This window comes from Paenibacillus lacisediminis (assembly GCF_046567315.2).
Map to the genome: position 1 here is coordinate 57,672 of NZ_JBKIAX020000010.1, position 230,686 is coordinate 288,357.

Sequence of the window (230,686 nt, forward strand, 5' to 3'; positions counted from 1 at the left end):
GCCTTGCGGTAAGGCGTGCAAGGAAATAAAGCACCAAAACCGCTGGCCTATCCAAAATCGTACGAAAGAGCGGAGGATGAACATTTCATGCAACTTGTTATCATAAATGCCAATATCCTAAATGCCGACGGTGAGCTGCAATTGTCCCGAATCACCGTCCGGAACGGAAGGATCGAAAGTATTGCCGTCAACGAGACCGGAGAGGCCACAGCGGCCGATCCGGAAACGCGGATAATTGACGCCGGCGGCAAGCTGGTAACCCCGGGCTTTATCGACATGCACGTGCATTTGCGCGAACCGGGCTTCGAGCATAAAGAAACGATCGAAACGGGCTCCCGCTCGGCGGCCAAGGGCGGCTTCACCACGATCGCCTGCATGCCGAACACGAAACCGGTGACCGACAATCCCGAGACGGTGAAATTCGTGAAGCAAAAAGCGGCCGCGGCGGGACTGGTCAACGTGCTGCCATATGCGGCGATCACCAAAAGCGAGCTTGGCCGCGAACTGACCGACTTTGCCGCGCTGAAGGAAGCCGGCGCGATCGGATTCACCGACGACGGCGTCGGCGTGCAAAGCGCGCAGATGATGAAGGACGCGATGAAGCTGGCGGTTTCGCTCGATATGCCGGTCATCGCCCACTGCGAGGACAACTCGCTGGTGGAAGGAGCGCCGGTCGCCGAAGGGGAATTCGCCAGACGGCACGGCCTGAAAGGCATCCCGAACGAATCGGAGGCGATCCATGTCGGACGCGATATTTTGCTGGCGGAGGCGACTGGGGTTCACTACCACGTCTGCCACGTCAGTACGGAGCAGTCGATCCGCCTGATCCGGCAGGCCAAAGAGATAGGCATCAACGTGACCGCCGAGGTATGCCCGCACCATCTGATCCTGGCGGACGAAGATATCCCCGGACTGGATGCCAACTGGAAAATGAATCCGCCACTGCGCTCCCGCCGGGACGTGGAGGCTTGCATCGCTGCGCTGGAGGACGGAACGATCGACATTATCGTCACCGACCATGCGCCGCACAGCGAGGAAGAGAAGGCGAAGGGCATGCAGCTTGCTCCGTTTGGCATCGTCGGTTTTGAAACGGCGTTCCCGCTGCTGTACACCAAATTTGTGGCCGAGGGCCGCTGGACTTTGGGGATGCTGGTGCAGCGCATGACCTCTGACCCGGCGAAGGTGTTCGGGCTGGAGTCCGGCCGCCTCGCTCCCGGCGCTCCCGCCGATCTGACGATCGTCGATTTGGAGGAGGAGCGGGCCGTCGACCCGTCCGCGTTCGCCTCGAAAGGGCGCAACACTCCGTTTGCCGGGTGGAAGCTGAAGGGCTGGCCGGTGGCGACGATCGTGGGTGGAAACTTGGTTTGGTCTGAGGCATAAGTCTGAGACACAAGCCCAATCACGGACGGCGTGTTGAATTCTAGTATTTAAGCTGGCTGTTAATAATAAATCAGCATGATGAACTTCTAAAAGCGGTGTTCAAAAAGTCAGGTTTCAGCACTTTTTGAACTACCTCTAAAAGTTGAGCGTAAAGGAGTGCTGCAGGATGCAGGCAAGATTGTTGTTGGAAGACGGCACGCTGTTTACCGGAACCTCATTCGGAGCGGAAGGCGAAAAAACGGGCGAGGTCGTTTTTAATACGGGAATTACGGGGTATCAAGAGGTTTTGTCTGATCCGTCCTACTGCGGACAAATCGTCACCATGACCTATCCGCTGATCGGGAACTACGGCATCTCGCGGGATGATTTCGAATCGATCGTCCCGTCGATCCACGGGTTCGTGGTGCGCCGGTACGAGCCGACGCCAAGCAACTGGCGGGCGCAGTACAACCTGGGCGATTTGCTTAAGGAATACGGGATTCCCGGCATTGCCGACATCGATACCCGCATGCTGACACGCATTATCCGTCATCAGGGGACGATGAGGGGGATTTTGACCACCTCCTCGAAATCGGTGGAAGAGCTGAAGGAAATGATGCTGGCGACCAGCATCGAGGAACTGCGCAATCAGGTGGCACAAACCTCGACGAAGCATGTCTACAGCAGCCCGGGCGCGAAGGAACGCATCGTGCTCGTGGACTTCGGTGCCAAGAGCGGCATTTTGCGCGAGCTCAACAAACGGGATTGCGATGTGGTCATCGTGCCGCACGACACGACTGCGGAGGAAATCCGCCGCCTGCATCCCGACGGCATTCAGCTGTCCAACGGTCCCGGGGACCCGAAAGACGTGCCTTACGCGGCGAAAATGATCTCCGAGCTGCTCGGCGAATACCCGATTTTCGGCATCTGCCTGGGCCATCAGCTGTTCGCCCTGGCGTGCGGAGCCGATACGGAAAAGCTGAAATTCGGCCATCGCGGCGGCAACCATCCGGTTAAAGAGCTGGAATCGGGCCGCTGTTACATCACCTCCCAGAACCACGGGTACACGGTAACAGAATCGTCCCTGAACGGAACGGACTTGGAAGTAACGCACATCAACAATAACGACAAAACGGTCGAAGGCTTGAAGCATAAAAAATATCCGGCTTTTTCGGTGCAATATCATCCGGAGGCCGCTCCCGGACCTTACGATAACGGCTACCTGTTCGACCGCTTCATCGAAATGATCCGCGAGCATAAGCGCCTGCATCCGCAAAAGCCCCGTCAGGCCGAACTCATGGCTGCCACGAAAGGAGAACTGTAATCCTATGCCGATCAATAAAGACCTCAAGAAGATACTCGTCATCGGTTCCGGCCCGATCGTTATCGGCCAGGCTGCGGAGTTTGACTATGCCGGGACACAGGCCTGCCAGGCGCTGAAGGAAGAAGGCGTCGAGGTGGTGCTGATCAACAGCAACCCGGCGACCATCATGACGGATACCAACATGGCCGACAAAGTATATATCGAACCGATCACACTTGAGTTCGTGACGCAAATCATCCGCCAGGAGCGCCCGGACGGCCTGCTGCCGACACTGGGCGGGCAAACCGGGCTAAACATGGCCGTCGAATTGGCCCGGGCCGGCGTGCTGGAGCGCGAGAATGTCAAGCTGCTCGGCACGCAGCTGACTTCGATCGAAAAAGCGGAGGACCGCGACCTGTTCCGCGAGCTGATGCGCGAGCTGGAGCAGCCGGTGCCGGAAAGCACGATCATTACCTCGGTCGATGAGGCGCTGAAATTTGCCGCGGAGATCGGTTATCCGGTCATCGTTCGTCCGGCCTACACGCTGGGCGGCACCGGCGGCGGGATTTGCGCCACGGAAGAGGAGCTTAAGGAAACGGTCGCTTCGGGGATTCGCTACAGCCCGATCGGCCAATGTTTAATCGAAAAATCGATCGCCGGCATGAAGGAAATCGAATACGAAGTGATGCGGGATGCGAACGACAACTGCATCGTTGTCTGCAACATGGAGAACTTTGACCCGGTGGGCGTACATACCGGGGACAGCATCGTCGTAGCCCCGAGCCAGACGCTCTCCGACCGCGAGTATCAGATGCTGCGTTCGGCTTCGCTTAAGATCATCCGCGCGCTGAACATCGAAGGCGGGTGCAACGTCCAGTTCGCGCTTGATCCGCAAAGCTTTCAGTACTATGTCATCGAAGTGAACCCGCGGGTCAGCCGCTCCTCGGCGCTCGCCTCCAAAGCAACGGGCTATCCGATCGCCAAAATGGCGGCAAAAATCGCCCTCGGCTATACGCTCGACGAAATCATCAATCCGGTAACGGGGCAGACTTATGCCTGCTTCGAGCCGACGCTCGACTACATCGTCAGCAAAATCCCGCGCTGGCCGTTCGATAAATTCGTCAGCGCCAACCGCAAGCTGGGCACGCAGATGAAAGCGACCGGCGAAGTGATGGCGATCGGGCGGACGTTCGAAGAGTCGATTCACAAAGCGGTCCGCTCGCTGGAAATCGGCACACACCGCTTGTACCTGAAAGGGACGGAAAAGATCGACAACGAGACGTTGAACACCCGGTTGATCAAAGCCGACGACGAGCGCTTGTTTCTGGTCGCCGCAGCGTTCCGCCGCGGCTATAAGCTCCAACAAATCCACGACCTGACGGGAATTGACTGGTGGTTCCTGGACAAAATCGAGCGTTTGGTCGAGTTTGAGAAGCAGATCGCCAGCGAAGAGATTTTATCCTATGAAACCTTGTACGAGGCCAAGCGGCTTGGCTTTACCGACCGGGCGATCGCCGAACTGCGTGCGGCAGGGCAGCCGACGGGCACGCATTTGACCGAAGCCGAGGTCAGCAGCTTCCGCAAAGAGCAGGGCCTCCGGCCGGTATACAAAATGGTGGATACCTGCGCGGCGGAGTTTGAAGCTTCCACGCCATACTACTATTCGACTTATGAAACGGAAAACGAAGTCATCCAATCCGGCAAGGAGAAAATCGTCGTGCTTGGCTCCGGCCCGATCCGGATCGGCCAGGGCATCGAATTCGACTACTCCACGGTGCATGCCGTTTGGGCGATCCAAAAAGCCGGCTATGAAGCGGTTATCATCAACAACAACCCGGAGACGGTGTCCACCGATTTTAACACCTCGGACCGGCTTTATTTCGAGCCGCTGTTTTTTGAAGACGTCATGAACGTCATTGAGCAGGAAAACCCGGTTGGCGTCATCGTCCAGTTCGGCGGCCAAACGGCGATCAACCTGGCGGCGCCGCTGGAGGCGGCCGGTGTGCGTATTCTCGGAACCTCTCTGGCATCGATCGACGAGGCGGAGGACCGCAAAAAGTTCGAAGCGCTGCTCTCCAAGCTGCATATTGCCCAACCTAAGGGCAGCACGGTTACCTCGGTCGAGGAGGCGGTGGGAACCGCGCAAGCGCTCGGTTATCCGGTGCTGGTGCGTCCGTCGTACGTCCTGGGCGGCCGGGCGATGGAAATCGTCTACTCTGACCGTGAGCTGCTTAGATACATGGAGGAAGCGGTCAACATCAACCCGCAGCATCCGGTGCTGATCGACCGCTACATGCTGGGCAAAGAGGTCGAAGTCGACGCGATCTGCGATGGGGAAACAGTGCTGATTCCGGGAATCATGGAGCATATCGAACGCGCCGGCGTGCACTCCGGCGACTCGATCGCGGTGTATCCGCCGCAGCATCTGTCCGCTGAGATGAAAGAGAAAATCGTCGAAATCACGATCAAAATCGCCAGAGAGCTGAAAACGATCGGTCTCGTCAACATTCAGTTCGTTATCTACAAGGACGAAGTGTATGTGATCGAGGTGAACCCGCGGTCTTCGCGGACGGTGCCGTTCCTGAGCAAAGTGACGAACATTCCGATGGCGGGCGTGGCGACGCAGTGCATTCTCGGCACGAAGCTGAGCGATCTCGGCTACAAGGACGGCCTGTGGCCGGAAAGCGATCAGGTGGCCGTGAAGGTGCCGGTGTTCTCCTTCGCCAAGCTGCGCCGGGTCGAGCCGACCCTTGGTCCGGAAATGAAATCGACCGGGGAAGTGATGGGCCGCGATCCGCAGTATGCCAAAGCGCTGTATAAAGGCCTCATCGGAGCCGGGATGAAAATCCCTTCGACCGGTGCGATTATCGCAACCGTAGCGGATAAAGATAAGCAGGAAGCGGTTGAGCTGCTGCGCGGCTTCTATCGCCTGGGCTACAAAATCATCGCCACGGACGGAACGGCTTCCGCGCTGATCGAGGCGGGCATCCATGTGACAACGGTCTACAAGCTGTCGGAGGGCGTGCCGAACATTCTGGACCTGATTCGTAACGGGGAAGCGCACTTCGTCATCAATACGCTGACAAAAGGCAAAGAACCCGAACGCGACGGGTTCCGTATCCGCCGGGAAGCGGTGGAGAACGGCGTTGTCTGCATGACCTCGCTTGATACGGTGCGCGCACTGCTCGAGATGCTGGAGACGATTAACTTCTCCTCCCAAGCGATGCCTTCTTTATAAGAGGTAAGTTCAAAAAGTCCGCTTTTGATCACGAAGTGAATCAAGAAGTAACCAAGGCATCGAATCTTTTGAACACTAACTATTAAGAGGGGTCATTTGGACGGATAATTCGATTACAAAAAATGCTGCGGCTCGGAGGCAACTTGCTTCGGAGCCGCAGGCATGACAGGAGGGTAAGCGGTAATGCGTTCATTTGAACAGGCGGCGGGGCGGCTGATCGTTGCCCTCGATTTTCCTGATGCCGAGCAGGCGAGAAAGCTGCTGAAAGCGTTGGAAGGCATTCCTTGCTATATGAAGGTGGGGCTGCAGCTTTTTTATGCGGCCGGTCCGGATTTTATCCGGGAATTGAAGCAAGCGGGCTACTCGGTTTTTTTGGATGTAAAAATGCACGACATTCCGAACACCGTGAAGGGCGGCGCGAACAGCGTCACCAAGCTGGGTGCGGATATGTTTAACGTCCATGCCGCAGGCGGGGTGAACATGATGAAAGCGGCCAGGGAAGGAGCTCTTGCCGCCCTGGAGAGTGACGCGTCCTTGGCCATGCCGCGGATCATTGCGGTGACGCAGCTGACGAGCACAAACCAGGATATGCTCAACCGCGAAATCGGTATTTCGGGAACGGTGGAAGCGTCCGTGGTGCATTATGCGGCGCTGGCCCGGGAAGCCGGCTTGGACGGCGTTGTCGCTTCTCCGTTGGAAGTGCCAGCGGTGAAGGAACGGTGCGGGCAAGCGTTTCTGACCGTAACGCCGGGCATCCGGCCGGCCGGCAGCAAGGCGGATGATCAATCCCGCACCCTCACGCCGGGCGAAGCGATGTCCCAGGGTACGGATTACATCGTCGTCGGGCGTCCGATCACTGCAGCGCCTAATCCCCGCGAAGCGGCGGAGAAAATTATCGAGGAGATGATGTAATCATGGCAAACTCAAATGAGGTGGCGGCTCAGATCGCCGAGAATTTGCTGGAGATCGGAGCGGTGGCGCTTCGGCCGCATCAGCCGTTTACATGGACCTCGGGCATCAAATCGCCGATATACTGTGACAACCGGCTGACGATGTCCTATCCGGCGATCCGCGACCTGATCGCGGAGTCGTTCGCGGCCCTGATTCGCGAAGTTTATCCCGAGGCCGAGGTTATCGCCGGGACGGCGACGGCGGGCATTCCGCACGCCGCGTTTACGGCGCAGAAGCTCGGCCTGCCGATGGCCTATATCCGAGACAAAGCCAAAGGCCACGGCAAAGAGAATCAAATCGAAGGCTTGATTAAACCCGGTCAAAAGGTCGTCGTTATCGAGGATTTGATTTCCACCGGGGGCAGTTCGCTTAAGGCGGCCCTGGCTGTCCGCGAGTCAGGCGCCGAGCCGCTCGCCGTGCTGGCGATCTTCAGCTACCAGTTGGACAAGGCGGTAAACGCATTTGCCGAAGCGGGCATCCCGCTTAAGACATTGTCCAACTATTCGGCGCTGATCGACGTAGCCGTCCGGCGCGGCGACATTAAAGCCGAAGACTTGGAGCTGTTGCAATCATGGCGTAAGGATCCGGCTTCCTTCGGAGCTTAGAAGGGACACAAAAAGCGAAACTTTTGCCAAAATGCAAAAGTTTCGCTTTTTTAAGGTCTCAAACCGGCTTGTTGAGGGGCCGAATGGCTTATTCAAACGTATACCCTTCGTACTTCTCCGTATTTTTCAAGCCCGTCCACACCTCCGGCGATTCGCCGCCGATGTGCCAATAGGCGAAGCCGGCGACTCCGGATCTCATGCCCATTCGGAATTTTTCCGCTAGCGAGCGTGAATCCTCGAGCCAGATCCGGTGCAGCATGCCGGATTTCCGGTATTCGGCCGTATATTGGGCGGCCGTATCGTTCCATTTGAGCTTCGCCCCGTATTGACGAATCCGGCTGGTTTGCTCCGGTATCGTCAAATCCTCCGAGGATACGGTTGTTCCGCTGCCGTTGATGCTCCAGTCCCGGGTATAAAGCGGCATGCCCAAAATCAATTGGTCAGCCGGCACTTTGGCCAGCAGTTCGCCGAGCCGCTTTTGCACCCAGTTCAAGGAAGCGACCGAACCGGCCGTTGAGCCGCTCCAATGCTCATCATAGGCCATCAGGACGATGTAATCCGCACTTTTGGCCAGCTGCGCATAATTGTAGGCGTCCGACCAATCGTTGCCCAAATCGGGTGGCAGATCGACGGACAAGACGGCGGAAACGCTGTCCAGCTCCTTGGCCAGCTTGGCGACAAAATTGGTAAATAAGTCCCGGTCGGAAGCTTGCACATTTTCAAAATCGAGATTGATGCCTTGCAGCCCGTATTTGCTTACATACGATTTCAAATCTTGAATCACCGCCGCGGATAAGGATGAAGAGGAAAGCAGTTTATGCGTCGTTTCCTGGTCAAAACGGTTGCCCGCCATGGCCCAAACCTGTTTTCCGTTGTTTTTGGCCCATGTGACCAGGGAAGGATCTGTGGAATCGGAGATTTTCCCGGTGCTCTCCAAAAAGTACCATCTTGGCGACAGCACGTTGACGCTGGATTTCTGCACGGACTTCCGATAGTCTTCGGTTGTTTGGCCGAACTGCCAGCCGATTTGAATCACCTGCTTTCCGGATGCGGCTATCGCGTCCGGGAACATTTTGCCCTGCAGCAACCGATCCAGAATGACGGCGGTTTCCTGCCGGGTTATCGCCCGATTCGGATAAAATTTCCCGTCGCTGCCTTCCATCAGACCTAGCGCCGAAACGGCGCTTATGTAAGGGCGGGCCCACAGTGCGGCGCTGGCGTCATCCTTATACCGGGAAGCTGCCGTCACACCCGTCTTTTGCTTTAGGGCTCTGACGAGCCAAGCCGCGGCTTCCTGCCGGGTAATCGGTTGATTCGGCTTGAAGATGCCTCCCCCCAGCCCTTCCGTTAGCCCCAGTTCGGTTGCAGCCTGAATCGTGCCATAGTACCATGCCGAACGATCAACGTCGGTATAAGCCGGGAGGGCCGAGGACACGGGTACCAGATGCAGGATGCGGGTCAGGGTGGTCATAAATTCCGCGCGGGTAATCGCACGTGCAGGAGAAAATTCGCTTGGGGATGTTCCTTTCATGGTATTGCTTTCATTTAAACGCACGATCGCCTCTTTGGCGTAGCTGCCGTTTATGTCGTTATAGGGCAGCAACTCGGCGGACACCGGCAACTGATCAACGCCGGGGGCGGTCAAAATCAGAGATGCCAGCAGGAGCGCAGATAATATTTTTTTCATGAAGTAGGACTCCTTGCCTAAATTAGTAGAAATCCCCTTTATTTTAACAGACTTATAGATTACGATCAGTGTAAAAAATATGGAAATCCGCGGCTAAAAAATATCAAATCCGTAAAAAATGTTGTAACTTTTTGGCATAACATTTCGTTTATAATGCTAGACGTAGAGCATTCATAGACAAGGTTATTTCGTGAGCCAGAGGGGGAGCAGCAAATTGAAAAAATGGGAGAACGATACAAGATGAAGCTTTGGCTCCGCAAGCGAGAGAAAATGGTAGATAAGCCGGAAGCAGAGGTGCGGATTCCGGCGGATGGCGGGGATTTGCCGGAGCTTTCCGAGGGGACGTCCGAACTGGAGAAGCTTGAGGCCGCGGCCGTTATAGAGAAAAGCGATGCACCTAAGCAAGAAATGGAGAAGGGCCCCCTGCTGACGGTAAAGGATGTTCGCAGGTCTTTTCCGGTTGGCGGGGGAGAAATTCAGGTGTTGAAAGGGATCAACATGGAAGTCCTTCCCGGCCAGCTTGTCATGCTCAAAGGGAGATCCGGTTCGGGGAAAACGACGCTGCTCAACATGCTGGGCGGGCTCGATCAACCGACGTCGGGGGAGATTTTTTTCCGCGACCAGCCCTTGCACCGGTTAAGCGACGACAAGCGAACGGTGCTGCGGCGGGATCAAATCGGCTTCATATTTCAGGCCTACGCGCTGCTGCCGCTGCTTTCTGCGTGGGAGAATGTGGAGCTGTCTTTGCGCATGGCCGGGGTGCCGACGCAGGAATGGAAACCGCGCGTAACCCATTGCCTGGAGATGGTCGGGCTTGGCAAACGGATGTTTCACCGGCCGTTCGAAATGTCGGGCGGGGAGCAGCAGCGGGTGGCCATCGCCAAAGCGATCGCCCATCGGCCCAAACTACTGCTGGCGGACGAACCGACGGCGAATCTGGATTCGCAAATGGGCGCGCAAATCATGGCCGTTTTTAAAAACATCATACATACGGAGCGTGTGACGATTTGCATGACGACACACGATCCTACAATCTTGGAGGTCGCAGACCATGTTTACGAAATGGTGGATGGAAAATTTATTAGTTAAAGGAGGGAAGTTTTCCCGGTCACTGGGCTTGCTTGTGATTTGCTTGGCGTTTCTCGCCGCATCCGGCTGTGCCTTGCTTCCGAACGAAGACGAGGAAGAAGATATTCCCGTCATTACGCCGCCGACGATTTCGAAGAAACCGGAGTACGAAGTGAAGAAGGGACCGATCGTGATTGACGTGAGCGCGGTCGGGAAGATCATGAGCCAGCGAGAAGAACCGCTGTTCTTTACGAAAGGCGATTTGCATATCAAAAATGTGCTGGTCAAAGCCGGGGATAAGGTGAAGCAGGGAGATCCGCTTATCGAGCTGGACGTGGAGGAACTGCAGAAGGATCTGCGCAAGAAGAAGCTGGAATTCCGCAAGCAGGAAATTCAAATGAAGGAGCTTCTCCGCACGAAGGACGAGAAGGAACCGATTGAATTCGAAGAGGCTTCGATTGTTTTTGAAGAAGCGCGGCAGGACCTTGCGGATTTGGAGAAGACGATCGCGGACGGGACGCTCCGAGCGCCGTTTTCTGGCACGATCGTGTCCGTCTCGGCCGAAAAAGGCAAGACCATTGAAGCTTACAAAACATTGGCGGTGATTTCGGATACTTCATCACTGGTTGTGGCCGCTTCTTTTGCCAAGGAGGATCTGGAAAAAATCGCGGTCGGTATGGACGCCAAAGTCGATATTAACGCCGCCGGTGTATACAACGGCAAGGTCAAGGTGATGCCGGTCAACACCAATTCTTCGGATAACGATAACAATAATGGCAACCAGCCGGAAAAGGACTCGATCGACAAATACGTGATCGTGCAGTTGGACAAATGGCCTAAAGGCATCGAGCGGGGCAGACCGCTCAGCGTTTCCATTGTCACCGAACGCAAGGAAAACGCCGTGCTCATTCCGATTTCCGCCCTGCGCACGATCGGTTCTCGTACCTATGTACAGGTCGTCGAAGAGGACGGCAGCAAACGCGAAGCCGACGTTGAAGTTGGCCTGCAGACTTCGACCGACATAGAAATCGTTAAAGGGCTTACGCCGGGGCAGAAAGTAGTGGGTCGTTAATGGGTGTACCTTTATTGCGCTTACTGTTCCGCAAAATGTGGAACACGAAATGGCTGACGTTCAGTACGCTGCTTGGCCTTATCGTCGCTGTCTCGTTTACCGTCAGCATTCCGATGTATTCGGACGGTTCGCTGAAGCGGGTCGTTTCGAGTACATTAAAAAGCGAAAGCGAAGGACTTCCCGCAGGTTCCCTGATCATGAGCTACCAGGCGCCGGGGGGAACGAAAACGGATATCGGCGGTTTAAAGGCCGTGGACGAATATATTGTAAACGAGGTGCCGAAGGAAATCGGCTTTCCTCATGAAACCTATGTCAATACGCGTTCGATCCGGAGCACGGAGGTGTACCCGGTCGACCCGACCAAGGTCGATGCGAGCCGTACGCGAACGATGACGGTCTCCTCGATGAGCGGGCTCCAGGATCATATCGAGCTGTCCGGGGGGAAGCTGTTTTCGGAAAAGGCCAGCGGAGATACGATCGAGGCGCTGATGCTGGAAGAGGCGATGTACCGCCAGGACCTGCACGTCGGCGACATTATAGAGTATCCTGTAAGCGGCGGTTCGGGTAAAACGCTTAAAGTGAAAATCGTCGGCGTGTTTAAGCCGAAAAACGAAAACGATCCCTATTGGTACCAGGGCTTTGAGGGGATGATGAACAGTTTCTATATCCCTGAGAAAGCATTGAACGAAGATCTGCTGCAGCGCTTGTCGATTCCGCTTCACAGTTCGAGCTGGTATTATGCGTTCGATCTCCGGGAGGTTAAAACGAGCCAACTGTCGCCGCTCGCAGGTACGCTGGAGCGTTTGAACATTGTACTCTACCAGAAACTGAAGGATACGAAGGTCGACGTCTCGTTCGGCAGCCTGTTGAACGATTTCCGGAAGCAAAGCCTGCAAATGCAGACGCTGCTGTTCACGCTGGCGGCGCCGATGATCGCCATGGTGTTCTATTATATCGTGATGAACGCCCGCCAGGCTCTCGACAAGCAGCAAAGCGACATCGCTGTTCTGCGCAGCCGGGGAGCGTCGACAAAGCAAATCGTCTTCATTTATTTGCTGGAGAGCTTGATTCTAGGTGTCGTAGCGCTGATCCTGGGACCGCTGTTGGGCTGGTTTATGTCCAAATCGATCGGGGCAGCCGACGGATTTTTGACATTCGTCAACCGCAAATCGATTCCGGTCGGCTTTAATTTCGATGCGCTTGTGTTGGGAGCTTTGGCGGTCGCCATCGCGATCCTGGCGACGCTTCTGCCGGCCATATCTTATGCGCGCTCCTCGATCGTCAAGGCGAAGCAAAAGCAGGCGCGCTCCGACCGGGCGCCTTTCTGGCAGCGCTGGTTCCTGGACATCGTGCTGATGGGGATTTCCGCTTACGGTTATTATTTGTTCCAGGAACGCCAAATGATTACGTTCCAAACCGGGATGACCACGGATGAGCTTCAAGTTCAGCCGTTCCTGTTTTTCGTCCCGGCGCTGGCCATCTTTTCGATCGGTTTGTTTTTCCTGCGCGTATTTCCTTGGTTGCTCAAGCTGATCGGCTGGCTCGGAAAAAAATGGCTGCCCGTACCTTATTATCTAAGTTTGACCCAACTGTCCCGTTCATCGTTGTCGTATTATCCGCTGATGATTTTGCTGGTGTTGACGCTCGGGCTGGGCGTATACAATGCTTCCGCCGCGCGGACGATCGATCTGAACTCAACGGAGCGGACGCTCTACAAGTACGGAGCGGATGTAATTATGAAGACGGTATGGGAAGGATCGGCGGAAATTAAACGGCCATCGCAAGGCGGCTCAGGCCAGGGGCAAGGCCAAGGGCAGGGCGGAGGTTCCGGCCAGCCGGGGAATCCGGGGGCGCCGGGCGGAGGCGGTGCGGGCGGCGGACAAAACCAGAGACCAACCAAGCTGATCTATGCATCGGAACCGCCGTTTGAAATTTTCCGGCAGTTGGATGGCGTCGAACATGCGGCACGCGTCCTGCAAACGAAAGGAAACATCATCATTTCCGGGCGGTCGGCAGGGCAAGGCAACGTCATGGGCATCGACAATGTCGATTTTGCCAAGGTTGCCTGGTTCCGGGACGATCTGTTCCCGGCGCATCCGTACAATTATTTGAATTTTCTGGGCATGAACGAAAGTGCGGCTTTGGTGCCGTCCAATCTGGCCGAGAAATACAAGCTGAAGCTGGGGGATGTATTCACCGTTTCGCTTAACGATCAGACGGTGGAATTCGCTGTGTACGGCATCATCCCGTATTGGCCCAGCCAATATCCGGATCAGACGCCGTTCATCATCGCCAACCTCGATTATATTTACGACCAGGTTCCGCTCATTCCTTACGAGGTTTGGCTGAAGATGAAGCCAGGCGCCAAGGTGGCGCCACTCGTTCCGAAGCTGGCCGAAAAGGGCATCGACTTGTATTCGGTAGCCGATGTACGCAGCGAATTGGCGGCACAGAGCAAGCATCCGACCCGTGGCGGCGTGTTCGGCATTTTGAGCCTGGGCTTCCTCGTTTCGGTCATTGTCTCGCTGATCGGATACGTGCTGTATTGGTTCTTTAATTTATCCGGCCGGGTCGTGCAGTTCGGGATATTGCGGGCGATGGGCTTGTCGCGCAAGCAACTGACGTTTATGCTGCTGACCGAGCAAATTTTGACAGCGGGTTTGTCGATTGTGCTCGGCATCGTCATCGGGAAATTCGCCGGCAGACTGTACTTGCCGTTCCTGCAAACCGCCGATAACGTAACCACCCAGGTTCCACCGTTCCGGATCGTGTTTGACTCGCAGGATACGCTGCAGCTATACGTAGTCGTGCTGGTGATGCTGCTGCTTGGAGCCGGCCTGCTGCTGTGGCAAATCCGGCGGCTGCGCGTGCATCAAGCCGTGAAAATGGGAGAGGAGCGGTAGCCGATGATACACTGCGAGGGATTGGTCAAAATTTTTAAATCCGAGGACATCGAAGTCGTGGCGCTTCAGGGTCTTAACTTGACCGTGGAGCAGGGCGAAATGATGGCCATTATCGGGAACAGCGGCAGCGGCAAATCGACTCTGCTGAACATGCTGGGCGGCCTTGACCGGCCTTCGGCCGGCCAGGTGTCGGTCGGAGGCTGGGATCTGCTGAAGATCCGCGACGACCAGCTGGTGGAGTATAAGCGCAGTACGGTAGGTTTTGTATGGCAAAACAATGCGCGCAATCTGCTGCCTTATTTAACGGCGCTGGAAAACGTCGAGATGCCGATGCTGCTGACCGGCAAGCTGGATCGCAATTATGCCAAGGAACTGCTGGAGCGGGTCGGACTTAAGCACCGGATGCACAACAAGCTCCACCAGCTTTCCGGCGGGGAGCAGCAGCGGGTGGCGATCGCCATCTCGCTTTCGAACCGTCCGAAGCTGCTGCTTGCCGATGAACCGACCGGATCGGTGGATACGGCCACGTCCGATCAAATCATGCAAATTTTTCGTCAGGTAAACCGGGAGCTCGGGATCACGGTCGTTATCGTTACGCATGATTTGACGCTAGCGGGTAAAGTGGACCGCGTCGTGGCGATCCGCGACGGTTTAACGAGCACTGAGTTTTTGAAACGAAATCCGAACCTCGATTTGGCCGCTGCGGAAGGCTTGGGCGGCGGACTGCAGGAGGTGCACGAAGCGTTTGTGGTGGTCGACCGTGTCGGGCGTCTTCAGGTGCCAAAGGAATATCTGGAGGCCGTCGGTATCGGCGGGCGAGCCAGCATGGAATTTGACGGAGAAAAAATCATCATCACAGCACCAAAATCATTAGAGGGGGATCAATAAAATGGGCATGAAGAGAGGGAATTTTCGCAAAATTACGACGGTGCTGCTGACCGCAACGCTTACGCTTGGATTGCTCGCCGGCTGCAATGGAAGCAAAGGCGCCGACAAGGAGCAGGAGAAGGTGCTGCGGATCGGCGTACTGTCCGGGGGATACGACGATTCGTATTTCCGCCAGCAGTATACCGACGTCTATGAATTTACGCATCAGAATATCCGGATCGAGATCGTTCCGGCCATTGATCAGAGCCAATACCGCTATTCCGACGGCTCGGAAGGGGATCAGCAGCCGGACAACCTGGAAAGTATGAAAAAGATTATGACCGGTGGCAATCCGGTCGACATCGTCGTTACGGATACGAGCGTGCTGAATCAGTTGATCCAGGAAAATATGCTCAAGCAGCTGGATCCGATGATGCAGGAAGATAAATTCGACACGTCGGATTTCGTTCCGGCGGTCATCGACGGCATCAAGGATTTGGGGGACGGAAAATTGTACGGGTTAACCCCATCCTTCTCTTCTTCAGCCCTTTTTTACAATAAAAAAATATTCAGCGATGCCGGCGTCGAACCTCCGACGGATAAAATGACATGGGACGATATTTTCAACCTGGCCCGCCGGGTGTCCAAAGGGGAAGGTAAAGACCGGATCTATGGCTTCTCCTTCAACCGGTACCAGGGTAACGATCCGTTTTACGCTATGCAGTATAACTACGTGAACGCTTTGCAGCTCAAAACATATGACAATAAGGCAGAAACGATGACGGTTAACTCGCCGCAGTGGATCGAGGTTTGGAAAACGATGGCAAATCTGGTCAAGGATAAAATCATTCCGGACTCCTCGGCGGGGATGTCGGATGACGCCATGGACCAATGGACGCCGATTAGCGGCGATTTGTTCCTGTCCGGCAAAGTTGCCATGACGATTGACGAAAGCTATTATATTAACGAAATTGCTGATGCGAATAACAATGCCGCCAAGATCAAAAATTACAAACCGGTGGACTGGGATGTCGTTACCGTGCCGGTGCATCCCGAAAAACCGGATGTCGGCGGCAATATTTGGCTGACCAATACCTTCGCCATTAACAATGCGGCGCCGAATCCGGAAACCGCCTGGGATTTCATTAAATTTATCAATAGCGAGGATTGGGCGAAACTGAAATCCCGCGGCAATTCCTACGAGATGGTGGCACGGAAATCGTATATTGAGCCGGTACAAGGATTGGATTACAATATTCAGGCGTTTTATTTGCTTAAGCCTACGCCGCCAACGGATCCGAAAGACGAGAAATTGCTCATCGAAAAACCGGGTCTTTACAACGTAACCAGTGTCGGACGCAATTACTACCAGGAAGTGCTGGAGAACAAAAAAACGCCGGAAGAAGCGCTTAAGGAATGGGAAGAGAAGGGGAACAAGATGCTGCTGGAGATCAAAAACAACCCGAAAACCCAATTCCAGGAGGACGGTACGCCGTATGTACCGGACGAAAGCGGAACTTCCGGAGTCAAATATTAAGCTTAAGCAAAATTTACTAAACCCTAAAAAAGCCGCCGGAATCATTCCGGTGGCTTTTTTAGGTTGTTCCTGGGCATTCTATAGGCAGGGGAAGGATGTACGAAAAAACGAAAGGATGGACCGACAAGCCATGCGTTGGGTATATTTCAATAAGTTGTACAGAACGAAGTTCCAAGCTGGCTGCCTGGCTCGCAGGCTCGAGCAGGACGGCTGGATTTACGGCTTCGACGACATGCGCGAAATAGAAATTTTCCGCTCTCGAAAAGGAAAATACGGCGTCCGTTTTATCCCGTGATTAAACCTGTCACAAAAAGGCCGTGGGAACTCGTTATAGTGAATAGGAGCGGATTTTTGCAAGGCGAAGATGGAAGTTGATGATAAGGGAGAGGAGTTTGCAATTGAATAGCGGTTTTTGGGGAAAAAGGTTGTGGGCTGTTATAGCCATGTCAATTCTGATCGCATCTCTTTTCGTGGGCTGTACTTCAGCTAGGCCCGCCTATGATGAACAGAGGGTATTACGGATCGGGATGATCTACGGAAGTGGGGATGAGTCCAATTTCCGGCAGCAATATGTGGATGCCTTTGAGGTGACTCATCCTGGCCTTACCACAGAAGTGGTTCCGGCCATTTATGGAGGTACATATGGGAGAAATGTGGCTCGGGAAGAAAGCCAGGATATTGTAGAAAGCCTGAAAAAAATCATGACCGGCGACAGCCCGGTGGATGTGGTCATCGTCAGCGACGAGGCCCTTACGAGATTGGTGCGGGAAAACCTGGTTAAACCGTTGGATCCGCTCATTCAAAAGGATAAATTCGATACCTCCGGCACCGTTCCCGCCGTGTTGGAAGGAGCCAAGGCTATTGGAGACCAGCACATTTACGGATTAAGTCCGACGTTTTCGGCTTCGGCGCTGTTTTATAATAAGAAAATTTTTCAGGAAGCCGGGGTGGAACCGCCGACCGACAATATGACCTGGGATGAGGTGTTTAATCTCGCCCGCCGCGTGGCTAGAGGAGAGGGGCAGAAGCGGATTTACGGCATTTCCTTTACGCAATGGCGCGACGGCCAAGGGCCGTTTAGTTACATGGTCTCGGATTACGCCGCTCCACTTCAACTCAAGCTCGTTGATGAGCAGACGGGGAAGATGGCCGTTAATTCACCGCAATGGGAAAAGGTCTTGACCACCATCAGTCAGTTGGTGACCGATAAGGTGTTATTCGGGGGCTATGAAGGTCAGTATATTGAACAGGCGCCTACATATGATACAGACCTCTTTATCTCGGGCGATACGGCCATGCTGGTGGCCGATTACAGCTATGTGGGCCAATTGAGAGACGCGGCTGAATTCGAGAAGAATAATAACAGTTCTTCTAAAATAGACTGGGACGTAGCGGCCCTTCCAGTGCATCCGGAGGCGCCGGAAACCGGCGGCATGGAATTGAGCAGCCTTACAGCGATTAACAGCGCCGCCCAAAATCCAGAGGACGCCTGGGAATTTGTCAAATTTCTAAACGGCGATGACTACGCCAAGATCAGATCGCATAGCGGCTCCGATCTCGTCGCCCGGGAGAAATATATTCGTCCCCAAGGCGGGCTGGACTATCATATCGAGGCCTTTTACGCGCGGAAACCGATTCCGCCGGCCGTTTCGGAGGAGCTCCTGATGCATAGTAAAGAGTTTACGTTGCTGCTCTTCGATGTGGAGATGTTGGGCGAGACTTTTTTCGGGAAAGTCGTGCAAGACCAAGCGACGCCTAAAGAAGCACTGGAGGAATGGGAACAGGCAGGAAATGAAATGCTGGCCAAATTAAAAAAGGAACCTTAGAGTGGAGAAGGAATGTAGAAACATGGGGATGATGGGCGGTTTTTTCCTCCCATTCCCCCTTGACATCCACCTGACTTATATTGTATATTAATTAAGTCGCTATTTTAATGACGCGGGGTGGAGCAGCCCGGTAGCTCGTCGGGCTCATAACCCGAAGGCCGCAGGTTCAAATCCTGCCCCCGCAATTGTTGTGGTCGGGCCCTTAGCTCAGTTGGTTAGAGCGGTCGGCTCATAACCGATTGGTCACAGGTTCGAGTCCTGTAGGGCCCATATGAAGCACCCCTCTTGCGCTGCAAGGGGGGTGCTTGTCTTTCCAGCGTACCTTATTTTTTCAGAACGTTCAGGGCGGATCTTAATTTTTTGGCGAAAACGATAGGATTTTCGATGGTTTCAAGGTGAAGATAGATCAATCTTGGCTTTTCAAATTAATCTATCGTGGATATGATGGGAGAGGCGAGATTTGTGGAAATTAAGTTGGACGATTTAAATGGGCCGGAAATTAAGGCGTTGATCGGGGAGCACTTGGCGAACATGGCGGAAACCTCACCTCCGGAAAGCATTCATGCTCTTGATCTGGAAGGCCTGAAAAAGCCGGACATTACGTTTTGGAGCGCGTGGGAGCAAGGGGTATTGGCGGGTTGCGGCGCATTGAAGGAGCTTGACCCGGAGCATGGGGAAGTAAAGTCGATGCGAACGGCATCGTCCCACCGGAGAAAAGGCGTCGCCAGGGCTGTGCTGGCCCATATCGTGGAAGAGGCCAGACGGCGAGGCTACCGGCGGTTAAGCCTGGAGACAGGCTCGATGGACGCTTTTAAACCGGCCAGAACCATGTATGAAAGCTTCGGATTTGCATACTGCAGTCCATTTGCGGATTACAAAGAGGATCCGAACAGCGTTTTTATGACCAAAGAATTGTAACGTACATGGTTTAATGCGATTAACGCCGCTTCGGCCGCTTGCCGATCTTAGCGGTGTTTTTTGCGTTTTTTATGAAAAAAAGAAAAATAAAGGGAGCCGCCAAAGCGACTCCCCCCTGAATCATTTGCTTTGCTGTTCTAAGATTAAACGATGATACTCGTTCAACAGCTCATCCAGTCGTTGGCTTACGATGATAAGCTCCCGGTCGGCCAGACGTTTGCACGCCGCTAGTTTGTTTAATTCCAACCGGAGTTCTTCAATTTTTAGAATCAGCTCCAAAGCGAACAACTCCTAGATTTTAAATATCTATGTAATACGTCCGCTGTGCACTGGCGACCGTCAGGCGGAATCCCACTTTATATCTGTTCCGCACCAGGCTAAAGTGGTAGTAATACATTCTATGTCTGAATTTGTAAATCCTCCCTCGGAGGCCAGAAACATTTGCAAAAAAATGTCGAAGGCCTATAAAATAATAGTTATCGATATAACGGTACCGATTGTCTTGACGAAACGATAGCCTGCTTGGTGGCGGAAGGGCGGGCGATGACCGTTTAACCGGAACAGTAATTTATGGATAAAATGATGCATCAATAAAACCGAAGAAGGCCGCTGCCTCCGGCAGTCTTATAACGGCGATTATTTTTCAAACGGAATAATCCGGGTAACGTGTGAAATTTCGTCCAGCTTGACCCACACAGCCCCTTCCATAGTGCGGAGTTGAACTCTGTCGGGGGCCGACCCCCATTTTGGCAAGCCGGTCATCATATGTCCGTTTTCCAGTTTCACAACGACCTGGTGCCCCAGCGTGACGGCGATTTTCAGTTCATGCATGCTTACACCTTCCTCTTGTAATGGCAGCTGGAAATCCATCAAATTTAATTTACAATAAATCTCCTTATAATTGTTTATCGGTTGAAAGGCGCAACATGTTGAATTTATACGAAGATCTGTTTATAATTTGAAATGCGGGATTTTCAGGTCGACGTGATCTGACACGTCCTGATATTTTTGCCGGGGTGGCGGAATAGGCAGACGCACAGGACTTAAAATCCTGGGGGTGGTGACACCCGTACGGGTTCGATTCCCGTCCTCGGCATGGTTTATAAAGGAACGCAGGACTTTCGCAGGCAGTGCGGATACCATGCGTTTTTTTGTTGGCTTGGTACCAAATCGAAGGGCTGCATCCATGTAGATAAATATAGCGTTTATAATATAGTTAACAGCGGAATTGGCTTGGATCGAAAGCAGGTTTGGTTGAGTGACCGGATCAACGATAACTATACGGATTCCGGTGAATTCTCAACCCAATCGGGTAGATTTGGTAGCAACAGTGGGGGTTCGTGGGATTACCGGGATTGCGCAAATTCTTTTTAGAATTTTCCGCGATGGCAAAGAGATCTTCAACACGCAACAAGGCATCGAATCTGCCGCTTCTGAACAAAATTACGCGGTTACATTCCAGGCGGAAGACAGAAATGTAAGAGCGGGTGCTCATGTTTACACGGTCACAGCGGAAAATCTCACTGCAAATACAAAAGCCGCTGTTGTTGGACCTGTCTCGTTTAGCGGCTTAGCCGTTAAAACGAGAAACTGATCGTAAAAAACAGCTCATTTCTCGTGGAAAATGGGCTGTTTTTTCAATGTGAGGATGCCGTTCTTTCTCCTGTGATCGTCGAATTTTGTCGCAACGGAAAAAATGCTCATTTTTTTAATAGGACAAAGGGCTTATTTTCGCTGAAAAACGTTACGAAATATCTACCAAATGTCGATATAAATACATAGGCCTGGAAAAAGGTTCCTCTATCTGAAGAATAAGATTAAAGGAGAGAAATGCATGGTTGTTAAAAGGAAGATGACGAAGTGGTTCCTCGTTTTGGCGCTGCTCCTGACTGCGGTATTTCCGACCGGCGTTTTTGCAGCCACCGGCGATGTCAACGCGATCTCCATTGACGGGGAGAATACGACGGTTGAGCTGAAAGTCGGAAGTTCCAAGCAGTTGAAGGTATGGGCTACGATCGAAGGTTCGACGACCAAAAAAGATGTAACCGGAGTTGTTACCTGGACATCTTCGGAAAATATCCTGAGCTTGAACAACGGGTTGGTAACTCCGTTCAAGAGCGGGACGACGCTCGTTCAAGCCAGCTATCATGGCTCCGTTTCGATGATTACGATTAAAGCGGTAGATACATATTCGAAATTATCGCTGGAATATAAACAGGATGGAAAATACAGCCTGGACAGCGACGGGGACGTTCTGAAGGTCAAAGCGCTAGCGCTTAACGACAACAGCGCCGTCGATCCTAGGGATGTGACCGAAGATGCGGATTGGAGCTCTTCCAATACGAGCGTACTAACCATCGAGAAAGGCGTTATTAAGATCGTCGGCGAAGGGAAAGCGACGATCAAGGCGCAGTATTCCGGCATGACCGCTTCCTTCGAAGCGACGGTAAGTTCCCCTTATGCTGGCTTGAAGCTATATCGGGCTGCGGGTGGAACCGAAATCGGGGAAAACGAAGATCTGGAACTGATTGTTGCCGACAACAAAATCGAGCTGTTGGCGAAAACGGTGCTGGCCAGCGACAAGTCTGCGTCCGATGTATCGAAGAAAGCGACCTGGTCCTCCTCGGACACCAGCGTGGCCACCGTGGACGATGGAACCGTCGAAATCATTTCCATGGGCAAAACGACAATTACGGCTAGCTATATGGGACAAACGGCCTCTGTGGACATTTATGTCCGGGCGCCGCATGAAGCGATCTTGTTCACTCCTTCTTCCGATCCGCTCCTGTTTGTCGGCGAAACGCTGCAGATAACTGCTGGAATAAGGGTAGCGGCCAACGAAACGACGGATGTCAGCAACTCGGCTGAGTGGAGTTCCTCCAATAAATTGATCGCCACCGTGGACAGTAACGGTCAGGTTACGGCCAAGTCGGCCGGTTCGACCACGATCAAAGCGAAATATCAAGGCGTTAGCAAAAGCTTGACGGTAACGGTTCATCCAACCATTACTAAGCTGGAAGCCGAGAAGACCGAAATGGAGCTGCTGCGGGGCGAATCCGCGAGTTTGCCGGACGTGAAGGCGACAAAGGTCGATGGCGACAAAGTGAATTTCAACAATAAAATCGTCTGGTCTTCCGATAATGAAGAGGTCGTAACCATTGAAAACGGCAAGATCGTCGCCAAAGACAGCAATGATTTGAAGCTATCCGCAACGGTCACGATTACGGGCAAACTCGAGGATATCGGATCGGGCTTAACTCCGAACGCGGCATTCCCAATCCGGGGAACGCAGGATGGCGTAGTCACCGTCAAGGTTACAGTGAAGGAAAAAGTGCTCACGCTGATTTCGGAAGAAGAGAAGATGAGCATTGTGATGGGCGATGAAACAAGCCTTCCGAAGATAACGGCCGTTTTTGAGAACGGGGAAGAAGTGGTCGATCCGTCCGAAATTGACTGGAGCGTGACGGGGACAAACGCGGTGCTCAAAACGTCGGGCAGCGGAAAGAAAATCAAAGGCTTGACGAAAGGATCGGCTACGTTAAAAGGAACTTATTCCAACAAAACGATCAGCATTCCGGTAACGATCGAGAAGAAGATTTCCAAAATCGTGGTTGAGCCGCAATCGGTCGAATTGAACCTGAAAAAATCAAAATCGATTAAAGTAACGGGCTATTACACGGACGGCACGAAGATCAACCTGTCGAGCAAAATGGACTGGAAATCTTCGGACGAAAAAGTTGCCACGATCCCCAGCAGTTCGGTAAAAGCGGTCGCTGTCGGTACGGCAACGTTGACCAGCTCTTACCAGGGTAATGATGTCAGCGTTAAAGTTAGCGTCGTACCGAAGCTGAAGAAGCTTTACGTGGACGAGAAGCGGCTGGCATTGTCCCCGGGAGCGGTGAAATCGGTTGTTGTCACCGCAGAATACGATACGGGTGAAACGGTTGTGGTCACCTCAAGCGCAACCTGGACCAGCTCCAAGCCTTCCGTAGCCAAAGTGACGGCCGGGAAAATCGAAGCCGTGGCCAAAGGCAGCTCTTCGATCAAAGCGAAGTACGGCGGCAAAACGGTGACGGTTTCCGTGTCCGTTAAAGTCGAGAAAGCCAAGAAATAATTTGGATTTGTGCAATTGCGAGAGACTGCCTTGCATGGCTGATGCAGGGCGGTCTCTTTTTTAATTAAAATCTTTCATTATTAGATTGATTTCGGGTTGCTCGTTAACGTATAATTGGAACAAATGTTCTGATGAACTTTACATACTGCTTCTAGGTTGAAGAGAAAAGGACGACATCGATGATCAGACTTAAAAAGTTACGAACGCAACGTAAGAAAGGCTTCTTTGATGGCGGAGTGGTTAGGGCGTTCATCGGTTTGATGTGCCTCGGTGTGATTTGCACTTTGCTTTCCGGCTGTGCGTTAAACGAATTTGAGCCGGTCGAAACGGCGGGTCAGCAGAATGAGGAGCCGCTTTATTCTTTCGCAGACGGCGAATCCGCCCATTCACTGCGGGTTATTTTTCTGGATGTGGGGCAAGGGGCTTCGCAACTGCTGATTAGCCCGTCCGGCAAAACGATGCTGATCGATGCCGGAAACAACAGCGAGGAGCAGAACATGCTCGATTATTTGCGGGAATACGGGGTCACCCGGCTGGATATCGTCATCGGCTCCCATCCGGACGCGGATCATATCGGCGGTTTGGACCGCGTCATTGAGAACGTTGATGTCGGACAGATCTATATGCCCAAGGTTTCGTCCAACACCAAAACCTTCGAATCTTTGCTGCGGGCGATCCGCGCAAAAGGACTTAAGGTCAAAACCGCCAAAGTCGGGCTGGCACTGGATTGGGATGAACAAGTTCGCGTGGACATGATCGCCCCTGTCACGATGACGGACGACAACAATAATATGAGCGCGGTCGTGAAGGTGAGCTACGGCGATACTTCTTTTTTGCTGACGGCGGATGCGGAGCGGGAAAGCGAGCAGGCGATGATCGACTCCGGGGCCGATCTTCGTGCCGATGTTTTGCTGGTGGGGCACCATGGCTCCAAATCGTCCACCTCGCAGCGTTTTCTGGATCGGGTTCGGCCGGAGTACGCGGTGATTCAGGTGGGGGACAACTCCTACGGGCACCCGACCAAAACCGTGCTTGACCGGTTGGCCAAACAGCGGATTCGCGTGTATCGCAACGATCTTCAGGGGACCGTGGAGATCGATTCCGACGGGCGGGAGCTGCAAATCCTCACGGAAAGGTGAGCAAACATGCTGCATATTGTGGACCGTTTTGAAGGAGAATTTTGTATTATTGAAAGTGACGGGGTGACTCGGGACGTTCCGCGCAAGCTGGTTGATCCCGGCGTCAAACCGGGGGATGTCGTGGAATGGACCGGCGGGAAATGGGTGGCGAACCGGGAGAAAACCGCCTCCCGCAGCAAAGAAATCAAGTCGCTGATGGATGAGCTGTGGGAAGATTAAATGAAACGAAAAAGCGAGGAGGAATCATGATGTTAACGAGACCGCAAGCGGGGGAATACGCGGAGCATTTTGCCGTATATATCGATAAGGTGCCGGAAGGGGGACTGCTGGAGCTGCTTAAGACGCAGCCCGCGCTCGCTAAGGAAGAATGGGGTTCGCTAACCGAAGAGCAGGGGGATTACCGTTACGCGGAAGGCAAATGGAGCCTGAAGGAAGTGTTGGGCCATATCAGCGATACGGAACGGGTGATGAGCTATCGGCTGCTTAGGATATCGCGCGGTGATGCGACGCCGCTTCCGGGATTTGACGAGGAGTTGTTCGTTAACAGTTCGACTTTTGGCCAGCAGACCGTCTCTGCGTTGCTGCATGATTTTTCCGTCGTACGCGAAGCCACGCTATCGCTGATCCGCCAACTGGATGACGAGGCTTGGCTGCGCCAAGGTACCGCCAGCGGGGTAACGGTATCGGCGAGGGCACTGGCGTATGTGATTGCCGGCCACGCTCATCATCATCTAAGCATGATCCGGGAACGTTATTTGCAGGGGGAATAACGGATCTAGCCTAGCAGAAATCAAAATAAGGGACGGAGCCTTCCTAAACAGGAAGAAGCTCTGTCCCTTTTATGTATGCTGCGGATTATTCGTGCGACATGATGATCTGCAGCTCTCCGCTTAAACGGAAGGGGCCAAATCCGGCCGGAAGGATAAAATGCGCTCCTTTCGCCAAGGCATAGCTTTGATCGCCTGCAGTGAGCGAACCGCTGCCTTCAAGCACGCTGAAGATCGTATATTTCTCGTTCCCCGCGAGCGCAACGTCGCCGGCCACCTCCCATTTCTGCACCGTGAAAAACGGGTTGGAAACAAAAGACGTTACCGTAAGCCCTTCCTGCATAGAGGTATCGTGCGTGATCGGCTGATAGGCTTGCGGCACGCTCGTCACGTCGATGGCTTTTTCCAGGTGGAGCTCCCGGGTATTGCCGTTTTTGTCCTTGCGGTCGTAATCATATACGCGGTACGTCGTGTCCGAGCTTTGCTGCGTCTCCAGCACGACGATGCCTTTGCCCAGGGCGTGGATCGTACCGCTGGGAACGTAAAAGAAGTCGCCCGCTTTAACCGGCACTTTGGTCAACAGTCCGTCCCAATCGCCGTTTTCGATCATCTGCACAAGCTGTTCCTTCGTTTTGGCTTCATGGCCGTAAATAATCGCTGCTCCCGGCTCGGCGTCTACAATGTACCAGCATTCCGTTTTGCCGAGCTCACCGTTTTCATGCTTGCCGGCATATTCGTCATCCGGATGGACCTGCACCGACAAATCGTCGGAGGCGTCGAGAATTTTCGTCAGCAGCGGGAAAACGGCCGATTTCGACTTGAACAGTTCGGGATGCGCCGACCATAGATCCCCCAGCTTCATTCCCTGATAAGGGCCGTTTTTGACCACGCTTTGACCGTTCGGATGCGCCGAAACCGCCCAACATTCACCGGTGTGAGCGTTCGGGATCTCATAGCCGAACAAATCCCGAAGCTTCGTTCCGCCCCAAATGCGTTCTTGAAAAATCGGTTGCAAAAAAATCGGTTCACTCATCTTATCTTTCTCCTTTTTACGCGTAATTCACCTATAACTTGACAAAATTGGCAAAATCGTTTTTTGTAAAGTAATATGCGAGTTAAGTGTATCATGTTTCGAAAGGAATGAAAAACATTCCGACGCTGGTCATTCGCGATTCGGTGAAAGAAAGAAGGAGTGTCCCGAAAGCCAACGGCTGCTCGGGAACACCCCTTCTAATTTGCCGCAGAGCTTATTAAGCCCTGCAAAAGCGTTTATTTGCTGACAGCAGCTTCGTAACGTTTCTCAACGGCAGACCAGTTGATTACGTTAAAGAAAGCGGCGATGTAGTCAGGACGTTTGTTTTGATATTTCAGGTAGTAAGCATGCTCCCATACGTCAAGGCCGAGGATCGGCGTTTTGCCTTCCATCAGCGGGGAATCTTGGTTCGGCAGGCTGTATACGGACAATTTGCCGCTGCCGTCTACCGCGAGGAATGCCCAGCCGCTGCCGAAACGGGTCGTAGCCGCTTTGCTGAAATCCTCTTTGAATTTGTCGAAGCCGCCAAGCTCGTTGTTGATGGCATCAGCCAGTTTGCCGGACGGTTGACCGCCGCCGTTCGGGCCGATCGTTTCCCAGAACAACGAGTGATTGGCATGACCGCCGCCGTTGTTGCGAACTGCGGTACGGATGCTTTCAGGAACGCTGTCCAGATTGGAAATCAGCTCTTCCACGGATTTGGATTGCAGCTCCGAAGCGGACTCCAGAGCGGCGTTCAGGTTCGTTACGTACGTATTATGGTGACGATCGTGGTGAATCATCATCGTTGTTTCATCGATATGAGGTTCCAGTGCGTTGTTGGGGTAAGGCAAAGCAGGTAATTGATGTGCCATGCTAAATCCTTCCTTTCTCCTTATAATATGTAGTTCACTTCCGACAAACCTTATTATAAATCTCTGTTCTGACTTAGTCAACATAAATGTATATTAAGTATGTTAAATCTTTTGCAGGCATTGACAAACCTGACGGCTTTGGTCATAATGAGTGATCGAGCCATATTTTGCAAAGTTTGGGGTGATCCTGCGTGGGACTCGGCATCGTCATCGTCGAAGTATGCGACAGCAACCTAATGAGCGCGCTCGATCTGGAAAATCTGGAGCAGGAGTATCCCGAGATTGCCGTCATGCGGGCGGAATGTCTCAGTTTATGCGGATTATGCCGGCTTAGACCTTATGCCCTGGTCAACGGGAAAAGGGTAGTCGGCAAAACGACGGAAGAGTGCGTTCAATCGGTCAAGCAAGCGATCGAGGATGAATTAAAAGCTTATGATATATAGCAAAGGCAGCCGTCAGGCTGCCTTTAAATTCATGGGGGATCAAAATATGATAGAACAACAATTTGAACAAGTTTACGCCATCATGACGGCTTCTTTTCCGGAGAGTGAACGAAGAACTTATGCCGGGCAAAAGGAGCTGCTGAGCAATCCGTACTACCGCCTCATCACGGAGCCGGATGCCAGCAAACGTCTGGTCGCTTTCCTCGCGGTATGGGAATTTCCTCTGTTTCGGTTTGTGGAGCACCTGGCTGTCGACCCTTCCGTAAGAGGAGGAGGCTTGGGAAAAAAGTTAATGGCTGCTTATCTCGAAAAGACTCAGCCACCCGTTATACTGGAAGTTGAGCCCCCTGTCGCGGACTTGGCGAAGCGGAGGGTCGATTTTTACAAGCGCTTGGGGTTTCACCTTCAACCCTTCGATTATGTGCAGCCTCCGCTTCAGCGAAGCCAGCCTGATTTGCCGCTGAAAATCATGAGTTATCCGGGGCCGCTTACAGAAGCGGAGTTTGCCCGTTATAAAGAAATCCTCTATACGGAGGTATATAAGGTTAATCCCCGGATGTAGCCGATTTGCGCTGGCGGATGACGTAAACGCATTTTTTGCCGTTTTGGGCCAGGCATTCCGTACGCTCGACTTCGGCGTCCAGCAGCGATTCGAACAAATTCAATTCGCAATCGCAGGCATGGTTGTATCGGGAGGCGATTTGCGAGATCGGGCAATTATGCTCCATCAACACGAATTCGCCGTTTTCGTTGCGTTCAAGCTCCGTCATATAGCCGTTGTCGTTTTGAATATCCGATAGCTGTTGCACTTTTTCCGGAAGCGTTTTTCCGTCCATCGCGGCCAGGTATTTGCGGTTTAATTTGTCCCGCCGGCGTTCAAACAGCCGGTCTACCATGTGCCCGCCGCTCTCGTCCTCAAGTTCTTCCAGCAAGTCGAGCGTGAGCGTATGATATTTTTTCGGGAAAAGCCCCTCGGCGATTTCGGTCAGGCCGTATACCGCCGTCGGACGGCCCAGTGTTTGCCGGATCATTTTGGATTCGATCAATCCGTCCCGCTCCATCGTCCCGAGATGGCGGCGTACCGCCATTTCGGTTATTTGCAGCTCGGTTGTGATTTCTTTGGCGCTGAGCGGTCCGGACGTTTTCATCATATGAAGAATCCGCTCGCGAGTGGTAAGTTCTTTGATCTGGTTCACAAAGACACTCCCTTTCGGGTAAATGATCAGCCGCGCTTCACGGCCATGGCCGATTCTTGGCAAGCGTCGGAACAGTAGCCATGGTGCTCCGCCTCGCATTCCTCACAGCAAATGTGCTGCAAGTTGCAGACCGGGCAATTGATGTAACGGTCATGCGAAGTTCCGCAGTGGTAGCAATGGCCAATGACGCGATCTTCCGCAGTCTGGTTGATCGGCACGGAGATCCGTTCGTCGAACACGTAACATTTGCCGTCGAACAGGCGGCCCTGCACTTCAGGGTCTTTTCCGTAGGTGACGATGCCGCCTTCCAACTGGGACACGTCGCCGAAGCCTTCGCTTAGCAGGAAGCCGGTCAGCTTCTCGCAGCGGATGCCACCGGTGCAATACGTTAATATCTTTTTGTCCTTGTAGTTGCTCAGGTTGTTGCGAATCCATTCCGGAAACTCGCGGAAAGACTCGACCTCCGGACGGATCGCTCCACGGAAATGGCCGATATCGTATTCATAGTCGTTGCGTCCATCGAGGACGATAACATCCTCGTTTTGCAGCTGCTCGTAAAATTCGGCGGGTGAGAGCCGTTTGCCGCTGATCCGGTTCGGATCAAGCTCCTGCTCGTAACGGAATGTGACCAGTTCCTTTTTGTGACGGACGAACATTTTTTTGAAGGCATGGCCGTCCACTTCATCGATTTTGAACACGATATCCGAAAATAACGGATTGGCCCGCAAATCCTGCATATAGCGTTCGGTTTGTTGGACTGTCCCGGACAACGTGCCATTAATGCCCTCCGCAGCGATCAGAATGCGCCCCTTGACTCCGAGGTCCTTGCAATACTGCAAGTGCTCGGCGGTAAATTGCTCGGGATCTTCAATGCGAACGAATTTATAAAACAATAAAACACGGTAAACGTGTTGTTCCATGAGTAATCACCTATCTATGTTGGATTCTACTGCATTGTAGTTGAATTTTATAAGCTTAGTCAATATTAAAGTATAGTAAGTATATTAAAGCAGGTCCAGTGGATATTGTATCCTTTCCGGTTAATTCGTGTTTTCAGGTCTTTGGGAGCTGCGTCACGGCGGGTTAAAAACGCAAGAAACGGAGGTCTCTCCCCGAAGAGAAGCCTCCGTTTTTTTGCGTAACCTTTTGCCGGATGTTCATGCGATGACTAGTGGATGACCTTTATGTGGTGATCGGGAGTCACTTTATGGGTAAGCAGCTCGGATACCGTCACAAAGGAATAACCCCTGCTTTTGAGCTCGGGTAAAATGATCTTGAGCGCTTGGGCCGTTTGCGTACTGTTGTGGACATAATCATGCATCAGAATGATATCACCATTGCGAGCATTGTTAACGACTTTGCGTACGATTTTGTTAACGCCCGGCGAGGTCCAGTCCAACGTATCTTGACGCCATGACCAGAGGATCATTTGCAGCCCATTTTTTTTCGAAGCTTCTACGATCTTTTCATCATAGTGCCCTCCTGGGGGGCGGAACAGCACCGGCCTTTGTCCGGTTGCTTCAAAAACCGCTTGCTGGGTCTGACTTAGTTCGGACATGATGGAGCTTGTCGTTATGTTATGAAAGGACGGATGGTGAAAAGAATGGTTCCCGATTTCATGTCCTTTCGCCAGCTCCAACTGCGCGATTTCAGGAAAACGCCTTACCTTGTCGCCTATCACGAAAAAAGTCGCCTTTGCCTGATATTGCTCCAAAATCTGCAGAATTTCCGGAGTCGACCGGCCATCCGGTCCGTCGTCAAAAGTAAAAGCGATAAATTTTTCGTGTGTCGGAACCTCCCAAACGATGTCCCCCCGCTCCTCATAATAGCTTCTTCCTTTGGCTGGAGCATGGGGGGCAGCCTCCGTATAGGGGCTCAAGAGAGAGGTCGTTAAGGCTAAAGCCAAGACAATGCCCAGTTTGTTTTTTAGCATCAGCACTTTGTTCCTCCATTGTTGTCACTTGATATGCAGGCCGAGTTACGCTGCATTTGTACATTATTCGCTTAGTTTGGCTTAAAACAGCAGTTTTATCCTTTAACGGAACGGGCTTTTTGAATAGGCAGGGGGGATACCATCAAATTTTGCAAAAAAAAGAAGATGTCACAAGCCGTATAGAAAAAGAAAATCCGATGCGCCGGCACCGGATCGGTTTACTTGATTCTTTTCAGTTCAGCTTCCTGCTGTATGGAGCGCGTAGATAGCAGCTCGATGATTCTGTGCTGGTTCTCCAGAACTTTTTCCATTCTAATTACCCGCTCATTAGTATCTAACACAGATCTTTTAATTAAGTGTTGATCTTCTTCAATACGGCTAAGACGTTGATCCATTGATTTAAGATGCTGATTTACTTCCTGAAACTGTTTGTCATTCCGATCCAAACGTTCATTAACCGCCTTTAATTCTTCACGGACAACTGATTGCAATAATTGCTTTAACTCATTATCCATAAATACCGCCTTCAAACTTTATGTTGTTATTTTATCAAAAATTAATACTTAGCGCTATGGAGATCTTGAGCATATCCAGGGGAATTTATTGAGGAGGTGGAATTGTTGTAATGGAGGTATAAAGAAGTGATCGAAATCAAAGACATCCTGAAGAAAGTCCGGTTCCACGATCTCCGGCATACTCATGTGGTGATTCTGCTGAAGATGCGGGAAAACAGTAAGCGGATCGCGGAGAGAATGGGATGGTCCAGTATATAGATGCTCGACTGGTATTTTCAGCAATGAAGAACTCAACTTGCTTTATATGAGGCCGATATTGCCAAATATAGCGAAGAATTGCGACTGGTTGTCAGTAAACTTTTGGATTATTTTTATGTCATGTATAATTGAGGTATACGATACGATATGCTAAGATAAGATTAGAAATAAGGACGGTTGGCAGACCGTCCCCAGTACAACATCTTGAGTGGGATACCCCTCCAAGAACATACTTGTTACATGAAGAAGTGACCCTCACTGGCGCCAACCTAATGAGTGGGTCACTTCTTTTTTCTTTCGATATAGGTCAAAAGTGCAACGATGAATGCTGCAAACATGATTACATCGGAAAAAGAGAAGCGCATACGGCTCACCTCCTTTCCGGAGGGAGCCTTACCACTCAAGGTGTGCTGTACAAGCCAAATTATACCATAAGGGAATGCGAAATTCGCAGTAGCAATAAAATAAAGTTATTCTTTAAGTAAGAAAAGCCCTCACTTCAAGTGGTTGGCGGGTTTTGTTGATCCAAAAAAAAGAAAATTACAAAGTATTTAGTTATTTTTTATAGATCAGCAAGTTATTGTTTAGACAATTATTTTTTTATGATTAGAATAAAGATTGTTTAATTTTGATCTAGGAGGACTATTTGTGAAGAAAAAAAATTTCAAGAAAACCAGTTTTATTTTTGCACTGTTCTTAGCTGTATTTTTAGTTTTCACAGGTACAAATACATACGCTGCAACAGTTGGTGAACAACTAACTGCTCCTGAAGAGGGTTGGCAAAGAATTGATGACATTGAACTTGATAAATATGCGAAATATACTGGAGACTGGATTAATCACATAGGGGATAACACTTCGGGTTACTATAAAAATAGGATCAAGGCTACTAAACAAATCGGAACTTCTGTAGAGTTCAAATTCTCAGGTACTAAATTAAGAATAATTGATGTTATGGTGGATGCGCGTTCAAATGATTCTCGTATAGTTATTGACGGGGTAGAAGAATCATTCAGCACAAAAAGTATAGCTCGATTGCCTCAAGCAGTTACATATGAAAAATTAAATTTAAATTCAGGGATTCATTCCGTCAAAATATACACTCCAGATACTAATGTTTATACCGATAAACATTTGGTTGCGATAGATGCAATTGATATTGATGCGGACGGGACTTTGGTAGATATCAATACACCAATTCCACCTATTGATCCAACAAAACCTGACGAACCTTCAAATCCAGAGCCAGAACCAGAGGAGCCAACTACACCAGAACAGCCATCCGGCAACCGAGCTATCTTAGTGGTCACTATGACAACTGGCTTAGAAAAGGAATTCGACCTTAGTATGAAGGAAGTCAATGACTTTATCGACTGGTATGAAGCTAAACAGGCAGGATCAGGAAAAGCTTCATATGCGATTGATAAGCATGATAACAATAAAGGACCGTTCACAAGCCGTAAAGACTATATTCTATTTGACCGTGTGCTGACGTTTGAAGTGAGTGAGTATATTAAATAACCATGTATTGAAGACCACTAAGGCATAAGCTAAAGTGGTCTTTTTTGCCGCTTGAATACCTAAACTTATTTAGGTTTATTTTACCAGTTATTCTTGCATATTGAATACGGAACGAATACTCCCCTATAAATGCTCATGTAGATAAATAAGGAGCCGCATAAAGCGACTCCAGATAACTTGCTTACTATTTTGTCTCGGATGGAGCAGTATTGTATTCGTTCACTTCAAACGTCAGGATATTGTTGAAAATCACGTAATCAGTTCGCTTACTGAACGGTCCTTTGTTGTTACTATGTTTATCAATTGCATACTTTGCAGGGCCGATTCCTGCGTCTTTAGCATCATACCAATCAAGAAAGCCGTTCACTTCATCCAAAGATAAATCATATTCCTTTTCGAGTCCGTTTAACATGGTAACTACCAATATTGCTCGGTTCCCTGAAGGAGTCGTTGGTTCTTCGGGCTCAGTGGCCTTACCCTGCGGAGTAGATTGTACTTCATTTGAATAACCGGATTCTACACCATCGATAACTGAAGTGACCACAAAATAATAAGTCTTACCGTTCGTCAATGCTGGAATTATTCCGTAAGTGTCTTCAGTGACAGTAACAGTTTTTGTGTAGTTACCTGATTCCGTACCGTAGTGGAGTATATAACGCTCTGCCGAATCAACTTGATTCCAACTGAGAGTTACTTGGCTATCTCCTGCAGTAGCATTAAGATTGAGCGGCGCATTAGGATTAACTAAATATCCGGTATTATCAATATCTATAGCATCTAATCTTGGCCCATAGCTATTTGTAGATACTATTTCTACAGTATGATAACCAAAATCTAAATTTGTTTTTTCGTACTCAAGATGCTGATAAATAGCACTGCTTGTTCTTTGACTAAACGATTCACGTACCCCATCTATTGTAATTAATAATTGAGTTGAATGAGTAGGATACCCTACTCCTATGTATCTAATTTTGGATCCAACAAACCCAAATTTTACTTTAGTCCCATTAATAGTTTGCGTATAATGCATTGACCCTTGATAATATGAAGAATTTCTTTGGGTAGTCCAACCACTCCCAATATACTCAATTGCTTTATCAGAACCGTCATATCTTTTCCAACCTTCTTCTGGACTTGTTAAGGACTGTCCAATGGTCGCTGCAAAAGTATTACTTGAAAAGCTAAAAATCAAGAGTAGTGACAACAAAACAGAGATAGATATCTTTTTCATAAGAAACTCTCCTTCAATTGGTTTTTTAAAAACAGAATACAAATGAAAACAAGGGATGTCTAAACAATAATGTCTATATCTGTAATATCGTGTCGGATCAAATAATAAAAATTTCTCCTTGAATGAGGACCATAAATTCGCATATAATTCAAACATATGTTCGTATATCGAGGTGATGACATGCTTGATGATATTGAGCGGAAATTGTTACGCATCTTATTTAATTTCAGTTCCACACGCCGGCGAATGCCCACAATGCCGGAACTCCAGACAAAGACGGGAAGGAAGAGGGAGGATATTTATGCAGGCCTAAGAGGGCTTGTTGAAAAAGAATTTATCCTGTGGCCAGACAACCCCAAGCTGGAGACGATTGTGATCCTGAAACCTTGGGAGACTGAGCAAGAATCGAAAATAACCAAACCTAGTTCAAGGGATAACATCGATTATTACTTATATTATTGAGGGGCATCTTATGAGTAGCAGCAGATTAGGTGATGGTCTTTGGTCAACAAAATTTATTTTGCCGGAGCATAATGAAGCTCTTAAGCGGGAGAGGAAAGAAGGAACCCGCAAGCAGCAGCCGGTACTTGAATCAGGAAGTAGAGCAGATCGAGCGAGTGATTGCCGAAGCATTCCGTGATCCCCGGCGTGTTACAGTTCGTGTTTTCGGAGAATAAGAAGATGTTGAATTGAGTGGATTTATAACAACCGTTCAAACGTATTTGCGCGAAATCAAGTTGGTGTTTGCGAAGGACCAATGGAAGTGGATTAAAATTGGGGATATATTGAGCGCAAGTAATTCATCGGGATCTCCTAGCCCAGAGCACTGATCATAGCTTCGGGACAATCTGCTATTATATACACATACATTGCTTTTTTTTTATTTTTCTCAACTCATGGCACGCGCCGAAATGAGTATTCTGATTTATTACTTTTCACCGACGTCATTAATTCGACGGTGAGTGGGGCAATAAATACGCATGAACTGCGAGCATTACGAAGACGGTAGTATCTTCCGATGAATGGATTATGCCCGTTGCAGTTCAAGGATTAAGCAAGATCACCATAAAAAAATCTATCATGATTTATTTATTAATCATGATAGGAAATTTTCAATTGTGACTTGCAACGGCCTTTTTGCGTTCATGGGCCTTGAAAGGAGTTGGTGCGTCCGATTAGTGGCCGTTTGTTGTCCGATCATCACTAAGTGAAATTTATTATATTCTACATTAAGAGGAGATGGACTAAGGGGAATATCATAAAATAGACTTACCTTGGGAGGTAAGTCCCAGGTTAGCTGAAATGTTAGTAATTTCTGTTCTAATAAGTGAAGGAATAGAAAGACCAGTTAAGGTGAGTGTTATTACACCCGCACGGTCCGATATCTTTTACATAGGGGAAGAATCATCTCCGTGGTCTTACACTATTTTTAGGAATAAATAAACGCACGATTCGCTACTGTCAGTAGCAAAAACAAATTTCAGAATACAGTCAAAAACAGTCCATAAGCGGCCTAATATTGTTGTTAAAAAAAGATTTTGGCCCCCATTTAGACCCCAGAAGCAGTTTTTATACAATTTCAATCCTTAGTCAAAAAGAAAAGAAGCCTTGTATATCAAGGCTTCTCGGCGATGATCTGCAGTGGGCTCGAACCACTGACCCCCACCCTGTCAAGATGGTGCTCTCCCAGCTGAGCTAGCAGATCAAAATATTTTGAAGACAAAATTTATAATAACAGGCTGAGCTGACTCTGTCAAATGTTTTTTTGCGTATATTCAGAGTGGCATGAGACAACAATGGAATATGCCAGCTTTGGCAAGATTGTTACCAGGAAAGGATGTTTCATATGCGGCGATACTTCAATAAGTCCCTGGTGGGACAGAACCGGAAAAAAAGCGCCGGCTGGGCCGTCATTTTGGCTGCGGCCATCCTGCTCACGCTGGTCAGCGCCTGCAGCTTGGCGCCGGATCGGGCGACGATGGACAAGCAGGCGAACGGATGGCCGTGGCCGTTTGGTGCATCCGTTTCGGATGAAGTGTACTCTCCGACGATCGCGGAAGATGTGTACTCTACAGACTAAGCTTCATAGGCCCGGACTATTCCTCGACCTACTTACGGGAGTAACTATACATGAAAACTATTTTTTTGTATAATAATGCAGTTTAAAACAATAGATGAACGAGAGAAACCGTGGGAGGGGAAGCCTGGTGTCAGCCGCTACAATTATACAAGCAAAAACAGAGGAACAATTAGAGAAATGCCTGGACATCCGCAAGGAAGTGTTTGTGGAGGAGCAGATGGTGCCGATCGATTTGGAAATTGACGAATATGACAAAATCGGCCCCGATGTTCATCATGTGCTGATCGAGTTGGACGGGGAATACGCCGCCACCGGACGGCTTACTTACTATCAGGATAATTCGGCGAAAATGCAGCGGATTGCCGTACGCAAACCTTTTCGCTCGCAAGGCGTCGGAAAAATCCTGCTGATTGCCCTGGAAGAACTGGCGCGTGAGCTGGGACTGGAGAAATCGGTGCTTGATGCGCAGTGCCAAGCCGAGGGCTTCTACGCGAAGCTGGGCTACGAGACGATATCGGCCGAGCCGTTTGATGACGCCGGCATCCCCCATGTGCGCATGGTCAAATCGTTGAAGTCATAGTTTTTGGATTATGGGGCAATCTATAATCATACTTCTTGATAAGGAGATGTGATCATAAGATGCCCCTGAATACCAGAGAAACGTTTATCGCAGTCCGTAAAAACGGCGACGGTGACCTGGAGTCATTTAAAACGTCAAGCGGGCGGGTGCTTGATTACGAACAGGCGCTTCAGGAAGTTAAAGCTGGTGCCATCGCCGGCGTCAACGTCTTTAAAGGCCGGGACGGCGAAATGTATATCCGCGGCGACGCCGATGGAGATCCGTCAAATAATCTGGACAACCTGCCAAGCTTCGAATAGGACAACCTCCGGCCGAAAGGCCGGAGGTTGTTTTTTTGACCCTCTATAGCGTATAAATTTCGTGCTGGCGCAGAAAATCCATCTCCCCGGTTTTACCGATAAATGACTCCATTTCGTCTCCATAATGCATCAGCGAAATTTTGCTTTGAATCTCCGGAGGCAAGGAGAGCAGCTCCTGAAGCGTCGTATGTACTTCGCCCGGACCGGTAAGCTGAACCTCGTGCAAAATTTTCCGGCAGTTTCTTTCTCTTACAAACCGGGTCAGCAGCTCCGGCTGGAAGGTTTTATCCGCACTATAAAAAATCTCGCCGTTAAAATACAGCGAATAGCTTGGTTTGCCGGGAATATGCGGTGTCTGGATAATCTCCACGGAAAGCCCCGGTGACAATTGCTCGGTTTTTCCTTCTATGAGGAGCCTGACATCAAAAACGTCGTCAAGCGAACCGATCACCCCATCCTGACTCATTCCGCCTTTTAACGTGTTTTCCCATAACGGGGTGACCAACTTGTCGGCGATGTAGAGAACCGGTTTCTTCCCGGAACCGTATTTCATGCGGAAGGCGAATTCTTCGAGGCCTCCAACATGGTCGCCATGGATATGCGTGATGAGTATGCCGTCGATTCCATCGAGCGAATTGCCAAGCGTATGCAGCGCGAGCGGTGCGGTAATGCCGCAATCGATCAGCAGCGTAAAGTCCTCCGCATAGAGGAGACCGTTATTGTTAAAGTACCTTTTGGCGAATGCCCCGCCCGTGCCAAGCATTTGCAAACGAAGTGTCATAAATATCCCCCTTGTGAAAGTCACATCCTTCCCTTTAATGTACTCCAATTCCCTTCCAAACGAAAGCCCCGAAACGGGCACCGTAGCAAAGCAGGCGGACAGGACGGAAAAAATATCCGGCTTTTACCGGTAATACCGCAACTTGCCCGTACAGGCGGAGTATAAATTTATATCAACATGAATCAAATGGAGGGTTCATACAATGAAATTGAAATGGAGAAGAGTTGCTGTCCTTGCCATTGCCTTCTCTCTAATGGGAGGTTCCATGCTGTTTGCCGACGCGGCCAGTCAAAAAGTGAAACTGCTGCTGAACGGACGCGAGCTGGAAGACGGCGGATATATTATCGATGGAAAAACCTACGTCCCTTTACGGAATCTCGAGGGTTTGGCCGATTATAACGAAGAAACGAAAACGGTCAATTACTATAAACCGAACGTTCATATGTCCTTGTCTAATGAGGAAGGAGTGTTTGGGGATATCAAAAAGACGGGCAAGCTTAAATTTTACGTGTTTTCACAAATCGATAATTTGAAGACGAATATTTCGGCGGTCCGCGTCTCGATTACGGCGCCAGACGGTACCGTCAAGGAGATCCAAACCGATGAAATCAAGGAGCAGCGGGATAATTTCTGGTTCCGCACCAAAGACTACACGTATGACTTCAAAGCGACCGGGCAGTACACTGTCGGATTTTATATGAAACCGGCCGGAGGAACGGATTTTGTCCTGGTATCGGAGAAAGGTATCAAAGTCCTGGAATAGGTGTATAATAATCTACACTGCGTAGCTGGGAAAATTGACCTGTCCATCCGAAAATGTTACGATACGGGGGATAAGGCAACACCATTAAAACCATTAAAGCGAGGTAATTCAATGAGCGACCACAATCACGAACACGGCGAAGCGTGCGGATGTGGACATGACCATGACCACGATCATGAGCACGAAGAGTTTGTGTTGACGTTGACGGACGAACAAGGCAACGACGTAGAAATGGTTCTCGTCGAAACGTTTGACGTAGGCGAAAAAGTGTACGCACTTCTGTTGGAGCGGAACAATCCGGGAGCGGATGGCATCATTCTCCGCATGGAAGAAGAAAACGAAGAAATGGTGCTTTACAATATCGAAGACGAAGAAGAATGGAAGCAAGTGGAGGAAGCATATAACGAACTTGTCTCCCAGCTTGATGAAGCTTAATAACGGATTGCTAAAAATCAAAGCTCCCCGAAATCCGGGGAGCTTTTGTTGTGGCAAAAAATTCGCTTCAGAAGATCGGATCTGCCTCGACGATCACTTTTACGTTTTCGATCTTCCGGTCTTCCGGTCCTTTCACCGGCAACCCAACTTCCACATGATCAACGATATAGTCGATATTATCCTGGGAGATGACTTCACCCGGGAGCAGAATCGGAATGCCTGGCGGATATACATAAATAAACTCGGCAATGATCCGGCCGGCCGATTCCTTGAACGGTATCACTTCGGTATCGGCGTAAAAGGCGTCCCGCGGAATCAGGGACAACTGCGGAATTTCCGGCACTTTAACGATAAGTTCATTTGCATTGCCTTCCTTGTAGTAAATGCCGGACAGCTCGCGCAGCGCAGTCAGCAAAATATCGGCGGTCTCCCGCGTGTCCCCCGGCGTAATCAGACAGAGGATATTATACATATCGCTGAGCTCAACCTCGATATTATAATGCTCGCGCAGCCAATTTTCCGCCTCGTAGCCGGTGATGCCCAAATGCCGGACATGGATCGTAATTTTAGTCGGGTCATGGTCGTAGGCCGCTTCACTGCCTAAAATTTCCCTCCCGAAGCAGTATAGCCCCTCAATTTTGTTAACTTCCTCACGGACATATTGCGCCAGCTCCATCGATTGCTCAGCCAGTTCGCGGCCATAGAGCGCCAGATTTCTCCGGGCCGTATCCAGGGAGGCCAGCAGCAAATAGGAAGTCGACGTCGTCGTCAACATACTGATGATCGTTTGAACGCGCTGCGGATTTACATAACCGTTTTTCGTGTTAACGTTTAGAATCGAACTCTGCGTCATGGAACCGCCAAGCTTGTGAACGCTCGTTGCCGCCATATCCGCGCCGGCCTGCATGGCCGACATCGGCAGCTGCTCGTGAAAATGGATGTGCACACCGTGGGCCTCGTCCACAAGCACGGGCACATGAAAGCTGTGGGCAAGGTCGACGATTTCTTTCAGGTTGGCGCATACGCCGAAATACGTCGGATTAATGACCACAACGGCTTTGGCGTCGGGATGACGCTGCAATGCGCGGCGAACCGAGGACGACGTAATACCGTGATCGATGCCGAGATTGAAATCCTGAGCCGGCGACACGAAAACCGGCTTGGCCCCGGCGAAAATAATCGCGGACATAACGGATTTGTGAATGTTTCTTGGAACGATAATTTTATCGCCCGGCGAACAAACGGATAATATCATGGTCATAATGGCACCGCTCGTCCCTTGAACGGAAAAAAACGTATGATCCGCGTCAAACGCGTCGGCGGCGAGCTTCTGCGCCTCCTCAATCACGCCGGTCGGCTGATGAAGATCGTCCAGCGGCGCGATGTTGATCAGATCGATCGACAGGGCGTTATCGCCAATAAATTCGCGAAATTCTTTATCGGTGCCGAGCCCCTTTTTATGCCCGGGAATGTGAAATTGAACGGGATTGCCGGCCGCGTGTTTTTTGAGTGCGGTAAAGAGCGGCGTGCTTTGATGATCCATATGGGCCATCCCTGCCTTTCATCGTTAAAATGTAAACAAGCTTGAGTATAACAAAAACGGTTCGGAATGCAAGTGAACATGTTAGAACTCTCCTCAAAAGGGACAAACTAAAGCGAAGAAATCATATCTGGAAAAATAGCGGAGGGATTTTGCCATGGAATTAACTTCAGGAATCGCGCGCAAAAAACTGCTGAATCCTACGTTTGCCTGCCTTTGGATCATTATGTTTTTGGTAGAGTTCGTGAAGGGTGCGCTGATCGTTGCGGTACTGCCCGTGTATATGGGGGACGTGCTGAGGCTGAGCGCCTTTGCGATCGGGTTGTCTTTTTCGCTCCAATATATCGGAGATAATGTGTTTCGCAGCCCAGCGGGCTGGCTGATCGAACGGATCGGCTTTCGCCTGACGATGACGCTGGGTCTTTGCCTTATGCTCGGGGCGGTGGCGATGATCGCCTTTCTGCAGACGATGGGATTTCTTGTGCTCGGCTGCACGCTGCTGGGGATCGGGACGGCGCCCCTGTGGCCGTGCGTCATGATGGGCATTACGGCGGTGACTGAAGAAAACAAAAACTTTGCCACGGCGATGGGGGTTATGCAAATTTCCAGCCTCAGCGGAACTGGATTGGGGCCGGTGCTGATCAATTTTTTCGTGGACGGCTCCTACCGTCCCGTGTTTTGGTTACTTTTGGCCTGCGTCGGGCTGGTGGTGATCGTATCGCTGTTTCTTCCCGGAAAAACCGGCAAAGTACCCGGGGGCAAACCGGCGGAAGCCGCCCCCGGGACCCTTGACAAAGCGCTGTGGCGGGGAGGGATATGGCGCCATATTCGTGCGACGCTTCGTGAGGTCAGGAACAATTTGCATGTCAGCCCGCTGCTTTATCCGGCGCTGTTTCTGCAGTCTTTTGCCGTGGGGCTGCTGACGCCCGTCATTACGTTATATGTTAGGTCCGAGCTTGGTTTGTCGCCGGAAACGTTCAGCGCCATGCTGGTGATCGGCGGGGGCATCACGGTGGCGGGGCTGATCCCGATCGGGAAGCTGGTGGACCGCTTTGGGACACGTTGGTTTTTGCATGTCGGATTCGCTCTTGCGGCCGTTTCGGTTGGCATTTTTGCGGTAACGAGCTCCGTATCCCTTGTTTGGCTGCTCGTCATGTTGATCGGGGTGAGCTACGCTTTTATTCTTCCGACCTGGGATACGATGCTCTCGCATTTGCTGCCGGAAGGAGAGAGAGGTACGGTATGGGGGCTGTTTCTCACGATAAAGGGTTTCGGAATGGTTGTGGGACCCATCATATCGGGCAAAATGTGGGATGTTTTGGGACCCTCCGCTCCGTTTCTGGCCAGCTCGGCGGTGATGGCCTTACTGTTTTTTCTCCATATCGGAATCGCCAGAAACGCAAAAAAACCTCCGGGGGTGACCCCGAAGGCTGGGCGATGACGCTGCCGGACCAAGATCAAAATGCGTTTTTGTAGAGCGGAAGCAGCGTTTGGAACGTTTCTTCGATCGTTTGGACCAGCTTGCTCCCGTCCCCAAGCAGAGGATTGTCCTGTTCCAGACGTTGTCCGCACATGATCTCGGCTTTTTTCACCTTTTTCAGCTGTCCGGCCCATTGCTTCAGCAGTTTGCTGTCCGCCTCCTGATGCGGCGTGCCGCCGGGGTCCATATGATCGAGCGACCAATAGAAGCCGCCTGGAATCGTTTTTTTCACCTGTGCCGCATGCTTGTCCAGGTAATTGGCGAACACCAGCTTGTTTGGGCTTTCGTAGATAACGGCAAAAATGATGAACATGTGAGTGGGGAACATGCCTACTTGAAAATGAGGCAGCGCTTTATAACCTCGTTTGCTCGCGGCCCAGGCCACCCATGTATCGTTTGGCGGATTGACCGTGCGCCGGGCGTGCTTCGCGACATGCGGGTACATCTCTTCTCCGCAAAGCGCCGACAAGTATGGCGCCAGTTCCGCACCGAGCGTTTCCAGCTTCGGTCTAATCCGGTTAATAATCGCTTCCATCCGGGGCTCTAGTCCCGGAACGGTCAACGCTTGAAAATCCTGCTGCGCAAAACCGGGAAATGTCATGTGCTTGATACCTCCAGCTTATCAAATCGGAAATGCTTTATGGTGTTTTTTGCCTGCCATCAGTATAACATACCACCCCCAAGGATGCGTCAACCGGGGCCCGAAACGGGTAAAAATAATCAATAAACCAAGTTCCGTTACATAAGATGGAGTATAAGATAAGGTAAGCCGCAGCAAGTTTTTGTTCGAAGTACAGCTAAGATGCAACGCTCACAAAAACTTAGTGTATGCTTTCGAGGGGAGTTTTTGTACGAAGCGCAACCAAGATGTATCGCTCACAAAAACTTTGAGGAGGGAGTGCCGTGAATAAAAGCTATGAGGTTGAGTATTGTAATCTGGAACTCCGATTTGACCGCCGGCACATTCAACAATTGATCCGCGATTTGATCCAAGACGGGTATTCTTTATATTGGAGCGAAAACGAATCCGTGTTCATCATTTCCGTCCGCACCGGGCGCAAGCTGACGAAGCTGAAGTTTCAACGTCTCGGCAAAGGATACAAGCTGGCCGGCGATTACGTGATCCGTGACGCCAAGCTGGCCGAATGGCTGGAGAAACTGATCGGAGAACTGCGCGGCCACGCCGTGGTCAAACGGTTCAAGGACAGGCAAATTGTGATCGAAAATATTTTGTTCGGCGAAGTCATTCGATTGGTGGAAATTTCCGGGATGGAGCATCGGGTCATTTTTCAAAAAGGCCCGACACTGAACACGGAGCAACTCGCCGAAATGTTCGCTTCCGACAAAGCGGAGCGGCAGCTTGCCGATTTACAGCAGGAACTGGACGCCGAACTCGACAGGCTGTATGAAGCGCTGCAAAACGGCGACGAGGCCGCCTCGGAAGCCTGCAAGGAAAAACTCCGCAAGCTTCGCCTGGAGCTGATCCGCCTTGAATGGTAGCGGTTCGTTTGGCCCAGAATAGAATAATATATTAATGCGGTTCCCCCCAATTCATGTCGGGGGATGTTTTTTGAAGGCGAACCAGGGTTCACTTCTGTACACAAAACTGTTAAAATGATATTATTGAACAAAAATATAGTGAGCAAAGGATGGAGACCATGTCAAAACAACAAATTGGCGTTATCGGCCTTGCCGTCATGGGCAAAAACTTGGCCCTGAATATTGAGAGCAGGGGCTTCACCGTTTCGGTGTTCAACCGTTCTCCCGAAAAAACGCATGACCTTCTGGCAAACGAAGGCAAAGGGAAAAACCTTGTCGGCACGTTCTCCGTGGAAGAGTTCGTCAATTCACTCGAAGCTCCGCGCAAAATTTTAATTATGGTACAAGCCGGTCCGGCTACGGACGCGACGATTGAACAGCTGCTTCCTTACCTGGATCAAGGCGATATCATCATCGATGGAGGCAACGCCCACTTCCCGGATACGCAGCGCCGCAGCAAAGAGCTTGAGGCCAAAGGTTTCCGCTTTATCGGCACCGGGGTATCCGGCGGTGAAGAAGGCGCGCTGAAAGGTCCTTCCATCATGCCGGGCGGACAAGAAGACGCCTACAAACTGGTTGAACCGATTTTGACGGCCATTTCCGCCAAAGTAAATGGTGATCCTTGCTGTACATATATCGGGCCGGACGGCGCTGGACACTATGTAAAAATGGTGCACAACGGCATTGAGTACGGCGACATGCAGCTGATCGGCGAAGCTTATCATTTGCTGAAGGATGTGCTCGGCGTTGACGCCAAGGAATTGCACGAAATTTTCTCCGAGTGGAACAAAGGGGAGCTTGACAGCTACCTGATCGAAATTACCGCCGACATCTTCTCCCAATACGATCAAGAAACCGGCAAACCGATGGTGGATGTGATTCTCGACGCCGCTGGGCAAAAAGGAACCGGCAAATGGACAAGCCAAAGTGCGCTGGATCTCGGCGTGCCGTTGTCGATGATTACGGAATCCGTGTTCTCCCGCTTCCTGTCGGCGATGAAGGAAGAACGCGTGGCGGCCAGCAAAATATTGAACGGCCCGGCCCAAAAGCCGTTTGCCGGCGACAAACAGGAATTCATCGAAAATGTACGCAAAGCGCTGTTCGCCAGCAAAATTGTCTCTTACGCTCAAGGTTTTGCCCAAATGCGCGCCGCTTCCGACGAATACGGCTGGAATTTGAAATATGGCAACATCGCGATGATTTTCCGCGGCGGCTGCATCATCCGTTCCCAGTTCCTGCACAACATCAAGGAAGCTTACGACCGCGATCCTGCGCTCAAAAACCTGCTGCTTGACCCGTACTTCAAAAACGTGGTTGAAAGCTATCAGGACGCATGGCGCAAAGTTATTGCCGCTGCCGTGGAGAACGGAATTCCGGTTCCGGGCTTCGCCAGCGCCTTGTCCTACTACGACAGCTACCGCACGGAGCGTTTACCGGCGAACCTGCTGCAGGCGCAGCGCGACTACTTCGGCGCACATACGTTCAAGCGGGTGGATAAGGAAGGCGTCTTCCACCATCAATGGTTCTAAAGAAGGAACAGCCGCCGAAGAGATGTCATATCTCTTCGGCGGCTTTTTTGCACCCGGATGACATGATGCGAAGCAAGTTCGTATTGAAAATATGCCGGCCTGTGTTATGATATGGGAAAGTTGCAAGTAGGTGAAGAAAACATGCATACTGCGAAAAATAATATCGTGCTGATCGGCATGATGGGCACGGGCAAATCGACCGTCGGGGCGTTGCTTGCGGCCGAAGCCGGCCTTCGCCTTGTCGATCTCGATCAGATGATCGTCACGGAAACAGGGCTGTCGATCCCGGAAATTTTTGCGCAAAAGGGCGAAACGTTCTTTAGAGACACGGAATCGCGGCTGCTTGGTCAAGTGCTTGCGGACGAAGGTTTCGTGCTGGCGACCGGCGGCGGCGTCGTGTTGCGCGAGCAAAATTGCCGTACGATGCTGAAGAACGGGATTGTTGTCGCTTTGAAAGCTTCGGCGGATGACATCATCGCCCGCGTCGGCGAGGACGAAAACCGCCCCTTGCTGGCCGGCGGCGCCAAAGAACGGGTAACCACGCTGCTGGAGGAACGGAAAAAAGCCTATGATTTCGCGCATCATACCGTGGATACGACGGGGAAAAACGCAGAACAGGTGAAGCTTGAGATTTTAACGCGTTGCCGCGGTTAACGATCAACAACGAAAAGGGGAATGAAACATGGACGTAATCGTAAGGCCTACGCCTGAGTTGACTGGAGAAATTGGAGCCCTGTCTTCCAAAAACTATACAACCCGGTATTTGCTCGTCGCCGCTTTGGCAGAGGGCACAAGTACGGTATATTATCCCGCACACAGCGAAGACAGCGATGCGATGCGCCGCTGCATCGCCGATTTGGGCGCGGTGCTGAACGAGGACGAGGAGAAAATCGTCATCACCGGCTTCGGACGCCGGCCGAAGGACATCAAGGAGCTGAACGTCGGCAACGCGGGGGCGGTGCTCCGTTTCCTGATGGCGATCGCTTCGCTTTGTCCGGATGTGACGTTCGTCAATACGTACCCCGATTCGCTGGGCAAACGCCCGCATGACGACTTGATCAAAGCGCTTGGCCAGCTTGGGGTAGAGGTCGAACACAACGAAGGCCGCCTGCCGATCCGCATCCGCGGCGGAGCCCCTAAAGGCGGAAAGATTCGCGTATCCGGCGCGGTCAGCTCGCAATATTTGAGCGCTCTGCTGTTTTTGACCCCGCTGCTGGACGAGGACAGCGAAATCGAAGTGCTGGACGATCTCAAATCGAAGGTGGTCGTGGGGCAAACGCTGGAAGTGCTGGAGCAGGCGGGCATCGTCATCCATGCAAGCGACGATTATAGGCATTTTCGCGTCCCGGGACGGCAAAGCTACCAGGCGAAAACTTACACGGTGCAGGGCGATTACCCCGGGTCGGCGGCGATTTTGGCGGCGGCCGCGATCACGAAATCGGACGTTAAGGTTCACCGGCTGGCCGAGCGCAGCAAGCAGGGGGAACGCGCCATCGTCGATGTGCTGCAGATGATGGACGTGCCGCTTACCCATAGTGACGGCACCGTGCACGTGCGCGGCAACGGCCGGCTGCGTCCGGTCGAATTCGACGGTGACGCCGCTACCGACGCGGTGCTCGCCATGGTCGCTGCCGCGGTATTCGCCGACGGCACCTCGCGTTTTTACAATGTGGAAAATCTGCGGTACAAAGAGTGTGACCGCATTACGGACTTTTTGCAAGAGCTGAAAAAAGCAGGGGCCAACGTGGAGGAACGCCAGGCGGAAATCATCGTACACGGCCGTCCGGCAGGACTGGAAGGCGACGTGGAGATCAACGCGCATTACGATCACCGGGTGATCATGGCGCTCACCGTCGTAGGTCTGCGCTGCCGGCAGCCGCTGGTCATTAAGGATGCACATCACGTAGCCAAATCGTATCCGCAGTTTTTTGATCATATTAGCTCGCTAGGTGCATCCGTGGAACGGGTAGAATAAACTTATAGAGTCAGCTTTTGATCACGAAGCAGGTCAAGAAGCGGATTCGACGTCGAAGCTTGAATTCAGCCGGGCCTTCCGTTGCTCACGTACCCAAAACGTACGCTCCGCTACTCAGTCCCTAGCTTCATCCAACCTTCTCGGTGCTGAAAACCTGACTTTTTGATCACGAACAAATTAGAAAGGGAGGAAGCTTAGAATGCCATTTGAAAATCCAAGCCGTGATGAGATCAAGCAAATTTTGCTGAACGCGGGCAACATCGCCGTCGTCGGCCTGTCGGATAAAACCGACCGGACCTCCTACATGGTCGCGCAGGCGTTGCAAAGCAACGGCTACCGCATCATCCCGGTAAATCCTACCGTAAGCGGGGAAATCCTCGGCGAAAAGGTGTATGCTTCCCTGTCGGAGATCCCTGAACCGGTCGATATCGTCAACGTATTCCGCCGCAGCGAGCTGACCCCTCCGGTCGCTGAGGAAGCGGTGAAGATCGGGGCGCGCGTGCTGTGGCTGCAGCTCGGAATTTTCAATGAGGAAGCGTATGAAATCGCCGCTAAAGGCGGACTTACGGTCATTATGGACCGGTGCATCAAGGTGGAGGACAGCATTTTGATCGGAAAACGAAGCTGATAAGCTTTTTTGCCGGAGGCCCGTCTGCAAAGAGGGGCCTTTTGGACTGTGGCTTTTTCCTTTGACAAATTTGTCGGGCTGGGCTTACCATAATGGAATAGAGAGAGGGTATCCTATAAAGGAACCGCGGTTTCGAAAACCGGAACTTCAAAGCAGGACATAGGGGGTCACTACATGATACAGGGGATCGGAGCAGCAGCGGGGGTTGCTATCGGCAAAGCTTTTGTGCTGCCCGCCTGGGAATGGGATGTGCCGGATCGACGGATGGAAAAGGTGGATCTCGCCAAGGAATTCGAGCGTTTGTACGAAGGCATACGGACGTCCAAAACCGAGATCGAGGGTCTCAAGAACGAAATTAAGGAAACGGTCGGCGCGGAGGAATCGGGCATTTTCGATGCCCATTTGGCCATTCTGGAGGATCCCGTTTTTATGAGTGAAATCCGGGGGATCATCGAACGGCAATACAAGGCGGCGGAGGTGGCCGTCAAGGAAGCGATCGATCATTTTGTCACGATGTTTGATCTGCTGGACGATGAGTATATGAAGGAACGGGCGCTCGACATTAAGGACGTCGGGAACCGGCTGCTTAAGCATTTGCTCGGAACGCCGGACATTACGCTGCCCGCGGATACGCAGCCATATATCCTGGTTGCCAAGGAATTGTCTCCTTCCCAGCTTGTACACCTTAACCCGGACAATGTCCTGGGGATGGTCACGATGGCTGGCGGTAAAACTTCCCATTCCGCCATTATGGCCCGGGCTCTGGGCATACCGCTTGTATCCGGACTTGAGCATAAACTGACGGAACCGGTGCAGACGGGGGATCTGTTGGTCATCGACGGCGACGAGGGGCAGGTATATCTCAATCCTGGTCCGGAAATCGTCAAGCGTTACACCGAAGTCGCCGAGAAGCAGCGGCGCCGGAAGGAACAGCTGCAGCTGCTGGCGGCGGTGGAAGCGGTAACGAAGGACGGCGTCCGCCTGCGTTTGGCCGGGAATATCAGCTCGGTCAAAGATTTGGAGCTGGCGGTGAAATACGGGGCCGAAGGTGTAGGGCTGTTCCGCACGGAGTTTTTGTATATGGACCGGGCCTCGTTCCCGGGCGAAGACGAGCAATTTGAAGTATACCGGCAGGTGGCGGAAAAAGCCGGCGCGCATTCCGTTGTGATCCGGACGCTGGATATCGGCGGCGATAAACAGCTCGAATATTTCGAACTGCCGGAAGAAGACAATCCGGTGCTCGGGTATCGGGCGATCCGCATCAGCCTTGACAGCAAGGAGCTTTTTCAAACCCAACTGACGGCGATTTTGCGTGCCAGCGCATACGGCAACGTGAAAATCCTGTATCCGATGATCTCCTCCCTGGAGGAAATTCGGGCCGCAAACCGGATTTTGGAGGATGCCAAACTGGATTTGCATGCCCGCGGCCTTAGATTTGATCCCGGCGTTCAAGTCGGTGTTATGATTGAGGTTCCGGCGGCGGCGGCCATTGCCGATCTGCTGGCCCAGGAAGCGGACTTTTTCAGCATCGGCACCAATGATCTGGTTCAGTACGTTCTGGCCGTTGACCGGATGAACGAGAAAATCGCGCATATGTATCACCCGTATCACCCTGCCGTTCTCCGCATGTTGAAGCAAACCGTCCAGGCTGCGAAAGAGGCGGGAATTCCGGTAAGCGTCTGCGGCGAAATGGCCGGGGACGAGAGGGCGGTTCCGCTGTGGCTCCATTTGGGGGTCAGCGATTTGAGCATGTCGCCGCAGTCGCTGCTCCGGGTAAAACACCGGATTTTAAATAGTTATGCAGGGGAAAGCCGGGAGGCCGGCGCCGCATGCTACCGCTTGCCGACCAGCAACCAAATCGAAGCCGAGCTCGATCGTTTCGGTTACGAGATGGAGCAGGAACGGCTTGGCAAGTAAGCTCTAATAAGCCCAAAAAGTCCAGTAAAGCGCTCTGCGCTTTACCGGACTTTTTTTAAGATTATAGAAAGTATAATCTTGGCATCGTCATTGGATATATCCAATAGAATTGGAATAAAATTGGTAAATACACCACTTGATTGGATGTTTTCCAATAGACGGTGCTCAGTGGGAGGCAAAACAGGCGGTTTGAGCAAAATCTATTGGATATTTTCCAATGAGAGTTCAAAATGACGTGCGATTTCCGTCAATCTATTGGATTCTTTCCAATTGAACTGCCATTCTCACATTTTATCGCGCGGCCAGCGCATCAACGAAAGCTTTCCCGTACTCCGGCAAATCCGGCGGACGGCGGGCGGAAACGATATGTCCGTCGACGACGACCGGTTCATCTTTCCAGATGGCTCCGGCGTTCTCCATATCATCGCGGATCCCTGGCGTGGACGTCACGGTCACGCCCTTTAAAATCCCGGCGGAGATAAGCACCCAGCCGGCGTGGCAGATTTGGCCGATCGGTTTTTTCGCTTCATGCATCTCGCGGACGATTTGCAGTACTTTCCCGTACCGGCGCAGCTTGTCCGGAGCCCATCCTCCGGGAACAAGGATGCCGTCATAATCAGTGGAATCTATTTCCTCATAGGAAAGCTCGGCTTCGGCCGGCACCCCGTACTTCCCTATGTATTTTTTGCCTTTCTCCGCACCGGCGAGATGGACTTCCGCGCCTTCCTCGCGAACGCGATAGACCGGGTACCAGAGCTCCAAATCCTCAAATTCTTCGTCTACCAAAGCGATAATCTTTTTACCAGTAAGTCTCAAAATCATCTCCTCCTATCATTTGGCGCCCTTGACGAAATTCCCATTCAATATTTTAATTGTATCAAAAATGATGAGTATTTTCATGCCCTGAGGCTCCAAAACGCTTTCCATGGATGGTAAATATAAGTATGTTCTGCTAATGGAAGGAGATACCTCGGGAAGGTCGAATATATATAGTATTCATCGCAGCAACTAAAAATGCAGTAGATTAAGATGAGGTGGGTACCGTGCGAAAGCACTGTCATTGCGGGCAAATGATGAATCTAGGTTTCAGGCTGGTTATTTTTGAAGGAATCTATGAGATCGACCGGGTTCCGATTTATGAATGCGAGGATTGCAGTTATTATGAAGTGCTGCCGGAAGTGAAAACGGATTTAACCGACATGCTGGCCAAGCTTAAGCGGGAGCAGACGGAAGAGCGGATTTATTTTACCGAGCGGAATGAACTGGCCGATTTGATTTTCGGAATTTACCGCCAGTGGAACCGGATGGAGACGTCTTCCTTCGAAGTGCTGCTTGAGCAGCAATGCGAGGAAAAAATCAACCTTTTGCTCGATTTATTCGGCTGCGCGAAGAACCTCGGCGATACGGAGTGGATGGATGATATCTCCAAACGTTTGGCTCAATTGTCCAAATTTATCAAGAATCGTCAGCTTTCTTAAGTAAATTCATTGACATTTTCACGTTTTTTTCATTTCAGGTTGTATTTTTATTTCCCTTTTTGATAATATATCAAAAGAACCTGTGGTAAGTGTTATTGAAAAGGGGATGGAACAATCATGTCCAAGTGGATCAGAATAACTTCGACTGAGCAGCTCCATGAGGCGCTTGAAGCTTCAGCAAGCAAGCCGCTTCTGCTCTTCAAACATAGTACACGCTGTCCGATCAGCGCAGGGGCGCACCGGGAAGCGGAAGCCTTTTTGCACGGCCATCCGCGTGAAGACGTTACATACGGGCTGATATATGTCATTGAAGATCGAGCTGTGTCGAACGAGGCCGCGGAGCGTCTGGGCGTCAAACACGAATCCCCACAGGCTATATTGGTCAAGGACGGACAAGCCGTCTGGCACACCTCCCATTCAAGCATTACACAGGCAGCGCTGCAAGGAATTCTGAAGCTTTGAAGCGTTATCATTGCATAAAGTAGTATTTTGTCGTATCATAAATTTAATTGAAGCTCCGGGACTTTCCCGGATGAACGAGTGAAAATCTATGGCAATGGAGAGAAGAATGTGACGGTTACCATTTACGATGTGGCACGTGAAGCAGGCGTCTCGATGGCCACGGTTTCCCGGGTTGTCAACAACAACCCCAATGTGAAACCGCAGACCCGGAAAAAGGTATACGAAGCGATCGAACGGTTGGGCTACCGTCCAAACGCGGTCGCTCGGGGTCTCGCCAGCAAGAAGACCACCACGGTAGGCGTGGTGATCCCCGATATCTCGAATTCGATTTTTGCGGAAATCGCCCGGGGTATTGAAGATATTGCGAACATGTATCACTATAACATTATTTTATGTAACGCCGACAAGCGGAAGGAGAAGGAAATCCGCGTCATCAATACGCTGCTTGAGAAGCAAGTGGACGGGCTCCTGTTTATGGGCGGCACCGTGACGGACGAGCATATTCAAGCGTTCCAGACGTCATCGGTCCCGATCGTGCTTTGCGCGACGAGCGATGAGAAAGGACAGTATCCGTCGGTGGATATCGACCACGAAGCGGCTGCGTTTGATGCGGTCAGCACGCTGATTCGCCATGGCCACCGGGACATCGCGATGATCAGCGGAACGCTGCAGGATCCGGCCAACGGTTATGCCCGTTTCCAGGGCTACAAGCGTGCGTTGGAAACGGCGGGGATTCAGTACCAGGAAGATTTGGTGCGGATCGGCAACTACCGTTACGAATCCGGCGTGGAAGCGATGAAGTATTTCCTGGGGCTTAAGAAACGTCCTACGGCCATCTTTGCGGCCACGGACGAAATGGCTATCGGCGCGATTCACAGCATTCAGGATGAGGGACTGAAGGTTCCTGACGATTTTTCGATTATCAGCGTTGACAACATCCGCATGGCTTCGATGGTGCGTCCGCAGCTCACGACCGTTGCCCAGCCGATGTATGATTTGGGTGCGGTGGCGATGCGTTTGCTGACCAAACTGATGAAGAAAGAGAACGTGGAGAATCCTCGCGTGATTTTGCCGCATGAGACGATTTTGCGATTGTCGGTCAGCCACGTGTAGTGCGTTTTCTTTGTAGAAAGAGATATAAAACACAGAAAAATATATATGAAAAAGGTTATACGACGGAAAAAGCTCCTTTTTTAAGGAGCTTTTTTGAGTATTTGGGAAATCAAAGGAGTGATAAGCATGGCTAAAACGATTGGTTTGATGGGCGCCATGGACGAAGAAATCGCCCTGCTGCTGGAGCGGGTGGAAAACCAGGAAACGGCCGTTATGGCAGGCATCCGCTTTGTGAAAGGACGGTTGCACGGGAAGGACGTCGTCATCTGCAAATCCGGGGTTGGGAAGGTGAACGCGGCGTTAGCGGTGCAAGTGCTGATCGACCGCTTTGAGGCCGGCGCCATATGGTTTACGGGCGTGGCCGGCGCGGTTCATCCGGATCTGGAAGTTGGCGACATCGTCATCTCGTCTTCCTGCCAGCAGCATGATATGGATGTAAGACCGCTCGGATACCCGCGTGGAACGGTGCCTTATCAGGAAGTGTCCGACTACCCTGCGGACCCGGCGTTCATCCGTTTGGCCGAACAGGCCTGCGCCCGGCTGTGCCGGGATCACAAATACATCGCCGGCCGGGTACTGTCCGGCGATCAATTTATCGCCGACCGCGAGTTCGTCAGCTCGGTGCTGTACGGGGAGATGGAGGGAGCCTGCGTGGAAATGGAAGGCGCCGCGCTTGCGCAGGTCTGCTATATGAACAAAGTGCCGTTTGTCGTCCTGCGTTCCATCTCCGATAAAGCGGACGGATCGGCGGATATGAGCTTCGCCGAATTCACGAAGTTGGCCGCGCGGCGCTCGTTTGAAATTCTGAACGATATGTTGCGGCAGCTATAGATAATCCTGCAATGCAACCGCGAGCGTCTCGCGGTTTTTGGCCGTGATTTCCGCCCGGCGGGGAATGCCGTCCCAACGCGACAGATCGTCCAGCCAGGTGTCCGGGAGCGCAAAGGACGTTTGGTTTTGCCACCGTTTTATCCAGGCTTCCGGGAGTTTGGCATCCGGCTGCAGCGTTAAGGTCTCCTTTAGCGGGTGGCCGCTTATCTCAAGCCAGAGCAGACTCCAGGCGCGCGGAACGACCCGCCAGAAATCGTAGCCGCCTCCGCCGACCGCGGCCCAGCGCCCTTCGCAGTACGTATGGGCAAGCTCGTGCAGGATCTCGGGCATTTGCCGGTAAATCTCCATGCTGCAATGGATATGGGACAACGGGTCTAGGGCATGGGCGTCACAGCCGTGCAGACTGACGATCAGATCAGGACGAAAATGTTCCGCCAGGCGCCGAACGGACTGCTCAAAGCACTCTATCCATGAATCGTCCTCAGTGTACGGCTGCAGGGGAAGATTCATGCAGGCGCCGTAGCCTTGATGCTCCCCGCGCTCCGGCAAAAATCCGGTCCCCGGAAACAGATATTTGCCTGTTTCGTGAATCGAATAGGTGCATACATCCGGGTCCGAATAAAAGCTCCATTGCACCCCATCCCCGTGGTGGACGTCCGTGTCCACGTAAAGCACGCGCGCGCCGTAACGGCGGCGGGCGTAGTCAATTGCCACGGCGGCGTCGTTGTAAACGCAGAAGCCCGCGGCTTTGGAGGGCAGGGCGTGATGCAGCCCGCCGCCCAAATGGAGGGCGTGCGTGCTCGCGCCCGACAGCACCGCTTCGACCGCCGCTACGGTGCCGCCTACGATGCAGGAGGCCGCCTCGTGCATCCCGGCAAAGTACGGCGTGTCTTCATCCAGCAAGCCGTATTGCTCGGCGTGGCTGACCCAGGCTGGATCCGGCGAAGTCCGGCTTAAGTTTTTTACGGCTTCCACATAAGCGGGCTGATGAATCCACAGCAGTTCTTCCTCCGTCGCCGGACGCTGCCGGAGCAAATGACCTGGCTTCAAGGCGCCAAGCTCCTTTAACAAATCCATCGTTAAATCCAACCGGATCGGATGGAACGGGTGCCGGTCATGGAACCTGTATTTCAGCTCTTCTTCGTGATGAATAAATAAAGCGCTTCCAGGCATGGAATCACACGCCTTCCTTATGGATGCTTGCTTAATACATGAAACGCTGCTGAAAACGGATGCGGTCGAATTGTTCCTCGGAGGATAACGGGACCTCCTTGCCGATCCGGACCATCAAGCAATTCGCTGGATGGGAGCATATTTCCGGATCATCGGTCGCGTACCAGACCATATCGACCGTCTTCATGAGCCGTTCCATCATGTTGCGGTAATCCCAAACGCTGAGGCCGCTGTTCTTCAAATCCCAATGCCAGTAATATTCGGTCGTAAACACGATATACCGTTCCATTTGCCCATCCTCGAAAGCGGTCCGGATCATTTTCGAGCCGAGTCCGGCGCTGCGGTATTCATCGGCCACTTCGACGGCTCCCAGCTCGATCAGGTCGGGCATGCACCCCTGAGACCAGCGCTCCAGTTCGTCAGGATAATGAAAAGTGACGTACCCGATAATCGTCGCTTCGCTCCGGGCCAAGATGATCCGTCCTTCCGGGAGAGAGGCGATTTCAACCAAAGCGGCGTGCTGTTCCTTGGGCTTCCGAAAGGCGTCAAGATCCGGATGCATTTGCAACGTTTGGAGATGGGACGGAGTAACAGGACCTTCCACGATAATTTCGTGTTCATGGTAGGGCAGGGTGTGGCGGATATAGGTTTTTTGGTGTTCCATTTTGCCGCCTCCTTTGCACGTTCCCCTAACTTATAACAGAAAAATGAAAAAATGAAAAGTGTAGCCTGTGCCGAAAAACCTGTGATATAATGTTCTCCGACATAAAAATTTCACAATTTGAAACTGCTAACATGGTGGATGATCTTGACAAACGGTCCGGAAGTCTTATTTCTCGTTTCTTACGATCAGAACGGATGCCTACCCGCTAACGAATGCTGAAGTCAAAGATTTACCTCACACTCCTATGTATCCGTTTTCATGAACTTTGATCTACTGTTTTCGTATTTACAAAGATTAAGGAGGATGAAACGATGAGTCAACTGCAAGGGGAAATCATTGCGGCGGGCGTACCGTCGTCCAACATGAACAGCTACGAAGATGCCTATCAAAATTTTGACTGGAGCGATGTGGAGAAGCAGTTCTCCTGGTATGTCACAGGCCGGGTAAACATGGCTTACGAGGCGATCGACCGCCACGTCGATGCCGGCAAGGGAGATAAACCCGCGCTTCTGTTCAGCGATCCGGCCCGGGAGGAGTCCTACACGTATGAGCAGATGCAGGAGCAGACAAACCGGTGCGCCAATGTGCTGCGAAAATACGGGATCGCCAAAGGGGACCGGGTATTCGTATTTATGCCGCGGTCGCCTGAGCTTTATATCAGCGTGCTTGGGATTATCAAGGTGGGGGCCGTAGTGGGCCCATTATTCGAAGCTTTTATGGAGACGGCGGTCAAAGACCGGCTGGAGGACAGCGGAGCGGTAGCGCTCGTCACGACGCCTGAGCTGCTGCCCCGCGTCAAACGGGAGGAGCTGCCGTTGCTTAAAACGATCTTCGTCGTCGGCGACAACGTGGCCGCGGAACCCGGCATCGCCGATTGGAAATCCGAGCTTGCAGCGGCTTCCCCCGAGGCTGAAATCGAATGGGTGAACCGCGAAGACGGACTCATCTTGCATTATACTTCCGGCTCCACCGGCAAGCCTAAAGGCGTTTACCATGTACACAATGCGATGATCCAGCACTATCATACCGGCCATGTGGTGCTCGATCTGAAAGAAGGGGACGTGTACTGGTGCACGGCCGACCCCGGATGGGTTACCGGTACGTCCTACGGTATTTTTGCTCCTTGGCTGCACGGGGTGACCAATGTCGTCCGCGGCGGGCGTTTTAGCCCGGCCGACTGGTATAAAGCGATTGAGAAATATCAAGTGACCGTCTGGTATAGTGCGCCGACCGCTTTTCGGATGCTGATGGGAGCCGGACAGGACATCATCCTGCAATACGACCTGTCTTCGCTGCGCCATGTGTTGTCGGTCGGTGAGCCGCTCAACCCCGAGGTTGTCCGCTGGGGGATGAAGGTATATAACCGCCGGATCCACGATACGTGGTGGATGACCGAGACGGGCGGCCAACTGATCTGCAATTATGCGTCGATGCCAATCAAACCGGGTTCGATGGGAAAACCGGTTCCCGGCATTCAGGCCGCGATCATCGATGATAACGGCAAGGAGCTGCCGCCGTACCGGATGGGCAATTTGGCGATCCGCACCCCATGGCCGTCGATGATGCGGCTGATCTGGAACAACGCGCCGAAATACGAGGAGTACTTCCGGATTCCCGGCTGGTACATTTCCGGGGATACGGCGTATATGGACGAGGACGGGTATTTCTGGTTTCAGGGCCGGATTGACGACGTTATCAACTCGTCCGGCGAACGCGTCGGGCCGTTTGAGGTCGAGAGCAAGCTGGTCGAGCACCCGGCTGTGGCCGAAGCTGGCGTGATTGGCAAGCCTGATCCCGTCCGGGGAGAGATCATCAAGGCGTTTATATCCTTGCGCGAAGGCTTCACGCCTTCCGAGGAGCTGAAGGCGGAAATCGCCAAATTCGTCAAAGAAGGGCTGTCCGCCCACGCAGCGCCGAGGGAAATCGAATTCAAGGACAAACTGCCGAAAACGCGCTCCGGCAAAATTATGCGCCGCGTGCTGAAGGCTTGGGAGCTTAACCTCCCGGCCGGGGATCTATCGACGATTGAGGACTGAATAGGATATGAAAACGCAAGCTGCAAAAAGCCCCTCCGAACAACGCTCGGAGGGGCTTTTCCTTGTTTATCTAGTTTTGGCGCCGCCTATTTGCTGTACTGCACCGGGGACGACGCCGGAGATTCGCCCAGCACGTTCACGGCCGTAACCTTGACCCATAAGGTGCCGGAGTCGGTTTTGAACGAATACTGCGTGTCGGCGGTGGAGCCCACTTTGGAATATGTGCCGTCCGCGGCCTCGGATACGTACACGTTATAGCTTGTGACGAGGTCCAGAGCCGGGTTGGCTTCCCAGCTTACCGTAACCCCTTTCTCGTCCTTTTTTATGCCCACCTGGGCGGGAGAAGCGGGGAGCGAGCCGTCAGTGCCGTTCTCTCCCGCCGTTTCTCCATCTCCAGGCGTTTCGCTGCTGCCGTCCGGAGAAGCATTGCCGCTTGGGTTCATGCCTCCCAACAATCCGATGACCGCGCTAGGCGTGGATTCCTTGCCGGCTACGTCCACGGCCGTGACGTAATAAGAAGTGGCCGGGCCGGGGGAGCTGGAATCGGTGATCGACAAATCGTCGCCGATGAGCGCCGCTTTTCCGGTATATTGGAACTTGGTTCCGTCATCCGAGCGGTACAGACGGTAGCCGACGACGTCTTTTTCGCCGTTTGCGTTAAACGTTACTGTCGCGCCTCCACCGGAAGCCAGGGAGACGCCTTCCGGAGCGGCTGGCGCTTTGCCGTCGTCAGCTCGCGGGTCCGGCTTATACGGCGCGTCCTCGCCGGCATCCCTCGGCATGTAGTAACTCAGCGCTCTGTGGCTGCCCCTCATGACGGAAAACGCGTTCTGCAGCTCCTTCACCAGCTCGGCGATCGGTTTATCGCGGCGAACGACCACTTTTTCGCGCTGCATATCGGACGGCGTCGTTTCCAGGGGCACGTAATTCACCCCATTATAGGTGACGTATTTCGCCCGCACCAGAACGTCTTCCGATTTCGTCGGGACGTATTTGGCGTTGAAAATATCCGTAACCAGCTTGCCGGCCTGCTGCGTCAACTGGGTCGGCAGCTTGCCGCTGTAGCCGGAGACCGTTTTGGTGACGATTCCGTCGGGTTTTGCGAATTCTTTCGTAACAAACAGGTCCGGTTCGTTTTCGGTGACCTCGTTCATGACGAGCGACCATATTTTGCGAGCCCGCGATTTACCGGCATCGGACAGTGTGTTCACCGAATCTCTGTAGCCGATCCATACGCCAAGCGTCACGTCCGGCGAGTAGCCCATAAACCAAACGTCCGCGTAATTTTGCGTGGTTCCGGTCTTGCCGACGACGGGAATTTTTCCGTAGTTTTTAAAATCCCTTTTGATCGAACTGCCCGTCCCGTCCCGAATAACGGTGCGCAGCATATCGGTCATCAAATAAGCGGTTTGCTTGGAAAATACTTGCTGCGGTTCGGTTTCATGTTTGTAAACGACTTTGCCTTTCCCATCAACGATTTTTTCGATCATGTAGGCGTCGACGAATTTTCCGCCATTCGGGATCGCGCTGTAGGCGTTCGTCAGCTCCTCTACGGTAACACCGTATTTTAGACCGCCGAGCACGCCGGTTTGCGCATTATAGTCCTCGTCTTCCAGCGTGGTGATCCCGAGTTTTTTGGCGAAATCCCAGGCTTTGTCGATGCCGACGATGTCGTTGAACACCTTAAGCGCCGGGATGTTGCGGGATTCGTTAAGCGCCGTTCGCGCCGTAACCAGGCCTTTGTAGCCGCCGCTGGAGTTCACGGGAATGTGATACCCTTTTTGGTAATCCCGCAAAATGATCGGCGAATCGTCAATGATGCTGGCCGGTTGAACCAAACCGGCATCAAGCGCTGGCAAATAAGCGGCGATCGGCTTCATCGTGGAGCCCGGCTGCCGTTTCATTTGCGTCGCGTAGTTCATTTGCTCGGTATAGAAATCTCGCCCCTCGATCATACCCAGAATCGCACCGGTATCGTTATCGAGCATCATCGCCGCAACCTGCTCCAGCCCTTTCTTTTCGCTGTATGACGAGAAATTATCCGCATTTTCGGACACTTTGTGCATCGAGTTGTATACCTGTTTATCGATCGTGGTATACACTTTGTATCCACCGGTCAGCAGCTCCTGCCGGGCATCCTCGAGAATTTGCGGGTTGCTTGCCGCCTGTTCCTTGGTCATCTCGGGATTGCGCAGCGTTGCAATTACGATAGCTCCTTGCCGCTCCGTCTCCAGCATCAGATAAGGATAAGTGTCGTAAGCTTTTTTGGTTTGCCGCGCGAGCGAACCTTTCAGATCAAAAGCCAGCGCCTCCTGATACTGGGCGTTGGTGATTTTGTTCTCTTCCAGCATGCGCTGCAGCACGAGCTGCTGGCGCTTCGTCGCTCTCTCAAAAGCGTCTTCGTTAAATTCCCCTTTGCCGTTAAAGGCCGAATAAGAGGAGGGAAGCTGCGGAAGACCGGCCAAATAAGCGGTCTGGGCGATGTTCAGGTCCTCCAGATTGGAGATGTTGAAGATCCCTTTGGCCGCCGCTTTGATCCCGTAAACCTGATATCCGTTTGACCCATTGCCGAAAGGAACTTTGTTCAAATAAGCCGTAATGATTTCTTCTTTGGATAAAAAACGCTCCAGCCGGAGCGCCAGCAGTATTTCCTTGACCTTCCGGTCTTCCGTGCGTTCCAAATTCAGGAAGACACGCCGCGCGAGCTGCTGGGTCAGCGTACTCCCGCCGGTTTGTACGCTCTCATGGAGCAGCCTTTGCTTTACGGCTCGGAGCGTTCCTTTAAAGTCGACCCCGATATGCTCGTTGAAATGATTGTCCTCAATCGCGATCACCGCATCGATGACCGATTGGGGGATTTGCTGGTAAGAAACCGGACGGCGGTCTTCCTCTGAGCGAAGCTGGCCGATCGCCTGCCCGTCGCGGAAATACGCAAAACCCGTCATCTCGTTATAATTGATCTTTCCTTCAATGTCGGAACGCGACCGCACGGGATCGTCCTTGACGATCGAGGAGACGTAACCGAACACGGCGCCCCCCGCAAACAGACCTCCCGCAAATCCAAGGAGAACGAGCCAGCCTAGCGCCGCCCAGATCCAGCGGCCTTTTCTGCGCTGCCGAACCGGTTTGCCGCTCCGTGTCCTGCGCTTTTTTTGCTGGCCGGAGTTGTTTTTGTTATCATGAGCCATCAATGATCCTCCTTTATAACAGCAACATTATAGCATAAAAAAGGTCTATTGGTTGTTTTTTCATCCTATTTGGTATAGAGGTTTGACTTCGTAAACGGGATTATGTTATATAATAATTTAAATGCATATCGTCAAAGGCGTGGAAAGACTTAGTAGAAAGCGGAATCCCGCCGCTCAGAGAATCGGTGGAAGCTGCGAACCGAATGGGTGGATCCCTTTTGAATTACCGTCTGGAGCCGTCCGGGGGAACGCGGCCTTAGCCGCAAGTAGTCCGGTTCCGGGATGACCGTTATAGGAATGAAGTGAAAACCGCTACGTTCGTTTGGTTGCGGCCTGCGGCAGGTAAACAGCGGTTTTAATTAGGGTGGTAACGCGAGCGCTCCTTCTCGTCCCTTGGGACTGGAAGGAGCTTTTTTGCGTTTGGCGGTTGTTTTAAATTTTAGTCTGGAGGAGTGTTTGTCATGAAGTGGGAAGAGTTGACGCCTGAGCAGCAGGCGGAGGTGGAGCGCCAGTTAAAGGTGATTTCCCGGGGGGTAGTCGAGATTGTCCCGGAGGATGAGCTGAGGCAAAAGGTGATGAAATCGGTGGCGACCGGAACGCCGCTGAAGGTTAAGTTGGGTCTTGATCCGTCGGCGCCCGATATTCACGTCGGGCACACGGTCGTGATGCAGAAGCTGCGCCAATTTCAGGAGCTGGGCCATCAGGTCCACCTCATCATCGGGGATTTTACGGGGCGGATCGGCGATCCGACCGGCAAATCGGAAACCCGCAAGCAACTGACCGAGGAAGATGTGCTGCGGAATGCGGAAACGTACCGGAAGCAGATTTTTAAAATTTTGGATGCGGAAAAAACGAAGGTTCATTTCAACTCCGAATGGCTCGCTCCGATGACGTTTGCCGACGTCGTCAAGCTGGCGGCTAAAGTGACGGTAGCCCGGATGCTGGAGCGGGACGACTTCACCAAGCGCTACCAAAGCGGTCAACCGATCAGCATTCACGAATTTTTCTATCCGCTGATGCAGGGGATGGACTCCGTGGCGCTGGAGAGCGATATCGAGCTGGGCGGAACCGATCAGAAGTTCAACCTGTTGATGGGCCGCACGCTGCAGAAGGAATACGGCAAAGATACCCAGATTGCCATCATGACGCCGATTATCGAAGGCCTCGACGGCGTGCAGAAGATGAGCAAAAGCCTCGGCAACTACATCGGCATCGACGAGGAACCGAACGAAATTTACGGCAAAGCGATGTCCGTGCCGGATGAGCTGATGTTGAAATACTACGAGCTTGTGACGGATTTGCCGGACGATGAGCTGGAAGCTCTCGCGGCAGGCCTCAAAGCGGGCAGCGTCCATCCGCGCGATGCGAAGATGAAGCTGGCGTACACGCTGGTCCGGATGTACCATGGCGCAGATGCGGCGAATGCCGCGCAGGAGCATTTCGTAACGGTGTTCCAGCAGCGGGCTTTGCCGGAGGATATCGAAGAGAAGGAAATCCCCGCAGGAGAGCTGGAAGACGGGAAAATTCGCCTGATCAAGCTGCTGACGTTGATCGGCTTCGCTTCCTCGAATGGGGAGGCAAAACGCAGCATTCAGCAAGGGGCGGTTAAACTGAGCGAAGAGAAGTTGACCGACCCGAATGCGGAGATCGCATTGTCCGGCGGAGAAGTGATTCAAGTGGGAAAACGGAAATTCGCGAAGCTGATGGTGAAATAAAGAAAATCCAGCCCATTCGTTTGGAGCACCTGAAGTAAAGATTTACACGTTATAGAAGCGCCGGAGCGAATTTCTCCGGCGTTTTTTTAACCTGCGTATAAAATTTCGGGCATGATAGAGGGCGTTGCGCAGGTAGAGAGGGGAGGAGAAGAGGGACGTGGGGGGCTAAGGGACACCAGAGCCGTTATTTTCGGAAAAACGGAGGATTGCAAAATGCAACGGACACAGAAGACCTTATTTATCTCAAATCGGCCTGGATGAACGGGTTTAGAGCGAAATAGGGCCGCCTGTGTCCGTTAGGCTGGGAAATACCCGGGAAATGGGCGGATAAGGTCGCTGGTGTCCGTTAGAGCAGAGTCCAAAGTTTAGGAAGAGCTTTATAAAAAAAGGCCCCTGGATTTACGAGTCTGGAAGTTAATTATTTAGAAGATGGTTCTACGGATATCATGGCTTTTTGCAATAACGAGCGTATTACTCTTGTGGACGAAAAGTGGAAAGCGGCGGCGGATCGTTGAAATCGCTGCCGGCGGCAATCCAGTCGGGCTCGGCAGCCATGTGCAATACGACCGAAAAAGCGGCAACCCAGGCGCTTTCCCGCGTCGGAGCGAAGGCGAAGGGCAGTCCGAGAATCTACTTTAGTCTCAAGCCGGACACGAAGAAGGTGTATGAATTAGAGTACTCCACCAATAAAGGCAATACTGAGCTTGAAATTGAAGAAACGACCAACCTCTACTGAGCATCGACTTGGGCTATTTGTCCTTATTCAAGGAGTTTGGTAATGGAAGCAAAGAAAACTCGGACGAGGAAGCAAAGGCGAATTTCATTCCTTTGTCATTGAACATTAATGGCAGCGAAGCATGGGGTATTATATTGCCCGCCGCCTCATAAACGAGCCATCCTTACACACGGCCAAACGGCCCAAGTCGGTTTCGACTTGGGCCGTTTGCGTTGCAAATCTTAACGGTTGTAGAACTCGACGATTTGCTTCTCGTCGATGTCTTGCGACAGCTCCGCACGTTCCGGCAAACGGATCAGTTTGCCTTCCATAGCGGTGTCATTGTACTCCAGGTAAGCCGGAAGATGCGAGCGGTTCTCCAAAGCTTCCTTCACGGAAGAAAGGCCGCGGCTTCTTTCACGCAGGCTGATCAAGTCGCCAATGCTAACGCGGTAAGAAGCGATGTCCACCTTCTTGCCGTTGACGGTTACGTGGCCGTGGGCTACCAACTGGCGCGCACCTGCGCGGGAATTGGCGAAGCCCAGACGGTAAACGAGGTTGTCCAAACGGCTTTCGAGCAGGAACATGAAGTTTTCGCCGGCGATACCGGGCAGTTTTTGCGCTTTCTCGAACAGGGTGCGGAATTGCTTCTCGCCCAAGCCGTACATATGGCGCAATTTTTGTTTCTCGAGCAGCTGTGCGCCGTAGTTGCTTATTTTTCTGCGTTGGTTAGCGCCATGTTGTCCCGGAGGGAATGGGCGTTTCAAATCTTTGCCTGTACCGCTCAAGGAAATGCCAAGGCGGCGGCTGAGTTTAAACTTAGGACCAGTGTAACGTGCCATTGTATAGGTAGACTCCTTTTTGTTTGAAATTTCGTGTAGGGTTCTACTTATGCGGGTTTTGTTTGTTGAACGTAGGATAGATAATAATTACGCTCACTGACAAGAAAGTTCAGCCGCTGTCTTGTCAGCAACAAAAACCGAGAGGGTGCTCGCATGCGTTACGCCCTAATCAAGACTCTATCCAGTCTTTATCAACAATATATATTATATGAATCGGATGCCTAAAGTCAAGAAGAGGATTTTGTTTTAAAAGCTGTTTTTTTGTCGATAGGGCTTTTGGCCTAAAAATTTGGTGCAAAACGACGTGGAAGATAGTAAAATACAGTTAGCAAACAAGAACGGTTAAAGCAGAGGGAGGCAGCCGACAACCTCTATAAAGGAGTTTTCCTATGGCAGACCAATCCCGAGGATATCCTACGTTGAACATGAACATCTCTTCAATGCTGCCGCGCCCGGAACAGGAAGACAATTACGCAGATTGGCTGCAGCAGCTGGATATTACCGCTTACGATTACCCCTATATTGAACCGGTCATTTTACAAGCGTACAGGGATTTATGCAAAAATGTTTCCGAAATCGCCGAGTGGGGCCAGGCCCGCTTTTTTGTGGCGCACCATGACGGAGAGGTGATGATTTCCGGAACGGAGGAGGACGAGCCTTCCGAGGAGGGGAGAGACATCTCTTATGTTGCCGGAATCATTTCCCGCTGCATTGAGGCTGCAGGTCCTGCGGTTATTCCGCACGGAAGATTTGTCTATGCGGCGGCCCCCGTCGTGACGCGGAGCGAAGGCGAAAGGTTCGCCGTGTTCGGCTGCCGGCTGCCGAATACCCCCGATTATGAAGGGTCAGGCGCCAAGCTGTTTATCCGTGCGGCTGCGTTGCAATTCCGGACATGCTTTTACAAAGTTTTTGAAGCCTTGTTCATCGCGGACATGCTGCTCGTTCAGCAGCGCGCCAAACGCGAGGAGCATCGCCGCTCGAAGCTGTTTCAGGTCGTGCAGAAGCTTCACGACAAAATCGATGTCGATTCCGTCCTGTCGGAAGTGTTTGAAAGAGTATCGGGCATGTACCCGGAGGCCAAGCTTGAACTCTTGATGTCCCAGGACGACTTAAGCCGCGATCCGCGAGTAAAGCTGCTGCAACTGCAGGGACCTGAAGAGCAGTTTTGTGTCAAAGCGTTTATGGAAGGGCAAATGCTTAGCCGGAAGCTGCATGGCTCCAGTGGGGAGCAATTGCTCGAAATCGCCGCCCCGCTCGGCGGAAAGCAAGGGGTATACGGCGTGTTTCGCCTGTTGATTCGGCGCGATCTGATCGATGAGTTCGATCTGCAGCTCATCGGCATGCTGGCGGATACCGCCGGCGTCGCCTTTGAAAACGCCAAGCTGTACCAGCAGTCCAATTTGCTGATCAATGAACTGCGGCTGATCAACGAACTAACCAAGCGGCTGAATCAAAGCTTGAGGTTGAAAGAGGTTTTCCAGTTTGCCAGCGACGAGCTGCTTTCCATTTTCCAGGCGGAGTACTGCTGCATTTCCCAGCTTCATAAAGAAACAGGTACGTTCGAAGTGATGTCCACGAATGTGCCCAGTCTGTCGAAACTTACTTTTCCGGATACTTACGGTTTTTGCGGTTTGGTGTGTTCCACGCAGGAACCGATTATTTTGTCGGATTATCAAGTATACGGCAAAGTATCCTCCAAGATGATGGAAGAGACAAAAGCGCGCTCGCTGATTGCCGCTCCTTTGATCGTCCGGGGAGAAGTGAACGGGGCGATTATGCTGGCTCACCGGGAGGAGCGGTATTTTTCCTACGACAATTACAAATTGCTGCAGGTTCTTTCTTCGCATATCGGTTTGGCTATCGCCAACGCCCTGCTGCATGCCGAGGTGCGCAGAATGGCCAACAGAGACATGCTGACCGGACTTTACGCGCGCCACTACGTGGATGACGCCATCCAGCAATTTCAGAAAAAAGACAGCAACGGTTCGTTGATCATCGTCGACATCGATCAGTTTAAACAGGTCAACGACACGTATGGGCATCAGACCGGGGATAAAATCCTTCAGCAGGTATGCACGATCGTCAAAAGCTCGATCCGTAAAACGGATATCGCCGCCCGTTGGGGAGGCGAAGAACTGGCCATATATTTGCCGGGGGCCGACGCAGAAAACGCCTATCGAGTGGCGGAAACGATTCGGCTCCGCGCCGCGATGGATACCGATCCCGCCGTCACGGTGTCGTGCGGCATTGCCGAATGGGCTCAGGGAGACGGGAAGGTCAGCGTAGAATCGCTTTTTTATGAGGCCGACATGGCCCTCTACAAAGCCAAAAATAACGGGAGAAATCAGACGCAGCTTGGGTAAAAGGTGTTCCGCAAAGGCGGCAAGTCCGCGAACGGAACACCTTTTTCTTTGCGCATAGATTTCCCGCGCCGGAGGCACGATATTGCCGAATGCAAATTTTGAATCCGCCGCAGACTAGCAGCGGTGAATTTCAAAGACGAGAGGCGCGGAAAGCATATGCTGGAACAAGCTAGGGGTTATCGGAGACTGATCTGGATATTTTTGCTTGCGGCCGTTTTGTCCGCCTGCGGCGAGCCGAAAACCGGCGCTCAATGGTTTGACTTTACCTGGTCCGGGCTGGCGGGCTGGGACGCCCTGACCTTCCGCGGGCTTGCTTCGCTTCAGCGGGGAGAACACAGCATGCCGGAGGAGAGCATCAGCTACACGGGGCAGCTTAATAATCATCGCGAACTTAGCATGAGGGCGAAATCATCGGCCCAGGGCGCCAAGAATCGTTTTCGAGCGGCCGGACTGACCGCCGCTTCAGGATACGAGGCGAAGCTCCGCCTGGAGAACGGAAGCTGGGTGCTGCAGGCGGATCAAAGCAACGCCCTCCTGCATGGAATGAACCGCCTGAACCCGCTCGATCAATTGGAGGATATCCGCTTTGCCGTCAAGAAGAAAATTACGCTGGAAAGCGGAGCCGCGCGCGGAACCAAAGTGCTGAGGATCGAAATGGACCCTGATGAAGCCGGAATTCGTTTGAAAGATGAGCTTTTGGCGGAGATGAGCCTGCTGGGGGCGAACCTGGACAGCAAGCTGGCAGCCGTTTCTCCAAGCCGGAGAAATGAAGTGCGAACACGGCTTTCGTCCATCTTGTCGTCGGGCCACGAGCAATTGCTCGGGAGGCTTGAGAGCATGAAGGCGAACGTGGTTTACCATCTGACGATCAACCGCAAAACCGGGCTGCCTTCCCGCTTGACCTCGGAGACCAGGCTGAAATATTTAACGCCGCAGGGACAACCCCGGCAGGAAGTGCTGCGTACGGACAACAGGTTCGAGAATTATAAGTAGACTTGGGGCGGGCTGACTTCCTGCGGCAGCCGTGCTACAATAGTAGAAGAATTAACCATTGGTTAACACGCGGGTTCCTTGAGCGTGCGTTCGTGCGAAGGGAAGTCCGCTCCATTTTTGAGGAGGGAAAGCCATATGCGAGATCCTAGAATACAAAAGCTGGCGGAAAACCTGGTCGGTTACTCCATAAATGTCCAGCCTGGAGAAAATGTGCTGGTTGAAATGATCGGCGAAGAGCGCGACTTGTTAAAGGCGGTTATTGAAGAGGTCGGAAAAAGGGGCGGAAACGCGTTTGTCGAAATTACCGACCGCACCGTTCAGCGGATGCAGTTGAAATACGCCACCGAGGAAAGCATGAAGACGTGGGCGGAATACGACTTGAAGCGGATGGAGATGATGGACTGCTATATCGGGATTCGGGCGGGTTCCAATGTCAACGATATGTCCGATGTGCCTGAAGACAAAATGAAGCTATACAATGCGCTTTATTCCCATCCCGTACATAGCGAGCAGCGGGTCAAGAAGACCAAGTGGGTCGTGCTTCGTTATCCGAACGCCAGCATGGCTCAATTGGCCAATACAAGCACGGAAGCTTTTGAAGATTTTTATTTCAACGTCTGCAACCTTGATTACGCCAAAATGGACCGGGCCCAGGACGCGCTGGCCGATCTGATGAAGCGCACGGATAAGGTACGTATTGCCGGCCCGGGAACGGATCTTGCTTTTTCAATCAAAAACATCGGCGCCGAGAAATGCTCCGGCCAGAAAAACATTCCGGACGGCGAAGTGTACACCGCCCCGGTGCGCGATTCCGTGAACGGGACGATTAGCTACAACGCGGCGACGCTGTACAACGGAGTTACGTTCGAAAACATCAAATTCCGTTTTGAAAACGGCAAAATCGTTGAAGCGACCAGCAACGATACGAAACGCTTAAACGAAATTCTCGATTCCGACGAAGGGGCAAGATATATCGGGGAATTTGCGATCGGCTTCAACCCGTACATCCTGCATCCGATGAAGGATATTCTGTTTGACGAAAAAATCGCCGGCAGCCTGCATTTTACTCCGGGCCAGGCCTATGATGAAACGGATAACGGCAACCGTTCGGCGATCCATTGGGATCTGGTGCTGATTCAACGTCCGGATTACGGCGGCGGGGAAATTTATTTCGACGACGTGCTGATCCGTAAAGACGGTATTTTCGTGCTTCCGGAGCTTGCGGCGCTAAATCCGGAAAACTTGAAATAACGAGGAAAATCCTTGCTTGGAAAGCGGATTCAATGTATGATTAAAGTATGTTATTTTCAATGTTAATCACGGAGGGATCTCAATGGCCACGAACAATGAAGCGGTAGTTGAAATTGCCCAAGCGGCGGGCAAGTTTACTTCTTCCATCGTGCTCCAAGCTGACAACAAGTACATCGACGTTAAAAGTATCCTCGGCCTTTTCACCACACTCGTGAATACGAAGAGCTATGAGCTTCACGTTCATGGACCGGACGCCGATGAAGCTAAGAAAGCGATGAGCGAAGTTTTCGCCAAGCACGGCTTAAGCGTAAAATTGGTAGAAGATTAATCGAAAAGCGGAAGACACTCCAGTCGTTTTGGCCGGGGTGTCTTTTTACGAGGATAGAGTTTGTTTCCCGCAGGTTCTTGTATTGGCCCTCGATTTCGTCTAATATTAGGAATAGAGTAGCTGTGAAAGGAACATTGGACATAGGGGGGAAGAAGCATGACTTCATCTGAGTTGCAGGAGCAACTGAACCTGAAGGCACTTAATCTTCTGCAGGAAGATGCAGATAAAATAGAGAAGCTGATCGAAGTACAGATGGAGAACTTGGCCACACGTTACTGCCCTCTCTATGAGGAAGTGCTGGACACCCAGATGTATGGGTTTTCGAGGCAGGTGGATTACGCGATACGTGTCGGACTGATTGAGGAAATGGTAGGCAAACAAATTTTAAGCAGACTGGAACGGAATCTTGCCTCGCTTTATGAAGCCATGAACGGGAAAAAGTGACCTGCAGGTCAGGCATGTATATAGCTCATAAGACAAAATGCAAGCGTATGACTCGGAAATTTTCGGCCATACGCTTGTTTTGTTTTTTATACGAGGTAAAAAGAGACGCCGAGAATCGCGTATACGGCCAGCAGCAGCATTCCTTCGTACCAGTTGGTTTGGCCGTCCTGCGTAATCGATTTGGCGATAAATACGGATACGCCGATCGCCGCCAGTTCGATGACCGTAAACACGATATCCATCGGCCGTCCGAACAGATGGCTGACGAAGATCAGCACCGGGGCGACAAACAGGGCGATCTGCAAGCTGCTGCCGACGGCAATCTCCACGGCCGCTCCGATTTTGTTTTTCATGGCGAGCATGATGGCGGCGCTGTGTTCGGCCGCGTTGCCTATGATCGCAACGACGAAGGCGCCGACGAAAAGTTCGCTAAGCCCGAACTTGGCCGAGAAGGTGTCCAGCGTGTGCACCAGCCATTCGCTGACGAACGCGACCATAACGGTCGCTAGAATCAGATACAGGATCGATTGACCCCTGGACCAGGCCGGATCATGTTCGTGCTCGCCCGGCAGCTCATCGCCCTTTTCGGTAATATCGGCCAAATAGCTTTTGTGGGTAATCATGGAGAAAATGAGCCAGAGCAAATAGGCGACGATGAGGATGCCGGCGACGACCAGGCTTAACGTGGTACGGTCCTCTTCATGAAGTACATGGGTTTGCAGAAATACCGCCGGGATAAACAAAGCGATGATCGCCACGATCATGAGTGACCCGCTCATGCCCGCCAAGGCCAGGTTGTATTTTTGCACCTTGTACTTCAGACCGCCCGCAAGCAGGCTTGCTCCCAACACGAGCAGCAGATTGCCGATGATCGATCCGGTAATGCTGGCCTTCACCATATCGAACAGGCCCTCCCTGACGAGGAAAATGGCGATAATCAGCTCGGCGGCATTGCCGAAGGTGGCGTTCAGAAAACCGCCGAGGCGTTGCCCAGCGTAATGGGCGACGTTTTCCGTCGCTTTTCCCAGAAATCCGGCCACAAAAATAACGGCGATCGCGGAAATGATGAACTCCAGCGTTGCCGGCCAATGCGCAAAATGCCCGATGGCACTTAGTGCAAAGAAAAGTATGAGCAAGAATGGTGTTAAGTACTTTCGCATAGTACACCTCAAATTGTAGTAAATTGTCAGATCTGAATGATCAATTCTTCCTAAATATAACCAATAACGTGAAAATTATAAATCAAAAATAATTAGCCGGTCTACATTTGCTTTAAAGCGACTTACCATTTACAATGAAATTAATGAGGTTGAAGGAGGTATGACCATGACCGAACAACTGCAGTTAGATAATGGGCTAATTCGGATTGCGGATGACGTCGTTGCGAAAATTGCCGGAATGGCCGCCCTGGAAACACCGGGAATTGCAGCGATGTCCGGCGGGCTGTCCGAGGGCTGGGCGAAACGGTTAAGCGGCAAAAATGTGCAAAAAGGCGTCACGGTGGAAGTCGGTCAATTGGAGGCGGCGATTGATCTAAGGATTATCGTCCTTTACGAAACGCCGATTCACGAGGTATGCCGGATGCTTCAGCAAAATGTCCGTGAAGCGGTAGAGACGATGACGGGGCTTAAAATTGTGGAAGTGAATGTGAAAGTCGAAGGCGTAGCGTTTAAAGATGACGAAATGTAATCGATCTTTGACCTTCTGCAGTAATATAAGTGCGTGAGCTCTGCAACATCAGCTGGCATAGCAAAAGGGGTTGTCCCGAAGCAGTTTCGCTGCTTGGGCAACCCCTTTTTTTAGATATCAGAAAGTGTAAGTTTCGGAGCCTCGGCTTCCTGATATCGCAAGAAAAACTACCGCTGAACGCGGTCTGTCTTCTTTGAGAGTACGTCGATAAACGTTTTTCTTATGTGTGAGACAGATTTAAATCTGACGCCGGTTTCGAAAATCGTATACGGCCGATTCCCTGACGACGACCGATTTGGTCCGCTCCTGCTTTGCCGGAAGCGTTGATTCGCGCGAGATGCTCAGCACGATGCCCATGGCCATCATCATCGACAGCAGGGACGAGCCCCCGGAGCTGATGAACGGCAGCGTTACCCCGGTCATGGGGATGGTATTTGTGACCCCGCCGATATTGATGAAAGCCTGAATGGCGATCAGCCCCATAATGCCGACGCCGGTCAACGTGCCGAACGTGCTTTGGCAGCGCAGCGAAATGAGCAGGCCTCGCCAAATAAAATAAATGTAAAACAGGAGGAACAGCAATGTGCCGATAAAACCGAACTCTTCGCCAATCACGGAAAAAATAAAATCGTTATATGCGTTGGGCAGATAATGCAGTTTTTGGATGCCTTGCCCGAAGCCGGTTCCCGCAGGTCCCCCGTGCCCGATGGCTGTGAGCGATTGGAGCAGATTATAGCCGTTTCCCAGGGGATCCTTCGTCGGATCCAGATAAGCCTGAATCCGGCCCACCTTGTAGTTAACCTGGTCTGTCGCGGATTCGCTGGGGTGAATTTTGTCCCATAGCGCTCCGGCGGCCAGCACAATGCTGGCTCCAAGCACGAGCAGTCCGATCGAACCGAGGATGTGCTTCAGGTTCGCGCCCCCGGCGAAAATAATCAGACCGGAAGTGGCGACGAGAATCATGCAGGAGCCAAAGTCGGGCTGCAGCATGATCAAACCGGCGACAAAGCCGACGATGACCATGACCGGGATGTACCCGGTCCTTAAATCCCGGAAACGTTCGCCTTTTTTCGATATCAGGGCAGCCAGGTATAAAATCGTCGTGATTTTGGCCAGCTCCGTCGGTTGAATGCCCAGCGTACCGATGGCGAACCAACTGGTCGCCCCGTTTCTTTTGTCGCCGACAATGGGTACGAGAACAAGCATCAAAATAGCCAAAATAAACACGGGCACAAACAGTTTTTTGTATTTGTCATAACGGATGTTCATCGTCACGAACATGAAAACCAGGCCGAGACAGGCAAAGATGATCTGCCGTTTCGTAAAATACATGGGATCGTTTCCAAATTTTGCGTCGATCAGCGTAATGCTGGAACTGGAGCTGAAGACCATGATGATCCCGAACCCCACCAGCAGCAGGGTGAGAATAAGCAATTGAAAATCCGGGGCCCCGCGTCTGGGTTTATCCGCTACGTCTCTCATAGGCATGCCGCCTTAAGCCTCAAGAAGTTCCTTTAATTCGGTCAATTTATAGCTAGCGGTTTTCATCACCGTCGCGGGAATTTCCGATTCGTATTCCAGCCCGTGCGGGAAAGTGGCCCGCCCCATGTAGACCGCTTCAATAGCCAGGACCGTATCCGGACGCTCCAATTTGCCCTCTACCGCGCGCGTGTTGATGCGCAGGTAATATTCGTCGTTGTTGTGTTCGATTTTATAGTCGTATGTAGCCCGGTAATATTCCCATTGCCACCGCACAAATCCGGCCTTTTCAGCGGATTCGTCCAAAAAAGCCAGGTCGCTTTTTAATCCGTTCAAACCGCTATTTTCCACGATCATACAAGAAATGCCCCCTTAATTATGACTTTTCAACCCTTCGATTGATTCTCTACCTCATGATATTATGTTTCCACCGCTTGTGCAAGCGCAGGAAAACGCTGCCTTAAGGACGGTTTCGTCATTCTGGAGTGATTCCGTCTTCCTTTTTCTGCTACAATAGAGCTAGATTCCATTCAGGCCGGCATTGCAAGCTAAAGGAAACGGTACTTGGATGAAGAGGAGTGGAAGACCATGGAACAGGACGTTGTACGCGCGTTGTTTCCGGCCATGGTGGCGCGGCGCAGACATTTGCACCGCCATCCCGAGCTGTCATATCAGGAGAAGGAAACCTCGGGATTCGTGGCAGAGAAGCTGAGGGAACTTGGCGTCGAAACCACCGTGAATGTAGGCGGTTTTGGTGTGGTCGGCAAAATCCGCGGCGGGCTGCCGGGGAAAATCGTTGCGCTGCGGGCCGATATGGACGCTCTGCCGATTCAGGACGAAAAAAGCTGCGAATATGCCTCCGAGGTTCCCGGCGTCATGCACGCCTGCGGCCACGACGGGCATACGGCGGCGCTGCTTGCGGTCGCGGAACATTTCAGCCGGATCCGGCCTAAGCTGCGCGGCGAAATCCGCCTGCTGTTTCAACCGGCCGAGGAGACTTGCCCCGGAGGAGCTAAAGCGATGATCGAGGACGGGGCGCTGGACGGCGTGGACGTCATTTACGGCGTGCACTTATGGACGCCGATCCCCGTGGGGACGGCGGCAAGCGCGCCGGGGCCGCTGATGGCTTCAACCGATGAGTTTCTCATCGAGATGCAGGGGCGGGGCGGACATGGCGGGATGCCGCATAAAACGGTCGACAGCGTCGTTGCCGCTTCCGCGCTGGTGCTGCAGCTGCAAAGCGTGGTCAGCCGCTCCGTGAACCCGCTCGACCCGGCCGTCGTGACGATCGGATCGATCCAGGGCGGGACGGCGCAAAACGTCATTGCCGACCGCTGCAAGCTGGCGGGGACGGTCCGCTGCTTCAGCGAGGAGTCGCGGGTGCTGATCCGCGAGCGGATTCACGCTCTAGCCGAAGGGACGGCTCAAGCCTACGGGGCGAAGGCCGAGGTCAGTTATATGATGGGTTATCCCAGTCTCGTCAACGACGAGAAGGAAACAAGCCGTTTTTTTGCCGAGGCACCGGGGGTGTTTGGACTTCGGGTGGAGACGTCGCCTCCAATTATGCCCGCCGAAGATTTCGCCTATTATCTGCAAAAGGTTCCGGGCTGCTTTATGTTCGTCGGGGCGGGGAACCCTGATAAGGAAGCCGTTTACCCGCATCATCACCCGAAGTTCGATATCGACGAGGACGCAATGCTCCATGCTGCCGGTCTGCTGATCGCCATGGCGGAATCGTATCAGCAGGAGCATGCATAATTATTTTCCCGCTTTGGAACTCTATATCCGAAGGAGGGATTTTGCAGTGAGAAAAGTAGCTGATATTATGACGGACGAAGTCGTTACCGTAACCGTCCGGGATAACATCTATGAGGTTGCCGTTAAAATGAAAGAGAACGATACCGGTTTTATTCCTGTCGTCGAAGGCGACAAGCTGCTTGGCGTCATCACCGACCGGGATTTGGTCATTCGCTGTATGGCGGAGAAGCGCCCGAACTCCACGGCGGTCGATGAGATCATGACCCGCGGGATCAAAACGGCATCGCGCGACATGTCCGTGGACGAAGCCGCGGAGCTGATGGCCGAGCAGCAGATCCGTCGTTTGCCGGTGACCGAGGGCGACCGGCTCATCGGGATCGTATCGATCGGCGATTTGGCCGTGCGCAATATTTTCGCGGACAATGCCGGAGATGCGTTGTCGGAAATATCGGAGCGGGTGCATTAATCGGCCGGACCTGAAGCGGCGGCCGGACACATCCGGGAGAAGTTCGCGGGCCTTAAGAAGCGGACTTCTCTTTTTTTGCCATACCTAAGCGGTTACGGCACGAAGGGAGGAAAACCTTGTGAATAAAGCGGGAGCCTGCATCGTTCAGCGCGATTTTACCGTGCTGCTGGAGAAGGATCACCCCGGTTTTGCAGCCGCGCGGGAGATTTTGTCCGAGTTTGCCGAACTGGTGAAAAGCCCTGCTATTTACCATACATACCGGATCACTCCGCTCACTTTATGGAATGCGGCGGCCACCGGGCTGGACGCGGAGGAGATCATCGGGCGGTTGCGCTCAGTGGCGCGCTGGGATTTGCCCGAAGGCGTCGCTCTCGACATCCGCAAATGGATGTCCAGATACGGCGCTTTAAAGCTGCATCCCGTAAAGGAGAATCCCGAGCTGATCGAACTGGAAAACCTGAGCCGGGAAGACGGCTTGCTGGATGAGCTCATCGGCCAGGTTGCGCTCCCGGGAGAAAAGCCGGCGGCGGCCGGCGTTCGAAACGTAAAGCTGCCGGCGAAGTACCGTGGGCTGCTTAAGCGGGAACTGGCCCGGCTCGGTTACCCCGTATTGGACGAAGCCGGATACCACAGCGGGAGGGCGATGAGCTTTACGCTGAGTTCATCCCTGCCGGACGGCAGGCCATTTCAGCTGAGACCTTATCAGCTTGGGGCGGTTGAGACTTTTGCGGGACAAAAAAGAGACGGGGGAAGCGGCGTTATTGTCCTGCCCTGCGGAGCGGGAAAAACCGTGGTTGGCCTGGCGGCGATGGCGCGGTTTCAGTGCGAAACCCTGATTTTGACCTCCAACGTCACATCGGTGCGCCAGTGGATTTCCGAAATTTTAAGCAAAACGACCTTATCTCCCGAAGTGGTCGGGGAATATTCGGGAGAGAAAAAGCAGGTGAAGCCCGTCACCGTCTCGACCTACCAAATACTGACTCATCGGAACCGGAAGGAGGAGGGCTTCAAACATATGTCGCTTTTCAACGAACGGGATTGGGGTTTGATCATTTACGATGAAGTTCATCTTCTTCCGGCGCCGATTTTTCGGGCGACCGCCGAGATCCAGGCGACCCGCAGGCTTGGACTTACCGCTACACTGGTCCGCGAGGACGGCTGCGAACGCGACGTGTTTTCATTGATCGGGCCCAAACAGTACGACGTGCCGTGGAGAGATCTGGAGGAGATCGGGTTTATCGCCCGCGTCGATTGCCAGGAGATTCGCGTGCCGATGCGCGGCGATGAGCAAGAAAAATACACCCTGGCCGAAGGGAAGGAAAAATTCCGCATTGCCGCGGAAAACCCGGAGAAATTGGCCGTAGTCAGGCAACTGCTTGAGCGCCATCGGGAGCGGCAAATTTTGATCATTGGACAATACCTGGAACAATTGAAACGCATAGCCGCCGATCTCGGCGTTCCGCTGATCACCGGCAGCATGCCGCAAACGGAACGAGGCAAGCTGTTTCAGGCATTTCGTCAAGGGGAGCTTGCCGTTTTGGCCGTCTCTAAGGTGGCCAATTTCGCCGTTGATTTGCCGGATGCTTCCGTGGCCATTCAAATTTCCGGAAGCTTCGGTTCGCGCCAGGAGGAGGCGCAGCGGCTCGGGCGGATTTTGCGGCCGAAAAGTAATGGCAGCCGCGCCTATTTTTACACGCTTGTATCGGAGAATACGCGGGAGCAGGATTTCGCTCTGCGGCGCCAGTTGTTTCTGCTGGAGCAGGGCTATGAATACGCTGTGCGGCGGGAGCGGGAGGTGTTTGAGGCATGACGAACCCGCAAGCGAATCCATTTATGGACTGGAACGGCGATGCCAAGCAGCCGCCCCCACAGCCGCTGCCTTCGTCCGCGGAGCGGGCGCTCCGCCGGTTGTTTCGCCGCTTTGCCGGGCAGCCGTTTAAGCTGGAGCAGGTCAACTCGGCGGCCGCAGGCGACGTATCGGGCGCGGAGCTGCGCGCGGCGATGCCGGCGTTGCTGCGCCGGGGAGACATCAGGGCCGTTCGCAAAGCCTGGGGCGAAAAGCTGTATTATTTGCCGCTGGACAGGCTTTTGCAGCTGCAGCACGTATGGCGGTATTCCGGCTTGAAACCGCTGGCCGGAGGACCGGCCAGCCTGCGGCGGGAAGCCAAGGCCGGACTGGCTTTCGATTTGTTCCGGGCGCTTAGCTATATCGCCGCAAACGGCTTGAAATTGACGGCCAAAGGAACGATCCACCAGAAGGAGCTCGGCAAGCTGACGGGCCGGTTGCAGCTGGACGAACGGGATGTGGCCGGCCTGGGACTAAAGTATCCGCATGCCGACGTATATTCTCCGCAGCTGGCCATCGTGCTCGACCTGCTGCAGGCGCTGGGGCTGATCGCCAAAGAACGGGCGGCGTGGCGCCTGAACGACGGGGCGCTGGCGGCCTGGCTCGCTTTGGATGTTCCGGCGATGAATCGGGTGCTGCTCCGCCACGCCTTGCAGCGCTACGTGCCGACGGAGCCGGGGCTGGCGCATGTTGTTTTGCGCCTGGCCGCGCCGGATCTGCAGGCGGGCGAGTGGTATTCGTTTGAGGAGCTGCTGGGCACGCTGCTGGATCAGGGGATGTTGGCCGCAACGTTCTCCAAGGAACGCCAGGACTGGATCGGCAGCTGGCTTGCGGCTTGCGCCGGATTTGGCTGGATGGATCTTGGGGAAAATCCGGAGGATGGGCTAATGTTTCGCTGGCGGATCGGGCGGGATGAGCTTGCTTCTTTTCACGAAGGCGGATCGGGCGAAGCTGCGGGAAAAGTCATCGTCCAGCCGGATTTTGAAATTCTCGTGCCGCCGGACGTTCCTTTTTCGGTGCGTTTCGAGCTTGAAGCCTGCTGCGAGCACGTCGCGACGGATGTGATGAGCGTGTACCGGTTGACCCGGGCGAGCGTTGCCGGAGCCTCCCGGTATGGCCGCACGCCGGAGGAGGTGTCCGCCTTCTTGGCCGGGCATGCCGCCTTCGTCCCGGAGACGGTGCTGAACGCGCTCGAACAGTGGGGCAGGGAGATCGGCCGGACGTCGCTTGCCGAAGTGCTGCTGCTGCGCTGCGCCGACGCCGAAGCGGCCGACAGGATCGCTTCGCTTTCCATGCTGCACGGTGCCGTGGAACGGATCGGGCCGCTGGATTTTATCGTCCCCGCAGGAAGGGAAGCGGAGGTGCGAAAAGCGCTTGAGGGCGAACGGCTCGCGCCGCCGGTCCGCAGCTCTGGTGAAACGAAGCTCGATTATCCGCGGCTGACGGGGCAAGGTTCTGCACCTGCGGACGCTTCCGGCTTCGGCTGGCTGGAGGGAATGGGCGGACAAGGCTGGATCTACCAGGGAACGGACCTGCATTTTTACGAGCCTGATGATGAGCTTCCCGAGGGCGAACAGCTTTTTCCCGGGCTCCGGGAGCTGCCGCCGATGTGGTGGAAGGAATTGAGGGCCTACCACCATTCAACGGCACGGCAAATCTTCGCCCAGGCCGAGGCGTGGCAAACGAGGGTCGCCTTGCAAATCGGCGGGGAAACACTTCTTTGCTTGCCCCTGGAGCTTCGCGGCGATGAGGAGTGGAGCGTCAAGGTTCGCGCGCTTCCTTCCCCTTCGGGAAGAGGGCAGGACGAGGGGCGGGAGATGTGGCTGTCTCCCGGGGACTGGCGGGCCATGCGGCTGATCGTACCCGAAATTGCCCGGTAGGCAGAGGATAAGGAAGGATGAACCTCTTCTTCTTATAGCCGGATTGTGATATGATTATGTCGTCTACCTCCGGTGGATAATAAGGAGCAGAATCGAGTTGAAAATTCATGAGCGTAATCGAGAAGAACACGGTCGATATGGCCGCCGTGCTGACCTACGCCTATGAATTGGGCGATATGATAAATAACTCGCACGCCGTGTCCGATTATTTATTCTGGAAACGCCGCGTAGAGGAAGATGCCGGGATTCAGGCATTGGTCAAGAAGCTGGAATCGCAGAAAGAGCTCTTTCGGGAAACGGAACGCTTCGGTCATTTCCATCCCAACTACCATGAAGCCAAAGACAAAGTGGCTGCGGTCGAGAAGGAGCTGGAGCAGTTTGAAGCCGTCCGCAAATTCAAAGCGGCCGAAAGCGAGCTCGACGACATCCTGCACGAGATGTCGGAAACGATCGCTTATGCCGTTTCGGACAGCATCAAGGTGCCGAGTAACGATCCGAACCCGAAAGGCGGCGGATGCGGAAGCGGCGGCAAGTGCAGCTGCGGTTGACGCGGCAAATGCCGCCGAAACTTATAACGTACCCGGGAGGGGGGAAATCATGTTTCCGGAGCGTACAGGCTATATTATTTGGGTCAGCGATTTAAAGGCGGCAAGAAATTTGGAGAAGTACGGAAGCGTGCACTACTTGTCCCGACGCATGCATTATGTGGTCATGTATGTGGACGCGGTGCGCGCCGAAGACATTATGCGCAACATCCGCAAGCTCTCCTATGTCCGCAAAATCGAACGATCTTACCGCGGGGAAATCAAGACGGAATACAGCAAGGATGTTCCGGACAAAACCCGGTATTACGGACTGTAAAATAACAAGCGTCCGAAAGCGTCTGGCAGCTATGGAAGTAGCGGCCGGGCGCTTTTTTTACGCCAGAATTATTTGTGAAATTCCGCCGCGGCAGAGGACGATGCGCAGGTAGAGAGGTAAGATGAGGGCTCTAAACGCTAAGGGACACCAGAGCCGTTATTTGCGGAAAAACGGAGGATTGCAAAATGTAACGGAAACAGAAGACCTTATTTACCTCAAATCGGCCTCGGTGAACGGGTTTAGAGCGAAATAGGGCCGCCTGTGTCCGTTAGGCTGGGAAATACCCGGGAAATGGGCGGATAAGGTCGCCGGTGTCCGTTAGAGCAGCGTCCAAAGTTGAGAAAGAGCTTCCAATCGCTCCAAAGTAGAAGTCAGAGCACTAAAGAATGCCGTTAGGCGTTTTTCTTAGCATCGCGATTGCATATATCCAATAGAATGGAAATATAATAGTATAGTAAATACAGCTGCTTGATAGGATATTTCCCATGAGCGCGTGAACGCGACTCAAATGTGCCTGGCTACGCACTGCGGTTCTGCGCTTTGTTGAAGGCGGACGTCTAATGCAAAGGCGGCTATAATTATGGATACGCCATGTTATCGATGCCAAAAATAGGTCTAAAGTTCTTGGCTCATACTATTTTTTGCGATTTGCGAGCGCTTGCCTTGTAGTAGGGTAGGGAATCATGTAATATAATAGGTAAAAGTGCTTAGTTACAAAGACCTATATGGTTGCATAAGTCCGGTTAATTCTAAAGAAACCTGCTGGTAAAGAGGCTTATGAATAATGAAATTGTCTGTTAGTTTGTTGAACAAGCCTATTAAATGAGAGGTGCGGCATGAGAGATAGGGCGACGGAGCGTTGGGGAACCTATGAAGCTTTCCATATTATTTTAGGGGATAAAAGAGTAGCGGACATCGTGGTGACAAACCACGCGAAAAGCAGATATCATGATCGGGTCAACCGGGAAAACATCGGATACGAGCAAATTGCCGGATGGGCTTGGGAATGCTTGAAGCAAGGGCGGATCACCCCGTACTACCGGAAGGAAGAGGACGTCTATTTGATTGACGACGACTTGGTTATGGTTGCCGAATTTACGGAAATTCCGGGCGAATTCGATTTGGCCGGCCGGCCGCTGCACCGGATGATTATCGTCACGTTCCTGGGCCGGATGTCGGAAACGATTGAGTTGCGCGATTTGAAATCCTATTATTCCTGGCTGCGCCACTCCCGGCGGATGACGTTGATCAAAAACAGCCGCAAACGCAGATGACGCGGCGTTAAACGGATAGAGACTGGACGTAAAGCAACAAGGTTCGCATGCTCAAACGGCATGCTTTTTTTGTTGGCCTGAACATGCTATTGTAGGGTTACAGAAAGGGGAGTAGCGGACGATGGCGTTGAACTACCACCAGCTCCATATTTTTTATACGGTCGCGGAGCGGGGAAGCTTTTCGGCGGCCGCTCAGGCGCTCCACATGACTCAGCCGGCGGTAACAATGCAGATCCAATCGCTGGAGGATTATTTCGGCTGCAAGCTGCTGGTCAGATCGACGAAAAAAATCGAGCTGACGGAGGCGGGACAGACGCTGATTCCGTATGCCCGGAAAAGCGTTGAGCTTATCCGGGAAACCGAGCAGGCGATGGCGCGGTATACTTCGATGCTGGAAGGCAGGCTTCAGCTCGGGGCGAGCCTGACGATCGGGGAATACGTGCTGCCGCGGCTGCTCGGACCGTTCGGGCAGCGCTACCCGCACATTTCCATCGTGATGAAAGTGATGAATACAACGCAAATTATCGAGGAGATCGTGGGTCATCAACTCAATTTCGGGCTCGTCGAAGCGCCCGTTCAGCACCCGGATATGGTATCGGAACCGGTGATGGAGGATGAACTGAAGCTGATCGTTCCGTCGGGGCATCCGCTGTCCGGCAACAAGACGGTGACGTTGGAGGAGGTTGTTTCTTATCCGTTTGTGCTCCGGGAAAAAGGCTCCGGGACGCGCCAGGTGATGGAAGCCGAATTTAAACGCCGTGGGATCGAAATGAGCCGGATTCAAACCGTTATGGAGCTTGGCAGTACGGGAGCGGTCAAATCGGCGGTAGAAGCGGGGATCGGGATTACGATCATCTCTCCGTCTTCCGTCAAGCATGAACAGGCGCTTGGTCTCATGGAGGCGCTCGACATTGAAGGCGTCTCTTTTAAGCGGAAGTTTTATTCGATCCACCTGAAGTCGACGCTGCTGCCGGTCAGCGCGGTGACATTCCTGACGTTTTTACGGGAATACGGGGGATAAAAATAGCCAGCAAAGGATGGGGATAGATGACACAGGCACAGCAAGCAGAGGAAGGTAAATTTGATTTACATACGCACACGCAGGCTTCGGACGGCATGAACGCCCCGGCGGAAAACGTCAGGCTGGCCAAGGAAAAAGGCCTGGCGGGACTGGCGATCACCGACCATGACACGGTGGCCGGCATTGCGGAAGCCCGGGAAGCGGGAGCGCGGCTTTCGCTTGTTGTCGTACCGGGAGTAGAGATCAGCACGCGGGCCGGGGGCAAGGACATCCATGTGCTCGGTTATTTTTTGAATGACCGGGACAAGCTTTTGCTGGAGCGGCTTGAGCGGTTGCGGGCGGTACGTGAAGAGCGGAACGAAAAAATTATCGCCAACCTGCAAAAGCTCGGCATTTCGATCACGCTGCAGGAGGTGAAGGACGGGCTGTCGCGGCCGCTTCGCCCCGATGAAAGCGTGGGGCGGCCGCATATCGCCGACGCGCTCGTCCGCAAAGGGGTTGCGAACGACATGCGGGACGCGTTTGACCGCTACTTGGCGGAAGGGAAACCCGGGTACGCCTCCCTGCCGAGGATCGGCCCCGAGGAGGCCATGCAGTGGATCCGCGAGGCCGGCGGAGCGCCGGTGCTGGCCCATCCAGGCTTGTACGGCGACGACGATCTGGTGCGGAAAATTCTCGAAAACGGGAAACCCGCAGGCATCGAAGTGTACCATTCCGACCACGGTCCGGACAAGGAGCAGCGATACATGGCGCTGGCCGAACAATTCGGGTTAATCGCCACGGGCGGGTCGGACTACCATGGCGTGCGTCAGGGCGTCGTGTTCCACGGCGATCTCGGCAGCCGCACCGCCCCGCCTGGGACGGTGGAGCGGCTCAAGGAAGTGGCGCTGGCCGGCCGGGCGGAATGACGCCGCAACATAAAGCAGCCCCGAGGTCCAAAACGGACTTCGGGGCTGCTTTTTGTTGCGCTAACCGTTTTTGACGGAGCTCGGCAAAGCCTTGATCAACTGCTCATCGGGCGTCACGAACAACGTCCGCTGATGATCGTAAATGACGAAGCCGGGCTTCGCCCCGCTCGGCTTGCGCACGTGGCGGATCAGGGTGCAGTCGACCGGCACGCTGCTGGACTGTTTGGCCTGGCTGAAGTAGGCGGCCAACTGGGCCGCTTCATTCAAAGTAGCCTCCCCATAGCTGTCGCTGCGGATCAGCACATGCGAGCCCGGAATGTCCTTCGTATGCAGCCAGGTGTCGTTGGGTTTGCCCAGCCGGTTCGTGACGTACTCGTTTTGCAGATTGTTTTTGCCGACGTAAATTTCGATGCCTTCCGAGGAAGTGTAAAGGTGCAGCGTCGGACGGTCGCCTTTTTTCTTCTTTTTGCCGCCCCTTTTCCCCCGGTCCCGTAAATACCCTTGCTGGGTCAACTCCTCGCGGATTTCGTCGATATCGCTTAACGTGGCGTCGTCCAGTTGCTGCAGCAGCCCTTCCAGATAAGCGATTTCCTCCCCGGCCAGCTTCATCTGTTCGTGAATGACGGTGAGGCTGTTTTTAAATTTATTGTATTTCTTAAAATAGCGCTGCGCGTTTTCCGAAGGGCTGAGCAGCGGGTCGAGCGGGATTGTTTCGGTCTTTTGCTCCTCGTCGTAATAGTTGACCAGTTCCACGGAGCGGTCGCCTTTACGGATCGCATGCAGGGAAGGGAGCAGCAGTTCGCCCCAGATCCGGTAGCGTTCAGCGTCTTCCGCCTCGTTTAAATCTTTTTCCAGGTTGGTCAGCTTTTTGATGTTTTTGTTCCGTTCGTTTTGCAAAAACCGCAGCAGGTCGCCCGTTTTCTGTTTAACGGTGTCGCGCAGCGCTTTGTCTCCGTAGTAGTCCTCCAGGCATTCGCTGATCGACTTGTATGTCCGCAGCCCGTCCTGGATTTGCGTCAGCCGGATCGCGGAAAACACGCTTTTACCTTTGGCGGTTTCGCCCGTCACCGGAGTATAAGCGTGTCCGCGTACATCTTCCATCAGCGCGGAAAAAGCCTGCCACAGCCGCTCCGCAGGATCAAGGCCAGCTTGTTCCTTTTCCGGTCCGGTCAGGCCGGCCCGGGCGTAAATTTCCCCGGCGATCAGCGGGCTTAAGCCGTTATAGGCTTCGACCAGCCAGACGCTGCCTTTTCCGGCCTGCTCGGCGTCCCGGCAAGCCGCCAAAAACCCGGTGCGCTCCGCGCCCAGCGGGTCGAGCTTGTGCTGCTCGGGAGGGCTGGTGTAGGCGAATCCGGGCATAACGACGCGGTAGCCGCTGATGGCCGGCGTCACATGGTGGATTCCGTCAAGCTGAGTTCCTGTCGCCGGATCAACGAGAATGATGTTGCTGTGCCGGCCCATCAGTTCGATGATGATTCGCTTCAACGACAGATCGCCGAGTTCGTCGCGCGTGCGGACATCGATATGAATGATCCGCTCCATGCCGACCTGGCTGACCGCTTCGATGGTTCCTCCTTCAAAATGCTTGCGCAGCAGCATGCAGAACATCGGGGCTTCCAGCGGATTCGGAAACGAGCTTTCCGTAAAATGAACGCGCGGATACGTTGGATTCGCCGACAGCAGCAGACGCCGGTTGCCACCTTGCGTACGCAGGGCAAACACGATGTCGCTGGCCGCGGGCTGATGTATTTTATTGATGCGCCCTCCAATGCAGGCTTGCAGTTCATGAACGAGCGCACGGGTTACAATGCCGTCGAGTGCCATAATTGTATGATCTCCTGTCTAAAGGTAGTTCAAAAAGTCCGCTTTTGATCACGAAGTGAATCAAGAAGTAACTCGGCGTCGAATCTTGAATTCAGCCGGGCCTTCCGTTGCTCACGTACCCAAAACGTACGCTCCGCTACTCAGTCCCTAGCTTCATCCAACCTTCTCGGTGCTGAAAACCTGACTTTTTTGAACTTGTATTTTAATAAGACGCCTCTTCTATGATGCCATACTTTGGGCAAAAACTTAAGGGCTCCGCTGTGATAATTTGGGACTGGCCGGAATACATTTACCCTAGGTGGAAAAGCCTTCACGCTGAAACTGCACAAAAAACGGAAGGGGAATAGGGGATGGAACAAAAAAACTGGCACCAGTGGAGTGCTGAAGCGCTTTTGGAACGGCTTGGCGTCACGCGTGATCAGGGGTTGTCCGACGAGGAAGCGCTGCGAAGACGCGAGGAGAGCGGCTGGAACGAGCTCGAAGAAGGCAAACGGATCTCCCCGATCCTGCTGTTTCTGAATCAGTTTAAGGACTTCATGATGCTTGTGCTGATGGGCGCCACGCTGATCTCGGGATTTCTCGGTGAATATTTGGACGCCGTGACGATTATAGCCATCATTATTTTGAACGGGGTGCTGGGGTTCATCCAGGAATTCCGGGCGGAGCGTTCCCTGCGCGCGCTGAAGCAGCTGTCCGCGCCGCACGCCAACGTGCTAAGGGAAGGAACCGTGAAGCATTTGCCGGCCCGGGAGCTCGTTCCCGGAGACATCGTCGTGCTGGAGAGCGGCGACCGGATTCCGGCGGATATCCGCTGGTTGTCCACGAACAGCCTGGACGTCGAGGAATCCGCGCTTACGGGCGAATCGCATCCGGTCGGCAAGCATGCCGGTGTCCTGAGCGAAAGCGAAGTGCCGCTTGGCGACCAGAAAAATATCGGTTTCATGGGCACGATGATTACCCGCGGCACCGGGCGCGGCATCGTTATCCGGACGGGCATGGACACCGAAATGGGGAAAATCGCCGACCTGATCCAAAATACCGAAGCTCAGGATACACCGCTGCAGCGGCGGCTTGAGCAGCTCGGGAAAATTTTAATCTACATGTCGCTTGGCTTGACCGTGCTTGTAGTGCTGCTGGGCATTATGCAGGGGCAGCCGGCGAGCGGGATGTTTTTTGCCGGGGTCAGTCTGGCGGTGGCCGCCATCCCGGAAGGTCTGCCGGCTATCGTCACGATCGCTCTGGCGCTCGGCGTGCAGCGGATGATCAAACGCAAGGCGATTGTCCGCAAGCTGCCTTCGGTGGAAACGCTGGGCTGCGCATCGGTCATTTGCTCGGATAAAACCGGCACGCTGACGCAAAACAAAATGACCGTCACCCGCCTTTGGCTGGAGGGGCGTTCTCTGGCGGTCACCGGCGAAGGCTACGAGCCGGTCGGCAACATTCTCGAGGGGGACAGCCCGGTCGATTTGCGCAAGGATCAAAGCCTGCGCCGGCTGCTGCAAATCAGCGCGCTGTGCAGTAATGCCGACATCTATGAGGATGACCCGGAACAACGCGGCCGGCGCAAGACGAAGGATGAAGCGGCGGTGGGCCCGGTTTGGAAATTAAAAGGCGACCCGACCGAGGGGGCTTTGGTTACGCTGGCTTCAAAAATGGGCTTGTCCCCGGCTTCCCTAAGCGGCATGTATGCGCGCGAGCGGGAGTTTCCGTTTGATTCGAAACGGAAGCGGATGTCCGTCATCGTCACCCACCAGGGAGGTAAAATGGCGCTGGTGAAAGGCGCGCCGGATATGCTGCTGGAGCGCTGCTCGTATATTTTGTGGGAAGGGAAAGTGGTGCCTTTTACCGGGACGTTCCGCCAGCGTGTGCAGACCGCCAACGAAAAGATGGCCCGCGGCGCGCTGCGCGTGCTCGGCATGGCGTACCGGGAACTAAGATCTCATGAAGGGGCCGATGACGAGGATGGCGTGGAATCGCAGCTGATTTTCGTCGGCCTGACAGGCATGATCGATCCGCCGCGGCGCGAAGCGCGGGACGCGATCAACGTCTGCCGCAAGGCGGGCATCAAAACGGTGATGATCACCGGGGACCATGGGCTGACCGCCGAAGCGATCGCCTCCGATCTCGGCATTTTGCCGCGCGGCAGCTCCGCGATGTCCGGCCAGCAGCTGGAAGGGCTCAGCGACGAAGAACTCGAACGCCAGGTGGAGAACATCTACGTGTACTCCCGGGTTTCTCCGGAACATAAGCTGCGGATCGTCAAAGCTCTGCAGCGCAGAGGCCATGTCGTGGCGATGACCGGCGATGGCGTCAACGACGCGCCGGCGATCAAAGCGGCCGACATCGGCATCGCGATGGGCCTGACCGGAACCGACGTCTCCAAGGAGGCCTCTTCCTTGATCCTCAGCGACGACAACTTTACGTCGATCGTGGCCGCGATCGAGGAGGGCCGGAACATCTACGAGAACATCCGCAAGTTCATCCGTTATTTGCTGGCGTCCAACGTTGGGGAAATTTTGACGATGTTTTTTGCCATGCTCGCCGGGCTGCCGCTGCCGCTGCTGCCGATTCAGATTTTGTGGGTGAACCTCGTCACCGACGGCCTGCCGGCGATGGCGCTTGGCGTTGACCAGCCGGAGAAAGATTTGATGGAGCACAAGCCGCGCGGGGCGAACGAAAATATTTTTGCCCGGCGCCTGGGCTGGAAAATCATCAGCCGCGGCGTGTTGATCGGCGTGTGCACGCTGGGCGCCTTCTGGCTGACGCTGCAGCACGCGCCGGGCGACCCGGGCCAGCTGGCCAAAGCGCAGTCGGTCGCTTTCGCCACTTTGGTCATGGCGCAGCTGATCCACGTCTTCGACTGCCGCAGCTCGCGTTCGATTTTTCACCGCAACATTTTACAAAACAAATTATTGGTGCTTGCGGTCTTGTCTTCCATCATTTTGATGCTTGGCGTCATGTACATCGAACCGCTGCAGCCGATCTTTAAAACGATTCCGCTCGGCGCGAGAGAATGGGCGATTACGCTGGTGGCCGCCGGCATTCCGACGTTCCTGCTGGGCGCCGGCAGCGTCTGGTCCGGGAACCGCAAACGCCGCGGCTTCAGCGGTCCGCGTCCGCTGGGAACCGCGAAAAGTACAAATATTCGTGCATAAAATCAATACCTTTTCCCGCCGGCAAACTTTAGACTAACCCCATAGGCAAGCTTTGTTGCAAGGGACGGCGTTTCCCTTGATATATATTGACGATGCAGGAGTGGGGTTAAGATGGAATTTACGAAAATGCATGGACTGGGCAACGATTTCCTTGTTTTTTACGGGCATACGGAGCTGCCTGAAAATGTATCCGAGCTGGCGGTAAAATGGTGTGACAGATATTTTGGCGTCGGCGGGGATGGTCTCGTGTTTATCCTTCCGTCGGAGAAGGCCGATTTCAAAATGCGGATCATCAACTCGGACGGTACGGAAGCTGAGCAGTGCGGCAATGCGATCCGCTGTGTGTCCAAGTACGTATACGACAACGGCTTGGCCAATAAAGAAAACGTGACGATCGAAACGCTCGGCGCGGGCGTGCAGCAGGTCAGCCTGCAGGTGGAGAACGGAGTCGTCAAAACAGTGCGCGTCGATATGGGCGAACCGATATTGGACGGCCTGGCCGTTCCGACCACGCTGAAGGAAAGCCCGGTGCTGAACCGGCCGATCGAGGCGGGAGGGCGCGAATTTTCCTTCACGGCCGTGTCGATGGGCAATCCGCATTGCGTCATTTACGTGGACGACGCCCCGAGCTTCGAGTTGACGACATGGGGTCCGCAGCTTGAGGTCCATCCTTATTTCCCGCGCAAAATCAACGTCGAATTCGCGACCGTGACGAGCCGGGACCGGGTGGAAATGCGCGTCTGGGAACGCGGAGCCGGACCTACGCTCGCCTGCGGAACGGGCGCCTGCGCCACCTTGGTATCCTCCGTGCTGAACGGGCTGACGGATCGGGCGGCCTGGATCGGGCTGAAGGGCGGGGACCTGTTCATCGAATGGGATGAACGGGACAACCACGTATATATGACCGGCCCGGCGGAAGCGGTGTACAAGGGCAGCGTAGAAATCTAAATGCCGTTTGACCAGCGTTGCAGCAGGCGGCAAACGAAGCCGGGACACCCGTGGTTTTGGGGCCCGGCTTTTTTTAAGATCTTTGACCTGCATTTGCGGAGGCAGCGGTAATAGCGGTAAAAAAGGGCGTTATTCTTGCCAAATAGGGACCAGGTGCGAAATAGAGGAACTTTTTTCCTCTATTTCTCGCCGGGTGGGGGCAAAACGCGGTTTTTCAAGCCTAATAAGAAAATAAGGACCAAAAGTTCCTCTATTTTATTCGCGAGGGAAAATTCGCAAAAATAGCGCCACAAAATACCTCTATGTCAGGACGGTCGTTTCCTCCTAAGGCTTAAACTATGGGCGTATACAGCAAAACGAAAGTTTTCTTCCAAACGCATTATATTCTATCTTACCATTCTTATTAATTTATGTTAGATTAATATGATAATAGTTTACGTCAGACGGTCAGGAGGAGCGAGCATGAAGCCGGATTTACGCGAGGCGCTGAAAAACGAAGTCATTGTCGGCGACGGGGCCATGGGCACATATTTGTACCATCTGGGTTTTCCGGTCGGCATTTCCTATGAAGAATTCAATTTGCTGCGCCCGGATGTCATCGGCGACGTGCATCGGCGATACATCGAGGCCGGAGCCCGGTTGATCGAGACCAATACGTTTTCGGCAAATTACTATAAATTGTTCCGGTTCGGCCTGGAGTCGAAGGTGGAGGAAATTAACCGCGCCGCCGTGCGCATCGCAAGGCAAGCCGCGGGGGGCGATGCTTACGTGGCGGGCGCGGTCGGTTCGATCCGCGGCGGAAAGCGGGCCAACGTCACGGCGCAGGAACTGGGCGCGTATTATGAACAGCAAATCGCGGTGCTCCTGTCCGAAGGGGTTGACGCCTTGCTGTTCGAAACGTTTTACGATTTGCGGGAAATGCGGATCGCGCTGGGGAAAGCGCGGCATCTGACCGATCTTCCGGTCATCTGCCAGTTTGCCGTCGACCAGGTCGGCCGCACGCTGGACGGCTATGCGATCCCGGAAGCGTTCGGCACACTGCTTCAGGAGGGCGCCGATGTGCTCGGCTTCAACTGCCATTCCGGTCCGAAAGGAATCATGAGCGTGATGGCCGAATTGAACGGTCCTCTGGACGTTCCGATGTCCGTATTTCCGAACGCAGGTTTGGCGGATTACGTGGATGGAGAATATGTATATGGAGCAACCCCCGAATACTTCGGTGAAAACGCGGCATCGTTCGCCGATTTGGGCGCGCGGCTGATCGGCGGCTGCTGCGGGACGACGCCGGAGCATACTGCGGCAACCGCGAAGGCGCTGTTTGGCTACGCCGCGCCGCCGCTGGAGAAGGGACGCCAGCTTCCGGAGGCGCGTTCGTCCGTCATCCTGAACGAGCCCGAGGCTCCGGAGACGGAAACCGGATTTTCCCCCGGCGGAGGTCAGGTGCGGCGGGACCGGCCGAGTCTCGTCGAGCTGGCGCAGGAACGGCACACCGTCATCGTTGAGCTCGATCCGCCGCGCGATCTGGACATCGGCAAGTTTATGGAGGGAGCGGCCGCGCTTAAGGCGGCGGGCGTCGACGCCCTGACGCTGGCGGACAATTCGCTGGCCGTGACGCGCATGAGCAACATGGCGCTGGGTCATCTCGTCCAGTCCGAGCTGGGCCTCCGCCCGCTCATACACATCGCCTGCCGGGACCGCAATTTGATCGGCACGCAGTCGCATATGATGGGCTTTGACGCCCTGGGCATCGACCACGTGCTGGCCGTGACGGGCGATCCGGCGCGGTTCGGCGATTTGCCGGGCGCAAGCTCCGTCTACGATTTGACGTCGTTTGAGATTATCCGCATGATCAAGCAGCTCAACGAAGGGACCTCTTTTTCCGGGAAGCCGCTGAAGCAGAAAGCCAAATTCGTCGTTGGCGCCGCTTTTAATCCGAACGTGAAGCACCTGAACAAAGCGGTTGAGCGGCTGGAGAAAAAAATCGCCTCCGGCGCCGATTACATCATGACCCAGCCAGTCTATGACCCGGAACTGATCGCGGCGGTCAAAGCAGCGACGGCGCATCTGGATATTCCGATATTTATCGGAATCATGCCGCTGGCCAGCGGCAAAAATGCCGCATACCTGCATAATGAAGTGCCCGGCATCCAGCTACCGGAGGAGATTCTAAAGCGGATGGAAGGACTGCAGGGTCCCGAAGGGCGCAAAGCGGGCGTGGAAATCGCCAAGGAACTGCTCGACACGGCGATGGAGCATTTTAACGGTATTTATCTAATGACCCCGTTTATGTTCTATGAAATGAATGTCGCTTTAGTGAATTATGTTAAGGAGAAATCGAAACAAGGGGCGTCCCACTTGTCTCGCTCCACATAATCAATTACAATAGGATAACGGATGTGATGCCATTGTCGCACAGTATGACAGGATACGGTGGGGCCGTCAGATCTTACGGCGGTTACATCGTTCAATTCGAGATAAAATCCGTCAATCACAGATACGCGGAAATCGTTCTGCGTATGCCGCGGGAATGGTCGTGTTACGAGGACGGACTGCGACGCTTGGTTCAACGCCGCGTAAAACGGGGACGCATCGATGTCTTCATCGGCAAAGAGCGTGACGATACCAGCGCTTTGCCTTTGGTGCTGAACACTCCGGTCGCGGAATCTTATCTGCAGGCCGCCGAAGAGCTCGGCCGCCGTTACGGGGTGGACGCTAAATTGAGCGCCAAAGACCTGCTCTCTCTGCCTGACGTGTTGACCGCTCCCGAGCTAGCGCCGGCGGGCGAAAGCGAACCGGAGTGGGAACGGGTGCTGCAGGACGGCCTCGAGGAAGCGCTGATTGGGCTTCTGGGCATGCGCGAGCGCGAGGGTCGGAACCTTGTTACCGACTTAAGCGGGCGGTTGGCCCGCCTGGAGGCGATTCACGGCGAACTGGTGCGCCTCGCGCCGGAGGTTGTGAATGATTACAGAAGCCGGCTTAAGGGGCGGCTTTCCGAACTGCTAGAGGGAAGTTTTGACGAGCAGAGATTTGCGATGGAAGTGGCCGTATTTGCCGACCGCTCCAATATCGACGAAGAGCTGATCCGCTTGAAGAGCCATTTCGAGCAATGCCGCAGTTTGCTGCAGGCTTTTGAACCGATAGGGCGCAAGCTGGATTTTCTCATACAGGAAATGAACCGGGAAACCAATACGATTGGATCTAAAGCTAATCATTTGGCTCTAGTCAACCTTGTCGTCGAAATGAAGGCGGAATTGGAGAAAATCCGTGAGCAAGCCGCGAATCTCGAATAACGTATTTTGACGCAGGGCAGGAGTCAAGTATATAGGGGGAACTACCTAAACATGGCAATTAAACTTATTAACATCGGCTTCGGAAATATCGTATCGGCCAACCGCATCATTTCAATCGTCAGCCCGGAGTCGGCGCCGATCAAGCGGATCATTCAGGAAGCGAGAGATCGCCATATGCTGATTGACGCTACATACGGGCGCCGGACACGCGCGGTTATTATCACGGATAGCGACCATGTTATTTTGTCGGCGGTGCAACCGGAGACAGTCGCCCACCGGCTGTCGACCAAAGATGAAGACAACGACGAATAAAATGGAGAGAATTATGTCTAAAGGGTTACTTATTGTGTTATCTGGACCGTCGGGCGTCGGGAAAGGAACGGTTTGCAGCGAACTGCGCAAGCGCATGCCGGATTTGATTTATTCGGTTTCCGCGACGACGCGGCAGCCCCGCCTTGGCGAAGAAAACGGCGTGAACTATTTTTTCAAAAGCCGCGAGCAGTTTTTGGAGATGATCGAAAACGATCAACTGCTGGAGTATGCCGAATACGTTGGCAACTTTTACGGTACCCCGCGGGATTTCGTGGAGGAGACGATCGCAAGCGGCAAAGATATTATTTTGGAGATTGAAGTTCAAGGTGCGCTCAAGGTGAAGGAGAAATTCCCGGAGGGCGTGTTCGTGTTTCTGCTCCCGCCTTCGCTTGACGAGCTGAAGGGCCGCATTCAAGGCCGGGGAACGGAAAACCAGGCAACGATCGACCATCGCATGTCGGTGGCCGCTCATGAGATCGGACTGATGGAAAATTATGATTATGCCGTCGTCAACGACGAAATCGATCATGCCTGCCAAAGAATACAATCCATCGTTATCGCCGAACATTGCAGAATCCGCAAACAAGGAAATTGCTAAATCCGGCGATCAGCCAATAAGAAGAGGTGTTACGTTATGCTGTATCCATCCATTGACAAGATGCTCGGCAAAGTGGGGAGCAAATACTCCCTGGTCGTGGCCGCATCCCGCCGCGCCAGACAGCTGCGCGAAGGGGACAAAAGCGAGCTGAAGCAGCCGAAATCGCATAAGCAGGTCGGCATTGCGCTCGAAGAGATTTACGGCGACTACGTCAAGATCAAAAACGGCGAGGAACTGCCTGCAGAAAACGAATAAATTCCGGCCTCCGGGCTGCTTTACGACAACCGCGAGGTTGTTATTTTTTTGGTTTGGGAGAAAGGCAGGGGATACCGATGTTAACCGGCAAAAAAATTTTGCTAGGCATCACCGGCGGAATCGCCGCGTTCAAAGCGGCGTCGCTAACCAGCAAGCTGGTGAAAGAAGGAGCGGAAGTCCGCGTCATCATGACCCGCTCGGCGACGAAGTTCATCACAGAGCTGACGCTACAGGCCCTATCGAAAAATTTCGTATACACCGACACGTTTGACGAAAAGCATCCTGAATCGATCTCGCACATCAATTTGGCCGATTGGGCCGATCTTGTGCTGGTCGCTCCGGCGACGGCCAACATCATCGCCAAAATGGCGGCAGGAATCGCCGACGACATGCTGTCGACGACGCTGCTCGCCACGCAGGCGCCGATCATGGTTGCACCGGCGATGAACGTGCATATGTACGAGCACCCGGCAGTCATCCGCAATATGGCTGAGCTTGTGGAGCGCGGAGTCATGATGATCGAACCCGGCGAGGGGCTGTTGGCCTGCGGTTACACGGGCAAAGGGCGGATGGAAGAGCCGGAATCGATCGCGGCCGTGGTGAGCGGCTATTTTGCGCGCCAGGCCAAGCGGGCGGAAAAGCCGCTCGCCGGCAAAAAAGTCGTCGTAACCGCCGGCGGCACGGTCGAGCGGATCGATCCGGTCCGTTATATCACCAACGACTCTTCGGGCAAAATGGGCTTTTCCATTGCCAAAGCGGCCCGGGAATTGGGGGCGGACGTGACGATTATCGCCGGAACGACGCAAGCGCAACCGCCTGTGGGGATCTCCCTGACACGGGTTTCCTCGGCGCAGGAGATGTACGAAGCCGTCCTCCGGGAATGGAACGATACGGATATCCTGGTGAAGGCTGCTGCTGTGGCGGATTACCGGCCAAAGGAGACCGCCCCGAACAAAATCAAAAAAACCGGCGATTCCCTGGTGCTGGAACTGGTGAAGAACATCGATATTTTGGAAACGCTCGGGAAACAGAAAACGACCCAACTGCTGATCGGCTTTGCGGCGGAGACGGAAAATCTCGAGCAGCATGCCATGGACAAGCTGAAGCGCAAAAATTGCGATCTGCTCGTCGCCAACGACGTCACCGCGGAGGGGGCGGGATTCGGCGCCGAAACCAACATCGTCAACATCTATGATGCGAACGGGTTGGTGGATTCGCTGCCCCGGCTCGCCAAAGACGAAGTGGGCATGCGGATTATGGAGCTTGCGGCCGGCCGATTGAAAGGATTGGGCCGATGACCTACCGAATGGCCAAAGTGATCGTGGATGTGCCGAGCCGGGAAACCGACCGGCCTTTTGATTATTTGATCCCCCAGCCGCTGGCGGGGTGGATCGAAGTCGGCAGCCGCGTCGGCGTTCCGTTCGGACGCCGCACGGTGCAGGGCTTTGTCGTATCGCTGCATGAACAGCCGGAAATAGATCCGGCGCGGATGAAGCCGATCCAGGAGCTGCTGGACCTGCTGCCGCCGCTGCCGCCCGATCTCGTGGAGCTGGCGGAGTGGATGAGCCGAAAATACGCCTGCAGCATGATTTCGGCGCTGCAGGCGATGATTCCGTCGGCGTTGAAAGGCAAGGCGGAAAGGTATATCCGCGTGGCTGAGCCGGAGGAAACGCCGGAAAGCGGGGCCGCTGCGGAGTTGATCGCGGCGGGAAGCGCAGCTGAGCCGTTTTGGAGCGGGCAGGAGGAGCTGCGCCAGGATGCCGGCAGCCTGCCTTCTTTGTCGGCTTTGCTGACCCGGGAAGAGGAAGAAATTGTCACCCACATCAAGGCCTCCGGCACCGTGACGATGACCCAGCTTGGCGGGCGTTTTCCGGATCAGGCGGCGATCATCAAGGATTTGCTGAACCGGGGCGTGCTGACGGAAAGCCAGGCGATCAAGGACAAGGTTGGCAAAAAAACGATGAAAAGCGTGGCCGCGGCAGTCAGCGGCAAGGCGGCGGAAGACGCGCTCGCTTCCTTCGGGCCGCAGGCCAAACGCCAAAAAGAAGTGCTGCAGTTTTTGCTGGAGGTCGGCATGCCGTTGTCCCTCCAAGAGGTGCTGTCCACCCTGCGGGTGACGGCGGGCACGGTGAAGAAGCTGGCGGAAAAAGGCTACGCCGTCATCGAAGACGTCGAAGTGTTCCGCGACCCTTACCAAGGCCGGCGATTTAAGAGCAGCGCGCCGCTGGAACGAACATCGGAGCAGGAGATTGTATATAATCGGCTGACCGCGGCGCTTGACGCCCAGAAGCCCGAAGTGTTCCTGCTGCACGGGGTGACCGGGAGCGGCAAAACGGAGGTGTACCTGCAGACGATTGAGCGCTGTCTTTCCCTGGGGCGCCAGGCGATCGTGCTCGTTCCGGAAATTTCGCTCACCCCGCAGATGGTTGAGCGGTTCAAAGGGCGATTCGGCGCCAAGGTTGCCGTGATGCACAGCCGGTTGTCCACCGGGGAGCGATACGACGAATGGCGGAAAATCCGCGAAGGCCGCGTGGAGGTGGCGATCGGGGCGCGTTCGGCGGTGTTTGCGCCGTTTGCCAAGCTCGGGCTGATCGTCATGGACGAGGAGCATGAAACCTCCTACAAGCAGGAAGAAACGCCGAAATACCATGCTCGCGATGTCGCCGTCCGGCGCGCCCGGCAGCACGGGGCCGCGGTGATCTTGGGCTCGGCGACCCCGTCGCTGGAGAGCTATCATGCGGCCCGCTCCGCAGGCGGGGACCATGGCGGCTTTGCTCCGGTGCTGTTGGAAATGAAGCAGCGCCCGTCCGGCAGCCGGCTGCCGGAGGTTCAAATCGTCGACATGCGGGAAGAACTGAAGGAAGGCAACCGTTCGATGTTCAGCCGCGCGCTGCACCGGGGGATTTCAGCCCGCCTTGAGCGCGGCGAACAGACCGTGCTGTTCCTGAACCGGCGCGGATATTCCACTTTTGTGATGTGCCGGACCTGCGGATACGTCGCCGGTTGTCCCGAATGCGACATTTCGCTCACCTACCATCAAAAATCGAACAACCTGCGCTGCCATTATTGCGGTTACGCCGAAGCGGCCCCGTCCGTATGTCCGGAATGCGGGAGCGAGCATATCCGCTACTTCGGCACGGGCACCCAGCGGGTCGAAGCCGAACTGGCCAAGCTGTTTCCGGGCATCCGCGTCATCCGCATGGATGTAGACACAACCAGCGAAAAAGGCGCACACGAGAAGCTGCTGCAGGCTTTCCGCGAAAAAAAAGGCGATGTGCTGTTGGGAACGCAAATGGTCGCCAAGGGGCTGGATTTTCCCGACGTGACGCTGGTTGGCGTGATCGCGGCGGATACGGCGCTGAATTTCCCCGATTTTCGCGCGGCGGAAAAAACGTTCCAATTGCTGACGCAGGTAGCGGGACGCGCCGGACGCCATCAGCTGCCGGGGGAAGTGTTTATCCAGTCCTACATGCCAGAGCATTATTCGATCGTCCACGCCAGCGGGCACGATTATTTGTCTTTTGTACGCGAGGAGCTGAAGCATCGCAAGGCGCTGCATTATCCGCCGTACAGCCGGCTGATACTGGTCACGCTTTCGCATGAGAAGCTGCCGCTGCTGCTGCGGATGGCGGAAAATTTCGCCGGCGATCTGCGGGCCAAGGCGCAGCGCCTCGGCTGGTTCGGCAGCCTGGACCGGTTTACACCGGCGGCGCTGGACATTCTCGGTCCGGTCGCTTCGCCGATTCCGCGCATTAAGAACCGCTACCGGTTCCAGTGCATGGTGAAGCACCGCGGCGATTTGGACGCGGTTGGTCTCGTGCGGGAGACGGCGGCCGCGACGCTGGCGGGCCTGCGCGACGCCAGTCTGCAAATCAGCATCGACGTCGATCCGCAAATGCTGATGTAGCCGGCTGCATGAACTTAATGATCAAACTGCGGGTTTACGGCATATATATTTTTTGAAGAATGCATCAGGCCTTTTTAATGTAAGTGCATGTTCAAAAAGGTCGGTTTTCAGCACCGAGAAGGTTGGATGAAGCCAGGACCGAGGAGCGGAGCGTACGTTTTGGGTACGTGAGCACCGGAGGGCCCGGCTGAATTCAAGATTCGATGCTGAGTTACTACTTGAATTTACTTCGTGATAAGAAAAACGTCTTTCGATGTAAATTCAAGGAAGACAGACCGCGATTAGCGGTAGTTTTTCTTGCGATATAAGGAAGCCGATACTTAGTAGTCAACTCTTTCTTATATCTTCAAAAGCGGATTTTTTGAACAACCTCTATAAATATAATACACAAGAAGCGACGGAAGGAAGTGCCATATGGCGATACGCATTATCGTAAAAGAACCGGATGAAGTGCTGCATAAGGTAGCCAAAGAAGTGACGAAAATTACGCCGAACGTGCAGAAAATTTTGACCGATATGGCGGATACGATGTACGACGCGGAAGGCGTGGGGCTGGCCGCCCCGCAGATCGGCATTTTAAAACGGATGATCGTGGTGGACGTGGGCGATGAACAGGGGCTTATTGAACTGATCAATCCGGAGATCGTGTCCAAGGAAGGGGAGCAGTTCGGGCCTGAGGGGTGCCTGAGCATCCCGGGATACCGCGGCGATGTGCGCCGGGCGATGACGGTAACGGTCAAAGGGCTTGACCGCAACGGGAAGGAAGTCACGTATACCGGATCCGAGCTGCTGGCCAGAGCTTTTCAGCATGAGATCGATCATTTGAACGGGGTTCTTTATACCGATGTGGCCGAAAAAGTGTACGAAATTACGCCGGAAGGTGAAGAGAAGGAGTGACGTCGCAGGTGAAGATCGTCTTTATGGGAACCCCGGAGTTTGCCGTTCCTTCCCTGGAGGCTTTGCTGCGCGAAGGGTACGATGTGGCCGCCGTCGTGACCCAGCCGGATCGTCCGCAGGGACGCAAAAAGGTGCTGACGCCGACGCCGGTCAAAGAGGCGGCGCTGCGGCACGGGTTGCCCGTGCTGCAGCCGGCGCGGATGCGCGCGCCTGAAGCGGTGGCGGAGGTGGCGGCCTATCAGCCCGACCTGATCGTCACGGCGGCGTACGGACAAATTTTGCCCAAAGCGGTGCTCGATTTGCCCCGTTACGGCTGCCTTAACGTTCACGGCTCGCTGCTGCCGAAATACCGGGGCGGCGCGCCGATTCAACGTGCGGTCATAAACGGCGAGAAGGAGACCGGAATTACGCTGATGTATATGGCGGAGGGGCTGGACACCGGCGACATGATCGCGAAGTCCATCGTCCCGATCGAGGACGAGGATACGTCCGGCACGTTGTTCGAGAAGCTGAGCCAGGCGGGCGCCGGACTGCTGCTGGAGCAACTGCCGCTGATCGTGGCGGGCAAGGCCGGGCGGATTCCGCAAAACGATGAGGAATCGACGTATGCGCCGAATTTGAGCCGCGAGGATGAGCGTATCGACTGGACGGCTTCCTCGCGGGACATCTACAACCGGGTACGGGGGCTTGTCCCTTTTGCCGGCGGTTTTACGTTATGGAACGGCGAAGTGTTTAAAATATGGGCGGCCGCCAAGCCCGCGGAAGGCGGAGTTTCTGGATCGGCGGACGGGTCCGCGCCCGGACAAGCTCCCGGGACGGTGCTCGATTTGTCGGCGCGCGGCATTGAGGTGCAAACCGGGGACGGCTCCGTGCTGCTCACCCGCGTGCAGCCGGCCGGCAAAAAAGCGATGGAAGCCGCGGAGTTCGTGCGCGGCGGCGTAATGAAGAAAGGAACGGTATTGGGATGAGCCTAAGCGGTGGCGTTGGCGGAGGAAAAAACGGCAGGGAGCGCGGCAGCGCCCGAAAGGGGAGCGCCGAGGGTGGTTCCGTTTCAAATGCAGGGGGCAGCTCTACTGGCAGCGGGCGCGGCTCCGCTTCAGGGGCAGGCGCCGTTGGCGGTAGCGTTCCAAAGGGAGGCGGCGGGCGCGGTTTTGCTCCAAAAGCGGGCACAGCACGCGGCTCCGTTCAAAAGGCGAGTACCGGGCATGGCGCGGGCCCCTCGGGGGGAGCGGCCCGCAGACAGGCGAAACCGTCCGCCCGCGGCGTTGCGCTGGAGGTGCTTACCGCAGTCGAGCAGGAAGGCGCCTATAGCAACCTGCTGCTGAACGGGGCGCTGCAAAAATCCGGTCTGTCCGGTCCGGACGCAGGGCTTGCAACCGAACTCGTTTACGGTACAATTCAACGGTTGAATACGATCGACTTTTTTCTGGCGCCTTTCGTAACGAAAGGGCTTGGCAAGCTTGCTCCGTGGGTCCGCAATTTGCTGCGGCTCAGCTTCTACCAGCTTCATTACCTGGACCGGATCCCTCCGCATGCCGCTGTCAACGAGGCAGTCAACATCGCCAAAAAGAAGGGGCATCAAGGCATTTCCGGGATGGTCAATGGCGTACTGCGCAGCGTGCTGCGCCGGAAGGAGGAGTTGACCCTGCCGGAGGACCTGCCGCCGGTCAGCCGGATTGCCCTGGCTCACTCGCACCCGGAATGGCTGGTTGCCCGCTGGATCGAACAGTACGGAGAAGCCACGGCCGAAGCCATCTGCCGGGCCAACAACGAACCGCCTGCGGTCAGCGTCAGGGTCAACCGGACCCGGACGAGCCGGAAGGAGATGCTGCGGCTGATGGAAGGGCAGGGTCTCACGGCTTCCGCTTCCCCGATATCGCCGGACGGCATCATCGTACATAGCGGCGGGAACATGGCGCTGACGTCCTGGTACCGGGAAGGGTTGATCTCCGTGCAGGACGAGAGCTCCATGCTGGTCGCCGAAGCGGTGGATCCGCAGCCGGGGATGTCGGTGCTGGACTGCTGCGCGGCGCCCGGCGGGAAAACGTGCCATATGGCGGAAATCCTTGAGGGCGGCGGCGAGGTTGTGGCCAACGATATCCATCCGCACAAGGCCAAGCTGATCGAAGACCACGCGGGGAGGCTGGGCCTCGGGAACGTGCGGGCATTGTCGGGAGATGCGATGAAGCTAAGCGATCGTTTCGGGCCGGAAGCCTTCGACCGCATCCTGCTCGACGCCCCCTGCTCGGGACTCGGCGTAATCCGCCGCAAGCCCGATTTGAAGTGGGCGAAAACGCCGGGCGACATTGGCGAGATCGCCGGGGTGCAGCAAGGGCTGCTGGATGCGGTCAGCGGGCTGCTGAAGCCGGGGGGCATCCTCGTTTACAGCACCTGTACGATCGAACCCCGGGAAAACGCGGAGATGGTCCGGCGGTTCCTGGACCGCCATCCGGAGTTCGCTTTGGCGGCGGAGGAGCCGGCCGGCTGGGAGCGGCGGCCGCTTGCCGAAGCTTCCGGCCGGGTAGCGGAAGGACTGCAAATTTTGCCGCAGGACTTCCATTCGGACGGATTCTACATCGCCCGTTTGCGAAAAGCGCGGTAAAGTGCCAAATAGAATGAGACTAGAGGTCAAGCTCACGGCCATTGCCGCCGGGCTTGGCCTTTTTGAAATGGCGGGTGACGGAGTGTACTAAGTTTAAAATGACAGCCTTGCTTGAAGGAGTTGCACTTTTCCTGATGCCAAGCGCCGTTTTGGTTTTGAGCCATAAAAAATAGCGGAACTTTATGTTCCTATTTCCGAATTTGAGCATGATCATCACCCTTAGCGGAATTTTATGTCCTTATTTTTCAATGAACGGTGTGAAAGGTGGTCATTTCCCCGCGATTTGGAAGATAGCGACAAAGTTTTCCTCTATTTCACTCAACATGGGGGATATCGCCGAAATAGCGACATTTTTTGTTCTTATGTTTTCGGCCGGGTTTTCAACAAGCTAACTTTTACAATTTTCCTCAAGCCTTCGCTTCGCAAAAGAGTCACCGCCGCCATACTTACAGCATTATTTCAGGTACCGTATACTTATTGCGGCTTCTCCTGTTCATCCTCCCTCAGGCCTATTTTCGCTCGTCTCCAGCTTGCCCAACCTTTCACGGCCCGGCTATTCCGGCGTTTCCGCCGCACGGTTTTCCCCCGCCTCCCAAAGTCCCGGAAGGCTGTCTTGAGCGGCTCTACCCGGCGCGCCCTTTAGTGTCTTGGCGATTTATGATAAAATAGGTGGAATGAGTGGGTGATTTTTTGATAAAACATAGGATAGGTGTGTGAAAATGAAACCTTTTATATATGACTACACTTTGGAAGAACTGCAGGATTGGGCGGTCTCGCAAGGAGAGCCGGCCTTTCGCGGCGGCCAGATTTTCGACTGGCTGTACGTGAAGCGCGTCAGTTCCTTCGACGAGATGACCAACCTGTCCAAATCGCTAAGGCAGAAGCTGGACGAGCAATTTGCCTTCGTTACGCTGCAGGAAATTACGAAGCTGGAATCCCGGGACGGCACGGTCAAATTTCTGTTCGGGCTGCATGACGATCACGCGATCGAAACTGTCATCATGAAGCATAATTACGGCAACAGCATCTGCGTGACGACGCAGGTCGGCTGCAAGGTGGGCTGCACCTTTTGCGCTTCGACGCTCGGCGGCCTGAAACGCAACCTAACGCCCGGCGAAATCGTTGCCCAGGTCGTGCAGGCGCAGAAAATTCTCGATGCCAAAGACGAACGCGTCAGCAGCATCGTGATCATGGGAACGGGCGAGCCGTTCGAAAATTATGACGCCACGATGAAATTTTTGCGGATTATGATCCACGAAAAGGGCTTGAACATCGGACAACGGCATATTACTGTATCAACGAGCGGTATTGTGCCGAACATTTACCGGTTTGCTGACGAGAATACGCAAATCAATCTGGCGATCTCGATTCACGCGCCCAACGATGCGCTCCGTTCCAAGCTGATGCCGGTGAACCGGCGCTTTCCGTTTGACGATGTGATGGAGGCGCTGCGTTATTACATCGCCAAAACCGGCCGCCGGATCACCTTTGAATACGCGTTGATCGGCGGGGTTAACGACCAGCCGGAACATGCGGAGGAATTGGCCGGCGTGATCAAAGACATGCTCTGCCACGTCAACTTGATTCCGGTCAACTACGTGCCGGAACGCAAATATGTAAGAACATCCAGAAACGATATTTTTAATTTTCAACGGGTCTTGGCGGATAACGGCATCAATGTGACGATTCGCCGGGAGCAAGGCCATGATATTGCGGCGGCCTGCGGTCAACTGCGGGCGAAGCATATGGAGTCTGGTGCGAGGTGAACGAAATTGATTAAGACGGTTTATTTAAGTGATGTGGGACGAGTCCGCTCGGTTAACGAGGATTGCACCTGGGTGGACCGGCTCGAGCAGGGCTATACGCTTGGCGTCGTGGCCGACGGAATGGGCGGCCATCAGGCGGGCGATATCGCCAGCCAACTGGCGGTCGAGACGATTACCCGGGATTTGCACGGTCTGTCGGGCGGTCTGTCGGTTCAAGATTTCGGCGAGGAGCTCCGAAGAGCGATCCTTCACGCCAATGAAGTCGTGTTCCGCAAAGCGTCGGAGCATGAGGAATACCGCAACATGGGCACCACGGTCGTTGCCGTGCTGCTGGCCGGGCGCGAGGGCATGGTTGGCCATATCGGCGACAGCCGGGCGTACAAGTACCGGCGTGGGGAGATCGTCCAGTTGACGGATGACCATTCCTTGGTCAATGAGCTGTTGAAAAGCAACCAGATCAGCGCCGAGGAGGCCAATGTCCATCCTCACCGCAATGTGGTGACCCGGGCGCTGGGCACCGACGAACAGGTTGATGTCGACATGAATCGGGTAACTTTGGAGCCCGGGGAAATCCTGCTGCTCTGCAGCGACGGGCTCAGCAATTACGTTACGCCGGAACAAATGGCCCTGACGCTGGACCTGGATGATCTTGCGCTGCATGATCGCGCCGATCGTCTGCTTCAGATGGCTTTGCATGCCGGAGGCGACGACAACATCAGCATCGCCTTGCTGGAACAACATGAGGATGCCGAGTCGGGCACAAAGGAGTGGAATTCATGATCGGACACGAATTGGGCGGCCGTTACCAGATTATCGAACGAATCGGCGGAGGCGGAATGGCGCTCGTCTATAAAGCGCAGGACATTTTGCTGAATCGCTACGTAGCCATAAAAGTGCTGCGTCAACAATTTGTGAATGACGAGGAATTTATCCGGCGTTTCCGCCGGGAAGCGCAGTCGGCCGCATCCTTATCGCATCCAAACATCGTCAGCGTGTATGATGTCGGACAGGAAGACGAAGTTCATTATATCGTTATGGAGTTCGTGGAAGGCCAAAATTTGAATGAAATCATCAAGGAGCGGGCTCCGCTGCAAGTCGAGGAAGCCGTCCGCATCGCGTCGCAAATCGCCGACGCGCTGGATCACGCCCATCAGAATCAAATCATTCACCGTGATATTAAACCTCACAACATATTAATCGGGCGCAACGGATGGGTGAAGGTTACCGACTTCGGCATCGCCCGCGCCGTCACGTCGACAACGATTACACAAACGGGCTCGGTGGTTGGCTCGGTGCATTATTTTTCGCCGGAACATGCCAAAGGGGTGGCGACTGGGGAAAAGTCGGACCTGTATTCCCTCGGGATCGTGCTGTATCAAATGCTGACGGGACGGCTTCCTTTTTTGGGCGAAAGCCCGATCAGCGTGGCGCTGAAACATCTGCAGGAGCATTTCGACGAGCCGCGGACGGTCAATCCGATGATTCCGCAAAGCGTGGAAAATATTATTTTAAAGTCGATGCGCAAAAATCCCGGGGAACGTTACCAGTCGGCCAAAGAAATGCTGCGCGACCTGGAGACTTGCCTGCTGCCGGAACGGCGGATGGAATCCAAACTGGCCTTTATTGATCATGATGACGAAGACAACACGCGAATCATACCGGCCATCCGCCCCCAAAGCAGTGCCCAAAAGGGAGGAGCCGCCAAGCTGAGCCGGGATAATCCGCGGGAGCGTGACAATGCGGCGGCGACGTCCGAAGTACGCGAGACCCCGAAGAAAAAAGCTTGGGGCAAGCCGGCGTTATGGATCGGAGTGACCTTGGTTTTCCTGCTGGCGATGGCAGGCGTAGCCTGGTATGTCAACAGTCTGGTCACCGTGCCGGAGGTCACCGTACCGAGCGTTTTGAACTTGGGAGAGCAGGAAGCCATCGCCAAGCTTAAAGAAAACGGGATCGAAGCCGGCGACATTATCACCGAGTATAAAGAAGGCTTCAACGAAGGCATCGTTTGGCAACAAAGCAAACCGGAAGGCATGAAGGTGAAGGAAGGCTCCACGGTCGACCTCAAGGTTAGTACGGCCAAACCGCTGCTCAAGATGCTAACGCTGACAGATGATAAGACTTACGATGAGGCCGTGAAGCAACTCGTTGCCTTGGGGATCGACGAAGACCGCATTTCGAAAAAGGAGGAGCCCAGCGACGATAAGGAAGCGGGCCAAGTCATCGGCCAAAGCCCCGACCCAGGGGAAGATTACGATCCGGCAACGGTGGAAGTCACACTGACAGTCAGCACGGGGCCGAAAAACGTCAAAATGCCGAATTTTGTAGGCAAAACCCAGGCCGAAGCGGAGGAAGAAATCAAAAAGGCGGGGCTGAAGCTGGCCGAGGGCGGCATCAAAGAGCAATCCAGCTACGAAATGGAAGCAGGCAAGGTCATCAAGCAGTGGCCGAACGCGCCGAATGAAGAAGTCCCGCCGGGCTCGGAAGTTACTTTGTTCGTCAGCACCGGTTATCCGCCGGAGGCGATCACGTATACGTATCAGGTGCCGGTCGTTCCCGCGGCGGAAGGCCAGAAAAGCAAAATCAGCATCAGTTACGGTGACGCGCGCGGCGACAGTCAGCAGTGGGGAACCAAAACGATCGGCAAAGCGCAATATCTTGCGGTCGATCTCGTGCTTGCGCCAAACAAGGATGGCTACGTTTCCGTGACTCGGGATGACGTGCTGCTGGAAACTTACCAGATTTCCTATATCGACGCCAAGCAGGGAACGGTGCCTGTTCCGGAATTCCCGCCTACCGGCTCGCAGGAGACGTGGGGCGACGAGAATACGATGGATCAGAATTCGGGAGATATCCCGGACACCGGTATGGTTCAATCGGGTAAACTGGTCTCCGCCGCGAACGACAAGGTTAAAGGTAAAGGCAACGGTAAAGGCAAGGGCAACAAACATGGTCATTAAGGCATACCGAGATGAAAGCGAGGGCCTGCATTTATGCCGGAAGGCTTAATCGTGAAGGCATTAAGCGGATATTATTACGTGAAGCCCGCCCAGGCGGCTTCGGAAAGTTACGTGCAGTGCCGGGGCCGGGGCATATTTAAAAAAAAGGGAGTTACTCCGCTCGTCGGGGATCGCGTTATTTATTCCCCGACGGAAAACGGAGAGGGCACGGTGGACGAAATTTTGCCGCGCGAGACGGAGCTGATTCGTCCGCCGATCGCCAACGCCAAGCTGGCGGTGCTGCTCTTTTCCTTGCGGGAGCCGGACCTCAATTTGCCGCTTTTGGACAAGTTCCTGGTGCATATCGAGCATGCCGGTCTTAAGACGCTCATTTGCCTGACCAAAGGGGATTTGCTGCACGAAGAGGAGGACACTTCGGAGGGCATCCTCCGGGTTCAAGAGCTTTACCGGTCGATCGGCTATGAGGTAGTCGTCACAAGCTCCATCACCGGGGCGGGAACGGAGGCGGTCAAATCGCTGCTCGCCGGCGAGATCAGCGTGTTCTCCGGGCAGTCGGGCGTCGGCAAATCGTCGCTGCTGAACGCGATGTTGGGGCTTTCGCTGGAAACGAGCGAAATCAGCCTGAAGCTGGGCCGCGGCCGCCATACGACACGCCATGTGGAGCTGATTGAACTGGAAAACGGCGGATACGTGGCCGATACGCCGGGCTTCAGCCAGCTCGACTTCCTCGAGCTCGGCGTTGAAGAGCTGTCCGGCTGTTTCCGCGAGTTTGCGGACTACGCCGAAGCGTGCAAATTCCGCGGCTGCAGTCATCTGCACGAGCCCGGCTGCAAGGTCAGGGAAGCGGCGGACCGGGGAGACATTGCTCCAAGCCGCTACGAACATTACGTGCAGTTCCAGGAAGAAATGAAAGAGAAAAAACGGAGGTATTAGCCGCATGAATCCAATTTACATTGCGCCGTCGATCCTGTCGGCGGATTTCGCTAAGCTGGGTGAAGAAGTCGCCGACGTGGAGCGCGGGGGAGCCGACTGGCTGCATGTCGACGTGATGGACGGCCATTTCGTCCCGAATCTGACGTTTGGCCCGCTCGTCATGGGGGCGATCGCGCCGCTCACGAAGCTGCCGCTGGACGTCCATTTAATGATCGAGAAGCCGGAGGAATACGTTCCCGCGTTTGCGGGGGCGGGCGCTCACCTCATTACCGTTCATGCCGAGGCCTGCGTTCATCTGCACCGCGTGCTGCACCTGATCAAAGAGCAGGGCGTCAAGGCGGGGGTAGCGATCAATCCGGCCACGCCGGCTTCGGTGGTCCGCGAGGTGCTGGAAGACGTTGATCTCGTGCTGGTGATGACCGTGAATCCGGGCTTTGGCGGGCAGGCGTTCATTCCGGGAACACTGCGCAAAATCCGCGAGCTGAAAGCATGGAAAAACGAACTCGGCTTGACGGATTTGCGGATTGAGGTGGATGGGGGCATCTCCGCCGCGACGGCGCCGCTCGTCGTGGAAGCGGGGGCGGATGTGCTCGTCGCCGGCAACGCCGTGTTTGGCCGGGCCGACCGCCGGGCGGCGATCGGAGAAATCCGCGAGAGCCTGGCCGGTTTGGCATAGGCGCCAAAAGATGCGCATACAATGGGTTACATGAGCAGGGTTCTCATGTAACCTTTTTTTTGTGGCGGGAATACACGGGTGAATGAAATCGAACATAGAATATGGGTGAGCATGAGCACGATGGGGAGGGTGAACGATGAAATTTTACACATTCAAGCTGCCTAAGTTTTTGGGAGGATTCGTTAAAGCCGTTCTAAATACGTTTCACAAAAACTAGAGGACGGCTTGCAGGGCGCCAGAGGAGCGAAGGGCCCGCCCCTAGCGGTTCCCGCCTGCCATTCACGAAAGGGCCCTTTGGCTGATGGCTTCGACCGGTATTTCCCCAAGACTTCAGGGCAAAAAAGCGCATGAAAAAAGCACCTCCATAAAAAAGGTGCTTTTTGTCTATATGTCTCGTCCCGACATTACACGCGGGTCACTTTACCGGATTTCAAAGCCCGAGTGCTGACGTATACGCGCTTTGGTTTACCGTCTACCAAGATCCGGACCTTTTGCACGTTTACGCCCCAAGAGCGCCGATTGCGATTGTTTGCGTGAGATACATGGTTACCGCTGCCTGGCTTTTTGCCAGTAACATAACATTTGCGAGCCATTCATTACACCTCCTGTTCCAGGTACACCTGTCTTGAAAATAACGGTTTGATTTCTCATGGACCGCATAAAACAATACTTATATATAATATCACAGCAAAAAAAGCTGCGTCAACAGATCGTTAAAGTTTATTTCTACGTGTTCTTATAGTACAATATGGTTTAGTCCATAATAATTTCATCATCTTTTATATTGTTGCTTTTGCGAGATTGTTGGACCCGGGGCCGGCCGGATCATGGCCGTTGTAAGTGATTACCCGCAGTCCAAGCGTACGTGGATCAAGCTAGGAAGGGGAATTCTCATTGAGTAAGCGTTCTTTAAATGGAACTGATTTTACCGCCATGGTGTTAGCCGGTGCAAAGCGGCTGTCGGAGCATGCGGAGCACGTCAATTCCCTGAATGTATTCCCGGTTCCCGACGGGGACACCGGTACGAATATGAATTTGACGATGACGGCTGGCGTAACCGAATTGCAGCATAACGGAACGGGGGGGGTCGGCAGCAGAGCGGGAACCTTGTCCAAAGGTTTGCTCATGGGCGCCCGCGGGAACTCCGGCGTTATCTTGTCCCAATTGTTCCGCGGTTTCAGCCGCCATGTCGCCTCGTTGGAGGAGCTTAATACGATTCAATTCGCCTCCGCCCTGCAGAGCGGCGTGGAGACGGCTTATAAAGCGGTAGTGAAGCCGGTGGAAGGAACGATTCTGACGGTGGCGAAGGAAGCGGCCAAACACGCGGTTTTTTACGCAAGAAGAACTCATGATATCACGGAACTCATGGGCGAGGTGCTGGCCAAAGCCAAGGAAGCTCTCGCTGGAACCCCTGAATTGTTGCCGGTGCTGAAACAGGTTGGCGTCGTCGATTCAGGCGGTCAAGGACTTGTGTATATTTATGAAGGCTTTATGGAGTGGCTGTCCGGCGAAGGCGGTGCTGAAGCATGGCAAGGACAAGCCCCGCTTAAGGCCGCGGCTCCCGAAATCCGCCAGCCTGCTCCGGCGGCTGCGGTGCACGCGCCCGTTTCGGCCCAAGCCAAGCTGGAAACCGAGGATATCGAGTTCTTATATGACATGGAATTTTTTATCAATCGTAAGCTTGGCGGCGTGCAGGGGGCTATTTTTGACGAGGAACAGTTCCGGAAAGCGCTGTCACTTAATGGGGATTCCATTATCGTGATCGCTGACGACGAAATCATCAAGGTGCATGTCCATTCCAAAACGCCGGGCGATGTGCTGAATTTGGCGCTGCAGTACGGTGAAATTACGCAAATTCATATTTTGAATATGCGCGAGCAGCATCGCGAATTGCTGACCGCGGGCATGGATGCCGCTCCGATGCCGGAGCTGTTCGCCGACATTCCGGCGGAAACGGCCCGGCCGGCGGACCCTGCAGAATTGCCGGCCGATGAACTGGCGCCTTACGGATTTATCGCCGTCGCTTCAGGGCAAGGCATTGCCGATATTTTTACCAGTCTGGGCGTCGACGTCGTTTTGTCCGGCGGGCAGACGATGAATCCAAGCACGGAGGACTTCGTGAAAGCGATCGAGTCCATTTCGGCCCAGCATGTGTTCGTGCTTCCGAACAATTCGAACATTATTTTAGCGGCGCAGCAGGCCCGCGATCTGCTTGAAGGGGAACGCAGCGTCATCGTCGTTCCGAGCAAAAGCATTCCGCAGGGCATTGCGGCGGCGTTCGCTTTCCAAGAAGAGGAGAGCGTGGAAGTCAACGAGTCGAATATGCTGAACGCAGTGCAGCATGTAAAGACCGGGCAGGTGACGTACGCTGTCCGGGACACGATGTTCGACGATTTGAAAATTACGGCCGGACATTACATCGGGATTGCGGATGCGAAAATCGTGGCTACGGAAGAGGGACTGTTCGAAACCTGTCAGGGGCTGCTGGACAAAATGCTGGCCGGCGGCGATGAAATCGTCACCGTCCTGGCGGGCGAGGAAGCCGAGGAAGAAATGACGGACCGGCTCGTGTCCTGGCTGCAAGACAAGTATCCGGATGTCGAAGTCGAGGTTCACTCCGGCGGTCAACCGATCTACTACTATCTGTTTTCGGTGGAATCCTGACGGGTTCGGAAAGGAAACGGACGATAGAGGAAAGGGGGGGAGATACCTATGCGGCAGGCTGTTATTGTGGCGGACAGCACAGCGGATATTCCGCAGAGTATCGCCTCGGAATACGGCATCCATATCGTGCCGATGCGGCTGGCCTTTGGCGATCAATCTTTTATTGAAGGCGTCGATATTACTGCGGAACAGTTTTACGATAAACTGACGAAGTCGCGCGAGTTGCCGACAACTTCGCAAACTTCGCCTTCCCAGTATGCGGAAGTATACCGAGGCCTGCTGGATGCCCATCCCGGCGCGCCGATCATCTCGATCCATATCTCCTCCGGCATGAGCGGTACATACCAATCGGCGCGGCTCGCCAAGGAGATGATTGAGGAGGAGCTGGGTCAAGAGTCCGGCATTACCGTCATCGACTCCCTCTGCGCATCCTACGGGTTTGGGCTGCAGGTCGTTCATGCGGCCAGGCTGGCGGGGCAAGGGGCGACGGTGGAACGGATTCGTGAAGAAGTGGAGCGTTTGGGCCAGGAACGCCGGCTCTATTTTCTCGTCGATACGCTGGAGTATTTGCAAAAAGGCGGCCGAATCGGTAAAGCGGCGGCGATTTTGGGGAATTTGCTCAATATCAAGCCGATTTTGTCGGTGGACCGGGAAGGCGTCATTTATGCCGTCGATCGGGCCCGGGGCCGGAAAAAGGCGCTGTCCCGCGTGATCGAGCTGTTTGTGAACGATTTTGGCGAGAGCAAAGATTTGAACGTGGCGGTGTGCGATGGCGTAAATCCGGAAGGTGCGGCGGAAATGCTGAACCTGCTGTCGCAGCATTTTACGCTGCACGAGGTGGTCCGCACGAGCATCGGCGCCGTGGTGGGCACGCATGTGGGGCCCGGTATTCTGGCCGTATTTATGTGGCCGGCTTCCGGAACCGCCAAGTAGTTTCCGCCAAGGGTTCAATGGGGTGTGTAAAGCGAGGGATTTCAATATGGATTTGCATGAAATTCCCGTAAAGCAAGTCAGCGGCGTGAGCGCTCTTAAACAGGAGGAGCTTCACGCCTTTGGCATCTTTACGGTGAATGATTTAATTGAATATTATCCGTTCCGGTACGAGGATTACCGGCTCCGCTCCCTTACGGAGGTAAAGGACGGAGACAAAGTGACGGTTCAGGCGAAAATCATGGGCGTCCCCGTTCTGCAGCGGTATGGCCGCAAGTCGCGGTTAACGTGCAAAATGGTCGCGGAGGACTGGATGTTTACGGCGACCTGGTTCAATCGTCATTTTTTGAAGGATCAGCTGACGAGCGGCCGGGAAATTATTTTGACAGGAAAATGGGATATGCGCCGCAGCCAATTGACCGTAACGGAATCGGAATTCCCGGATCGCGGGACGCTGCGCAGCGGCAGCCTGCAGCCGGTTTATTCGGTCGGCGGGAAAATCACGCAGGCGTGGATGCGCAAGTCGATCGGACAGGCGCTGCAGCAATACGGGGAGCTGATCCCGGAAATTTTGCCGCAGGAGCTGCTGCGCAAATATGACCTGATGCCCCGTAAGTTCGCGGTTCAGCGTATTCATCAGCCGCAGGACAACGAGGAGGGGCAGCAGGCCCGCAGCCGCATGGTGTATGAGGAGCTGTTTCTGTTTCAGCTGAAGCTGCAGGCGTACCGGGCGATGAACCATGAGCGGATGGACGGCGTGGCGCATGCCGTGGACAACGCCACGGTGCGGGAATTCGTCCGCAGCCTGCCGTTTGAGCTGACGGATGCGCAGAAGAAGGTGGAGCTGGAAATTTTGCGCGACATGCGTTCTCCGTACTGCATGAACCGGCTGCTGCAGGGGGACGTCGGCTCGGGCAAAACTGTCATCGCGGCGATCGCCTTGTTTGCGGCGGTAAAGTCGGGAAATCAGGGAGCCTTTATGGTTCCGACCGAAATTTTGGCGGAGCAGCATCTGCGTTCTTTAACGAGGCTGTTTGAGCCGTTCGGCATTACGGTTGGTCTGTTGACCGGCAGCTTGACGGGGCGCAAGCGCAAGGATCTGCTGGCCTCGCTGCAAATGGGGCTGATCGATATCGTTGTCGGGACACACGCGTTGATTCAGGAGGACGTGTTTTTTCGCTCGCTGAGTCTCGTCGTCACCGACGAGCAGCACCGCTTTGGCGTTAACCAGCGCAGCATTTTGCGGCGCAAAGGCTTTAATCCCGATGTGCTGACGATGACGGCGACGCCGATCCCGCGCACGCTGGCGATTACCGCCTTTGGGGACATGGACGTCTCGACGTTGTCAGAGCGGCCGAAGGGACGTAAGCCGATCTCCACCTACTGGGTGAAGCACGACATGATGGACCGCGTGCTCGGCTTTATTTCGCGGGAGGTGTCGCAAGGCCGGCAGGCATACGTAATCTGTCCGCTGATCGAGGAATCGGACAAGCTTGACGTGCAAAATGCGATCGATTTGTACGTGTCGATGCAGCAGGCTTTCCCGGACTTCCGGGTCGGCCTGCTGCACGGGCGGATGACGGCGGCGGAAAAGGACGAGGTGATGCGGGCGTTTTACGAAAACGAGGTGCAACTATTGGTGTCGACGACCGTGGTCGAGGTCGGCGTCGATGTGCCAAACGCGACGCTGATGATTGTGATGGACGCCGACCGGTTTGGCCTGTCGCAGCTGCACCAGCTGCGCGGGCGGGTGGGCCGGGGCGAGCACGCGTCGTATTGCGTGCTCATCGCCGATCCGAAGTCGGAGGTCGGTCAGGAACGGATGAAGGTCATGACCGATACGGACGACGGCTTCGAAGTGGCCCGGCGGGATCTGGAGCTGCGCGGTCCCGGGGATTTTTTCGGCACCAAGCAAAGCGGGGTGCCGGATTTCCGCATTGCGGACATGGTCAGCGATTATGCGGTGCTGGAGGCGGCGCGGGACGATGCCGCCCGGCTGGTGGCGGAGGCGTCCTTCTGGACGTCGCCGGAGTATGGGGCGCTGCGGGATTATTTGCGGCGGGAGCAGGTTTTTCAGGGCGAGTTGATCGATTAGCCGCCGTATCTTTCTTCAGGATGCAGGAAGGGAGCAGGCTGTCCTATTGCGGAGGTCTGTGGAAATAACGGTAAAAAAGGGCTCTATTTACGGGAAGAAAGAGGTTTAGTCGAAATAAAGGGAATTTTTACCTCTATTTTTGGAGAATGCAGGAAAAATGGTGCTTTTTTCAGGTATGGGGAGAAAATAAGACCAAAAAGTTCCTCTATTTTGCGAGTAAGGGGCCAGATCACAGAAATAACGCCACCATTTACCGTTATTTCTGGCAAGATAGGCGTAGTTGTTCGTTCCCATGCCCATGGGCCCGCATATAAGTTTGCCCTAAAAGGACCGTCCGGCGATTCGCCGGGCGGTCCTTTTAAAATTTAACGAGCTTCTTCATTACTTTGAATCAGTTGCTGATACCAGTAAAAACTTGCTTGCGGATTCTGCGCAATTCTTTGAGATCGAACTCGTCGCGATCCACATAAATAAACCTATAACGTTTGCTCGATCCCTGATCACCACAAACTCATGACCGACCTGGTCTTCGCCACGAATCACGTTGTTGTTAAGAATTTGCCGGATAATCATGATCGTACTGCTCACCCCTTCTGTCTATATCCATGCCTATGAACATTGTTTCATCGGACCCAAATTTTATAACCTAACATAGCATAATCTCCGCGGCCAGCACAATAGAGAAAATTCCCGGCTGTTTTGCGATTCCCGGACTATGAAACTCGGCTCTTATCCTGGCAGATCACGTTTATGATGCTTATAATGAAATTTTATTTCATACAATAAAAATATAATTGAAATATTATATTAGATGGATTATAATCAAATCGTAAACGGTTACACAGCTTGAATCATATACATCAAAGGAGAGTTTCACATGCTGGAAAATCTGACTACTGAAGCAAGAAACGAACGAACGATGCGTTTGGACGAAATGAGCGTTGCCGAATTGCTTACGGTGATGAATGAAGAAGACGCGAAAGTGGCGGGGGCGGTAAAAAAAGAAATTCCCCAAATTGCCAAAGCGGTTACGGCCATTACGGACGCACTGCGGCGCGGTGGCCGCTTGATCTATATGGGAGCAGGGACGAGCGGACGAATTGGTCTGCTTGACGCGGTGGAATGTCCGCCGACCTTCGGCACTCCTCCCGAGCAGGTGGTTGGGCTCATCGCCGGCGGAAGCAACGCGTTTATCAAAGCGGTGGAGGGGGCGGAGGACCGGGCCGAGCTTGGTGCGGCCGATTTGCAAAACCTTAACCTCACCGCAAACGACGCGGTCGTCGGCTTGGCCGCCAGCGGCCGAACGCCTTACGTGATCGGCGGGCTGGAATACGCCAAGCGGGCCGGCGCAACGACGATCAGCATCAGTTGCAACAAAAACGCGGCGATCAGCTCAAGAGCCGACATTGCCATCGAAATTGAGAACGGTCCCGAAGTGCTGACCGGGTCGACACGGTTAAAGGCGGGAACCTCGCAGAAGCTGGTCTGCAATATGCTGTCTACGGCTACGATGATCGGCATGGGCAAGGTTTACGGCAATTTGATGGTTGATGTGCAGCCGACCAACGAAAAACTGGCGGAACGGGCCAAGCGGATCGTGATGGAGGCGACCGCGTGCGATGCCCAAACCGCCGAAAATGCCCTGCTCCTCGCTGAAGGGAAGCCGAAGCCGGCGATACTGATGATCCTGACAGGGTGTACGTATGCGGAAGCGCTGAAACAATTGGAGCTGAGCCAAGGTTTTATCGGTCAGGCGGTAAAGAATACGGGTAAGGAGGGGCAAACCGATGAGCAAATTTGAAGTGATGGCAAAACGGATTTTGGAATCCATCGGCGGTTCCGGCAATGTGGAGCAATTTACCAACTGCATGACCCGGCTGCGCGTTTCAGTCGTGGACCGCAGCCGAATCGACGAGGCTGGATTGAAACAAATCGAAGGGGTGCTCGGCGTGGTCGACGACGAGACCTATCAAATTATCCTCGGACCGGGTGTGGTCAATAAGGTGGCGGAGGATTTCGGCAAACTTCTGCAAGCCGGGGAGGATGCCAAAGTGAGCTCTCCTTCGGGAGACAAGACGGCTCCTCTTCGGGAAGGCTCTGACATTAAGGCGGAGCTCAAACGGAAAAACAACACGCCGCTTAAAAACTTTTTGCGGAAAATCGGCAATATCTTTATTCCTTTGATTCCGGCTTTGGTGGGTGCGGGGATTATCAACGGGATCGCAGGTTTGATGAACAACCTGATCACCTCCGGCAACGACGCGGCCTGGCTGGTTACTTTGCAGCCGATTTTGAGCGTGATCGGTTCGGCATTTTTCGGGTATTTGACGATCTTCGCCGGGATCAACGCAGCCAAGGAATTTGGCGGCACACCCGCGCTCGGCGGCGCGGTGGCGGCGATTATCGTGGCGCCGGCGGTGGCCAATATTTCGTATAGCTATCCCTTCTTCGGCGAAATCAAGCTCAACGCGGGGCAAGGGGGAATTATCGGGGCGATTCTGGCAGCAGGTTTAATTTCGGTCATGGAAAAATGGCTTCGCAAGCGGATGCCTGCCTCCATCGATATCATCGTTACTCCTACCATTTCGCTTATTGTCGTTGGTTTAATCACGGTGTTTTTCCTGATGCCGGTCAGCGGCATCATTTCCCAAGGCATCGGGCAGGCAACCACCTGGCTGCTGGCGCACGGCGGACCGCTTTCCGGATTCGTGCTGGCATCGCTTTTCCTGCCGCTGGTCATGTTCGGCTTGCACCAGGCGCTGATCCCGATCCACGCCGAATTGATTTCCCAGGTGGGATATACGGCATTGCTGCCGATCCTGGCGATGGCGGGAGCGGGACAGGTCGGATCGGCTATCGCGACCTACATCAAGCTGAAAGCTAACACACGAATGCGTAATATGATCAAGGGTGCGCTGCCCGTTGGCTTCCTTGGCATCGGCGAGCCGCTCATCTACGGGGTAAGCCTTCCTTTAGGACGGCCGTTTGTGACCGCCTGCCTTGGCGGCGGTTTTGGCGGCGCGGTGCTCGGTTTGTTTGCAATGACGGGAAATTTCGTCGGTTCGGTGGCGATCGGTCCTTCCGGCCTTGTGCTGATCCCGCTGATTCAAGGCCCGCTGGGGATTGGCATGACGATACTCGGTTATTTGCTCGGGTTAATCGTTTCTTACATTGCCGGCTTCCTGCTCACTTATTTCTTCGGTTTTACAAAGCAGATGCTTCTGGAGCATAATAGATAATAAAAGCAACCGGAAAGAAACGTTGGCGGATATTTGCCGGGCCGCCGCGTTTCTTTTGCATATGGAAAACGGATGGGAAACGAAAGGGGCAGGCAAGTGACGACAGGAAGCATACTTACGCAAATGGAGGCGGTACTGGGGCAGTTGCCCGAATCGGAAAGAAAAGCGGCGTTATATATTTTGGCCGCTTCAACGGAAGTCTCCGGCCTGAGCATCCATGCGCTGGCCGATAAAGCGGGGACCAGCGCGGCGGCGATTACCCGGCTGTGCCGTTCGCTGGGGCTGACCGGATTTCCCGATTTGAAGATACGGTTGTCCGTGGACAATGCCAAAACGCAAAAACCTGGCTATTACGATATTGAGCAGGGCGAGACGATTCAAAATATTATTCAAAAAACGCTCTCCAACAGTGTCCAAGCCATTCAAGACACGATGCTTCACCTGCAGCCGCAGTTGATCGAACAGGTGGTGGACAGCTTTCGGAAAGCTCCCGTCATCCATATGTACGGTGTTGGAGCTTCGGCGATCGTAGCGGCAGATGCCGCGCAAAAATGGCTGCGGGTCGGCAAGCAGGCGTTTGCTCTCCAGGACGAGCATCTGATTGCCGCCGCACTGGCCAGCGCTCCGCCAGGCACGTTGTTTATGGGTGTTTCGTACAGCGGCAACACCAAGGAAGTGCTGCAATTGTTCCGGGTTGCTCAAAAGTATGGAGTCCGCACCATCGGCTTGTCCCGTTTCGGCAATCACAAAGTTTCCGAGCTGGCCGATTTGATGCTGTATACACCGCAGGCGCCGGAAGCGACGCTGCGCAGCGGGGCGTACGGCTCCCGGCTGGCTCAGCTGGTGGTGATCGATATTTTGTTTTTTGCGTACGCATCAACGCAATATGAGGAGACGATCGTCAAATTGGGACAAACTCATGAAGCGACGGCGTTTCTTAAACAAAGCTGAACAGCCGGGGGAGCGGCCGCTCCTGCTTTTTCTGAACTATGTACAGCCTATCCGTCATATATTAGGGTTGAAGTCCGGAATTGACGGGACAGGAGGTGCTAGTCAACGGTGCCCAGTTATCATCAATATGGGATCAGTCCGCAGCTGGTGGAGCGGGTCAAACTGAAAATGAAAAATCCGGCAATCAAGGATCGGATCAAGCAGATGGTCGACGGCCTTACCCGGGCGGATTTGCAGGATCGTCCCAAGGTGCGCAGGCTTGTCCGAACGGCAGCTTCCGTGCTTGGCGAACGCCTGAGCGGGACGCAGGAGGAGCAGATGGTGCAATTCGTCATCGACCAAAAAATCGATCCGCGCAACACACTTCACCTGCTGCGGCTGTGGGGGATGTTCCGGTAGGCGCGGGAACGATCACCGGTAAGGGAAATGGACAGAGATTACGAATTTGCATGGCAGGGCCCTGGGGATGGAGATGGTACCGGGGGTCCTTCTTTTTCTGCCGCATAAAAAAGGCCTGCCGATGTTCTCGGCAAGCCCCGGTCTGTGTAATGATTGATTGTTTCCGGGCATTTGCTTTGCGCAAAATTTTATCCGCTTCGGCTTGCGTCAGCCATTCGACTCTCCCTCGTAGGCAAAATCGGCTCCGTCCGGAATGCCCAACTTTTTTCTTAACGCGTCGAATTCCTTTTGCATGGTCTTTTTTTCGGCCGTGTTCCGCTCGAATTCTGCCTGGCTTCGTTTTTGTACCCCGGTCAGCTTTTCATGCTCATAGACTGCATACAGGTCAACGGAACCATCCGTCATGGACTGGCCGACCCCTGCCTGTTCATCATAGAAGTCGCGTACCTTTTCCCCTTGAAAAAACAGTTCGCCGTTTTTTTCGTCATAAGTCAGGCCGAAAGGTTCATAGACCTTCAGCACTTCAGCCATCGCTTTGCGGTCCTGGGCTTCTTGTTCCTGTTCCGTCAGGCCGCCGGACAAGCTGCCGCTTTCCGCTGCTTCAACCGAAGCCGTGTCTTGATCCGCCTTGACGCCGCTGGTCGCGAATGCGGTTAAAGTGCCCCCAACGAGGAGCAGTGCCGTGGCTATTCCCACCGCCGTGATTTTTTTTATTTTCATAATCGCCATAATCCTTTCTTCTATCGCATTTTTACTAAAGTTGTTGAACAAAGGGGGTAGCTTGCTATTCTTCTCCTCCATCTCGATCAGCGTTAACGCGTAGGCGGATTTGCCCGTTTCGCCGCAGGTCCGCACCACCGTTTCATCGCAGGCCAGTTCCATATCGCGATTGGCGAGCACATACATCACCCATACCAAAGGATTGAACCAGTGCACGCACAAAGCGGCCGCCAGCACCCATTTCGTCAGGGCGTCAAACCTCTTGATATGCACAATCTCATGGGTAAGGATATACCGCAGCCTTGTCTCGTCCGCCCAGTCGGTGGTTTTGGGGAGGAGCACCACAGGCCGGAAAACACCATAGGTCAACGGTGCTTTAATTTTATCGGACTGCCTTATTCGCACCTGCCGCCGCATCGAGTGTTCCCGCAGCCAAGCATCGATAAACTCGTTTTTGACGGGCAAGGAAGTTTGAAATTCCCTGAGACACTTCACATAAGCCACGATAAAAAATAATGCGAAGACGCCCATGCCTGCCAGCCAAATGATCAATATTGGCGAAAAAGACGCCGCTGATACATCTTGGCCGCCGGGCACGCCCGACGCGCCGAGGGGATGCCAAGCCCCGGTAATACCGGCCACATCGTATGCCCCCGCTGTTCCTGTCACCGTGGGAAGAGCCGCCGGTTCCGAAAACATCCGTTTCAAAGTCTCCACGCCGGAAAAAAAGCTGAAGCGCGACGGAACGGAAAAGGGGATGAGCAGGCGGCAAACGACCGCTCCCCAAAGGATGAGAAACGTCTTTTTGGGCAGCTTGTGCAGGGCAAGCCCGCGGATGATCACGACGGCAATAATGAGGACTGCCGCCGCCAGGCTCATTTGAACAACATCCATAGGGGACACCTCATTTCAACTTGTCGACAAGTTGCTTCAATCTTTCGATTTCTTCTTTGGACAGTTTTTTGCTGTTGATGAGGGAGGCGAACAGCAAATCGGCCGAGCCGTCAAACACTTTGTTGATCAATTCCGATGTTTCCTGTTCCTGCACCTGCTCTTTGGTAATGACGGCCTGGCACAAGAAGTTGGGTTCGAGCCGCTTGATCGCCCCTTTGGCGATACACTTTTTAATTACGGTGTAGGTGGTATTCTTATTCCACCCAACCTGTTCGGCCAAAATTTCGCTAAGCCGCTTGGCGGTTAAATCGCCCTCCTTCCATAAAACCTCCATCACTTTCAGTTCGGAATCAAACAGTTTTATTTCCATACGCAGTTCTTCCCTTCAGACTATTGCAATAGTTTAGATCTATACTACTGTGATAGTCTTGATTTGTCAAGCGACTGCCCCTTGCAATTTGCCTGCTTTTATTTTATATTGACATGAGAGTAGGTCAAAACAAAAACGGGAACGATATTTAAAACAATGAGAGGAGGCTGCGAGTTAGTTATGACTCCGCGGACGAAAGAACAAAACGAAGAGATCCGGCTGCGCCGCCTGGTGCAAATCCGCCAAGCGGCGGCCGATGTTTTTTTGGATAAAGGGATGGCTCTGGAAATCCGCGATGTCGCCGCGCAGGCCGGACTCGGCTACGGGACGGTATATCATTACTACAGCAACAAAGGGGATTTGCTGCATGATGTGCTGTGGGTGGCGATGGAGCGGGCCGGGGCCTGGCTGGAGGAGCCGGATGGCGGGCACGGTGAACATTTAAGCGCCCTGGTCGTCCGTCTGCTCGAGCAGTGGGCGGATGATCGCGGCTTGTACCTGCTTTACAAGCTTGCCGGGGACGGTTTTCGCCTTCTGCCCGAAGCCCGGGCAATGCCGCTGGCGGACGCCTTTCGCCGGGAGGTGCTGCTCCCGTTTGCCGCTGCGCTCGGCGGTGAACCGGGCGGGCCGGGGGTGCCGGCCGGCAGCGGCAGGGCTGCCCTTGGCCGGCGGCCTTTTGGCGGTAGCCTCCCGGAGGAGCAGGTGCGGCGGGCGGAAATGCTGCTGGCCGCGCTGGCAGGCTGCGCCTTGCTTTCGCTTCGCCGGGGAACGCTGCGCCAGGATGCGGAAAATATTGTGCAGATCGTCCATTTAAGGAGTGAAAAAAATGATTATTTTGAAATCGCCGAGAGAAATTGAAGAGATGAAGCCCGCGAACCAAATCGTAGCCGAGTGCCACCGCGAGGTGGCGAAGCTGATTCAGCCGGGCATCACGACGCAGGAAATCAACGATTTTGTCGCCAGACAGATCGTCAAATTGGGCGGCAAGCAGTTTACGAAAGGTTATAACGGCTTCCCCGCGGAAACATGCGCTTCGGTCAATGATGTGGTGGCGCACGGCTTTCCTTCGAACCGCCCGCTGCAGGACGGGGATCTGCTTAAGCTTGATATCGTGGTGGAATACAACGGCTGGTTCGGAGATTCGTGCTGGTGTTACGCCGTAGGCGAGATCAGCCCGGAAGCCGGGAAGCTGATGAAGGTTACGAAGGAATGCATGGACCTCGGGATCGCTCAGGCGCTTCCCGGCAACCGTCTCGGCGACGTGACTTCGGCGATCCAGAAGCACGCGGAAGCCAACGGGTTTTCGGTCGTGCGCGATCTGCTGGGGCACGGTGTCGGCCGGAACCTGCATGAAGAGCCGAACTATGAGCATATCGGCGTCGCCGGCAAGGGCATCCGCCTCAAGGAAGGCATGGTGTTTACGGTGGAGCCGATGATCAATGAAGGGACGTTCCGGATTATGATCGATGACGACGGGTGGACGGCGCGCACGGCCGACGGCAAGTTGTCGGCTCAATTTGAACACACGATCGCGGTTTTACCGGATGGGCCGCTTGTTCTAACTGCCCAATAAAAGAGGTTGTTCAAAAAGTCGTCTTTCCATGACGAAGTCATTCATGAAGCGGATTCGACATCGAATCTTGAATTCAGCCGGGCCTTCCGTTGCTCACGTACCCAAAACGTACGCTCCGCTCCTTTCGTCCCTAGCTTCATCCGACCTAAAGCGTTTTGAAAAAACGCACATCGTAAGCATTAGCTTTGGTCCTGAAAACCCGACTTTTTGAACTCACACTTAAAGCGCCCGAAAATGGGAAAACGAAGCTGCTTCCAAAATGTCCGAGAGGCTTTTGGAGGCGGCTTTTTTTGCGCCGGTCATCCTGCCAAATTATCCAGCATAAACCTGTTGAATGCACGAATATTTGTTCGTATTATGAATATGATAAGAACAAACGTTCTGAAGGTAGGTGCCTCTATAACTATCTAGGAATTGACATGACGAAAGAGGGGATGTTCTCGTGAAACCTTCCGAACGGGGGACGACGGCGGAAACGCTCAAACAGGTGGTGAAGAGTTATGCCTGAACGGACGATTTTTCTGGTCGACGGCCAATCGTTCTACGCTTCTATCGAAAAGGCTGCTCATCCGGAGCTAACAGATAAACCGGTAGCCGTAGGCGATCCTGCGCGCCGGTCAGGTATCATTCTCGCAGCCTGCCCAGTTGCCAAGTCACGTGGGGTGACGACGGCTGAAAGGGTAGGTGAGGCGCTGGCAAAATGCCCGGATTTAAACGTTATTCGACCGAGAATGCGGACCTACATTACCATATCCTTATTTATTACTGAGATCTTCGAGTCGTTTACTGATCAGGTTGAACCTTACAGCATTGACGAACAATTTCTCGATATTACCGGCTCAACCGCATGTTTTGGTTCTCCGGAAGAAATCGCCAGACAAATCCAATCTCGTGTGCTGCTGTCGACCGGAGTTTGGACTCGCTGCGGAATTGGACCAACAAAAATATTAGCCAAGATGGCCACGGATAATTTCGCTAAAAAGAAGCCTGAAGGAATCTTCAGACTTGGCTTTGACAATATTGAATCTGCCTTGTGGCCGCTGCCCGTGCACCAAATGTTTATGGTGGCTTCGAGGATGTCCCGCCATTTTATGAGAATGGGATTAAATACGATTGGTGACATAGCACGGTTGGAATTGCCCGAATTCAAACGGCGTATGCGTAGGGAGATGGGAAAGCAAAGCGATATTCAAGCGGAGTACTATTGGCAGACGGCGAGGGGCATCGATCCCAGTCCGGTCGTGCCGAGTATTCGCAACAAATTGAAATCGATTAGCCATGGCAAGGCGCTGCGAAGCAGCCTTTATCGAAAGCTTGAAGATATTGAGGTTGTCCTTTTAGAGCTTGTCGTAGAGGTCTGCCGCCGCAGCCGGAGACATGGATACATGGGCCAAGTGGTGACAGTGGGTGCAGCGGAGACTGACGGGGAGCGGTCTACAGGGTTTAGCCGGCAGGTAACGCTGCAGCAACCTACGTCGCTTTCTCACGAAGTAGCGGCGGCAGCGCTCAGAATATTTCATAAATATTGGAATGGTATGCCCGTAAGCCACCTGCATATTTCGCTCACTCAGTTGGTGGACGATAACGTCTATCAGCTTACGTTATTCGAGGACCGGGAGAAAGCTTACGGTTTGGAAAGAGCGACTGATAAAATTAAGGATCGATTTGGCAGCGCCGCTATTATGCGGGCATCCTCTTTATTACCGGCCGGAGTAGCACGAGAACGAGCGGAACAGATAGGAGGTCATTACAAATGAGCAAACTGGACGGTAATGAGCGGTGGAAATCAAAGATGCTGCTCACCGAGCACCAAGAGCAATATGAAAGTCGAAATGACCCCAAAAAGACGTCTCGACCCACAATAGAGGAGTTCAGTATGATCCGCGACTACATTTTATTACCTTACATGCTCACGATGGTACAAAAGAACGTAGATGACATTGAGCGCAGCTCTAACCTTTTAAAACAGCTTTATCTAGCAACTGGCCAAGCGATCATGAACAAAATAAGCAAAGACATGCGTGATATAAAACGTGAATTGACCAAACGCAACATAAAAATTTTCAGTGACGAACATGCGGATTTGATCGTGTATCACCGGTTTCTGTGTCGAGGGTACGAGGAGCGTTTTGGGATGACTCGTGATGTTATGCGTTCGGAAATCAGTGTCCGGTTGAAAAAATATATTAAAGAAATCATTGACCGAGTTGCAAATGAAAAATAACTCTTCTTAGCGCTAGAACTCCCCCGGGGCCAGTCGGCCCCCTACCTCTCATTGGATAAAATCCAATAGATTGTCGAAAATCGAACACGATTTGGAGGTCTCATTGGAAAATATCCAATAGAATTCGCTCAAATCGTCCGTTTTGCGCCTGCCGAGCCTCATCTACTGGAAATATTCCAATCAAGCCGCTGTATTTTTCGCTCAATTTCCAATTCTATTGGAATATTTCCAATCAGGGCGTACTCTCAGGGCCGTGCAAACCTGTCACCCAGGGCCATGTAGAACGGGGGATTCTGGCAGAATCTATTGAATATTTCCAATGGGAGCGGCGCTTGAGACTGAAAACATACGTGAAAAACATCCGAAAAAACATTTGAAAGCGTTTTATTTTCGGGAATTATTTAGAAAATATTCCCTGAAAAGGTACGAGTTTTTAGGAAATAAGTCACCAGCCAAGGACTTCGTTCATGACGAAGTTTCGCTTCCGGGAAACACGAAAAAGCGCTAGGCCTAGCCTGGGACCAGGGAATCTTTTTTTGACACGGCATGTAATTTTCTGAAATTGCAAAAAACCGCGTCAATATGCGATTTTTAGATATGACTTTGGTATCAATTTTGTAACCTTTATGGAAAACGGTGTAAAAATCGACCGAAACCTAGCAGTTTTTTGCGCGTCTATTATTGACGGAATCGTCCGGCAGGGAAAATGGAAGGGGCGAACCGCATCCCGGAAAACGGGCCCAGACGGGCCTACAAAGTAAAATACTTCCATCAGCCTAGTTACATGAGAGGTCAACTTGGTTAATGATAGAAGTAATTTGAGAGGGAGGTGTGGATGGCCATACTGTTCATCACCTGCATAGAAAAGGCCGCAAATCATTGTCGGATCAAGCTGACGCCTGGGAGAACAAATGCTTAAGACACTGGCTGGGAATCTGACGATAGAACCGGCACTATAAAAACGGCGAGGTGAGAACTCAAAATCCGATGACAAGACTAATGAGAAAAAGGCTGGCGGTTTGGCTGGCGCTGGGGGCGATCCTGATCGCCGGGGGAATCTATCTGGTGCTTCAGCAATTGCCGCCGCCTATTAACAGCTTTAAGGCTTCGGATGGGACGGAGCTTACATTCCGTACCTCCAAGGATCAATTTATGGCCTACGAAGGCGATGGCCAGTGGCGGAAAATGTTCGTCAAAGGCGTGAATTTGGGAGCGACGGTTCCCGGCCATTTTCCCGGGGAATTCCCGCTTACCGAAGAGGACTATTTGCGCTGGTTCAAGCAAATCGACGACATGGGCGCCAACGTCATCCGCATTTATACGGTTCACAACCCGGTGTTCTACAAGGCGCTTGTGAAATACAATCGCGACAAAGAGGGCGATCCGCTGTACTTCATTCAGGGGATCTGGTCCCCGGAGGAGCAGTTGATCGAACAGCAGGACGCGTATATTCCGGGGATTAAGGAAGCTTTTCACAAAGAAATTGAAAAAGCGGTCAAAGCCGTCTACGGGGATTTGAACATCCCGGTTCAGCCCGGCACATCGGGCGGCAAATACACTGCGAACGCCGGACGCTATTTGATGGCTTGGCATATCGGCACCGAATGGGATCCGGAGATGGTGGACAACACCAACCGCAAGCATGCCGATGTTAAGCCGTACCAAGGGCAATATTTCGGAGCGACGCAGGAAGCCAGTCCCTTTGAAAGCTGGCTGGCCGAACTCGTCGACGATACGGCCCGGCAGGAGCATACTTACGGATGGGAGCATCCGATGACGTTTACCAACTGGGTGACGACCGACGTGTTGGAGCATCCCGGGGAACCGCTGTTCGAAGAGGATTTGGCCAGCGTCGACGCGACCCACATCAAGCCGCTGAACTGGGAGGCTGGATATTTTGCGGCCTACCACGTGTATCCCTATTATCCGGACTTCTTCCATCTGGACAAGACGCTGGAAACGATCCCGGACGGGAACGGCGATTACAACACGTATAAAGCCTATTTGCAGGAGCTTAAGGCTTATTACAAGGACATTCCCATCATGGTCACGGAATACGGCGTGCCTTCCTCGCTTGGCATATCCCATCTCGGCCGCGGCGGCCGCGACCAGGGAGGGCATAACGAGCAGGAGCAGGGAGAAATCGACGTCTCGCTGACCAAGGATATTTACGATACCGGATACGCCGGCGCGATTCTGTTCATGTGGCAGGATGAATGGTTCAAGAAAACGTGGAACACGATGCGGTTTGAAATTCCGGAGGACCGCCGCGCTTATTGGCTGAACGTGCTGACTAACGAAAAAATGTTCGGCCTCACGTCGATGGGCCCCGGCAAGGAAGACGCGATCACGATCGACGGCAAGCTGGACGATTGGGATCAGCTCCCGGAAGGGGAAGTGCAGGCCTGGGACCGGCCCGCACCCGGCATCGACAGGCTCAGGGTGACGCATGACGAGGCTTACGTTTACGTGGGCCTTACGCTAAGCGAGCCGGTTGATCCGAAGACGCGGCAAATCGCGCTCGGAACGGATACGCAGCCTGGCGGAGATCAGCCGGTTGCCGAACTCCCCGGCCAAACGCTGAGCGACGGGCTTGAAGGGCTCATCATGATCGGCAACGACAATGAAACCGAGGTGCTGACCGCGCCCAGCTACGATTTCCACCGCCGGCTCTACGGCCGCTACGGCTATTGGATGCTGGACGATCAGACCGCGGAGGAAAAGGTGAAGTTCCAGCCCTGGAAGCTGGCGGTCAGCCTGACGATGACGCCGCCGGACACCCGCACGGCCCATCCTTTTCAGGATATGACGGTCGGGAAGCTGACCCGCGGCACGTCGGACCGGAGCAGCAAGGATTTCAACTCGCTGACTTCATGGCAATACAGCGGTAAAGAAATCGAGCTGCGCATCCCTTGGATGCTGCTCGGATTTGCCGACCCCAGCTCGCTGCAGGTGGTTGATTACGGGCCTTTGAAAAAGGACCGGACCTTCAGCACGACAAAGACAAGCGGCATCACCTTCGTGCCGTGGGTCGTGGACCGCGCAAGCGGGCAGGTTGTAGGCTCCGGCACGGGCAAAGGGACCGCCGGGTCCGGAAGCCGGCAAGGAGTGCTTCAACTGGAAAACTATCCGAAATATGTGTGGCCCGCATGGGAAACGGTGAAATATACCGAACACTTGAAATCCGGATATTACGCGCTGCAGGCATTTTATAAAAGTTTGCCGGATTGATAGGCAAAGGGCCGCAGATGAAGCAATCCAAAGGAGGAAAAGGAATTTATGGCTCAGCATCTTACCCTGGCTATCTATTTCATTTACGTGTGCCTGGGGCTGATCGGTACAGGTATCGCGCTTTTGTTTTACTTGAAAATCAAGCATTTGCGGATCACGCGCAAAACGAACATGTATCTGCGAAAACATCAAGATTATTTCACCTATATTCAGACGCATTTAAGCGGCGCAAACTCACTGCGGCTGCCGCCCGGAAAGCTCGGGCGCCTGGAGCAGCGGGTGATCCAGCAGCGGGTGATCGAGTGGATCGAGCAGTTCAGGGGAGATCTGCAGCTTAAATTGATCGCACTATGTTATGATGCGGGTTTCGTCGCCGAGGATATCAAGCTGCTGGACAGCTTGTTCTACGGCCGGCGGATCGCCGCCGCTTACCGCCTGGGCGGGATGCGGGCGGCCGAAGCGGTGCCGCGGTTGCTAGAGATGTTGAAGAGCCAGCGGTATAGCCCGCTTAGCATCGTGATCGCCCGCTCGATCGCGAAATGCGCGGAGCAGCCCGAGCAGCTAAAGGACATGCTGCGGTATCTGCTTCGCCACGGCAAGCCGATCCACCATCTGGCGGCCGATATTGTGATGGAGACGCGGCTTGATATCAGCAGGCTGCTCCCCGAGCTGCTGGAGGAGCAAAACAAGGATCTGGTCAAAGTCGCTTTGGTGGCCATGTGGGGACAAACGGTCCCCGAAGCGGCGCCGGCGCTGGGACGGCTCGTCGGGGCGGACGAGGAAGACATCCGTGCGGAGGCAGTGAAGCTGTATTTAAAAGCCAGTACGGAGATGAAAGACGAAACGATCCGCGAGTTGATGGCGGACAAAAGCGCGGGAGTTCGCGCCGCTGTCGCCAAATCGCTCGGCTCGCTGCAAGCGGCCGGCAGCATCACGCTCTTGCGGAACGCTCTAAAGGACACCAACTGGCAGGTGCGTCAAAACAGCGCTGAAAGCCTGGCGGCCTTAGGGGAAGACGGCTTTGAGGCATTGTGCCAGATCGCCAAGCATGGCTCCGGCGATGCACGCGAGGCGGCCATGCAGCAAGTCGAAAAAACGATGCGGCAGCAACGTGAACACCAAAGACTCGACCAAATGGTCGATTTCAACAAAATGAAGCTGCTGTACGACCGGTATTTCGGAGCTTCCGAAACGCGCCCGGTCCGTCAAGTGGCGGCGGTTAGGGGGGATTCCACTGCTTAGGGATATTTTGCTGATCTACGGGCTGTTTGCCACGTATTACGTCATGACGGTCAATCTCATCTATTTCTCGATCATGGGCTTTTCGTTTCGCCAAATTATGACGATTTTCCGGCGCGCGGCGTATTCGAAATACAATACGCTGTCCGGCTCTGAGCTGGTGCCGCCGATTTCCCTGCTCGTTCCGGCGTTTAACGAAGAACTCACCGTCATCGAAAACGTCAACTGTCTGCTGACCTTGAATTATCCGACGTACGAGGTCATCGTCATCAATGACGGCTCCAAGGACAATACGCTCGGGGTGCTGCGGGAGGAATTCGGGCTTGAGCCGATGGCGAATCCGGACATTCGCCAGACGATCGACTGCCAGCCGATTACGGCGGTGTACCATAACCCGCAATATCCGCACCTGTACGTCATCGACAAACCCAACGGCGGCAAAGCGGATTCGCTGAACGCCGGGATCAATTTGTCGCATTATCCGCTTATTTCATCGATCGACGCGGATTCGCTGTTGGAGAAGGATGCGCTGATCCGGATGGCCCGGATGTACATGGAAAATCCGGAGGAGACGGTGGCAATCGGCGGCGACGTGCGCATTGCCAACGGCTGCGTGATCGAAAACGGCGCGGTGAAGCAGGTTTCGCTGCCGCGTAAAATGTGGCCGATGTTCCAAGCCACGGAATATTTGAAGGCGTTCCTCGGCGGCCGCATCGGCTGGAGCTCGATAAACGGACTGATCATCGTGTCCGGGGCGTTTGGCCTCTTCCGCAAAGATTACGTCACTGCGGTGGGCGGCTACCGGGGCGGTTACCCCGGCGAGGACATGAACATCATCATCAAGCTGCACCGCTATATGCTGGAGAACAAGGTGAAGTACCGGATCGCCTTTTGCCCGGAGGCGGTATGCTGGACGCAGGCCCCGGACACTTACCGGATTTTATCCAATCAGCGCAAACGCTGGGGACGCGGAAATCTTAAAAACATGATCGAAAATTTCGACATGGCTTTCAATCCGAGATACAAGGTGATGGGGCTCTTGACGATGCCTTACAACATCATTTTCGAGGCGTTGAATCCTTACTTTAAGATTACGGGGCTGCTCGCTCTTATTGGGTATACGATGCTTGATATGACCCATTGGCGGATTTTGGCCGTGTTCTGGCTGATCAATTTCCTCAGCGGATACTTGCTCAGCATCGGCGCGTTGCTATTGGAGGAACTGGCTTTCAAGCGGTTCAGCAAATTGTCGGATTTATGCCGGTTGCTCCTTTTTTCGGTTTTCAAATTTTTCGGCTATGCTCAGCTCGGAGGACTGTGGCGCATTCAGGGGCATATCCAGTTTATGCGTAACAACAATTCCTGGGGCACGATGACCCGGCAGAGCTGGGGGGACAAAAAAGTGACAGGAAAACGTGAAGCCCCGGCGGAGCAGGCCAAAACCGCGTAACCTCCGTTCTCCTTGAGGGACCGGAAAGGGGATGATATGGCGAGAACAAACTGATGTTAGCAAACTACCGTGAAGCTTTTCCATATTCATGGTCATGGCTAATCCAAAATCTAAGTTTCAAGAAAGGCGGGAATGAATGATGCCAAACATAGTGGCAGTGCAAAGCGAAGTGGAACAATCCGAAGTATATGCAAGCATGAAGCAAAGCGTGGAGAAAAACGCCTGCGAGGTCAACGGGATGGTGTTCATTTATTCCTCAGGCGGGCCCTCTTATGTGGAAACGCAAGTCCGGGGAGTTCTGGATTCCGAGTCGGGGCTTGATTTTGAAGTTTGGAGCGGAAAAGAGCCGGGTAGCGTCGCCGTCCTGTTGCCGGGACAAGCCTTGGACACGGTCCATTTCGAGGGGCTGCGGCTGAAGCTGCGTCTTCAGGAAAGAATTGCGGACTATCATCCGCAGGTGGCGATCGCCGGTTTTGCCAGCCAGGAAGAGATCACGCCGCAGGTGCTGCAGCAGTTGGAAGAAGCGGCCAAACTGAACTATTCCGACGATATTCATATTTTTACGCAACATGATACACCGTTGGCCAAAAGCCGCATCCTGATCGTGGAAGGCGACGCCACCGTGCGGGAATTTTTGCAAATCCGGCTGGGAATGCAAAATTACGAAACGATGACAGCTGATAACGGGATTACCGCGCTGGAGCTGATTGAAAGCTGGAAGCCGGATCTGGTGTTAACCGAGCTCAATCTTTACGGTATTGACGGACTTCCGTACATCCATCAAATCCAGCGGATCAAGGGTGACGAAATGCCGAGAATCGTCGTGCTCAGCGAGCAGCGCGTCGAAAAAACGATCAGCCTGTGCTTTCAAAGCGGAGTGGACGACTACATTACGAAGCCGTTTTCCCCCGTCGAGCTGGACGCGCGGATCCGCCGCTGCATTATTTAAAGGTAACCAAATCCTATACAGACAAAATGGAGGTTGAAACCTATGAATAATAACTACTATAAGCTGTTGAATGCGATTGAGTCGAAAACGGCCGTGCTTGGTGTCGTTGGCCTTGGATATGTTGGATTGCCGCTGGCTGTCGAGATGGTGAAGCAGGGCTTCCGGGTTGTCGGGATCGATTTGGATGCCGGCAAAATCGACAAGATTGAGCGCGGGGAATCGTACATACACGATATCCCGTCCGAGACGCTGGCCGCCGCGATGGCGAGCGGCCGGTTTAAGCCGACGACGGACTATGCCGTCCTATCTGAGATCGACGCGGTCAGCATTTGCGTGCCAACCCCGTTAAGTGAAAATCAGGATCCGGATACCTCTTATATCGTGACAGTAGTGGAGCAAATCAAACGTTACATGAAAAAAGGCATGCTGATCACCTTGGAAAGTACAACATATCCGGGAACGACGGAGGAACTGATCCAGCAGGAACTGGAGAAACTGGGATACGTCGCCGGGGAGGACTTCTTCCTGTGCTTCTCGCCGGAGCGGGTGGACCCGTCCAACTCCAAATTTAATACTTACAATACCCCGAAGGTCATTGGGGGAACGACCAAAGCCTGCCTCGAGCTGGGAACGGCGCTGTATTCCCGGTATGTCCAGACGGTCGTGCCGGTATCCTCGCCGAAGGTCGCGGAAATGTCCAAGCTGCTGGAAAACACGTTCCGCAGCGTCAACATCGCTTTTGTCAACGAAATGGCGATGATGTGCGACCGGATGGGCATCGACATTTGGGAAGTCATCGATGCGGCCAAAACGAAGCCGTTTGGCTTCATGCCGTTTTATCCGGGGCCGGGCATCGGCGGCCACTGCATTCCGCTGGATCCGATGTATCTGTCCTGGAAAGCGAAAGGCTTCCGCTTCTACAGCCAATTTATCGAGCTGGCTCAATCGACGAACGACAACATGCCTTATTATGTCATCAACAAAACGTCCAAAATTTTAAACGAATATGCCAAGTCAGTCAAAAAATCGAAAATTCTTGTGCTCGGCATGGCCTACAAACCGGATATCGCCGACCTGCGCGAATCGCCGGGGCTTGCGGTGTACGAACTGTTTAAGGACAGCGGCGCCAGAGTCGATTATTACGATCCTTACGCGACCAGCTTCCGGGAAAAATCGGGCGGCGTGGTGCATAGCGTCAGCTATGAGCTGGACAAGTTCAAAATGTACGATTGCATCGTGCTGGTGACGAATCACAGCAATCTGGACTACGGCGCCATCGCCGGACTGGGCGTACCGATCGTCGATACGCGCAACGCTTTCCGCGAATACCCGCTTCCGCATATCTACAAAATCGGCCACTCCGTCCATCCGGTGAACGTGGAAGCCGCAGCGCTGATAGTCGGGTAACGGGATATTGCGCAACAAAACGGCGCTGCGGATGAGAATGGCCGGATTCATCGCGCAGCGCAAGCGGTTGGCGATCATTATTCTGGGGGGAGTACTGCTGATGATACTGACAGTGGGGCTGATACTCGCTTTTCTCCCCGAAGGCCCGAAGCCGAAAGCGACCTGGATCTGGGACGCCGCACAGATTGAGCAGCGGCCCGAAGAGATCGTGGACTTCGCCAAGCAGGAGGATGTCAAAGTCATCTTCCTGCAGATCGGCAGCGGAGTGCACAATGAGAGCTACCGCCGTTTTATAAGTTTGGCCACGTCGTATGGGATCGAGGTTCATGCCTTGAACGGACAACCCGAATGGGCGCTGCGTGAGCAGCGGCAGGAGGGGGACGATTTCCTGAATTGGGTGGCGGTTTATAACCAAGGGGTTTCACCCGAGGAACGGTTCAAAGGCGTGCAGTTCGACGTCGAGCCCTATTTGCTGAAGACGTGGACCAAAGAGCGGGAGTCGATTGTCGAGCAGTGGATGGAAGGCATCCGGGCCTGGACGGAAACGGCCAAATACAACAACTTGCAGATAGGGGCAGCGGTTCCTTTCTGGCTCGATGAAATCGATCACCCGTCCGAGAGCGTGCAGATGCCGCTTGGCGATTGGATGGTAAGCCAGTTCGATTATTTGGCGATCATGGCCTACCGCGATAAGGCCGGGCGGAGCTACGAGCTTTCGCGGACGACATTGTCCGAAGCCGACCGGCAGGGGAAGCAGGTTTGGGTGGGTGTTGAATTGGGAGAAAGCACGGAAGGGCCGGGCGTTTCCTTCCATAAACAGCCGCTCGCTTCCCTGACCCTGGAGATAAAGCAACTGGAGAAACTCGGAGGGCAGCATGCCTCGTTTGCCGGCGTGGCCGTCCACAGCTATGAGTCGTGGAAGGACAAGCTCCGGCAACCGGACAAGTAGCTCCTCCTGACTATTGCCTAAGAAACGTACGAGGCTGCCCTGTAAGGGCAGCCTCGTTACTTTTGGCGCGCGGAACTTGGTTTATCGCCGCCTGCAGTTTACGGCATTCGAAAGGATGCAAGGACAGCCCCTGTCTTTTTTGCTATAATAGAAATAATTGTGATTCAGGGGAATGGAGAGAGATCATATGATTTTGCATAAAGGCGAAATCTTATTCCGTCAAGGGGATGACGGTTCGTTTTTATACCATATCAAAAGCGGGCTGTTCAAAGTGACGCGCCTGCATGAGAACGGCAATATGGTTTTATTTAACATTTTATATCCGGGAGAGACGGTTCCGCACCATTCCTTGATTTCACCAAAGGAAATCCACGGGACGGCGATCGCTCTGATGCGCAGCGAGGTCGAGGCGATTCCCGCCCAGACCTGGTACCGCGAGCTCCAGGAAAATCCGCAGAAACCGCTGGAAGTGGCCGAGCTGCTTCAGGAGAAGGTACGGTTTATGCAGGAGCGCCTGGACCATCTGACGGTCGGCACGCCGGGCGAAAGGCTGGAGCTCTTGAGCAAGTGGCTGAACCGGCATGCCCACGGCATTCCGTTGACCGAATATTTGACTCAGGAAGAGATCGGACAGCTGATCGGCGTGAGACGGGAAACGGTCAACCGGCTGCTGCGCGGCCAGCATAAGGAATAGGCTGTGGCGGTATCAAGTACAAAAAGCGCGAGTGAGGGACGTTTCCCTCGGCCCGCGCTTTTTTAAATTAGCATGCGACAATTTCGGCGGACGGTTAACTTGAGATAATCGGATGGATAGCCGGTCCCTACGCCCGACACGCATCGTTCTGATTGGAAAATATCCAATTGAATTGGAAATTCAAAGGTAAATACGGACGCTTGATTGGATATTTTCCAATAGATGAGGATCGGCAGGGCGCAAAATGGGTGATTTGAGCGAATTCTATTGGATTTTCTCCAACGAGAGTTCAAAATAGCGTGCTATTTTCGTCATTCTATTGGATTTTTCCAATCAAAGCTGTCAAACTCTATCCTACACTCAGGCAGCCGATAAGTTATTTGCTCATCGTATCCTCAAGGCTGTCGGCCGGCCCGAAAAACTCGAAGTGAATCCGCTCTTCGGGAACGCCCCATTCCTTCAGCGCACGATTGATCGCCTTCATGAACGGCAATGGGCCGCAAAAATAAAAATCGCTGCCCGCGTCTGTGACGCTCTTCAACCATGGAAGATCGATGTAGCCCGTTTTATCGGGGCTTTCCTCGGCTTCCGCAGTTTCGTAAATAAAATAGGAACGAAGATTGTTATGGTTTTGCGTAAGCTCGGCGACATGCTCCTTCATCGCGTGGTGTCTTCCGCTCCGGGCGGCATGGATGTAGACGATCTCACGCCCGGAGCCGCTTTGCAGCGCTGTTTCCAGCATGCTGACCATCGGCGTGAGCCCGACGCCGCCACTGAGCAGGACGAGCGGTATTTGCTTCGATTGGTCGAGCGTGAAATCTCCGGCCGGCGCGCTTAGTTCAAGCACGTCGCCTTCGCCGATCCGCTCATGCAAATAAGTGGATACGATGCCGGCCGGCTGGCCCTCCACAGCATCTTCCCGTTTAACGGAAATCCGGTAAAAGGGCTGGCCGGGAGCGGTGGACAGGCTGTAATGGCGCAGGTGGGTGAATTCCTGGCCCTCCGGTTTTACACGCACGGTAATGTATTGGCCCGGCTGGTAGGATGCGATTTCCCCGCCGTCTTCCGGCTTCAAGTAAAACGAGGTGATGACTTCGCTTTCCTTGACTTTGCGGTCGACGATAAAACGGCGGAATCCCCGCCAGCCGCCTTTTTGCTGTTCGGCCTCCTTGTACATCTCCGCTTCGGTGCTGATGAACACATCGGCGATCACGCCGTAGGCTTTGCCCCAGGCTTCCAGAATTTCATCGGCAGCGGCATCGCCGAGCACCATTTTGATGGCCGCCAACAGGTTTTCGCCAACGATCGGATAATGCTCCGGCATAATGCCAAGCGCCCGGTGTTTTTGCGCGATACCGCGAACGACCGGAAGAATTTCCTCCAGACGGTCGATATGCGCGGCGGCGGCGTAAACGGCGTTGGCGAGAGCCGTCGGCTGCTTGCCTTGGCGCTGGTTGGCATGGTTGAATATGTTAAGCAATTCGGGATGATTTTTAAACATCGTTTCGTAAAACTTTTTGGTTATCGTTTCGCCATGAACTTCGAGTATGGGCACGGTCGACTTGATGATTTCTATCGTTTTGGCATCAAGCATGAATGAAAACCTTCTTTCTTGGAATTTCGCTTCGTTTCCACCTTAGTATAGGCAGAGGCGGATCACATAAAGGTGATTTTCATCACACTGAAATTTGCTGAAATGTGAACTATTCTTAGATTGCAATGATATATATCACATTATTCGCCGGGATTTATTGAAATTTGGATGATTGCTGTAGTCATGTTTTGCTTTGTGGTATAATATAAATATAAGAAAAATCTAAAGAAAGGATCAGGATACCATGAGTTCCCGAAGGACGAATTCCCCAAGGACGATTTGGAAACGTTGTGATCTCTCTTATACTTAGCTTCTTTCGTGGACTGTCGGTTACGGCCAACAACCCTACGAAAGAGGCGTGACATCATGCGAAGGATAAAGTCCTCTGGGACCTTCTCCGTAGGGTGTTGGCGTAAGGTCAACCAAACTACGATAAGAGGGATCCCGTATGAGGAACAAGACAAGATGGCAAGTTGACGGAAAATCGCTATTGATAATGATGTTTGGCTCATGTTTATTGGCTTTTGCTTATTATCACATTAATTTTCAGAACGGATTGTCGGAAGGCGGCTTTATGGGCCTGGCCTTGCTCGGCAAATATTTGTTGAATCTGCCGCCGGCGTTAACGATGATCGCGCTCGACGTGCCGATCGTGCTGCTGGCCTGGTTTTTGAAGGGACGTAAGTTTGTCCTCAATACTTTATTTTCAACGCTTGCGTTTTCGGCATTTTACGAATTATGCGAGCAATTCTCCCCGCTGATGATTGATTTGCGCAACAATTTGCCGCTGGCGGCGCTGTTGTCGGGCTTGCTGACCGGTATCGGGGCGGGTCTGGTGCTGCGGGCAGGTGGAGCGAGCGGGGGAGACGACATTTTATCGATGCTGCTTAGCCAATGGTCCGGGATCAAAATCGGAACCATGTTTGTACTGATGGATGCCATCGTTCTAACGATTTCATTATTATATCTGCCTTTTAAAGAAACTCTGTTTACGATTATGGCAGTTCTTATAGCGGGTAAAGTGATCACCTGGACCGTTCATTACGGCCATGGCAAGCTGACGCCGCTGCGCGTCCCGCACCGGGTTAAAGTTAAGGAAAAAACGGCTCGAGCTTAAGGCTCGGGCCGTTTTTTTTTGCCGCTTGCAACCGGCGAATCGCCGACTGGATTCCCTAAGATCTCCAGGAGCCTTGCTGGCGGCGGATAAGCACGATTTGCCCGGCATGGTAGGCGTCATGCAGCATCCAGCGGGAAAGCTCGCGGCCGATTGTTTCCGTGCTTGTGCCGTAAGGAGCTTCCAGATCGGCTTCGCTTAAGGAAGCGATCGCTTCGCGCAGCTCCAGCTCGATCCGTTTCGTTTCGGCGAGGGTGTTGCTCCATTTTCTCTCGTCCCGGGCGTCTTCAGCCCCTTCAAACGTTTCTTCGTTCGTGTCTACGCCGGGGCCCGGATCGATCCCCCGCAAGCGGCTTAGTATCCGTTGGTTGTAATAATTGATATGGCTTACGGTTTGCCAAATCGAATTGCCCCCGCCCGGCGGCGCCCAGGCCGCCTGTTCGGCCGTGACGTTGGCAAGCGCGGCGGACAAAGGGACGATCCACTCTTCCGACTCCCAGGTATTGTCTTTTTGCAGAAGCAACAAATCAACTGCGTTTACGCTCATCCTTACTTCCTCCTCATCAATGTAACTGGCTAATCTTTGGTTAAAAGGTTACACTGTGATTGTATCAAAAAAAGTTTAGAATGTAACTACCTAGTTTATATTTAAATAGTTACATGTAACTTTGGGAGGCAAGTTGGATTTGGAGACTTTTTGGAGTGATTTCATCAATAGCGAATGGCATGACTGGAAAGGCAGCGGCCGCAGCGAGGACCGGCTGGAGAAGCCGTCATGGCAGTCCCGGTTTCTGAGTGACTGGCAGCTGCGGGCGCCGGTTCCGGCAGCGGATGGGGACATCGCGGCGATGCGGCAGTTTCGGAAGAGCTTGCATGCACTGGCGGTCAAATTGGCCAGCGGTGAAGAAATGGCTGGGGACGATTGGCGGCTGCTGAATCAATATATGGAGCCGGGGAAGGTGTATCGGGAATTTGCGTTTGGAGATGGCAGAGCCGTCAAGCTGGAATACCGGCCGGTTGCGGCGGAATGGGGGCAGGTAATGGCAGAGGTGGCCGCAAGCTTCGGCCAGACCGTATTGCAGGGAGAGGCCGGCCGTATCCGCGTTTGCGACAATCCGGACTGCAGGTGGATATTTTATGACGATACGCGGAATCGGACGAAAAAATACTGCGACGATAAAATGTGCGGCAATTTGATGAAGGTGCGGCGCTTCCGCGCCCGGAAAAAAGCCGGACAAAACCCGAACGGCGGCGCCGAAACGTAAGGCGGGATCGTCGATGACCATAATCAAAAAAAGGTTGCCCTGACCATTTTGCGGTGCCATGGTCGTGGAGCAACCTTTTCAACTGCAAAAGTGCATCTTTATTTCTGTACGCTATATCGTACCGACAACATTCTACTTCTCAGGCTCATCGAATAACACAAGATACTCGCCGTAGCCTTCCTTCTCCATGTCGGCCTTCGGAACGAACCGCAACGCCGCGGAGTTGATGCAGTAACGCAGGCCGGTTGGTTCCGGTCCGTCATCGAACACGTGGCCCAGATGCGAGTCGCCTTGCCGGCTGCGGACCTCGGTGCGGATCATGAAGTGGCTGGAGTCCGTCCGCTCCTTGATGTGATAGCTGCGGATCGGGCGGGTAAAGCTTGGCCAGCCGCAGCCGGCGTCAAATTTGTCGCGGGAGCAAAAAAGCGGCTCCCCCGAAACGATATCTACGTAAATGCCTTCCTCGTCGTGATCCCAATACTCGCCGGTGAAGGGCCGTTCGGTGGCGTTCTTTTGCGTAACTTCATATTGGATCGGCGTGAGTCTGCGCTTCAGTTCCTCCCGGTCGGCGGGACCGGACCAATGCTGTTCCAGGAAATCCTCCCGGCCCGAGCCTTTGCGGTATAGCTTGTAGTGCAGCGGATTTTTTTTATGGTACTGTTGATGATATTCCTCGGCAGGATAAAAAGCAGCCGCCGGAAGTATCGGCGTGACGACCGGTTTGTCGAAGCGCCCGCTTTTTTCCAGCGCCAGCTTGGATTCCTCCGCTTCCCGCCGCTGTTCTTCATTGTGATAAAAGATGGCTGTCCGGTACGATTCGCCCCGGTCATGAAATTGCCCGCCTTCATCGGTCGGGTCGATTTGCTGCCAATAAAGTTCAAGCAGCTTGCGGTACGGAAACACCGCCGGGTCAAATTGGATTTGCACGGCCTCGTAATGGCCGGTTCCACCGGCGCAAACCTCCTCATAAGTAGGGTTTACCGTGTGTCCCCCCGTATATCCCGATATAATGCCGTGTATGCCGGGCAGCTCCTCAAACGGCGAAACCATACACCAGAAGCAGCCTCCGGCAAAAGTGGCCAGTTCTACCTTTGTATTTGACGCTGAACTCATCATGATCCCTCCGTTTCGATATCATTATAGCGTGTTTTCAGGAAAAGCCAAAACGATTCTCCGAAAAAGCTGGTGCTCTTTCGCGGGACGTGATATAATAGCTCCAAGAAAACATGCATGGTTCCCAAAGGGGAGTAGCTTATACAATAAAGTCGTCATTACGGGAGTTATACATACCCCGGCTTTATTGGCAACGTAACTTAGTTGTTAGCGAGACCTTTGCCCGTAGCGAGTATTGGGTAAAGGTCTTTTTTTGATGCGTTTTTGCGTCGTGCCCAATACGGACACGGCGCATTTTTTTTGGCTGGAAGGAAGGCGTTTCTTCCCGTAGATCCGCCTGAATAAAGCTGACGGTGATTCCGAAGTTAGGGGCTGCCATCGCAAAAAAAATGGGGTCAATGCATGGAAAACTATGAAAGGGGAGAGAAAGTATGGAGTTATTTTCCGTAGAATTCTGGACCGCACTGCTTTCCATCGTATTGATCGATCTCGTCCTTGCCGGGGACAATGCGATCGTGATCGGACTTGCCGCACGCAATGTGCCGCAAAAAGATCAGAAAAAAGTGATTATTTGGGGGACCGTCGGGGCGATCCTGATCCGCGTCGTCATGACGTTGCTTGTCGTGCAGCTGCTGAATATTCCCGGGCTGCGGCTCGTCGGGGGGCTGGCGCTCGTTTGGATTGCCTACAAATTGATCGTGGATGAAAAAAGCCACGAGATCAATGCGGGCAACCAGATATGGGCGGCGATCCGGACAATTATCATCGCCGACGCGATGATGGGGCTGGACAACGTGCTGGCGGTGGCCGGTGCGGCGCATGGCGATTTCCTGCTCGTCATTATCGGGCTGGCCGTGTCCGTTCCAATTATGGTCTGGGGCAGCACGCTGATTCTGAAGCTGACGGAGCGCTTCCCGATCGTCATTACGATCGGCGCCGCCGTCCTTGCCTGGACCTCGGCGAAAATGATCGTGCAGGAGCCGCTTATTGACGATTTGTTCACGAGCAACTGGATCAAATACGGGTTTGAGGTGCTTGTGATCGTCGCCGTGATCGGCATCGGCACGCAAATGAAAAAAAGAAAAGCGCGTTTGCGCGAAACAACGCAGGCCTGAAGGTAAGGTCCTCAGACGATGAAACGCCGCAGGGGAGAAGCTAAGCCCCTTGCGGCGTTTTTCTTATATCGGCTGCTGGCCGCGAGCTTGTTGCCGGAACTGCCGCGGCGACATGCCGAATTTTTTGCGGAACACTTTATGAAAATAATTATAGCTGGGGAAACCGGAGCTTTCCGCCACATGTTCAAGAGAAAGCGGACTGAAAATAATCCGTTCGCGCGCCATGTTCAGCCTGACCTCCAGTGTATATTGAATGATGCTTGTCCCGAACGTTTCCTTAAACAGATGCACCGCCCGGGAAACGCTGATCCCGGCATAGGCGGCCGCATCCTCCAATTTGAAGGGGGAAGAGGCATTCTCTTCAATATAATTTTTGATCCGATGGGCAAGATAAGTCGGATAGGCAGGCAATGGCTGATCCAGCAGATTCCGGTCGATGTCCATGCACAATATTTTCAAATAATATTCCGCGATTTCCGGAGCCGGGTTGGCGATGCGGCGCTGCTCCAGCATAATTTGCCGGAAAGCTCCGACGATGCCCTCGGAAAGAGGTACCTTCACCCGGTGGGGCCTTGACCGCTTTTTCCACCACGCTTCGATCCATTCACCGGCCAAAAATATATGATAATCGCCGCTGGACACCAGCGATTCGCCAAGCCCGCTCATTTCGGCTTCAATCTTCAGCTCATAGGGTTCGCCCGGCGCAAACAGCAGCAGATCCCCGGGCTCGAGCAGCTCCAGCCGGCCGTCTATGCGGGACCGGCATTTACCCGAGGTTTGCAGCCGGATCAAATAGTTTTCATGCCCGTCCGGCTGCACCGTATGAAACGGCTTGTGGTGGACCGAATAGCCGGCTAATAAAATCTGCAGGTTCGAATTAGGTTTCATAACCGACCTCCGTTGGGATCTCCAAAAATAATGACCAGATTGTTCATGTTTTAATCATATTATTCATTTTATATCAGCGCAATTTGAAATACCATTGTACATGGAAACAGCACAGATACACATATCAGGAGTGGCCAGAAATGACTATGAAGATTGGCGTGATCGGCTGCGGTAACATCAGTCCGGTATACTTGACGTACCTCGGGCAAAGTGAAGTCGCCAGAATTACGGCGGTAGCCGATCTTCTCCCGGAGAAGGCGCGCGAGCGGGCAGAGCAATTCGCAATTGAAAACGCCTACACTGTGGAGAATTGCTGGAAAGTAGAGTCTTTCATTTTAATGGAGAGGTGATATTTTATGACAAAGGTTGGACTGCAGCTTTATACGGTAAGAGATCATTTGGAACGCGATTTTGAAGGTACATTGCGCAAAGTGGCCCAGCTTGGGTATAAAGGCGTGGAGTTTGCCGGATTTTACGGGAGAACTGTGGAACAAGTACAGCAAATCCTGCAGGAAACCGGGCTGGTTGCGGTGGGTGCCCATACGGCTTATGACCGTCTAAAGGCTGCGCTCGAAGAGGAGATCGCTTTTAACAAGGCGATCGGCAACCGTTATATCGTCGTGCCGTATCTGTCGGAGGAAGACCGCAACCGTTGGCCCGAGGTCATTGAGGACTTGAAAAAATTCGGGGAACGCTGCAAACAGGAAGAAATGATTCTCTGTTATCATAATCATGATTTTGAGCTGACCCAGTCGCTGAACGGCAAACCGGTGCTGGATGCGATTTACGAACAGGTGCCCGCCTCCCTGCTGCAGATGGAGCTGGATTCCTGCTGGGTGGCTTTTGCCGGAGCGGATCCGCTGGCATACATCGCTACATATCGCGATCGTCTTCCGCTTGTGCATTGGAAGGACGTTGCCAAGAAACCGGACGGTTCGCCGGAAACGGTTGAGCTGGGCCGGGGAGAAGTCGCCGTTGCCGCGATTGGTGATGCCGCGATCGGTGCAGGTGTCGAATGGCTGATCGTAGAGCAGGATCACTGCGCGGGCGATTCGCTGGAGAGCATTGCCGTAAGTATGGATTGGGTACGCGCTTATGCCGAAAAGGGAGGAAAACTTCATGTCTAAAACATTAAAAGTAGCCATCATCGGATGCGGCGGTATCGCGAACGGAAAACATTTGCCGAGTCTTAAACAGCAGCCTGAAGTGGAACTGGTCGCTTTCTGCGATATCGTGGAGGAGCGTGCGCAAAAAGCGGCTGCCGAATACGGCGGAGAGGGAGCCAAAGTATATACGGATTTCCGGAAATTGCTGGCGGAAAGCGATGCCGAAGTAGTGCACGTCTGCACGCCAAACGATTCGCACGCGGAAATCACCGTCGCTTCGCTGGAGTCGGGCCGTCACGTGATGTGTGAAAAACCGATGGCCAAAACGGCGGAGCAAGCCCGTCAGATGCTGGATGCGGCCAAACGCACGGGGAAAAAGCTGTCGATCGCGTACCAAAACCGTTTCCGCAGCGACAGCCTGTATTTGAAGGAACTGTGCGAAAACGGCGAGCTGGGCGACATCTATCTCGGGAAAGCTCTGGCGCTGCGCCGCCGCGCCGTTCCGACGTGGGGCGTGTTCCTGGACGAGGAAAAGCAAGGCGGGGGACCGTTGATCGACATCGGCACCCATGCGCTTGACTTGACTTTATGGCTGATGGACAATTACGAGCCGAAAAGCGTAACCGGTTCCGTGTTCCATAAACTCGGAAACCGCGAAAATGCGGCGAACGCGTTTGGCCCATGGGATCCCGAGCAATTTAAAGTCGAGGATTCCGCATTTGGTTTCATTACGATGAAAAACGGGGCGACGATCATTCTGGAATCCAGCTGGGCGCTTAATGTCGTCGAGGTCGGAGAAGCGAAAACGCTGCTGTGCGGCACCGAAGGCGGCGCCGATATGACGAACGGCCTGCGCCTGAACGGCGAAAAATTGAGCCGCTTGTACGAAACCAACGTCGATCTCGGATCCGGCGGGGTCGCCTTCTACCAAGGCAAACAGGAAAACGAATCCACCCGTGAAGCCAGTGCCTGGGTTCAGGCGATTTTGGAAGATAAAGAGCCGCTCGTGAAGCCGGAACAGGCGCTTGTGGTCACGGAAATTTTGGAAGCCATCTATAAATCGGCCAAAACCGGCCAAACGGTATATTTTGATTAAGCGAAGAAAGGAGGAGCTAACATGAAATTAGGAGTATTTCTGGTGCTGTTCGGAGGTCTTCCCTTGGAGCAAGCGCTCGATAAAGCGGCTGCTCAAGGACTAAAGGCCGTGGAAATCGGCACCGGCGGACATCCGGGGAACGCCCACTGCAATCCTGACGTGCTGTTAGAAAACAAAACGGCGCGAGACGAGTTCAAAAAGGCGGTGGAATCCCGCGGTCTCATCATCAGCGCGCTGAGCTGCCACGGCAATCCGCTGCATCCGCAAAAAGCGGTCGCCAAAGAGTTCCACGACGCTTTTGTCAAAACCGTCCAATTGGCCGAATTGCTGGAAGTGCCAGCCGTCAACACGTTTTCCGGCTGTCCGGGCGATCATGAGGATGCGAAATACCCGAACTGGCCGGTGGCGCCTTGGCCTAACGACTTCCAGGAGGTTCTGGATTGGCAGTGGAAAAATAAAGTCATTCCGTATTGGACGGAATGGGGCAAATTTGCCGCCGATCACCATGTGAAGATCGGGCTCGAGCTGCACGGCGGATTTTCCGTGCACACGCCGGCGACGTTGCTGCGGCTGCGCGAAGCGGCCGGTGAAGTGATCGGGGCCAACCTCGACCCGAGCCATATGTGGTGGCAGGGAATCGATCCCGTTCAAGCGATTTCGATCCTTGGCAAGGCCGGCGCCATCCACCATTTCCACGCCAAAGATACGACGATCGATCCGGTTAACGTGAACCGTTACGGCATTACGGATATGCAGCCTTACACGAACATGCAGGAGCGGGCTTGGCAGTTCCGCACCGTCGGTTACGGGCACGATCTGAAGACATGGGCCGACATCATCAGCGCGCTGCGGCTGTACGGCTACGATTACGCGGTCAGCATCGAGCACGAAGACGGGCTGATGTCGATCGATGAAGGATTTACCAAGGCCGTACGCAATCTGCAGCAAGTGCTTATGGAGGATTCCGCCGCGGAAATGTGGTGGGTATAACTGACCGTAAACGTAATATACTATATTAGCGGCTGCCGCCAGGGCGGCCGTTTTTGCGGATATGGGGTGATGAATAAGAAGCCCCCCTTACTTTTCGTGTGTAAATATGCTATTATGAAATATACTAACTTACTTAAGGTAAGTTTTATGCATGCAGGCTTGCTATAATAATGAGGTGAATGTTATGGATGAGCATTCGAATGGAATGTGTCCGCGATTTGAATCGGCTTTTTCGTTTTTGGGGAAACGCTGGAACGGTTTGATTATTCAAACCCTGATGAGCGGGCCGAAACGCTTCAAGGATATTTCCAATCAGATTCCTTCCATGAGCGACAAGATGCTATCGGAGAGGATGAAGGATTTGGAATGTGAGGGGATTTTGGTCCGTCATGTTTATCCGGAAACGCCGGTTCGCATCGAATATGAGTTAACCGAAAAAGGGCGGGCGCTTCGTCCGGTGATGGAGCAAGTGCAGACCTGGGCGCATCAGTGGATCAAGTAAGCACATGCCGCTTTCGGGTCGCGAAGGCGGCATGAAAATTTTAGAAAGTAGGTGTACTTGTGGCTGAGGTAATTGTAATCGGGGCAGGGCCGGCTGGAGCCAGCGCGGCGTTATTTTTGGCCAAGGCGGGCAAAGAAACGCTTGTTCTGGACAGCAACGCGAGCATGACGAAGCGGGCCTGGATAGAGAACCATTACGGGGCAAAGGACATTTCCGGACCGGATTTGCTCAAAATCGGACGGGAGCAGGCCGAAAAATTCGGCGCCAAGTTCATTGAAGAAAAAGTGACGCATATCGATGCCAACGGCGGTTCGACAGTAACCGTGAAAACGGAATCCGGCCGCGGCTACGAAGCGTCCCATATCATATTGGCCACCGGCGCGTTGACCGATCTTGCAAACGCTACCGGGCTGGAGTTGAAAGAAGGCCGCGAGCCGAGAATCAAAACCGTCGTCGCTACGGACGGGCAAGGCCGGACCAGCGTTCCGCGGATCTGGGCGGCCGGCACGGTGGCGGGCGTCAGCGTTCATACGATCATTACGGCCGGCGACGGGGCAAAAGTCGCGATCGAGCTGATCAGCGAAATCAACGGCGAACGTTACGTGGATCATGATGTGTTGAAATAAAACAAACTCATACAATATAACTTGATGTATTCAGGCCTCGGCCCTTCCCTTCTCAGGGAAGGGTTCTTTGCGCCTGCCTCGAAATTTGAGAACTTTCTGTTGGTCCGGTATGCTTAAGTTACGGAATATTCCTGGATCGAATAAGGAAAAATGATTAGAGGAAAGGCGGGGCGGCGATGCGCAATAGGTTGAAATGGCTGGCTGGACTAGTGATCATGATGGCGTTCTTCACGGCAGCCTGCGCCGATGGCGGCACGATCGACAAACCGGATTCTTCGGAAGAGCTGCAAAGCGAGGATGGGGATGCCCATGACATCACCTTAACAATTGACGGGGGCACGTTTATCCCCGATGTGAAGCGAAAATTGCATTTTGATTATACGGAAGGGATCACCGTTCTTCAAGCGCTTGAAAGCAGCGGAATCATAGAGCTGGCGGGGGATAGGAGCAAAATTCAATCCGTGGGCGCAGTGTCGCTTGATTCGACGCTGGAGTGGGGAGTCCGCTTGAATGACAAGGAGCTGCCGTCCGGCGATTGGATCAAACTGCTCAAGGCGGGGGACAACATCCTGGTTTACGTTAAAACCGTAGGCAGCGATGCGGTCAGTTCCAATGGAGCTTCGCTGCTGCTGACCGTGAACGGGGGAAGTCAAAATCCGCAGCCCAAACGCTATTTTGTCCATCAATACAATGAAAACACGACCGTGAGGGACTTGCTCAAGCGGAGCGGGCTCGTGGAGCTGAACAAAACCGGGCAATATATCGTCTCCGTTAACGGATACCGTCCGGATGAAACGGAAGCATGGGTGCTGAAGGTAAATCAAAAGAAATTGCTGGCCACCGGCCTCGACATGAGGTTAAAACCCCAGGACAATGTGGAAATCACTTTGGTGCGAAAATAAGTTTCGGACCGAAAAAAATAAATCCGCAGTTCTCTTAGATAAGAGGCTGCGGATTTTTCAATAGGGATGCAAAAAAAAATGTGACAATTACATGTGATAGATTTCACATTTAATGTGAATGTAATCACAAACTATTCTTAATTTTAAATGTATACTTTCGGCATAAAGGATTTACAGGAGATTAACTAAGAATCGGAACAGTCTTATTCTGAAAGGGGCATGGATGATGATGGCTACAGCGAAAGAGAAATTGGTCGTGATCGGTAACGGAATGGCGGGGATCAGCACCGTTGAGCAAATATTGAAATTAACCTCCAAATTCGAAATTACGGTGTTCGGAAGCGAGCCGCATCCCAACTACAACCGGATCATGCTTTCCTATGTGCTTGAAGGCAGCAAAACGATAGATGATATTATCCTGAACGATTTGAACTGGTACCGTGACAATGGCATTACGCTGCATACCGGAACGGCGGTTGCCCGGATCGACAAGGAGACGAAGCAGGTTGTCACCGAAGACGGTGAGCGCGTGCCTTACGATAAGGTGCTGATCGCTACCGGATCGACCTCGTTTATTTTGCCGATTCCCGGCAGCGATAAGGAAGGGGTGGTTGGCTTCCGCGACATTTCCGACTGCGAACAAATGATCCAGGCGGCCAAGTCGTACCGCAAAGCGGCGGTTATCGGCGGAGGGCTGCTCGGGCTGGAGGCGGCCAAAGGACTCGTTCAGCTCGGCATGGACGTAACGGTCGTGCATTTAATGGAAGATTTGATGGAACGCCAGCTGGATCATCAGGCGGCGGGGATGCTGAAAGCGGAACTGGAGCGCCAGGGCATCAAATTTAAAATGGGCGCGCAGACGACCGAGCTGCTTGGCGATTCGCGGGTAAGCGGGCTGCGGTTCGCCGACGGCACGGAGCTGGAAGCGGAATTCGTCGTTATGGCCGTCGGCATCAAACCGAACGTTGCGGTAGCCAAAGCGAGCGGCCTCGAAGTGAACCGTGGGATCGTCGTGAACGATTATCTGCAGACATCGCTGGAAGGCGTGTATTCCGTCGGCGAGTGCACGGAGCACCGCGGCACCTGTTACGGCCTCGTCGCTCCGCTGTTTGAGCAGGGCATGGTTCTGGCGAAGCATATCAGCGGCGTGGAAACAGCGCCTTACACCGGTTCGGTCGTTTCGACCAAACTCAAAATATCCGGGGTTGACGTGTTTTCGACCGGGGAATTTATCGATGGTCCGGAACATACGGTGATCAGCAGCAAAGACGAGTGGAAACGGACCTACAAAAAAATTCTGCTGAAGGACGACGTTTTTGTAGGCGCGGTGCTGTTTGGCGACATTAACGATTCGGCCGAGCTGCAGAAGCTGATCAAGCAGAAGGCGGAGATGACGGACGAATTGTACGCCTCGCTGATGGGCACGGGCTGCTGCGGCGGCGGTGGCCAAAAGAAAGCTTCGGTCGAAACGATGGCGGACGACGAAATTGTCTGCGGCTGCAACGGGGTGACCAAAGGGACGATCGTTGACGTGATCACCAACCAGGGATTAACGACCGTCGACGAGATCAAAGCCTGCACGGGGGCGACCCGGTCTTGCGGAGGCTGCAAGCCGGTGGTTGAGCAAATATTGCAATACGTGCTGGGAGACGGATTTGAGTCGGCGGCGAAACAGGGCATATGCAGCTGCACGACGCTGAGCCGTGATGAAATCGTGGCTGAGATCAAGGCGAAAGGGCTGCAGACGACCAAAGAAGTGATGAACGTGCTTGGCTGGAGCCAGCCGGAGGGCTGCTCGAAATGCCGCCCGGCCATCAACTATTATCTCGGCATGTTGTACCCGGACACGCACGAGGACGAAAAGGAATCGCGTTTCGTGAACGAACGGATGAGCGCCAACATTCAGAAGGATGGGACTTACACTGTTGTACCGCGGATGTACGGCGGCGTGACGACGCCGGAGGACCTGAAGAAAATCGCCGACGTATCGCTGAAATACGATGTGAAGGTCGTAAAGGTTACCGGCGGCCAGCGGCTGGACTTGATCGGTGTGAAAAAGGAAGACTTGCCGAAAGTGTGGGCCGAGCTCGACATGCCGTCGGGATACGCCTACGCCAAATCGCTCCGCACGGTGAAAACCTGCGTCGGCTCGCAGTTTTGCCGGTTCGGCACACAGGATTCGATGGGTATGGGCGCGCAGCTCGAACGCAAATTCGAACGGCTTGATTTTCCGGCTAAATTCAAAATGGCGGTGAACGGCTGCCCGCGCAACTGCGCCGAATCGTGCACGAAGGATATCGGGATCGTCGGCAACGACGGCGGATGGGAAATCTTTATCGGCGGTAACGGAGGGATCAAGGCCCGGCTTGCGGATTCGCTGTGTAAGGTGAAGACCGATGAGGAGCTGATCGAGCTGTGCGCAGCCATTATCCAGCATTACCGCGAAACCGGCAACTACCTGGAAAGAACGTCGGAGTGGGTTGAACGGATGGGGCTGGACAATATCCGCGCGGCGGTAGTGGACGATGCGGAAAATCGTAAAGCTTTGGTAGAACGCGTTGAGTTTGCCTTGAAGCAGGTTTCGGACCCGTGGAAAAAGATGCTAAACGACAACGAAACGCGCGGCAAGCTGTTCCACAGCCTGGAAATGAGCGAACAGATGAACTAAACCGGACGGATGACAGGAAAGGGGAAGAGGAGCATGAACAAGGACATGAGTAAAGAGACATTTTTCCCGGTGGGGCCCGTGGAGCAGTTTCTGCCCCAGATCGGGCGCGTGGTGGAAGCAGGAGGCCATGAATTGGCGGTGTTCCGTTTATCTGACGGGCGCATCTTCGCCGCCCTGAATCAAAATCCTCATCCGAAAGGCGGGCCGCTGGCCGAAGGAATCGTATCCGGGCATTACCTTTACGACCCGCTCTACGATTGGAAAATCGATCTGACGACCGGCCTGGTCCAGGCCCCGGACAGCGGACAAGTGCCGATGTTCCCGGTCAAGGTGGAGGGCGGACAGGTGTCGATCGCCGTCAGCGCCTTGCAGCAAGTATAGGCCCTGCAAGATCGTAAGCGCGGTGACCCTGCTCTCAGGAATCGCCGCGCTTGCTTTCAATGGAGGACACGCATAAGGGGAGGAAACGGCAATGTATACGCCAAATGTGGAAGCCATTGTGGAAACGGCAGTCAAGAAAAAGGAAAAAATGAATGAAAGCTTGCCGAAGTATATCGTTTCGGCCATGCTGGCCGGCGCTTACGTCGGGCTCGGCATTATTCTCATCTTCAGCATCGGTGCGCCGCTGGCCGCGGCGAAATCGCCATACCAGACGATGCTGATGGGGATGTCCTTCGGACTTGCCCTGACGCTGGTCGTTTTTGCCGGTTCGGAGCTGTTTACCGGGAACAATATGTTTTTTGCGGCAAGCACGCTGGCGAGGCGGACAACGGTAGGCGATACGGCGAAAAACTGGACGGTCGTGTTTCTCGGCAACCTGGCGGGGGCGGTTGTGCTTTGTTTGCTGATCGTCGGCAGCGGGCTGTTCAAAACGGCGGCGCCGGAGCATCTTATTTTTGCCTCTGCCGCGAAGAAGATGGGCGCTCCGGTCACCGAACTGTTTTTCCGCGGCATTCTGTGTAACTGGCTCGTTTGCCTTGCGTTATGGATGGCGAACCGCGCCAAGGAAGATATCGCCAAGCTGGTGTTGATCTGGTGGTGTCTATACGCCTTTATCGCCAGCGGGTACGAGCATAGCGTGGCAAATATGACGCTGCTCAGTTTGTCGCTGCTACTGCCAAACCACCCTGACACGATTACGCTCGCTGGCTGGTTTCACAATATGATCCCGGTGACGCTGGGCAATATTATCGGCGGCGCGGTATTTGTGGGCATGGCGTATTGGTTCATATCCCCGGTGCGCAAGAAGGCGAAACCAACGAAAGATGGAAAAGCAGCATAAACCGGCTCATCCCGAGCCGGTTTTTTTTTGACGTATCAGAAAGTATAAAATTCCGAGGAAGGAGAAGAGGAATCAGGGGGCTAAGGGACACCAGAGCCGTTATTTGAGGAAAAAACGAAGGTTTGCAAAATGTAAAGGACACAGATGACGTTATTTACCTCAAATCGTCCTGGATGAACGGGTTTAGAGCGAAATAGGGCCGCCTGTGTCCGTTAGGCTGGGAAATACCCGGGAAATAGGCGGATAAGGTCGCTGTTGTCCGTTAGAGTAACGTCCAAAGTAGAAGTCAGAGCCATTAAAGGACGCCGTTAGGCGTTTTTCTTACGTTTTCGTCCAGAACGCGGCCAGACAAAAAAAGCGTCCCGTAAATCGGGACGGCTTTACATATAAAGACAGGCACATATAGCCAGGCACACGGCGGGTCAGATCCGGCAAATTTCGTTCGGGCACAGCTCGCAATGGCAAATATCTTGCAGCATGACCATATCTTTGATGACGATCATGCCGTTCTCGTATTCGAGTGCATCCTTTTTGCGCAGGTCGCTGAGCATCCGGTTGACGCTTTCGCGCGTAGCTCCGATCATGTTGGACAAGTCGGTGTGGGTGATTTTTTTGTTGATCAGAATCGTGTCCCCATGCTGTTCCCCGTATGTGTTGCTGAGGCGGATCAGCGTCGAGCAAAGAGCGCCCGGCTTACCGTACATCATTAAATCGCGGAATTTCGTCTGCGTCAGGCGATGGTGGATGCCCATCCATTTCATGAAGTCGATCGCAAAATCGCAGTGCTGGCATATCATGATTTCAAGATCTTTTTGATCGATCACGCCGATTTCGCAGTCTTCGATCACCTCGGCCGTGAAGCTGTGCTTGGTGCTGAAGAACGGATCAGCCTGGCCAACCATGTCGCCGCGTCCGTACATATACAAAATGAGTTCTTTGCCTTCGTCGGTCGATTTGGTTAGCTTGACGCGTCCGCGTTTGATGTAAAACAGTTTATCGGAAAAATCACCTTCCCAGAACAAATGCGTCCCCTCGGGATATGCTTTATCTTTCATTGTGACGAGAAGGCGGTTGAAGTTTTGTTCTGTAAAACAGCTCGTGTTACCGCGGGGCAGGGTGGCGTTTACGATTTCACTCATCTTGGATTTCCCCTTTATATTTCTGATTTTTATGAAATTTTTAATTAATTATATAACGATTATTGCAAAATTTGGGGGCTTGAAAGAGCGAAAAAGTGTCGAAATTCTAACATTGTGACTAAATTCACGAAATTTGCATCATAAGCGAAAATATTTCAGAACTTTTTATACTTTGTGAAAAAATTCACTATACAAAATCGCATCCCTATGCTATGATCAAAACATAAAAAGAAAAAACACATCTTTTAAGGATGAACTTGCAAGTGAAAAATTTCACGAACTTGTTGATAACCGTCTTAACTGCAGGTTGATCCTTACCAAACTCAGGAGGATGAGAGAAATGGCCGTAAAAAATGAAGCGACGACGAAAGCCCAGCCCACTCCGGAAGCTTACATCCAAACTTTGATCGACAAAGCGAAAAAAGCTTCCGAGGCGTTCATGAGCATGACGCAGGAGCAGATTGACGGCATTGTGCAGGCGATGGCCCTGGCGGGTCTTGACAAACACATGCATCTCGCGAAGATGGCGGTGGAGGAGACCGGGCGCGGGGTGTACGAAGACAAAATCATTAAAAACATGTTCGCTACGGAGTACATTTACCACAACATCAAATACGACAAAACGGTAGGCGTCATTGAGGACAACGATTTTGACAGCTTCCAGAAAATCGCCGAGCCAGTCGGGATCATCATGGGGATTACGCCGGTGACGAACCCTACGTCGACCACGATTTTCAAGTCGCTGATTGCGATAAAAACCCGCAACCCGATCATCTTCGGCTTCCATCCATCCGCTCAAAAATGCAGCGCGGAAGCCGCTGAAATATTGCTGGAGGCTGCGGTGAAACACGGGGCCCCCGCCGACTGCATCCAATGGATCGAAAATCCGTCGATGGACCGCACGAACGCTTTGATGAACCATCCGGACGTAGCCTGCATCCTCGCTACCGGCGGTTCCGCGATGGTAAAAGCGGCGTACAGCTGCGGCAAACCGGCCCTTGGCGTCGGCCCCGGCAACGTACCTTGCTTCATTGAGAAGAGCGCGAATCTCGATCAAGCCGTCAACGATCTGATTCTTTCCAAAACGTTTGACAACGGCATGATTTGCGCTTCCGAACAAGCGGTCATTATTGAGGAACCCGTATTCGACCAAGTGAAAAAGAAAATGATCGCCAACGGTTGCTATTTCGTAAACAAAGATGAAGCGGCAAAACTGACGGCAGGCGCGATCATCGCCGATAAATGCGCGGTGAACCCGGCGATCGTTGGACAGCCGGCAACGAAGATCGCGGAAATGTGCGGTATCGACGTGCCGGCCGGAACGAAAATCCTCGTCGCCGAAATTGAAGGCGTCGGTCCGAAATTCCCGCTTTCCGCGGAGAAGCTTAGCCCGGTGCTCGCTTGCTATAAAGTGAAAAACGCCGAGCAAGGCATCGAACGCGCGTTGGAAGTCGTGGAGTTCGGCGGTATGGGCCACTCTTCGGTCATTCATTCGAACAACCAGGAAATCATCCAGAAATTCTCCGACCGGATGCCGACCTGCCGGATTTTGGTGAACCAGCCTTCCTCGCAAGGCGGCATCGGCGACATTTACAACTCGAACCTGCCTTCGCTGACGCTCGGCTGCGGGTCCTACGGGCGCAACTCGACATCGTCGAACGTTACGGCCGTCAATCTGATCAACGTGAAAAGGGTGAACCGTCGTACCGTGAATATGCAGTGGTTTAAAGTGCCAAGCAAAATTTATTTTGAGAAAAACTCGACGCAATATTTGGCCAAAATGCCGGACATCTCCCGCGTAATGATCGTTACTGACCCGATGATGGTGAAGCTGGGTTACGTGGAAAGAGTCGAGCATTACCTCCGTCAACGCCAAACGCCGGTAGCGATCGAAGTGTTTTCGGATGTCGAACCGGACCCGTCGACAACGACGGTGGAACACGGTAAGGAGATGATGGCGAAGTTCCAACCGGACTGCATTATCGCTCTCGGCGGCGGGTCGGCGATGGATGCGGCGAAAGGGATGTGGCTGTTCTATGAATATCCGGATGAAGATTTCTTTAACCTGAAGCAAAAATTCATGGATATCCGCAAACGCCTTTACAAGTATCCGCGACTCGGACAAAAAGCGAAATTCGTGGCCATTCCGACGACCTCGGGAACGGGCTCGGAAGTAACGTCGTTTGCCGTCATCACGGACAAAATCAAAGGCAATACGAAGTATCCTTTGGCCGATTACGAACTGACGCCGGACGTGGCGATCATCGACCCGGTATTCGTGTACAGCCTGCCGAAAACCGCGGTGGCCGACACGGGGATGGACGTTCTGACGCATGCGATCGAGGCTTACGTATCCGTAATGGCCAACGACTACACGGACGGACTATGCATTAAAGCGATCCAGCTCGTCTTCCAGTACCTTGAAAAATCGGCGCTGACCGGCGACGAACTGGCCCGCGAAAAAATGCACAACGCTTCGACGATCGCGGGGATGGCGTTCTCCAATGCATTCCTTGGCATCAACCATAGCTTAGCCCATAAATGGGGCGGCGAATTCCATACGGCGCATGGCCGGACCAATGCGATCCTGATGCCGCACGTCATCCGCTACAACGCCAAGAAGCCGACGAAGTTTGCCGCATGGCCGAAATACACGCACTTCACAGCCGACGAACGTTACGCGGAAATCGCCCGCATCCTGGGCTTGCCGGCGCGGACGACGGAAGAAGGCGTGAAGAGCCTGATCAATGCGATTCGCGACCTGAACAGAAAGCTCGGTATTCCGGAAACATTCCAGGATCTCGGTTTCGACCCGAAAGTATTCGAATCGCGCGTAGATTATTTGGCCGACCGCGCGTTCGAAGACCAATGCACGACCGCCAATCCGAAGCTGCCGCTGGTGACGGAGCTGGCGGAAGTCTACCGCGACGCTTTCTACGGAAGATTTGAAAATTAAGTGAACAAAGGCCTTTGAAAACGTGAGAAATATCACTATGTGTGATATTTCTCACAATCTTATTCGGCAAGTTAAGCTATGATTACAGTATAAATGATCCCTCAAAGTTTTATGACGGATGAACCCGGGAAAAGCAACGGGACTCATCGAAGCCTCTTATCAGGTTCATTTAACGCAATTAATGTGAAATTCGTCACGTATTTTATGTGAAAAATATCACAAATTTTAAGGGATCATGAGGCGCGGTACATATCCTTCGAACCGCGACCAAAACATAAATGGAGGGAATAAAGATGTCGGTGATCGAAAAAGAAGTACAAACCGTGGACAATGCTTGGAGAGGATTCAAACCGGGCAAATGGATGAAAGAAGTGAACACCCGCGATTTCATCCAAACCAACATCAAACCTTATGAAGGCGACGAGTCCTTCTTGGCAGGCGCGACGGCCAACACGAAAGCTTTGTGGGAAATCGTGTCGCAGCTGTCCAAGCAAGAACGGGAAGCCGGCGGGGTGCTGGATGTGGACGTCAACACGCCATCCACGATTACTTCCCACGCTGCGGGGTATTTGGATAAGGACAAGGAACAAATCGTAGGCGTACAGGGCTCGGCCCCTTTCCAACGCACGATTCGCCCGTTCGGCGGGATCAACATGGTTGTCAACTCCTGTAAGGCTTACGGCTATGAGCTGCCGCAGGAAATTATCGACTTGTTTACGCATATTCGCAAAACGCACAACCAAGGCGTTTTTGATGCTTATACATCGGAAATGAGAGCGGCTCGTAAAGCCGGCATTATTACCGGGCTTCCCGACGCTTACGGCCGCGGCCGGATCATCGGCGACTATCGCCGGGTGGCGCTGTACGGCGTGGATTTCCTGATCAAGCAAAAACAACAGGAACTGAAAGCTCTCGAAGTGGATGTCATCGACGAGGATGTGATTCGCCTTCGCGAAGAACTGTCCGAACAAATTCGCGCACTCGGCGAACTGAAACAGATGGGAGAAATGTACGGATTCGACATTTCCAGACCGGCAAACAACGCAAAAGAAGCTTTCCAATGGCTCTATTTCGGTTATCTGGCAGCCGTTAAGGAACAGGACGGCGCCGCAATGTCCCTTGGACGCGTATCCTCCTTCCTGGACGCTTATATCGAACGCGACCTGGCCGAAGGAACGCTGACCGAAGAAACCGCGCAAGAACTGGCCGACCATTTCGTCATGAAGCTGCGGATCGTGAAATTCCTGAGAACTCCGGACTACAACGAACTGTTCAGCGGCGACCCGACTTGGGTAACGGAATCGCTTGGCGGCATGTCGGTGAACGGCAAAACGCTCGTTACGAAAAACAGTTTCCGCTTCCTGCACACGCTGTACAATCTCGGCCCGGCTCCGGAACCAAACCTGACAGTGCTTTGGTCGGAACAATTGCCTGACGCGTTCAAGAAATATTGCGCCAAAGTATCGATCGAGACCAGCTCGATCCAATACGAAAACGACGACTTGATGCGTCCGATCTATGGCGACGATTACGGTATTGCCTGCTGCGTGTCCGCGATGGAAATCGGTAAACAAATGCAGTTCTTTGGCGCTCGCGCCAACCTGGCAAAAGTGTTGCTGTACGCCATCAACGGTGGTAAAGACGAAAAATCCGGCGCCCAAGTCGGTCCGGAATATCCGGCGATCACGTCCGAATATCTCGATTATAATGAAGTCAAAAAACGTCTGATTCCGATGATGGAATGGCTGGCTAAGCTGTACGTCAACGCGCTGAACGTCATCCACTACATGCACGATAAATATTGCTACGAACGGATCGAAATGGCGCTGCACGATCGCGACATTCTCCGGACGATGGCTTGCGGTATCGCCGGCTTGTCCGTAGCGACCGACTCGCTGAGCGCGATCAAATACGCCAAAGTTAAACCGATCCGCAACGAAAACGGCATCGCCGTTGACTTTGAAATCGAAGGCGAATTCCCTTGCTACGGCAACAACGACGACAGCGTCGACCAAATTGCGGTTGAACTCGTGGAAACGTTCATGGGCATGATCCGCAAACACAAAACTTACCGCAACTCGCTGCCGACGCAATCGATCCTGACGATTACCTCGAACGTTGTATACGGTAAGAAAACGGGGACTACGCCGGACGGACGCAAAGCGGGTGAACCGTTTGCGCCGGGCGCAAACCCGATGCACGGCCGCGATAAGAAAGGCGCGCTGGCTTCCTTGAGCTCCGTAGCCAAACTGCCGTACGAACATAGCTTGGACGGCATTTCCAACACGTTCTCGATTGTGCCTAAGGCGTTGGGTAAAGAACTCGACACCCGCAAATCGAACCTTGTGTCGATGATGGACGGCTATTTTGGCAGCAAAGCTCATCACTTGAACGTCAACGTGTTCGATCGCGAAACGCTGCTGGATGCGATGGATCATCCAGAAAATTATCCGCAGCTGACGATCCGCGTATCTGGTTATGCGGTGAACTTCATCAAGCTGACCCGCGAACAACAACTGGATGTTATCAACCGGACATTCCACGGCAAAATGTAATCTCACAATCTGCATACAGGCAGCTGATTTCAGGTTGAACCTCAGGTTCAACCTGTCACAGAAAGGGTGACGAAAATGCTAAAAGGTCGCATACATTCATTAGAAACTTTCGGAACGGTCGATGGCCCGGGTATTCGCTTCGTGCTCTTCATGCAAGGCTGCCTGCTGCAGTGCCAGTACTGCCATAATCCGGACACCTGGAACTTGTCGGGGGGGAAAGAAATGACGGTCGAGGAAGTGCTCGCCGAAATCGAACCCTACTTGAACTACTACCGCCCATCCGGCGGAGGGCTCACGGTCTCGGGCGGGGAAGCGACGCTGCAAGCCCCGTTCGTCACCGAGCTGTTCCGGGAAGCGAAGAAACGCTGGAACCTCCATACTACATTGGATACGAACGGGTATAATGAAGGGGACAAAATCCGCGACCTGCTGGATGTGACCGATCTCGTGCTGCTTGATCTAAAGCATATCGACAATGAAAAGCACATCAAGCTGACCGGCAAACCAAACGACCGGATGCTGAACATGGCCCGCTGGTTGTCCGATCAGGGACGGAGCATGTGGATCCGCCATGTATTCGTTCCCGGCATCCATGACGACGAACAGGATTTGCGGGATCTGGGGCGGTTTATCGGCAGCTTGCAGGGCGTTGAGAAGTTCGAGATTCTCCCGTACCACCAAATGGGGATCTATAAATGGCAGGAGCTTGGTTGGGATTATCCACTCGAAGGCGTCCCATCGCCAACGGAGGAACAGATCGAGCGGGCGTACCGGATCATTCATGAGGGAGAACGGGAAGCAGCTGAGAAAAGACAGGTTCATGTCAATTAACATGACGTAAAAATTAATAGTTTTGACCATAACGGTTAAATCAGACATGTACATGTCAGGTTTAACCGTTTTCATTTTGTCTTTTGGATGATATTATCCCTCTAATAGAAAAATGTCCTCCTTACCAAAAAAGTATACGCTTTCTATAATGGGGGGTGTAAGTGAATCTACCGCGTTTGAGGAGGGGTCTAGAAACATGAGGAAAAGTTTGATGCTGCTGCTGTCTTTGATTTTTATCGCTTCCGCGCTGCTCGCCGGCTGCGGATCATCAGGGAACGGAGGGAATAAAGCTCCGGCGAACGAAGGGCAAGGGACCGCAAATAACGGGAAAACCGGATCCGGGACAGAGACGAGCAATGAGCCGTTCGAGATTACGATTCGCCATACGCAGGTCGGGGAATCGAAGAAGTTCCGTTTGGCGATGCTCGAAGATGTCGTCAAACAGACGGAAGCGGCCGTCCCTGGCTTGACGGTTAAGCTGGATGCGGTGGACTCGGAAGTCAACCGCAAGGAGAAGCTGCGCGGCGAAATGGCCGCCGGGAAACCGCCGGAAATTTTCGACGTGTTTGGCAGCCCGGATGCGGAGCTGTATGCCAAAGAAGGCTTGATGCTCGATTTGACGCCAATTATCGAAGAACTTGGCATCAAGGATAAATTCACGACTCTCGATCCGTTTACTCATGACGGCAAAGTGTACGGACTGCCGATCGGCGGATCTATCGAAGGTTTCTTCTATAATAAAGAATATTTTACGCAAAAAGGGCTGCAGGTGCCCAAAACGCTGGGCGAGCTGGAGCAAATCGCCGAGAAGATCAAGGCCGACGGCAAAATTCCGTTTGCGCAAGCCTCCAAGGATGCTTGGATTCCGCTGATGATCACAAACAATTTATGGTCGTATTATGCGGGTCCGGAAATTACGTATGGCTTTAAAAGCGGGGCAACGAAATGGACGGACGAAAGTATGGTCAAAGCGATCGCCAAACACCAGGAATGGGTGCAAAAGGGTTATTTCAAAAAAGGCGAGCTTGGTTTTGAATACGCGGACATGAGAAATCAGATCATCACGGGCGAAGCGATGATGATGATGGACGGCTCCTGGGCCAACTCCGTCTTCCGCGATCCCGAGCAGGCCGGCGACATGGTCGGCAAAATCGGCTACTTCAACATGCCGCCGCTGAACGAAGGCGACCCGGTCATCGTTATGCAGGACGCCAACAACGGGTACGGCTTCTCCAACGCCGTCGCGGAAGATCCGCGGAAGCTGGCGGCCGTCAAAGAGTTCATCAAAAACATGTGGACGGAAGAAATGCAGTTGCGCGGCCTTAAAGAAGACGGCGTGCTGCCGGCGATGAAAATGGATCTTGAGCAAATGAAAACGGCGTCCGACGACCCGCTTATGCAGGACATTTTCAAGGGCGTCAGCGAAATCGGCACCTCGTTCCCGGCGTTTGACGCTCTGGTGCAGGCGGATGTAAATACGGCCCTGAGCATGGGGATTCAGCAAATTATCGGCGAAGAAATCAAGCCGGAGCAAATGCTGGAAAACGTCCAGGCCGCACAGGATGCAGCCAACGCCGTAGAGTAACAGATCACGAACGAATTTCGGCAAGGGCGCCGCTCGCCTCGATGGCGTGGGGCGCCCTTGCTCCCGATTACGGAGGTTATTGGCATGAACAAAGCGCTTAGAAATCCTCTGCTATATGTGCTGTTCGTTTTACCGGCCTTTGTGCTGTTTCTGGCTTTCTTTATTTATCCGATTTTTACCGCCATCAATCACAGCTTTACCAGCTGGAACGGGATCTCGAAAAACCTAAGCTACATCGGCCTGGACAATTACGCCACGGCCTTGCATGATAAAGCCTTTTGGAAATCGGTACGCAACAATGCGTATTTCATCCTGTTTTCCTGCCTGGTCCAAGTGCCGCTGATCGTCTTTTTTTCGCTGCTGATCGCAAGCGTGAAAAAGTTAAAAGGTGTGTACAAAACAGCTGTGTTTATGCCGTCCATCATGTCGACCGCGGTGATCGGCATTTTGTGGGGATTTATTTATAACCCGGATTTTGGGCTGATGAACAAGGTGCTGGGCGTATTTGGTATTCCGCCGGTCTATTGGCTGTCAGACAAAAATTGGGCGATGTTATCCATTCTGATTACCAATGCCTGGCAGTGGACAGGTTTCTACATCGTGATGGTGCTGGCGGCGATCCTCGCCATTCCGCGAGAACTGGAAGAAGCGGCGGCGATCGACGGCGCGAGCGGCATTCAGCGGGCGTTTAAAATCACGATCCCGCTCATCATGCCGATCATTTCCGTCGTCATTATGCTGTCGGTGGCCGGGGCGATGAAAGCGGCGGACATCGTGCTCGTCATGACCAAAGGCGGTCCGGCGGGATCGACGGACGTGATGGCGACGTATATGATCCGCTACGCGATCACCAGCTTCCGCCACGGCTTTGGGAACGCGATCGCGGTGCTTATTTTCGTGTTTACAATCCTCATTACGGCGGCATACCAGCTCTTCGTCTCCAGACGAACGGAAAGGATTGAATACTGATGAGAGCGCTCAAAAAAACGATCCCGCACATTTTTCTAATGGCCTATCTGCTCGTCATTTTATATCCGTTTCTGTTCGTGTTGTTTTCCTCGGTCAAAAGCAATAACCAGGCGATCGCTGCAAACCCGTTTGGACCGCCGGGTTCGATTATTTTTGACAATTACATCAACGCTTGGGTGAACGCCAAAATCAGCACTTATTTTTTTAACAGCTTGTATATCGGCGTATTGTCGGCCTGTCTGTCCATCCTGCTGGCGGCGATGCTGGCGTTTGCGGTGACGCGGATGCGCTATGGCCGGATTAGCATGGTTATCTTTCAACTGATTCTGCTGGGAATGCTGATTCCGAACAACTCGCTTTTGCTGCCGATTTACGGGATGATGCGCAGGCTGAACGTACTCGACACGCATCTGGCGCTCATTTTGCCCTATGTGGCGAACGCGATTCCGCTTTCGGTCATTATCCTGGCCGCCTTCATGCGCTCGATCCCTGGGGAGATCGAAGAAGCCGCCGTCATGGACGGTCTTGGCTCCGCCAGGCTGTTCGCGCGAATCATCGTTCCGTTGACCGTTCCGGCTATCGTCACGGTGTTTATCGTCAATTTTCTCGGGAACTGGAACGAGTTTTTGCTGGCAAACTACTTTTTGTCCAGCGACGAGCTGCGTACGTTGCCGGTAGGCATGGTCGGGTTCCGCGACGCCTACAATACGAACTATGCCCAGATGTCGGCCGGGATCGTGTTCAGCGTGCTTCCTGTCATGATCATTTACGCCGTGCTGCAGGAAAAAATTATTGAAGGAGTGACGGCGGGAAGCGTTAAAGGATAAGCGGCGGCGTGGTAAAATGAGGTAAAACACCAAAGTAAACATCAAGCATATTCGCTCAAAGCATGGGAGCTGCCGCCGATGAATCTGCGCATCAAATTATTTACCGCTTTTTTAGGGCTCGTTATTATCCCTTTGTTTATTTTGGGAATTATTACGTTTTGGGTCACGTTTCGTTCGATCGAAACGAAATACAGCCAGCAGGCGGAGTATTCGCTGAAGGCGATCGGTTACAGTATCAAAAGCGCGCTGCATGAAATGGACAACGTGACCGACAACGGTATTGCCAAAGGAGTGTTCCAGGATGCGCTGGTGGCGAAAGATCCGGATTCGCAGGATTTGACGGCGACGACCCAACTGGAACTGAACGCCAACCAGCGGAACTTCCGCTCGCTGCTGTACAGCCATCCCGCCATCGATTACGCATTCCTGTACAATCTTCATGGCGGGGAACGCTCGAATGTTATCGCGATTTTTAATAAGGAAAATTTTCAAACGCTGCCCTATGAAAAATTCAAAGAGCATTCTTTATATAATGAAGTGATGGCGTTAAACGGGATGCCAAGGTGGATCGGTCCGCACGAATATCCGGAATTGACCGGATCGGACAGCGTGTTTACGCAGATCCGGCTGATCAAGAAGCTCAGCAATCTGGAGCGTGTGGGCGTGCTGGTGGTGCAGATCAAAAATTGGGAGTTCGAAAAGATTTTTCAAAACTTGAATTTGGGCAGCAATTTGCAGGATACCCGGTTTATGCTGGTCAATGATCAGGGGCTTATTTTGTACGATTATCAGGCGGAGCTGGATGGCCGGCAAATCGGAGAGTACATTTCGCACAAATGGCAGTTCCCCGCAAACTACCACAGCTTCAAAGGGAAATTTGACGGGCAGGAAAGCGTCATTTCGATTTATAAGCTTCAGGATTACTCCTGGAGCCTGGTGTCGGTGACTTCCTGGAGTTATCTGTCCCGGGAGGTGACGACGTTCGCCAAATGGTTTGTGGCGATCATTTGCGTGTGCGTGCTGACGGCGATGCTGTTTAACGTGCTGTTTATGAACCGGATTACCGGAACGATCGGCGTGATCGTGCGTTTCATGCGCAAGGTCGAAGGCGGCGATTTACACGCCAGGGTCGACGAAAAAGGCGACGACGAACTGCTGCTGCTGCAAAAAGGCTTCAACAATCAAATGGAGAAAATCAATGAATTGTTCGAGCAAGTGAAGCGGGAGCAGTTGCTGAAGGCCAATGCCGAGCTAAGGGTGCTGCAGGCGCAGATCAAACCGCATTTTCTGTTTAATACGCTGGAATCGATCAATGTGCTCGCCGTGCAAAACGAAGGGCGCAAGGTCAGCGAAATGGTCGTCCGCCTTGCCAGTATTTTGCGCATCAGCATTCAGGGGCGGGAAGAGATCAATTTGAGCCAGGAAATCGAGCATTTGCGCAATTATTTGGAAATCCAGAAATTCAGGTTCGACGATTTGTTTGATTATGAAATCAACGTTCAAGGCGAGATGCTGAATTGCCGGGTGCTTAAATTAACGCTGCAACCGCTGGTGGAAAACAGCATTCAGCACGGGTTTGAAGGAATTGAGCATAAAGGCAGAATCACGGTATCGGGGAGCATGGAACAAGACCGGATTCTATTGAAAGTGGAGGATAACGGAATTGGGATGACGAGCGAGCAACTGGCGATGATTCAGTACGCGGACCTGGAGGATTCGGCCTACGGGTCGGTGACGCCTTATCCGAGTCACGAACGCCGGGGACTGGGGCTGCGAAGCGTGTACGATCGGCTCCGATTCAAATACGGCCGCAAATACGGCTTGTTTATCTGTTCGCAACCGGGGCACGGAACGATTATTCAGTGTGTGATACCTAAATACGGGGCGGGTGATGACGATGCGTTTAAAAGCTCTGCTGGTTGACGATGAAATTCATATTTTGAGCAATTTGTCCAAAATATTGCCATGGGGAGATATGGGGTTCGAAATCGTCGGTTTGGCCCGGAACGGCAAGGATGCGCTGGAAGCGGCGGCCATGCATCGTCCCGATTTGATTTTGAGCGACATCCGCATGCCGGTCATGGATGGCATCACCCTGCTGCAAAAAGTTCGCGAGCTGAATTTTCCCTGCGAAATTTTGCTGCTGACGGGGTATCAAGAGTTTGAATATGCGAAGACGGCGATCCGTTACGGGGTCAAGGATTACATTTGCAAGCCGATCCATTATGCCGAGCTGGAGGAAACGGTGGGGCGGCTCGCCGGCGAAATTCGGGAGAAACGCAAAACGCTGGGCATGGAGAAACGCCTCGATCAGGCCAAGGATTTGGCTGCCGAAAATTTCCTGCTCCATTCGCTGCTTGGACAGGAAACGGAAAACGGCGTTTTGTGGGATGATGAGGAAGGTTCGGCGGAAGAACGGCGTTATACCGTCCTGCTGGTGGACTTCGAGGGTTACTCGCATCATTCCCTGCCCTGGAGCGCACATGAACGAAAAGCTTGGAATTTGCAGACTAAACACGCGATCCAAGAGATTTTTGGCGGTGTTTTCCCCGCAGGGGCCACGGTGCTGCAAATTCGCGAGGGAGAATGGTGTTTAGTGGCCCCGGGCAAGCCGGACAGCCCGCCGATCACGAAACAGGCGCTGCTTCCCGGAATTGAACGCCTGCGGCAACGGCTGCGGGAAGAGGGCGAGGACGGGCTTGCGGTCCGTTTTTGCCTGGAGCCGCGGCCGCAAGCAGCTCAGGAGCTGGCGGCGGCGTACTATCGGCTGCAGCAAATGCTGATCTTGAACGGGCCGGAGGAATGGTTTTTGGAGGCGGGGGAAGGACGTACGGTGGATTTCAGGGAAATATGGCCCGCTGAGGATTCCCGGATGCACTGGCGCTGGATCGAGCAGCTTGGCGGCGGCCTGCGCAACGGCAACCCGGAAGCCCTGGAACAGGTCGTGGCGGAGCTTAAACAGTATATCGGATATATGGATGAGCATCGGGCATACGCTGCCGTTAAGCTGCTGCATTATTTGCTGATTCACCTGCTGCGCGAAATGCGCGAGCTGCAGATGTTGCCCGGCGAGCAGGAGGAGGCTTTGTGGCAAAGGCTGCAGCGTTCGCTTAGCCTCAAGGATCTGTTGTCCCTGATCGTGTCGTTAATCGGGCAGGCGAAATCCCGCCTTTCCTCCAAAAAGACCTCCGAGTTGTTGATGATGACTGCGGAGAACTACATTCAGCAGCATTTGGGCGACGATTTTGGCATCGAGGAGCTTGCCGATCATCTCGGGATCAGCACGAGTTATTTTTGCCTGCTATTTAAAAACCACTTTGGGGAAACGTTCGTCGAATATCTGACCAAACAGCGGATCGAATTGGCTAAATGCCTGCTGCGCGAAAGCGGGCGCTCGATCGCCCAGATCGGCAGCGAAATCGGCTACCAGGAGCGGCGGTATTTTACCAAGGTGTTTCAAAAACATACCGGGATGACGCCTTCCGATTACCGTCTGAAGGAGACGGACGCATCCTGAGCGAGGAGTTGACGGGATATGAACGCAGAAGCACTCACCTTGGAGCAAAAGGTCGGGCAACTGTTTATTTGCGGTTTTCACGGCCTAACGCCGGATGAGCATATTCGGACGCTGATCCGGCAATACCATATCGGCGGGGTGGTGTATTTTCGCCGCAACATCGAAGCGGCCGCGCAGCTTGCCGGTTTGTCGCGTTGTCTGCAAGCGATCAACCGGGAGGCATCCGCAGTCCCGCTGTTCGTTTCAATTGATCAGGAAGGCGGCATGGTCGCCCGCCTGGATCATGAAGGGATGAGCCGGATTCCGGGGAATATGGCGCTGGGGGCGGCAAACGATCCGAAGCTGACGGAACAGGTGGCCGCGCTGGCCGCAAAGGAAATGGCCCTGCTTGGTATCAACTTCAATTTTGCGCCTTGCGTCGACGTCAACAACAATCCGGCGAATCCCGTCATCGGCGTGCGCTCCTTCGGGGAAGATCCGGGGCTTGTGGCGCAGCATGGAGCCGCGGCGATTCGCGGATTCCAGAGCCAAGGCGTGATTGCCACGGCTAAGCATTTTCCCGGGCATGGCGACACGTACGCCGATTCCCACCTTGGGCTCGCTGTGGTGCCTCACGGCAAGGAGCGGCTGCGCGAGGTCGAGCTGGTTCCGTTCCGGCGGGCCATCAAGGCGGAAGTGGATGCGATTATGACGGCGCATGTTATTTTTCCGGCTTTTGAGCCTGACGAAATTCCGGCGACGTTATCGCGGCGCGTATTGACCGATTTGCTGCGGGATGAGTTGGGCTACCGGGGACTTATCGTCACCGACTGTCTGGAGATGCAGGCGATTTCCCGCCATTTCGGAGTGGCGGAAGGCGCTGTGCGCGCGATCGAGGCCGGGGCCGATCTGGTCCTCGTCAGCCACACGATGGCGGAGCAGATCGCCGCGATCGAGCAGGTATGCGCGGCGGTACGCAGCGGGCGTTTGAGCAAGGAGCGGATCGATGCGTCGGTGGCGCGGATTTTGGCGCTGAAGGCGGAGCGGCTTGGGAGCGTTGTGGACGCGGCGGCAGCGTTCGGGCTGCCCGATCCGCTAACGCCGCAGGCGGAAAGCGCCGGCTTGCTCCGCCGCTGCGCCGAACGCAGCGTCACGCTCGTTTGCGATGCCGGCAATCTGCCGCTTGATCCGGCTAGGCCCGTGCTGGTCGTGTGGCCGGAGCTGCGCCACCGCACCGAGGTGGATGAGCCGGCGGTGCACTCTTATACGCTTGCCGATGCGTTAAAGCCGCTTCATGAGCAGGTCGCCCTTGCCCTCATCGGCTCGCGTCCGGCGGCCGCGGAAATCGCCGCCGTGCTCCGGCAGAGCGCTAATTTTGAACAAATCGTCGTGGTCACCTACACGGCGGAGGGAGAAATTGACGAAGGGCAGAAAAGCTTGGTGAATGCCCTCATTCAAGCCCGGGGCTCACGGCTGATCGTCGCATCTTCGCGAAACCCTTACGATATCCATGCTTTTCCGGACGTCGGCACGTATTTGTGCCTTTATGAAAATCGTCCTTTTGCCCTGGAGGCGTTGGCCGGGGTGCTGACCGGAAAACTTAGGACTAAAGGAGTCTTGCCGGTGAGCCTGAGTGCCCGTTATTCTTCGGGGAGCGCGGGGGACAAATAGTTTGTCTAATTTTGTATATAATCTTTAGAAACTTTTCCCCTTTACTTGCGTTTAATAGATTGTGAGATCACGAGGGATCTACATAAAAATGGGAGAGTAAAGGGAGTTTAGGCATGAATTTGAAACGATTGTTAATCACCACGATTTTAGCAACATCGCAAATTGCCATGGTTCTTCCGGCAAGCGCAGAGGAGCTCGTTCAGGGGGATAATCCGGGCGCGAACAGTGTTTCGGAGCAATTGATAGGTCAGGTCACATCGACTGATCAAAACGGAATGAATGAAGACAATGCGGGTCAGGTTCAAACCGGAGGCCAGACCGGGGACTTAGAGCAGACTGGAAACGGCGACACGGATGGAACTGCGGTTCCTGTGGAAGGGCAGAACGGAACGAACGATGGCAGCGGCGGAGTGACGGTTACAGATCCGGCCACGACGACAACTCCTGGCTCGCAAACGACAACGACGGCGGGTTCGGGCCAACTGATTTTGATGGTAAACAGCAATAAAATGTACCAAGATGGAAAAGAATACCTTGCTGGCTATCCGATGGAGGTTAAAGCCGGCGTATCCTATATTTCGATCCGTGCCATCGTGGAGCGGGCCGGATTTGAACTCTCCTTCGACAATAGTACCAAGGAAACGATTATCAAGCGCGGCGATGACGAATTGCGGTTTAAACTGGACACGACCTATTACAAGGTCAACGGCGTGACGCAGACGATGCGGGGAAAATCGTATTCCGTCAAAAACAATTTCATGGTGCCGTTGACGGCGATCACCAAAGCTCTGAACATTTCCTATGAATATGATTCGGTAGGCAAGCGGGTCATCGTGAATTTGGCGACGCCGCCAACCGCTACTTTTACGATCGGCAATAAGGAGATTATTGCCGGCGAGACGCAGGTGCAATACATTACCCAATCCTCTTCTCCGAGCGGCCTGGACATCGTCAATGAGGAATGGACCGGCCGTCAGGACGTGTTCGCGGAGCCGGGAAGCTACACCGTTACCTATCGGGTTCAGGATTCCAGGGGCCAGTGGAGTAATCCGTTCTCCTTGACCGTTAACGTATCTAAACCGCATACTCCGCCGGTTGCCAGTTTCACGACCGACAAAGATACTTACAAAATGGGCGAATTGATTTTGTATACCGATCTTAGTACCGATGAAGTCGGCATTACCGACCGCAAATGGGAAAACAATAAGCTGGCCTTCTTTACGCCGGGCCCAGTGACGATTCGGCTGACGGTCGTCAACCAGTTCGGTCTGTCTTCAACGACCGAGAAGACGATCAACATTACGAACGAACTGCTGTATCCTGAAGACGAATTCAACAAGATCTTCGTTCCGGTCGGCGACAAATTCACCTTCGACGGCGGGCAAGTGCCAAGCTGGAACAAAATTCAATATTCCTATACTTCCGAACCGGTAACCCTGATTCGCAGCAACAGCCCGGAAACGGTTTACAGTAAAGGTTTGTTGTATCGGGAGAATGCGATCGGGGCTACCCGCTTTATGGTCCATCACGTGAACTCCACCGGCACGCCGAAGAACATGTACGTGATTGCCACAAACAATAATGCGGAAACGACCCATCTGTCCCAATCGTTCCTTGGCTTCGGCGGGCCAAGCCCTTTTGCCACGGCAGCGGGGAAAGTATCCGTGCAGCGGTATTTCGAATCGATGCAAAACGGCAACAAATATAAAGATATGTGGCTCGCTCCGGGCGAAAGTAAAATCATTTTGAACGAGCTGAGCGAAAAGCCCCTGAAGCAGGGAGATGTCATCTCTTTGTTTGCGGATTTATACAGCGATCATATGTTGCAATATAACGTAGTGATGGTCGATCAAGGAGAGGATCCGATTAGCGCGCTGCCTAGTTTAATCGCTCCGCCGGAGGATGTTCACAACCGGGGAACGTACATGGAATCAACCCGGATCATCGAGGTTGCGGATTTGATCGGGACGACGCCATCCCGCCTGGCGATCGGCGATAACGTAAGCGACCCGTTCCAGGTCGGGGCGGACGGAATTACGCAAGCCTATAAAACGAATGCCGGCAATTTTGGAATGTTGTATAAAATTAAACTGCACCGTGTTGCCCCAAATACGCTTGTGACGTTTAACCCGCGGGGCGGAAGATACATGGGCGTCATCATGGTGAACGGAAGCGTCGTACAGCTGGCCAACGGTTCCAGCCTAAGCGCGCCGAGTGAAAACGGCGTATTGTTCCGCACCGGGGACCAAGAACAGACGGTAGAGCTGCTGTTTACGGCGGCCCCGGGCAGCAACCTGCCTTTCAATATTCTGTTCCAGCAAATGCCCGCAACGAAAAAATAAACAATAAACAGGCACGGCGACGATCGCCGTGCCTGTTTATTTTGAAATGAAAGATTTATGGTTCAACCTAATCATCAGTGCTTGACAGTCAAGCCGGCAACAGAGCGTGGCCTGGAGCGAGACTCGCTATCCGGAGGCTTTGCACGATTATCCCGTTTGACCAGGTGACTTGGCTTCCTGAACCAAAGGAATAAAGGTGCAAAGTGGTTTGGAGAGACGCCCCCCTTAAGGACTTCTATATGAATCATAAAATGTCGTTCCTCGATGATCCATGACGGATTTTGCGCCCTGAGCCCAGTCTCATTGACGGGGCTTACGTTTTGCGGCATTATTAAAGAAGACGCATGTAGAAACGGTTCAAGACGGGAGGAATGTCACATGCTGTCGACGGAGGAAATCATCAAGGTGATGTCCAGCCGGGGGCTGCGGATTACGGATCAACGCAGAAGTCTGGCAAAGCTGTTTGCCGGGACGGACGGTTATTTGACCCCAAAGGACGTTTATGAATATATGGGCAAGGAGTATAGCGGGCTCAGCTTCGATACCGTGTACCGGAATTTGCGGGTGATGGAAGAACTGGGCGTTTTGGAGCAAGTTGTATTCGAAGACGGCTTGAAGTTCAGGGCTTCTTGCAGTGAAGGAGAACATCATCATCATATGATCTGCCTGCAGTGCGAAAAGACGTACCCGATTCATTTTTGCCCGATGCCGCTGACCGATGCGCCCGAACAGTTTCAGGTGGTGAAACATAAATTCGAAGTATTCGGATACTGTAAAAACTGCCGTCCGGACGGGAAAGAAGAGCAGGTTCCGGAGCAGCACGGGGTGTCCTGAAATGGGCGTGGTGCGCAAGACGTTTCAGGCTCCGATTTACGTTTACCGCAAATTCATTTCTCCTCTGAAGCCGCCGACCTGCCGGTTTTATCCGACCTGCTCGGCATACGCCCTGGAGGCAATCGAGGTTCACGGGCCGCTGAAGGGATCCTGGCTGGCGGCCAAACGCATCGCCAAATGCCATCCTTTTCATCCGGGAGGCATTGATCCGGTTCCGCCAAAAGTGGAGAAACGGCGAGGTGGACGCGGAACACCGCCGGTAAGGGACGGTCAGGCCTGAAGCTAAGTCTTGAGTTGGGGCGGCCCCCTGCTTGACATGGCCTGGAACTTTTCTTAATATATAAGAAAGTTATATACTTCCAGTGAACGGATGAGTACAAAGCAGGGATTCAGCCACAGAGAGCCGGGGCAGCTGCAAACCGGTCTGAATCCGCTTTGGAAGATGGTCCGGGAGGAATCGCTTTCGAGCCGGCCCCCGCGTTTTTACGTGCGGATGGGTAAGGGAGCGGCGTAAATCCGGCGATAACGGAGAGGTCGTTTATCGACCTGCAGAGCCCGCCGCCTGCGAAGGCGCGGGGAATTTGGGTGGTAGCACGTGAGCAATCTCTCGTCCCATAGGGGGCGGGAGTTTTTTTGTTGCATTAAAATGCGCGTTCAACTACCTCTTAAAGAATAAGGAGATGAAAGTGGATGTCTAACAACAAACCAACCTTTTACATCACGACGCCGATTTATTACCCGAGCGACAAGCTGCACATCGGGCACGCTTATACGACGGTGGCCGGCGATGCCATGGCGCGCTACAAGCGGCTGCGCGGGTATGACGTGCGCTACTTGACGGGAACCGACGAACATGGGCAAAAGATCGAGCGCAAAGCGCAGGAGAAAGGCCAGACCCCGCAGCAGTTTGTGGACGGCATCGTCGCCGGAATCAAGCAGCTGTGGGAGAAGCTGGACATTTCTTATGACGATTTTATCCGCACGACGGAGCCGCGGCATAAGCAGGTCGTTGAGGAGATTTTCGACCGGCTAGTTAAGCAAGGCGATATTTACAAAGGCGAATACGAAGGCTGGTACAGCATTCCCGACGAAACGTACTATACGGAATCGCAGCTTGTCGATGTCGTAAGGAACGAAAAAGGCGAAATCATCGGCGGTAAAAGTCCCGAAAGCGGACATCCGGTCGAATTGGTTAAGGAAGAGAGTTACTTTTTCCGGATGAGCCATTACGTGGACCGTTTGCTTAAGTATTACGAGGAAAATCCGGACTTCATTCAGCCGGAATCGCGCAAAAACGAAATGATCAACAATTTTATCAAACCCGGGCTGGAGGATTTGGCCGTATCGCGGACGACGTTCGACTGGGGCGTGAAGGTGAAGGGCGATCCGAAGCACGTTGTATACGTGTGGATCGACGCTTTGTCCAACTATATTACCGCGCTGGGGTACGGCACGGACAATCCGGAGCTGTTCGAACGGTATTGGCCGGCGGACGTGCATCTGGTAGGTAAGGAGATTGTGCGTTTTCACACGATTTACTGGCCAATTATGCTGATGGCTCTCGGACTGCCGCTGCCGAAAAAAGTGTTCGGGCACGGCTGGCTGCTGATGAAGGGCGGCAAAATGTCCAAATCAAAAGGCAATGTCATGGACCCGAGCGTGCTGATCGAGCGCTACGGTTTGGATGCGACCCGCTACTATTTATTGCGCGAGGTGCCGTTTGGTTCGGACGGTTCGTTTACGCCGGAAAGCTTTGTTCAGCGGGTGAATTCCGATCTCGCCAATGACCTGGGCAACTTGTTGAACCGGACGGTTGCGATGGTCGATAAATATTTCGGCGGTGAAGTGCCGGCATACCAGCCTAATGTGACGACGTATGACGCCGACCTGGTTAAGTCGGCAGAAGAAACGGTCCGCAAGGTGGAGGAAGTGATGGAGAATATGGAATTCTCGGTCGCTTTGACCTATATTGGGGCGTTTATCAGCCGCACAAACAAATACATTGATGAGACGCAGCCGTGGGTGCTGGCGAAGGATGAAGCCAAGCGGGCGGAGCTCGCTTCCGTCATGGTCCATTTGGCCGAATCGCTGCGTATCGCTTCGATTCTGTTACAGCCATTCCTGACGCAGGCGCCGGCAAAAATCTGGGCCCAGCTCGGGATCGCTCCCGGGGAGCTGACGACCTGGGAGAGCCTGCACACGTTTGGTCTGATTCCGGCCGGTACGAAGCTGGTCAAAGGCGAGCCGATCTTCCCGCGGCTTGATGCGGAGCAGGAAGTCGAGTTCATCGTGAACTCGATGAGCGGGGGGGCACCGGCCGAGGCGGAGGCAACTGCACCGGCAACGGCGAGCGGGGCTGCGGCGATTCCGGCGGCGGAGAAGCCGGAGCTGAAGGACGAAATCGGCATCGACGATTTCGCCAAGGTGGAGCTGCGCGTGGCGCAGGTGCTCGCCTGCGAGCCGGTTCCGAAGGCCGACAAGCTGCTGAAGCTGCAGCTTGATCTCGGGTTTGAGCAGCGTCAGGTTGTATCCGGCATCGCCAAGTTTTACAAACCGGAGGAACTGGTCGGACGCAAGGTCATTTGCGTCACCAACCTGAAGCCGGTGAAGCTGCGCGGCGAGCTGTCGCAGGGGATGATCCTTGCGGCTTCGCAAGGCGATCAACTGACGCTGGCGACGGTGCCGGACTCGATGCCAAACGGCGCGGTCGTCAAGTAAGTTATACGGGGCTGCGGTCATTTGCCTGTAAAACCGCCGGGAGTTAACGTACTCCTTGGCGGTTTTTTGTTTTTTGCCGACTTTTTCGAGGAAGACTAGAAAGTAGCCCGGAGGGAATTAATAGTTGACAATCGTTTGTGAATGGTCCTATAATCCTTTTGGTAATCATTACGATTAAGAAAAGGAGAATTAATCCATGCGTTTACATAAAAGAAGCTGGATCATACCGGCTGTTCTGCTGCTTGCGGGGGCGCTGCTGCTTTCCGCGTGCGGGAAGGATTCCGGAGGAAAGATCGTGGAGGGCAAAGTTAACGTTGTGACGAGTTTTTATCCAATATATGAATTTGCCCAGGAAATCGGCGGGGAGAATGCGAACGTCATCAACCTGCTGCCGACGGGCGTGGAGCCGCATGATTGGACGCCGCGCAGTCAGGACATTTTGAATACTTCGAAAGCCCAGTTGTTTCTGTACAACGGTGCTGGGCTTGAGGGATGGGTACCCAATTTCCTGAAGGGTCTGGGGAATAACGCCGGGGTCAAAACGGTGGAGGTCAGCGAAGGCATTGAGCTGATTCGGGCGGAAGGCGACGACGGCCATGGACATGGGGCGGAAGCAGAGGAAGCCGGCGATGCGCATGCGGAAGGAACTCAGGAATCGCATGAAGGGCATGATGTCGACACATCCGTCGATCCGCATACCTGGGTAAGCCCCAAATCCGCGATGGTTATGGCGAAAAATATCAAAGACAGCTATGTCGCGGTTGACCCGGAACACCGGGCGGATTACGAAGCGCGTTATGAAACATTGGCCGCCAAGCTGCAGGCGCTGGATACCGAATTTACGGAACAATTGGCCGCCGTGTCCCGTCACGAAATCGTCGTCTCGCATCAGGCGTTTGGCTATTTATGCCGCGATTACGGTTTGACGCAGCATGCGATTATGGGACTTTCGCCGGAAGCCGAGCCGCGGGCGCAGGATTTGGTCGCTTTGTCGAAGCTGGTGAAGGATCGGGGAATCAAGTATGTATTCTTTGAGGAACTAGTCTCGGACAAATTGGCCAAAACGCTGGCATCCGAAGCCGGCGTGCAGACGATGGTGCTGAACCCGGTCGAAGGCTTGACCAAAGCGCAGGAACAGGCCGGGGACAACTATTTCACCTTGATGAAGAAAAATTTGCAAAATTTGCTTCTCGCTCTACAATAAGAAAATAAGAAGAAACAATGATCGACGAACATTCCATGAAGATAATCCGCATTTGGCGGAAGTTTTTCTTGCGATATTAGAAGGGAGCCATTGCTCCGGAAGGAAGACGTTATGAAATCCGACACAACCGCGGCCTTGCAGGCCGTTTGCCATGACAGTATCATCGAGCTGGACCATGTTTCTTTTGCCTATAAAGAACAAAAAGTGATTTCCGACTTCAGCTTCGCCGTCCGGGAGAGAGATTTCGTCGGAGTAATCGGCTCTAACGGAGCAGGCAAAACGACCCTGCTGCGCATGATGGTCGGTTTGCTGCCGCCAACGGAGGGGGAAATCCGCCTGTTTGGCGAGCCGATCCGGCGTTTTCGCGATTGGGAACGAATCGGATACGTGCCGCAGAAAAATGCGTTTAACCCGCTATTTCCGGCGACCGTTCGCGAAGTGGTGTTATCGGGATTGTACAGCAACAAAAAGATTTTTCGCCCCATCAGGCGTGAGGAGCAGCGCAAATGCGACGATGCGTTAGAGGTGATGCGGATCGGCGATCTCGCGGGCAAACGGATCGGCCAGCTGTCGGGTGGGCAGCAGCAGCGCGTTTTTTTGGCCCGGGCGCTGGTGAACAAGCCGGATTTGCTCGTTTTGGACGAGCCGACCGTCGGGATCGACGCGCAGACGCAGGCCGATTTTTTTGAATTGATTTTTCATATGCATGCTCACCATCATATGACGTTCCTCATGGTTTCCCACGATATCGAAATGATCGAAGGGCGTCTGGGGAGCGAACCGCGCGAGCGGTGCGGCGCGATTAAATTTTATGTGCGCCACTCGCATGAGCAGGATTGCGCCATCCCGGACCTGCAGCATTCGCTGAATTAGTCCTTACGAAGTGAATTTTGCTTCGCAAAACTTTGAGGAGTTGTGAATCTTGGAAATCTTAACCGCTGATTTTTTTCAAAGAGCGCTGGCCGGAGGGGTGCTCATCGGGCTGACGGCGCCGTTGATCGGAATATTTCTGGTACTGCGCCGCCTGTCCATGATTGGGGATACGCTAGCGCATGTGACGATTGCCGGGGTCGCTTTGGGCTTTCTCGTCGGCGTCTATCCTGTGGGGATCGGGTTGGCCTTTGCCGTTGCCGCTTCCTTTGCGATTGAAAAGCTGCGCAAGGCGTACAAGGGTTATGCCGAGCTTTCGATCGCCATTATTATGTCGGGCGGGGTTGCCTTGGCTTCTCTGTTCTTTACACTGGGGATGGGTTACAATACGGATGTGGTCAGTTATTTGTTCGGAAGCATTTATACGCTTGATACCACTGATCTGTATGTCGTAGGGGGCGTGACCGTCGTTGTTGTCGCGGTGGTGTCCTTGTTTTTTAAAGAATTCTTTTTGCTCACTTTTGAAGAGGACGCTGCGTCTGTCAGCGGGTTGCCCGTAAAGCTGTTGAATTTGCTCATCACTGTAATGACGGCGCTTGTAATCAGCACGGCAATCAAGATCGTCGGCGCCTTGCTGGTGTCCGCGCTGTTGACGATTCCGGCGGCCTGCAGCTTGCTGATTGCCCGCAGCTTCAGAACATCCGTTATTTTCTCGGTTATTGTAGCCGAAATCGCTGTGGTTGCCGGTTTGATAACGGCGGGAATTTGGAACCTGGCTCCCGGCGCGACGATCGTGCTTCTGCTGATTTTTATGCTTATATTAACCTTGCTTGGGAAAAAAGGCTTGTCTGCTTAAGCCGCGGTTATGAAATGCGAAATAGACTGTTATGGAGGTTACGATGGCCGATATCAATCTGGGACTCGCTTTTGGCGCGGGGGTGGCTTCATTTATTTCCCCGTGCTGTCTGCCTTTATATCCTTCCTATTTATCCTATATCACCGGGATGTCGGTTCAGCAGTTGAAGACGGAACAGAGCAAGCGGGAGGTCCGATTCCGGACGATGACCCATACGCTCGCGTTCATTTTTGGCTTTTCCGTTGTTTTTTACACGCTTGGTTTTGGCGCGGGGTTGTTCGGCGAGTTGTTCAACCAATACCGGGATCTGATCCGCCAGCTTTCCGCCATTTTGATCATATTGATGGGGTTGTTTTTGCTCGGCCTTTTCCAGCCGCAGTTTCTGATGAAGGAGCGCAAGCTCGACCTCAAATTCAAGCGGGCCAGCTATATCGGGTCGTTCATTTTCGGCGTCGGCTTTTCCGCCGGCTGGTCTCCCTGCGTCGGGCCGATTTTGGCGGCGATTATCGCGCTTGCCGTCAGCGAACCGGGAACATGGCTTGGCCTGATTACGGCCTATACGCTGGGCTTTGCCGTTCCTTTTTTTATTCTGGCGTTTTTTATCGGTTCTACCAAATGGATCGTCCGCTATTCCGCGGTGATGATGAAAATCGGCGGCGCTCTCATGCTGCTTATGGGTGTGTTGCTGTTTACGAACCGCATGGCTCAAATCACCATTTGGCTGCAGCAAATTACTCCGGAGTGGCTGAAGTTTTGACGTGGGCGGAAGCGAAGAAAGTGTGCAAAAGTGCACTTGCCAACGGACAATCATAACATGTATCATAAACAGAGTAGTGTTTTTGCGTACAATGAAGTCCGCTTCAACTCATGGAAAAGAGGGAATCATCAGATGCCAACGCCCAGTATGGAGGATTATTTAGAGCGAATCTACAAGCTGATCGACGAGAAGGGATACGCGCGAGTATCCGATATCGCGGAAGGTTTGGAGGTTCATCCTTCGTCTGTTACGAAAATGATTCAGAAATTGGACAAGGATGAATATTTGATTTACGAGAAATATAGAGGACTGGTATTGACCAGCAAAGGCAAAAAAATCGGAAAACGGCTCGTCGACCGGCACCATCTGCTGGAGGAGTTTCTCGGCATGATCGGGGTCGATCATGAAAATATTTATAAAGACGTGGAAGGGATCGAACATCATCTGAGCTGGGATTCCATTACCCGCATCGCAACGCTGGTGGAATATTTCAAACGCGACAGCTCGCGGATTCACGATCTGGAAAACGTGCATCAGGAATTGTTAAACGAATCCTAGAAGAAGCATCTGTCTTATGACCAAGGCAGATGCTCTTTTTTTGCAGAACCGCAACTCTTGGGCTCTTCAAAGCGTTAATATGAAGTAGACGGATTTGTCCATACATAAAATTTTTGGAGGTTACTGATGAAATTTCGCACATGGTTTATTCCTCTTCTCGTTCTCTTACTGATGTGGCCGATGGGCGGGCAAATGAAGGCAAACGCAGCTGACACCATTACGATTCTATTGGACGGGACGAAGTTATCCACCGATGCCCCGCCTTATATTAAACCGCAGCAAAACGTCACCATGGTTCCGCTAAGGGTCATTAGCGAAGGCTTGGGTGCAGGGGTGGCATGGTCGCAGGCCGCGAAAACGGTCACGATCCAAAAGGACGGCAGCACCCTGGCTCTTGTCGTCGGTGAACAAACCGCTCAGGTTAACGGCGCTCCTGTAGGACTCGACGTTTCGGTGGAAAGTTCGCAAGGGCGCACAATGGTCCCGCTGCGCTTTGTCAGCGAGCAACTTGGGCTGGGTGTTGATTGGAATCAGCAAGCGAAGACGATCTCGCTCTCTACGGGGCAGGAAGTGGAAACGCCTGCCGCCGGCACGGACAAGGATGCCGATGAGTACGACTCACAGAGTGATCTGCCGCAAACACCGCAGACACCGGGGGCAGGAACGGCCGCAGACGGGCTGCGCGGCGTCTGGGTGTCCACCGTTGCCAATCTGGATTGGCCGAGCACAAGCTCATACGGAAAAACGGAAGCGCAAAAGACGGAATACATCAAGCTGCTTGATGATGTGCAAGCGATGGGGATAAACGCGGTGTTCGTCCAAGTTCGCCCTTCGGCGGATGCCATTTACCCTTCCAAGCTTGTTCCGTGGTCCTCTTACTTGACGGGAACGGCCGGCAAAAATCCGGGGTATGATCCGTTGAAGTTTTTGATCGAGGAAACGCATCGCCGGGGCATGGAGTTCCATGCCTGGTTTAATCCGTTCCGGGCCAGCACGGGCGGGGATGCCAGCAAGCTGCCGGTAAACCACGTCGCCAACGAGCACCCGGATTGGATCGTGAAATTCGACGGCAAGCTCTATATTAACCCGGGCATTCCGGAAGCCAGGGAGCATGTGATTGAGGCGATTATGGAAGTCGTCCAAAACTACGAAATCGATGGCGTTCACCTGGACGATTATTTTTATCCGACGGGGGAAACGGCATCGAGCAAGTTTAACGATGACAGCACGTACAAACAATATAATGCCAAGCAAATTTCCAACAAGGGTGACTGGCGCCGGGATAACATCAATCAATTTGTAGAAGATCTTGGGGCCAGCATCAAGCAGGAAAAGCCGAAAGTCTCGTTTGGCATCAGCCCGTTTGGGGTATGGCGCAACAAAGCGAACGATATTACGGGTTCCGACACGAAGGCGGGCATCACGGCTTATGACAGTACCTATGCCGATGTACGCGCCTGGATCAAGCATGGATGGATCGATTACGTCGCTCCACAACTCTACTGGAGCCTGACGCGCAAGGAAGTCCAATACGACGTGCTGGCCGATTGGTGGGCCAGCGAAGTTCGAGGTACGGGCGTAAAACTGTACATCGGCCATGCTCCGTACAAGATCGGCACCCCGGAAGTTGGCTGGTCCAGTGCGTCGGAAATCATCAACCAGCTGGAGTATAACCGTCAAGTCCCGGAAATCAGCGGCAGCATCTTTTTCAGTGCCAAAGACTTGCGCAAAAATCCGCTTGGGCTGATTCCGCTGCTTAAGGATTATTACGGCATGTAAGATTTCTGCAGGATTTACTTGACAACGGAGTTTGGATCATATAAATTCGAACTCATACTAACTCATATGAAATAGCCGTGATTAAGGACATAAGCTTCCATTTCGTGCCCCCAGAGAGGAGGCCAGCAGCTGAAAGGCCTCTGCCGCGAGGGAATGCTTCCCGCCTTAGGAGCTGTACGGGAGAACATCACCGTAACCCGTACCGGATTCCGCCGTTATTCGGATTAGAGCATCGTTGCTTTTTACGCATAACGGTGAAATTAGGGTGGTACCACGACACATTCGTCCCTGACGAATGTGTCTTTTTGCGTTTATGCGGCTAATTCATGAAACGATAAGGAGGTCATCTGCCATGCGTCAAAGCAGGTTATTGTTGCCTACGTTAAGGGAAGTTCCGGCCGAAGCCGATTCGGCCAGCCACGCTTGGCTGCTTCGGGCCGGTTATATTCGTCAATTGGCTGCCGGGGTTTATACCTATTTGCCTTTAGGCAGGCGCGTTCTTCACAAACTCGAACAAATCGTCAGAGCGGAGATGGAGCGGGCCGGCGCGCAGGAATTGCTGCTGCCGGCGTTGCAGCCGGCCGAGCTCTGGCATGAGTCTGGCCGTTATTCCCGTTACGGAGCTGAACTCATGCGGCTGAACGACCGCCACGGCCGGGAATTTGTGCTTGGACCGACGCACGAGGAGGCGATTACCAGCTTGCTTAAAGGGGAGGTTCATACTTACCGGAAGCTGCCGGTTTCGGTATATCAAATCCAGACGAAATTCCGGGATGAACGGCGCCCCCGCTTCGGTTTGCTGCGCGGCCGGGAATTTCTGATGAAGGATGCCTATTCCTTTGATGCGGACTGGAGCGGCCTTGATGTTTCCTATTCATTGATGTACCGGGCGTACCGGAATATTATGGAGCGCTGCGAGCTCGACTATCGAGCCGTTGAAGCGGATTCCGGCACGATTGGGGGCGAAGGCGGGTCCCATGAATTCATCGTTTTTGCCGGCATCGGCGAGGATGTTGTGGCGGCCTGCGATCATTGCGATTACGCCGCCAATATCGAAAAAGCTGCCTCATTGCACAACGTGAGTATGCTGCCGCTGCCCGGGGACGCCGCTTTGGAAAAAATGCATACGCCCGGAGTGCATACCATCGAGGAATTGACGACGTTTTTGCAAGTTCTGCCCGAGCAACTGATCAAAACGCTGATTTATGTGCTGGACGGCAAACAACTGGTAGCGGTTGTCGTGCGCGGGGATCATGAAGTTAACGAACTAAAGGTGCAAGCCTATATGGGCGCCGAAAGCATTGAACTTGCCGACCCGGTTACGGTTGAGCAAGCCACCGGCGCACCGCCCGGTTTTGCGGGTCCTCTCGGATTAAAAATCCCCATTCTTCTCGACCGGGACGTCAGCACGCTGCCGGAGGGGATCGCGGGAGCGAATGAACGCGATTTCCACCTGCGGCATGTCAGCCCGGCCCGGGATATCATAACGAGTCATATCGGCGATTTTCGTTTTGTGGTTGAAGGAGAAACTTGCCCGAAATGTAAGGACGGAAAGCTGAAGTTATCCCGCGGGATTGAAGTGGGGCATATATTTAAATTGGGGACAAAGTATAGCCAAATGCTGGGAGCGTCCTATTTGGATCGGAAGGGGAAGCAGCAGGATATCATAATGGGATGTTACGGAATCGGCATCTCGCGTTTGCTCTCCGCCGTGGTCGAGCAGCACTATGACGAGCGCGGAATCGTTTGGCCGGCGGCTCTGGCGCCTTATCGGGTGCATATCATTCCTGTTTCCGTGAAGGATCGGCAGCAAATCGAACTGGCCGAACAACTGTATGAACAACTCGCCCGGAAGGGAATCGAGGTGCTGCTGGACGATCGCGACGAACGCCCGGGGATCAAGTTCAATGATGCCGACCTGATCGGCATCCCTTACCGCATTATTATCGGGAAAACAGCCAAACAAGGCGTGATTGAATTTGTAAAACGCGGGGAAGCAGCGGTTGAAAAGTTAACGGTAGAGGAGATCCTTTCCCGCTTAGCGCTCCCGCTACAATAAATCTCCGCATACGTACAACCTCCGCCATCATACATAAGCAGTAGACTTGTGTATGGGATGGGGGCTTTGGGAGCGATGCTGATGAACGGCGTGTTTGAAGGCGGGGGCGTCAAAGGCATTTCGCTGGCGGGAGCGGTGAGGGCGGCCGAGAAATACGGGGGGAAGTTCCATCGCGTTGCCGGAACCTCATCCGGGTCGGTCGTGGCCTCGCTGATCGCCGCCGGGTATACCGCGGAAGAGATGAAGGAAATCATCATGTCCACGTCGTTTTCCCGCTTCCTCAAACGGGCGCACATTTTCAATATGGCGTTCATCGGGCCGGCGATGCGGGTGCTGCTCAAAAAAGGACTCTACTCGGGCGAGGCGTTTGAGGATTGGATCCGGCAGGTTTTGCTGGCTAAAGGCGTAAGGACGTTTGCCGACCTGGACCAAGGCAAGTTAACGATCATCGCATCGGATATTACGAACGGCAAAATCCTGGTGCTGCCGGACGACCTCTCTAAAATCGGCATTCGGCTGGAATCGTTCGAGGTTGCCAGGGCCGTGCGCATGAGCTGCAGCATTCCGTATTTTTTCGATCCCGTGCTGCTGCGCCTGCCGCCAAAGCTGGTCAAAGGCAAGCCGTTTTCCGAACAATTTCTTCATGTTGTCGATGGAGGGCTGCTCAGCAATTTTCCGCTTTGGCTGTTTGACCAGGAACCGCCGCGCAGCGGAGAGCGGATTCCTACGGTCGGGTTTCAAATGGTCGGCAAAAACACCAATCAACCGCATGACATCCGCGGGCCGTTTTCCATGCTGCAGGCGATCGTGGAAACGATGCTGGCGGCGCATGACGAAAGATATATCGAACAGTCCAACCGCTATCGGACGGTCAAAATTCCGACGTTGGGATTTGCCACGACGCAATTTGATGTCAACGAGGAGGAGAGCCTGCTGCTTTACGAATCGGGCTTGCGCGCCGGCGAGCGGTTTTTCGGCAAATGGAACGCCCAATATTATGAAGAGCAATTTAACAAATATCAGCAGGCGAATCCGGGCGCTTTTAAATAACAGGTACAGATGTCCCGGGAAAAAGACGGGCGAAATCCACTAGCGTTGCATTAACTATCAATCTAGACAACTTGCAGCCCTGATACATTCCAGATTTCCTGGGGAGATGATCATGTTTTCAAGCCGATAATACGCCCACCGGAAATCTAACGGTTGTAGCAGCGGCTATTTTGCGAAAAAAGCCTTTTTCAAAACTCTAACGGTTGTGATCGCCGTTATTTGCCTGAATCTAAGCATACTAAGCCGGAATTCAGTGAAATAAGCGCTATGGCAACCGTTACAATTTGAAATCAATGTTTTTGGAACAAATAACGCTTGTGGCAACCGTTAGAATATTGGTGTGGCTAGAAATTTATCTTGTCAGATTTAATGCAACGCTAGTGGGCGAAATCTAGAAAAGCAGGGCGAAAGCCATCTTGCATGGCTTTACGTCCTGCTTTTTTCAAACAACCTATTTTAGTGGTATTTTGGCAAATCGTCGTCATTTTTGCCTTTCTGACCGTCAATGACTTGAAAAGGATAAGACTTGCGTTTTTCGCTAGAGGGCCCTCGCCGTTGTTCGGCGGCAATCTTGGCCATTGTCCGCGCGGAAGGCTTGATTTTGGGCTGCTGCTTCTTCCGGTATTTCCGCGGCGGGAACTTGTATAGCAGAAATACGATGCCGACGATGGCGACCGGAACGATGATGTTCGCCAAACTGATGGCATGGCTAACGAATATTCCGTTAACGATGCCGATTACGACCAGGAGCATGATGATCCAAAACATGATGCCTTGTTTTTTCATGCTTTCATCACCCTTTCAGAGGATCCAATGCGGAACTTACCGGCGATTCCACGACATGAACTTTCTCCAGCTCGGCATCCAGCTCGCGCATGCGGTTAAAAGAAGCGATCGACACTTCCACCTGATCGTCGGTTGGTTCCTTGGTTGTGAGAAGCTGAAGCCAAAGACCCGGGTATCCAAGGAAACGCAGCACCGGAATATCCCGCACGGCGTTGGTGAACCGCAGCAATTCAAAAGAGATGCCAATGACCAGCGGGAGCAGCAGAATCCGGATGTACATCCGTTCCCATACCGTATCCCAGCTGAAAATCGGCAGCGAATAAATGATGACGCCGACGATGACCGTTAAAATAATAAAGCTGCTGCCGCAGCGGTAATGCAGGCGGCTGTATTTTTGCACGTTCTTGGGTGTTAATTCTTCCCCCGCCTCATAGGCGGAGATGACTTTATGCTCTGCGCCGTGATACTGGAACAGCCGCTTGACGACCGGGGTTTGCGAGATAAGCCAGAGATAGGTCAGCAACAGCGCGATTTTGATAATGCCTTCCACAAGCGAGTGCAGCGTTTGGTTCGCAAAAGCGTGCTGGAACAAGTACTGTTCAAGCAGGGCGGGAACCAGCGTGAAAATGATTTTGCCGACGATAAAAGATAAAACCCCAGCGACGGCGACGCCGACCAGCATCGTCAGCGAGAAGCCGGACTCCTCTTTTTCCTTCTGCTTGGCGCGTTCCTCCGGCTCCACCTCGTCATCCGCCATAGCTTCGGCGGAATAATTCAGATGCTTGGAGCCTTTCGCGCTGGAATCAACGATGCTGACAATACCGCGGATCAGCGGAATTTTGCGCAGCTTTTTGACCCAGTCATTATCTTGTTTGGGAACCTCGAAAAAAGTAATTTCTCCCGTTTTGCGGCGCACGGCTGTCACATTGACGTGTTTACCGCCGAACATGACGCCTTCTATAACGGCTTGGCCGCCGTATATCTTGGGTGTGGATTGCTCAGGCAAGCATTTCACCTTCCTACAAATAGATATGAGTTGATATAAGTGTTTGTGCGAATGGACGGTGGACATCACTCGTAATGATTCCATTGTATCGAACTTTACGGGCAAATTCTAGTTGTTTAGGCTTTTTGGAATTGAGCATACTAACCAACAAAATATTTCTAAAATGGGAAGGATGGAAACGCATGGATCAACCGCAGCGGGAAAAACAGGAACCCAAAGGGAACGGACGGGAGCATTCGCAGGAGGGCGGGCATGAGGAGAGCCTGCAATTTTATGGGCAGACCTGGCGGCAGCATAGGAGGGAGCGGACGAACATTTGGTTCTATTCCCTCGAGATCGGTTTTTTTGCCGGCCTGATCTGGGGAGCGGTCAAAGGGCTGTTTTATTTCTTTCGCTTCACGACGATTGTGCCCGGGTATCTGGTGGAGCCCTTTTTTAAAAGATCATTTTTATACAGTCAAGCAGGTTATTATGTCGGATGGCTTTCCTTCATCGTTTTTTCCATTTTGGCTACGCTCATCTACACGGTTCTGTTCCGCAAGCTGAAAGGGCCGGGCCCGGGAATTCTGTACGGCATCGTTTGGTGGGGGCTGATCTTCGGTATCCTCGGCCCGATGTTCGGAATGACGCGTCCGCTGCTTGAGCATTCGAGAGATACGCTCATCAGCGAATTTTGCCTCTATTTATTATGGGGATTGTTCATCGGTTACACGACCGCGGAAGAATATACGGACGAACGGGAGCGCGAACCGAAAAAGTCTCCGGGGGGCGTGCTGCAGTAAGACAAAAAGCTTCTCAAGCAGCTCTCTTCTATGTTAAAATTACTTTTGGTTATTTTTCGGGAAAGGGGAGAGCTTGTGTACCGCATCCTGGTTATGAACGGACCGAACCTGAACTTGCTGGGCGTTCGCGAACCGGGCGTCTACGGATCCGAGACGCTTGGCGACATCGAGGCTCGTCTGCGGAAGCTAGCGGGGGACCATGAACTTGAGCTCGCATTCTTTCAGTCGAATCATGAGGGCGCACTGATCGACCGGATTCATGAAGCCTTCGGGAACGCCGACGGAATATTGCTCAACCCCGGCGCGCTTACGCATTACAGCTACGCTCTGCGGGATGCCTTGACATCGGTGCGCATCCCCGTCGTGGAGGTGCATTTGTCGAATATCCACGCGCGCGAGGTTTTCCGGCACACTTCGGTCATCGCCCCGATTGCGGTGGGACAAATTGCCGGTTTTGGATCGTACGGTTATGAAATGGGGCTGCTCGCGCTCAAACGCCATTTGGCGGCGAAGCACGCCTGAGCGGGCGGATAGCGTTGGGAGAGTCCTAAGCGAAAATAAGGGAGAGTTATTTATGGCGAGCACTCGAGTTGTTCGGCTTCGCGAAGCGATGAAGCTGCAAAATATCGAAGCAGTGCTGATTACCGGAGAGGTGAACCGCCGCTATTTGACGGGATTTACGGGAAGTTCCGGCTACGTGCTGGTTACCCTGGACAAAGCCTGGCTGCTGACGGATTTCCGTTACTTGACCCAAGCCGCCGAACAGGCGCCCGGGTTTGAAATCGTCGACCACGGCGCGTCCGTTACGGGGACGATCAAGTCCTTGCTGGACCAGGAGAACCTGGAACGCCTCGGCTTTGAGGAAGAGCATGTCGTTTTTTCGGTTTACCGCACCTATGAACGCGAATTGAAACCGATCGCGCTCGTTCCAGTGAGCGGATTGATCGAGGGGCTTCGGTTATTCAAGGACAGTGAGGAATTGGCGCTGATGAAAGAAGCGGCCGAACTGGCCGATCGCACGTTCCTACATATGCTGGACGTTCTGAAGCCCGGCGTCAGCGAATGGGACGCGGCGCTGGAACTGGAAACGTTCATGCGCAAGCACGGGGCCGAAGGCACTTCATTTGATACGATCATCGCCTCCGGGGAACGTTCGGCGCTGCCGCACGGCCGGGCCAGCGAGCGTATCATGCAAACGGGCGAACTGGTGACAATGGATTTCGGCGCGTTCATGAAGGGGTATTGCTCCGATATCACCCGTACCGTCGCTTTAGGCAAACCGGCCGACAAGCTGCGCGAAATTTACGATATCGTGCTGGAAGCACAGCTGCACACGCTGGAGCAGCTACGTCCGGGCATGACCGGACGGGAAGCGGATGCACTGGCCCGGGACATTATCGCCAGCTACGGCTACGGCGAGTATTTCGGGCACAGCACCGGGCACGGGCTTGGCATGGAAGTTCATGAAAATCCGCGCGTGTCCAAAGCGAGCGATACAGTGCTCAAGCCGGGGATGGTCGTCACGGTGGAGCCGGGGATTTATTTACCGGGTCTGGGCGGCGTGCGCATTGAGGACGATGTCGTGATTACCGATACCGGTGTGCGGCGTTTGACCGAATCGACGAAGGACTATATCGCGCTTGGTTGATGCGGGTACTCCCCGAATGTGGGATCACAGCAGCTAACAAACGTTACTGTTAATTTAGGGTATTCTTAAAAATAAATATAATAAATTTGTTAACCCACTTGAGGAGGTACTTTTGTGATTTCAGTAAACGATTTTAAAACAGGCTTGACCGTCGAGGTGGACGGCGACATTTATACGGTGCTTGAATTCCAGCACGTTAAACCGGGCAAGGGCGCGGCTTTCGTCCGCTCCAAGCTGAAAAACCTGCGCAACGGCAACACGGTGGAAAAAACTTTCCGCGCCGGCGAAACGATCGGCCGGGCCATGATCGAAAACCGCGACGTTCAATATTTGTACGCCAGCGGCCAGGAGCACACCTTCATGGACAACGAGACGTACGACCAGTTTACGCTGTCGTCGGATCAGCTGGAATGGGAACTGAACTTCCTGAAGGAGAATATGAACGTTAAAATCGTCAGCTACCAAGGCGAAATTATCGGGATCAACCTGCCGAACAGCGTGGAGCTGAAAGTCATTGAAACCGAGCCGGGGATCAAAGGCAACACCGCAACCGGGGCAACCAAAAACGCCAAAGTTGAAACAGGGCTTAACGTTCAGGTGCCGCTCTTCATTAATGAAGACGACGTGCTGTTGATCGATACGCGTGAAGGGAAATATATTTCGCGGGCCTAAGCGGTTTTGCGATGAAGTTTCGGACGGGGACGCCCAGGCGTTAGCCTGACGTTCCCCGGAAGAATGCTGCATCCTCCACCTTTCAAGGTGGGGGAATTTTTTATAATGTCCGCCAAAGCATTGACGACCTTCGGGTCCTTCGTATTATACTGGTTTAAAGCGTTACTGGTTCAAATGGTTGAATGCTCTGAGAAAACGGGCACATTAGGGAGGGTCTGAGTTGGCTTTATACGTGATGAAATTTGGAGGCAGCTCCGTCGGCGATGCGGAGCGGATGCAGCGTGTGGCAAAGCGCGTTGTCGACAAGCAAAAGGAAGGGCACCGGGTCATGGTGGTCGTATCGGCGATGGGAGACACCACCGATGAGCTGATCGATCAGGCGAAGCTGCTCAGCAAGGAACCGCCGCTTCGGGAAATGGATATGCTGATGACGACCGGTGAACAAATTTCCATTGCTTTGCTGGCGATCGCGATAGATGCGCTTGGAGCCAAAGCGGTTTCGTATACGGGCTGGCAAGCGGGTTTTCGTACGGAAGCGGTTCACGGTAAAGCGCGAATCACCGACATCCAGCCGGAGCGTGTGCTGAAGTCGCTGGGGGATGGATATATCGTTATCGTCGCCGGATTCCAGGGCATGACCGGGGACGGGGAAATCACGACGTTCGGCCGCGGTGGTTCCGATACGACGGCGGTGGCTTTGGCGGCCGCGACCTCGGCCGATACTTGCGAAATTTATACCGACGTGGACGGCGTCTATTCGACCGATCCGCGGATCGTGAAAAATGCCCGCAAACTGAATGAAATTTCGTATGACGAGATGCTGGAGCTCGCTAATCTGGGAGCGGCGGTGCTGCATCCCCGCGCGGTGGAATACGCCAAACATCACCAGGTGCGGCTCGTCGTCCGTTCCAGTTTTAACCAGAATGAAGGCACAGTAGTTAAGGAGGAAGCCAAGATGGAGCAAGGAGTAGTTGTCAGCGGGATCGCTTACGATAAAAATGTAGCCCGGATCAGCATTATGGGGGTTTCCCACGTTCCCGGCGTACTCGCGAAAGTGTTTGGTTCGCTGGCGGAGGCGAAAATCGACGTCGACATTATCGTTCAGAGCGGCGTACAGGACGGAAAGGCTGATTTCTCTTTTACCGTTGCTTTGTCCGACTGCGAAAAAGCGCTGAAAGTGCTTGAAGGCATCCGCAGCGATCTTCCGTATGAGGAAGTGACTTCGGAGGACGGTTTGGTCAAGGTTTCGATCGTTGGCGCAGGCATGGTCAGCCATCCCGGCGTTGCCGCGGAAATGTTCGACGTGATTTCCAAACAGGGGGTCAACATCAAGATGGTCAGTACCTCGGAAATCAAAGTATCGTGTGTCATCGACGGCGACAAGTTAAATGAGGTTGTGACCGCGCTGCACACCGCTTACGGCCTGGATACGGAAACGCAGGCGTTTGTCGGCGGGCCTAAGGAGCGCAGGTAGACCGAAGCGAATATACGTTTTTGCAAGGGGCATCTTCAAGCCAGCGGCTTGGGGGTGCTTTTTTTTAGAGTATAGACAAGCTGGGTAAAGGCTGAAGGCGCAGGCAATAAGGGGAAGAGGAGAGGTCTCTGAAGGCTAAAGGACTCCAGAGACCTTATCTGCGGAAAAATGGAGGTTTGCAAAATGTAACGGACACAGATGCCTCTACTTACCTCGAATCGGCCCGGATGAACCCGTTTAGAGCGGAATAACGTCATGTGGGTCCGTTAGCCTGGGAAATACCCGGGAAATGGGCGGATAAGGTCGCTGGTGTCCGTTAGAGCAGCATCCGCTGAAGGGAAGGGTACTCGTAGTAGAACAAAAGAAGGATGGGTTTGTACGACAAAGGACCTCGCCGGCGGCGAGGTCCTTCTTTTCTATTAATAAATAGAAATGTACGGGCATATCGTTAAGAGAGCACGATTTGGACAAGGAGGCGAAGGTGGATATGCTCGATAAATTTGTAGTCAGCATGGCGACGCTGCGAATGTTTTCCGGGACCATCGAGGTTTTGGCGGCCCTGCTCATGTTGAAGCTGGGAAAGGTGGATAAGGCACTAGCCGTCAATTCGGCGCTGGCACTGGTCGGGCCGACGATCCTGATCGTCACGACGTCCATCGGACTGGCCGGAATGGCCGACAAGCTGTCCTGGGGAAAAATGATCTGGATCGGCTGCGGCGTCGCCTGTCTCTTAATCGGGATTTTGAAGAAATGATAGATTGCCCGGAATAATGACAAAGTACAGGCATACATATGAGGTATAGCAAAAATTCATTAAAGTTAGTTCAAAAAGTCAGGTTTTCAGCACCAAGAAGATTGGATGAAGCTAGGGACTGAGGAGCGGAGCGTACGTTTTGGGTACGTGAGCAACGGAAGGCCCGGCTGAATTCCAGATTCGACGCCCGATCCACTTCTTGACCTGCTTCGTGATAAGAAAAACTCTATCGACGAACAATCAAAGAAGACAGACCGCCCTGAGTTGAAGTTTTTCTTGCGATTTAAGGCAGACATGCTTCGGTGACTATTCATTCTTAAATCTTCAAAACATGACTTTTTGAACAACCTCTTAAAAGTAAAAGTTTTGGGGGTACGCCATGAACCCAAGTTGGTTAACCGTATTTCCCGACAACATCCGGGCCTTGCTGCTCAAACTGCCGCCTTCCATTTTTCCCGTTCTGGAGGAGATTCGCATCCGCGAGGGGCGCCCGCTTGAGATTAATTCCGGCGGCCGCTACTATTTTCTGACGCCGGACGGAAGCCTGACGCAAAATCCGGAGTCGGCTTACAAGCCGGGAAAACAGGACGGCAACCGGCTGCTCGATCTGATCACCAACCACTCGCTTTATACGATGGAGGAAGAGCTGCGCAAAGGCTTCATCACGATTGCGGGGGGCCATCGGATCGGACTGGCCGGCAGGACCTTGCTGAGCGGAGGAAAGGTGGAGCATCTGCGCGATATCAGCGGCTTTAATGTACGGGTCGCCAGGGAGGTCAAAGGCATCGCCGACCCGATTTTGCCAAGGCTGCTCGACTTTAAGCACAGAAGCGTATATCACACGTTGATTCTATCTCCCCCGCAGCAGGGTAAAACAACGCTGATCCGCGATTTGGCGCGGCAAATCAGCAGCGGCACCTGGGGCCACCCGGAGGCGTCCTGGCCGGGGCTGAAAGTGGCCGTCGTCGATGAACGTTCGGAGATCGCCGGCAGCAAAAAAGGCGTTCCCGGATTTGACGTCGGTCCCCGCACGGACGTGATGGACGGCTGCCCCAAAGCGGAAGGAATCATGATGATGATCCGTTCCATGTCGCCGGACGTGCTGATCGTGGATGAGATCGGACGACCGGAGGATGCCGAGGCTTTGGCCGAGGCGCTGCATGCCGGCGTACGTGTCATCGCCACGGCGCACGGGTCGAGCGTGGACGACCTGTCCTCCCGGCCGGCGTTGTCCAAGCTGTCGGAAACCGGCTTTTTCCAAATGTACGCGGTGCTTGCGCGCACGGAAAAAGGACTGGCTTTCAGGCTTTGGGACGGCAAACGGCGGGGAATCCAGCTGCACGGGGCCGGATGGAAGGGCAGGGAAGAACATGCTTAAAATGTTTGGGGCTGCGCTCGTCATATTGGCGGCTACCTTGGCCGGATGGGTGCAGGCGAGGCAGTTCGCCAGCCGGCCGAACCAGATCCGCAGGCTGATTCTGGCGCTAAAGCGGCTGGAAACCGAAATTATGTACGGTTTTACGCCGCTTCCCGACGCACTTCGGCGGATCGGGGAACAAAGCCAGGAACCGGTCAGAGCCATCTTCGTCACCGCGGCGGACAACATGAGCGCATCCAACCGTTTGAGCGCCCAGGAGAGCCTGGAGCAGGCCGCCATCAACGTTTGGAAATTTACTGCCATGAAGGCCCCTGAGCAGGAGGTGATCCGCCAGCTCAGCTATACGCTTGGGACAAGCGACCGGAAGGATCAGCTAAGACATCTGGCGACGGCCGTCCGGCAGCTGGAGAGCGAGGAATCCGCAGCGCGGGAAGAGCAAGCCCGTTATGAGAAAATGTACCGCAGCTTGGGGCTTTTGTGCGGAGCGTTCATCGTCATTCTATTCTACTGAATTTAATTCCCTCCAGGGCTGATTCGCCTGTGAAATTGATCGTGAGGTGCCAAATCAATGAACATAGAAGTGAACGCCATTTTTCAGATCGCGGGCATCGGCATTATTATCGCCATGATCCACACGGTGTTGAAGCAGATGGGAAAAGAAGACATGGCGCATTGGGTAACGCTGATCGGGTTCGTCGTGGTGCTGTTTATGGTCATCCGGCTGCTGGACAGCCTGTTTCAAGAAATCAAATCGATCTTTTTGTTCCAGTAGGTGAGACCCCGGTGGAAATTATCCAGGTTGTAGGGCTCGGACTGATCGCGACGGTGCTAATTCTGGTCATCAAAGAACAGAAGCCGATGTTTGCCTTTTTGATCGCCGCCAGCACGGGCATCCTCATTTTTCTGTATTTGATCGGCAAAATCGGAAGCATCATCGGTGTGCTTGAGGATTTGGCCGAAAAATCCGGCGTGCAGATGATCTATTTGAAAACGATCCTGAAAATCATCGGCATCGCCTACATCGCCGAGTTTGGGGCGCAAATCGTCCGCGACGCGGGGCAGGAAGCCATCGCTTCGAAAATTGAAATGGCGGGCAAAGTGCTGATCATGGTGCTCGCCATCCCGATCATCAGCATCATTATAGAAACGGTAATCAAGCTGCTGCCGGCATAAAGTGAGAGTTCAAAAAGCCAGGTTGTCAGCACCGAACAACCTCTTAAAGAGGGTGGGGAGACGGATGATAGGAACGACAAACGAGCTTTGGCGCGGCAAAACGCTGGTTCTGATCGTCCTCGGGGCACTGCTGGTGTGGCTGATGCCTCAAGTCTCGCTGGCCGAAGGCGCGGACGGCGGTTGGATTCAACGGCAAGCCGAGGAACTGCCGACCGACCAGGTGGAGACTTACTGGCAGCAGCTGATGAAAGATTATGGCGGTTTTTTTCCGGATCAGAAGCTTCCGTCCTTTATGGATATGCTTTTGCAGCAGGATCAAAGCTTCAGCCTCAGGACGGGGCTAACCGGTCTGATGAAATATATGTGGCACGAAGTGTTGTATAACGGCCGCATCCTGGTAACGATCGTGCTGCTGTCCATCTTCAGCATGATCCTGGAGACGCTGCAAACGGCTTTCGAACGCAAACAGGTCAGCAAAGTTGCCTACTCCATCTGCTATTTGGTCATCCTCGTGTTGGCAATCAACAGCTTCCATGTGGCCATAACGTATGCCACCAAGGCCATCGGCGGCATGATCGATTTCATGATGGCGATGGTGCCGCTGCTGTTCACGCTGCTGGCCTCTATGGGGGGCGCGGTGACCGTGACGGTCACCCACCCGCTCGTCGTGTTTATGGTGCATGCGGTTGGCACGGCGGTGCATACGATCGTTTTTCCGCTGCTCTTTTTCTCGGCGGTCCTGCATATCGTCAGCTCCTTGTCGGACAAATACAAGCTGACCCAGTTGGCCGATCTGCTGCGCACCATCAGCATGGCGTTGCTCGGGGTGCTGCTGACCGTTTTCCTGGGAGTCATCTCTGTGAAAGGCATTGCCGGCTCGGTGACGGACGGGGTGACACTGCGGGCCGCCAAATATTTAACCGGCAATTTCGTGCCGGTCGTCGGCAAGGTGTTCGCCGACGCGACGGACACGGTGATCTCCGCTTCGCTGCTGGTGAAAAATTCGATCGGGCTCGTCGGCGTCATCATTCTGTTGTTCCTCTGCGCCTTCCCGGCGATCAAAATCATCACGCTGGCGCTGATCTTCAACCTTTCGGCAGCAGTGATGCAGCCGCTCGGCGAATCGCCGATCGTCACCTGCCTGGAAACGATCGGCAAGAGCATGCTGTACGTTTTTGCCGCGCTCGCCGCCGTTGGATTGATGTTTTTTCTGGCGATTACGATCATGCTCACCGCCGGCAACATTACGGTCATGATGAGGTAAGGGCGGGGCGCGCCCCGCCGAAAACGGGAAGGTGATCCGAGCGATGAACTGGCTTGCGGAATGGCTGAAAGAAATCATTTTTATCGTACTCATCGCCGTCTTTGTCGATCTGCTTCTTCCCAATCGTGCGATGGAGCGTTACGTCAAGCTTGTCGTCAGTCTGCTGATCCTGCTGACGCTGATTTCCCCGGTCATGCGCTTCTTTAGCTCCGACACCAGGAAAGAGCTGGAAACGGCTTTTTCCGAAAGTATGGCAGGGTTGGAGTACGAAGCGGCGGGGAAAAGCACGGAAGCGATTCTGCGGCAGGGCGAGGAGCTGCGCCAAAAGCAGGAAGCCGAGGCGTTGCAGTGGGCGGGCGAAGAAACGGCGCGGCAAATGAAGGAGCAGATCGAACGCGAAACTGGGCAGCCGGTCATGCGTGTATCGGTCAAGCTGGTTACAAAACCCGTGAAGCCGGATGCGGACAAGGATGGCGGTAACCCGCCGGCAGCGGAGCCGGTCATCTCCGAGGTTGAGGTGGTCATGACCGAGGCCAAGACGGAATCGTCCGACGCGGACAGCAATGCTTCCGGGCGGGGGCCGGAGATAACGGTTGCACCTATCGAAAAAATAACGGTCCGCGTTGGCGCAAACACAAATGAGAGTTCCGAACAAAGGTCAAGCAGCGGTGCGAACGACCCAACCACTGAGGCGATGGCCGGCTCCGGTGGCGACACGGTGGAAAGGAAGCGTTCCGGCGAGGACGGGAATCCCGTGAATGAAGCGGTGCCGGAAATGCTCGTGACACAAATTGAGGAACTGCTGAGCAAAAACTGGGGGGTTGCCGAAAATGCCGTAACGATCATCCGGCCGCAGGCGGAAAAAAGCTAGTCGGGAGGTGAAGGGACATGCCGGGATGGCTGAAAAAACTCGAGCAATGGATCGGCAAGGGCGCAGACGGGAAGAAGCGCGCAAATACGTTCCGCCTGCTGCTGATTCTCGGATTGGCAGGGATTGCGATTATGCTGTTCAACTCTTTTGTAAACGTCAAGGAGGTGGATAGCGGAGGGGAAGGCAGAGAGCCGCCGGTGATGCAGGATCTGGCGCCCGCGAGTATGGAAGAGGGCGGCACAGGCAGCGATTTCAGCAGCATCGAGTTGTCGCTGGAGAATAAAACGAAGGAGATTTTGGAAAAAATCGTCGGCGTCGGCGCGGTGGATGTCCTCGTTACGATCGACTCGACGGAGGAAGTCGTCGTGCAGCGCAACATAAAGGATACCCAGGAATTGACCGAGGAAAACGACGCGGACGGGGGGAAGCGGCATGTGACGCAATATACCCGGGACGGTCAAATCGTAACTTACGAGAATTCCGGCAGCGAGCAGCCGATTGTCACGAAAAAAATCAAGCCCAAAATCAGGGGGGTTCTCGTCGTGGCGAGGGGAGCCGAAAACAAAACGGTGAAAGGCCTGATCGTGGACGCTGTCGAGAAGGGATTAAATGTTCCGGCATACCGGATTTCCGTTGTTCCGCGCAAGCAGTCCCAGTAGTTCTTGAGCCGCTTTCTTAAGAAGAGGGAGTCATGCTCACAAAACTAAACCGATGCTGTCAATATAAGTTTTGCCGAAGTTTACTCATGAAGCTTATGCCAACAAAACTTTTAGGAGGAATCTTTTTATGAAATCCAAAAGACAAACGATTTGGCTTGTATCGATGCTCAGTTTGATGGTTGTTTTATCGGCTTATTATCTGTTTACGGAAGAAGGGCCGGCGCCTGCGGCTAAAACCGACGGCCAGCAGGTCAGCATGGAAGGCGGAACGGCTCAAAACGGCGCGCTGGAGAAATCCGGTTTGTCCGCGCAAGATGAAGTGATTCTTTCCGAGATCACAAGCGATGGCCAAGCCGGCAGCGATGCCGTTACCGACGACGAAGCCGCCGCGAAGACGGATGAAGTCAAAGCCGCGGAGGAAGGAACCGCAACAGAAGAAAGTGGAGCTGCCGGCGGCGCGGTGGATACATCCTCTCAAAATAGCGGTAAAGAAGCGGCCAAAGACGAAAAAGCGGCGGTTCAAGGGGAAAAAGCGGCAGAACCGTCTGCAAATGCGGGGGGTTCGGAACAAACTAAAACCGACGAAGACGTGTTGAACCAAATGGAGGCGCAAGGCATTGCTTCCTCCGATTCGCTGACGGCCTACCAGTTTGAACGGACACAGGAGAACCTCCAAAAGCAGGAGGAATTGATGAAGGCGATCAACGACGATAACAAATCGTTGGAAGAGTCCGCCATGGCTCAGCAGGAGCTAAGCGCTTTGGAAGAGAAGGAAGAAAAAATTTACGACATCGAAGAAAGACTGCGCCAGCAATATGCCAACGCTGTTGTTGCCGAGGAGGACAACAAATACAAAGTCGTGGTCGTCAGCGAAAAAATGGAGGCCAAAGAGGCCGTAAGCATTATGGACCTGGTAATGAAGGAGCTTGATGTGTCCCAGGATAAAGTGAGCGTGCAATACGTCACGCAATAAAGCACGCCCGTATGTTGAAATGGAAAATACGCATGGGTTAGGAAGAGTCCGAGGAAGCTTGGACTCTTTCCATTTTGATCGATTATGATATAATACATAAAGTTATGAACTGATGGTCCAGGCAATAGGCTAAGGCTTTCCCGACAAAGCGAAGGAGAGAGTGAAGACATGTTTAATTTGAACGAAATCAAAGAATTGATTGAATTGGTAGACAGAACGTCCATTCAGGAAGTGGAAATTGAAAACGAAGGCGCACGCCTCTGCATTCGCAAGCCAGGTAAAAGCGAAATCGTTCAAGTGCAGCCGCAGCTGGCAGTTGCCGCTCCGCAAAATGTTCCGCAAGTCATGGCAGTCGCTCCGGCCGCGAACGAACCGGCGGCGCAGCCTGCGAAACCGGCCGAACATGCGGCTAACCTGCATACCATCGCTTCACCGATGGTGGGAACCTTCTATCGCTCATCTTCCCCGGAGGCCCAGCCTTACGTCAACATTGGGGACAAGGTTGGCGAGAAGACGACGGTATGCATTATCGAAGCGATGAAGCTGATGAACGAGCTGGAGGCCGAGATCAAGGGCGAAATAATCGATATTCTTGTGGAAAACGGCCAATTGGTAGAGTACGGTCAACCTCTCTTTTTGGTGAAGCCGGAGTAAGTCGGGGGCCAGCCGCCCCTGATTTTTAGTGAGAGGGCAAGGAGGATGGAGGACAGATGAAATTTCATAAAATATTGATCGCGAACCGCGGAGAAATCGCGGTGAGAATCATTCGGGCATGCCGCGAGCTGGGAATATCCACGGTCGCGGTTTATTCTGAAGCCGATAAAGACTCACTGCACGTGCGGCTTGCCGACGAAGCATACTGCATCGGGCCGACGCTGTCCAAGGACAGCTACCTGAACCTGACCAATCTGATGAGCGTGGCGACGTTAACCGAGTGCGACGCCGTGCATCCGGGCTATGGCTTTTTAGCCGAAAATGCCGATTTCGCCGAAATTTGCGGCTCCTGCAACATCACGTTTATTGGCCCGTCTCCGGAAGCGATCACCCGTATGGGGGATAAAGCGGAAGCCAAGCAAACGATGAAGGACGCGAACGTTCCGGTCATCCCCGGTTCCAACGGCCTGATCGAGGATCTGGATGAAGCGGTCATGGTCGCCCGGGATATCGGCTATCCGGTGATCATCAAAGCGACCGCCGGCGGCGGCGGCAAAGGCATCCGCATCGCCGAGGACGAAGAATCGCTGGTCAAGCAAATCACTACGGCCCAGCAGGAAGCCCAAAAGGCTTTCGGCAACGCGGGGGTTTATCTGGAAAAATTCTTGACGGGTATGAAGCACGTGGAGATTCAAATCATGGCCGACAAGCACGGGAACGCCGTTTACCTCGGCGAACGCGATTGCTCCGTGCAGCGCCGCCGGCAAAAGCTGGTAGAGGAAGCTCCGTGCCCTGTACTGTCTGCGGAAAAACGCCGCGAAATGGGCGAAGCTGCCGTGCGGGCGGCTCTGGCCGTTAATTATTCCGGAGCGGGGACATTGGAGTTTTTGCTGGGCCCTGACGGCCAGTTTTATTTCATGGAAATGAATACGCGGATTCAGGTCGAGCATCCGGTCACGGAGATGGTCACCGGCATCGATCTCATTCGCGAGATGATTTCGGTGGCCGAAGGGAACCCGCTTTCCTTCACTCAGGACGATGTGCAGTTGAACGGCTGGTCGATCGAGTGCCGGATCAACGCTGAGGACCCGTCGCGCAATTTCATGCCTTCGCCGGGCAAAATCGGCTTTTACCTGGCCCCGGGCGGACCCGGCGTTCGCGTGGACAGCGCGGCTTATCCGGGATATATGATCTCCCCGCATTATGATTCGATGATCGCCAAGCTGATCGTGTGGGGGGCAACAAGAGAGGAAGCCATTGCGAAGATGAAGCGGGCATTGTCCGAATTTGCCATTGAAGGCATTCATACCACAATCCCCTTTCACCAGAAGCTGCTGAATCATCCGACCTTCGTCAAAGGCGATTTCGATATCAAATTTCTGGAAGAAAACGAGATTTAAGACACCGCCGGAAGTTTGTCATAATGAACCCAAAATGATATAGTATGTATAATAAGTGCGCAGTATCAAGGGATTGAGCAGCGTCATACTTATTGAGAGGTGGATGAGTAGAAAATGAGTACATTGCCTACGGAATTCGAACGCACGGATATCGGGGAAATCCAGATCGCTCCGGAAGTGATCGAAGTGATTGCCGGTTTGGCCACCGTCGAGGTGAAAGGCGTGGCTGGCATGAGCGGCGGTTTTGCCGGCGGCATTGCCGAACTGCTGGGGAGAAAGAATCTTTCCAAGGGTGTTAAAGTCGAAGTCGGACAACGCGAAGCGGCCGTAGACGTATCCGTCATCATCGAGTACGGCAACCGTTTGCCTGAAGTCGCCTCGGAAATTCAACGCAATGTCAAGCGTTCCATCGAAACGATGACCGGCCTGAACGTAGTGGAAGTGAACGTCCATATCCACGACGTCATCTTTAAGGCGGCCGAAAAAGCCGAAGATGCGGAGCCGGCCCATCGCGTGAAATAATGTACTTTAGGTGCGAACCCCCGACCAATCAGGGTCAGGGGTTTCTTTTAAGGAGGCTGTACCCGTCGTGGCCAAAATTTTAGACAGACTTCTGCTGTTTATATACAGCTTGAGTATCGGAATATTATCCGTCATTGCCATTCTCCTGTTGACGGACGCCGTGCCGCTGGATTTGATCATGATCCGGGAAAGAAACCTGTACATAGCGGCCTGGGTGGTTGCCGTCGTATTGTTTTTGCTGAGCGTCCGCTTTTTTTACATTTCGGTAAAAAGAGAACGCGGCTCCCTGCCGTCCATCGATCAGCGCACGGAATACGGGGACATTCAAATTTCCGTGGATACGATCGAGAACTTGTCGTACAAGGCTGCTGCCCGCGTGCGCGGCATCAAAGAGGTCAAGACCCGCATCCGGATTACGGAAGCGGGCCTGGAAATCGTGGTGAGAGCCCTAGTGGATGGGGAAACGTCGATTCCTGCCCTAACGGAGGAAGTGCAAAAACAGGTTCACGATCACGTGGAGGAAATTACGGGGATCCCCGTATCCTACGTTTCGGTTTACATCGCCAACCTGGTTCATTCGCCTGCCGTCAAAAGCCGGGTTGAATAGGGGTGAGTAGCGGGGTGTTCTGGAAGCAATTGTGGGAGAGTCACAGGGGACGTTTGCTGGGCGTGGCTGCGGCGGTATTCTTATGCCCGATTTATCTGTTTTTCGGATTTTGGAATATGCTGTTTTGCGCGCTGCTCCTGTTTATCGGGTATACGATCGGCAAACAAAAAGATTTGGATCAAGGCCCGCTGTTGCCCTGGGGCGAGATCTGGGAATGGTTGTCTTCGCGCTGGCGTCCTTTTAAATGATTCCTGTGATAAGCTTTCTCCGGAAAAAGACGATGTTGCCATTTTGTGGAGAAAGCCTATTACGGGTTTTTTTGTGCGTTAGAGAAGGTTTTGGCAAATAAAGTGATGATCGGCACGTTTTTGGTCCATGCTGAAAAGTAGGATCGTGATTAAAGGAGGAAGCAGATGAAACGGCGATTGGCGAGAGAAATTGCAATTCAAAGTTTGTATCATATGGAAATGAACGAAGTGGAAGCGGAAGAAGCGGTTTCGATGCTGCTTTCCGAAGCGGCGGGCGAAAACGAGGGCGAAGTCAAATTGTCCGATGCCGAGGGGGACAAGGCGTTTGTGCTTGAACTTGTAAATGGGACCTGGAGCCGAAAAGACGCGATTGACGGACTGCTGTCCGATTATTTGAAGGGCTGGCAGATCAGCCGGCTGTCGAAGGTCGACCGTCAGGTGCTGCGGCTGGCGGCGTACGAAATGATTTTTCGCGACGATGTCCCGGGCAAAGTGGCCGTCAACGAGGCGATTGAGCTCGCCAAGCATTTCGGCACCGAAGAATCGGGCAAATTTGTGAACGGCGTACTCGGCAAAATGATTCAGGACGTGGAACAGCTCAAAAGCAAAATTTAAACCATTATACCGGCAGAGGAGAGGAAAACAATGTCAGCACCGATTATTAACGGAAAACAGGTTTCGCAGGATATCCGCGCGAGCCTTCGCGAAGAAGTGGAAGAGCTTAAGAAGCAAGGGTTTACTCCCGGACTTGCCGTCGTTCTCGTCGGTGAAGATCCGGCGTCTCAGGTATACGTCCGCAACAAGGAAAAAGCGTGCCAGGATCTGGGCTATTATTCCGAAGTTCACCGTTTGCCGGCATCAACCGCGCAGGAGGAATTGCTTGCGTTGGTGGACAAGCTGAATCGCCAAAACAACATTCACGGAATTTTGGTGCAGCTTCCGCTGCCGAAGCATATCGATGAGAAGGCCGTCATCGACGCGATTTCCGTGGACAAGGACGTGGACGGATTTCATCCCGTCAATGTCGGCAACCTGGTGATCGGGGATGACAGCCTGCTTCCTTGCACGCCTGCGGGTGTGATCGAACTAATTAAGCGCACGGGCGTAGAAATCGCCGGCAAGCATGCGGTGGTGATCGGCCGCAGCAATATCGTCGGCAAGCCGGTATCCCTGCTGCTGCAGCGGGAGAACGCGACCGTTACGATGTGCCATTCGCGTACGGCGAATATGAAGGAATTGACCAAGCAGGCGGACATTTTGGTTGTGGCGATCGGCCGGGCCAATTTTGTGGATGCTTCCTACGTCAAGCCGGGCGCGGTCGTGATCGACGTCGGCATGAACCGGCTCGATAACGGGAAGCTGGCCGGAGACGTCGATTTCGACAGCGTCAAGGAAGTCTCCGGTCCGATTACGCCGGTGCCCGGCGGCGTCGGTCCGATGACGATTACGATGCTGATGCAAAACACGCTGATCGCCGCCAAACGTTTGCAAGGATTGGCGTAAAGGGCTGGCCTGTCATGGAGCAGCGGATATTAACGATCAAGGAATTGAACCGCTACATCAAAATGAAGCTGGATTCGGACCGTTTGCTTTCGGAGGTGTGGATTCGCGGGGAGATTTCCAACTTTACGCACCATTCCAGCGGCCATATGTATTTTACGCTGAAGGATGAAAGCAGCCGGATCAAATGCATTATGTTCGCCTCGTACAATCAGCGCCTGCCGTTCAGGCCGAAGGAAGGAGCGAAGGTAATCGCCCGGGGCAACGTGACGGTGTATGAACGGGACGGGCAATATCAATTTTATGCGACTCATATGCAGCCGGACGGGATCGGCAGCCTCTACCTCGCCTTTGAGCAGTTAAAGCAGAAGCTGGAGGCGGAAGGGCTGTTTGCGCCGGAGCGGAAACGGCCGCTGCCGCGCTTTCCGCGCACGATCGGCGTCGTGACTTCGCCAACCGGCGCGGCGGTGCGGGATATCCTGACGACGCTGCAGCGCCGTTATCCGCAGGCGGCCGTGATCCTGTACCCGGTGTTGGTCCAGGGCAAAGGCGCGGCGCCGTCCATCGTTAAAGCGATCCGAGTGCTGAACGCTATGGGCGAAGCCGACGTGCTGATCGTCGGCCGCGGCGGCGGCTCGCTTGAGGAGCTGTGGGCGTTTAACGAGGAGCAGGTCGCGCGGGCGATCTACGAATCGGCGGTGCCCGTCATCTCGGCCGTGGGCCACGAGACGGACTTCACCATCGCCGATTTCACCGCCGACCTGCGCGCCGCCACGCCCACCGCCGCCGCCGAGCTCGCCGTGCCGCACACGGCCGAGCTGCGCGCGCTGCTGCGCCAGCGTGAGCAGGTGCTGCAGCAGGGCTTGCAGCACCGCCTGCAGCAGGCGCGCGATCGGCTGCGCCGGCTGCAGCGCTCGCCGGCGCTTCAGCAGCCGCGGCGCAGCCTGCTCCAGCACGCGGAGCGGCTGGACCGGCTGTCCATGCGGCTGGCGAGCCGCATGGAGACGCGCCTCACGCTAAGCGGCGCGTCCCACGACCGCCTGCATCAGCGGCTGCTGCGGTACCACCCGCAGGAGGCGCTGCGGTTCGCCAAGCGGCGGCGGCAAGAGGCCGACCGGCTGCTGCGGCAGGCGATGCTCGGCGCGCTCAAGGAGAAAACCCGGCTGCTTCAGGCGGGCATCCGCCAGCTTGACGCGCTGAGTCCGCTGAAAGTCATGGGCCGGGGCTACAGCCTCGTCTATGACGAGCGGGGAGAAAAGCTGATCAAAACGTTGGCTGACGTTGAGCCCGGCGATATAGTGAAGGTGAAAATAACGGACGGGGAACTTGATTGCCAAGTAAGGAGCATGACGCGGGAAGGAGCTGGACAAGATGAAGGAACGGGAAGCGCTTGACTTAGGGATGGCGGAGCAACCGGAAAAAAACTTTGAAGAAGCGATGAACGAGCTGGAAAATATCGTTTCGGAGCTGGAGCGCGGCGACGTGCCGCTGGAAAAGGCGATCGATCTGTTCCAGCAGGGGATGCGGCTGTCCCAGCTGTGCGGTCAAAAGCTGGCCCAGGTGGAACGCAAAATCGAAATGATCGTGGAAGAGGATGGAGAAGTGAGCAAAAAGCCTTTTCAACCACCGGCGGGCGACAGCGATGATTTTTAAGGAGAGTGGTGAATAGCTTTGCAAAACTCGGCGATTGAACAATATATGGCGGAGGTTTCGGAACTTGTGGCCTCCCGCCTGCAAACCGCGATCCCCGCGGAATGGAGCGTGCCGGAGACGCTGCGCGGTTCGATGGAGTATTCGCTGATGGCGGGGGGCAAGCGGCTGCGGCCGTTGCTCGTCGTGGCTGCGGCGGAGGCGCTGGGAGGAAGCCGGGATGCCGCACTGCCCGTCGCTTGCGCCGTAGAAATGGTGCATACGTATTCTTTAATCCACGACGATCTGCCGGCTCTGGACAACGACGACTATCGGCGCGGGAAGCTGACCAACCATAAAGTGTTCGGGGAAGCGATGGCGATTTTGGCCGGGGACGGTTTACTGACCCATGCTTTTTACAGCATCACGCAGGTTGGACGGCGATACGGGGTGCCGGCGGAACGGGTGCTCGCCATCGTGGAGGAGCTGGCGCGTTATGCCGGTCCGTCCGGCATGGTCGGCGGGCAAGCGGCCGATATGGAAGGGGAGCAGGGTTTAACCGGGCTGGAACAGCTGCGGTATATCCACGAGCATAAGACCGCTGACTTGCTCGTTTTTTCCGTCAAAGCCGGCGGAAGAATCGCCGGAGCGGCGGATGAACAGCTGAAAGCGCTTGAGCAGTATGGGCGCTGCATCGGGCTTGCTTTTCAGATTCAGGATGACATTCTCGATCTTGTCGGCGACGAGCGAAAACTTGGCAAAAAAACGCAAAGCGATGTCAAGCAGCAGAAAGTGACCTTCCCTTATTTTCTGGGCCTGGAAGCCTCACGCGCCGAGGTGGAAAAACTCACGGCCGCGGCAAAAGCCGCGATTGGAGGCGGAATCGTGCCTCATCCGGAGCGTTTGCTGGATATTGCCGATGTCCTGGTGCAAAGGGATCACTAGGTTTATTTTTCATCACCAGACGGGGCTTGATCGATTTCGACAACATCGTGACATATGGTATAATGAACGTTATTAACAACAAGAGAGAAAACCATTTTAGGAAAGCGGGGAATGGCTGTGCTGCTTTCACAAATTCATGAGCCTGCCGATCTGAAAAACCTGTCCTTGGACCAATTGACTTCGCTTGCGGCGGAAATCCGCCGGTTTTTGATCGAAAAGCTGTCGGCGACAGGCGGGCATCTGGCTCCCAATCTGGGCGTGGTGGAATTGACGATCGCCCTGCACTACTGTTACAACAGTCCCGAGGACAAATTGATTTATGACGTCGGCCATCAGGCCTATGTACATAAAATTTTGACGGGACGCATGGACCGGTTTGATACGCTGCGCAAGTACAAGGGCTTATGCGGGTTTGTTAAACGGAGCGAAAGCGAGCATGACGTATGGGAAGCGGGCCATAGCAGCACTTCGCTCTCGGCGGCCATGGGCATGGCTTTGGCGCGCGACTTGAAAGGCGAATCGCACCGGGTCATCGCCGTGATCGGGGACGGAGCGCTGACCGGGGGAATGGCGTTTGAAGCGCTGAATCACATCGGTCACGAGAAAAAAGATCTCATGGTGATTCTGAACGACAATGAAATGTCGATTGCGCCCAATGTGGGAGCGATGCATAACTATTTGACCAAACTCCGTTCCGACCGCAATTACCTGCGGGCCAAAGGCGAAGTGGAGCAGCTGCTCAAGAAGATCCCGGCGATCGGCGGCAAGCTGGCGAAAACCGCGGAACGGCTAAAGGACAGCTTGAAATATATGATGGTTTCCGGCGTTTTGTTCGAGGAGCTTGGCTTCAAATATCTCGGCCCGGTGGATGGCCATGATTTGCCGGGCTTGATCGAATCGTTCAAGCAAGCAAACAATGTGAGCGGCCCTGTATTGGTTCACGTGTTGACAACCAAAGGCAAAGGCTATACGCCGGCGGAAATGGACTCGCACAAATGGCACGGCGTCAGTACGCCGTATAAAATCGAGTCGGGCCAGCTGCTTAAGGCGGTCGGCAATCCGACGTATACGGAAGTGTTCGGGCAAACGCTGATCGAGCTGGCCGAACAGGATAAGCGCATTGTCGCGGTCACGCCGGCGATGCCGGGTGGCTCAGGGCTGGTGAAATTCGCCGAACGCTTCCCGGACCGGATGATCGACGTAGGCATTGCCGAGCAGCATGCGGCGACGATGTGCGCGGCTTTGGCGATGGAGGGCATGAAGCCGGTTTTTGCCGTGTACTCCACCTTTATGCAGCGCGCTTATGACCAGATCGTGCACGATATTTGCCGGCATAATGCCAACGTAATGTTCGCCATCGACCGGGCGGGATTTGTCGGGGCGGACGGGGAAACGCACCAAGGGGTTTTCGATATCGCCTTTTTGCGGCATATTCCGAACATGGTGCTGATGATGCCGAAGGATGAAAACGAAATGCGCCATATGATGAAAACGGCGCTGGAATACAACGACGGTCCGATCGGCTACCGTTATCCGCGGATTAACGTTCCTGGCGTGCCGCTGGACGAGGAGCTCGTGCCGATTCCGATCGGCAGTTGGGAAATGGTCCGCGAAGGGGATGGCCCGGTAATCATCGCGGCTGGTCCGATGGTGCAGGTGGCCGAGGAGGCCGCCGACATGATGAAGCGGGAAGGCGTGACCGCCTCCGTCGTCAACGCCCGGTTTTTAAAGCCGCTCGATGAAAGCATGCTGCTGAAGCTGGCTCATGGCAGCGGCGAACTGATCGTGCTGGAGGAAGCGTCGCAAGCGGGCAGCTTGGGCAGCGCCGTTCTGGAGTTTTATGCGGAGCACGGCATTACCGGGCTGGACATCCGCCTGATGGGAGTTCCCGACCGCTTCATCGAACATGGCAGCATTAAAGAGCAGTTGGAGGAAGTCGGCTTGACGGCGGAAGGGGTTGTACTGGAGCTGAAGAAATTCCGTTCCGATCAGCCGTTTACCTTCGCCAAGAAGGTTAAGCCGGTTTAAGTAAATGTGAGATAAGACGGGAGATTTTATGTCGGTTTCCAAGGAACGCATAGACGTCCTGCTCGTGGAGCAGGGATTTTTCGACAGCAGGGAAAAAGCGAAGGCGGCGATCATGGCCGGGCTCGTGTTCGGCGGGCAGGAGCGGATCGAGAAAGCCGGCACGAAAATACCGCGCGATACCGCGCTTACGGTGAAGGGCGCGATCCATCCTTATGTCAGCCGCGGCGGGCTTAAGCTGGAGAAGGCGCTGAAACGGTTCGGAATCGATCTGACGGGCCGGACAATGCTGGACATCGGGTCTTCCACCGGCGGTTTTACCGATTGTGCCCTGCAGCATGGAGCCGGTTACGTATATGCCATCGATGTCGGTTATAACCAGTTGGACTGGTCGCTCCGCAACGATGAGCGGGTAAATGTAAAGGAGCGGACGAATTTTCGCTACATGACGCCGGAGGATTTGGACGGACCGAAGCCGGATTTTGCCAGCATTGATGTCTCGTTCATTTCGCTGAAAATCATTTTGCCCCCGCTCCTGGCTTTGCTGGAAAGGCCTGCGGATATCGCGGCGCTGATCAAGCCGCAGTTTGAAGCGGGGCGCGAAAAAGTCGGGAAATCCGGGGTTGTGCGGGATCCCAAAGTACATCTGGAGGTGCTGGAAACGGTGCTTTCCTTTGCCGGGGATCTGGGGTATTCCGTGCACGGATTGACCTTTTCTCCAATCACCGGCGGAGAAGGAAATATCGAATTTCTGGCGCATCTTCGCCTTGAGGCAAACGCCGGGGCGGCCGTTCAGGGCGGCAACGGAGAAGCCGGGCGGCAACGGATCCGCGAAATGGCTGAACGCGTCGTCAGGGAAGCGGCCGAAACCTTTCACGGAGGCCCATCGAAATGATGGGTCTTTTTTGTTTTGCGTAAGCTTAGTAGACGATTCTGGAAATAACGTTACCATGATGGCAAGTGAAGGCTTGAGATAGAGCTAGAAAACGGCAAAACTAGTCTATTGAAGAACTCGGGTACAACATAAAGGAAAAAAAGGGCGCTATTTCAGCGATACCTCCCATGTAGCGTGAAATAGAGGAATTTTATGGCGCTATTTTCACGATTTAGTGGCGAAAGGCCGCTTTTCGACCTGTTCATCGAAAAATAAGACCCAAAAGTTCCCCTATTGGTGATAAATAGGCTCAAATCAGAAAATAAGACCCAAAAGTTCCGCTATTTTATAGGGGCGATACTGAGCACAAGACTACTATAGAACAAAGCGATCCATGGCCCCCGTCCGCAGATAAACCATATTATTTCCGGATCATTTTGCTAGCTATTGCCAAACGAACGTTTGTTCCCTATAATAAAAGAAAATAAAGCTAGTCCGTTTACCGTATGACGATAAATTGTTGATTGTTACTGACAGGAGCTTAGGCGTAAGCGTCGAAATAGATTGTTTGAGGTGATTTCGAGTGGGGGCATTCTCGGACGGTCTTTTGATGGTGCTTATCGCTGCGTTTGCGGTGTATCTGCTTTATCGCGGATTTCGTTCCTGGGTCCGCAAGCCGTTATCCTTAAGAACCAGCATCGGTTTTGCTTTGAACGAGGAAATCTTGGACCATCCGGCGGTCGATCTGCTGGAGCAGGCCGGATATACGGTCGTCAGCGACAAGCTGAAGGTGCCGCTCGCCTTTCGGGTGAATGGGGATATTTTGCACAGCCGCTTGTTCATTGACTATATCGTGATCAAAGACGGGGAATTCTATCTGGTAAGGACGGCGAGGGACCGGATCGCCATCGAGTGGACGGGCAGCGGCGTACGGAAAGAGCTTTTGCCTTACCTGCTCTTATATCCGGAATGCGCCGGCGTTCTTTATGTGGACGCTGAGCAGGGTGTAATCCGGGAAATCTCCTTGACGACGGATGAAGACGAAGATGAAGATGAAGCAGCCTTGTAAGGCTTATGGAGGGCAATTATGAAAGGACAACGACATATTAAAATCCGCGAGATCATCGCAGGAAATGAAATCGAAACCCAGGACGAACTGGTGGAAGCTTTGCGCGAGGCTGGTTACCAGGTGACGCAGGCAACGGTATCCCGCGATATTAAGGAGTTGATGCTGATCAAGGTGCCGACCGATGACGGCAGATACAAATACTCGATGCCGACCGCGCAGCGCTACAATCCCGTACAGAAATTGCAGCGGGCCTTGATCGACAGCTTTGTACATATTGATCATACGGGCAATCTGGTCGTGGTGAAATGCCTTCCGGGGACGGCAAACTCGGTGGCTGTTCTGATTGACAACATGGAGTGGCCCGACCTGCTTGGGACGATTTGCGGGGATGATACGATTTTGCTGATCTGCCGCAGCGAGGAGTACAGCTCATACGTGATTGAGCAGATCATGACTTATATTTCCGGGTGAGTTCCTGAGGATCTGAAGATCTCTGATTAAAGAGGGGAGTGGCCTTCACGTGTTAGTTCATTTATCGATTCGCAATTTGGCTGTTGTTGAAGCGGTGGATATTTCGTTTGGTTCCGGTTTTCATGTGCTGACGGGCGAAACGGGCGCCGGCAAATCGATCATTATCGATGCGCTTGGACTGATCGCCGGAGGCCGCGGCTCGGCCGACTTGATTCGTTACGGCTGCGATAAAGCCGAAATGGAAGCTTCCTTTGATTTGCCGGAACATCACCCGGTTTGGACTACGTTAAACCGGCTGGGCATCGGCGGCGATTCGGAAGAACTGCTGATTATCCGCCGGGAAATCAGCATGCAAGGAAAAAGCTCGGCAAGAATCAACGGACAGCTCGTCAATCTGTCGATGCTGCGCGAAGTCGGCGACGAATTAATCAATTTGCATGGGCAGCACGAACACCAGACACTGCTTCGCCCGGAACGCCACTTGGAGTTGCTGGACGCCTACGGCGCCGATGTAATCGAGCCGATCAAAACGAAATATCAGCAGACTTATGCCGAATTTGTCCGTATCGATAAAGAATACAGCGATCTTCGCAATACGAGCCAGCAGGCGCTGCAAATGCTGGATCTGTACCGGTTCCAGATCAACGAAATCGCTGCGGCCGCTCTGAAGCCGGGGGAAGATGAATGGTTGAACGAGGAAAAGGTCAAGCTATCCCATAGCGAGAAGATGATGGACTCGGTGTCCCGGGCTTATGAGCTGCTGTACGGGCCGCAAGGCCTCGATGCCATTGCCAAGGCGATCGCCCGTCTAAACGAGGTCGCAGGTTATGACAGCAAAGGGATTGCTCCGCTGGTTGAACAGCTGCAGTCCGCTTATTACCAATTGGAGGACGCCGCATACGGTTTGCGGGGGTACCGGGAGCGCATCGAATTTAACCCCGAACGGCTGGAGGAAGTGGAAGACCGGCTTGATTTGATTTCCACCCTGCGGCGCAAATATGGAGACGATGTTCAGGGGATATTGGATTATTTCGAAAAAATCCGCAAGGAAGCCGACACGCTGGAAAATAAGGATGAACTGCTGGAGCAACTTCAGGCCAAACGTTCGGAAATGACGTCCATGCTGTTGGCGGAGGCTGCGGAATTAAGCGCCGTCCGGCAGCAAATCGCCGCGGAGCTTGCGGGGCAGATCGAAAACGAATTGAAGGATTTGCAAATGGAGCGGACCAGCTTGCAGGTTAAACTAACCTGGAATGAAGACCCGCAGGGCCTGGATTGGCAAGGCCAAAAGGTAAGGCCCGGCAAGCAAGGAATCGACAGCGCGGAATTCCTTATTTCCCCCAACCCGGGGGAACCGCTCAGACCGCTGAGCAAAATCGCTTCCGGCGGGGAATTGTCGCGGATGATGCTGGCGCTGAAGAGCATTTTTGCCCGCCATGATCAAGTGCCTGTTTTGATTTTTGACGAAGTGGACACAGGGGTCAGCGGGCGCGCCGCCCAATCGATTGCCAACAAGCTGTCGCGATTGTCCGGCGCATGCCAGGTTTTTGCCATTACGCATCTTCCTCAGGTGGCTTGTATGGCAGACCGTCAGTATATGATCGAAAAAGTCGTGAACGATGGCCGCACGATGACCAGCGTGAACCCATTGGACAAAGCAGGACGCGTAAACGAGCTTGCCCGCATGCTGGGCGGCGTGGAAATCACGAAAAAAACACGGCACCATGCCCATGAAATGCTGAAACTGGCACAGGCGCAGAAGGATGGTTTATTAAGTACGGCACAATGATTGACAGTAATAAAAGACCTGACCCGGGGTATCTTAAAGGTACGCAATTGGCGACCACCTTTTCGTCAAGCGAAAGAAGCTAAGGGAGCGTGACAGCCATTGAACCCGAACCTCAGGAAAAGAATGCTCGGTCTTTTACTTGCTTTCTTCTTTTGTTTCATCGGTACGTCGGCAGCGAAGGGGGAGGCGCCTGTTCTGCCGGACGAGCTGCGCTTGTTCCAAGGTCAAGGCACACAAATTTCGTTAGCATTGCCCGTTCAGGCCGAAGTAAGTGTGGATCGGCCAGATGTCATCCAACTAAACGGACAGCCTAACCCCTCCATGAAAGTGTCTTTGGGACATCCGCTCAAGCTGTCGTCGCTTCAGAGCGGAGAGGCCAAGCTCCGCATGAAATTATTCGGTCAAATTCCTCTTAAGACCGTAAAGGTCAACGTAATTCCTGATTTGAAAGTAATTCCCGGCGGCCAAACGATTGGGGTAAAGGTGAAATCCGCCGGAATTTTGGTGGTTGGCCACCATCAGGTGATCACAGAGACGGACAAGCTGTCACCCGGTGAAGTGGCGGGAATTCAAGCCGGGGATTTGATCACCCACATCAACGGCATTAAGTTGAAGGATGTTCGAGATGTGGCCGAAATCGCCGAAGAGGCGGGTAAAAGCAAACGACCGATGCAGGTGACCTACAAACGGGACAGCAAGGAATACACGACTTCTTTAACTCCGGCTTTTGATAAGCAGGATCGCGCATGGCGGCTGGGGCTGTATATACGCGATTCGGCGGCAGGGGTAGGCACTTTGACGTTTTATGCTCCTGAACAAGGTGTTTACGGGGCGTTAGGCCATATTATTACCGATATGAATACCCAAACGCCGATTGTCGTGGGCAGCGGTCAAATTCTGCAGTCCAGTGTTACCTCGATTTCCAAAAGCGAAAACGGGGAGCCCGGCGAGAAACGTGCCCATTTTTTGAAGGAAGGCAAAATGCTCGGCAATATCGAACGAAATACGCATTTTGGAATTTTCGGAAAGATGTCGCAAAATCCGGAGCACAGCGTTTACCAGAAACCGGTGCCCGTAGCGTTTGCGGAGGAGGTCAAAGAAGGCCCTGCGGAAATTTTAACGGTTGTGGAAGGACAGCGGGTCGAACGTTTTAAAGTCGAGATTGTGCATGTTTCCAAACAAAGCATGCCGGAAACGAAAGGACTGGTCCTGAGGATCACGGATCCGCGGCTGGTGGCAAAAACCGGCGGGATCGTACAAGGCATGAGCGGGAGCCCGATTATGCAAAACGGAAAGCTGATCGGCGCCGTGACCCATGTGTTTGTGAACGATCCGAAATCCGGCTACGGCTGTTTTATTGAATGGATGCTGCAGGATGCGGGAATATTGCAACGTCAACAGAACACTTTCCAAAATCTTAAGGCGAGCTAAAGCCTTAAGATTTTTTTCTGTTCTTCGACATACGGCAAGCAGAACGGTGTATAGGTTTGTCGAAAACATACGAACAACATCGCTTTGTGTAAATAAATAATTAATTATATCTTAACACCGCAAAAAAATAAAGAAAAATAATTTTCGACAGAAGGAATTTACTTTTGCGTGTCGAATCCTTATTCTGGGAAGAAGAGAACAACAATAAAACCTATCCATTTACCTGAAGGAGGAAGTTGGAAAGTGCAAAAAATCGAAGTGTTGTTGGCGGATGATAACCGAGAATTTACGAATTTGCTTGCGGAATATATTTCGGAGCAGGACGATATGATCGTCTCAGGAATCGCCTATAACGGAGAAGAAGTGCTGGAGATGATCGAAAACGCGGCGAAAGTACCGGACGTTCTGATCCTGGATATCATCATGCCGCACCTGGATGGTCTGGGTGTGTTGGAACGTATCCGTGATTTGAATCTGAATCCGCAGCCTAAAATCATCATGCTGACCGCCTTCGGGCAAGAGAACATCACGCAGCGTGCCGTCCAGCTCGGCGCTTCTTACTACATTTTGAAGCCGTTTGACATGGAGGTACTCGCCAATCGAATTCGTCAGCTCGTTGGCATACAGCATATGACATCAAGCGGAGTCCCTGCGGCAGCTTTTGTGAAATCGAATGTGGTTCCGCTTGGCAAAGGCAAAAACCTGGACGCGAATATTACTTCGATCATTCATGAAATCGGAGTTCCAGCGCATATTAAAGGTTATCAGTATTTGCGCGAAGCCATCACGATGGTCTACAACAACATCGAAATTTTGGGCGCTATCACGAAAACGCTGTATCCCGCGATCGCGGAGAAATTCAAAACCACGCCTTCCCGTGTGGAACGCGCTATCCGGCATGCGATTGAAGTCGCCTGGACGCGGGGCAACATCGATTCCATCAGCCATCTGTTCGGCTACACGATTAACATTTCCAAATCCAAACCAACCAACAGCGAGTTTATCGCCATGGTCGCAGACAAGCTGAGAATTGAGCACAAAGTGTCGTGAAAGGGTAAGGAGTAGAGGTACGGCAATGGATTTCGGATTTTGGAAACGGCATCCAGCCAGTTCAATTTTGGCGACGAATATTCGAAAATGCCGTTTTTATACCGATAGTAGTAAGCCAAAATACCGCTTATTTATTGGTTTCTTCGGAAACCGGTAAAGGAGCGGTGTTTTTTTTACATTATAGAATTTCGGGTATGGTAGAGGGCGATGCGCAGGTGGAGAGGGGAGGAGAAGAGGAGCCTGGGGGGCTAAGGGACACCAGAGCCGTTATTTGTGAAAAAACGAAGGTTAGCAGAATGTAACGGACACAGATGTACTTATTTATCTCAAATCGGCCTGGGTGAACGGGTTTAGAGCGAAATAGGGCCGCATGTGTCCGTTAGCCTGGGAAATACCCGGGAAATGGGCGGATAAGGTCGCTGGTGTCCGTTAGAGCAGCGTGCAAAGTAGAAGTCAGGGCCATTAAAGGACGCCGTTAGGCGTTTTTCTTGTCCTCTGTCCAACTGAAATTATACACGGAAAAGGTGATGCCAATCAGCTTTAATATTGGGGTCCATAATTGCAGCGGGTTGACAAGATGGGCGCGCAGATATATTCTGCCAATGAACATATGCTCATGTACAATGATTGCTGGAGGCAGATTTGATGGAAAAAGATGTGCATTCGTTTTTGAGTCCGGATACAATCGAAAAAGTTTCGACGATTTTTAAAGCTCTGTCGGATCCTACCCGAATTAAAATTTTGTATTTGCTCTCCGAAGAGGAATGCTCGGTGACGCATATGTCGGAGGTGCTGAACCTGTCCCAATCGGCGGTATCCCATCAGCTTAGCACACTGAGGAATTTGCGTCTGGTGAAATACCGCCGGGAAGCAAACACGCTGTACTATAGCTGTGATGACGAGCATGTCATCTCGCTGCTTACCCAGGCGATCCAGCACGCAAAATGCGATTAGGAAAGGGCGGGTTATGATGGATAACGATCTGGAGTTGAATTTGGAATCCTACCGGGGATTGGCGGAGCGTCCAGAACTAAGCGAAGCGGACAGACAGCTCATACGCGAATTGATTGCCCAAGCGGAAAAGCTGGCGGCGGAGAATGTCCGGCTGCGCAAGGCACTGCTGCGCGCTTCCCGAAACGGGGCGCGGATGTCGAGCAAACTGAAGGAAGCGTTATACGAATAAACCAAAAAGCTGTCCCGTTTCGAAAGAGCAGTTTCGCCGGGGACAGCTTTTATTCATGTTGATTTTGCTCGGCTTGCGCGGGTTCTTTTTTGCGGAATCTCGGTCCAACGTAATTGCGTTTGCGGTCACGGAAAAAAATCCAGCCGCCCAAAAAGCCAACACCCGCGGCAAACAGCAGCAATCCAAGCCCGAATTGAAGCCAATCGAACGTGACTTTGGATAGCGAATCGTCGCCGTGTTTGGACATATAATCAAATAGGGCATCCTTTATTTTAAGGAACCCGGTCATGGCGGCGATGCCTGGTATAACCAGCATAAGAATGGCGATGAACCGGGAAATCATCAGCTTCATGGAGCAGGGTCGTCCTTTCCGAGCAGAAATGGCGTTCCTCTTCATCATACCTTGTTCGGCATGTTCTGTCCATTTTAGACCGGTTTAGGCCGGATTTGTATTAAGGGCAAAACAAGGTAAAATAGGAATTGGATTTGTGGCGTAGACGCATGGGACTTATATATAGCGATTTTAAAAAGAATGGTGGAGATTTGATCATGGCAATCCAATGTGATGTGGCGGTTTTAGGAGGAGGCACGGGCGGTTATATCGCCGCGATTCGCGCCGCCCAACTCGGCAAAGAAGTCGTAATCATCGAACAGGACAAGCTGGGCGGAACCTGCTTGCACCGCGGCTGCATTCCGAGCAAGGCGCTGCTGCGCAGCGCGGAGCTGTATGCGCAAATGAAGGAAAGCACCGCTTTTGGCATTGAGACGAGCGGGCTGACTTTGGTGTTCCCCAAAGTGCAGGAGCGAAAACAGCAAATCGTCGGGCAACTGCATAAAGGCGTTCAATATTTGATGCGTAAGCACAACATCAAGGTGATTCAAGGCAAGGGCAGGGTCACCGGCCCTTCGATCTTTTCCCCGAAAAGCGGAGCGGTTGCCGTGGAGCTTGCGGATGGCGAAATGGAGACGGTCGTCCCGGCTAATCTGATCATCGCTACCGGTTCGCGGCCGCGGACACTGCCCGGCTTGGTTCCCGACGGGAAACATGTGCTGAGCAGCGATGAGGCGCTCGTACTGGAGGAGCTTCCGGATTCGATGATCATCGTCGGCGGCGGGGTGATCGGCGTGGAATGGGCTTCCTTGCTGAGCGATTTCGGGGTGGAAGTCACGATCGTGGAAGCGGCGGACCAGCTGCTCCCGGCGGAGGACGAGGATGTGGCCCGCGAACTGCGCAAGCAGTTGGAGAAACGCGGCGTAAAAGTGCTGACTGGGGTGAAGGTGGACCCCGAATCCTGCGAGATTCAGGAGGAGCAGGTACATATAACGGCACTGCAGGGAGAGAAGCCGCTGCGGCTGCAGGCGGACAAGCTATTGCTTTCGATCGGCCGGCAAGCGAACGTGGAGAACATCGGCCTGGAAAATACCGATATCGGTTTGGAACGGGGGTTCATCCGGGTAAATGAATATATGCAGACGACGGAGCCGCATATTTACGCGATCGGCGACTGCATCGGCGGTTTGCAGTTGGCCCACGCCGCCAGCCATGAAGGGTTGACGGCCGTGCACCATTTGGCCGGAGAGAGCTCGTATGCTTATCACGCTTCCCAGGTGGCGCGCTGCGTTTATACCCGGCCTGAGGTCGCATCGGTGGGGCTTACCGCTAAAGAGGCCAAAGCCAAAGGATTTGAAGTAAAGGAGGGCAGAGTTCCGTTTTCGGCGATCGGGAAAGCGCTGGTGCACGGGGAAAGCGGAGGGTTCGTCAAAATGGTCGCCGATGCCCGCACGAATGATATTTTGGGCGTCCATATGATCGGCCCGCATGTCACGGAGCTGATCAGCCAGGCCGCGCTTGCGCAGCTGCTTGACGCCACGCCGTGGGAGATCGGACAAGCGGTGTTTGCCCATCCGACGCTCTCGGAAATTATCGGGGAAGCGGCCCTGGCTGTCGAAGGAAACTCGCTTTCTTTATAAACATTTCGCGGATAAAGTTTTCTTTTTGGCGGAAAAGCGTTTATAATAAGGTTATTCCAAGTCTTAGTACCAGGTTTTAAGATTAGATGTAACAAGGTGCTAACCTGGCCTTTCAACCCAATGTAAGTTAAACGAAGGAGGTAACTCCCATGAACGCCAAAAGTTCAGTGCAAACCAAACCGAAACATGAGCAACTCGGAATGTCGGACGAAGAAGTTGTCGAGATGTACAAATACATGGTGCTCGCGCGCAAATTCGATGAGCGCTGTCTGCTGCTGCAGCGGGCGGGAAAAATCAATTTTCATGTCTCCGGCATCGGGCAGGAGACGGCGCAGATCGCTGCGGCGTTTGCGCTAGACCGGGAGCGCGATTACTTTTTGCCCTATTACCGCGACTACGGTTTTGTGATGGCGGTAGGCATGACGCTGCAGGAGCTGATGCTGTCGGCGTTCGCCAAAGCGGGCGACCCGAACAGTGGCGGCCGGCAAATGCCGGGCCACTTCGGCAGCAAGCGGCTGCGCATCGTGACGGGTTCAAGCCCGGTAACAACGCAGGTTCCGCATGCCGTTGGCTTTGCTTTGGCCGCCAAAATGCAAAAAAAGGATATTGTCTCGTATGTGACGTTTGGGGAAGGCTCCAGCAACCAGGGCGACTTCCATGAAGGCCTGAACTTTGCCGGCGTTCAGAAGCTGCCGGTCATCTTCCTGTGCGAAAACAACCAATACGCCATATCCGTGCCGATCAAGAAGCAGCTTGGCGGCCGGGTGGTCGACCGGGCTCAGGGCTACGGCTTTCCGGGAATCCGGGTTGACGGCAACGATGCGCTTGAGGTTTACCGCGTCGTGAAGGAGGCCAGGGAACGGGCCGTGCGCGGGGAGGGTCCGACCTTGATCGAAGCGATGATGTACCGCCTGTCCCCGCACTCCACTTCAGATAACGATCTGGCATACCGGACGAAAGATGAAGTTGATGAGAACTGGAAAAAGGACGGCATCCCGAAAATGAAATCCTATCTGATCGAACACGGCTTGTGGAGCGAGGAACGGGACGAAGCGATGCTTAAGGAGATCCAGCAGCAGTTGAAGGACGCGTTGGAGGCGGCGGAAGGCGCGCCGTACCCGAACCCGGAGGATACGCTGCTGCACGTGTACGCCAGCGAAGGAGAGGTGTAAGTTATGCCGGTGATGGAATATATCGACGCGATTCGTCTGGCGATGAAAGAGGAAATGGAGCGCGACGAAAGCGTGTTTGTGTTAGGGGAAGACGTCGGCGTCAAGGGCGGTGTGTTTACGACGACTAAAGGGCTGCAGGAACAGTTCGGAGAAATGCGCGTCATGGATACGCCGCTGGCGGAATCGGCGATTGCCGGAGTGGCGATCGGCGCGGCCATGTACGGTATGAAGCCGATTGCCGAAATGCAATATTCGGATTTTATGCTGCCGGCCACCAACCAGATCATCAGCGAAGCGGCAAAAATCCGCTACCGCTCCAACAACGACTGGAATTGTCCGGTAGTGGTGCGCGCACCGATCGGCGGCGGCATTTTTGGCGGACTGTACCATTCCCAGTGCCCGGAATCGATCTTTTTCGGTACGCCGGGCTTGAAAATCGTCGCCCCTTATTCGGCTTACGATGCGAAGGGCTTGCTGAAAGCGGCCGTTCGCGACCCCGACCCCGTTCTATTCTTTGAAAACAAGAAGTGCTACAAGCTGATTAAAGAGGATGTTCCCGAGGACGATTACATCGTGCCGATCGGAAAGGCAAAGGTGCTGCGCGAAGGCACGGACATTACCGTGATCGGCTACAGTCTGCCGCTGCATTTCGCGATGCAGGCCGCCGCGGAGCTGGAGGCGGAGCAGGGGATCAGCGCGCATATTTTGGATTTGCGCACGCTGCAGCCGCTGGACCGCGAGGCGATCATTGCGGCGGCCCGCAAGACCGGCAAGGTGCTGATCGTGCACGAGGACAACAAAACCGGCGGCGTCGGCGCCGAGGTGGCAGCAATCGTTTCCGAGGAGTGCCTGTTTGAGCTGGATGCGCCGATTGCAAGGTTGTGCGGGCCGGACGTGCCGGCGATGCCAATCAGCCCGCCGATGGAAAAGTTTTTTATGCTAAGCAAGGATAAAGTCAAAGAAGCGATGCTTCAATTGGCGCTTTATTAACGGGAGTGAGGATTCGATGTCAAACCAAAAAACGTTAACCGACGTCGCGTTGCCACAGCTTGCGGAATCGCTCGTTTCGGCGACCATTGGAAAATGGCTGAAAAAGCCGGGGGATCCGGTCGAGCAGTACGAACCGATTTGTGAAGTGATCACGGATAAAGTCAACGCTGAAATTCCGTCAACGGTGGACGGGATTATGGGCGAAATCCTGGCCGAGGAAGGCCAGGAAATCCAGGTGGGAGCGGTCATCTGCCGGATTGAGATGGCTGCGGAGTCCGCCGCCTCCCCGGCAAGCGAAACCTCCCAGGTATCGGCCGGGGCCGCTTCCGCGCAGACCCCTGCGCCGCTTCCTATAGCCGGCGACGGCTCGCAGCGCAGCCGTTACTCGCCGGCGGTGCAGACGCTGGCTGCCGAACACGGCCTGGATCTGCGCCAAATCGCCGGCACCGGGCTGGGCGGGCGCGTGACCCGCAAGGACGTGCTGGCCTATATCGAGCGCGGCGGGGCCATTTCGGCAGCTCCAGCACCTGCGGGAGCAGCGGCCAGCCAGCCGGCGCAGGCATCGCAGCAGCAGCCGGTTCAGCCGGCCGCAGCACCTGCGGCACCGGTGCAGACGACAGCGTACGCCGCTCCGGCCAGTACGATCCCGGCCGGGCTGAACGACGCCGTTTCCGAGCCGGTGCGCAATTCCGGCCTGCATTTGACGGAAACGCCGCGCATTCCAACGATCGAGGTGGAAGATGGCGACCGGTCCGAATATTTCATCGACGTAACCCCGATCCGCAACACGATCGCGACGCGGATGCGCCAAAGCGTGTCGGAAATTCCGCACGGCTGGATGATGATCGAGGTGGACGTGACGAACCTCGTGCAGCTCCGCAATAAGCTGAAAGATGAGTTTAAGAAAAAGGAAGGCGTCAACCTAACGTATTTGGCCTTTTTGCTTAAAGCCGTCGTCGGCGCGATCAAGGACTATCCGATCATGAACTCGGTCTGGGCGGTGGACAAAATCATCGTTAAACGGGACATCAATCTCTCGCTTGCCGTTGGCACCGAAGATTCCGTGATGACGCCTGTGATCAAAAAAGCCGACCAGAAAAACATCGCCGGCCTTGCCCGTGAAATCGAAGAGCTGGCGTCGAAAGTCCGCTCCGGCAAGCTGAAGCTTGACGATATGCAGGGCGGAACGTTTACCGTGAACAACACGGGGTCCTTCGGTTCTATTTTGACGCAGCCGATCATCAATTATCCGCAAGCCGCTATTTTAACGTTCGAGTCGATCGTAAAGCGGCCGGTCGTGATCAACGACATGATCGCCGTGCGTTCCATGGCCAATCTTTGCCTGTCCCTTGACCACCGCATTCTGGATGGCGTCATTTGCGGCCGCTTTATGCAGCGGGTAAAGGACAATATGGAAAGCTACTCTTTGGATACTCAGGTATATTGATTCCAAACTAAAAAAGAGGCGAAAAGCAGATGAACAACATTCCCTTGCAAGTGATGTATTATCCGATGATGGAGTACGGGGAAGCGTGGGAACTGCAGAAGCGCTTGGTTAAAGCGATAGATGGAGAACAGCAGCAGGAGCACCTGCTGCTGCTTCAGCATCCGCCGACTTATACGATCGGTTCCCAGCGCCATCCCGAGCATTTGCTGCTTGGTCCGGAAGAGCTTAAGAAGCGGGGGATTTCCGTGTTTGAAATCGACCGCGGCGGAGATATTACATACCATGGCCCTGGGCAACTGGTCGGTTATCCGCTGCTCTGGCTGGAAGCCGGCCAGGGCCTCGATTTGCACGGTTATCTGCGCCAGCTGGAGCAGGTGATTATCAATTATTTGGCCCGTTTTGGGGTGGAAGGCAGCAGAAAACCGGAATACACCGGCGTTTGGGTCGGGGATGTCAAAATTTGCGCCATCGGTGTGAAGTTTAATAAATGCCGCCATAAAAGAGGGTTCATTACGAGCCACGGCTTCGCTTTGAACGTGAAGTCGGGCATCCAGGAGGATGGCTTCCGCGGCATCATTCCTTGCGGCATTCAGGAATACGGGGTGACTTCGCTGGAAGACGTCACGGGCCGGAAATTTACCGTTGAAGAGACGGCGCGCGACATCGTTCCGTTGTTTTCCGAGGTGTTTGGGCGGTCCGGGGCGTTTATGCCTGCGGTCAGCGAATAAATAGCGGCTCCAGAAAAGCGAGCAGCGTGGAAGCCAGCATCGCAAACAGCATCAAATATACGACGATTCTCATCCATTTTTTTTGCATAGCGAAAACTCCTCCAACATAAACGTATATTTTCACTTATTCTATCGTAACGAAGAAAGCGAGGAAAGTCCAATGATCAACACAACCAGAGTCATCGGACAGTTTTTGGAACTGGTGCAGATCGACAGCGAAACGAAGCATGAACGCCTTATCGCGGATTATTTGAAAAACAAACTGGCCGAACTCGGCTTGGACGTGGTGGAGGACGAATCCCAAAATGAGACCGGCCACGGCGCCGGCAATTTGATCGCAACCCTGCCGGCCAGCGAAGGCGTTCACGCCGAGCCATTTCTGTTCTCCTGCCACATGGATACGGTAGAGCCGGGGAAGGGCGTTAAACCGGTCGTAGGCGATGATGGATGGATCCGCAGCGACGGGACGACGATTTTGGGCGCGGATGACAAGGCGGGCCTGGCCGTGCTGCTGGAAGTGATTCAGGTGCTGCGCGAGCGGGAAATCCCCCACGGAAAAATCCAGTTCGTCATCTCCGCCGGCGAGGAATCGAACCTGAGAGGCGCAAGAGCGCTCGACGTCAAGCATTTGGACGCCAAATTCGGCTTCGCCCTCGATACGAACGGCGAAGTAGGGACGATTTGCGTCGGTGCTCCGACTCTGGCACGGGTCGAGATCGAAATTTTCGGCAAATCGGCGCATGCCGGGGTTAATCCGGAAGACGGAATCAGCGCGATTCAGGTCGCCGGCAAGGCGATTGCCCGCATGAATCTTGGCCGCATCGATGACGAAACGACAGCCAATATCGGAAAATTTGAAGGCGGTGGCCCGACCAATGTCGTTCCCGAACACGTCAAATTGTACGGAGAGGCGCGCAGCCTTTCCCAAACGAAGGTGGAACGGCAGCTGCAGGAAATGAAAGAGGCTGTGGAAGCAGTTTGCCGGGATTACGGAGCCAAAGGCAATTTTCACAGCGAAATCATGTACCGCGGGTTCAATATTTCCGCTGAGGAGAAAGGGCTGCAGATCGCCCGGAAGGCCGCGGCAGCGCTGGATTTGTCCGGCGAAACCTTCGTCTCCGGCGGCGGCAGCGATGCCAATGTGCTGAACGGGTTCGGCATCCCGACCGTGAACCTGGCGATCGGGTATGAGAACATCCATACGACCGAGGAAAAAATCAAAAAGGACGACATCGTCAAAGCGGCGGAATTCGCGCTTGAAATCGTCCGGCAATCCTGCACTGTGTAAACGGTCCGGGAATACGGCAGCCCAGGGGCCAAAAAGGCGTCTGGGCTGTCGTTATGTTAATGCTGCAGCGTCGCCGTTCGGGCCGGCTTATGTCCTGTTTGCTCCGCAGGTTTGGTATGCCAACCCGAGGTTTGAATAATATGTAGGGCTTGGTTGAAGTCTTGCAAATACTTGCGGATTTTGATTTTCTCCGCTTCGGGCGGATGGTAGATTTCCATTCGGCGCTGCAGGTTTTGAATCGCTTGTTGCAAATAACAGGAAGCCGCGCCGAAGCGGGCGGCGGCCAGATCCCCGCTCTGCTCGGCGATCGCCTCAAAGATTGCTGCGGCATCGGCATAACGCCCTTCGTCGTAGCACATTTCCGCCCAAATATAGCTAAGCTGCAAAAAAGGGGGAGCAGGCTTGCTTAGCGTTTCGGGATCGATCAGGACAATCCGCTCTTTGGCCAACGCCGTATAACCTTCTTTGTACAAGGACTGCACCAGTGCACTAAGCAAATGGATATCGCTGTGTCCGGCTAATTTAACGGCAAACCGGATTCGTCCTTTTACCACGGAGTTTTGAATCACTTGAACCAACTTGGCCATGTTTTGAGGTTGTCCGATAGGACTACGCATATTTCACCCCCCGCTTTCTATTAACCTGAAACGATCTAACTGAATAATTCACAATCGGGTATCGATCAGCTCCGTTAATTTTGCCGAAGGTCCCGCTTCTTTCAGCCACTGGTTCAGCAAAATGCGGATTTGCCAGGCTTTGCCCTGGGCCCGAACGGCGGTTGGCGAAAAGCAGCTTTTCATTGGCAAAGGCTCCTTTCCCAAGCAGGTTTGATATAATAACAGCATATGCCTTGGCTGGACAAGTTATGTGCAAAGATTCGCGCGTTATATAAAAGGAGGACGTAAAACATGGCAACTGATTCATTAAAAGAAACGACGGTTTCGAGCGAACCGGTATTTTCCGGGAAAATGATCTCTTTACAGGTCGACACGGTCAAGCTTCCCGACGGAACAATGGCAACACGGGAGGTCGTGAAGCACCCCGGGGCCGTTGCGGTGCTTGCGGTCCACGAAGGGCGGCTGCTGCTCGTGGATCAATACCGTCAGGCGATGGGGCGCTGCGAGCTGGAAATTCCGGCGGGCAAGCTGGAGAAGGGGGAAGATCCGCTGGAGGCGGCTGCCAGGGAGCTTCAGGAGGAGACGGGCTACACCTGCGGCAAGCTGACGCATCTGCATTCTTTTTACACGTCGCCTGGCTTCGCGGATGAAGTCATCCATCTGTATTGGGCCGAGGAATTAAGCGCCGGAGAGATGGAGCCGGATGAAGATGAATTTATCGAGGTTCATGAGGCGACGCTGGAGGAAGTGCTGCAGCATATCGCCGATGGCCGGATCGCCGATGCCAAGACGATTATGGCCGTATATATCTGGCAGCTGCGGCTCACTTGGGAAACGGCGGTTCGCTAGAAATGCGGCGTGAAACTGGAAAACTGCACTCCGTTTTTGCCGATTTGCACATTCATATCGGCCGGACCGGGCGGGAGGAGCCCGTCAAAATCAGCGGCAGCCGCGATTTGACGTTTGCGAACATTGCAAAGGAGGCCGCCTTACGCAAAGGGATCGGCCTGGTCGGCATCATCGACTGCCATTCCCCCGGCGTGCAGGAGGACATCGCCCAATGTCTGGAGCGGGGGGAGATGCACGAGTTGGCCGAGGGAGGCATCGCTTATCAAGAGACGACGCTGCTGCTCGGCAGCGAGCTGGAGATTCGCGAGCCGGGGATGGGGCCGGCGCATCTGCTGGCGTTTTTCCCGACGTTTGCCGCGATTCGCGGGTTTACCGGCTGGCTGGAAAAAAGGATGAAAAACGTCACCTTAAGCTCGCAGCGCGTATACGCGCCGGCGCGTACGCTGCAGGAAGAGGTGTATGCGCGCGGGGGGATGGTCATCCCGGCTCATATTTTCACGCCGCACCGCAGCATTTACGGCAGCTGCGCGCCGCGCATGGCTGACGTGATTGACACATCGCTGATCAGCGCCGTCGAGCTAGGCCTAAGCGCTGACAGCGAAATGGCGGGGTTGATCAGCGAACTGGACCCGTTTACGATCCTGACCAATTCGGATGCCCATTCGCTCGGCAAAATCGGCCGGGAATACAACGAGCTGCTGCTTGGCGCGGCCAATTACCGCGAATTCGCCAAAGCGCTGAAACGCGAGGACGGCCGGCGCGTCGCCGGCAATTACGGGCTGAATCCCCGGCTGGGCAAATACCACCGGACTTACTGCAGCAGCTGCAGTTATATCATCGATGAAGCGGAAGCGGCGGTGGAACGTTGCCCATATTGCGGCAGTCCGAAGCTGGTGCGGGGCGTCTACGACCGGATTCGCTCGATCGCGGACCGTCAGGCCCCGGCCGTGCCAAAACACCGTCCGCTATACCACTACCAGGTGCCGCTGGAGTTCATCCCGGGCCTTGGACCGGCGAAGCTCGAGCTGCTGCTTGCCGCATTCGGCACCGAGATGAACATCCTGCACCATGTTCCGGAAGCGAAGCTCGCCGAGGTCGCCGGGGCCGAGTTGGCCGCCCGGATTGCTGAGGCGCGGAGCGGCAGGCTGGAGCTGGCCGCTGGCGGCGGGGGGATTTACGGCAAAGTGAAGAAATCCTGATCGCTGGAAGGCGTTGGTTAGGCATAAGGAAGGAAGCTTGTTCATAATTTTAAGATACACAAGTATTTGAACAAGCGAGGGGGCTTTCTTACATGCTTCAACCATTACGCCATTCGCTCAAGGATCAAACCCCGTTGTACGTGTTTGTTGCGGTGCTGTTTGTGATGGGCGTCGTGTTCGGAGCGCTGATGGTCAATGCGCTGACGCTGGAGCAGCAGCAGGATTTATCGCGATATTTCGGCGACTTTTTTCTATCGATCAACGAAGGCGGAACGGAGTTTCAGCCGATGTCTTACTGGGAAGTCGCCGTTTTACATTTGAAATGGCTGGGTTTGATTTGGCTTCTCGGACTGTCCGTGATCGGTCTTCCGGGGATCTTGATTCTCGACTTTCTGAAAGGCGTGCTGATCGGCTTTACGGTAGGCTGTCTGGTTGGGCAATACACCTGGAAAGGGCTGCTGTTCGCCCTCGTCTCGATTGCGCCGCATAATTTGGTCGTGATTCCTGCCTTGCTGATTGCGAGCGTGGCCGCCGTAAGTTTTTCGCTGAACATCATCCGTTCGCGGGTGCTGCTAGGCGGCAGCGGCAACGCTTCGCGCCCGTTTCTGTCCTACACCGGCCTGACGCTGGCAATGGCCGCCGTGCTGCTTGCGGTATCTTCGTTCGAAACGTGGGTCACTCCGGCGATGATGGCCTGGGTTACGCCGATGATCGGGCCAAATGGATTGTGATCCATCACGAAAAAATCACATTTACTGCAAATCGTCTGCATTCAGGATGTTGCCGAAGTGAATTTTCACTTTTTCGGAAGCATCCTTTTTCATTTTTTTCGTAATGTGTCCAATCCGGGTTCAGCGTGTATTGCATACTATATTCCAATAAAACGTGCTCTGTCACACGAAAAGCGAGGATGATATTCGTTGAAAATATTGCTGGCCTCCTTCTTTGAACTTCCCAAGACCGGCGGGCTCTGGACCTATATGTGCCAGTTAAAAAGGGGCTTGGAGCAATTGGGGCATACCGTAGACATTTTTAGCCGAAGCTCAGGACCGGACCGCTATAAAATAATGAACGGCGAATCGGCCGTTCACCGCGAAAACTTCCAAAAAGTCATAGAACCGCATGTTTTGAGAGCTTTGTCAGCCTCCAGTCCACAGACCCCATTGTGGATTATGAATCAGGAAATAGAAAGATATAAGTATGAAGCTGCCGCATGTTCCTTCAATTTGAAGCAATACGACATCATCCACACCCAGGACATTATCTCAACGTATAGTTTTTCACGGATCAAACCAAGTACATGCCCGCTTATCGCAACCATTCACGCTTCGCTATCCTTTGAGTGGCGGCATGCTCTCAGTCATCTCTTTAGAAGTAATCCCTTGTTTCATCAATACGGCCTCATGTTGGAGCATCTTGGCGCATCAAGCAGTGATAAGACGATCGTACCTTCGCGCTGGCTAAAAGAGTATTTGATGGATAACTTTCATGTTCCGTCCGACAAGTTGGTCGTGATACCCAATGGGATCGATGTTCCTTATTTTAGAGAGCTCATGATGAGACAAACGAACATTAAACGACCGAACAATAAAATTGTTTTCGCCAGTGTCGCGCGGCTTGCTTATGAGAAAGGGATATCTTGTTTGCTTGATGCCCTAGGTAAATTAAACGCGACTAGAGATGACTGGAATCTTTGGTTAATTGGAGAAGGTCCATTACAACAAGAATTGAAGGAGCAGTGCGAGACTCTGAAAATCAGCAATCAGGTAAAATTTCTTGGCAGTCGAGACGATGTCCCGGCCTTATTAAAACAAGCGGATATGTTCCTTTTATCCAGTATCCAGGAGACATTTGGCTATTCAATTCTGGAAGCGCAGCTGGCCGGCGTCCCTGTTATTGTTCCGAAAACCGGCGGGATCAGCGAAGTTGTTCATCATAAGAAAACAGGTTTGTTTTTTCCAACTGGAGATTCTGAAGCGTTGCTGGCGAACATAAAATTATTGCTTGCCGATAATAAACTGAAAACAAACATTATTGAACAGGCTAAACTAACGGTATCAACAAAATTCTCTACAACCACAACTACTAAAAAGGTACTTGACATCTATCGCTTGCAACAATTATTAAACGCAGGGGCTAGGTGAATGGGATGAAGATATTGCTATGTTCTTTTTGGGCCCTTCCTCATGTAGGTGGAATAAGCACTTATGTTCAAAATTTAAAATCGGGTTTGGAGAGTCTGGGGCATGAAGTTGATATTTTTGCTCAACATCCGTCTTTTGATAGCTATTATATCTTGGATAAACCCGAATTCCGATTTCCAAAGCACCCGATCTGGCAACCGATCTACACATATATTCGAACTTACTACAACCAACTAGGGTCACGGATGGAGCCTTGGGTTCTGGAAACGGAAGCGGAAAGATACAGTTTTGAATTTGCCTGCTCCTTATTGAAATTGGATGCATATGATCTTATTCATGTTCAGGATTTGATTTCCGCTACGGCATTAACCCGGATCAAGCCCTACAGTGTTCCTTTGCTCTCTACTGTCCACGGGTGGTTTCCGAATGAATACAATCTGGATCATCCCGAAAGCGGTGAAGGATCTTTGACGTGGAGATACAATCAATATTTGGAATATACCGGGGTTTCCAACTGTGACCTAGCCATTTTTCCCAGCAAATGGTTGTATAATATATTTGCCGGAGATATGGACATTCCGGCAGCCAGACTTATTCAAGTCCCATATGGCATCAAAACCGAAAACTACTTAACAAAACGGAATCACACCCTTGAACTGAAGCCCCCAGGGCATAAGGTATTAAGCTGTATCGCCAGACTTGTTCCCCTCAAAGGCCACCGGTATGTCCTTGAGGCGCTTTCCATGTTAAAAAAGGAGCGAACGGACTGGGTGTGCTACATCATAGGAGAGGGGAATCAAAGAGAACAGCTCGAAGTATTAAGTAAACAACTTGGGCTTGATAAACACGTCCAATTTGTAGGGAAAACAGATGATGTTCCATCCTGGCTTCAGCAATCCGATATTGTCTTGTTACCCAGCATTCAGGATAATCAGCCGTTCGTTATTATTGAGGCACAGCTATCGGGAAAACCGATCATCGTAACTGACGCGGGGGGTATGCCCGAAATGGTGGAACATGGAAAAACCGGATTAATCGCTCAGAAGGCTTCGGCCGAATCGATTTATTCCCATATCAAGACACTGATGGAAAACGAAGAAATGTGCTTGAAATTGGGGAACGCAGCCCGGTTACGGGCTCAGGAGAGATGGACGATCGATAAGATGATCAACAGGGTTATCGCATTATATAAGCAAGCAATATTACAAAAAAGCGAGGAGAATTCCATGAAAAATACTGTCCGGCAAGTGAAGGCCGCTTCGATCAAATCAGTGTATCCTTATGCTGACAAGAACTTATTGGACAATAAAGATCTCGAAAATTGGAAACAAGCTCTGGATAATTTCCCCAGCAATTATACGGTTCCCGATCCGAATGTCGTAAAACTAATTCAAAAGAGTGTTTAAGGGTTAAGTGATGCCTCCTCCATGTGAGCGAATTTTGTACTTTTTCGACTCTCGCAAAATGTTTGACTTTGTTGAATAACTCCCCCTATAATGAGAGAAGTGGTTTATGAGTTTACTTGGATGTGCGGGAATGGCTGGGGGAGGGAGAACATGGAAGCAAAGATCGAAAAAATCAAACAACAGCTGCAATCCCACGGTTACAAATTGACGCCCCAGCGGGAAGCCACGGTACGCGTGTTGCTCGAAAACGAAGACGATCATTTAAGCGCGGAAGATGTGTTTATGCTCGTTAAGGATAAAGCGCCGGAAATCGGTCTGGCGACCGTTTATCGCACATTGGAACTGCTCAGCGAGCTTCATGTTGTCGAAAAGATCAATTTCGGCGACGGGGTGGCCCGGTACGACTTGCGTACGGACACGACAAAACATCACCACCATCACCTGATTTGCGTACAGTGCGGGGCGATGGACGAAATCCGCGAGGACTGGCTTGGCCCGTTAGAGGAACGGCTGGAGAAAGAGTTTAATTTTACGGTGCTGGATCACCGCCTCGATTTTCAGGGGATCTGCCACCGGTGTAAAGATAAGAACAACGACCCATCGGGGACTGGCGATACGAAATAATGTTCAAGGTGAGCTCCATACGGCTGCGTGCCGTAGGGGGCTTTTTAGTTGTCTATTTGATTTTTCCGGAGCTGCCGCATACTCGTCCCATCCTCTTTATATACTGATTAGAGAAGGCGCTTATACCCTTGCCGGCAAGGGGGCCGAAGTTTAGGAAAGAGGGATGTCCGATGGTGATTTCGCTTCGCCGCTGGCTGCGGTCCGTCAAATATTTGCTCCTGTTTGCGGTACTCACGTATACTTTGTATAGAACGTTTGGGCTGTTGGAGGCATATATGTTTCAGGAGGATAAATACCGGATCCCGGATGGATCTGCCGTGAAGGTGTTTCATGCCGGTATTCCCGGCAGCGGGGAGACATCGTCTTTGGCTGACCGGCTTAAGCTGTTTTATTGGTACGGAGAATAATGGACTTTTTTGTCTAACTTCTTGGGACTATCGGCAGGGAATCGCACCGTGAACGTGGAATATACCATCTGACCAGAGAAAGGGGGGCGCGGAGCGTGGAACAATATGCGGCCTCTTTTATTGCATTTTTGGCCGAGCGGAAGGAATTAAGCGGTTCGACGCTGGAGGCCTACGCGCGGGATGTAAAGCAGTACATAGATTATTTGCGGCAGCGGCGGGTGGAGCATTTCCGGGAAGTGACGCGGGCCGGGATCCAGCTTTATTTCTCGGCGATGAAAGAGGAAGGCAAGGCTCCCGCCACGTTGATGCGCGTGTCCGTGACGCTGCGCGCTTTGTTTCAGTATCTGTTGCGGGAGCGGGTCATCGATCAGGACCCGTTTGTGCTGGTCGAGTTGCCCAAACTCGACAAAAAACCGCCGCAAACGTTGTCGGTGGAGGAAACGGAGAAGCTGCTGGAGACCCCGGACCCGGCCGCTCCGCTGGGCCTGCGCGATAAAGCGATGCTGGAGCTGCTGTACGCCACGGGAATCCGCGTGTCGGAGCTAATCTCGCTGGACGTTCAGCATGTGGATACAGCGATGCGGTTTTGCCGCTGCCGCGGCGACAGCGGGAAGGAGCGCATCATTCCGTTCGGCAGCGTGACGGCGGAATGGCTGGAACGTTATTTGCGGGAAGGCCGGCCTCATTTGGCGCTGGCGCAAACCGAGGCGGAGCAGGCGTTGTTTCCGAATCGGCGCGGCGGGCGGATCAGCCGCCAGGGCTTCTGGAAGGTGATTAAGAAATACGGCCAAGAGGCCGGAATTAACGCGGACATTACGCCCCATACGCTGCGACATTCCTTCGCCGTTCATCTGCTGGAACGCGGAGCGGATGTAAGATCGGTGCAGGAAATGCTGGGCCATGCCGATATGGCCACGATCCAGATGTACTTAAATCAGGCGAGACCGAACCTTAAATCGGTGTATGACGCCGCCCACCCGCGAGCCGGGCAGAAGCCGGAGCAGGGAAAAGGGACGGCGGCCCCGTCGTATTAACCGGCGGTATGGTTTTGGCCAGCTAAGGAATAACTAAGCAACAAACATTAATGAGGTAGTTCAAAAAGGAGAGATCCAATATGCAAGACGGAAATCGGTTCAGAAAAATATCGGTGATCGTGCTGGACAGCGTTGGGATCGGCGAGCTGCCTGACGCGGCGAAGTTCGGCGACGAGGGCGCGCACACGCTTGGTCATATTTTGCAAACGGTCGAAGGCACCAAGCTGCCGCGTCTGCAAAAATTAGGCCTCGGCAATATCGCGGAGCTGCCGCATTTGGCTCCAGCCGCAGACCCTGCCGCTTATTACGGGAAAATGGCGGAGATTTCCGCAGGCAAGGACACGATGACCGGCCACTGGGAGCTGATGGGACTTAAAACCGAAACGCCGTTTCAAACGTATCCGAACGGATTTCCCCAGGATTTAATCGCCCGTTTCGAGCAGGAGACCGGCCGCAAGGTGATCGGCAACAAACCGGCTTCGGGGACGGAAATTTTGGTGGAGCTCGGGGAAGAGCACATGAAAACGGGGGCGTGGATCGTGTATACGTCGGCGGACAGCGTGTTTCAAATCGCCGCCCACGAGGAGATCATCCCGCTGCCCGAGCTTTATCGCGCGTGCGAAATCGCGCGCAAGCTGACGCTTGAGCCGGAGCATTCGGCCGGCCGGGTCATCGCCCGTCCGTTCGTCGGCTCGCCGGGCAACTTCCAGCGCACGCCGAACCGCCACGACTACGCGGTGAAGCCGCCGGAGCCGACCGTGTTGAACGCGCTCAAAAACGCCGGCAAAGAAGTGGTGGCTGTCGGGAAGATCGGCGACATTTTCTCCGGCGAAGGCATTACGGCGTCGTTCCCGACGAAGAGCAACCGGCACGGGATCGAGGAAACCCTGCAGCACCTGGATGAAGATTTTTCCGGCTTGCTGTTTACGAATCTGGTCGATTTCGATTCCCTGTACGGCCATCGCCGCGATCCGCAAGGGTATGCCCGCGCTCTGGAGGAATTCGATGCGGCTGTTCCGGATCTGCTCGCGAAGGTCGGCGAAAACGATTTGCTGGTCATTACCGCGGACCATGGGAACGATCCGGTTCATGCCGGGACGGATCATACGCGCGAATATGTGCCTCTGCTCATTTACGGGCCGTCCTTAAAGAGCCCGGGCAGCCTTGGCGTGAGGGGGACGTATGCCGATCTGGCGGCCACGATCGCGGACAATTTTGGCGTTCACGCCCCTAAGCACGGCATCAGCTTTTTAAGCCAATTGAAATAAGAAACGGGAGGACCGCTTTTATGACGACAACTTTAACGATAGGCATGATCCGGGATGCGGCGGAGTACATCCGCTCCCGCTCGGCGCATTCGCCGAAGGTGGGCCTTATTTTGGGTTCGGGCCTGGGCGTGCTCGCCGATCACATCGAGCAGCCGGTCACGATCGCTTATAAGGATATTCCTTATTTTCCGCAATCCACGGTGGAGGGGCATGCCGGCGAACTGCTGATCGGCACCGTTCAGGGAACGCCGGTCGTGTTGATGAAAGGCCGGTTCCACATGTATGAGGGATACGGCCCGGAGCTGACAGCTTTCCCCGTGCGCGTCATGAAGGAACTCGGGGTATCGACGCTGCTGGTGACCAATGCGGCCGGAGGCGTGAACACCTCCTATTCGCCGGGCGATTTAATGCTGATTTCCGACCACATCAATCTGACCGGCAAAAATCCGCTTATCGGACCAAACGATGAGGAACTGGGACCGCGTTTCCCGGATATGTCCCAAGCGTACAGCCGGCGTTTGCGGGAAGCAGCCCGCCAGGCTGCCGCCGACAAAGGCGTACCGCTTCAGGAGGGGGTTTATGCCGGACTGCTGGGTCCGTCTTACGAAACCCCGGCGGAAATCCGCATGCTCCGTACGCTGGGAGCCGACGCAGTAGGAATGTCAACCGTTTCCGAAGTGATCGTGGCCAGACACGCCGGGCTTGAGGTGCTGGGCATTTCCTGCATCAGCAACATGGCTTCGGGAATTTTGGATCAGCCGCTGTCTCATGAGGAAGTTATGGAAACGACCGAGCTCGTGCGCGAGAAATTTTTAAGCCTTGTTTTGGCCATTATTCCTAAAATGTAATCCCATTAGAAGAACGGAGGTAGAGATCGATGAGAGCTGTAGATCTGATCCGCAAAAAAAGAGACGGGCAGGAGCTGACGGCCGAGGAGATCGGATTTTTGGTCCGAGGGTACAGCGAAGGACAGATTCCCGATTATCAAATGTCCGCCTGGGCGATGGCCGTTTATTATCAAGGCATGAGCGCGCGGGAGACGGCGGATTTGACGATGGCGATGGCTTCCTCCGGCGAAACGATCGATTTAAGCTCGATTCGCGGCGTCAAGGTGGACAAGCATTCCACGGGCGGCGTCGGCGACAAAACGACGATCGTGCTTGGTCCCTTGGTGGCGGCGGCCGGTGTGCCGGTTGCCAAAATGTCCGGCCGGGGCTTAGGGCATACCGGCGGAACGATCGACAAGCTGGAAGCGATCTCCGGATTCTCCGTTGAGCTGGGCAAGGACCGGTTTTTTCGGCAAGTGAACGAGATCGGCCTCGCCGTCGTCGGCCAAAGCGGCAATATGACGCCGGCGGACAAGAAGCTGTATGCGCTGCGCGACGTCACGGCGACGGTGGACTCGATTCCGCTGATCGCCAGCAGCGTCATGAGTAAAAAAATCGCCGCCGGCGCCGATGCGATCGTGCTGGACGTGAAAACGGGCAGCGGCGCGTTTATGAAGACGCTGGAGGATTCGATCCGCCTGGCCAAAGCGATGGTCGATATCGGCACGCAGGTCGGACGCCGCACGGTGGCGGTGATCAGCGATATGGACCAGCCGTTGGGCTTTGCGATCGGCAATGCGCTGGAGATCAAGGAGGCCGTCGCCACGCTACGCGGCGAAGGGCCGGCGGATCTGGAGGAGGTCTGCCTGATTTTGGCCTCCCATATGCTGATCCTGGGCGGCAAGGCAGCTGACGAGGAAGAAGCTTATGCGCTGCTGAAGGCCAAACTGCAAAGCGGAGAGGCGCTGGACAAGCTGAAAGGCATGGTCTCCGCCCAAGGCGGCGAAACGTCCCAGATCGATCGCCTTGACCTGCTGCCAAGCGCCGAGCTGCAAATTGAGGTGCGCTCCGAAAGCAGCGGCTACGTCGATTCGATCCAGGCCGAGGAGATCGGGCTGGCGGCGATGATGCTCGGTGCCGGACGGGAAACGAAAGATTCCGTCATCGATTTGGGCGCCGGCGTCGAATTGCGCAAAAAAATCGGCGACCCGGTCGAAATCGGCGACACGCTGGCCGTGCTGCACGTAAACCGCGCCCGCGAGAGCGGACGGGCCGAGGCGGAACGCCGGGTGCTGGGGGCTTACGGCATCTCGGGGACGAAGGTTCCGAGGAGGCCGCTGGTGTTTGCACTTGTCACACCGGACGGCGTCAAAAGGTTCTGAGAGGTAGTTCAAAAAGTCGTCAGACGGCATTTTCCGGAAATCGCGGGGTTCGCGATTTGCGGGGAGTGCCGTTTTTTTGCGTTCAGGAATAAAATCCCACTTTGCAGCCGATACTAGGTTAGCAGAATCCAGAGTTTTTAAAGGGGGACTAATCTTGAACAGACGGCTGTTAATTTGGTTAGCCACGTTCATTTTGGCCGTTTCGGTCTGGCCGAATTACGCATCTGCCAACCACGGCGGCCCGCATGAAGAAGACGATGCGATCGCCCTGGCGGAAAATTCCCGCTCCGCCGTGCTTATCGATGCGGATACCGGCACGGTAATTTATGAAAGGCAGAGCCATGAGCAGCTGCCTCCGGCCAGCATTACGAAAATCATGACGATGCTGCTGACGATGGAGGCGGTCGACAAAGGGACGC

Annotated in this window: 217 protein-coding genes, 4 tRNA genes, 3 pseudogenes and 2 other annotated features (2 of these 226 only partly in view); of the genes and pseudogenes, 183 read left to right on the forward strand and 41 right to left on the reverse strand. The window is 53.6% G+C overall.

Features of this window, described 5'->3' with window-relative positions; genetic code table 11:
• From ACLD72_RS19395 to pyrE, 6 genes are all read left to right on the forward strand, one after another.
• A protein-coding gene (locus ACLD72_RS19395) for an aspartate carbamoyltransferase catalytic subunit (protein ID WP_251586921.1) crosses the window boundary here: on the forward strand, nucleotides 1-12 show its 3' end. 900 nt of this gene lie to the left of the window's left edge; only the last 12 of its 912 coding nucleotides appear in the window; the start codon falls outside the window, past its left edge; it ends in the stop codon at nucleotides 10-12.
• Nucleotides 13-87: 75 nt separating this feature from the next.
• Complete coding sequence (locus ACLD72_RS19400) at nucleotides 88-1,380, forward strand: dihydroorotase (RefSeq protein ID WP_410997504.1); 1,293 nt, start codon at nucleotides 88-90, stop codon at nucleotides 1,378-1,380.
• 166 nt (nucleotides 1,381-1,546) lie between these two features.
• Nucleotides 1,547-2,683 (forward strand): glutamine-hydrolyzing carbamoyl-phosphate synthase small subunit, encoded by a 1,137-nt coding sequence (carA, locus tag ACLD72_RS19405; RefSeq protein WP_251586917.1) that lies wholly within the window; start codon nucleotides 1,547-1,549, stop codon nucleotides 2,681-2,683.
• 4 nt (nucleotides 2,684-2,687) lie between these two features.
• Nucleotides 2,688-5,900 (forward strand): carbamoyl-phosphate synthase large subunit, encoded by a 3,213-nt coding sequence (gene carB / locus ACLD72_RS19410; RefSeq protein ID WP_410997506.1) that lies wholly within the window; start codon nucleotides 2,688-2,690, stop codon nucleotides 5,898-5,900.
• A gap of 183 nt (nucleotides 5,901-6,083) precedes the next feature.
• Nucleotides 6,084-6,812: an orotidine-5'-phosphate decarboxylase gene (gene pyrF / locus ACLD72_RS19415; RefSeq protein WP_410997508.1), complete on the forward strand. Its 729-nt coding sequence runs from the start codon at nucleotides 6,084-6,086 to the stop codon at nucleotides 6,810-6,812.
• Between the two features lie 2 nt (nucleotides 6,813-6,814).
• Nucleotides 6,815-7,456, forward strand: a complete 642-nt coding sequence (gene pyrE / locus ACLD72_RS19420) for an orotate phosphoribosyltransferase (protein WP_251586911.1) — start codon at nucleotides 6,815-6,817, stop codon at nucleotides 7,454-7,456.
• 88 nt (nucleotides 7,457-7,544) lie between these two features.
• On the opposite strand, the gene ACLD72_RS19425 is transcribed toward pyrE, so the two are convergent.
• Nucleotides 7,545-9,143, reverse strand: a complete 1,599-nt coding sequence (locus ACLD72_RS19425) for an S-layer homology domain-containing protein (RefSeq protein ID WP_410997510.1) — start codon at nucleotides 9,141-9,143, stop codon at nucleotides 7,545-7,547.
• A gap of 240 nt (nucleotides 9,144-9,383) precedes the next feature.
• Between ACLD72_RS19425 and ACLD72_RS19430 the strand changes: the two genes are divergently transcribed.
• From ACLD72_RS19430 to ACLD72_RS19470, 9 genes are all read left to right on the forward strand, one after another.
• A complete protein-coding gene (locus tag ACLD72_RS19430; RefSeq protein WP_410997512.1) occupies nucleotides 9,384-10,232 on the forward strand; it encodes an ABC transporter ATP-binding protein in 849 nt (282 codons plus the stop codon).
• The gene (locus ACLD72_RS19435; protein ID WP_410997514.1) at nucleotides 10,195-11,283 is read left to right on the forward strand and encodes an efflux RND transporter periplasmic adaptor subunit; all 1,089 of its coding nucleotides are present in this window, start codon (nucleotides 10,195-10,197) and stop codon (nucleotides 11,281-11,283) included. The genes ACLD72_RS19430 and ACLD72_RS19435 overlap by 38 nt, the downstream gene beginning before the upstream one ends.
• A complete protein-coding gene (locus tag ACLD72_RS19440) occupies nucleotides 11,283-14,186 on the forward strand; it encodes an ABC transporter permease (protein ID WP_410997516.1) in 2,904 nt (967 codons plus the stop codon). The genes ACLD72_RS19435 and ACLD72_RS19440 overlap by 1 nt, the downstream gene beginning before the upstream one ends.
• A gap of 3 nt (nucleotides 14,187-14,189) precedes the next feature.
• The gene (locus ACLD72_RS19445; protein WP_410997518.1) at nucleotides 14,190-15,074 is read left to right on the forward strand and encodes an ABC transporter ATP-binding protein; all 885 of its coding nucleotides are present in this window, start codon (nucleotides 14,190-14,192) and stop codon (nucleotides 15,072-15,074) included.
• Nucleotide 15,075: 1 nt separating this feature from the next.
• Entirely contained in the window at nucleotides 15,076-16,590 is a 1,515-nt protein-coding gene (locus ACLD72_RS19450) for an ABC transporter substrate-binding protein (RefSeq protein WP_410997520.1), read from the forward strand.
• Between the two features lie 115 nt (nucleotides 16,591-16,705).
• Nucleotides 16,706-16,885 carry a hypothetical protein gene (locus ACLD72_RS19455; protein ID WP_458476125.1) on the forward strand — a complete coding sequence of 60 codons (180 nt, stop codon included), beginning with the start codon at nucleotides 16,706-16,708 and terminating at the stop codon, nucleotides 16,883-16,885.
• A gap of 232 nt (nucleotides 16,886-17,117) precedes the next feature.
• Entirely contained in the window at nucleotides 17,118-18,416 is a 1,299-nt protein-coding gene (locus tag ACLD72_RS19460) for an ABC transporter substrate-binding protein (protein ID WP_458476116.1), read from the forward strand.
• Between the two features lie 111 nt (nucleotides 18,417-18,527).
• A tRNA-Met gene (locus ACLD72_RS19465) sits at nucleotides 18,528-18,601 on the forward strand.
• An 11-nt stretch (nucleotides 18,602-18,612) separates the two neighbouring features.
• Nucleotides 18,613-18,686 (forward strand) — tRNA-Ile (locus ACLD72_RS19470).
• Nucleotides 18,687-18,739: 53 nt separating this feature from the next.
• Here the strand turns inward: ACLD72_RS19470 and ACLD72_RS19475 are convergent.
• A pseudogene (locus ACLD72_RS19475) lies at nucleotides 18,740-18,829 on the reverse strand (DUF1259 domain-containing protein); the annotation flags it as partial.
• Between the two features lie 49 nt (nucleotides 18,830-18,878).
• Here ACLD72_RS19475 and ACLD72_RS19480 point away from each other — a divergent pair.
• The gene (locus tag ACLD72_RS19480; protein ID WP_410997524.1) at nucleotides 18,879-19,334 is read left to right on the forward strand and encodes a GNAT family N-acetyltransferase; all 456 of its coding nucleotides are present in this window, start codon (nucleotides 18,879-18,881) and stop codon (nucleotides 19,332-19,334) included.
• A 120-nt stretch (nucleotides 19,335-19,454) separates the two neighbouring features.
• On the opposite strand, the gene ACLD72_RS19485 is transcribed toward ACLD72_RS19480, so the two are convergent.
• Nucleotides 19,455-19,613 (reverse strand): aspartyl-phosphate phosphatase Spo0E family protein, encoded by a 159-nt coding sequence (locus tag ACLD72_RS19485; RefSeq protein ID WP_218571253.1) that lies wholly within the window; start codon nucleotides 19,611-19,613, stop codon nucleotides 19,455-19,457.
• Between the two features lie 357 nt (nucleotides 19,614-19,970).
• Nucleotides 19,971-20,165, reverse strand: a complete 195-nt coding sequence (locus ACLD72_RS19490) for a hypothetical protein (RefSeq protein ID WP_410997526.1) — start codon at nucleotides 20,163-20,165, stop codon at nucleotides 19,971-19,973.
• 179 nt (nucleotides 20,166-20,344) lie between these two features.
• Here ACLD72_RS19490 and ACLD72_RS19495 point away from each other — a divergent pair.
• The 6 genes from ACLD72_RS19495 to ACLD72_RS19520 all read left to right on the forward strand — a co-directional run bounded on the left by ACLD72_RS19495 (nucleotide 20,345) and on the right by ACLD72_RS19520 (nucleotide 25,357).
• Nucleotides 20,345-20,430 (forward strand) — tRNA-Leu (locus ACLD72_RS19495).
• A gap of 162 nt (nucleotides 20,431-20,592) precedes the next feature.
• A complete protein-coding gene (locus ACLD72_RS19500; RefSeq protein ID WP_410997528.1) occupies nucleotides 20,593-20,928 on the forward strand; it encodes an exosporium protein C in 336 nt (111 codons plus the stop codon).
• Between the two features lie 240 nt (nucleotides 20,929-21,168).
• Complete coding sequence (locus ACLD72_RS19505; protein WP_410997529.1) at nucleotides 21,169-23,448, forward strand: Ig-like domain-containing protein; 2,280 nt, start codon at nucleotides 21,169-21,171, stop codon at nucleotides 23,446-23,448.
• Nucleotides 23,449-23,627: 179 nt separating this feature from the next.
• Entirely contained in the window at nucleotides 23,628-24,587 is a 960-nt protein-coding gene (locus ACLD72_RS19510) for a ComEC/Rec2 family competence protein (protein WP_410997531.1), read from the forward strand.
• Nucleotides 24,588-24,593: 6 nt separating this feature from the next.
• On the forward strand, nucleotides 24,594-24,806 hold the full coding sequence (locus tag ACLD72_RS19515) for a DUF3006 domain-containing protein (RefSeq protein ID WP_410997533.1): 213 nt from the start codon (nucleotides 24,594-24,596) through the stop codon (nucleotides 24,804-24,806).
• 29 nt (nucleotides 24,807-24,835) lie between these two features.
• A complete protein-coding gene (locus ACLD72_RS19520) occupies nucleotides 24,836-25,357 on the forward strand; it encodes a DinB family protein (RefSeq protein WP_458476117.1) in 522 nt (173 codons plus the stop codon).
• 85 nt (nucleotides 25,358-25,442) lie between these two features.
• On the opposite strand, the gene manA is transcribed toward ACLD72_RS19520, so the two are convergent.
• Both manA and ACLD72_RS19530 read right to left on the reverse strand, forming a co-directional pair.
• Nucleotides 25,443-26,387, reverse strand: a complete 945-nt coding sequence (gene manA / locus ACLD72_RS19525) for a mannose-6-phosphate isomerase, class I (protein ID WP_410997535.1) — start codon at nucleotides 26,385-26,387, stop codon at nucleotides 25,443-25,445.
• A 236-nt stretch (nucleotides 26,388-26,623) separates the two neighbouring features.
• Nucleotides 26,624-27,241, reverse strand: coding sequence for a superoxide dismutase (locus tag ACLD72_RS19530; protein WP_251586878.1), 618 nt, complete (start codon nucleotides 27,239-27,241; stop codon nucleotides 26,624-26,626).
• Between the two features lie 191 nt (nucleotides 27,242-27,432).
• On the opposite strand from ACLD72_RS19530, the gene ACLD72_RS19535 reads away from it, so the two are divergent.
• Nucleotides 27,433-27,684, forward strand: a complete 252-nt coding sequence (locus ACLD72_RS19535) for a YuzB family protein (RefSeq protein WP_128634383.1) — start codon at nucleotides 27,433-27,435, stop codon at nucleotides 27,682-27,684.
• A 46-nt stretch (nucleotides 27,685-27,730) separates the two neighbouring features.
• On the forward strand, nucleotides 27,731-28,246 hold the full coding sequence (locus ACLD72_RS19540; protein ID WP_410997537.1) for a GNAT family N-acetyltransferase: 516 nt from the start codon (nucleotides 27,731-27,733) through the stop codon (nucleotides 28,244-28,246).
• Here ACLD72_RS19540 and ACLD72_RS19545 read toward each other — a convergent pair.
• From ACLD72_RS19545 to ACLD72_RS19560, 4 genes are all read right to left on the reverse strand, one after another.
• Nucleotides 28,230-28,880, reverse strand: a complete 651-nt coding sequence (locus tag ACLD72_RS19545; protein ID WP_251586875.1) for a helix-turn-helix transcriptional regulator — start codon at nucleotides 28,878-28,880, stop codon at nucleotides 28,230-28,232. The two genes, ACLD72_RS19540 and ACLD72_RS19545, sit on opposite strands and share 17 nt — an antisense overlap.
• A gap of 26 nt (nucleotides 28,881-28,906) precedes the next feature.
• The gene (gene trhO, locus ACLD72_RS19550; RefSeq protein WP_410997539.1) at nucleotides 28,907-29,800 is read right to left on the reverse strand and encodes an oxygen-dependent tRNA uridine(34) hydroxylase TrhO; all 894 of its coding nucleotides are present in this window, start codon (nucleotides 29,798-29,800) and stop codon (nucleotides 28,907-28,909) included.
• A 248-nt stretch (nucleotides 29,801-30,048) separates the two neighbouring features.
• Nucleotides 30,049-30,813, reverse strand: coding sequence for a polysaccharide deacetylase family protein (locus ACLD72_RS19555; protein WP_410997834.1), 765 nt, complete (start codon nucleotides 30,811-30,813; stop codon nucleotides 30,049-30,051).
• A gap of 218 nt (nucleotides 30,814-31,031) precedes the next feature.
• A complete protein-coding gene (locus ACLD72_RS19560) occupies nucleotides 31,032-31,328 on the reverse strand; it encodes a hypothetical protein (RefSeq protein ID WP_410997541.1) in 297 nt (98 codons plus the stop codon).
• Between the two features lie 126 nt (nucleotides 31,329-31,454).
• On the opposite strand from ACLD72_RS19560, the gene ACLD72_RS19565 reads away from it, so the two are divergent.
• On the forward strand, nucleotides 31,455-31,586 hold the full coding sequence (locus ACLD72_RS19565) for a hypothetical protein (protein WP_410997543.1): 132 nt from the start codon (nucleotides 31,455-31,457) through the stop codon (nucleotides 31,584-31,586).
• Between the two features lie 648 nt (nucleotides 31,587-32,234).
• Entirely contained in the window at nucleotides 32,235-33,107 is an 873-nt protein-coding gene (locus tag ACLD72_RS19570) for a hypothetical protein (protein ID WP_410997545.1), read from the forward strand.
• 184 nt (nucleotides 33,108-33,291) lie between these two features.
• Here ACLD72_RS19570 and ACLD72_RS19575 read toward each other — a convergent pair whose 3' ends face one another.
• Nucleotides 33,292-34,338 (reverse strand): fibronectin type III domain-containing protein, encoded by a 1,047-nt coding sequence (locus ACLD72_RS19575; RefSeq protein ID WP_410997547.1) that lies wholly within the window; start codon nucleotides 34,336-34,338, stop codon nucleotides 33,292-33,294.
• 180 nt (nucleotides 34,339-34,518) lie between these two features.
• Between ACLD72_RS19575 and ACLD72_RS19580 the strand changes: the two genes are divergently transcribed.
• Nucleotides 34,519-34,800: a hypothetical protein gene (locus ACLD72_RS19580; RefSeq protein ID WP_410997549.1), complete on the forward strand. Its 282-nt coding sequence runs from the start codon at nucleotides 34,519-34,521 to the stop codon at nucleotides 34,798-34,800.
• A 1,170-nt stretch (nucleotides 34,801-35,970) separates the two neighbouring features.
• Here the strand turns inward: ACLD72_RS19580 and ACLD72_RS19585 are convergent.
• Nucleotides 35,971-36,043, reverse strand: a tRNA-Val gene (locus ACLD72_RS19585).
• Nucleotides 36,044-36,184: 141 nt separating this feature from the next.
• Between ACLD72_RS19585 and ACLD72_RS19590 the strand changes: the two genes are divergently transcribed.
• The 3 genes from ACLD72_RS19590 to ACLD72_RS19600 all read left to right on the forward strand — a co-directional run bounded on the left by ACLD72_RS19590 (nucleotide 36,185) and on the right by ACLD72_RS19600 (nucleotide 37,297).
• Nucleotides 36,185-36,418 (forward strand): hypothetical protein, encoded by a 234-nt coding sequence (locus tag ACLD72_RS19590; protein WP_410997552.1) that lies wholly within the window; start codon nucleotides 36,185-36,187, stop codon nucleotides 36,416-36,418.
• Nucleotides 36,419-36,512: 94 nt separating this feature from the next.
• Nucleotides 36,513-36,998, forward strand: a complete 486-nt coding sequence (locus ACLD72_RS19595; RefSeq protein WP_410997554.1) for a GNAT family N-acetyltransferase — start codon at nucleotides 36,513-36,515, stop codon at nucleotides 36,996-36,998.
• A gap of 59 nt (nucleotides 36,999-37,057) precedes the next feature.
• The gene (locus ACLD72_RS19600) at nucleotides 37,058-37,297 is read left to right on the forward strand and encodes a DUF3892 domain-containing protein (protein ID WP_251586865.1); all 240 of its coding nucleotides are present in this window, start codon (nucleotides 37,058-37,060) and stop codon (nucleotides 37,295-37,297) included.
• A 43-nt stretch (nucleotides 37,298-37,340) separates the two neighbouring features.
• Here ACLD72_RS19600 and ACLD72_RS19605 read toward each other — a convergent pair whose 3' ends face one another.
• Nucleotides 37,341-38,078, reverse strand: a complete 738-nt coding sequence (locus ACLD72_RS19605; RefSeq protein WP_410997556.1) for an MBL fold metallo-hydrolase — start codon at nucleotides 38,076-38,078, stop codon at nucleotides 37,341-37,343.
• A gap of 208 nt (nucleotides 38,079-38,286) precedes the next feature.
• Between ACLD72_RS19605 and ACLD72_RS19610 the strand changes: the two genes are divergently transcribed.
• Complete coding sequence (locus ACLD72_RS19610) at nucleotides 38,287-38,841, forward strand: copper amine oxidase (RefSeq protein WP_410997836.1); 555 nt, start codon at nucleotides 38,287-38,289, stop codon at nucleotides 38,839-38,841.
• Between the two features lie 111 nt (nucleotides 38,842-38,952).
• Nucleotides 38,953-39,276 carry a DUF1292 domain-containing protein gene (locus ACLD72_RS19615; RefSeq protein WP_410997558.1) on the forward strand — a complete coding sequence of 108 codons (324 nt, stop codon included), beginning with the start codon at nucleotides 38,953-38,955 and terminating at the stop codon, nucleotides 39,274-39,276.
• 67 nt (nucleotides 39,277-39,343) lie between these two features.
• Here ACLD72_RS19615 and ACLD72_RS19620 read toward each other — a convergent pair whose 3' ends face one another.
• The gene (locus ACLD72_RS19620) at nucleotides 39,344-40,819 is read right to left on the reverse strand and encodes an aminotransferase class I/II-fold pyridoxal phosphate-dependent enzyme (protein ID WP_410997560.1); all 1,476 of its coding nucleotides are present in this window, start codon (nucleotides 40,817-40,819) and stop codon (nucleotides 39,344-39,346) included.
• Nucleotides 40,820-40,973: 154 nt separating this feature from the next.
• Here ACLD72_RS19620 and ACLD72_RS19625 point away from each other — a divergent pair, with 154 nt between their 5' ends.
• The gene (locus ACLD72_RS19625) at nucleotides 40,974-42,257 is read left to right on the forward strand and encodes an MFS transporter (RefSeq protein ID WP_410997562.1); all 1,284 of its coding nucleotides are present in this window, start codon (nucleotides 40,974-40,976) and stop codon (nucleotides 42,255-42,257) included.
• 16 nt (nucleotides 42,258-42,273) lie between these two features.
• Here ACLD72_RS19625 and ACLD72_RS19630 read toward each other — a convergent pair whose 3' ends face one another.
• On the reverse strand, nucleotides 42,274-42,897 hold the full coding sequence (locus ACLD72_RS19630) for a DUF1054 domain-containing protein (RefSeq protein ID WP_410997564.1): 624 nt from the start codon (nucleotides 42,895-42,897) through the stop codon (nucleotides 42,274-42,276).
• A 302-nt stretch (nucleotides 42,898-43,199) separates the two neighbouring features.
• On the opposite strand from ACLD72_RS19630, the gene ACLD72_RS19635 reads away from it, so the two are divergent.
• The 6 genes from ACLD72_RS19635 to ptsP all read left to right on the forward strand — a co-directional run bounded on the left by ACLD72_RS19635 (nucleotide 43,200) and on the right by ptsP (nucleotide 49,884).
• On the forward strand, nucleotides 43,200-43,796 hold the full coding sequence (locus tag ACLD72_RS19635) for a hypothetical protein (RefSeq protein WP_251586853.1): 597 nt from the start codon (nucleotides 43,200-43,202) through the stop codon (nucleotides 43,794-43,796).
• A gap of 158 nt (nucleotides 43,797-43,954) precedes the next feature.
• Entirely contained in the window at nucleotides 43,955-45,364 is a 1,410-nt protein-coding gene (gene gndA, locus ACLD72_RS19640; protein WP_251586851.1) for an NADP-dependent phosphogluconate dehydrogenase, read from the forward strand.
• A gap of 141 nt (nucleotides 45,365-45,505) precedes the next feature.
• Nucleotides 45,506-46,018 carry a shikimate kinase gene (locus ACLD72_RS19645; RefSeq protein WP_410997566.1) on the forward strand — a complete coding sequence of 171 codons (513 nt, stop codon included), beginning with the start codon at nucleotides 45,506-45,508 and terminating at the stop codon, nucleotides 46,016-46,018.
• Between the two features lie 28 nt (nucleotides 46,019-46,046).
• Nucleotides 46,047-47,339 (forward strand): 3-phosphoshikimate 1-carboxyvinyltransferase, encoded by a 1,293-nt coding sequence (gene aroA / locus ACLD72_RS19650; protein WP_410997568.1) that lies wholly within the window; start codon nucleotides 46,047-46,049, stop codon nucleotides 47,337-47,339.
• Between the two features lie 199 nt (nucleotides 47,340-47,538).
• The gene (locus ACLD72_RS19655; protein WP_251586844.1) at nucleotides 47,539-47,967 is read left to right on the forward strand and encodes a CoA-binding protein; all 429 of its coding nucleotides are present in this window, start codon (nucleotides 47,539-47,541) and stop codon (nucleotides 47,965-47,967) included.
• Between the two features lie 174 nt (nucleotides 47,968-48,141).
• Entirely contained in the window at nucleotides 48,142-49,884 is a 1,743-nt protein-coding gene (gene ptsP, locus ACLD72_RS19660) for a phosphoenolpyruvate--protein phosphotransferase (protein ID WP_410997570.1), read from the forward strand.
• Nucleotides 49,885-50,175: 291 nt separating this feature from the next.
• Here the strand turns inward: ptsP and ACLD72_RS19665 are convergent, their stop codons facing one another.
• Entirely contained in the window at nucleotides 50,176-50,703 is a 528-nt protein-coding gene (locus tag ACLD72_RS19665) for a type 1 glutamine amidotransferase domain-containing protein (RefSeq protein ID WP_410997838.1), read from the reverse strand.
• Nucleotides 50,704-50,954: 251 nt separating this feature from the next.
• On the opposite strand from ACLD72_RS19665, the gene ACLD72_RS19670 reads away from it, so the two are divergent.
• The 4 genes from ACLD72_RS19670 to ACLD72_RS19685 all read left to right on the forward strand — a co-directional run bounded on the left by ACLD72_RS19670 (nucleotide 50,955) and on the right by ACLD72_RS19685 (nucleotide 53,768).
• Nucleotides 50,955-51,362 (forward strand): hypothetical protein, encoded by a 408-nt coding sequence (locus tag ACLD72_RS19670; RefSeq protein ID WP_458476118.1) that lies wholly within the window; start codon nucleotides 50,955-50,957, stop codon nucleotides 51,360-51,362.
• Between the two features lie 117 nt (nucleotides 51,363-51,479).
• Nucleotides 51,480-51,824, forward strand: coding sequence for a bacillithiol system redox-active protein YtxJ (gene ytxJ / locus ACLD72_RS19675; RefSeq protein ID WP_410997574.1), 345 nt, complete (start codon nucleotides 51,480-51,482; stop codon nucleotides 51,822-51,824).
• Nucleotides 51,825-51,932: 108 nt separating this feature from the next.
• Nucleotides 51,933-52,937 carry a catabolite control protein A gene (gene ccpA / locus ACLD72_RS19680; RefSeq protein ID WP_036621529.1) on the forward strand — a complete coding sequence of 335 codons (1,005 nt, stop codon included), beginning with the start codon at nucleotides 51,933-51,935 and terminating at the stop codon, nucleotides 52,935-52,937.
• 126 nt (nucleotides 52,938-53,063) lie between these two features.
• Nucleotides 53,064-53,768 (forward strand): 5'-methylthioadenosine/adenosylhomocysteine nucleosidase, encoded by a 705-nt coding sequence (locus tag ACLD72_RS19685; RefSeq protein ID WP_410997840.1) that lies wholly within the window; start codon nucleotides 53,064-53,066, stop codon nucleotides 53,766-53,768.
• Here ACLD72_RS19685 and ACLD72_RS19690 read toward each other — a convergent pair.
• Complete coding sequence (locus tag ACLD72_RS19690; protein ID WP_410997576.1) at nucleotides 53,763-54,941, reverse strand: acetoin utilization protein AcuC; 1,179 nt, start codon at nucleotides 54,939-54,941, stop codon at nucleotides 53,763-53,765. The two genes, ACLD72_RS19685 and ACLD72_RS19690, sit on opposite strands and share 6 nt — an antisense overlap.
• A 31-nt stretch (nucleotides 54,942-54,972) precedes the next feature.
• A complete protein-coding gene (locus ACLD72_RS19695) occupies nucleotides 54,973-55,605 on the reverse strand; it encodes a GNAT family N-acetyltransferase (protein ID WP_251586832.1) in 633 nt (210 codons plus the stop codon).
• A gap of 311 nt (nucleotides 55,606-55,916) precedes the next feature.
• On the opposite strand from ACLD72_RS19695, the gene acsA reads away from it, so the two are divergent.
• Nucleotides 55,917-57,641 (forward strand): acetate--CoA ligase, encoded by a 1,725-nt coding sequence (gene acsA / locus ACLD72_RS19700; RefSeq protein ID WP_410997578.1) that lies wholly within the window; start codon nucleotides 55,917-55,919, stop codon nucleotides 57,639-57,641.
• Nucleotides 57,642-57,727: 86 nt separating this feature from the next.
• On the opposite strand, the gene ACLD72_RS19705 is transcribed toward acsA, so the two are convergent.
• A complete protein-coding gene (locus tag ACLD72_RS19705; RefSeq protein WP_410997580.1) occupies nucleotides 57,728-60,829 on the reverse strand; it encodes a transglycosylase domain-containing protein in 3,102 nt (1,033 codons plus the stop codon).
• A gap of 131 nt (nucleotides 60,830-60,960) precedes the next feature.
• Nucleotides 60,961-61,226 (forward strand) — a binding site (T-box leader).
• Between the two features lie 64 nt (nucleotides 61,227-61,290).
• Between ACLD72_RS19705 and tyrS the strand changes: the two genes are divergently transcribed.
• The gene (tyrS, locus tag ACLD72_RS19710) at nucleotides 61,291-62,544 is read left to right on the forward strand and encodes a tyrosine--tRNA ligase (RefSeq protein ID WP_410997582.1); all 1,254 of its coding nucleotides are present in this window, start codon (nucleotides 61,291-61,293) and stop codon (nucleotides 62,542-62,544) included.
• Nucleotides 62,545-63,055: 511 nt separating this feature from the next.
• Complete coding sequence (locus ACLD72_RS19715) at nucleotides 63,056-63,280, forward strand: hypothetical protein (RefSeq protein WP_410997584.1); 225 nt, start codon at nucleotides 63,056-63,058, stop codon at nucleotides 63,278-63,280.
• A gap of 221 nt (nucleotides 63,281-63,501) precedes the next feature.
• Here the strand turns inward: ACLD72_RS19715 and rpsD are convergent, their stop codons facing one another.
• Nucleotides 63,502-64,101, reverse strand: coding sequence for a 30S ribosomal protein S4 (rpsD, locus tag ACLD72_RS19720; protein ID WP_251586824.1), 600 nt, complete (start codon nucleotides 64,099-64,101; stop codon nucleotides 63,502-63,504).
• A gap of 389 nt (nucleotides 64,102-64,490) precedes the next feature.
• Between rpsD and ACLD72_RS19725 the strand changes: the two genes are divergently transcribed.
• The 5 genes from ACLD72_RS19725 (at nucleotide 64,491) to ACLD72_RS19745 (ending at nucleotide 69,480) form a co-directional block, all read left to right on the forward strand.
• Nucleotides 64,491-66,464 (forward strand): diguanylate cyclase, encoded by a 1,974-nt coding sequence (locus tag ACLD72_RS19725; RefSeq protein WP_410997586.1) that lies wholly within the window; start codon nucleotides 64,491-64,493, stop codon nucleotides 66,462-66,464.
• Between the two features lie 156 nt (nucleotides 66,465-66,620).
• Nucleotides 66,621-67,457, forward strand: coding sequence for a hypothetical protein (locus tag ACLD72_RS19730; RefSeq protein WP_410997588.1), 837 nt, complete (start codon nucleotides 66,621-66,623; stop codon nucleotides 67,455-67,457).
• 135 nt (nucleotides 67,458-67,592) lie between these two features.
• Nucleotides 67,593-68,708, forward strand: a complete 1,116-nt coding sequence (locus tag ACLD72_RS19735) for an aminopeptidase (RefSeq protein ID WP_251586818.1) — start codon at nucleotides 67,593-67,595, stop codon at nucleotides 68,706-68,708.
• A gap of 82 nt (nucleotides 68,709-68,790) precedes the next feature.
• Nucleotides 68,791-69,036: an HPr family phosphocarrier protein gene (locus ACLD72_RS19740; RefSeq protein ID WP_251586816.1), complete on the forward strand. Its 246-nt coding sequence runs from the start codon at nucleotides 68,791-68,793 to the stop codon at nucleotides 69,034-69,036.
• A gap of 156 nt (nucleotides 69,037-69,192) precedes the next feature.
• Nucleotides 69,193-69,480: a DUF1507 family protein gene (locus tag ACLD72_RS19745; RefSeq protein ID WP_410997590.1), complete on the forward strand. Its 288-nt coding sequence runs from the start codon at nucleotides 69,193-69,195 to the stop codon at nucleotides 69,478-69,480.
• Nucleotides 69,481-69,566: 86 nt separating this feature from the next.
• Here the strand turns inward: ACLD72_RS19745 and cax are convergent, their stop codons facing one another.
• A complete protein-coding gene (gene cax / locus ACLD72_RS19750; protein WP_410997592.1) occupies nucleotides 69,567-70,640 on the reverse strand; it encodes a calcium/proton exchanger in 1,074 nt (357 codons plus the stop codon).
• A 166-nt stretch (nucleotides 70,641-70,806) separates the two neighbouring features.
• On the opposite strand from cax, the gene ACLD72_RS19755 reads away from it, so the two are divergent.
• A complete protein-coding gene (locus tag ACLD72_RS19755) occupies nucleotides 70,807-71,169 on the forward strand; it encodes an Asp23/Gls24 family envelope stress response protein (protein WP_251586810.1) in 363 nt (120 codons plus the stop codon).
• 237 nt (nucleotides 71,170-71,406) lie between these two features.
• Here the strand turns inward: ACLD72_RS19755 and ftsW are convergent, their stop codons facing one another.
• Nucleotides 71,407-72,651, reverse strand: coding sequence for a putative lipid II flippase FtsW (gene ftsW / locus ACLD72_RS19760; protein ID WP_410997594.1), 1,245 nt, complete (start codon nucleotides 72,649-72,651; stop codon nucleotides 71,407-71,409).
• 12 nt (nucleotides 72,652-72,663) lie between these two features.
• On the reverse strand, nucleotides 72,664-73,005 hold the full coding sequence (locus ACLD72_RS19765) for a YugN family protein (RefSeq protein WP_410997596.1): 342 nt from the start codon (nucleotides 73,003-73,005) through the stop codon (nucleotides 72,664-72,666).
• A gap of 231 nt (nucleotides 73,006-73,236) precedes the next feature.
• Here ACLD72_RS19765 and ACLD72_RS19770 point away from each other — a divergent pair, with 231 nt between their 5' ends.
• From ACLD72_RS19770 to ACLD72_RS19810, 9 genes are all read left to right on the forward strand, one after another.
• Complete coding sequence (locus ACLD72_RS19770; protein ID WP_410997842.1) at nucleotides 73,237-74,406, forward strand: amidohydrolase; 1,170 nt, start codon at nucleotides 73,237-73,239, stop codon at nucleotides 74,404-74,406.
• Between the two features lie 46 nt (nucleotides 74,407-74,452).
• On the forward strand, nucleotides 74,453-74,872 hold the full coding sequence (locus tag ACLD72_RS19775; protein ID WP_410997598.1) for a CBS domain-containing protein: 420 nt from the start codon (nucleotides 74,453-74,455) through the stop codon (nucleotides 74,870-74,872).
• Between the two features lie 118 nt (nucleotides 74,873-74,990).
• Complete coding sequence (locus tag ACLD72_RS19780; protein WP_410997600.1) at nucleotides 74,991-76,682, forward strand: DNA repair helicase XPB; 1,692 nt, start codon at nucleotides 74,991-74,993, stop codon at nucleotides 76,680-76,682.
• Nucleotides 76,679-78,598 (forward strand): helicase-associated domain-containing protein, encoded by a 1,920-nt coding sequence (locus tag ACLD72_RS19785; RefSeq protein WP_410997602.1) that lies wholly within the window; start codon nucleotides 76,679-76,681, stop codon nucleotides 78,596-78,598. Before ACLD72_RS19780 ends, ACLD72_RS19785 begins: the two co-directional genes overlap by 4 nt.
• 107 nt (nucleotides 78,599-78,705) lie before the next feature.
• Nucleotides 78,706-79,146, forward strand: a complete 441-nt coding sequence (locus ACLD72_RS19790) for a YlbF family regulator (protein WP_410997604.1) — start codon at nucleotides 78,706-78,708, stop codon at nucleotides 79,144-79,146.
• A 49-nt stretch (nucleotides 79,147-79,195) separates the two neighbouring features.
• Nucleotides 79,196-79,459, forward strand: coding sequence for a YlbG family protein (locus tag ACLD72_RS19795; RefSeq protein WP_251586794.1), 264 nt, complete (start codon nucleotides 79,196-79,198; stop codon nucleotides 79,457-79,459).
• Nucleotides 79,460-80,295: 836 nt separating this feature from the next.
• Entirely contained in the window at nucleotides 80,296-80,733 is a 438-nt protein-coding gene (locus tag ACLD72_RS19800; RefSeq protein ID WP_251586792.1) for a hypothetical protein, read from the forward strand.
• Nucleotides 80,734-80,854: 121 nt separating this feature from the next.
• On the forward strand, nucleotides 80,855-81,754 hold the full coding sequence (locus ACLD72_RS19805; RefSeq protein WP_410997606.1) for a selenium metabolism-associated LysR family transcriptional regulator: 900 nt from the start codon (nucleotides 80,855-80,857) through the stop codon (nucleotides 81,752-81,754).
• A 26-nt stretch (nucleotides 81,755-81,780) separates the two neighbouring features.
• Entirely contained in the window at nucleotides 81,781-82,662 is an 882-nt protein-coding gene (locus ACLD72_RS19810) for a PHP domain-containing protein (protein ID WP_410997608.1), read from the forward strand.
• Nucleotides 82,663-82,722: 60 nt separating this feature from the next.
• Here the strand turns inward: ACLD72_RS19810 and ACLD72_RS19815 are convergent, their stop codons facing one another.
• Nucleotides 82,723-84,486: an NFACT family protein gene (locus ACLD72_RS19815; protein ID WP_410997610.1), complete on the reverse strand. Its 1,764-nt coding sequence runs from the start codon at nucleotides 84,484-84,486 to the stop codon at nucleotides 82,723-82,725.
• Nucleotides 84,487-84,836: 350 nt separating this feature from the next.
• Between ACLD72_RS19815 and ACLD72_RS19820 the strand changes: the two genes are divergently transcribed.
• From ACLD72_RS19820 to rsmB, 12 genes are all read left to right on the forward strand, one after another.
• The gene (locus ACLD72_RS19820; protein ID WP_410997612.1) at nucleotides 84,837-87,641 is read left to right on the forward strand and encodes a calcium-translocating P-type ATPase, SERCA-type; all 2,805 of its coding nucleotides are present in this window, start codon (nucleotides 84,837-84,839) and stop codon (nucleotides 87,639-87,641) included.
• A gap of 111 nt (nucleotides 87,642-87,752) precedes the next feature.
• The gene (dapF, locus tag ACLD72_RS19825; protein WP_410997620.1) at nucleotides 87,753-88,589 is read left to right on the forward strand and encodes a diaminopimelate epimerase; all 837 of its coding nucleotides are present in this window, start codon (nucleotides 87,753-87,755) and stop codon (nucleotides 88,587-88,589) included.
• A gap of 462 nt (nucleotides 88,590-89,051) precedes the next feature.
• Nucleotides 89,052-90,962, forward strand: a complete 1,911-nt coding sequence (locus tag ACLD72_RS19830) for a bifunctional homocysteine S-methyltransferase/methylenetetrahydrofolate reductase (RefSeq protein WP_410997622.1) — start codon at nucleotides 89,052-89,054, stop codon at nucleotides 90,960-90,962.
• A gap of 32 nt (nucleotides 90,963-90,994) precedes the next feature.
• A complete protein-coding gene (locus tag ACLD72_RS19835; RefSeq protein WP_410997851.1) occupies nucleotides 90,995-91,879 on the forward strand; it encodes a YicC/YloC family endoribonuclease in 885 nt (294 codons plus the stop codon).
• Between the two features lie 51 nt (nucleotides 91,880-91,930).
• Nucleotides 91,931-92,191: an extracellular matrix/biofilm regulator RemA gene (gene remA / locus ACLD72_RS19840; RefSeq protein ID WP_018751582.1), complete on the forward strand. Its 261-nt coding sequence runs from the start codon at nucleotides 91,931-91,933 to the stop codon at nucleotides 92,189-92,191.
• Between the two features lie 13 nt (nucleotides 92,192-92,204).
• Nucleotides 92,205-92,789: a guanylate kinase gene (gmk, locus tag ACLD72_RS19845; RefSeq protein ID WP_410997624.1), complete on the forward strand. Its 585-nt coding sequence runs from the start codon at nucleotides 92,205-92,207 to the stop codon at nucleotides 92,787-92,789.
• Nucleotides 92,790-92,825: 36 nt separating this feature from the next.
• Complete coding sequence (gene rpoZ, locus ACLD72_RS19850) at nucleotides 92,826-93,044, forward strand: DNA-directed RNA polymerase subunit omega (protein WP_410997626.1); 219 nt, start codon at nucleotides 92,826-92,828, stop codon at nucleotides 93,042-93,044.
• A 77-nt stretch (nucleotides 93,045-93,121) separates the two neighbouring features.
• Nucleotides 93,122-94,342, forward strand: a complete 1,221-nt coding sequence (gene coaBC / locus ACLD72_RS19855) for a bifunctional phosphopantothenoylcysteine decarboxylase/phosphopantothenate--cysteine ligase CoaBC (RefSeq protein WP_410997633.1) — start codon at nucleotides 93,122-93,124, stop codon at nucleotides 94,340-94,342.
• Nucleotides 94,339-96,951, forward strand: coding sequence for a primosomal protein N' (gene priA, locus ACLD72_RS19860; protein WP_410997635.1), 2,613 nt, complete (start codon nucleotides 94,339-94,341; stop codon nucleotides 96,949-96,951). Before coaBC ends, priA begins: the two co-directional genes overlap by 4 nt.
• 414 nt (nucleotides 96,952-97,365) lie before the next feature.
• Nucleotides 97,366-97,848 (forward strand): peptide deformylase, encoded by a 483-nt coding sequence (def, locus tag ACLD72_RS19865; RefSeq protein WP_410997637.1) that lies wholly within the window; start codon nucleotides 97,366-97,368, stop codon nucleotides 97,846-97,848.
• Between the two features lie 8 nt (nucleotides 97,849-97,856).
• Nucleotides 97,857-98,816, forward strand: a complete 960-nt coding sequence (gene fmt, locus ACLD72_RS19870) for a methionyl-tRNA formyltransferase (RefSeq protein WP_410997639.1) — start codon at nucleotides 97,857-97,859, stop codon at nucleotides 98,814-98,816.
• The gene (gene rsmB, locus ACLD72_RS19875) at nucleotides 98,813-100,450 is read left to right on the forward strand and encodes a 16S rRNA (cytosine(967)-C(5))-methyltransferase RsmB (RefSeq protein WP_410997641.1); all 1,638 of its coding nucleotides are present in this window, start codon (nucleotides 98,813-98,815) and stop codon (nucleotides 100,448-100,450) included. The genes fmt and rsmB overlap by 4 nt, the downstream gene beginning before the upstream one ends.
• A 19-nt stretch (nucleotides 100,451-100,469) precedes the next feature.
• Here rsmB and ACLD72_RS19880 read toward each other — a convergent pair whose 3' ends face one another.
• Nucleotides 100,470-100,664, reverse strand: coding sequence for a hypothetical protein (locus ACLD72_RS19880; protein WP_458476119.1), 195 nt, complete (start codon nucleotides 100,662-100,664; stop codon nucleotides 100,470-100,472).
• A 505-nt stretch (nucleotides 100,665-101,169) separates the two neighbouring features.
• Here ACLD72_RS19880 and rlmN point away from each other — a divergent pair.
• The 6 genes from rlmN (at nucleotide 101,170) to spoVM (ending at nucleotide 106,999) form a co-directional block, all read left to right on the forward strand.
• Nucleotides 101,170-102,216: a 23S rRNA (adenine(2503)-C(2))-methyltransferase RlmN gene (gene rlmN / locus ACLD72_RS19885; RefSeq protein ID WP_251586762.1), complete on the forward strand. Its 1,047-nt coding sequence runs from the start codon at nucleotides 101,170-101,172 to the stop codon at nucleotides 102,214-102,216.
• A gap of 6 nt (nucleotides 102,217-102,222) precedes the next feature.
• On the forward strand, nucleotides 102,223-102,996 hold the full coding sequence (locus tag ACLD72_RS19890; protein WP_410997645.1) for a Stp1/IreP family PP2C-type Ser/Thr phosphatase: 774 nt from the start codon (nucleotides 102,223-102,225) through the stop codon (nucleotides 102,994-102,996).
• Nucleotides 102,993-105,173, forward strand: coding sequence for a Stk1 family PASTA domain-containing Ser/Thr kinase (pknB, locus tag ACLD72_RS19895; protein ID WP_410997647.1), 2,181 nt, complete (start codon nucleotides 102,993-102,995; stop codon nucleotides 105,171-105,173). The genes ACLD72_RS19890 and pknB overlap by 4 nt, the downstream gene beginning before the upstream one ends.
• Nucleotides 105,174-105,206: 33 nt before the next feature.
• Entirely contained in the window at nucleotides 105,207-106,106 is a 900-nt protein-coding gene (rsgA, locus tag ACLD72_RS19900; RefSeq protein WP_410997649.1) for a ribosome small subunit-dependent GTPase A, read from the forward strand.
• A 4-nt stretch (nucleotides 106,107-106,110) separates the two neighbouring features.
• On the forward strand, nucleotides 106,111-106,782 hold the full coding sequence (gene rpe, locus ACLD72_RS19905) for a ribulose-phosphate 3-epimerase (protein WP_251586754.1): 672 nt from the start codon (nucleotides 106,111-106,113) through the stop codon (nucleotides 106,780-106,782).
• A gap of 136 nt (nucleotides 106,783-106,918) precedes the next feature.
• On the forward strand, nucleotides 106,919-106,999 hold the full coding sequence (gene spoVM / locus ACLD72_RS19910; protein ID WP_036621610.1) for a stage V sporulation protein SpoVM: 81 nt from the start codon (nucleotides 106,919-106,921) through the stop codon (nucleotides 106,997-106,999).
• 187 nt (nucleotides 107,000-107,186) lie between these two features.
• Here spoVM and rpmB read toward each other — a convergent pair whose 3' ends face one another.
• Nucleotides 107,187-107,375, reverse strand: a complete 189-nt coding sequence (gene rpmB, locus ACLD72_RS19915) for a 50S ribosomal protein L28 (protein WP_009225259.1) — start codon at nucleotides 107,373-107,375, stop codon at nucleotides 107,187-107,189.
• A 301-nt stretch (nucleotides 107,376-107,676) separates the two neighbouring features.
• Between rpmB and ACLD72_RS19920 the strand changes: the two genes are divergently transcribed.
• From ACLD72_RS19920 to recG, 3 genes are read left to right on the forward strand one after another with little or no spacing between them, the layout of a single operon-like run.
• Nucleotides 107,677-109,446 (forward strand): DAK2 domain-containing protein, encoded by a 1,770-nt coding sequence (locus ACLD72_RS19920; RefSeq protein WP_410997651.1) that lies wholly within the window; start codon nucleotides 107,677-107,679, stop codon nucleotides 109,444-109,446.
• Between the two features lie 48 nt (nucleotides 109,447-109,494).
• Nucleotides 109,495-110,379: a DegV family protein gene (locus ACLD72_RS19925; protein ID WP_410997653.1), complete on the forward strand. Its 885-nt coding sequence runs from the start codon at nucleotides 109,495-109,497 to the stop codon at nucleotides 110,377-110,379.
• Nucleotides 110,380-110,425: 46 nt separating this feature from the next.
• The gene (gene recG / locus ACLD72_RS19930) at nucleotides 110,426-112,471 is read left to right on the forward strand and encodes an ATP-dependent DNA helicase RecG (RefSeq protein WP_410997655.1); all 2,046 of its coding nucleotides are present in this window, start codon (nucleotides 110,426-110,428) and stop codon (nucleotides 112,469-112,471) included.
• Nucleotides 112,472-112,836: 365 nt separating this feature from the next.
• On the opposite strand, the pseudogene ACLD72_RS19935 reads toward recG, so the two are convergent.
• Nucleotides 112,837-112,970, reverse strand: a pseudogene (locus ACLD72_RS19935) (family 1 glycosylhydrolase); the annotation flags it as partial.
• Nucleotides 112,970-113,044 (reverse strand): annotated as a pseudogene (locus tag ACLD72_RS19940) (CAT RNA binding domain-containing protein); the annotation flags it as partial. The pseudogenes ACLD72_RS19935 and ACLD72_RS19940, both read right to left, overlap by 1 nt.
• Nucleotides 113,045-113,348: 304 nt before the next feature.
• Between ACLD72_RS19940 and murQ the strand changes: the two are divergent.
• The 4 genes from murQ (at nucleotide 113,349) to ACLD72_RS19960 (ending at nucleotide 117,060) form a co-directional block, all read left to right on the forward strand.
• Complete coding sequence (gene murQ / locus ACLD72_RS19945) at nucleotides 113,349-114,272, forward strand: N-acetylmuramic acid 6-phosphate etherase (protein ID WP_410997659.1); 924 nt, start codon at nucleotides 113,349-113,351, stop codon at nucleotides 114,270-114,272.
• Nucleotides 114,259-115,710, forward strand: a complete 1,452-nt coding sequence (locus ACLD72_RS19950) for a PTS transporter subunit EIIC (protein ID WP_410997661.1) — start codon at nucleotides 114,259-114,261, stop codon at nucleotides 115,708-115,710. Before murQ ends, ACLD72_RS19950 begins: the two co-directional genes overlap by 14 nt.
• A 96-nt stretch (nucleotides 115,711-115,806) precedes the next feature.
• Entirely contained in the window at nucleotides 115,807-116,661 is an 855-nt protein-coding gene (locus tag ACLD72_RS19955) for a MurR/RpiR family transcriptional regulator (protein ID WP_251586742.1), read from the forward strand.
• A gap of 168 nt (nucleotides 116,662-116,829) precedes the next feature.
• Nucleotides 116,830-117,060, forward strand: coding sequence for a stage VI sporulation protein F (locus ACLD72_RS19960; protein ID WP_251587234.1), 231 nt, complete (start codon nucleotides 116,830-116,832; stop codon nucleotides 117,058-117,060).
• Nucleotides 117,061-117,267: 207 nt separating this feature from the next.
• On the opposite strand, the gene ACLD72_RS19965 is transcribed toward ACLD72_RS19960, so the two are convergent.
• Together ACLD72_RS19965 and ACLD72_RS19970 are read right to left on the reverse strand one after the other, a co-directional pair.
• Nucleotides 117,268-118,674 (reverse strand): M56 family metallopeptidase, encoded by a 1,407-nt coding sequence (locus tag ACLD72_RS19965; RefSeq protein ID WP_410997663.1) that lies wholly within the window; start codon nucleotides 118,672-118,674, stop codon nucleotides 117,268-117,270.
• Between the two features lie 10 nt (nucleotides 118,675-118,684).
• Nucleotides 118,685-119,044, reverse strand: a complete 360-nt coding sequence (locus ACLD72_RS19970; RefSeq protein ID WP_251586738.1) for a BlaI/MecI/CopY family transcriptional regulator — start codon at nucleotides 119,042-119,044, stop codon at nucleotides 118,685-118,687.
• 180 nt (nucleotides 119,045-119,224) lie between these two features.
• Here ACLD72_RS19970 and ACLD72_RS19975 point away from each other — a divergent pair, with 180 nt between their 5' ends.
• The 11 genes from ACLD72_RS19975 to ACLD72_RS20025 all read left to right on the forward strand — a co-directional run bounded on the left by ACLD72_RS19975 (nucleotide 119,225) and on the right by ACLD72_RS20025 (nucleotide 132,760).
• Entirely contained in the window at nucleotides 119,225-119,902 is a 678-nt protein-coding gene (locus ACLD72_RS19975; protein ID WP_410997665.1) for a TetR/AcrR family transcriptional regulator, read from the forward strand.
• On the forward strand, nucleotides 119,871-120,617 hold the full coding sequence (map, locus tag ACLD72_RS19980) for a type I methionyl aminopeptidase (protein WP_410997667.1): 747 nt from the start codon (nucleotides 119,871-119,873) through the stop codon (nucleotides 120,615-120,617). The genes ACLD72_RS19975 and map overlap by 32 nt, the downstream gene beginning before the upstream one ends.
• A 500-nt stretch (nucleotides 120,618-121,117) precedes the next feature.
• Nucleotides 121,118-122,374: a DNA polymerase IV gene (locus ACLD72_RS19985; RefSeq protein ID WP_410997669.1), complete on the forward strand. Its 1,257-nt coding sequence runs from the start codon at nucleotides 121,118-121,120 to the stop codon at nucleotides 122,372-122,374.
• Nucleotides 122,371-122,841, forward strand: a complete 471-nt coding sequence (locus tag ACLD72_RS19990; RefSeq protein ID WP_410997671.1) for a hypothetical protein — start codon at nucleotides 122,371-122,373, stop codon at nucleotides 122,839-122,841. The genes ACLD72_RS19985 and ACLD72_RS19990 overlap by 4 nt, the downstream gene beginning before the upstream one ends.
• A 987-nt stretch (nucleotides 122,842-123,828) precedes the next feature.
• Nucleotides 123,829-126,072 carry a hypothetical protein gene (locus tag ACLD72_RS19995; protein WP_410997673.1) on the forward strand — a complete coding sequence of 748 codons (2,244 nt, stop codon included), beginning with the start codon at nucleotides 123,829-123,831 and terminating at the stop codon, nucleotides 126,070-126,072.
• 48 nt (nucleotides 126,073-126,120) lie between these two features.
• On the forward strand, nucleotides 126,121-127,314 hold the full coding sequence (locus ACLD72_RS20000) for a HEAT repeat domain-containing protein (protein WP_410997675.1): 1,194 nt from the start codon (nucleotides 126,121-126,123) through the stop codon (nucleotides 127,312-127,314).
• A 43-nt stretch (nucleotides 127,315-127,357) separates the two neighbouring features.
• Entirely contained in the window at nucleotides 127,358-128,761 is a 1,404-nt protein-coding gene (locus ACLD72_RS20005) for a glycosyltransferase family 2 protein (protein WP_410997853.1), read from the forward strand.
• A 139-nt stretch (nucleotides 128,762-128,900) separates the two neighbouring features.
• Entirely contained in the window at nucleotides 128,901-129,710 is an 810-nt protein-coding gene (locus tag ACLD72_RS20010) for a response regulator transcription factor (RefSeq protein WP_458476120.1), read from the forward strand.
• A gap of 42 nt (nucleotides 129,711-129,752) precedes the next feature.
• Nucleotides 129,753-131,117, forward strand: a complete 1,365-nt coding sequence (locus tag ACLD72_RS20015; protein WP_251586722.1) for a nucleotide sugar dehydrogenase — start codon at nucleotides 129,753-129,755, stop codon at nucleotides 131,115-131,117.
• Nucleotides 131,118-131,124: 7 nt separating this feature from the next.
• A complete protein-coding gene (locus tag ACLD72_RS20020) occupies nucleotides 131,125-132,066 on the forward strand; it encodes a hypothetical protein (protein ID WP_410997677.1) in 942 nt (313 codons plus the stop codon).
• A 187-nt stretch (nucleotides 132,067-132,253) separates the two neighbouring features.
• The gene (locus tag ACLD72_RS20025; protein WP_251586718.1) at nucleotides 132,254-132,760 is read left to right on the forward strand and encodes a Crp/Fnr family transcriptional regulator; all 507 of its coding nucleotides are present in this window, start codon (nucleotides 132,254-132,256) and stop codon (nucleotides 132,758-132,760) included.
• Nucleotides 132,761-133,136: 376 nt separating this feature from the next.
• Here the strand turns inward: ACLD72_RS20025 and hmpA are convergent, their stop codons facing one another.
• Nucleotides 133,137-134,354 (reverse strand): NO-inducible flavohemoprotein, encoded by a 1,218-nt coding sequence (hmpA, locus tag ACLD72_RS20030; RefSeq protein ID WP_410997679.1) that lies wholly within the window; start codon nucleotides 134,352-134,354, stop codon nucleotides 133,137-133,139.
• A 448-nt stretch (nucleotides 134,355-134,802) separates the two neighbouring features.
• On the opposite strand from hmpA, the gene ACLD72_RS20035 reads away from it, so the two are divergent.
• The gene (locus tag ACLD72_RS20035; RefSeq protein ID WP_251586714.1) at nucleotides 134,803-135,471 is read left to right on the forward strand and encodes a YitT family protein; all 669 of its coding nucleotides are present in this window, start codon (nucleotides 134,803-134,805) and stop codon (nucleotides 135,469-135,471) included.
• Between the two features lie 55 nt (nucleotides 135,472-135,526).
• Here the strand turns inward: ACLD72_RS20035 and ACLD72_RS20040 are convergent, their stop codons facing one another.
• Nucleotides 135,527-136,015, reverse strand: a complete 489-nt coding sequence (locus tag ACLD72_RS20040) for a DinB family protein (RefSeq protein ID WP_410997681.1) — start codon at nucleotides 136,013-136,015, stop codon at nucleotides 135,527-135,529.
• Nucleotides 136,016-136,154: 139 nt separating this feature from the next.
• Here ACLD72_RS20040 and ACLD72_RS20045 point away from each other — a divergent pair, with 139 nt between their 5' ends.
• Nucleotides 136,155-136,733 carry a CGNR zinc finger domain-containing protein gene (locus ACLD72_RS20045; protein ID WP_410997683.1) on the forward strand — a complete coding sequence of 193 codons (579 nt, stop codon included), beginning with the start codon at nucleotides 136,155-136,157 and terminating at the stop codon, nucleotides 136,731-136,733.
• A gap of 132 nt (nucleotides 136,734-136,865) precedes the next feature.
• Here ACLD72_RS20045 and msrB read toward each other — a convergent pair whose 3' ends face one another.
• Nucleotides 136,866-137,846, reverse strand: coding sequence for a peptide-methionine (R)-S-oxide reductase MsrB (gene msrB, locus ACLD72_RS20050; protein ID WP_410997855.1), 981 nt, complete (start codon nucleotides 137,844-137,846; stop codon nucleotides 136,866-136,868).
• 431 nt (nucleotides 137,847-138,277) lie between these two features.
• Here msrB and ACLD72_RS20055 point away from each other — a divergent pair, with 431 nt between their 5' ends.
• On the forward strand, nucleotides 138,278-138,961 hold the full coding sequence (locus tag ACLD72_RS20055) for a TerC family protein (protein ID WP_410997685.1): 684 nt from the start codon (nucleotides 138,278-138,280) through the stop codon (nucleotides 138,959-138,961).
• A 63-nt stretch (nucleotides 138,962-139,024) separates the two neighbouring features.
• On the opposite strand, the gene ACLD72_RS20060 is transcribed toward ACLD72_RS20055, so the two are convergent.
• A complete protein-coding gene (locus ACLD72_RS20060) occupies nucleotides 139,025-139,849 on the reverse strand; it encodes an AraC family transcriptional regulator (protein WP_410997687.1) in 825 nt (274 codons plus the stop codon).
• A gap of 140 nt (nucleotides 139,850-139,989) precedes the next feature.
• Between ACLD72_RS20060 and ACLD72_RS20065 the strand changes: the two genes are divergently transcribed.
• The 10 genes from ACLD72_RS20065 to ACLD72_RS20110 all read left to right on the forward strand — a co-directional run bounded on the left by ACLD72_RS20065 (nucleotide 139,990) and on the right by ACLD72_RS20110 (nucleotide 149,021).
• Nucleotides 139,990-140,199: a Gfo/Idh/MocA family oxidoreductase gene (locus ACLD72_RS20065; protein WP_410997689.1), complete on the forward strand. Its 210-nt coding sequence runs from the start codon at nucleotides 139,990-139,992 to the stop codon at nucleotides 140,197-140,199.
• Nucleotides 140,200-140,205: 6 nt separating this feature from the next.
• On the forward strand, nucleotides 140,206-140,976 hold the full coding sequence (locus tag ACLD72_RS20070) for a sugar phosphate isomerase/epimerase family protein (RefSeq protein ID WP_410997691.1): 771 nt from the start codon (nucleotides 140,206-140,208) through the stop codon (nucleotides 140,974-140,976).
• Nucleotides 140,969-142,051 carry a Gfo/Idh/MocA family protein gene (locus ACLD72_RS20075; RefSeq protein WP_410997857.1) on the forward strand — a complete coding sequence of 361 codons (1,083 nt, stop codon included), beginning with the start codon at nucleotides 140,969-140,971 and terminating at the stop codon, nucleotides 142,049-142,051. The genes ACLD72_RS20070 and ACLD72_RS20075 overlap by 8 nt, the downstream gene beginning before the upstream one ends.
• A 21-nt stretch (nucleotides 142,052-142,072) precedes the next feature.
• A complete protein-coding gene (locus ACLD72_RS20080; protein ID WP_410997693.1) occupies nucleotides 142,073-143,041 on the forward strand; it encodes a sugar phosphate isomerase/epimerase family protein in 969 nt (322 codons plus the stop codon).
• Between the two features lie 184 nt (nucleotides 143,042-143,225).
• Nucleotides 143,226-143,543 (forward strand): winged helix-turn-helix transcriptional regulator, encoded by a 318-nt coding sequence (locus tag ACLD72_RS20085; protein WP_128634290.1) that lies wholly within the window; start codon nucleotides 143,226-143,228, stop codon nucleotides 143,541-143,543.
• Nucleotides 143,544-143,602: 59 nt separating this feature from the next.
• Nucleotides 143,603-144,169, forward strand: coding sequence for an FAD-dependent oxidoreductase (locus ACLD72_RS20090; protein WP_410997706.1), 567 nt, complete (start codon nucleotides 143,603-143,605; stop codon nucleotides 144,167-144,169).
• Between the two features lie 176 nt (nucleotides 144,170-144,345).
• Complete coding sequence (locus ACLD72_RS20095; RefSeq protein WP_410997708.1) at nucleotides 144,346-145,071, forward strand: DUF4430 domain-containing protein; 726 nt, start codon at nucleotides 144,346-144,348, stop codon at nucleotides 145,069-145,071.
• A gap of 229 nt (nucleotides 145,072-145,300) precedes the next feature.
• Complete coding sequence (gene nirB / locus ACLD72_RS20100) at nucleotides 145,301-147,739, forward strand: nitrite reductase large subunit NirB (protein WP_410997859.1); 2,439 nt, start codon at nucleotides 145,301-145,303, stop codon at nucleotides 147,737-147,739.
• Between the two features lie 33 nt (nucleotides 147,740-147,772).
• Nucleotides 147,773-148,120, forward strand: coding sequence for a nitrite reductase small subunit NirD (nirD, locus tag ACLD72_RS20105; protein ID WP_410997710.1), 348 nt, complete (start codon nucleotides 147,773-147,775; stop codon nucleotides 148,118-148,120).
• Between the two features lie 91 nt (nucleotides 148,121-148,211).
• Complete coding sequence (locus tag ACLD72_RS20110; RefSeq protein ID WP_410997712.1) at nucleotides 148,212-149,021, forward strand: formate/nitrite transporter family protein; 810 nt, start codon at nucleotides 148,212-148,214, stop codon at nucleotides 149,019-149,021.
• A 422-nt stretch (nucleotides 149,022-149,443) separates the two neighbouring features.
• On the opposite strand, the gene ACLD72_RS20115 is transcribed toward ACLD72_RS20110, so the two are convergent.
• A complete protein-coding gene (locus ACLD72_RS20115) occupies nucleotides 149,444-150,160 on the reverse strand; it encodes a Crp/Fnr family transcriptional regulator (RefSeq protein WP_036621673.1) in 717 nt (238 codons plus the stop codon).
• A gap of 340 nt (nucleotides 150,161-150,500) precedes the next feature.
• Between ACLD72_RS20115 and adhE the strand changes: the two genes are divergently transcribed.
• The 22 genes from adhE (at nucleotide 150,501) to ACLD72_RS20225 (ending at nucleotide 180,077) form a co-directional block, all read left to right on the forward strand.
• Complete coding sequence (adhE, locus tag ACLD72_RS20120) at nucleotides 150,501-153,116, forward strand: bifunctional acetaldehyde-CoA/alcohol dehydrogenase (RefSeq protein ID WP_410997714.1); 2,616 nt, start codon at nucleotides 150,501-150,503, stop codon at nucleotides 153,114-153,116.
• Nucleotides 153,117-153,409: 293 nt separating this feature from the next.
• Nucleotides 153,410-155,671: a formate C-acetyltransferase gene (gene pflB, locus ACLD72_RS20125; protein ID WP_251586685.1), complete on the forward strand. Its 2,262-nt coding sequence runs from the start codon at nucleotides 153,410-153,412 to the stop codon at nucleotides 155,669-155,671.
• Between the two features lie 75 nt (nucleotides 155,672-155,746).
• Entirely contained in the window at nucleotides 155,747-156,502 is a 756-nt protein-coding gene (gene pflA, locus ACLD72_RS20130) for a pyruvate formate-lyase-activating protein (RefSeq protein WP_410997716.1), read from the forward strand.
• 196 nt (nucleotides 156,503-156,698) lie between these two features.
• Nucleotides 156,699-158,087 carry an extracellular solute-binding protein gene (locus tag ACLD72_RS20135; RefSeq protein WP_410997718.1) on the forward strand — a complete coding sequence of 463 codons (1,389 nt, stop codon included), beginning with the start codon at nucleotides 156,699-156,701 and terminating at the stop codon, nucleotides 158,085-158,087.
• An 84-nt stretch (nucleotides 158,088-158,171) separates the two neighbouring features.
• Nucleotides 158,172-159,056: a carbohydrate ABC transporter permease gene (locus ACLD72_RS20140; RefSeq protein WP_410997720.1), complete on the forward strand. Its 885-nt coding sequence runs from the start codon at nucleotides 158,172-158,174 to the stop codon at nucleotides 159,054-159,056.
• On the forward strand, nucleotides 159,056-159,883 hold the full coding sequence (locus ACLD72_RS20145; RefSeq protein WP_410997722.1) for a carbohydrate ABC transporter permease: 828 nt from the start codon (nucleotides 159,056-159,058) through the stop codon (nucleotides 159,881-159,883). The genes ACLD72_RS20140 and ACLD72_RS20145 overlap by 1 nt, the downstream gene beginning before the upstream one ends.
• A gap of 78 nt (nucleotides 159,884-159,961) precedes the next feature.
• A complete protein-coding gene (locus ACLD72_RS20150; protein ID WP_410997724.1) occupies nucleotides 159,962-161,806 on the forward strand; it encodes a sensor histidine kinase in 1,845 nt (614 codons plus the stop codon).
• Nucleotides 161,781-163,400: a response regulator gene (locus ACLD72_RS20155; protein ID WP_410997726.1), complete on the forward strand. Its 1,620-nt coding sequence runs from the start codon at nucleotides 161,781-161,783 to the stop codon at nucleotides 163,398-163,400. The genes ACLD72_RS20150 and ACLD72_RS20155 overlap by 26 nt, the downstream gene beginning before the upstream one ends.
• Before the next feature lie 18 nt (nucleotides 163,401-163,418).
• Entirely contained in the window at nucleotides 163,419-165,050 is a 1,632-nt protein-coding gene (nagZ, locus tag ACLD72_RS20160) for a beta-N-acetylhexosaminidase (RefSeq protein WP_410997728.1), read from the forward strand.
• 113 nt (nucleotides 165,051-165,163) lie between these two features.
• On the forward strand, nucleotides 165,164-167,392 hold the full coding sequence (locus tag ACLD72_RS20165; RefSeq protein ID WP_410997730.1) for a stalk domain-containing protein: 2,229 nt from the start codon (nucleotides 165,164-165,166) through the stop codon (nucleotides 167,390-167,392).
• Nucleotides 167,393-167,770: 378 nt separating this feature from the next.
• Complete coding sequence (locus ACLD72_RS20170) at nucleotides 167,771-168,226, forward strand: Fur family transcriptional regulator (RefSeq protein ID WP_410997740.1); 456 nt, start codon at nucleotides 167,771-167,773, stop codon at nucleotides 168,224-168,226.
• Nucleotide 168,227: 1 nt separating this feature from the next.
• Nucleotides 168,228-168,506, forward strand: a complete 279-nt coding sequence (gene yidD / locus ACLD72_RS20175) for a membrane protein insertion efficiency factor YidD (protein ID WP_410997742.1) — start codon at nucleotides 168,228-168,230, stop codon at nucleotides 168,504-168,506.
• A gap of 90 nt (nucleotides 168,507-168,596) precedes the next feature.
• A complete protein-coding gene (locus tag ACLD72_RS20180) occupies nucleotides 168,597-168,740 on the forward strand; it encodes a hypothetical protein (RefSeq protein ID WP_458476121.1) in 144 nt (47 codons plus the stop codon).
• Between the two features lie 176 nt (nucleotides 168,741-168,916).
• Nucleotides 168,917-170,944 (forward strand): methionine--tRNA ligase, encoded by a 2,028-nt coding sequence (metG, locus tag ACLD72_RS20185; RefSeq protein WP_410997743.1) that lies wholly within the window; start codon nucleotides 168,917-168,919, stop codon nucleotides 170,942-170,944.
• Nucleotides 170,945-171,140: 196 nt separating this feature from the next.
• The gene (locus ACLD72_RS20190) at nucleotides 171,141-172,148 is read left to right on the forward strand and encodes a metal ABC transporter solute-binding protein, Zn/Mn family (RefSeq protein WP_410997745.1); all 1,008 of its coding nucleotides are present in this window, start codon (nucleotides 171,141-171,143) and stop codon (nucleotides 172,146-172,148) included.
• A gap of 111 nt (nucleotides 172,149-172,259) precedes the next feature.
• Nucleotides 172,260-173,021, forward strand: coding sequence for a metal ABC transporter ATP-binding protein (locus ACLD72_RS20195; RefSeq protein WP_410997747.1), 762 nt, complete (start codon nucleotides 172,260-172,262; stop codon nucleotides 173,019-173,021).
• A gap of 49 nt (nucleotides 173,022-173,070) precedes the next feature.
• On the forward strand, nucleotides 173,071-173,874 hold the full coding sequence (locus tag ACLD72_RS20200; protein WP_410997748.1) for a metal ABC transporter permease: 804 nt from the start codon (nucleotides 173,071-173,073) through the stop codon (nucleotides 173,872-173,874).
• Nucleotides 173,875-173,917: 43 nt separating this feature from the next.
• Complete coding sequence (locus tag ACLD72_RS20205; RefSeq protein WP_410997750.1) at nucleotides 173,918-174,631, forward strand: cytochrome c biogenesis CcdA family protein; 714 nt, start codon at nucleotides 173,918-173,920, stop codon at nucleotides 174,629-174,631.
• 132 nt (nucleotides 174,632-174,763) lie between these two features.
• On the forward strand, nucleotides 174,764-175,189 hold the full coding sequence (mntR, locus tag ACLD72_RS20210) for a transcriptional regulator MntR (protein WP_128634269.1): 426 nt from the start codon (nucleotides 174,764-174,766) through the stop codon (nucleotides 175,187-175,189).
• A gap of 126 nt (nucleotides 175,190-175,315) precedes the next feature.
• Nucleotides 175,316-176,968 (forward strand): family 10 glycosylhydrolase, encoded by a 1,653-nt coding sequence (locus tag ACLD72_RS20215; protein WP_410997753.1) that lies wholly within the window; start codon nucleotides 175,316-175,318, stop codon nucleotides 176,966-176,968.
• 68 nt (nucleotides 176,969-177,036) lie between these two features.
• Nucleotides 177,037-177,261, forward strand: a binding site (T-box leader).
• A 59-nt stretch (nucleotides 177,262-177,320) separates the two neighbouring features.
• Nucleotides 177,321-179,027, forward strand: coding sequence for a proline--tRNA ligase (locus ACLD72_RS20220; RefSeq protein WP_410997755.1), 1,707 nt, complete (start codon nucleotides 177,321-177,323; stop codon nucleotides 179,025-179,027).
• Between the two features lie 75 nt (nucleotides 179,028-179,102).
• Nucleotides 179,103-180,077: a patatin-like phospholipase family protein gene (locus ACLD72_RS20225; RefSeq protein ID WP_410997861.1), complete on the forward strand. Its 975-nt coding sequence runs from the start codon at nucleotides 179,103-179,105 to the stop codon at nucleotides 180,075-180,077.
• A gap of 456 nt (nucleotides 180,078-180,533) precedes the next feature.
• Here ACLD72_RS20225 and ACLD72_RS20230 read toward each other — a convergent pair whose 3' ends face one another.
• Complete coding sequence (locus ACLD72_RS20230; protein ID WP_410997757.1) at nucleotides 180,534-180,863, reverse strand: hypothetical protein; 330 nt, start codon at nucleotides 180,861-180,863, stop codon at nucleotides 180,534-180,536.
• Nucleotides 180,864-180,870: 7 nt separating this feature from the next.
• Entirely contained in the window at nucleotides 180,871-181,869 is a 999-nt protein-coding gene (locus ACLD72_RS20235; RefSeq protein WP_410997759.1) for a DUF1385 domain-containing protein, read from the reverse strand.
• A gap of 182 nt (nucleotides 181,870-182,051) precedes the next feature.
• On the opposite strand from ACLD72_RS20235, the gene ACLD72_RS20240 reads away from it, so the two are divergent.
• The 33 genes from ACLD72_RS20240 (at nucleotide 182,052) to ACLD72_RS20400 (ending at nucleotide 210,914) form a co-directional block, all read left to right on the forward strand.
• Nucleotides 182,052-182,651, forward strand: coding sequence for a YqhR family membrane protein (locus ACLD72_RS20240; RefSeq protein ID WP_410997761.1), 600 nt, complete (start codon nucleotides 182,052-182,054; stop codon nucleotides 182,649-182,651).
• 75 nt (nucleotides 182,652-182,726) lie between these two features.
• Complete coding sequence (gene aroQ / locus ACLD72_RS20245) at nucleotides 182,727-183,173, forward strand: type II 3-dehydroquinate dehydratase (RefSeq protein WP_251587228.1); 447 nt, start codon at nucleotides 182,727-182,729, stop codon at nucleotides 183,171-183,173.
• A 52-nt stretch (nucleotides 183,174-183,225) separates the two neighbouring features.
• Complete coding sequence (locus ACLD72_RS20250; RefSeq protein WP_410997763.1) at nucleotides 183,226-184,299, forward strand: M24 family metallopeptidase; 1,074 nt, start codon at nucleotides 183,226-183,228, stop codon at nucleotides 184,297-184,299.
• A gap of 114 nt (nucleotides 184,300-184,413) precedes the next feature.
• Nucleotides 184,414-184,971: an elongation factor P gene (gene efp / locus ACLD72_RS20255; protein WP_128634262.1), complete on the forward strand. Its 558-nt coding sequence runs from the start codon at nucleotides 184,414-184,416 to the stop codon at nucleotides 184,969-184,971.
• A gap of 220 nt (nucleotides 184,972-185,191) precedes the next feature.
• Nucleotides 185,192-186,445: an aspartate kinase gene (locus ACLD72_RS20260; protein WP_410997766.1), complete on the forward strand. Its 1,254-nt coding sequence runs from the start codon at nucleotides 185,192-185,194 to the stop codon at nucleotides 186,443-186,445.
• 487 nt (nucleotides 186,446-186,932) lie between these two features.
• Entirely contained in the window at nucleotides 186,933-187,199 is a 267-nt protein-coding gene (locus ACLD72_RS20265; RefSeq protein WP_410997863.1) for a YqhV family protein, read from the forward strand.
• Nucleotides 187,200-187,578: 379 nt separating this feature from the next.
• Nucleotides 187,579-188,577 carry a stage III sporulation protein AA gene (spoIIIAA, locus tag ACLD72_RS20270; RefSeq protein ID WP_410997768.1) on the forward strand — a complete coding sequence of 333 codons (999 nt, stop codon included), beginning with the start codon at nucleotides 187,579-187,581 and terminating at the stop codon, nucleotides 188,575-188,577.
• A complete protein-coding gene (gene spoIIIAB, locus ACLD72_RS20275; protein ID WP_128634259.1) occupies nucleotides 188,570-189,088 on the forward strand; it encodes a stage III sporulation protein SpoIIIAB in 519 nt (172 codons plus the stop codon). The genes spoIIIAA and spoIIIAB overlap by 8 nt, the downstream gene beginning before the upstream one ends.
• A gap of 57 nt (nucleotides 189,089-189,145) precedes the next feature.
• The gene (spoIIIAC, locus tag ACLD72_RS20280; RefSeq protein ID WP_009225775.1) at nucleotides 189,146-189,349 is read left to right on the forward strand and encodes a stage III sporulation protein AC; all 204 of its coding nucleotides are present in this window, start codon (nucleotides 189,146-189,148) and stop codon (nucleotides 189,347-189,349) included.
• An 11-nt stretch (nucleotides 189,350-189,360) separates the two neighbouring features.
• The gene (gene spoIIIAD, locus ACLD72_RS20285; protein WP_410997770.1) at nucleotides 189,361-189,750 is read left to right on the forward strand and encodes a stage III sporulation protein AD; all 390 of its coding nucleotides are present in this window, start codon (nucleotides 189,361-189,363) and stop codon (nucleotides 189,748-189,750) included.
• 64 nt (nucleotides 189,751-189,814) lie between these two features.
• Nucleotides 189,815-191,014, forward strand: a complete 1,200-nt coding sequence (gene spoIIIAE, locus ACLD72_RS20290) for a stage III sporulation protein AE (protein WP_410997772.1) — start codon at nucleotides 189,815-189,817, stop codon at nucleotides 191,012-191,014.
• A gap of 43 nt (nucleotides 191,015-191,057) precedes the next feature.
• Nucleotides 191,058-191,885 carry a stage III sporulation protein AF gene (spoIIIAF, locus tag ACLD72_RS20295; RefSeq protein ID WP_410997773.1) on the forward strand — a complete coding sequence of 276 codons (828 nt, stop codon included), beginning with the start codon at nucleotides 191,058-191,060 and terminating at the stop codon, nucleotides 191,883-191,885.
• 17 nt (nucleotides 191,886-191,902) lie between these two features.
• Entirely contained in the window at nucleotides 191,903-192,544 is a 642-nt protein-coding gene (gene spoIIIAG, locus ACLD72_RS20300; RefSeq protein ID WP_410997775.1) for a stage III sporulation protein AG, read from the forward strand.
• 127 nt (nucleotides 192,545-192,671) lie between these two features.
• Nucleotides 192,672-193,517, forward strand: a complete 846-nt coding sequence (locus ACLD72_RS20305; RefSeq protein ID WP_410997777.1) for a SpoIIIAH-like family protein — start codon at nucleotides 192,672-192,674, stop codon at nucleotides 193,515-193,517.
• A 168-nt stretch (nucleotides 193,518-193,685) separates the two neighbouring features.
• Complete coding sequence (accB, locus tag ACLD72_RS20310; RefSeq protein WP_410997779.1) at nucleotides 193,686-194,171, forward strand: acetyl-CoA carboxylase biotin carboxyl carrier protein; 486 nt, start codon at nucleotides 193,686-193,688, stop codon at nucleotides 194,169-194,171.
• 56 nt (nucleotides 194,172-194,227) lie between these two features.
• The gene (accC, locus tag ACLD72_RS20315; protein ID WP_410997781.1) at nucleotides 194,228-195,571 is read left to right on the forward strand and encodes an acetyl-CoA carboxylase biotin carboxylase subunit; all 1,344 of its coding nucleotides are present in this window, start codon (nucleotides 194,228-194,230) and stop codon (nucleotides 195,569-195,571) included.
• A gap of 114 nt (nucleotides 195,572-195,685) precedes the next feature.
• Nucleotides 195,686-196,093, forward strand: coding sequence for an Asp23/Gls24 family envelope stress response protein (locus ACLD72_RS20320; protein ID WP_410997783.1), 408 nt, complete (start codon nucleotides 195,686-195,688; stop codon nucleotides 196,091-196,093).
• 67 nt (nucleotides 196,094-196,160) lie between these two features.
• The gene (amaP, locus tag ACLD72_RS20325) at nucleotides 196,161-196,700 is read left to right on the forward strand and encodes an alkaline shock response membrane anchor protein AmaP (protein ID WP_410997785.1); all 540 of its coding nucleotides are present in this window, start codon (nucleotides 196,161-196,163) and stop codon (nucleotides 196,698-196,700) included.
• Nucleotides 196,701-196,714: 14 nt separating this feature from the next.
• Complete coding sequence (locus ACLD72_RS20330) at nucleotides 196,715-196,948, forward strand: DUF2273 domain-containing protein (RefSeq protein ID WP_036621763.1); 234 nt, start codon at nucleotides 196,715-196,717, stop codon at nucleotides 196,946-196,948.
• A 165-nt stretch (nucleotides 196,949-197,113) separates the two neighbouring features.
• Complete coding sequence (nusB, locus tag ACLD72_RS20335) at nucleotides 197,114-197,563, forward strand: transcription antitermination factor NusB (RefSeq protein ID WP_410997787.1); 450 nt, start codon at nucleotides 197,114-197,116, stop codon at nucleotides 197,561-197,563.
• Nucleotides 197,564-197,593: 30 nt separating this feature from the next.
• A complete protein-coding gene (gene folD, locus ACLD72_RS20340; protein ID WP_410997789.1) occupies nucleotides 197,594-198,451 on the forward strand; it encodes a bifunctional methylenetetrahydrofolate dehydrogenase/methenyltetrahydrofolate cyclohydrolase FolD in 858 nt (285 codons plus the stop codon).
• A 14-nt stretch (nucleotides 198,452-198,465) separates the two neighbouring features.
• On the forward strand, nucleotides 198,466-199,842 hold the full coding sequence (gene xseA, locus ACLD72_RS20345; protein WP_410997791.1) for an exodeoxyribonuclease VII large subunit: 1,377 nt from the start codon (nucleotides 198,466-198,468) through the stop codon (nucleotides 199,840-199,842).
• A 7-nt stretch (nucleotides 199,843-199,849) separates the two neighbouring features.
• On the forward strand, nucleotides 199,850-200,101 hold the full coding sequence (gene xseB, locus ACLD72_RS20350) for an exodeoxyribonuclease VII small subunit (RefSeq protein WP_251587227.1): 252 nt from the start codon (nucleotides 199,850-199,852) through the stop codon (nucleotides 200,099-200,101).
• A 45-nt stretch (nucleotides 200,102-200,146) separates the two neighbouring features.
• Nucleotides 200,147-201,022, forward strand: a complete 876-nt coding sequence (locus ACLD72_RS20355) for a polyprenyl synthetase family protein (protein WP_410997865.1) — start codon at nucleotides 200,147-200,149, stop codon at nucleotides 201,020-201,022.
• A 111-nt stretch (nucleotides 201,023-201,133) separates the two neighbouring features.
• On the forward strand, nucleotides 201,134-203,050 hold the full coding sequence (dxs, locus tag ACLD72_RS20360; protein ID WP_410997793.1) for a 1-deoxy-D-xylulose-5-phosphate synthase: 1,917 nt from the start codon (nucleotides 201,134-201,136) through the stop codon (nucleotides 203,048-203,050).
• 28 nt (nucleotides 203,051-203,078) lie between these two features.
• Complete coding sequence (locus ACLD72_RS20365; RefSeq protein ID WP_410997795.1) at nucleotides 203,079-203,942, forward strand: TlyA family RNA methyltransferase; 864 nt, start codon at nucleotides 203,079-203,081, stop codon at nucleotides 203,940-203,942.
• A 589-nt stretch (nucleotides 203,943-204,531) separates the two neighbouring features.
• Nucleotides 204,532-204,990: a hypothetical protein gene (locus ACLD72_RS20370; protein ID WP_285889877.1), complete on the forward strand. Its 459-nt coding sequence runs from the start codon at nucleotides 204,532-204,534 to the stop codon at nucleotides 204,988-204,990.
• 18 nt (nucleotides 204,991-205,008) lie between these two features.
• Nucleotides 205,009-205,461, forward strand: coding sequence for a transcriptional regulator AhrC/ArgR (ahrC, locus tag ACLD72_RS20375; RefSeq protein WP_410997798.1), 453 nt, complete (start codon nucleotides 205,009-205,011; stop codon nucleotides 205,459-205,461).
• Between the two features lie 49 nt (nucleotides 205,462-205,510).
• Nucleotides 205,511-207,250: a DNA repair protein RecN gene (recN, locus tag ACLD72_RS20380; RefSeq protein WP_410997800.1), complete on the forward strand. Its 1,740-nt coding sequence runs from the start codon at nucleotides 205,511-205,513 to the stop codon at nucleotides 207,248-207,250.
• 99 nt (nucleotides 207,251-207,349) lie between these two features.
• Nucleotides 207,350-208,681, forward strand: a complete 1,332-nt coding sequence (gene spoIVB, locus ACLD72_RS20385) for a SpoIVB peptidase (protein WP_410997802.1) — start codon at nucleotides 207,350-207,352, stop codon at nucleotides 208,679-208,681.
• A gap of 243 nt (nucleotides 208,682-208,924) precedes the next feature.
• Nucleotides 208,925-209,731, forward strand: a complete 807-nt coding sequence (gene spo0A / locus ACLD72_RS20390) for a sporulation transcription factor Spo0A (RefSeq protein ID WP_251586598.1) — start codon at nucleotides 208,925-208,927, stop codon at nucleotides 209,729-209,731.
• 645 nt (nucleotides 209,732-210,376) lie between these two features.
• Nucleotides 210,377-210,685: an ArsR/SmtB family transcription factor gene (locus tag ACLD72_RS20395; protein ID WP_128634239.1), complete on the forward strand. Its 309-nt coding sequence runs from the start codon at nucleotides 210,377-210,379 to the stop codon at nucleotides 210,683-210,685.
• A 16-nt stretch (nucleotides 210,686-210,701) separates the two neighbouring features.
• Nucleotides 210,702-210,914 carry a hypothetical protein gene (locus ACLD72_RS20400; protein ID WP_458476122.1) on the forward strand — a complete coding sequence of 71 codons (213 nt, stop codon included), beginning with the start codon at nucleotides 210,702-210,704 and terminating at the stop codon, nucleotides 210,912-210,914.
• 49 nt (nucleotides 210,915-210,963) lie between these two features.
• Here the strand turns inward: ACLD72_RS20400 and ACLD72_RS20405 are convergent, their stop codons facing one another.
• The gene (locus ACLD72_RS20405) at nucleotides 210,964-211,266 is read right to left on the reverse strand and encodes a DUF2627 domain-containing protein (protein WP_251586590.1); all 303 of its coding nucleotides are present in this window, start codon (nucleotides 211,264-211,266) and stop codon (nucleotides 210,964-210,966) included.
• 197 nt (nucleotides 211,267-211,463) lie between these two features.
• Here ACLD72_RS20405 and lpdA point away from each other — a divergent pair, with 197 nt between their 5' ends.
• The 5 genes from lpdA to lipB all read left to right on the forward strand — a co-directional run bounded on the left by lpdA (nucleotide 211,464) and on the right by lipB (nucleotide 217,222).
• Entirely contained in the window at nucleotides 211,464-212,885 is a 1,422-nt protein-coding gene (gene lpdA / locus ACLD72_RS20410) for a dihydrolipoyl dehydrogenase (protein ID WP_410997806.1), read from the forward strand.
• A 149-nt stretch (nucleotides 212,886-213,034) separates the two neighbouring features.
• Nucleotides 213,035-214,057, forward strand: coding sequence for a thiamine pyrophosphate-dependent dehydrogenase E1 component subunit alpha (locus tag ACLD72_RS20415; protein WP_155619842.1), 1,023 nt, complete (start codon nucleotides 213,035-213,037; stop codon nucleotides 214,055-214,057).
• A 3-nt stretch (nucleotides 214,058-214,060) separates the two neighbouring features.
• Nucleotides 214,061-215,047 (forward strand): alpha-ketoacid dehydrogenase subunit beta, encoded by a 987-nt coding sequence (locus ACLD72_RS20420; protein ID WP_128634235.1) that lies wholly within the window; start codon nucleotides 214,061-214,063, stop codon nucleotides 215,045-215,047.
• A gap of 16 nt (nucleotides 215,048-215,063) precedes the next feature.
• The gene (locus ACLD72_RS20425; RefSeq protein ID WP_410997808.1) at nucleotides 215,064-216,494 is read left to right on the forward strand and encodes a dihydrolipoamide acetyltransferase family protein; all 1,431 of its coding nucleotides are present in this window, start codon (nucleotides 215,064-215,066) and stop codon (nucleotides 216,492-216,494) included.
• A 29-nt stretch (nucleotides 216,495-216,523) separates the two neighbouring features.
• Nucleotides 216,524-217,222 carry a lipoyl(octanoyl) transferase LipB gene (gene lipB / locus ACLD72_RS20430; RefSeq protein WP_410997810.1) on the forward strand — a complete coding sequence of 233 codons (699 nt, stop codon included), beginning with the start codon at nucleotides 216,524-216,526 and terminating at the stop codon, nucleotides 217,220-217,222.
• On the opposite strand, the gene prli42 is transcribed toward lipB, so the two are convergent.
• Nucleotides 217,212-217,310, reverse strand: a complete 99-nt coding sequence (prli42, locus tag ACLD72_RS20435) for a stressosome-associated protein Prli42 (protein WP_115311167.1) — start codon at nucleotides 217,308-217,310, stop codon at nucleotides 217,212-217,214. The genes lipB and prli42 overlap by 11 nt on opposite strands.
• Nucleotides 217,311-217,382: 72 nt before the next feature.
• On the opposite strand from prli42, the gene ACLD72_RS20440 reads away from it, so the two are divergent.
• Nucleotides 217,383-218,510, forward strand: a complete 1,128-nt coding sequence (locus ACLD72_RS20440; RefSeq protein ID WP_213509661.1) for a M20/M25/M40 family metallo-hydrolase — start codon at nucleotides 217,383-217,385, stop codon at nucleotides 218,508-218,510.
• A 56-nt stretch (nucleotides 218,511-218,566) separates the two neighbouring features.
• Here the strand turns inward: ACLD72_RS20440 and ACLD72_RS20445 are convergent, their stop codons facing one another.
• Both ACLD72_RS20445 and ACLD72_RS20450 read right to left on the reverse strand, forming a co-directional pair.
• A complete protein-coding gene (locus tag ACLD72_RS20445) occupies nucleotides 218,567-219,097 on the reverse strand; it encodes a tetratricopeptide repeat protein (protein ID WP_458476123.1) in 531 nt (176 codons plus the stop codon).
• Nucleotides 219,098-219,175: 78 nt separating this feature from the next.
• On the reverse strand, nucleotides 219,176-219,310 hold the full coding sequence (locus ACLD72_RS20450; RefSeq protein WP_213509659.1) for a Z-ring formation inhibitor MciZ: 135 nt from the start codon (nucleotides 219,308-219,310) through the stop codon (nucleotides 219,176-219,178).
• Nucleotides 219,311-219,418: 108 nt separating this feature from the next.
• Between ACLD72_RS20450 and ACLD72_RS20455 the strand changes: the two genes are divergently transcribed.
• The 12 genes from ACLD72_RS20455 to ACLD72_RS20510 form a co-directional block, all read left to right on the forward strand.
• On the forward strand, nucleotides 219,419-219,976 hold the full coding sequence (locus tag ACLD72_RS20455; RefSeq protein ID WP_251586572.1) for an NUDIX hydrolase: 558 nt from the start codon (nucleotides 219,419-219,421) through the stop codon (nucleotides 219,974-219,976).
• Nucleotides 219,977-219,978: 2 nt separating this feature from the next.
• Nucleotides 219,979-221,175: an endonuclease Q family protein gene (locus ACLD72_RS20460; protein ID WP_458476124.1), complete on the forward strand. Its 1,197-nt coding sequence runs from the start codon at nucleotides 219,979-219,981 to the stop codon at nucleotides 221,173-221,175.
• A gap of 92 nt (nucleotides 221,176-221,267) precedes the next feature.
• Nucleotides 221,268-221,906, forward strand: a complete 639-nt coding sequence (spoIIM, locus tag ACLD72_RS20465; protein WP_251586568.1) for a stage II sporulation protein M — start codon at nucleotides 221,268-221,270, stop codon at nucleotides 221,904-221,906.
• Nucleotides 221,907-222,095: 189 nt separating this feature from the next.
• Nucleotides 222,096-223,319, forward strand: coding sequence for a glycosyltransferase family 4 protein (locus ACLD72_RS20470; protein WP_410997815.1), 1,224 nt, complete (start codon nucleotides 222,096-222,098; stop codon nucleotides 223,317-223,319).
• Nucleotides 223,320-223,324: 5 nt separating this feature from the next.
• Complete coding sequence (locus tag ACLD72_RS20475; protein WP_410997867.1) at nucleotides 223,325-224,725, forward strand: glycosyltransferase family 4 protein; 1,401 nt, start codon at nucleotides 223,325-223,327, stop codon at nucleotides 224,723-224,725.
• A gap of 150 nt (nucleotides 224,726-224,875) precedes the next feature.
• Complete coding sequence (fur, locus tag ACLD72_RS20480; RefSeq protein ID WP_036621828.1) at nucleotides 224,876-225,349, forward strand: ferric iron uptake transcriptional regulator; 474 nt, start codon at nucleotides 224,876-224,878, stop codon at nucleotides 225,347-225,349.
• A gap of 170 nt (nucleotides 225,350-225,519) precedes the next feature.
• Nucleotides 225,520-225,756, forward strand: a complete 237-nt coding sequence (locus ACLD72_RS20485; RefSeq protein WP_155619851.1) for a DUF4227 family protein — start codon at nucleotides 225,520-225,522, stop codon at nucleotides 225,754-225,756.
• A gap of 95 nt (nucleotides 225,757-225,851) precedes the next feature.
• Nucleotides 225,852-226,790 carry a site-specific tyrosine recombinase XerD gene (gene xerD, locus ACLD72_RS20490; RefSeq protein WP_410997818.1) on the forward strand — a complete coding sequence of 313 codons (939 nt, stop codon included), beginning with the start codon at nucleotides 225,852-225,854 and terminating at the stop codon, nucleotides 226,788-226,790.
• A gap of 80 nt (nucleotides 226,791-226,870) precedes the next feature.
• Nucleotides 226,871-228,058 (forward strand): phosphopentomutase, encoded by a 1,188-nt coding sequence (locus ACLD72_RS20495; RefSeq protein WP_410997820.1) that lies wholly within the window; start codon nucleotides 226,871-226,873, stop codon nucleotides 228,056-228,058.
• Nucleotides 228,059-228,078: 20 nt separating this feature from the next.
• On the forward strand, nucleotides 228,079-228,906 hold the full coding sequence (locus tag ACLD72_RS20500; RefSeq protein WP_251586558.1) for a purine-nucleoside phosphorylase: 828 nt from the start codon (nucleotides 228,079-228,081) through the stop codon (nucleotides 228,904-228,906).
• A 29-nt stretch (nucleotides 228,907-228,935) separates the two neighbouring features.
• Nucleotides 228,936-230,267, forward strand: a complete 1,332-nt coding sequence (locus tag ACLD72_RS20505; protein WP_410997822.1) for a pyrimidine-nucleoside phosphorylase — start codon at nucleotides 228,936-228,938, stop codon at nucleotides 230,265-230,267.
• Nucleotides 230,268-230,421: 154 nt separating this feature from the next.
• On the forward strand, nucleotides 230,422-230,686 hold the beginning of the coding sequence (locus ACLD72_RS20510) for a D-alanyl-D-alanine carboxypeptidase family protein (RefSeq protein ID WP_410997824.1). The gene runs 923 nt beyond the window's last position; 265 of the gene's 1,188 nt are visible here — the first part of the coding sequence; it begins with the start codon at nucleotides 230,422-230,424; the stop codon falls past the right edge of the window.

Coding starts and splice junctions, on each gene's coding strand:
- ACLD72_RS19400 (WP_410997504.1), top strand. CDS start 88: ATGCAACTTGTTATCATAAATGCCAATATCCTAAATGCCGACGGTGAG.
- carA (WP_251586917.1), top strand. CDS start 1,547: ATGCAGGCAAGATTGTTGTTGGAAGACGGCACGCTGTTTACCGGAACC.
- carB (WP_410997506.1), top strand. CDS start 2,688: ATGCCGATCAATAAAGACCTCAAGAAGATACTCGTCATCGGTTCCGGC.
- pyrF (WP_410997508.1), top strand. CDS start 6,084: ATGCGTTCATTTGAACAGGCGGCGGGGCGGCTGATCGTTGCCCTCGAT.
- pyrE (WP_251586911.1), top strand. CDS start 6,815: ATGGCAAACTCAAATGAGGTGGCGGCTCAGATCGCCGAGAATTTGCTG.
- ACLD72_RS19425 (WP_410997510.1), bottom strand. CDS start 9,143: ATGAAAAAAATATTATCTGCGCTCCTGCTGGCATCTCTGATTTTGACC.
- ACLD72_RS19430 (WP_410997512.1), top strand. CDS start 9,384: ATGAAGCTTTGGCTCCGCAAGCGAGAGAAAATGGTAGATAAGCCGGAA.
- ACLD72_RS19435 (WP_410997514.1), top strand. CDS start 10,195: ATGTTTACGAAATGGTGGATGGAAAATTTATTAGTTAAAGGAGGGAAG.
- ACLD72_RS19440 (WP_410997516.1), top strand. CDS start 11,283: ATGGGTGTACCTTTATTGCGCTTACTGTTCCGCAAAATGTGGAACACG.
- ACLD72_RS19445 (WP_410997518.1), top strand. CDS start 14,190: ATGATACACTGCGAGGGATTGGTCAAAATTTTTAAATCCGAGGACATC.
- ACLD72_RS19450 (WP_410997520.1), top strand. CDS start 15,076: ATGGGCATGAAGAGAGGGAATTTTCGCAAAATTACGACGGTGCTGCTG.
- ACLD72_RS19455 (WP_458476125.1), top strand. CDS start 16,706: ATGGACCGACAAGCCATGCGTTGGGTATATTTCAATAAGTTGTACAGA.
- ACLD72_RS19460 (WP_458476116.1), top strand. CDS start 17,118: ATGATCTACGGAAGTGGGGATGAGTCCAATTTCCGGCAGCAATATGTG.
- ACLD72_RS19490 (WP_410997526.1), bottom strand. CDS start 20,165: ATGCATGAACTGAAAATCGCCGTCACGCTGGGGCACCAGGTCGTTGTG.
- ACLD72_RS19505 (WP_410997529.1), top strand. CDS start 21,169: ATGGTTGTTAAAAGGAAGATGACGAAGTGGTTCCTCGTTTTGGCGCTG.
- ACLD72_RS19510 (WP_410997531.1), top strand. CDS start 23,628: ATGATCAGACTTAAAAAGTTACGAACGCAACGTAAGAAAGGCTTCTTT.
- ACLD72_RS19515 (WP_410997533.1), top strand. CDS start 24,594: ATGCTGCATATTGTGGACCGTTTTGAAGGAGAATTTTGTATTATTGAA.
- ACLD72_RS19520 (WP_458476117.1), top strand. CDS start 24,836: ATGTTAACGAGACCGCAAGCGGGGGAATACGCGGAGCATTTTGCCGTA.
- manA (WP_410997535.1), bottom strand. CDS start 26,387: ATGAGTGAACCGATTTTTTTGCAACCGATTTTTCAAGAACGCATTTGG.
- ACLD72_RS19530 (WP_251586878.1), bottom strand. CDS start 27,241: ATGGCACATCAATTACCTGCTTTGCCTTACCCCAACAACGCACTGGAA.
- ACLD72_RS19540 (WP_410997537.1), top strand. CDS start 27,731: ATGATAGAACAACAATTTGAACAAGTTTACGCCATCATGACGGCTTCT.
- trhO (WP_410997539.1), bottom strand. CDS start 29,800: ATGGAACAACACGTTTACCGTGTTTTATTGTTTTATAAATTCGTTCGC.
- ACLD72_RS19555 (WP_410997834.1), bottom strand. CDS start 30,813: ATGCTAAAAAACAAACTGGGCATTGTCTTGGCTTTAGCCTTAACGACC.
- ACLD72_RS19560 (WP_410997541.1), bottom strand. CDS start 31,328: ATGGATAATGAGTTAAAGCAATTATTGCAATCAGTTGTCCGTGAAGAA.
- ACLD72_RS19575 (WP_410997547.1), bottom strand. CDS start 34,338: ATGAAAAAGATATCTATCTCTGTTTTGTTGTCACTACTCTTGATTTTT.
- ACLD72_RS19580 (WP_410997549.1), top strand. CDS start 34,519: ATGCTTGATGATATTGAGCGGAAATTGTTACGCATCTTATTTAATTTC.
- ACLD72_RS19590 (WP_410997552.1), top strand. CDS start 36,185: ATGCGGCGATACTTCAATAAGTCCCTGGTGGGACAGAACCGGAAAAAA.
- ACLD72_RS19595 (WP_410997554.1), top strand. CDS start 36,513: ATGAACGAGAGAAACCGTGGGAGGGGAAGCCTGGTGTCAGCCGCTACA.
- ACLD72_RS19600 (WP_251586865.1), top strand. CDS start 37,058: ATGCCCCTGAATACCAGAGAAACGTTTATCGCAGTCCGTAAAAACGGC.
- ACLD72_RS19605 (WP_410997556.1), bottom strand. CDS start 38,078: ATGACACTTCGTTTGCAAATGCTTGGCACGGGCGGGGCATTCGCCAAA.
- ACLD72_RS19615 (WP_410997558.1), top strand. CDS start 38,953: ATGAGCGACCACAATCACGAACACGGCGAAGCGTGCGGATGTGGACAT.
- ACLD72_RS19620 (WP_410997560.1), bottom strand. CDS start 40,819: ATGGATCATCAAAGCACGCCGCTCTTTACCGCACTCAAAAAACACGCG.
- ACLD72_RS19625 (WP_410997562.1), top strand. CDS start 40,974: ATGGAATTAACTTCAGGAATCGCGCGCAAAAAACTGCTGAATCCTACG.
- ACLD72_RS19630 (WP_410997564.1), bottom strand. CDS start 42,897: ATGACATTTCCCGGTTTTGCGCAGCAGGATTTTCAAGCGTTGACCGTT.
- gndA (WP_251586851.1), top strand. CDS start 43,955: ATGTCAAAACAACAAATTGGCGTTATCGGCCTTGCCGTCATGGGCAAA.
- ACLD72_RS19645 (WP_410997566.1), top strand. CDS start 45,506: ATGCATACTGCGAAAAATAATATCGTGCTGATCGGCATGATGGGCACG.
- aroA (WP_410997568.1), top strand. CDS start 46,047: ATGGACGTAATCGTAAGGCCTACGCCTGAGTTGACTGGAGAAATTGGA.
- ACLD72_RS19655 (WP_251586844.1), top strand. CDS start 47,539: ATGCCATTTGAAAATCCAAGCCGTGATGAGATCAAGCAAATTTTGCTG.
- ptsP (WP_410997570.1), top strand. CDS start 48,142: ATGATACAGGGGATCGGAGCAGCAGCGGGGGTTGCTATCGGCAAAGCT.
- ACLD72_RS19670 (WP_458476118.1), top strand. CDS start 50,955: ATGATGAATCTAGGTTTCAGGCTGGTTATTTTTGAAGGAATCTATGAG.
- ytxJ (WP_410997574.1), top strand. CDS start 51,480: ATGTCCAAGTGGATCAGAATAACTTCGACTGAGCAGCTCCATGAGGCG.
- ACLD72_RS19685 (WP_410997840.1), top strand. CDS start 53,064: ATGGCTAAAACGATTGGTTTGATGGGCGCCATGGACGAAGAAATCGCC.
- ACLD72_RS19690 (WP_410997576.1), bottom strand. CDS start 54,941: ATGCCTGGAAGCGCTTTATTTATTCATCACGAAGAAGAGCTGAAATAC.
- ACLD72_RS19695 (WP_251586832.1), bottom strand. CDS start 55,605: ATGGAACACCAAAAAACCTATATCCGCCACACCCTGCCCTACCATGAA.
- acsA (WP_410997578.1), top strand. CDS start 55,917: ATGAGTCAACTGCAAGGGGAAATCATTGCGGCGGGCGTACCGTCGTCC.
- ACLD72_RS19705 (WP_410997580.1), bottom strand. CDS start 60,829: ATGGCTCATGATAACAAAAACAACTCCGGCCAGCAAAAAAAGCGCAGG.
- tyrS (WP_410997582.1), top strand. CDS start 61,291: ATGAAGTGGGAAGAGTTGACGCCTGAGCAGCAGGCGGAGGTGGAGCGC.
- rpsD (WP_251586824.1), bottom strand. CDS start 64,101: ATGGCACGTTACACTGGTCCTAAGTTTAAACTCAGCCGCCGCCTTGGC.
- ACLD72_RS19725 (WP_410997586.1), top strand. CDS start 64,491: ATGGCAGACCAATCCCGAGGATATCCTACGTTGAACATGAACATCTCT.
- ACLD72_RS19730 (WP_410997588.1), top strand. CDS start 66,621: ATGCTGGAACAAGCTAGGGGTTATCGGAGACTGATCTGGATATTTTTG.
- ACLD72_RS19735 (WP_251586818.1), top strand. CDS start 67,593: ATGCGAGATCCTAGAATACAAAAGCTGGCGGAAAACCTGGTCGGTTAC.
- ACLD72_RS19740 (WP_251586816.1), top strand. CDS start 68,791: ATGGCCACGAACAATGAAGCGGTAGTTGAAATTGCCCAAGCGGCGGGC.
- ACLD72_RS19745 (WP_410997590.1), top strand. CDS start 69,193: ATGACTTCATCTGAGTTGCAGGAGCAACTGAACCTGAAGGCACTTAAT.
- cax (WP_410997592.1), bottom strand. CDS start 70,640: ATGCGAAAGTACTTAACACCATTCTTGCTCATACTTTTCTTTGCACTA.
- ACLD72_RS19755 (WP_251586810.1), top strand. CDS start 70,807: ATGACCGAACAACTGCAGTTAGATAATGGGCTAATTCGGATTGCGGAT.
- ftsW (WP_410997594.1), bottom strand. CDS start 72,651: ATGAGAGACGTAGCGGATAAACCCAGACGCGGGGCCCCGGATTTTCAA.
- ACLD72_RS19765 (WP_410997596.1), bottom strand. CDS start 73,005: ATGATCGTGGAAAATAGCGGTTTGAACGGATTAAAAAGCGACCTGGCT.
- ACLD72_RS19770 (WP_410997842.1), top strand. CDS start 73,237: ATGGAACAGGACGTTGTACGCGCGTTGTTTCCGGCCATGGTGGCGCGG.
- ACLD72_RS19785 (WP_410997602.1), top strand. CDS start 76,679: ATGACGAACCCGCAAGCGAATCCATTTATGGACTGGAACGGCGATGCC.
- ACLD72_RS19790 (WP_410997604.1), top strand. CDS start 78,706: ATGAGCGTAATCGAGAAGAACACGGTCGATATGGCCGCCGTGCTGACC.
- ACLD72_RS19795 (WP_251586794.1), top strand. CDS start 79,196: ATGTTTCCGGAGCGTACAGGCTATATTATTTGGGTCAGCGATTTAAAG.
- ACLD72_RS19800 (WP_251586792.1), top strand. CDS start 80,296: ATGAGAGATAGGGCGACGGAGCGTTGGGGAACCTATGAAGCTTTCCAT.
- ACLD72_RS19805 (WP_410997606.1), top strand. CDS start 80,855: ATGGCGTTGAACTACCACCAGCTCCATATTTTTTATACGGTCGCGGAG.
- ACLD72_RS19810 (WP_410997608.1), top strand. CDS start 81,781: ATGACACAGGCACAGCAAGCAGAGGAAGGTAAATTTGATTTACATACG.
- ACLD72_RS19815 (WP_410997610.1), bottom strand. CDS start 84,486: ATGGCACTCGACGGCATTGTAACCCGTGCGCTCGTTCATGAACTGCAA.
- ACLD72_RS19820 (WP_410997612.1), top strand. CDS start 84,837: ATGGAACAAAAAAACTGGCACCAGTGGAGTGCTGAAGCGCTTTTGGAA.
- dapF (WP_410997620.1), top strand. CDS start 87,753: ATGGAATTTACGAAAATGCATGGACTGGGCAACGATTTCCTTGTTTTT.
- ACLD72_RS19830 (WP_410997622.1), top strand. CDS start 89,052: ATGAAGCCGGATTTACGCGAGGCGCTGAAAAACGAAGTCATTGTCGGC.
- remA (WP_018751582.1), top strand. CDS start 91,931: ATGGCAATTAAACTTATTAACATCGGCTTCGGAAATATCGTATCGGCC.
- gmk (WP_410997624.1), top strand. CDS start 92,205: ATGTCTAAAGGGTTACTTATTGTGTTATCTGGACCGTCGGGCGTCGGG.
- rpoZ (WP_410997626.1), top strand. CDS start 92,826: ATGCTGTATCCATCCATTGACAAGATGCTCGGCAAAGTGGGGAGCAAA.
- coaBC (WP_410997633.1), top strand. CDS start 93,122: ATGTTAACCGGCAAAAAAATTTTGCTAGGCATCACCGGCGGAATCGCC.
- priA (WP_410997635.1), top strand. CDS start 94,339: ATGACCTACCGAATGGCCAAAGTGATCGTGGATGTGCCGAGCCGGGAA.
- def (WP_410997637.1), top strand. CDS start 97,366: ATGGCGATACGCATTATCGTAAAAGAACCGGATGAAGTGCTGCATAAG.
- rsmB (WP_410997641.1), top strand. CDS start 98,813: ATGAGCCTAAGCGGTGGCGTTGGCGGAGGAAAAAACGGCAGGGAGCGC.
- ACLD72_RS19880 (WP_458476119.1), bottom strand. CDS start 100,664: ATGATCATGCTCAAATTCGGAAATAGGAACATAAAGTTCCGCTATTTT.
- rlmN (WP_251586762.1), top strand. CDS start 101,170: ATGAAACCTTTTATATATGACTACACTTTGGAAGAACTGCAGGATTGG.
- pknB (WP_410997647.1), top strand. CDS start 102,993: ATGATCGGACACGAATTGGGCGGCCGTTACCAGATTATCGAACGAATC.
- rsgA (WP_410997649.1), top strand. CDS start 105,207: ATGCCGGAAGGCTTAATCGTGAAGGCATTAAGCGGATATTATTACGTG.
- rpe (WP_251586754.1), top strand. CDS start 106,111: ATGAATCCAATTTACATTGCGCCGTCGATCCTGTCGGCGGATTTCGCT.
- spoVM (WP_036621610.1), top strand. CDS start 106,919: ATGAAATTTTACACATTCAAGCTGCCTAAGTTTTTGGGAGGATTCGTT.
- rpmB (WP_009225259.1), bottom strand. CDS start 107,375: ATGGCTCGCAAATGTTATGTTACTGGCAAAAAGCCAGGCAGCGGTAAC.
- ACLD72_RS19925 (WP_410997653.1), top strand. CDS start 109,495: ATGCGGCAGGCTGTTATTGTGGCGGACAGCACAGCGGATATTCCGCAG.
- recG (WP_410997655.1), top strand. CDS start 110,426: ATGGATTTGCATGAAATTCCCGTAAAGCAAGTCAGCGGCGTGAGCGCT.
- murQ (WP_410997659.1), top strand. CDS start 113,349: ATGCTGGAAAATCTGACTACTGAAGCAAGAAACGAACGAACGATGCGT.
- ACLD72_RS19950 (WP_410997661.1), top strand. CDS start 114,259: ATGAGCAAATTTGAAGTGATGGCAAAACGGATTTTGGAATCCATCGGC.
- ACLD72_RS19960 (WP_251587234.1), top strand. CDS start 116,830: ATGAAAAATCCGGCAATCAAGGATCGGATCAAGCAGATGGTCGACGGC.
- ACLD72_RS19965 (WP_410997663.1), bottom strand. CDS start 118,674: ATGGATGTTGTTCAAATGAGCCTGGCGGCGGCAGTCCTCATTATTGCC.
- ACLD72_RS19970 (WP_251586738.1), bottom strand. CDS start 119,044: ATGGAAATAAAACTGTTTGATTCCGAACTGAAAGTGATGGAGGTTTTA.
- ACLD72_RS19975 (WP_410997665.1), top strand. CDS start 119,225: ATGACTCCGCGGACGAAAGAACAAAACGAAGAGATCCGGCTGCGCCGC.
- map (WP_410997667.1), top strand. CDS start 119,871: ATGATTATTTTGAAATCGCCGAGAGAAATTGAAGAGATGAAGCCCGCG.
- ACLD72_RS19985 (WP_410997669.1), top strand. CDS start 121,118: ATGCCTGAACGGACGATTTTTCTGGTCGACGGCCAATCGTTCTACGCT.
- ACLD72_RS19990 (WP_410997671.1), top strand. CDS start 122,371: ATGAGCAAACTGGACGGTAATGAGCGGTGGAAATCAAAGATGCTGCTC.
- ACLD72_RS19995 (WP_410997673.1), top strand. CDS start 123,829: ATGACAAGACTAATGAGAAAAAGGCTGGCGGTTTGGCTGGCGCTGGGG.
- ACLD72_RS20000 (WP_410997675.1), top strand. CDS start 126,121: ATGGCTCAGCATCTTACCCTGGCTATCTATTTCATTTACGTGTGCCTG.
- ACLD72_RS20005 (WP_410997853.1), top strand. CDS start 127,358: ATGACGGTCAATCTCATCTATTTCTCGATCATGGGCTTTTCGTTTCGC.
- ACLD72_RS20010 (WP_458476120.1), top strand. CDS start 128,901: ATGCCAAACATAGTGGCAGTGCAAAGCGAAGTGGAACAATCCGAAGTA.
- ACLD72_RS20015 (WP_251586722.1), top strand. CDS start 129,753: ATGAATAATAACTACTATAAGCTGTTGAATGCGATTGAGTCGAAAACG.
- ACLD72_RS20025 (WP_251586718.1), top strand. CDS start 132,254: ATGATTTTGCATAAAGGCGAAATCTTATTCCGTCAAGGGGATGACGGT.
- hmpA (WP_410997679.1), bottom strand. CDS start 134,354: ATGCTTGATGCCAAAACGATAGAAATCATCAAGTCGACCGTGCCCATA.
- ACLD72_RS20035 (WP_251586714.1), top strand. CDS start 134,803: ATGAGGAACAAGACAAGATGGCAAGTTGACGGAAAATCGCTATTGATA.
- ACLD72_RS20040 (WP_410997681.1), bottom strand. CDS start 136,015: ATGAGCGTAAACGCAGTTGATTTGTTGCTTCTGCAAAAAGACAATACC.
- msrB (WP_410997855.1), bottom strand. CDS start 137,846: ATGAGTTCAGCGTCAAATACAAAGGTAGAACTGGCCACTTTTGCCGGA.
- ACLD72_RS20055 (WP_410997685.1), top strand. CDS start 138,278: ATGGAGTTATTTTCCGTAGAATTCTGGACCGCACTGCTTTCCATCGTA.
- ACLD72_RS20060 (WP_410997687.1), bottom strand. CDS start 139,849: ATGAAACCTAATTCGAACCTGCAGATTTTATTAGCCGGCTATTCGGTC.
- ACLD72_RS20065 (WP_410997689.1), top strand. CDS start 139,990: ATGACTATGAAGATTGGCGTGATCGGCTGCGGTAACATCAGTCCGGTA.
- ACLD72_RS20070 (WP_410997691.1), top strand. CDS start 140,206: ATGACAAAGGTTGGACTGCAGCTTTATACGGTAAGAGATCATTTGGAA.
- ACLD72_RS20075 (WP_410997857.1), top strand. CDS start 140,969: ATGTCTAAAACATTAAAAGTAGCCATCATCGGATGCGGCGGTATCGCG.
- ACLD72_RS20080 (WP_410997693.1), top strand. CDS start 142,073: ATGAAATTAGGAGTATTTCTGGTGCTGTTCGGAGGTCTTCCCTTGGAG.
- ACLD72_RS20085 (WP_128634290.1), top strand. CDS start 143,226: ATGGATGAGCATTCGAATGGAATGTGTCCGCGATTTGAATCGGCTTTT.
- ACLD72_RS20095 (WP_410997708.1), top strand. CDS start 144,346: ATGCGCAATAGGTTGAAATGGCTGGCTGGACTAGTGATCATGATGGCG.
- nirB (WP_410997859.1), top strand. CDS start 145,301: ATGGCTACAGCGAAAGAGAAATTGGTCGTGATCGGTAACGGAATGGCG.
- nirD (WP_410997710.1), top strand. CDS start 147,773: ATGAACAAGGACATGAGTAAAGAGACATTTTTCCCGGTGGGGCCCGTG.
- ACLD72_RS20110 (WP_410997712.1), top strand. CDS start 148,212: ATGTATACGCCAAATGTGGAAGCCATTGTGGAAACGGCAGTCAAGAAA.
- ACLD72_RS20115 (WP_036621673.1), bottom strand. CDS start 150,160: ATGAGTGAAATCGTAAACGCCACCCTGCCCCGCGGTAACACGAGCTGT.
- adhE (WP_410997714.1), top strand. CDS start 150,501: ATGGCCGTAAAAAATGAAGCGACGACGAAAGCCCAGCCCACTCCGGAA.
- pflB (WP_251586685.1), top strand. CDS start 153,410: ATGTCGGTGATCGAAAAAGAAGTACAAACCGTGGACAATGCTTGGAGA.
- pflA (WP_410997716.1), top strand. CDS start 155,747: ATGCTAAAAGGTCGCATACATTCATTAGAAACTTTCGGAACGGTCGAT.
- ACLD72_RS20135 (WP_410997718.1), top strand. CDS start 156,699: ATGAGGAAAAGTTTGATGCTGCTGCTGTCTTTGATTTTTATCGCTTCC.
- ACLD72_RS20140 (WP_410997720.1), top strand. CDS start 158,172: ATGAACAAAGCGCTTAGAAATCCTCTGCTATATGTGCTGTTCGTTTTA.
- ACLD72_RS20145 (WP_410997722.1), top strand. CDS start 159,056: ATGAGAGCGCTCAAAAAAACGATCCCGCACATTTTTCTAATGGCCTAT.
- ACLD72_RS20150 (WP_410997724.1), top strand. CDS start 159,962: ATGAATCTGCGCATCAAATTATTTACCGCTTTTTTAGGGCTCGTTATT.
- ACLD72_RS20155 (WP_410997726.1), top strand. CDS start 161,781: ATGCGTTTAAAAGCTCTGCTGGTTGACGATGAAATTCATATTTTGAGC.
- nagZ (WP_410997728.1), top strand. CDS start 163,419: ATGAACGCAGAAGCACTCACCTTGGAGCAAAAGGTCGGGCAACTGTTT.
- ACLD72_RS20165 (WP_410997730.1), top strand. CDS start 165,164: ATGAATTTGAAACGATTGTTAATCACCACGATTTTAGCAACATCGCAA.
- ACLD72_RS20170 (WP_410997740.1), top strand. CDS start 167,771: ATGCTGTCGACGGAGGAAATCATCAAGGTGATGTCCAGCCGGGGGCTG.
- yidD (WP_410997742.1), top strand. CDS start 168,228: ATGGGCGTGGTGCGCAAGACGTTTCAGGCTCCGATTTACGTTTACCGC.
- ACLD72_RS20180 (WP_458476121.1), top strand. CDS start 168,597: ATGAGTACAAAGCAGGGATTCAGCCACAGAGAGCCGGGGCAGCTGCAA.
- metG (WP_410997743.1), top strand. CDS start 168,917: ATGTCTAACAACAAACCAACCTTTTACATCACGACGCCGATTTATTAC.
- ACLD72_RS20190 (WP_410997745.1), top strand. CDS start 171,141: ATGCGTTTACATAAAAGAAGCTGGATCATACCGGCTGTTCTGCTGCTT.
- ACLD72_RS20195 (WP_410997747.1), top strand. CDS start 172,260: ATGAAATCCGACACAACCGCGGCCTTGCAGGCCGTTTGCCATGACAGT.
- ACLD72_RS20205 (WP_410997750.1), top strand. CDS start 173,918: ATGGCCGATATCAATCTGGGACTCGCTTTTGGCGCGGGGGTGGCTTCA.
- mntR (WP_128634269.1), top strand. CDS start 174,764: ATGCCAACGCCCAGTATGGAGGATTATTTAGAGCGAATCTACAAGCTG.
- ACLD72_RS20215 (WP_410997753.1), top strand. CDS start 175,316: ATGAAATTTCGCACATGGTTTATTCCTCTTCTCGTTCTCTTACTGATG.
- ACLD72_RS20220 (WP_410997755.1), top strand. CDS start 177,321: ATGCGTCAAAGCAGGTTATTGTTGCCTACGTTAAGGGAAGTTCCGGCC.
- ACLD72_RS20225 (WP_410997861.1), top strand. CDS start 179,103: ATGCTGATGAACGGCGTGTTTGAAGGCGGGGGCGTCAAAGGCATTTCG.
- ACLD72_RS20230 (WP_410997757.1), bottom strand. CDS start 180,863: ATGAAAAAACAAGGCATCATGTTTTGGATCATCATGCTCCTGGTCGTA.
- ACLD72_RS20240 (WP_410997761.1), top strand. CDS start 182,052: ATGGATCAACCGCAGCGGGAAAAACAGGAACCCAAAGGGAACGGACGG.
- ACLD72_RS20250 (WP_410997763.1), top strand. CDS start 183,226: ATGGCGAGCACTCGAGTTGTTCGGCTTCGCGAAGCGATGAAGCTGCAA.
- ACLD72_RS20265 (WP_410997863.1), top strand. CDS start 186,933: ATGCTCGATAAATTTGTAGTCAGCATGGCGACGCTGCGAATGTTTTCC.
- spoIIIAA (WP_410997768.1), top strand. CDS start 187,579: ATGAACCCAAGTTGGTTAACCGTATTTCCCGACAACATCCGGGCCTTG.
- spoIIIAB (WP_128634259.1), top strand. CDS start 188,570: ATGCTTAAAATGTTTGGGGCTGCGCTCGTCATATTGGCGGCTACCTTG.
- spoIIIAC (WP_009225775.1), top strand. CDS start 189,146: ATGAACATAGAAGTGAACGCCATTTTTCAGATCGCGGGCATCGGCATT.
- spoIIIAE (WP_410997772.1), top strand. CDS start 189,815: ATGATAGGAACGACAAACGAGCTTTGGCGCGGCAAAACGCTGGTTCTG.
- spoIIIAF (WP_410997773.1), top strand. CDS start 191,058: ATGAACTGGCTTGCGGAATGGCTGAAAGAAATCATTTTTATCGTACTC.
- spoIIIAG (WP_410997775.1), top strand. CDS start 191,903: ATGCCGGGATGGCTGAAAAAACTCGAGCAATGGATCGGCAAGGGCGCA.
- ACLD72_RS20305 (WP_410997777.1), top strand. CDS start 192,672: ATGAAATCCAAAAGACAAACGATTTGGCTTGTATCGATGCTCAGTTTG.
- accB (WP_410997779.1), top strand. CDS start 193,686: ATGTTTAATTTGAACGAAATCAAAGAATTGATTGAATTGGTAGACAGA.
- accC (WP_410997781.1), top strand. CDS start 194,228: ATGAAATTTCATAAAATATTGATCGCGAACCGCGGAGAAATCGCGGTG.
- ACLD72_RS20320 (WP_410997783.1), top strand. CDS start 195,686: ATGAGTACATTGCCTACGGAATTCGAACGCACGGATATCGGGGAAATC.
- nusB (WP_410997787.1), top strand. CDS start 197,114: ATGAAACGGCGATTGGCGAGAGAAATTGCAATTCAAAGTTTGTATCAT.
- folD (WP_410997789.1), top strand. CDS start 197,594: ATGTCAGCACCGATTATTAACGGAAAACAGGTTTCGCAGGATATCCGC.
- xseA (WP_410997791.1), top strand. CDS start 198,466: ATGGAGCAGCGGATATTAACGATCAAGGAATTGAACCGCTACATCAAA.
- xseB (WP_251587227.1), top strand. CDS start 199,850: ATGGCGGAGCAACCGGAAAAAAACTTTGAAGAAGCGATGAACGAGCTG.
- ACLD72_RS20355 (WP_410997865.1), top strand. CDS start 200,147: ATGGCGGAGGTTTCGGAACTTGTGGCCTCCCGCCTGCAAACCGCGATC.
- dxs (WP_410997793.1), top strand. CDS start 201,134: ATGGCTGTGCTGCTTTCACAAATTCATGAGCCTGCCGATCTGAAAAAC.
- ACLD72_RS20365 (WP_410997795.1), top strand. CDS start 203,079: ATGTCGGTTTCCAAGGAACGCATAGACGTCCTGCTCGTGGAGCAGGGA.
- ACLD72_RS20370 (WP_285889877.1), top strand. CDS start 204,532: ATGGTGCTTATCGCTGCGTTTGCGGTGTATCTGCTTTATCGCGGATTT.
- ahrC (WP_410997798.1), top strand. CDS start 205,009: ATGAAAGGACAACGACATATTAAAATCCGCGAGATCATCGCAGGAAAT.
- ACLD72_RS20395 (WP_128634239.1), top strand. CDS start 210,377: ATGGAAAAAGATGTGCATTCGTTTTTGAGTCCGGATACAATCGAAAAA.
- ACLD72_RS20400 (WP_458476122.1), top strand. CDS start 210,702: ATGGATAACGATCTGGAGTTGAATTTGGAATCCTACCGGGGATTGGCG.
- ACLD72_RS20405 (WP_251586590.1), bottom strand. CDS start 211,266: ATGAAGCTGATGATTTCCCGGTTCATCGCCATTCTTATGCTGGTTATA.
- lpdA (WP_410997806.1), top strand. CDS start 211,464: ATGGCAATCCAATGTGATGTGGCGGTTTTAGGAGGAGGCACGGGCGGT.
- ACLD72_RS20415 (WP_155619842.1), top strand. CDS start 213,035: ATGAACGCCAAAAGTTCAGTGCAAACCAAACCGAAACATGAGCAACTC.
- ACLD72_RS20420 (WP_128634235.1), top strand. CDS start 214,061: ATGCCGGTGATGGAATATATCGACGCGATTCGTCTGGCGATGAAAGAG.
- ACLD72_RS20425 (WP_410997808.1), top strand. CDS start 215,064: ATGTCAAACCAAAAAACGTTAACCGACGTCGCGTTGCCACAGCTTGCG.
- lipB (WP_410997810.1), top strand. CDS start 216,524: ATGAACAACATTCCCTTGCAAGTGATGTATTATCCGATGATGGAGTAC.
- prli42 (WP_115311167.1), bottom strand. CDS start 217,310: ATGCAAAAAAAATGGATGAGAATCGTCGTATATTTGATGCTGTTTGCG.
- ACLD72_RS20440 (WP_213509661.1), top strand. CDS start 217,383: ATGATCAACACAACCAGAGTCATCGGACAGTTTTTGGAACTGGTGCAG.
- ACLD72_RS20445 (WP_458476123.1), bottom strand. CDS start 219,097: ATGGCCAAGTTGGTTCAAGTGATTCAAAACTCCGTGGTAAAAGGACGA.
- ACLD72_RS20450 (WP_213509659.1), bottom strand. CDS start 219,310: ATGAAAAGCTGCTTTTCGCCAACCGCCGTTCGGGCCCAGGGCAAAGCC.
- ACLD72_RS20455 (WP_251586572.1), top strand. CDS start 219,419: ATGGCAACTGATTCATTAAAAGAAACGACGGTTTCGAGCGAACCGGTA.
- ACLD72_RS20460 (WP_458476124.1), top strand. CDS start 219,979: ATGCGGCGTGAAACTGGAAAACTGCACTCCGTTTTTGCCGATTTGCAC.
- spoIIM (WP_251586568.1), top strand. CDS start 221,268: ATGCTTCAACCATTACGCCATTCGCTCAAGGATCAAACCCCGTTGTAC.
- ACLD72_RS20475 (WP_410997867.1), top strand. CDS start 223,325: ATGAAGATATTGCTATGTTCTTTTTGGGCCCTTCCTCATGTAGGTGGA.
- fur (WP_036621828.1), top strand. CDS start 224,876: ATGGAAGCAAAGATCGAAAAAATCAAACAACAGCTGCAATCCCACGGT.
- ACLD72_RS20485 (WP_155619851.1), top strand. CDS start 225,520: ATGGTGATTTCGCTTCGCCGCTGGCTGCGGTCCGTCAAATATTTGCTC.
- ACLD72_RS20495 (WP_410997820.1), top strand. CDS start 226,871: ATGCAAGACGGAAATCGGTTCAGAAAAATATCGGTGATCGTGCTGGAC.
- ACLD72_RS20500 (WP_251586558.1), top strand. CDS start 228,079: ATGACGACAACTTTAACGATAGGCATGATCCGGGATGCGGCGGAGTAC.
- ACLD72_RS20505 (WP_410997822.1), top strand. CDS start 228,936: ATGAGAGCTGTAGATCTGATCCGCAAAAAAAGAGACGGGCAGGAGCTG.